207 protein-coding genes, 1 tRNA gene, 1 pseudogene and 1 riboswitch (2 of these 210 cut by a window edge) are annotated in these 230,686 nt (G+C 43.2%); of the genes and pseudogenes, 116 read left to right on the top strand and 93 right to left on the bottom strand.

Annotated features, from left to right (window positions below):
* The 4 genes from FSB76_RS21035 to FSB76_RS21020 form a co-directional block, all read left to right on the top strand.
* Positions 1-502, top strand: partial view of an SDR family oxidoreductase gene (locus FSB76_RS21035; protein WP_147056819.1) — the 3' portion only. 239 nt of this gene lie to the left of the window's left edge; 502 of the gene's 741 nt are visible here — the last part of the coding sequence; the start codon falls outside the window, past its left edge; the stop codon is at positions 500-502.
* A 70-nt stretch (positions 503-572) separates the two neighbouring features.
* Entirely contained in the window at positions 573-2,114 is a 1,542-nt protein-coding gene (locus tag FSB76_RS21030; RefSeq protein WP_147056817.1) for a DHA2 family efflux MFS transporter permease subunit, read from the top strand.
* Between the two features lie 627 nt (positions 2,115-2,741).
* Entirely contained in the window at positions 2,742-3,350 is a 609-nt protein-coding gene (locus FSB76_RS21025; RefSeq protein ID WP_147056815.1) for a TetR/AcrR family transcriptional regulator, read from the top strand.
* A 163-nt stretch (positions 3,351-3,513) separates the two neighbouring features.
* Positions 3,514-3,903: a response regulator gene (locus tag FSB76_RS21020; RefSeq protein ID WP_147056814.1), complete on the top strand. Its 390-nt coding sequence runs from the start codon at positions 3,514-3,516 to the stop codon at positions 3,901-3,903.
* A 636-nt stretch (positions 3,904-4,539) separates the two neighbouring features.
* Here FSB76_RS21020 and FSB76_RS21015 read toward each other — a convergent pair.
* Both FSB76_RS21015 and FSB76_RS21010 read right to left on the bottom strand, forming a co-directional pair.
* Positions 4,540-4,836, bottom strand: a complete 297-nt coding sequence (locus FSB76_RS21015; RefSeq protein ID WP_147056812.1) for a hypothetical protein — start codon at positions 4,834-4,836, stop codon at positions 4,540-4,542.
* Between the two features lie 86 nt (positions 4,837-4,922).
* Positions 4,923-5,600 carry a pseudouridine synthase gene (locus FSB76_RS21010; protein WP_147056810.1) on the bottom strand — a complete coding sequence of 226 codons (678 nt, stop codon included), beginning with the start codon at positions 5,598-5,600 and terminating at the stop codon, positions 4,923-4,925.
* Between the two features lie 363 nt (positions 5,601-5,963).
* On the opposite strand from FSB76_RS21010, the gene FSB76_RS21000 reads away from it, so the two are divergent.
* The gene (locus FSB76_RS21000) at positions 5,964-7,115 is read left to right on the top strand and encodes an acyltransferase family protein (RefSeq protein WP_147056808.1); all 1,152 of its coding nucleotides are present in this window, start codon (positions 5,964-5,966) and stop codon (positions 7,113-7,115) included.
* Positions 7,116-7,200: 85 nt separating this feature from the next.
* On the opposite strand, the gene FSB76_RS20995 is transcribed toward FSB76_RS21000, so the two are convergent.
* From FSB76_RS20995 to FSB76_RS20985, 3 genes are all read right to left on the bottom strand, one after another.
* Positions 7,201-8,073 (bottom strand): 3-keto-disaccharide hydrolase, encoded by an 873-nt coding sequence (locus FSB76_RS20995; protein ID WP_147056806.1) that lies wholly within the window; start codon positions 8,071-8,073, stop codon positions 7,201-7,203.
* Between the two features lie 412 nt (positions 8,074-8,485).
* Positions 8,486-9,442: a 23S rRNA (adenine(1618)-N(6))-methyltransferase RlmF gene (rlmF, locus tag FSB76_RS20990; protein ID WP_147056804.1), complete on the bottom strand. Its 957-nt coding sequence runs from the start codon at positions 9,440-9,442 to the stop codon at positions 8,486-8,488.
* 41 nt (positions 9,443-9,483) lie between these two features.
* Complete coding sequence (locus FSB76_RS20985) at positions 9,484-9,957, bottom strand: nucleoside triphosphate pyrophosphohydrolase family protein (protein WP_225976262.1); 474 nt, start codon at positions 9,955-9,957, stop codon at positions 9,484-9,486.
* 320 nt (positions 9,958-10,277) lie between these two features.
* Here FSB76_RS20985 and FSB76_RS20980 point away from each other — a divergent pair, with 320 nt between their 5' ends.
* From FSB76_RS20980 to FSB76_RS20965, 4 genes are all read left to right on the top strand, one after another.
* Positions 10,278-10,658 (top strand): hypothetical protein, encoded by a 381-nt coding sequence (locus FSB76_RS20980; protein WP_147056802.1) that lies wholly within the window; start codon positions 10,278-10,280, stop codon positions 10,656-10,658.
* 159 nt (positions 10,659-10,817) lie between these two features.
* Positions 10,818-12,428, top strand: coding sequence for a sensor histidine kinase (locus FSB76_RS20975; RefSeq protein WP_147056800.1), 1,611 nt, complete (start codon positions 10,818-10,820; stop codon positions 12,426-12,428).
* Complete coding sequence (locus FSB76_RS20970) at positions 12,415-12,816, top strand: response regulator (RefSeq protein ID WP_147056798.1); 402 nt, start codon at positions 12,415-12,417, stop codon at positions 12,814-12,816. Before FSB76_RS20975 ends, FSB76_RS20970 begins: the two co-directional genes overlap by 14 nt.
* A 105-nt stretch (positions 12,817-12,921) precedes the next feature.
* Positions 12,922-14,349 carry a DUF2142 domain-containing protein gene (locus tag FSB76_RS20965; RefSeq protein WP_147056796.1) on the top strand — a complete coding sequence of 476 codons (1,428 nt, stop codon included), beginning with the start codon at positions 12,922-12,924 and terminating at the stop codon, positions 14,347-14,349.
* Positions 14,350-14,353: 4 nt separating this feature from the next.
* On the opposite strand, the gene FSB76_RS20960 is transcribed toward FSB76_RS20965, so the two are convergent.
* From FSB76_RS20960 to FSB76_RS20940, 5 genes are all read right to left on the bottom strand, one after another.
* On the bottom strand, positions 14,354-14,767 hold the full coding sequence (locus tag FSB76_RS20960) for a VOC family protein (RefSeq protein ID WP_147056794.1): 414 nt from the start codon (positions 14,765-14,767) through the stop codon (positions 14,354-14,356).
* A 69-nt stretch (positions 14,768-14,836) separates the two neighbouring features.
* Entirely contained in the window at positions 14,837-15,262 is a 426-nt protein-coding gene (locus FSB76_RS20955; RefSeq protein WP_147056792.1) for a helix-turn-helix domain-containing protein, read from the bottom strand.
* Positions 15,263-15,432: 170 nt separating this feature from the next.
* Complete coding sequence (locus tag FSB76_RS20950) at positions 15,433-15,789, bottom strand: VOC family protein (RefSeq protein WP_147056790.1); 357 nt, start codon at positions 15,787-15,789, stop codon at positions 15,433-15,435.
* A gap of 1 nt (position 15,790) precedes the next feature.
* On the bottom strand, positions 15,791-16,108 hold the full coding sequence (locus FSB76_RS20945; RefSeq protein ID WP_147056788.1) for an ArsR/SmtB family transcription factor: 318 nt from the start codon (positions 16,106-16,108) through the stop codon (positions 15,791-15,793).
* Positions 16,105-16,542, bottom strand: a complete 438-nt coding sequence (locus tag FSB76_RS20940) for an SRPBCC family protein (RefSeq protein WP_147056786.1) — start codon at positions 16,540-16,542, stop codon at positions 16,105-16,107. The genes FSB76_RS20945 and FSB76_RS20940 overlap by 4 nt, the downstream gene beginning before the upstream one ends.
* Before the next feature lie 183 nt (positions 16,543-16,725).
* Here FSB76_RS20940 and FSB76_RS20935 point away from each other — a divergent pair, with 183 nt between their 5' ends.
* Positions 16,726-17,874 carry a DUF3095 family protein gene (locus FSB76_RS20935; protein ID WP_147056784.1) on the top strand — a complete coding sequence of 383 codons (1,149 nt, stop codon included), beginning with the start codon at positions 16,726-16,728 and terminating at the stop codon, positions 17,872-17,874.
* Between the two features lie 92 nt (positions 17,875-17,966).
* Positions 17,967-18,227, top strand: coding sequence for a (2Fe-2S) ferredoxin domain-containing protein (locus FSB76_RS20930; RefSeq protein WP_090644975.1), 261 nt, complete (start codon positions 17,967-17,969; stop codon positions 18,225-18,227).
* Between the two features lie 252 nt (positions 18,228-18,479).
* On the opposite strand, the gene FSB76_RS20925 is transcribed toward FSB76_RS20930, so the two are convergent.
* From FSB76_RS20925 to FSB76_RS20905, 5 genes are all read right to left on the bottom strand, one after another.
* Positions 18,480-19,313 (bottom strand): HNH endonuclease family protein, encoded by an 834-nt coding sequence (locus tag FSB76_RS20925; protein WP_147056782.1) that lies wholly within the window; start codon positions 19,311-19,313, stop codon positions 18,480-18,482.
* Between the two features lie 6 nt (positions 19,314-19,319).
* Complete coding sequence (locus tag FSB76_RS20920; RefSeq protein ID WP_147056779.1) at positions 19,320-20,567, bottom strand: AAA family ATPase; 1,248 nt, start codon at positions 20,565-20,567, stop codon at positions 19,320-19,322.
* Between the two features lie 423 nt (positions 20,568-20,990).
* Positions 20,991-21,275 (bottom strand): hypothetical protein, encoded by a 285-nt coding sequence (locus tag FSB76_RS20915; protein ID WP_147056777.1) that lies wholly within the window; start codon positions 21,273-21,275, stop codon positions 20,991-20,993.
* A gap of 23 nt (positions 21,276-21,298) precedes the next feature.
* Complete coding sequence (locus tag FSB76_RS20910) at positions 21,299-24,415, bottom strand: AsmA family protein (RefSeq protein WP_147056775.1); 3,117 nt, start codon at positions 24,413-24,415, stop codon at positions 21,299-21,301.
* 476 nt (positions 24,416-24,891) lie between these two features.
* Complete coding sequence (locus tag FSB76_RS20905) at positions 24,892-25,749, bottom strand: ankyrin repeat domain-containing protein (protein ID WP_147056772.1); 858 nt, start codon at positions 25,747-25,749, stop codon at positions 24,892-24,894.
* Positions 25,750-25,844: 95 nt separating this feature from the next.
* Here FSB76_RS20905 and FSB76_RS20900 point away from each other — a divergent pair, with 95 nt between their 5' ends.
* On the top strand, positions 25,845-26,603 hold the full coding sequence (locus FSB76_RS20900; protein WP_147056770.1) for a hypothetical protein: 759 nt from the start codon (positions 25,845-25,847) through the stop codon (positions 26,601-26,603).
* Between the two features lie 13 nt (positions 26,604-26,616).
* On the opposite strand, the gene FSB76_RS20895 is transcribed toward FSB76_RS20900, so the two are convergent.
* Positions 26,617-29,082, bottom strand: a complete 2,466-nt coding sequence (locus FSB76_RS20895) for a TonB-dependent receptor (protein WP_147056768.1) — start codon at positions 29,080-29,082, stop codon at positions 26,617-26,619.
* A 502-nt stretch (positions 29,083-29,584) separates the two neighbouring features.
* Here FSB76_RS20895 and FSB76_RS20890 point away from each other — a divergent pair.
* Positions 29,585-29,995, top strand: a complete 411-nt coding sequence (locus FSB76_RS20890; RefSeq protein WP_147056766.1) for a response regulator — start codon at positions 29,585-29,587, stop codon at positions 29,993-29,995.
* Between the two features lie 45 nt (positions 29,996-30,040).
* Positions 30,041-30,400 (top strand): response regulator, encoded by a 360-nt coding sequence (locus FSB76_RS20885; protein WP_147056764.1) that lies wholly within the window; start codon positions 30,041-30,043, stop codon positions 30,398-30,400.
* 123 nt (positions 30,401-30,523) lie between these two features.
* On the opposite strand, the gene FSB76_RS20880 is transcribed toward FSB76_RS20885, so the two are convergent.
* A complete protein-coding gene (locus FSB76_RS20880) occupies positions 30,524-32,347 on the bottom strand; it encodes a PAS domain S-box protein (RefSeq protein WP_147056762.1) in 1,824 nt (607 codons plus the stop codon).
* A 20-nt stretch (positions 32,348-32,367) separates the two neighbouring features.
* A complete protein-coding gene (locus tag FSB76_RS20875; RefSeq protein WP_147056760.1) occupies positions 32,368-33,930 on the bottom strand; it encodes a hybrid sensor histidine kinase/response regulator in 1,563 nt (520 codons plus the stop codon).
* A gap of 164 nt (positions 33,931-34,094) precedes the next feature.
* Between FSB76_RS20875 and FSB76_RS20870 the strand changes: the two genes are divergently transcribed.
* Positions 34,095-34,415, top strand: coding sequence for a hypothetical protein (locus FSB76_RS20870; protein WP_147056758.1), 321 nt, complete (start codon positions 34,095-34,097; stop codon positions 34,413-34,415).
* A 134-nt stretch (positions 34,416-34,549) separates the two neighbouring features.
* Here FSB76_RS20870 and FSB76_RS20865 read toward each other — a convergent pair whose 3' ends face one another.
* From FSB76_RS20865 to FSB76_RS20850, 4 genes are all read right to left on the bottom strand, one after another.
* Positions 34,550-34,894: a hypothetical protein gene (locus FSB76_RS20865; protein WP_147056756.1), complete on the bottom strand. Its 345-nt coding sequence runs from the start codon at positions 34,892-34,894 to the stop codon at positions 34,550-34,552.
* Between the two features lie 311 nt (positions 34,895-35,205).
* A tRNA-Arg gene (locus tag FSB76_RS20860) sits at positions 35,206-35,279 on the bottom strand.
* Positions 35,280-35,832: 553 nt separating this feature from the next.
* Positions 35,833-36,570, bottom strand: a complete 738-nt coding sequence (locus tag FSB76_RS20855) for a DUF4184 family protein (RefSeq protein ID WP_147056754.1) — start codon at positions 36,568-36,570, stop codon at positions 35,833-35,835.
* A 5-nt stretch (positions 36,571-36,575) separates the two neighbouring features.
* Entirely contained in the window at positions 36,576-37,148 is a 573-nt protein-coding gene (locus FSB76_RS20850; protein ID WP_147056752.1) for a hypothetical protein, read from the bottom strand.
* Between the two features lie 61 nt (positions 37,149-37,209).
* On the opposite strand from FSB76_RS20850, the gene FSB76_RS20845 reads away from it, so the two are divergent.
* Complete coding sequence (locus tag FSB76_RS20845) at positions 37,210-38,145, top strand: Nif3-like dinuclear metal center hexameric protein (protein WP_147056750.1); 936 nt, start codon at positions 37,210-37,212, stop codon at positions 38,143-38,145.
* A 322-nt stretch (positions 38,146-38,467) separates the two neighbouring features.
* Positions 38,468-39,328: an N-acetylglucosamine kinase gene (locus FSB76_RS20840; RefSeq protein WP_147056748.1), complete on the top strand. Its 861-nt coding sequence runs from the start codon at positions 38,468-38,470 to the stop codon at positions 39,326-39,328.
* A gap of 244 nt (positions 39,329-39,572) precedes the next feature.
* Here FSB76_RS20840 and FSB76_RS20835 read toward each other — a convergent pair whose 3' ends face one another.
* A complete protein-coding gene (locus tag FSB76_RS20835; protein WP_369829634.1) occupies positions 39,573-40,265 on the bottom strand; it encodes an NUDIX hydrolase in 693 nt (230 codons plus the stop codon).
* A gap of 128 nt (positions 40,266-40,393) precedes the next feature.
* Here FSB76_RS20835 and pfkA point away from each other — a divergent pair, with 128 nt between their 5' ends.
* Genes pfkA through gap form a run of 3 tightly spaced genes read left to right on the top strand, consistent with a single transcriptional unit; the run spans position 40,394 to position 43,234 of the window.
* Positions 40,394-41,380: a 6-phosphofructokinase gene (gene pfkA, locus FSB76_RS20830; RefSeq protein ID WP_147056746.1), complete on the top strand. Its 987-nt coding sequence runs from the start codon at positions 40,394-40,396 to the stop codon at positions 41,378-41,380.
* Between the two features lie 3 nt (positions 41,381-41,383).
* Positions 41,384-42,232: a hypothetical protein gene (locus FSB76_RS20825; protein ID WP_147056744.1), complete on the top strand. Its 849-nt coding sequence runs from the start codon at positions 41,384-41,386 to the stop codon at positions 42,230-42,232.
* 6 nt (positions 42,233-42,238) lie between these two features.
* The gene (gap, locus tag FSB76_RS20820; RefSeq protein WP_147056742.1) at positions 42,239-43,234 is read left to right on the top strand and encodes a type I glyceraldehyde-3-phosphate dehydrogenase; all 996 of its coding nucleotides are present in this window, start codon (positions 42,239-42,241) and stop codon (positions 43,232-43,234) included.
* A 98-nt stretch (positions 43,235-43,332) separates the two neighbouring features.
* On the opposite strand, the gene FSB76_RS20815 is transcribed toward gap, so the two are convergent.
* The 4 genes from FSB76_RS20815 to FSB76_RS20800 all read right to left on the bottom strand — a co-directional run bounded on the left by FSB76_RS20815 (position 43,333) and on the right by FSB76_RS20800 (position 48,991).
* Positions 43,333-45,738, bottom strand: a complete 2,406-nt coding sequence (locus tag FSB76_RS20815) for an ABC transporter permease (RefSeq protein WP_147056740.1) — start codon at positions 45,736-45,738, stop codon at positions 43,333-43,335.
* A 392-nt stretch (positions 45,739-46,130) separates the two neighbouring features.
* On the bottom strand, positions 46,131-46,418 hold the full coding sequence (locus tag FSB76_RS20810; protein WP_147056738.1) for a hypothetical protein: 288 nt from the start codon (positions 46,416-46,418) through the stop codon (positions 46,131-46,133).
* 138 nt (positions 46,419-46,556) lie between these two features.
* Positions 46,557-48,164 (bottom strand): hypothetical protein, encoded by a 1,608-nt coding sequence (locus FSB76_RS20805; protein WP_147056736.1) that lies wholly within the window; start codon positions 48,162-48,164, stop codon positions 46,557-46,559.
* 425 nt (positions 48,165-48,589) lie between these two features.
* Positions 48,590-48,991, bottom strand: coding sequence for a LiaF transmembrane domain-containing protein (locus FSB76_RS20800; protein WP_147056734.1), 402 nt, complete (start codon positions 48,989-48,991; stop codon positions 48,590-48,592).
* Positions 48,992-49,191: 200 nt separating this feature from the next.
* On the opposite strand from FSB76_RS20800, the gene FSB76_RS20795 reads away from it, so the two are divergent.
* Both FSB76_RS20795 and FSB76_RS20790 read left to right on the top strand, forming a co-directional pair.
* Complete coding sequence (locus FSB76_RS20795; RefSeq protein ID WP_158642946.1) at positions 49,192-50,499, top strand: flavin monoamine oxidase family protein; 1,308 nt, start codon at positions 49,192-49,194, stop codon at positions 50,497-50,499.
* 448 nt (positions 50,500-50,947) lie between these two features.
* On the top strand, positions 50,948-51,649 hold the full coding sequence (locus FSB76_RS20790; RefSeq protein WP_147056730.1) for a L,D-transpeptidase family protein: 702 nt from the start codon (positions 50,948-50,950) through the stop codon (positions 51,647-51,649).
* Positions 51,650-51,741: 92 nt separating this feature from the next.
* Here the strand turns inward: FSB76_RS20790 and FSB76_RS20785 are convergent, their stop codons facing one another.
* A complete protein-coding gene (locus tag FSB76_RS20785) occupies positions 51,742-52,272 on the bottom strand; it encodes a ferritin (protein WP_147056728.1) in 531 nt (176 codons plus the stop codon).
* A gap of 194 nt (positions 52,273-52,466) precedes the next feature.
* On the bottom strand, positions 52,467-52,826 hold the full coding sequence (locus FSB76_RS20780) for a hypothetical protein (protein WP_147056725.1): 360 nt from the start codon (positions 52,824-52,826) through the stop codon (positions 52,467-52,469).
* Between the two features lie 190 nt (positions 52,827-53,016).
* On the opposite strand from FSB76_RS20780, the gene FSB76_RS20775 reads away from it, so the two are divergent.
* The 9 genes from FSB76_RS20775 (at position 53,017) to FSB76_RS20735 (ending at position 67,262) form a co-directional block, all read left to right on the top strand.
* A complete protein-coding gene (locus tag FSB76_RS20775) occupies positions 53,017-54,879 on the top strand; it encodes a glycoside hydrolase family 13 protein (RefSeq protein ID WP_147056723.1) in 1,863 nt (620 codons plus the stop codon).
* A gap of 45 nt (positions 54,880-54,924) precedes the next feature.
* Entirely contained in the window at positions 54,925-55,572 is a 648-nt protein-coding gene (gene pgmB / locus FSB76_RS20770; protein ID WP_147056720.1) for a beta-phosphoglucomutase, read from the top strand.
* A gap of 86 nt (positions 55,573-55,658) precedes the next feature.
* Positions 55,659-57,968, top strand: a complete 2,310-nt coding sequence (locus FSB76_RS20765) for a glycoside hydrolase family 65 protein (RefSeq protein WP_147056718.1) — start codon at positions 55,659-55,661, stop codon at positions 57,966-57,968.
* Between the two features lie 238 nt (positions 57,969-58,206).
* Positions 58,207-60,015, top strand: coding sequence for an alpha-amylase family glycosyl hydrolase (locus tag FSB76_RS20760; RefSeq protein ID WP_225976261.1), 1,809 nt, complete (start codon positions 58,207-58,209; stop codon positions 60,013-60,015).
* Between the two features lie 265 nt (positions 60,016-60,280).
* The gene (locus FSB76_RS20755) at positions 60,281-61,642 is read left to right on the top strand and encodes an MFS transporter (protein WP_147056716.1); all 1,362 of its coding nucleotides are present in this window, start codon (positions 60,281-60,283) and stop codon (positions 61,640-61,642) included.
* A 112-nt stretch (positions 61,643-61,754) separates the two neighbouring features.
* On the top strand, positions 61,755-64,235 hold the full coding sequence (locus FSB76_RS20750; protein ID WP_147056715.1) for a glycoside hydrolase family 31 protein: 2,481 nt from the start codon (positions 61,755-61,757) through the stop codon (positions 64,233-64,235).
* A gap of 222 nt (positions 64,236-64,457) precedes the next feature.
* Complete coding sequence (gene glgB, locus FSB76_RS20745) at positions 64,458-66,659, top strand: 1,4-alpha-glucan branching protein GlgB (protein WP_147056713.1); 2,202 nt, start codon at positions 64,458-64,460, stop codon at positions 66,657-66,659.
* 94 nt (positions 66,660-66,753) lie between these two features.
* Positions 66,754-66,945: a hypothetical protein gene (locus FSB76_RS20740; RefSeq protein ID WP_090644396.1), complete on the top strand. Its 192-nt coding sequence runs from the start codon at positions 66,754-66,756 to the stop codon at positions 66,943-66,945.
* Between the two features lie 11 nt (positions 66,946-66,956).
* A complete protein-coding gene (locus tag FSB76_RS20735; protein WP_147056711.1) occupies positions 66,957-67,262 on the top strand; it encodes a DUF3784 domain-containing protein in 306 nt (101 codons plus the stop codon).
* 141 nt (positions 67,263-67,403) lie between these two features.
* Here FSB76_RS20735 and FSB76_RS20730 read toward each other — a convergent pair whose 3' ends face one another.
* Entirely contained in the window at positions 67,404-68,564 is a 1,161-nt protein-coding gene (locus FSB76_RS20730; RefSeq protein ID WP_147056709.1) for a hypothetical protein, read from the bottom strand.
* A gap of 211 nt (positions 68,565-68,775) precedes the next feature.
* Between FSB76_RS20730 and FSB76_RS20725 the strand changes: the two genes are divergently transcribed.
* The 5 genes from FSB76_RS20725 to FSB76_RS32725 all read left to right on the top strand — a co-directional run bounded on the left by FSB76_RS20725 (position 68,776) and on the right by FSB76_RS32725 (position 72,662).
* Positions 68,776-69,675 carry a LiaF transmembrane domain-containing protein gene (locus FSB76_RS20725; RefSeq protein ID WP_147056707.1) on the top strand — a complete coding sequence of 300 codons (900 nt, stop codon included), beginning with the start codon at positions 68,776-68,778 and terminating at the stop codon, positions 69,673-69,675.
* 277 nt (positions 69,676-69,952) lie between these two features.
* On the top strand, positions 69,953-70,288 hold the full coding sequence (locus tag FSB76_RS20720) for a DUF4288 domain-containing protein (RefSeq protein WP_147056705.1): 336 nt from the start codon (positions 69,953-69,955) through the stop codon (positions 70,286-70,288).
* Between the two features lie 219 nt (positions 70,289-70,507).
* Positions 70,508-71,542: a sensor histidine kinase gene (locus FSB76_RS20715; protein WP_225976260.1), complete on the top strand. Its 1,035-nt coding sequence runs from the start codon at positions 70,508-70,510 to the stop codon at positions 71,540-71,542.
* Positions 71,539-72,285 (top strand): LytR/AlgR family response regulator transcription factor, encoded by a 747-nt coding sequence (locus FSB76_RS20710; protein WP_147056703.1) that lies wholly within the window; start codon positions 71,539-71,541, stop codon positions 72,283-72,285. Before FSB76_RS20715 ends, FSB76_RS20710 begins: the two co-directional genes overlap by 4 nt.
* Positions 72,286-72,533: 248 nt before the next feature.
* The gene (locus FSB76_RS32725; RefSeq protein ID WP_262713484.1) at positions 72,534-72,662 is read left to right on the top strand and encodes a hypothetical protein; all 129 of its coding nucleotides are present in this window, start codon (positions 72,534-72,536) and stop codon (positions 72,660-72,662) included.
* A 423-nt stretch (positions 72,663-73,085) separates the two neighbouring features.
* On the opposite strand, the gene FSB76_RS20705 is transcribed toward FSB76_RS32725, so the two are convergent.
* Positions 73,086-74,552 (bottom strand): NHL domain-containing protein, encoded by a 1,467-nt coding sequence (locus FSB76_RS20705; protein WP_147056701.1) that lies wholly within the window; start codon positions 74,550-74,552, stop codon positions 73,086-73,088.
* Between the two features lie 446 nt (positions 74,553-74,998).
* Here FSB76_RS20705 and FSB76_RS20700 point away from each other — a divergent pair, with 446 nt between their 5' ends.
* On the top strand, positions 74,999-77,698 hold the full coding sequence (locus tag FSB76_RS20700; protein WP_147056699.1) for a hypothetical protein: 2,700 nt from the start codon (positions 74,999-75,001) through the stop codon (positions 77,696-77,698).
* Between the two features lie 345 nt (positions 77,699-78,043).
* On the opposite strand, the gene FSB76_RS20695 is transcribed toward FSB76_RS20700, so the two are convergent.
* Positions 78,044-78,406: a winged helix-turn-helix transcriptional regulator gene (locus FSB76_RS20695; protein ID WP_147056697.1), complete on the bottom strand. Its 363-nt coding sequence runs from the start codon at positions 78,404-78,406 to the stop codon at positions 78,044-78,046.
* Between the two features lie 108 nt (positions 78,407-78,514).
* On the opposite strand from FSB76_RS20695, the gene FSB76_RS20690 reads away from it, so the two are divergent.
* The gene (locus tag FSB76_RS20690) at positions 78,515-79,267 is read left to right on the top strand and encodes a glucose 1-dehydrogenase (protein ID WP_147056695.1); all 753 of its coding nucleotides are present in this window, start codon (positions 78,515-78,517) and stop codon (positions 79,265-79,267) included.
* A 61-nt stretch (positions 79,268-79,328) separates the two neighbouring features.
* Positions 79,329-80,087, top strand: a complete 759-nt coding sequence (locus FSB76_RS20685; RefSeq protein ID WP_147056693.1) for an SDR family NAD(P)-dependent oxidoreductase — start codon at positions 79,329-79,331, stop codon at positions 80,085-80,087.
* A 189-nt stretch (positions 80,088-80,276) separates the two neighbouring features.
* Here FSB76_RS20685 and FSB76_RS20680 read toward each other — a convergent pair whose 3' ends face one another.
* From FSB76_RS20680 to FSB76_RS20670, 3 genes are read right to left on the bottom strand one after another with little or no spacing between them, the layout of a single operon-like run.
* A complete protein-coding gene (locus tag FSB76_RS20680) occupies positions 80,277-80,711 on the bottom strand; it encodes a VOC family protein (RefSeq protein WP_147056690.1) in 435 nt (144 codons plus the stop codon).
* A gap of 42 nt (positions 80,712-80,753) precedes the next feature.
* Complete coding sequence (locus FSB76_RS20675) at positions 80,754-81,245, bottom strand: SRPBCC family protein (protein WP_147056688.1); 492 nt, start codon at positions 81,243-81,245, stop codon at positions 80,754-80,756.
* Complete coding sequence (locus FSB76_RS20670) at positions 81,242-81,562, bottom strand: ArsR/SmtB family transcription factor (RefSeq protein ID WP_090644261.1); 321 nt, start codon at positions 81,560-81,562, stop codon at positions 81,242-81,244. The genes FSB76_RS20675 and FSB76_RS20670 overlap by 4 nt, the downstream gene beginning before the upstream one ends.
* A 224-nt stretch (positions 81,563-81,786) precedes the next feature.
* On the opposite strand from FSB76_RS20670, the gene FSB76_RS20665 reads away from it, so the two are divergent.
* The 3 genes from FSB76_RS20665 (at position 81,787) to FSB76_RS20655 (ending at position 84,321) form a co-directional block, all read left to right on the top strand.
* Positions 81,787-82,236, top strand: a complete 450-nt coding sequence (locus FSB76_RS20665) for a VOC family protein (protein ID WP_147056686.1) — start codon at positions 81,787-81,789, stop codon at positions 82,234-82,236.
* Positions 82,237-82,536: 300 nt separating this feature from the next.
* Positions 82,537-83,355, top strand: coding sequence for an SDR family NAD(P)-dependent oxidoreductase (locus FSB76_RS20660; protein WP_147056684.1), 819 nt, complete (start codon positions 82,537-82,539; stop codon positions 83,353-83,355).
* Positions 83,356-83,427: 72 nt separating this feature from the next.
* A complete protein-coding gene (locus FSB76_RS20655) occupies positions 83,428-84,321 on the top strand; it encodes a helix-turn-helix domain-containing protein (RefSeq protein ID WP_147056682.1) in 894 nt (297 codons plus the stop codon).
* Positions 84,322-84,448: 127 nt separating this feature from the next.
* Here FSB76_RS20655 and FSB76_RS20650 read toward each other — a convergent pair whose 3' ends face one another.
* Positions 84,449-85,012, bottom strand: a complete 564-nt coding sequence (locus FSB76_RS20650) for a DUF6438 domain-containing protein (protein WP_147056680.1) — start codon at positions 85,010-85,012, stop codon at positions 84,449-84,451.
* A gap of 222 nt (positions 85,013-85,234) precedes the next feature.
* Here FSB76_RS20650 and FSB76_RS20645 point away from each other — a divergent pair, with 222 nt between their 5' ends.
* Together FSB76_RS20645 and FSB76_RS20640 are read left to right on the top strand one after the other, a co-directional pair.
* Positions 85,235-86,092 (top strand): carboxypeptidase-like regulatory domain-containing protein, encoded by an 858-nt coding sequence (locus FSB76_RS20645; protein ID WP_158642945.1) that lies wholly within the window; start codon positions 85,235-85,237, stop codon positions 86,090-86,092.
* Between the two features lie 145 nt (positions 86,093-86,237).
* Positions 86,238-87,497 carry a dipeptidase gene (locus tag FSB76_RS20640; RefSeq protein ID WP_147056676.1) on the top strand — a complete coding sequence of 420 codons (1,260 nt, stop codon included), beginning with the start codon at positions 86,238-86,240 and terminating at the stop codon, positions 87,495-87,497.
* 2 nt (positions 87,498-87,499) lie between these two features.
* Here FSB76_RS20640 and FSB76_RS20635 read toward each other — a convergent pair whose 3' ends face one another.
* Complete coding sequence (locus FSB76_RS20635; RefSeq protein WP_147056674.1) at positions 87,500-87,844, bottom strand: cupin domain-containing protein; 345 nt, start codon at positions 87,842-87,844, stop codon at positions 87,500-87,502.
* Positions 87,845-88,124: 280 nt separating this feature from the next.
* Here FSB76_RS20635 and FSB76_RS20630 point away from each other — a divergent pair, with 280 nt between their 5' ends.
* The gene (locus FSB76_RS20630) at positions 88,125-89,708 is read left to right on the top strand and encodes a hypothetical protein (RefSeq protein ID WP_147056672.1); all 1,584 of its coding nucleotides are present in this window, start codon (positions 88,125-88,127) and stop codon (positions 89,706-89,708) included.
* Positions 89,709-89,822: 114 nt separating this feature from the next.
* On the opposite strand, the gene FSB76_RS20625 is transcribed toward FSB76_RS20630, so the two are convergent.
* Entirely contained in the window at positions 89,823-90,263 is a 441-nt protein-coding gene (locus FSB76_RS20625; RefSeq protein WP_147056670.1) for an Hsp20/alpha crystallin family protein, read from the bottom strand.
* Between the two features lie 197 nt (positions 90,264-90,460).
* Positions 90,461-91,432, bottom strand: a complete 972-nt coding sequence (locus FSB76_RS20620) for a GlxA family transcriptional regulator (protein WP_147056668.1) — start codon at positions 91,430-91,432, stop codon at positions 90,461-90,463.
* Between the two features lie 138 nt (positions 91,433-91,570).
* On the opposite strand from FSB76_RS20620, the gene FSB76_RS20615 reads away from it, so the two are divergent.
* The 5 genes from FSB76_RS20615 (at position 91,571) to FSB76_RS20595 (ending at position 96,525) form a co-directional block, all read left to right on the top strand.
* The gene (locus FSB76_RS20615; RefSeq protein ID WP_147056666.1) at positions 91,571-92,062 is read left to right on the top strand and encodes an SRPBCC family protein; all 492 of its coding nucleotides are present in this window, start codon (positions 91,571-91,573) and stop codon (positions 92,060-92,062) included.
* A 30-nt stretch (positions 92,063-92,092) separates the two neighbouring features.
* A complete protein-coding gene (locus FSB76_RS20610; protein ID WP_147056664.1) occupies positions 92,093-92,551 on the top strand; it encodes an SRPBCC family protein in 459 nt (152 codons plus the stop codon).
* Between the two features lie 247 nt (positions 92,552-92,798).
* Positions 92,799-93,779, top strand: coding sequence for a DUF2911 domain-containing protein (locus tag FSB76_RS20605; protein ID WP_147056662.1), 981 nt, complete (start codon positions 92,799-92,801; stop codon positions 93,777-93,779).
* Between the two features lie 188 nt (positions 93,780-93,967).
* Positions 93,968-95,314, top strand: a complete 1,347-nt coding sequence (locus FSB76_RS20600) for a sensor histidine kinase (RefSeq protein WP_147056660.1) — start codon at positions 93,968-93,970, stop codon at positions 95,312-95,314.
* 167 nt (positions 95,315-95,481) lie between these two features.
* A complete protein-coding gene (locus FSB76_RS20595; RefSeq protein ID WP_147056658.1) occupies positions 95,482-96,525 on the top strand; it encodes an NAD(P)-dependent alcohol dehydrogenase in 1,044 nt (347 codons plus the stop codon).
* Positions 96,526-96,715: 190 nt separating this feature from the next.
* Here the strand turns inward: FSB76_RS20595 and FSB76_RS20590 are convergent, their stop codons facing one another.
* From FSB76_RS20590 to FSB76_RS20580, 3 genes are all read right to left on the bottom strand, one after another.
* Entirely contained in the window at positions 96,716-97,258 is a 543-nt protein-coding gene (locus FSB76_RS20590) for a heme NO-binding domain-containing protein (RefSeq protein WP_147056656.1), read from the bottom strand.
* 179 nt (positions 97,259-97,437) lie between these two features.
* Entirely contained in the window at positions 97,438-98,454 is a 1,017-nt protein-coding gene (locus FSB76_RS20585; RefSeq protein WP_147056654.1) for a hypothetical protein, read from the bottom strand.
* Positions 98,455-98,690: 236 nt separating this feature from the next.
* Positions 98,691-99,860 carry a YXWGXW repeat-containing protein gene (locus FSB76_RS20580; RefSeq protein ID WP_147056652.1) on the bottom strand — a complete coding sequence of 390 codons (1,170 nt, stop codon included), beginning with the start codon at positions 99,858-99,860 and terminating at the stop codon, positions 98,691-98,693.
* Positions 99,861-100,036: 176 nt separating this feature from the next.
* Positions 100,037-100,141: riboswitch (TPP riboswitch) on the top strand.
* 95 nt (positions 100,142-100,236) lie between these two features.
* Here FSB76_RS20580 and FSB76_RS20575 point away from each other — a divergent pair.
* From FSB76_RS20575 to FSB76_RS20530, 10 genes are all read left to right on the top strand, one after another.
* Positions 100,237-100,953, top strand: a complete 717-nt coding sequence (locus FSB76_RS20575) for a class I SAM-dependent methyltransferase (protein ID WP_147056650.1) — start codon at positions 100,237-100,239, stop codon at positions 100,951-100,953.
* Between the two features lie 7 nt (positions 100,954-100,960).
* Positions 100,961-102,001: an AIR synthase-related protein gene (locus tag FSB76_RS20570; protein WP_147056647.1), complete on the top strand. Its 1,041-nt coding sequence runs from the start codon at positions 100,961-100,963 to the stop codon at positions 101,999-102,001.
* Positions 101,998-102,645: a thiamine phosphate synthase gene (locus FSB76_RS20565; protein WP_147056645.1), complete on the top strand. Its 648-nt coding sequence runs from the start codon at positions 101,998-102,000 to the stop codon at positions 102,643-102,645. Before FSB76_RS20570 ends, FSB76_RS20565 begins: the two co-directional genes overlap by 4 nt.
* Before the next feature lies 1 nt (position 102,646).
* Positions 102,647-102,919 carry a Trm112 family protein gene (locus tag FSB76_RS20560; protein WP_147056644.1) on the top strand — a complete coding sequence of 91 codons (273 nt, stop codon included), beginning with the start codon at positions 102,647-102,649 and terminating at the stop codon, positions 102,917-102,919.
* 101 nt (positions 102,920-103,020) lie between these two features.
* Entirely contained in the window at positions 103,021-103,404 is a 384-nt protein-coding gene (locus FSB76_RS20555) for a DoxX-like family protein (RefSeq protein WP_147056642.1), read from the top strand.
* Positions 103,405-103,408: 4 nt separating this feature from the next.
* Positions 103,409-104,149, top strand: a complete 741-nt coding sequence (locus FSB76_RS20550; protein ID WP_147056641.1) for a DUF2071 domain-containing protein — start codon at positions 103,409-103,411, stop codon at positions 104,147-104,149.
* Positions 104,137-104,907 (top strand): class I SAM-dependent methyltransferase, encoded by a 771-nt coding sequence (locus tag FSB76_RS20545; protein WP_147056638.1) that lies wholly within the window; start codon positions 104,137-104,139, stop codon positions 104,905-104,907. The genes FSB76_RS20550 and FSB76_RS20545 overlap by 13 nt, the downstream gene beginning before the upstream one ends.
* Complete coding sequence (locus tag FSB76_RS20540; protein WP_147056636.1) at positions 104,891-105,289, top strand: hypothetical protein; 399 nt, start codon at positions 104,891-104,893, stop codon at positions 105,287-105,289. Before FSB76_RS20545 ends, FSB76_RS20540 begins: the two co-directional genes overlap by 17 nt.
* Before the next feature lie 182 nt (positions 105,290-105,471).
* Positions 105,472-106,416, top strand: a complete 945-nt coding sequence (locus FSB76_RS20535) for a hypothetical protein (protein ID WP_147056634.1) — start codon at positions 105,472-105,474, stop codon at positions 106,414-106,416.
* Positions 106,417-106,515: 99 nt separating this feature from the next.
* The gene (locus tag FSB76_RS20530; protein ID WP_147056632.1) at positions 106,516-107,454 is read left to right on the top strand and encodes a DUF5996 family protein; all 939 of its coding nucleotides are present in this window, start codon (positions 106,516-106,518) and stop codon (positions 107,452-107,454) included.
* 209 nt (positions 107,455-107,663) lie between these two features.
* Here the strand turns inward: FSB76_RS20530 and FSB76_RS20525 are convergent, their stop codons facing one another.
* From FSB76_RS20525 to FSB76_RS20515, 3 genes are read right to left on the bottom strand one after another with little or no spacing between them, the layout of a single operon-like run.
* A complete protein-coding gene (locus tag FSB76_RS20525) occupies positions 107,664-108,794 on the bottom strand; it encodes an efflux RND transporter periplasmic adaptor subunit (RefSeq protein ID WP_147056630.1) in 1,131 nt (376 codons plus the stop codon).
* The gene (locus FSB76_RS20520) at positions 108,787-112,032 is read right to left on the bottom strand and encodes an efflux RND transporter permease subunit (RefSeq protein WP_147056628.1); all 3,246 of its coding nucleotides are present in this window, start codon (positions 112,030-112,032) and stop codon (positions 108,787-108,789) included. The genes FSB76_RS20525 and FSB76_RS20520 overlap by 8 nt, the downstream gene beginning before the upstream one ends.
* Positions 112,033-112,050: 18 nt before the next feature.
* A complete protein-coding gene (locus tag FSB76_RS20515) occupies positions 112,051-113,451 on the bottom strand; it encodes a TolC family protein (RefSeq protein ID WP_147056626.1) in 1,401 nt (466 codons plus the stop codon).
* A gap of 91 nt (positions 113,452-113,542) precedes the next feature.
* Here FSB76_RS20515 and FSB76_RS20510 point away from each other — a divergent pair, with 91 nt between their 5' ends.
* Complete coding sequence (locus FSB76_RS20510) at positions 113,543-114,490, top strand: LysR family transcriptional regulator (RefSeq protein WP_147056624.1); 948 nt, start codon at positions 113,543-113,545, stop codon at positions 114,488-114,490.
* A 109-nt stretch (positions 114,491-114,599) separates the two neighbouring features.
* On the opposite strand, the gene FSB76_RS20505 is transcribed toward FSB76_RS20510, so the two are convergent.
* Entirely contained in the window at positions 114,600-115,037 is a 438-nt protein-coding gene (locus tag FSB76_RS20505) for a DUF1003 domain-containing protein (protein ID WP_147056622.1), read from the bottom strand.
* Between the two features lie 574 nt (positions 115,038-115,611).
* Between FSB76_RS20505 and FSB76_RS20500 the strand changes: the two genes are divergently transcribed.
* The 6 genes from FSB76_RS20500 to FSB76_RS20475 all read left to right on the top strand — a co-directional run bounded on the left by FSB76_RS20500 (position 115,612) and on the right by FSB76_RS20475 (position 122,348).
* Entirely contained in the window at positions 115,612-118,545 is a 2,934-nt protein-coding gene (locus FSB76_RS20500; protein ID WP_147056620.1) for a T9SS type B sorting domain-containing protein, read from the top strand.
* A gap of 248 nt (positions 118,546-118,793) precedes the next feature.
* Positions 118,794-119,264, top strand: coding sequence for a YybH family protein (locus FSB76_RS20495; RefSeq protein WP_147056618.1), 471 nt, complete (start codon positions 118,794-118,796; stop codon positions 119,262-119,264).
* Between the two features lie 166 nt (positions 119,265-119,430).
* Positions 119,431-120,243 carry a helix-turn-helix domain-containing protein gene (locus FSB76_RS20490; protein ID WP_147056616.1) on the top strand — a complete coding sequence of 271 codons (813 nt, stop codon included), beginning with the start codon at positions 119,431-119,433 and terminating at the stop codon, positions 120,241-120,243.
* 80 nt (positions 120,244-120,323) lie between these two features.
* Positions 120,324-121,091, top strand: coding sequence for an isocitrate lyase/PEP mutase family protein (locus FSB76_RS20485; protein ID WP_147056614.1), 768 nt, complete (start codon positions 120,324-120,326; stop codon positions 121,089-121,091).
* 32 nt (positions 121,092-121,123) lie between these two features.
* Positions 121,124-121,504, top strand: coding sequence for a YybH family protein (locus FSB76_RS20480; RefSeq protein ID WP_147056612.1), 381 nt, complete (start codon positions 121,124-121,126; stop codon positions 121,502-121,504).
* 145 nt (positions 121,505-121,649) lie between these two features.
* A complete protein-coding gene (locus FSB76_RS20475) occupies positions 121,650-122,348 on the top strand; it encodes a head GIN domain-containing protein (protein WP_158642944.1) in 699 nt (232 codons plus the stop codon).
* 177 nt (positions 122,349-122,525) lie between these two features.
* Here the strand turns inward: FSB76_RS20475 and can are convergent, their stop codons facing one another.
* The 5 genes from can to FSB76_RS20450 all read right to left on the bottom strand — a co-directional run bounded on the left by can (position 122,526) and on the right by FSB76_RS20450 (position 127,004).
* Positions 122,526-123,188: a carbonate dehydratase gene (gene can / locus FSB76_RS20470; protein WP_147056608.1), complete on the bottom strand. Its 663-nt coding sequence runs from the start codon at positions 123,186-123,188 to the stop codon at positions 122,526-122,528.
* A 30-nt stretch (positions 123,189-123,218) separates the two neighbouring features.
* On the bottom strand, positions 123,219-123,965 hold the full coding sequence (locus FSB76_RS20465) for a YoaK family protein (protein ID WP_147056606.1): 747 nt from the start codon (positions 123,963-123,965) through the stop codon (positions 123,219-123,221).
* Positions 123,966-124,150: 185 nt separating this feature from the next.
* Positions 124,151-124,873 carry a carbonic anhydrase gene (locus tag FSB76_RS20460; RefSeq protein WP_147056604.1) on the bottom strand — a complete coding sequence of 241 codons (723 nt, stop codon included), beginning with the start codon at positions 124,871-124,873 and terminating at the stop codon, positions 124,151-124,153.
* A gap of 116 nt (positions 124,874-124,989) precedes the next feature.
* Positions 124,990-126,594: a SulP family inorganic anion transporter gene (locus FSB76_RS20455; protein WP_147056602.1), complete on the bottom strand. Its 1,605-nt coding sequence runs from the start codon at positions 126,592-126,594 to the stop codon at positions 124,990-124,992.
* Between the two features lie 77 nt (positions 126,595-126,671).
* Complete coding sequence (locus FSB76_RS20450) at positions 126,672-127,004, bottom strand: hypothetical protein (protein WP_147056600.1); 333 nt, start codon at positions 127,002-127,004, stop codon at positions 126,672-126,674.
* 108 nt (positions 127,005-127,112) lie between these two features.
* On the opposite strand from FSB76_RS20450, the gene FSB76_RS20445 reads away from it, so the two are divergent.
* Together FSB76_RS20445 and FSB76_RS20440 are read left to right on the top strand one after the other, a co-directional pair.
* A complete protein-coding gene (locus tag FSB76_RS20445) occupies positions 127,113-128,654 on the top strand; it encodes an acyl-CoA carboxylase subunit beta (RefSeq protein ID WP_147056598.1) in 1,542 nt (513 codons plus the stop codon).
* A gap of 80 nt (positions 128,655-128,734) precedes the next feature.
* Positions 128,735-129,232, top strand: coding sequence for a 4-fold beta flower protein (locus FSB76_RS20440; protein WP_147056596.1), 498 nt, complete (start codon positions 128,735-128,737; stop codon positions 129,230-129,232).
* Between the two features lie 22 nt (positions 129,233-129,254).
* On the opposite strand, the gene FSB76_RS20435 is transcribed toward FSB76_RS20440, so the two are convergent.
* Complete coding sequence (locus tag FSB76_RS20435; RefSeq protein ID WP_147056594.1) at positions 129,255-129,659, bottom strand: GNAT family N-acetyltransferase; 405 nt, start codon at positions 129,657-129,659, stop codon at positions 129,255-129,257.
* A gap of 52 nt (positions 129,660-129,711) precedes the next feature.
* Positions 129,712-130,626 (bottom strand): DUF6340 family protein, encoded by a 915-nt coding sequence (locus FSB76_RS20430; RefSeq protein WP_147056592.1) that lies wholly within the window; start codon positions 130,624-130,626, stop codon positions 129,712-129,714.
* 266 nt (positions 130,627-130,892) lie between these two features.
* Here FSB76_RS20430 and FSB76_RS20425 point away from each other — a divergent pair, with 266 nt between their 5' ends.
* Positions 130,893-132,008 carry a M42 family metallopeptidase gene (locus tag FSB76_RS20425; RefSeq protein WP_147056590.1) on the top strand — a complete coding sequence of 372 codons (1,116 nt, stop codon included), beginning with the start codon at positions 130,893-130,895 and terminating at the stop codon, positions 132,006-132,008.
* A 95-nt stretch (positions 132,009-132,103) separates the two neighbouring features.
* Complete coding sequence (locus FSB76_RS20420; RefSeq protein WP_147056588.1) at positions 132,104-133,006, top strand: nucleotidyltransferase family protein; 903 nt, start codon at positions 132,104-132,106, stop codon at positions 133,004-133,006.
* Positions 133,007-133,075: 69 nt separating this feature from the next.
* On the opposite strand, the gene FSB76_RS20415 is transcribed toward FSB76_RS20420, so the two are convergent.
* The gene (locus tag FSB76_RS20415; protein WP_147056587.1) at positions 133,076-133,459 is read right to left on the bottom strand and encodes a hypothetical protein; all 384 of its coding nucleotides are present in this window, start codon (positions 133,457-133,459) and stop codon (positions 133,076-133,078) included.
* A gap of 445 nt (positions 133,460-133,904) precedes the next feature.
* Here FSB76_RS20415 and FSB76_RS20410 point away from each other — a divergent pair, with 445 nt between their 5' ends.
* Positions 133,905-136,169, top strand: coding sequence for a glycoside hydrolase family 31 protein (locus FSB76_RS20410; protein WP_225976259.1), 2,265 nt, complete (start codon positions 133,905-133,907; stop codon positions 136,167-136,169).
* Positions 136,170-136,446: 277 nt separating this feature from the next.
* On the opposite strand, the gene FSB76_RS20405 is transcribed toward FSB76_RS20410, so the two are convergent.
* Both FSB76_RS20405 and FSB76_RS20400 read right to left on the bottom strand, forming a co-directional pair.
* On the bottom strand, positions 136,447-138,870 hold the full coding sequence (locus FSB76_RS20405) for a zinc-dependent metalloprotease (protein ID WP_147056583.1): 2,424 nt from the start codon (positions 138,868-138,870) through the stop codon (positions 136,447-136,449).
* 96 nt (positions 138,871-138,966) lie between these two features.
* Positions 138,967-139,572, bottom strand: a complete 606-nt coding sequence (locus tag FSB76_RS20400) for a DUF4142 domain-containing protein (protein WP_147056581.1) — start codon at positions 139,570-139,572, stop codon at positions 138,967-138,969.
* 253 nt (positions 139,573-139,825) lie between these two features.
* Between FSB76_RS20400 and FSB76_RS20395 the strand changes: the two genes are divergently transcribed.
* On the top strand, positions 139,826-140,779 hold the full coding sequence (locus FSB76_RS20395) for a lipid A deacylase LpxR family protein (RefSeq protein ID WP_147056579.1): 954 nt from the start codon (positions 139,826-139,828) through the stop codon (positions 140,777-140,779).
* Between the two features lie 99 nt (positions 140,780-140,878).
* Here FSB76_RS20395 and arfB read toward each other — a convergent pair whose 3' ends face one another.
* Positions 140,879-141,289, bottom strand: a complete 411-nt coding sequence (arfB, locus tag FSB76_RS20390) for an alternative ribosome rescue aminoacyl-tRNA hydrolase ArfB (RefSeq protein ID WP_147056577.1) — start codon at positions 141,287-141,289, stop codon at positions 140,879-140,881.
* 390 nt (positions 141,290-141,679) lie between these two features.
* Between arfB and cmk the strand changes: the two genes are divergently transcribed.
* Positions 141,680-142,357, top strand: a complete 678-nt coding sequence (gene cmk, locus FSB76_RS20385) for a (d)CMP kinase (RefSeq protein WP_147056575.1) — start codon at positions 141,680-141,682, stop codon at positions 142,355-142,357.
* A 63-nt stretch (positions 142,358-142,420) separates the two neighbouring features.
* On the opposite strand, the gene FSB76_RS20380 is transcribed toward cmk, so the two are convergent.
* Complete coding sequence (locus tag FSB76_RS20380) at positions 142,421-142,876, bottom strand: deoxycytidylate deaminase (protein WP_147056573.1); 456 nt, start codon at positions 142,874-142,876, stop codon at positions 142,421-142,423.
* A gap of 88 nt (positions 142,877-142,964) precedes the next feature.
* Entirely contained in the window at positions 142,965-144,599 is a 1,635-nt protein-coding gene (locus FSB76_RS20375) for an MFS transporter (RefSeq protein ID WP_147056571.1), read from the bottom strand.
* 168 nt (positions 144,600-144,767) lie between these two features.
* Here FSB76_RS20375 and FSB76_RS20370 point away from each other — a divergent pair, with 168 nt between their 5' ends.
* Complete coding sequence (locus FSB76_RS20370) at positions 144,768-145,424, top strand: LysE family translocator (protein ID WP_147056569.1); 657 nt, start codon at positions 144,768-144,770, stop codon at positions 145,422-145,424.
* A 457-nt stretch (positions 145,425-145,881) separates the two neighbouring features.
* On the opposite strand, the gene FSB76_RS20365 is transcribed toward FSB76_RS20370, so the two are convergent.
* From FSB76_RS20365 to yihA, 18 genes are all read right to left on the bottom strand, one after another.
* Complete coding sequence (locus FSB76_RS20365) at positions 145,882-147,789, bottom strand: amidophosphoribosyltransferase (RefSeq protein ID WP_147056567.1); 1,908 nt, start codon at positions 147,787-147,789, stop codon at positions 145,882-145,884.
* A gap of 146 nt (positions 147,790-147,935) precedes the next feature.
* Entirely contained in the window at positions 147,936-148,301 is a 366-nt protein-coding gene (locus FSB76_RS20360; RefSeq protein ID WP_147056565.1) for a hypothetical protein, read from the bottom strand.
* 208 nt (positions 148,302-148,509) lie between these two features.
* Positions 148,510-150,492: an amidohydrolase family protein gene (locus FSB76_RS20355; protein ID WP_147056564.1), complete on the bottom strand. Its 1,983-nt coding sequence runs from the start codon at positions 150,490-150,492 to the stop codon at positions 148,510-148,512.
* Between the two features lie 219 nt (positions 150,493-150,711).
* Complete coding sequence (locus FSB76_RS20350; protein WP_225976258.1) at positions 150,712-151,332, bottom strand: alpha-ketoglutarate-dependent dioxygenase AlkB family protein; 621 nt, start codon at positions 151,330-151,332, stop codon at positions 150,712-150,714.
* A 245-nt stretch (positions 151,333-151,577) separates the two neighbouring features.
* Positions 151,578-152,885: an ammonium transporter gene (locus FSB76_RS20345; RefSeq protein WP_147056562.1), complete on the bottom strand. Its 1,308-nt coding sequence runs from the start codon at positions 152,883-152,885 to the stop codon at positions 151,578-151,580.
* Positions 152,886-152,991: 106 nt separating this feature from the next.
* Positions 152,992-154,491 carry an NADH-quinone oxidoreductase subunit N gene (locus FSB76_RS20340; protein ID WP_147056560.1) on the bottom strand — a complete coding sequence of 500 codons (1,500 nt, stop codon included), beginning with the start codon at positions 154,489-154,491 and terminating at the stop codon, positions 152,992-152,994.
* 5 nt (positions 154,492-154,496) lie between these two features.
* Positions 154,497-156,512, bottom strand: a complete 2,016-nt coding sequence (locus FSB76_RS20335) for a DUF4139 domain-containing protein (protein ID WP_147056558.1) — start codon at positions 156,510-156,512, stop codon at positions 154,497-154,499.
* A gap of 6 nt (positions 156,513-156,518) precedes the next feature.
* The gene (locus FSB76_RS20330; RefSeq protein WP_147056556.1) at positions 156,519-158,123 is read right to left on the bottom strand and encodes a complex I subunit 4 family protein; all 1,605 of its coding nucleotides are present in this window, start codon (positions 158,121-158,123) and stop codon (positions 156,519-156,521) included.
* 5 nt (positions 158,124-158,128) lie between these two features.
* Entirely contained in the window at positions 158,129-160,240 is a 2,112-nt protein-coding gene (nuoL, locus tag FSB76_RS20325) for an NADH-quinone oxidoreductase subunit L (protein ID WP_147056554.1), read from the bottom strand.
* A gap of 159 nt (positions 160,241-160,399) precedes the next feature.
* On the bottom strand, positions 160,400-160,705 hold the full coding sequence (gene nuoK / locus FSB76_RS20320; protein ID WP_147056552.1) for an NADH-quinone oxidoreductase subunit NuoK: 306 nt from the start codon (positions 160,703-160,705) through the stop codon (positions 160,400-160,402).
* The gene (locus FSB76_RS20315; RefSeq protein ID WP_147056550.1) at positions 160,702-161,250 is read right to left on the bottom strand and encodes an NADH-quinone oxidoreductase subunit J family protein; all 549 of its coding nucleotides are present in this window, start codon (positions 161,248-161,250) and stop codon (positions 160,702-160,704) included. Before FSB76_RS20315 ends, nuoK begins: the two co-directional genes overlap by 4 nt.
* Entirely contained in the window at positions 161,247-161,831 is a 585-nt protein-coding gene (locus tag FSB76_RS20310; RefSeq protein WP_147056548.1) for a 4Fe-4S binding protein, read from the bottom strand. The genes FSB76_RS20315 and FSB76_RS20310 overlap by 4 nt, the downstream gene beginning before the upstream one ends.
* Positions 161,832-162,025: 194 nt before the next feature.
* Positions 162,026-163,096 carry a complex I subunit 1/NuoH family protein gene (locus FSB76_RS20305; RefSeq protein ID WP_147056546.1) on the bottom strand — a complete coding sequence of 357 codons (1,071 nt, stop codon included), beginning with the start codon at positions 163,094-163,096 and terminating at the stop codon, positions 162,026-162,028.
* 215 nt (positions 163,097-163,311) lie between these two features.
* Positions 163,312-164,247 carry an NAD-dependent epimerase/dehydratase family protein gene (locus tag FSB76_RS20300; RefSeq protein WP_147056544.1) on the bottom strand — a complete coding sequence of 312 codons (936 nt, stop codon included), beginning with the start codon at positions 164,245-164,247 and terminating at the stop codon, positions 163,312-163,314.
* Positions 164,248-164,432: 185 nt separating this feature from the next.
* A complete protein-coding gene (locus FSB76_RS20295; protein ID WP_147056541.1) occupies positions 164,433-165,038 on the bottom strand; it encodes a Crp/Fnr family transcriptional regulator in 606 nt (201 codons plus the stop codon).
* Positions 165,026-165,880: a UbiA-like polyprenyltransferase gene (locus FSB76_RS20290; RefSeq protein WP_147056539.1), complete on the bottom strand. Its 855-nt coding sequence runs from the start codon at positions 165,878-165,880 to the stop codon at positions 165,026-165,028. The genes FSB76_RS20295 and FSB76_RS20290 overlap by 13 nt, the downstream gene beginning before the upstream one ends.
* A gap of 76 nt (positions 165,881-165,956) precedes the next feature.
* On the bottom strand, positions 165,957-166,370 hold the full coding sequence (locus tag FSB76_RS20285; RefSeq protein WP_147056536.1) for an endonuclease domain-containing protein: 414 nt from the start codon (positions 166,368-166,370) through the stop codon (positions 165,957-165,959).
* 106 nt (positions 166,371-166,476) lie between these two features.
* Positions 166,477-167,100: a ribosome biogenesis GTP-binding protein YihA/YsxC gene (yihA, locus tag FSB76_RS20280; protein WP_147056534.1), complete on the bottom strand. Its 624-nt coding sequence runs from the start codon at positions 167,098-167,100 to the stop codon at positions 166,477-166,479.
* Positions 167,101-167,245: 145 nt separating this feature from the next.
* On the opposite strand from yihA, the gene FSB76_RS20275 reads away from it, so the two are divergent.
* Entirely contained in the window at positions 167,246-167,734 is a 489-nt protein-coding gene (locus FSB76_RS20275) for a VOC family protein (RefSeq protein ID WP_147056532.1), read from the top strand.
* 94 nt (positions 167,735-167,828) lie between these two features.
* Here the strand turns inward: FSB76_RS20275 and FSB76_RS20270 are convergent, their stop codons facing one another.
* Positions 167,829-168,317: a hypothetical protein gene (locus FSB76_RS20270; RefSeq protein ID WP_147056531.1), complete on the bottom strand. Its 489-nt coding sequence runs from the start codon at positions 168,315-168,317 to the stop codon at positions 167,829-167,831.
* A gap of 35 nt (positions 168,318-168,352) precedes the next feature.
* Positions 168,353-168,904: pseudogene (locus FSB76_RS20265) on the bottom strand (3-keto-disaccharide hydrolase); the annotation flags it as partial.
* On the opposite strand from FSB76_RS20265, the gene FSB76_RS32515 reads away from it, so the two are divergent.
* Entirely contained in the window at positions 168,885-169,100 is a 216-nt protein-coding gene (locus tag FSB76_RS32515) for a hypothetical protein (RefSeq protein WP_225976257.1), read from the top strand. The pseudogene FSB76_RS20265 and the gene FSB76_RS32515 overlap by 20 nt on opposite strands.
* Before the next feature lie 38 nt (positions 169,101-169,138).
* Here FSB76_RS32515 and FSB76_RS20260 read toward each other — a convergent pair whose 3' ends face one another.
* Complete coding sequence (locus tag FSB76_RS20260) at positions 169,139-170,512, bottom strand: Gfo/Idh/MocA family protein (protein WP_147056529.1); 1,374 nt, start codon at positions 170,510-170,512, stop codon at positions 169,139-169,141.
* 211 nt (positions 170,513-170,723) lie between these two features.
* On the opposite strand from FSB76_RS20260, the gene ubiE reads away from it, so the two are divergent.
* The 18 genes from ubiE to FSB76_RS20170 all read left to right on the top strand — a co-directional run bounded on the left by ubiE (position 170,724) and on the right by FSB76_RS20170 (position 189,474).
* Positions 170,724-171,455 (top strand): bifunctional demethylmenaquinone methyltransferase/2-methoxy-6-polyprenyl-1,4-benzoquinol methylase UbiE, encoded by a 732-nt coding sequence (ubiE, locus tag FSB76_RS20255; protein ID WP_192910091.1) that lies wholly within the window; start codon positions 170,724-170,726, stop codon positions 171,453-171,455.
* On the top strand, positions 171,452-172,186 hold the full coding sequence (porT, locus tag FSB76_RS20250; RefSeq protein WP_147056525.1) for a type IX secretion/gliding motility protein PorT/SprT: 735 nt from the start codon (positions 171,452-171,454) through the stop codon (positions 172,184-172,186). The genes ubiE and porT overlap by 4 nt, the downstream gene beginning before the upstream one ends.
* A gap of 154 nt (positions 172,187-172,340) precedes the next feature.
* Entirely contained in the window at positions 172,341-173,099 is a 759-nt protein-coding gene (locus FSB76_RS20245; protein ID WP_147056522.1) for an SDR family oxidoreductase, read from the top strand.
* Positions 173,100-173,308: 209 nt separating this feature from the next.
* Positions 173,309-173,758, top strand: coding sequence for a GatB/YqeY domain-containing protein (locus FSB76_RS20240; RefSeq protein WP_147056520.1), 450 nt, complete (start codon positions 173,309-173,311; stop codon positions 173,756-173,758).
* Positions 173,759-173,918: 160 nt separating this feature from the next.
* Complete coding sequence (locus FSB76_RS20235) at positions 173,919-174,680, top strand: alpha/beta fold hydrolase (protein ID WP_147056518.1); 762 nt, start codon at positions 173,919-173,921, stop codon at positions 174,678-174,680.
* A gap of 2 nt (positions 174,681-174,682) precedes the next feature.
* On the top strand, positions 174,683-175,345 hold the full coding sequence (locus FSB76_RS20230) for a CBS domain-containing protein (protein WP_147056516.1): 663 nt from the start codon (positions 174,683-174,685) through the stop codon (positions 175,343-175,345).
* Positions 175,346-175,422: 77 nt separating this feature from the next.
* Positions 175,423-175,803: a four helix bundle protein gene (locus tag FSB76_RS20225; RefSeq protein WP_147056514.1), complete on the top strand. Its 381-nt coding sequence runs from the start codon at positions 175,423-175,425 to the stop codon at positions 175,801-175,803.
* A gap of 141 nt (positions 175,804-175,944) precedes the next feature.
* Positions 175,945-176,832, top strand: a complete 888-nt coding sequence (locus FSB76_RS20220) for an NAD kinase (RefSeq protein WP_147056512.1) — start codon at positions 175,945-175,947, stop codon at positions 176,830-176,832.
* Positions 176,833-176,841: 9 nt separating this feature from the next.
* Positions 176,842-177,630 carry a type IX secretion system protein PorG gene (porG, locus tag FSB76_RS20215; RefSeq protein ID WP_147056510.1) on the top strand — a complete coding sequence of 263 codons (789 nt, stop codon included), beginning with the start codon at positions 176,842-176,844 and terminating at the stop codon, positions 177,628-177,630.
* A gap of 129 nt (positions 177,631-177,759) precedes the next feature.
* On the top strand, positions 177,760-178,281 hold the full coding sequence (locus FSB76_RS20210; RefSeq protein WP_147056508.1) for an ExbD/TolR family protein: 522 nt from the start codon (positions 177,760-177,762) through the stop codon (positions 178,279-178,281).
* Positions 178,282-178,680: 399 nt separating this feature from the next.
* Entirely contained in the window at positions 178,681-179,421 is a 741-nt protein-coding gene (locus FSB76_RS20205) for an isoprenyl transferase (RefSeq protein ID WP_147061044.1), read from the top strand.
* 63 nt (positions 179,422-179,484) lie between these two features.
* Positions 179,485-182,037, top strand: coding sequence for an outer membrane protein assembly factor BamA (gene bamA, locus FSB76_RS20200; RefSeq protein WP_147056506.1), 2,553 nt, complete (start codon positions 179,485-179,487; stop codon positions 182,035-182,037).
* Between the two features lie 15 nt (positions 182,038-182,052).
* Positions 182,053-182,583, top strand: a complete 531-nt coding sequence (locus FSB76_RS20195) for an OmpH family outer membrane protein (RefSeq protein WP_090651269.1) — start codon at positions 182,053-182,055, stop codon at positions 182,581-182,583.
* A 57-nt stretch (positions 182,584-182,640) separates the two neighbouring features.
* A complete protein-coding gene (locus tag FSB76_RS20190; RefSeq protein ID WP_147056504.1) occupies positions 182,641-183,153 on the top strand; it encodes an OmpH family outer membrane protein in 513 nt (170 codons plus the stop codon).
* Between the two features lie 65 nt (positions 183,154-183,218).
* Complete coding sequence (murI, locus tag FSB76_RS20185; protein ID WP_147056502.1) at positions 183,219-184,064, top strand: glutamate racemase; 846 nt, start codon at positions 183,219-183,221, stop codon at positions 184,062-184,064.
* Between the two features lie 175 nt (positions 184,065-184,239).
* Positions 184,240-185,943, top strand: coding sequence for a M3 family oligoendopeptidase (locus tag FSB76_RS20180; RefSeq protein ID WP_147056500.1), 1,704 nt, complete (start codon positions 184,240-184,242; stop codon positions 185,941-185,943).
* A 417-nt stretch (positions 185,944-186,360) separates the two neighbouring features.
* Positions 186,361-188,580, top strand: coding sequence for an alpha-galactosidase (locus FSB76_RS20175; RefSeq protein WP_225976256.1), 2,220 nt, complete (start codon positions 186,361-186,363; stop codon positions 188,578-188,580).
* Positions 188,581-188,808: 228 nt separating this feature from the next.
* Positions 188,809-189,474, top strand: a complete 666-nt coding sequence (locus tag FSB76_RS20170; RefSeq protein WP_147056498.1) for a hypothetical protein — start codon at positions 188,809-188,811, stop codon at positions 189,472-189,474.
* Here the strand turns inward: FSB76_RS20170 and FSB76_RS20165 are convergent, their stop codons facing one another.
* Positions 189,475-190,140, bottom strand: a complete 666-nt coding sequence (locus FSB76_RS20165) for a phosphatase PAP2 family protein (RefSeq protein ID WP_147056496.1) — start codon at positions 190,138-190,140, stop codon at positions 189,475-189,477.
* An 80-nt stretch (positions 190,141-190,220) separates the two neighbouring features.
* Between FSB76_RS20165 and FSB76_RS20160 the strand changes: the two genes are divergently transcribed.
* The 3 genes from FSB76_RS20160 (at position 190,221) to FSB76_RS20150 (ending at position 193,106) form a co-directional block, all read left to right on the top strand.
* Positions 190,221-192,155 carry an amino acid permease gene (locus tag FSB76_RS20160; RefSeq protein ID WP_147056494.1) on the top strand — a complete coding sequence of 645 codons (1,935 nt, stop codon included), beginning with the start codon at positions 190,221-190,223 and terminating at the stop codon, positions 192,153-192,155.
* Positions 192,156-192,166: 11 nt separating this feature from the next.
* A complete protein-coding gene (locus tag FSB76_RS20155) occupies positions 192,167-192,598 on the top strand; it encodes a DUF5655 domain-containing protein (protein ID WP_225976255.1) in 432 nt (143 codons plus the stop codon).
* A gap of 103 nt (positions 192,599-192,701) precedes the next feature.
* Positions 192,702-193,106: an endonuclease domain-containing protein gene (locus FSB76_RS20150; protein WP_147056491.1), complete on the top strand. Its 405-nt coding sequence runs from the start codon at positions 192,702-192,704 to the stop codon at positions 193,104-193,106.
* Between the two features lie 86 nt (positions 193,107-193,192).
* Here FSB76_RS20150 and FSB76_RS20145 read toward each other — a convergent pair whose 3' ends face one another.
* Positions 193,193-193,819: a phosphatase PAP2 family protein gene (locus FSB76_RS20145; protein ID WP_147056489.1), complete on the bottom strand. Its 627-nt coding sequence runs from the start codon at positions 193,817-193,819 to the stop codon at positions 193,193-193,195.
* A gap of 252 nt (positions 193,820-194,071) precedes the next feature.
* On the bottom strand, positions 194,072-196,021 hold the full coding sequence (locus tag FSB76_RS20140) for a KUP/HAK/KT family potassium transporter (protein WP_147056488.1): 1,950 nt from the start codon (positions 196,019-196,021) through the stop codon (positions 194,072-194,074).
* 473 nt (positions 196,022-196,494) lie between these two features.
* Between FSB76_RS20140 and FSB76_RS20135 the strand changes: the two genes are divergently transcribed.
* The 9 genes from FSB76_RS20135 (at position 196,495) to FSB76_RS20095 (ending at position 204,251) form a co-directional block, all read left to right on the top strand.
* The gene (locus tag FSB76_RS20135) at positions 196,495-196,959 is read left to right on the top strand and encodes a T9SS type A sorting domain-containing protein (RefSeq protein WP_158642943.1); all 465 of its coding nucleotides are present in this window, start codon (positions 196,495-196,497) and stop codon (positions 196,957-196,959) included.
* 156 nt (positions 196,960-197,115) lie between these two features.
* Complete coding sequence (locus FSB76_RS20130; RefSeq protein ID WP_147056484.1) at positions 197,116-197,727, top strand: fumarylacetoacetate hydrolase family protein; 612 nt, start codon at positions 197,116-197,118, stop codon at positions 197,725-197,727.
* A 199-nt stretch (positions 197,728-197,926) separates the two neighbouring features.
* Positions 197,927-199,648, top strand: coding sequence for a M23 family metallopeptidase (locus FSB76_RS20125; protein ID WP_147056482.1), 1,722 nt, complete (start codon positions 197,927-197,929; stop codon positions 199,646-199,648).
* A 13-nt stretch (positions 199,649-199,661) separates the two neighbouring features.
* The gene (gene bcp, locus FSB76_RS20120) at positions 199,662-200,123 is read left to right on the top strand and encodes a thioredoxin-dependent thiol peroxidase (protein ID WP_147056480.1); all 462 of its coding nucleotides are present in this window, start codon (positions 199,662-199,664) and stop codon (positions 200,121-200,123) included.
* Between the two features lie 56 nt (positions 200,124-200,179).
* A complete protein-coding gene (locus FSB76_RS20115; protein WP_147056478.1) occupies positions 200,180-201,025 on the top strand; it encodes a transketolase in 846 nt (281 codons plus the stop codon).
* Positions 201,026-201,196: 171 nt separating this feature from the next.
* The gene (locus tag FSB76_RS20110; RefSeq protein WP_147056476.1) at positions 201,197-202,162 is read left to right on the top strand and encodes a transketolase family protein; all 966 of its coding nucleotides are present in this window, start codon (positions 201,197-201,199) and stop codon (positions 202,160-202,162) included.
* A gap of 27 nt (positions 202,163-202,189) precedes the next feature.
* The gene (locus tag FSB76_RS20105) at positions 202,190-202,744 is read left to right on the top strand and encodes an RNA polymerase sigma factor (protein WP_147056474.1); all 555 of its coding nucleotides are present in this window, start codon (positions 202,190-202,192) and stop codon (positions 202,742-202,744) included.
* A 61-nt stretch (positions 202,745-202,805) separates the two neighbouring features.
* Positions 202,806-203,759, top strand: coding sequence for a hypothetical protein (locus FSB76_RS20100; protein WP_147056471.1), 954 nt, complete (start codon positions 202,806-202,808; stop codon positions 203,757-203,759).
* 12 nt (positions 203,760-203,771) lie between these two features.
* The gene (locus FSB76_RS20095; RefSeq protein WP_147056469.1) at positions 203,772-204,251 is read left to right on the top strand and encodes a hypothetical protein; all 480 of its coding nucleotides are present in this window, start codon (positions 203,772-203,774) and stop codon (positions 204,249-204,251) included.
* Positions 204,252-204,436: 185 nt separating this feature from the next.
* Here the strand turns inward: FSB76_RS20095 and FSB76_RS20090 are convergent, their stop codons facing one another.
* The 3 genes from FSB76_RS20090 to FSB76_RS20080 all read right to left on the bottom strand — a co-directional run bounded on the left by FSB76_RS20090 (position 204,437) and on the right by FSB76_RS20080 (position 207,019).
* Entirely contained in the window at positions 204,437-205,003 is a 567-nt protein-coding gene (locus FSB76_RS20090) for an L-threonylcarbamoyladenylate synthase (RefSeq protein WP_147056466.1), read from the bottom strand.
* Positions 204,996-206,123: a glycosyltransferase family 4 protein gene (locus FSB76_RS20085; protein ID WP_147056464.1), complete on the bottom strand. Its 1,128-nt coding sequence runs from the start codon at positions 206,121-206,123 to the stop codon at positions 204,996-204,998. The genes FSB76_RS20090 and FSB76_RS20085 overlap by 8 nt, the downstream gene beginning before the upstream one ends.
* Before the next feature lie 80 nt (positions 206,124-206,203).
* Positions 206,204-207,019 (bottom strand): 2,3,4,5-tetrahydropyridine-2,6-dicarboxylate N-succinyltransferase, encoded by an 816-nt coding sequence (locus tag FSB76_RS20080; protein ID WP_090651304.1) that lies wholly within the window; start codon positions 207,017-207,019, stop codon positions 206,204-206,206.
* A gap of 265 nt (positions 207,020-207,284) precedes the next feature.
* On the opposite strand from FSB76_RS20080, the gene FSB76_RS20075 reads away from it, so the two are divergent.
* The 3 genes from FSB76_RS20075 (at position 207,285) to FSB76_RS20065 (ending at position 209,011) form a co-directional block, all read left to right on the top strand.
* Positions 207,285-207,494, top strand: coding sequence for a hypothetical protein (locus tag FSB76_RS20075; protein WP_147056462.1), 210 nt, complete (start codon positions 207,285-207,287; stop codon positions 207,492-207,494).
* A 73-nt stretch (positions 207,495-207,567) separates the two neighbouring features.
* A complete protein-coding gene (locus FSB76_RS20070) occupies positions 207,568-208,509 on the top strand; it encodes an ADP-ribosylglycohydrolase family protein (protein WP_147056460.1) in 942 nt (313 codons plus the stop codon).
* Between the two features lie 94 nt (positions 208,510-208,603).
* Complete coding sequence (locus FSB76_RS20065; RefSeq protein ID WP_147056458.1) at positions 208,604-209,011, top strand: RNA-binding S4 domain-containing protein; 408 nt, start codon at positions 208,604-208,606, stop codon at positions 209,009-209,011.
* Positions 209,012-209,137: 126 nt separating this feature from the next.
* On the opposite strand, the gene FSB76_RS20060 is transcribed toward FSB76_RS20065, so the two are convergent.
* Both FSB76_RS20060 and FSB76_RS20055 read right to left on the bottom strand, forming a co-directional pair.
* Positions 209,138-209,617, bottom strand: a complete 480-nt coding sequence (locus FSB76_RS20060) for a nucleoside deaminase (protein ID WP_147056456.1) — start codon at positions 209,615-209,617, stop codon at positions 209,138-209,140.
* 128 nt (positions 209,618-209,745) lie between these two features.
* Positions 209,746-210,342 carry an OmpH family outer membrane protein gene (locus FSB76_RS20055; RefSeq protein ID WP_147056454.1) on the bottom strand — a complete coding sequence of 199 codons (597 nt, stop codon included), beginning with the start codon at positions 210,340-210,342 and terminating at the stop codon, positions 209,746-209,748.
* Between the two features lie 269 nt (positions 210,343-210,611).
* Between FSB76_RS20055 and gyrB the strand changes: the two genes are divergently transcribed.
* Entirely contained in the window at positions 210,612-212,570 is a 1,959-nt protein-coding gene (gene gyrB / locus FSB76_RS20050; protein ID WP_147056453.1) for a DNA topoisomerase (ATP-hydrolyzing) subunit B, read from the top strand.
* A gap of 55 nt (positions 212,571-212,625) precedes the next feature.
* On the opposite strand, the gene FSB76_RS20045 is transcribed toward gyrB, so the two are convergent.
* The 3 genes from FSB76_RS20045 to FSB76_RS20035 all read right to left on the bottom strand — a co-directional run bounded on the left by FSB76_RS20045 (position 212,626) and on the right by FSB76_RS20035 (position 220,679).
* Positions 212,626-213,066, bottom strand: coding sequence for an aspartyl protease family protein (locus tag FSB76_RS20045; RefSeq protein ID WP_147056447.1), 441 nt, complete (start codon positions 213,064-213,066; stop codon positions 212,626-212,628).
* A 142-nt stretch (positions 213,067-213,208) separates the two neighbouring features.
* Positions 213,209-215,494 (bottom strand): translocation and assembly module lipoprotein TamL, encoded by a 2,286-nt coding sequence (gene tamL, locus FSB76_RS20040; protein WP_147056445.1) that lies wholly within the window; start codon positions 215,492-215,494, stop codon positions 213,209-213,211.
* Between the two features lie 4 nt (positions 215,495-215,498).
* Complete coding sequence (locus FSB76_RS20035; RefSeq protein WP_147056443.1) at positions 215,499-220,679, bottom strand: translocation/assembly module TamB domain-containing protein; 5,181 nt, start codon at positions 220,677-220,679, stop codon at positions 215,499-215,501.
* Between the two features lie 233 nt (positions 220,680-220,912).
* On the opposite strand from FSB76_RS20035, the gene dnaE reads away from it, so the two are divergent.
* The 3 genes from dnaE (at position 220,913) to FSB76_RS20020 (ending at position 226,036) form a co-directional block, all read left to right on the top strand.
* A complete protein-coding gene (dnaE, locus tag FSB76_RS20030) occupies positions 220,913-224,497 on the top strand; it encodes a DNA polymerase III subunit alpha (protein ID WP_147056441.1) in 3,585 nt (1,194 codons plus the stop codon).
* Positions 224,498-224,687: 190 nt separating this feature from the next.
* On the top strand, positions 224,688-225,008 hold the full coding sequence (gene trxA / locus FSB76_RS20025) for a thioredoxin (protein WP_147056439.1): 321 nt from the start codon (positions 224,688-224,690) through the stop codon (positions 225,006-225,008).
* A 107-nt stretch (positions 225,009-225,115) separates the two neighbouring features.
* A complete protein-coding gene (locus FSB76_RS20020) occupies positions 225,116-226,036 on the top strand; it encodes a DUF58 domain-containing protein (protein WP_147056437.1) in 921 nt (306 codons plus the stop codon).
* Here the strand turns inward: FSB76_RS20020 and FSB76_RS20015 are convergent, their stop codons facing one another.
* Positions 226,037-227,377: a sensor histidine kinase gene (locus FSB76_RS20015; protein ID WP_147056435.1), complete on the bottom strand. Its 1,341-nt coding sequence runs from the start codon at positions 227,375-227,377 to the stop codon at positions 226,037-226,039.
* Between the two features lie 3 nt (positions 227,378-227,380).
* Positions 227,381-228,058: a response regulator transcription factor gene (locus tag FSB76_RS20010; RefSeq protein ID WP_147056433.1), complete on the bottom strand. Its 678-nt coding sequence runs from the start codon at positions 228,056-228,058 to the stop codon at positions 227,381-227,383.
* Between the two features lie 310 nt (positions 228,059-228,368).
* Between FSB76_RS20010 and FSB76_RS20005 the strand changes: the two genes are divergently transcribed.
* Positions 228,369-229,838, top strand: coding sequence for a glycoside hydrolase family 130 protein (locus FSB76_RS20005; protein ID WP_147056431.1), 1,470 nt, complete (start codon positions 228,369-228,371; stop codon positions 229,836-229,838).
* A gap of 61 nt (positions 229,839-229,899) precedes the next feature.
* Positions 229,900-230,686, top strand: partial view of an alpha-1,2-fucosyltransferase gene (locus FSB76_RS20000; protein ID WP_147056429.1) — the 5' portion only. Its footprint extends 74 nt past the window's final position; the window shows 787 of its 861 coding nt (coding positions 1-787); its start codon is at positions 229,900-229,902; its stop codon lies beyond the right edge, outside the window.

Genomic DNA, 230,686 nt, shown 5'->3' with positions numbered 1-230,686 from the left:
CGTGATTAATAACGCAGGCGCGGCAAACCTTAACAACCTGCTTAGCGATACCAACACCTTTGAAAAAGCCGGCGAGGAAATGCTGACCAACTACCTGTCGGTTATCCGCCTGAATGAAAAGCTGCTGCCATCACTCAAAAAGCAACCTGATGCGGCTATAGTAAACGTATCATCGGTAGTTGCCTTTGCGCCCAGCACCAGGCTTGCCACTTATGGCGCTACCAAAGCAGCATTACACGCTTACACCCGTGCCTTGCGCTTAGCATTGGCAGATACCGGTGTTAAAGTTTTTGAACTGATGCCACCGCTGGTTGATACTGAATTCTCGGCCGAAATTGGTGGTAAAAATGGTATTCCGCCAGCCCAGGTTGCCGATGAGTTTTTAGCCGGGTTAAAAAACGATACCTATGAAATACGTGTTGCCGGTACCGAACAATTTTACAGGCTTTACCTATCTAACCCTGATGAAGCCTTAAGAGTGATGAACTTACCAAGGGAGTAATCTTAGTCGAAAAAAATTTACTATAGAATATACCATTCGGTATATTCTATAGTATTTATTCAGCCCCGCCATGAAAAAAAGCATTCTCATCATCACTGTTATTACCGCCGCTATGATGGAGCTTATTGATACCTCAATAGTCAATGTAGCGCTGTCGCACATGAGTGGTAACCTGGGATCAACCCTGGAAGATACTTCCTGGGTTATCACTGCTTACGCCATCGCCAATATCATCGTCATCCCCATGACCAGCTTTTTAGCCACCAAGCTGGGCAGGCGCAATTATTATATAGGCTCCATCATCGCTTTTACCTTTTTTTCGGCCATGTGCGGGCTGGCGTCAAATATCTGGACATTGGTACTGTTCCGTTTTTTGCAGGGCATAGGCGGCGGTGCGCTGTTATCAGTATCGCAGGCAATCGTTTTTGAAGTTTATGGCAAAGCCCGTGCGGGTATTGCCAGCGCCTTATTTGGCGTGGGTGTATTTTTAGGCCCAACCATTGGCCCCACCCTTGGCGGTTTCATCACCGAAAACTACTCCTGGCCCTGGATATTTTTTATCAATATCCCCATAGGTATTGCCGTTGCGGTATCCAGCATTTTGCTGGTTACCGAACCCGAGATAAAAGTAACACCCAAAGCCGTCGACTGGTGGGGTATCCTGTTGTTGATTATAGGCGTCGGCTCGCTCCAAACGGTGCTGGAGCGCGGCGAAACTGACGATTGGTTTTCTGCAGGTTATATCGTAGTGTTAACCGTTATTGCCGTTTTCAGTATTCTCATCTTCATCTGGTGGGAGCTTACCATCCCCAACCCCGTTATTGATTTGCGGGTGCTTAAAAGCAAATCGCTGGCGGTTGCTGCGGTACTTACCGCGGTAACAGGTGTAGGCCTGTTTACATCGGTGTTTTTAACGCCGGTGCTGGCACAGCGGGTATTACTATTCCCGCCTACTATAACGGGGCTTACCTTGCTGCCGGGTGCTATATTGGCCATTTTTGGCCTGCTGTTTTCGGCCACCCTGCTCAAACGGGGCGTATCGCCACTAATAATTATCACCATCGGCTTTGTTTTGTTTATAATTTTCAGCTTCCTGATGTCGGGCCTAAACCTCGAAGCCACGCCCGGCAACCTGGCCAGGATACTTATATTCAGGGCTTTGGGGCTGGCTTTTTTAACCGTTCCGCTTACGGCATTGGCAGTATCGGGGTTAGATGCCAAAGATGTTCCGCAGGGATCGGCATTAAACAACATGATGCGGCAGCTTGGCGGCTCGTTCGGTATCGCTATGATCAATACTTATGTGGCCCATCGTTTTGGATCTCACCGCAACGATCTTATCTCTAACATCAGCATATATAATCCGCAGGCTACACAACGTATCAATGGGCTAACCCAATATTTTGCGGCCAAAAGCGGCACGCTGATAGAGGCACAGCACAAAGCGATGGCTGTAGTAAATAACGGGATAGACCGGCAATCATTCCTGATGAGTTACCTGGATGCCTATATTTTTGTGGGCCTGTTATTTGTATTGGCGATGCCTTTATTGCTGGTGGTGCTCGATCGTAAAAAACAGGCGGGGCCGGTGGTTTTAGTGAGCGACCATTAATAACAGGACAATTAAAAGCGCAGCAAGGGCAAAGATTTAGCGCAAATGTTGTGGAACCCATCACATTTGCGCTTCTTTAAAAAAAGCGGTGGAAAAGTGCGATTCCCCTCTTGAGAGGGCCGGAGGGGTGTGTTATGCGCGCAATGAAACGTGGAAAACACACCCCTGCCAACGCACCTTCCACCGCGCCCCCTCTCGAGAGGGGAATAAAAAATATATTTGATAATCAACATATTATAATGACATGTTTGTAAGTCACTGACTGTCAATATCAAATATTCGTCATTGCGAGGTACGAAGCAATCCCCTACATGCTAAGTCCCACATAGTTCGGGATTGCTTCGTACCTCGCAATGACGGTAGTTTAGGGCATTTTTAACCAAATCCGTTGCACGTCATCACTGTTTTTTCCAGCCTGGTTGGTGGTATCTCGGCAATGACGGTTCTATTGTATTTTTGTTCATGACGTCATCACTGTTTTTTTAGGGGGCAACCCTGATGCTCACACGCAATGACTGGAGTTTGGGACATTGGTTTAACTATATTTAGTTGCACGTCATAAGCATTTTTTAAGGTTTTACATAACGGGCACTCGCAATATCAAATACCAGCCGGTATATTTGTATTATGGAAAAGGAATTATCAAAAGCAGAACGCACCCGCAAGTTCATTGTAGAAACAACAGCACCCATCTTCAATAAAAAAGGATATGCCGGTACTTCGCTGTCTGATTTGACGGATGCTACAGGCCTTACCAAAGGGAGCATTTACGGAAACTTTGCCAATAAAGAGGAAGTTGCGGCAGCGGCTTTCGACCATAATTCGGCCATGATCAGGAGGCAGATCCAGGACAGGATTCAAAAGGCAGGCACTTATTATGAAAAACTGCTGGTGTATGCCCAGGTGTATCATAGTTTTACCCGTACCGGCACTTTTCCTGAAGGCGGCTGCCCCATTTTAAATACCGCGGTAGATGCCGATGATACCAACCCATTGTTAAAAGAGAAAGCCGCCCAGGCGGTGCTGCGCTGGCGAAAATCGATAGAAAACCTGATTACTGCCGGCATACAAGCCGGAGAATTTAAGCCGGATGCTGATGCCGACGGTACGGCCCTATCGATGATTGCGCTGATAGAAGGCGGCATTATGATAGCCAAGGTTACCAACACCCCGGCAAGCCTGGATAGGGTATTGCAAACTGTAAATGTTTTAATAACCGCCCTTAAAGCAACTTAACGCTATTGCGGGCGCGCAATTGCAAAATTGTCGGCTTAATGTAAGAAGACTGTTACCCAAAAAAATATTTAGCTGTAATTCAAAACATTACAACAACAGGTTGTAGCCGCAAAAAACAAAACCTAAATCTGCCACGTTATTGAGAGTACCAATTATATAAAAAATGTCTAAAAAAATCTTGATACTTGATGATAGCGAAGATATCCTTGAGGTGATGAAAGACGTACTCGAGATGGAGGGTTACGAGATTGAAATTTTGAATTACACCGATGACATATGCAAATCGGCCATGGCTTTTAACGCCGACCTGGTGATATTAGATTATATCCTTTTTGGTATAAACGGCGGCGAACTTTGCCATATCCTAAAAACCAACCCGCTCACGGCCCATATACCGGTAGTTATGGTTTCGGCTTATCCCCGGGTGCTGGAGTCATTGGGTAACTATGGCTCTGATGCGTTTGTGGCCAAGCCATTTAGCCTTGCCGATATTGTTAGCACCGTAAAAGAGTGCTTATTGAAGGCCGGGGACATTGAGCATAGTCTGAACTAAAATTTAGCGGAACGCTAAAGCTGAGAATGACGCTTAAAATAAGAAGCTTCCTAATTGAGTTATAAAATGTCGGGGAATTCTGAAAGGGGGAATGATGTATATCGCATGGCGGCGAGTCGACTCACCCCGACGAGGCTACGCCCGTCTGCCCCTCTCTCCGCTTCGCGCATAGAGGGGCGAAAAAATAATTTTTCTTTCCTCAACCCTCTTTGCGGCGCAGCCGGAGAGAGGTCGGCCAGCGCAGCGTAGCCGGGGTGAGTCGTAGCCAGCGTTCAAAAACGTCATGAGCAGTGGTAAAATTTCGGGAAACTCTGGCAGAGGAATGACAACGATTTGATCCCTAATGTCATGCCGAACTTGTTTCGGCACCCCACATGCTAAGTGTACTTCATGCGGGCTACCTGTCCTGTGGGATCCTGAAACAAGTTCAGGATGACTTCCGTTTTTAAACATGTCATGGGTAAACAGAGTGAAGAATCTACTCACGAACTTTTCTATCGGCGATGCATGTCGGTTAACAGATTCTTCACTCCGTTCAGAATGATAAAAGGGTTATTTCCAAACACACGATGTGGCGGCATAATCAAACAAATTCGGCACTGCGCTTTTTGAGTATACCAAACAACAAGGATTTGATTACCCTATACTATGCTCGTCAAACTCCCTGTCTTCGGCGTTAGGCTGGTGGTAGTTTTTGATAAAACTTGCAATTTCTTCGGCTTGCAGGTGGGTAAGGTCGCCCATACCGCTGTACTCCCACTGGTTCATGTTATCGTCAAAAACAATATCGCCTAAATCAACCATACCCTCGTTCAACCCAAAAACACCGGTAGCTTGTATGTGTCCACCCGTTGCGGGCTGGGTTACCGGGTTAATGGTAATGTAACGGTCGCCATTTGATGTATATAACGTATAATCTACAGGCTTTGTCATGTTTAATCTATTTGCATTACCTACAAATACAACGCCGTTTTGTTTATTTTATTTAGCTAAAACGTTACCAGCAGTCAGCTAAAACGTTACCAGCCCATTATTTCCATTACCCTTGCAAATTCGGGCTGGAAACCGGCATTTATAGTGATTTGCCGGCCCGTAACCGGGTGGCTGAATTGCAGGTGCGATGCGTGGAGCAACATGGTGTTCATATCCCAGGTTTCGGTAAAAAACTTATTTTGCTTGTTACAGCCATGCGTACGATCGCCGATAATGGGGTGAAATATGTGGGCAAAATGTTTACGCAGCTGGTGCATGCGCCCCGTGGTTGGTACAGCCTCAACCAGCGAGTACCTTGATGTGGGGTGCGCGCCAAAAGGCACATCAAGTTCGGCACGTTTAAGTGTGGTGTATGTGGTAAAAGCATCCTGTAACGTTCCGTTCTCTTTGCGTAACGGGTAATCAATATCCTCTGTATCAACGGTATGCCCGCGCACAATGGCCAGGTATTTTTTTTGCACCTTGTTATCCATAAAAGCCTGCTGCATGGCTATCTCCACCTGCTTATCCAGCGCAAAAAGTAAAATGCCGCCCGTTTTCCTGTCTATCCGGTGTACCGGGTTAACCTTCTGCCCTATCTGATCGCGCAATATCTGCAACGCAAACTCCGTAGCCTCTGCCGCTATGGGCGACCGGTGTACCAACAGGCCATGCGGCTTATTAACAGCAATAAGGTACTCATCCCGGTATATGATCTCTAACATCGGGTAAAGGTAGGGATATAGTTGATTAAGTTGGATTGAGTTGATTAGGTTGGATTTTGTTGATTAGGTTGAATAAGTTGGATTGGGTTTCATATTTTACATAATGTTCACTCACAACTCACAACTCACAACTCACAACTCACAACTCACAACTCACAACTCACAACTCACAACTCACAACTCACAACTCACAACTCACAACTCACAACTCACAACTCACAACTCACAACTCACAACTCACCTACTCACAACTCACAACTCACAACTCACAACTAAATTTTAAAAAGTCCATCATCTAAAAAAAATATTTTAATTAGTTTATTCTTTTTATATCTTTAGTTCATCACAATAAACCGTAAAATAATGACAGCCAAAGCAAAAACCGTTACAGGCGATACCGCGCCTGATAGTATCAATTCGGCGCCTACCAGGCTTTTCTCGTTGGATGCCCTGCGCGGATTTGATATGTTTTGGATTATGGGTGGCGAAGAGATATTTCATACCATGGCCAAAGCTACGGGCTCGCCTTTCTGGGGCTCCATCGCCAACCAGTTTACTCATCCCGATTGGAACGGTTTTCATTTATATGATCTGATTTTTCCGCTGTTCCTGTTCATGGCAGGCGTATCAACCCCATTTTCGGTCGGCCGCGAGCTGGAAAAAGGAAAAAGCAGGCAGCAACTGGTATTGCGTGTTATAAAAAGGGCGTTCATATTGGTTTTGCTGGGCCTGGTGGTAAACAACGGCTTAAAAATTATGCCTGTGAGTGAGATCCGCTTTGCAAGCGTACTGGGCCGCATAGGTATAGCCTATATGTTTGCCAATATTATTTACCTGTACAGCAGCGAGCGCATGCAAATGGTTTGGTTTTGGGCATTTATTATAGGCTACTGGCTGCTGTTAAAATTCACTTCGGCACCGGGATATCCGCATGGCGATTTAACCATGCAGGGCAATTTTGCATCCTACATGGATAGGGTTATACTGCCCGGAAAACTATATTTAGGCATCCATGATCCCGAAGGATTGTTCTCGACCATCCCGGCCATAAGTACCGGGCTACTGGGTATTATTACCGGCACCATCCTTAAAAAAACAGGCCTGGCGCAAATGAAAAAAGTAGCCATCCTTGCCATCACCGGCGTGGCTTTCCTGATCATCGCCCAGGTTTGGAACCTAGATTTCCCTATCAACAAAAACCTGTGGACCAGCTCGTTTGTAATGCAGGTGGGCGGTTTAAGCTTATTGCTGATGGCTTTCTTTTACTATATTATTGATGTGCTGGGCTACCAAAAATGGTCGTTTTATTTTAGGGTGATAGGGATGAATTCCATCCTCATTTATGTATCGGGGCACTTCATTAAATGGAGTTACACCAACAACGGTTTCTTCGGCTGGATAGGCCAGCTCATAGGCGATCCGTTTAACGCCGTGGCCATGGCCATTACCTTTGTAATGGTGAAATGGCTGTTTTTATATTATTTGTATCAGAAGAAAACGTTTTTAAGGGTGTGAGCCCCACCCAAACCCTCCCCGGTAGGGAGGGCTTTAAAAACTTGCATATCAAAAGTCTCCCCTACCGGGGGAGATTTAGAGGGGGCTAAAACAACCCCGCGTACTCCTCCGGCATTTTATCAATACTTTTAATCTGGATATCTTTAAAATAAACTTCGGCGGCTTCGCTTTGCAGCTGGAGCTTGCCTTTGGTTAGGGGCTTGCTTTCCTTACCGTCCTGGTAGCCCAGGTTCGATAGCGCATTTACTACATGGCCGTTTACAATGTAAACACTTTTATCGTCATAGCAAATTAACTCCATGGTGTTCCATTCGCCTTTGGGGTTTTCAAAGTTTTGCCGGCGCTGACAAAAACCCTGGTTAGGTGCCCCTACGCCCATGAAAACCTTATCCGCGTTTTTATTAAACACGTAATTGGGCACGCCGTCGGGTTTGCTGGCCCTCACGGTGGCGTGTGCGGTACCCACGTTCCAGTAGTCGCCAATGCCGCCTTCCATCACCTGGAATTCCTGCGATAACATCCAGGCATGAAAATAATCGGCACCACACTCGCCCTGCGAATGGTATAACAAACCCGAATCCATAGGTTCGTTTAAACGCGGCTCCCATTTTTTGGTACCGAATTTGGTTTTCAACCTGAGGCGGTAATTTTGAAATTCCTGTTTAGTATAAATGCAACCATATATCTCGCCGGTGATATGCAATACAGGTTCGCCATGCTGCATCTCGACAGAAAATAAATTGCCTTCATTTTTATCGTAACCAATTGGCGGCAGCGTTTTACCATCAGCGTCTTTTGGTGCTTCGCCTTTGTAGGGATAGGTTAACCGGTAACTTTGATAAATAGTCCATTTGCTCATCTTTTTATCCATAAGCTTAACCCAGCCATTATCGGGATTAAAAGAAGTAAGGCCAGCCAAAACCAGGCAGCCAAGCGTAAGCACTAAAGTTTTTTTCATAGTGGTGAGAAACTATAATTTTAAGAAATCTAAATCAATCCGCAATCGATTGTAGTTGCATACCAATGTAAGCAATCGACATTGCAGAAATACAGCAGATGCTAAAAAACGACAAGGAAATGTTTAAATGTTATTGAAAAAGAACCCGATTGCGGGAACATAAAACCGGGGACGCTGTACCATCGCATGTCGGCGAAGACTCACCCTGTCGAGGCTACGCCCGACATCCCTCTCTTCTGCTTCGCAGTAAAGAGGGGCTTGAATATCAATTAAAAGTTCATTGGTTCATTGGTTCATTGGTTCATTGGAACGCGGGCATAGCGGGCAACAAGCTTTCGACAGCATCGGCAACCGGGTTAACAACTAACCACCAGAAAAGACCAATGAACTAATGAACAAGTGAACTAATGAACTACTTAACCCACTCCTTTTGCTCTTCCGGGGTAAAGTAAGTCCAGGCCATAATGCGGCTGGCCTTTTGGCCTTGCGACATGTTGATGGTTTGCACCTCGACAGCACCGGCTTTTTGCAGGGCATTATATAAAATACGCAGGTTCTCTTTTTTTGATACCAGGGTGGTAAACCAAAGGCATTGTTTGGCAACGCGTGTGCTTTGCGTGGCCATTTGCTTTAAAAAAGCAGCCTCGCCGCCGGGATACCATAATTCCATATTCTGGCCGCCAAAATTTAATACAGGTTCTTCCCTCCCTGTTTTCAGGCCCAGGTTATTCCATTTGCGTTTGGATCCTTCGGCAGCTTCCCTGATAGACGCATGGAATGGTGGGTTACATAGTGTAAGATCAAACAGTTCGCCCGGTTTAACAGCGAATGTAAAAATATCTGCTTTGTGTTTTTGCAGGCGCAGTTCAATAGCGGCTTTTAATTCCTTACTCTGGTCTATTATTTTTTGTGCCGATGCCAGGGCTTCCTCATCAATATCAACCCCCATAAAGCTCCAGCCATATTCCTGGTGCCCGATGATAGGATAAACACAATTGGCGCCCACACCAATATCAAGTACGCGCACTTTTTTTCCTTTACGCACTACCCCATCATTGGTGGTAGCCAGCAAATCGGCAGCGTAATGAATATAATCGGCCCGGCCCGGTATGGGCGGGCAAAGGTAACCTTCGGGTATATCCCAGTACTCAACCCGGTAATGGTGTTTAAGCAAGGCCCTGTTGAGCAACTTTACAGCTTCGGGATCCGAGAAATTGATAGTTTCGTTCTCGTACTTATTTACTGTAACAAAGGCACGTAACTTGGGCATCGCCTTTATAAGCGCATTAAAATCATATCCCATACGGTGCGCATTGCGCGGGTGCATGGTTTCTTTTACTTCGGGCTTATCTGGTGTGGGTTGTGGCAAAATATTTATTTTAATGTTCGGTTAGTTAATAGTTTTGGCTTTTAGCCTATTATCGCTCCCAAACTTGCGGGCGAGTAATTGATAGATTTAAGCGTTTTATTATCGGCAGTGCGGTAAACCAAAAACAGCCCGTCAACCTCTTTGTAGTGCGACTCGACACCTGTTGTACTGCGGTAATGTTCAATGGTTTGGTTAGCTTCCTCTACAGTTTTGCAGGCTTTGCTCATGTTTGAGCGGTGCACCTCATCAAACAACTCCTTAAACTTTGCGGCAAGGCCAAACTCCAGTACCGCGCCGGCCAGTACATATTGCAAATCGCAAAGGGCGTCGGCAACTTCAACCAGGTTGTTATCATCAACGGCCTGCTGCAATTCTTTCAACTCTTCGGCCAGCAATTCAATACGCAGCTGGCTGCGTTGCTTTGACGGAATGGCCGGTGCTGCAACAATTGGATGCTTGAAGGTGCTGTGGAACTCGGCAACCTGGTTTAGTGAATTTAAATCGTTAATGGTCATTTTAATGCTAAAGTATCTGAGCCTGCTAAGTTATGAATAAGCTAAGGGCTTTCAAAAAGCCGAGTTTTAAAAAGGTCGTACATAATTAAAACATAGTGATTTGAATAATGTTGACGCTTTGGGATTACTGTATAGTAATGCAATTTTGCAATGCATAAGAAATCATTAACCAGCTAAATGGCAGCGAGTTATAATAACACTGACTTAACATACATCATAGTTGTTAACATAAACATAATATTAAAATAGCATTTAGTTAACGTACCTTTGTGCCGAAATTAAAATTCTTGATCAACCTGAATTTTTTCCATCCCCGACATATGAAAGATAAAAAAGTAAAATCAGTAGCGAAAGAGGCCCGCAAGGCCCTTAAAAAACAATTAAACGATAAATTTACAGCTCAGTTAAAAACCATCGTCAGCGAATTTGAGCCCGAATTGAAAGGCCTGACCAAAGCAATTGAGAAGGCTTCAAAAAATCTGGCCAAAGCAATTTCGGCAAAAATAGGCGACAAAAAAGACGAACCGGCAGCCCCGGTAAAAAAAACAAAGGAAATTGTTGTTGAAGTTAAATCACCGGATTTACCAATAGTTAAAGAAACAACACCTCAGCCGCCGGCTGCAAAAGTTACCAAAACAACAGCCAAAATAGCTGCTCCTAAGTCAACCGCCAGCAAAAAGGAAAGCATCCCCGCAAAATAAACCTGTAAATACGACGGTTATTTTTGCCGGAGCCTGATATTTTTTGTTCATAAATAGCAATTTTATTAACTTGATTAACAAATAGTTAAATTCAATTTAACTATTGTAAGTTAAAATAAAAAATGTAAATTGTCAGTTGCGAAAAACTGATAATTTACATTGATTAGACCAGATTCATTAGCATCAAAAGCGAATAGCGTTTGTGGTGCCCAATGCGGCAAAGTGCAACAAGCGGCAATTGCCAAAGCAGGACTTTACCAACAGGTAAAGGATTTTTTTTCTGGTATATTTGACACCAGCAACTGGCCCGCCCGCTGGCATTGCGGCACATGGAGCGAGTTTCATGGCTGGCTGTACATTTTTTCGGACCTGCTCATAGCGGTATCTTATTTTGCAATCCCCTTGTTGCTTATCGTCCTGCTCACCAAACGCAAGGATGTGCCTTTTCCAAAAATACTTTGGTTGTTTGTTGTGTTTATTATTTTATGCGGCATTACCCATTTGATAGATGCCGGCATTTTTTGGTGGCCTGCGTACCGCCTGAGCGCGTTGTTAAGGTTACTTACCGGTATGGTATCGGTAACAACAGTATATGCGTTATACCGTATTATGCCCACGGTGCTTTCGTTACGATCTGTAGATGAGCTGCAAAAGGAAATAAATGAGCGTAAAATTGCCGAAAAAAAGTTAGCTGCCAGCGAGTTCCTGTTGCTGGAAGCCGGCCGGATGGGCAAATTTGGTGGCTGGGAAATGGATTTAGCTACAAACAAAAACACCTGGTCGGAAACTATTTTTGATATCCACGAGTTGCCTTATGATTATGATCCTACTCTTTACGATTACAGCCGCTTTTATCCCGAACCATACCTTACAGTAATAACCCAGGCAATAAATGAGTGCCAGGATACCGGCAAAGGTTACGACCTGGAATTGCAGCTGATAACGGCCAAAAATAACCGGGTGTGGGTGCGCGCCCGTGGCGAGATGTTATACGATGAGCATAGCAAGCCCGCCAAATTAAGAGGTGTGTTTATGGATATAGATAAATACAAGCTGAATGAGCTCTCGTTAAACAAAACCGTAGAAATGGTTACCAAAAACAACCAGCAGCTCAAAAACTTTACGCACATCCTATCCCATAACATCCGTAACCATGCCAGCAATATCTCGCTGGTGTCGTCATTAATTGATGAAAGCACTTTGGATGAAGAAAATGCCGAGCTGTTTCAAAAAATTAAAAAGATTTCTCAGGGATTGAATACCACCCTGGAAGATTTATCATACGCCATTAAAATTAAAGACGAGATTATAGAGGCCGAACAGATAAGCTTTGAGGAGATAACGGACAAAATTTTGGGGATCATCGAATCGGACATTGCTGTAAACCGCGCGGTAATTACCCGGCAGTTTGAGGTTAAAGAGGTTACGTTCCCTAAAATTTACCTGGAAAGCATCCTGATGAACCTGTTAAATAACGCCATAAAATACCGCAAGCCAACAGTGGAGCCAAGGGTTTTATTAAAAACATACCGGGACGAAAACGGAAACACTGTTTTAGAATGTACCGATAATGGCATCGGCATTGACCTTACGCTACACGAAAAAAAGATTTTTGGCCTTTATAAAACTTTTCATGACCGCAAAGACTCGCATGGGGTTGGTTTATTTTTAACCAAAACCCAGGTCGACTCGCAAGGCGGGCAAATAACCGTAACAAGCAAGCCCAACAGCGGCAGCACATTTAAAATAACTTTTAATGAAAAAAATTAACACCCTTTGTGTGATAGATGATGATGATATCTACACGTTTACCATCAAACGCATTATTGCCAAAGCGGAAGTTGCCGAAAAAACTATTTTTTTTCATAACGGCCAGGTCGCAATCGATTTCTTTTATAATTGCCTTGAAGTAATCGGCAATCTGCCGGATATGATCCTGCTTGATTTAAACATGCCTGTGCTTGACGGCTGGCAGTTTTTAGATGAATTTATTAAGCTGGTACCCCGCCTTGGCAAAAAAATACTGATTTATATTGTAAGCTCGTCTATTGACGAGGACGACTTTAAACGCGCCAAACAGATGGAACAGGTATCTGACTTTATTGTAAAGCCCCTTAATGCCAACGATCTGAGGAATATTGTAGATCAGTGGGCATAAGGCTGAAAAAGCTTGAAGCCTGGTGTCTGAAGGGCAGGATTTTAAGCATCCCGGCTTTTCTTCGCGCATAATCCTTAGCTTCGCTATTGTTTTGTGCTGATACCTATGTTTACTTTTAATACTTTTTACAACAGCCTTCGGCGGCGCCTGCATTACATATACCTTTTGTATGCCGTGCCGCTGGTGGTTATTATTGCCATAATAACCCCGGCTTTTCAAAGCCCGGATGAGCCTAACCATTTTGCCCGCGCCGAACAGGTTTCGAGGCTTGAATTTGTACCCACTTTTGTTTACGACAAGGCGCACCCCATTACCGCCGCCGATTCAATATCCAAAGATCCGGCTATAGTTTACCCCGACAGGGGTGGCTTCAGGGTTGATAAAGGGATTTACCAGCTCGATCATATTTACAGCCCCCTTGCACGCAACAGCAGTATAAAAGTGGCGGCGCTTAAAACAGATAGTGCCAAAAACTTAAAGTGGCACACGGGCATCATATATTTTAATTTTGGTAATACGGCCATTTACCCGCCGGTTGTTTATTTAATGCAGGCCCTGGGTATTGGGGTGGGTAAGTTGCTTCATTTAAGCATTATTAATACGTTATACCTTTCGAGGATATTGAATGGTTTGCTGTGCGTAACCTTATGTTTTTTTGCCCTGGCGCTGGCCAGGCAAAGTAATATTTTACTATTAATCGTATTACTTTTCCCGATGACGGTATCGTTATTCGCTTCGGTAAGCCAGGATGCTGTTTTAATCAGCTGTTGTTTTTTACTTGTTGGTTTTATAGACGATTTTTCCTTCGGCGATAACCATCGGCCCAAATGGAAGCTGTACACCATGGTTATCCTGGCTACTGTCATCGGCATTGCCAAACCGCCTTATATCATCTTTGCATTTTTGTTCCTGTTTTTAAAGCTTAACCCAAAGCAAAAAGCCCTTAGCATTATTACCCCTTTTACGGTACTGGCGTTTTGGCTCATCATCAATCATGGCAGCTTCATGATCAGGTTTGCACCTGCCGAGATGAGGCTGAACTCAAAATTACAGGTATTGTACATTTTGCACCACCCCCTCAGGTTCATGGGCATGTTTTTTGATTTTGATAAAACGGCATTACAAAACGTAGCCCGTATGTTTGTAGGCGTACTGGCCTGGCTCGATATGCAGTTACCAGATATTTATTACCGCAACGCGTACATTTGCCTTGTTTTAGGCATCATGGTCAGCCTGGGCTTCAAAGGCAACACCAGGCTCAGGGTAGCTTTGCTGGTTTGCGCCATCCTCACCACCATAGCGGTTATATCGGCCCAATATGTTACCTGGACAGCCCTCGAATCGCCAACCCTCGGCGGTATGCAGGGGCGGTACCTTATTCCTATTTTTCCTTTTATCGCGCTCTCAGTAAGTGCTTATGCCATAACCGACAGGTTCGCCCGCTTAAAAGCTACCCTATTATCGGCTGTTTTGCTATTTCCGTTTTATTCGGCTATTATTATGATACAGGTTATCTGCAGCAGGTATTATTAGCCGTTTATTTTTGCTTTTCGCCTAAAGAAAACCAGTTGCCCGAGTCGTCTTTAAACAGTGCCTCAAAGCCGTAAAACTCTTTGGTAGGTTCTTTTTTAAACTCAACGCCCTTGGCTTTCAGTTCCTCGTAAGTTGCAACCAGGTCGTTACATTCAAATACGCCAAAGCCAAAGGTGCCCTGGCTTACCAGGTTGCGCATTTGTTGGGCGGCATCCTTTTTAAACATCATCCCTTCGGCAATAGCCATGAGCGAAATCTCCAGTTCGGGTTGTTCCGGCGGGCATACGGTAAGCCAGCGCATTCCCGGCCCCATGGATGCATCAGTATGCACTTTAAAGCCCAGTTTATTAACGTAAAAATCATAAGCACTGTCCTGGTCCAGAACAAATATGCTTACATGGTTCATTTTTGTGATCATGGTGCCAATTGTTTATTTGCATCAAATATGGATATTAGCAACGGGCTTCACCTATCCAAAATTGCTGTTTTAAACCCAGCCGTTTTCTTGCGCAAAACAATTGGGGATAAACTTCAGCGGCGCTTTCACCATATCGGCGGCTCTTTGAAGTTCCCGCTGCTGGTATACCGATGGCGATAAAAGGATCACCTTTTTAAACAAAGCCGAAAAAGAAGTAACACTATCAAAACCCACTGCATAACAAGCTTCGGTTACAGATGCACCTTTCTGTAAAAGCAGGCGGGCCTGCTCAACCCTCACCGCTATCAGGTACTGGTGCGGGGTTTTGCCATAAGTAGTTTTAAACAGCCGGATAAAGTGAAACTTCGAGAAAAAAGCTTCATCGGCAATATCATCAAGGTTAATGGCCTGGTGATAATGGCCATCAATAAAAAGCTTGGCATGCACAATACGCCTGTACAAATAAATCTTCGGGAATGATGCCATGCCACTCATTAGCTTGCGGTTACAACGCCGGTAAATATCGGGGAATTATCTGAAATCAGAATTTTCAGAATTTAAGAATTAGCAGAATTTTGTCTGAATTCGGATTAAACACATTGGAGGATTATCACAACTCTGACAATTTTCAAATCTTCAAATAATTCTTTTATCTGCAAATCAATTCAGTCCGCGTGCAAGCTCATCACATTGCCGTCGGGATCTTTGATACCCAGGAATTTACCCCAGGGGGTTTCATCAACCTCACCTAATTGGATGCCTTTGGCAGTAAGGTCGGCAATGTCGGCGTCAAGATCGTCGGTTTTGATCACAAAGCCGCGCACGCTGCCGGCCGGCATATCCGGGAACCAGTTTACCAGGGTGATAGAAACAGCCGAGTTTGGGTACCCCATCTGGATCCATTGCGAACCGTTGGGCCCAAAAGGAGCTTCAACAATAACTTCGAAACCCAGTTTCATGTAAAATGCCTTGGCCGCCTGCTGGTTGGTTACCGGGATAGAGATAATTTCAATTGCTTTCATATTATTTGGTGTTTTGGTTTAAAAGATTTTCCAGGTTGTTTAATTTCTGTTTCCAGAAAAGATCAAAGTATTCAATCCACTGTTTTACTTCTTCAAAGCCATCTGCCTTCAATTCACAATAGCGCTCGCGGCCGCTATCTGTAATTACTATCAGCCCGGCATCGTACAGCACCTTTATATGTTTTGAAACCGCGGGCCGGCTGATATCAAAATTGCCCGCAATAGTATTTATGGATTGCTTTTCATGTGATAGCAGCATTAAAATGGCCCGCCGGTTGCTATCGGCAATGGCCTCAAAGGGATCTGTTATTACTCTCATTTTGACTCGTTTAGTAGTTTAGCCAGTCGCCTCGGAATTCCTTTTTTCCAGCCACGTTCCATAAACAGGCTCGATATCATATTCCTGAAGCCTTTGAAGCCGCTATGTTCCAAAACCAGCCTGGTACCATCGCCATCGGCGCTTAACGTCCAGGTAAGTACGGTATCTAATTCAATTACCCCGGGCCTGGGTCCGCCCTTCCAACTGTAAACCAGTTTTTGGCAGGGTATTATCTCCAGTACTTCGCAGTAAACAATACCATCCCATCCCATTTTAGGTAATGGCTTGCTATGGAACTGAAATTTGTGCCCAACCACCGGCTTGAAATCGTTTTTCATCAGCCATTGACTAACCAGGTTGGCATCGGTTAAATAGTGCCAAACTTTTTCTGCCGGATGGGCGAAATACCATTTAATAACTAAATCTCGTTGCATAACATGTAACCTATGGGTTACACAAACATATACGTAACCTATGAGTTACGCAAATAATATTTTTATTTTTTAATCGCTGCGGGTAACTTTTTCGTAATTCAGTTTAAACCGGCCAAAAACAATAAAAGCACATTGGAAAAGCCAGTCGGTTTAAATGAATATGGTTGGTATATTTATACATTCATGTCAGCAAATCAACATCAATTTTACGGTAGCCTGCCGGTTAACAACATCCCGCTTGGCGATCTTTTTATTAGAGAAGATTTATTTAGGGATGTCCCTGATGATTGGCATGTTATCATAACCGATATAAAGGGCTCAACACTGGCTGTACTTGCAGGTGGTTCGCAAAATGTTAACCTGATTGCAACGGGCAGCATTGTTGCGGTGCTCAACATTGCCTTAAAAGCCAATGTTAGTGTGCCTTTCTTTTTTGGTGGCGATGGCGCAACATTTTTGGTACCGCCCATTATTTTGGATGAAGCGATGCAGGCGCTTATACTGTACCGGAAAAACACACTAACTAACTTTCAGATCGACCTGCGCACCGGCACCCTGCCTGTAAAACAGGTTTATGACCAGGGGTATAAACTGCGGATAGCCAAACACCGCATTTCGGAAGTTTTTTCAATCCCCGTTGTTTTGGGCAATGGGCTAAGCTATGCCGAAAAGATTATTAAGGGGCACGATATGCTGCCAAATTATGAAGCCCTGTTAAAGGAAGTTGATCTGACCGGAATGCAATGCCGCTGGGATAAAATTGCCCCGCCCGAAAACACTAACGAGGTACTATCGCTATTGGTTATAGCATCGCATGAAGACGGGCAACCGGAAGTTTTCAGGAAAGTAATGTGCCATATAGATGAGGTTTATGGCGATGAAAAAAAGCGGACCCCTATATCTGTAGCCCAGCTGAAGCTTAAAACCACCTTTAACCGTATTGGCACCGAGATGCGGGCAAGCATGGGCAGGGCACCTTTTTTTGAACAAGTAATAGCCTGGTTTATCAATTTATATGGCCTTATCTTTTTCAGCACCAGTAAGGGTAAACACTACCTGGAAAAACTTGTGGAAATGTCGGACACGCTGGTAATCGATGGGAAGATAAATACCGTAATCAGCGGCACGTTATCGCAGCGAAAGCGTTTGCAAAACGTGCTGGATAAAATGGAAACCGATGGCGAATTATGTTACGGCCTTTATGTAAGCGGCGAATCGGTAATGTCATGCTATGTACGTGATCTTGATGATGGCCACATTCACTTTGTTGATGGCGCCGAAGGCGGATACACACGGGCCGCCAAAATAATAAAGGCCAAGTTGAAGCGATAATGTTATTGGGCAACGCCGCCCCATCTTACAAATCGTATACAACATAATTGTACTAACTTTGTTATTATCAACATATCTTAATAAAACCCGCCATGAGTAAATTTACCATCCCCGACAAAGTATTGTACGTGTGCACCGGCAGCAAATGTGGCAAAAGGGGCGGTAAAGATATGTACAAACTGGCCCGCTCATACGCTAAACATTACCACGGCGATAGCGAAATTGAAGTAATAGAAACAGAATGTACAGACCGATGTAAATTTGCCCCGGTATGCAGTATACAACCTGGTAATACCTGGTTAAGCGAATACAAAGCGAAGGATGTATTGAAGCTGATGGATTTGATACCGTAGGGACTCAGCCATAAATCACTATCTGCTGACTTTGAAATATTCTTTAACTTTATCACAACCTAACTATCTCATTATAAATACCATACAACCTTCGTTTTACCTAAATCAAGGTATTGACTAACAATGATCAGGTTATAATCATCTGGCATTATAATGCAGTGATCCCCAAAGCGGAGAAGCCACTAAGCCGCCGATCATCCGCACAGTTTGGTCGGGCAAAGGAATGGTATGCGTCAGAATCGAAAAAGATTATCAGACCTTATCGTTGAAATACCGGTTCATGCCGGCGAACATATAGTCCGGGGCCAGCATCTCATCAATCTGTTCCTGAATCTCTTTGATTTCCGCCGGATCGGTCGTCTTCGCTAAATTTTTCTTAAACAGCCGGAACGCCTTAAAAATTTTATAGCGGAGATTGCGCAGCTCCAGGCGATTGATACCGTAATGGTCTTCCATCGCTTTGATATAAGGTTTGGCCTTCCGGTTCTTAGCAACGATCGAAACTTCGCGTATAATATCATCCGCTTCGTAAGCGATAAACGCCTTCGGATCGTCCAGGTAAGGATTGAGCAATAAAGCTTGCTCAGCCTGGTGATGCTTGACATAAGTAGCCAATTTATAATCGATCAGGAGGGCCAGGAGGGGATCCGGTGATATCAAGCCCTGCAATGCATCAATCTCTGGATCAGTGGTCACAGCTGTAATCGCCGGTGCGGGAAAACGCTTGCCCTTTATCGGAAAATTATCGCCTTTATAAGTCTGGTTGCAAATCTGACACGCGAACAAGTAGTTATCATAAGTATAAGCGAGCCACCAGTATATGCTTTTAGGGCGATAATGCTCAACATCGCCATGCGCGACTGTAGCCGTATCTGCTTCACAGTAGGCGCATTTTCGATGCGTTTCGGCCTTAAGCTGAACTTTCGCACCCTTCCAATAGGCTTCGCTGAAGGTCACTGGCTTCTTTGGATCCTGCAGGAACAGTCGGCGGGCAGTCAATAATGCCTTGTCCTTTTTCTTTTTTTTCTCACCGCGGTAGCGCTCATGGATTACGGTGGTGTTACGCAGATAGAACAGCTGTATCATGACTCATTAACGGCTGCTTAACTGTGACTCGATCTTTTCCAATAAATCGAATTCCTTCTGCGAATAAGGTGGCATATCCCGGATAGGCAGGTTTTTCTGAAGCGTGAGTTTTACTTCTTCGAAATGCTCCTTTTCCTGAGCGTTGAGGCTTTTTATCCGTTTTTTTAGCGATTCGTATTCTTTTTTGGTATTCTCAATCTCCAGCGATTCGTCTGTTTCCAGTCCAAAAACCGGCGTCATGAGCAGTTGGTTAATAAGCAGATTGCGCGGTGAGCCTTTGAAGGGGATCAGTTTAACCCTATTCTTTTCGTTCCGTTTCAACGCGTACAGTTCATGAACGTCCGCCTGCTGCGCCGTAAGCGGGGAATGCGTTGTCCCGATCACCTGAAAGTTCGGCAATTTCTTACTGATGAATTCGAGCAAATTACGCTGCCATCTCGGATGCAGGTGCAGATCGACTTCATCAATGAGCAATACACCACGGGCTTGAAGCGGATCTATATTATTATGAAAGTTTTGTGTCACGCGATATAACAAATCACCTATCCAGGCAGCCATGTTCTGGTAACCATCGCTCAATTGGTCAAGCGGAACGATCCCGTCTGATGTTTCAAACAGGACCTGCTTTTTCATTTTATCGATTTCGTGAAATGTAGTTCCCGGCAAAAAATCGTTGAGCGTGTTTTTGACAATATCCAACCCGGACTCGCCGGATTGATAATCCAGGTCGATTATCCAACTGGTAAGGTTATTAAGTGGGTAGTTGTTGTAAAATAGATTCCGGACATTGTTATAGCGACCGTATTTAGCCTTTTCCAAACTGAGCGAATCTGCCGAAAGGCGGCGACTCGCGCCATAGGCGACTACGAAATAATTTCTATCGGCATGAAAGATCGCGTTGTCAATTAATTCCAGCGACTTGCGATTATTGAGGATCACATCCGAAAGTGTATCATCCCTCTTGATGGTCAGCGAAATACTCCGCTCTTCATTCTTCTTGGTCTCAATGATCGCATCGACCGTGCATTTTCGTGCGCCATTCCTGATCCAGCTATTTGCATTGCCTAATAGTTCACCGAGCGCATTGCTGCCGCAGGTAATCAGCGCAATCGCTTTCAGCAAATTACTTTTACCGGTGCCATTCTCGCCGAGAATGAGCGTCCACTTCCTGTTCGAATCGCCGTCATGCCTGAAAGACAAAGTGATGTCTTCAAGACATTTGAAGTTATGAAGGGTAATTTGCTTTAAAAACATAGTTCGCTATTAAAAAACTAAGTTACGATTAAATTGAAAACATGTGCAAATATGCTTCCTGCACTATTCCAGGGCTGAATTTCACTCAACGCCCAGTTTCCTTACGCAGCCTTTGTAGCTTTTTGCTTTCTCAGGTAAAAAAGCAGATGGAAATTACTTTTCATAATTACAGGCTTAAAAGGGAAACAAAAGCAAGTTCGCAGCCTGTTGTTATCAAAACGCTATCTATTTTAATATATTGATAATCAAACAATCACAATCAATTTACTGCATAATGCATTCCCATTTAAGTACCACCGAATTTGCTTTTTTGTTGCGATTTGGTGCATAAAATGGTATTTTGACATAAACAAAAAATATCAATCACTTGATTTACAGGAATTTATTATTTTTCAATATTGTTTTAAGTATCCCGTAGCCCCTCTATCCTCCTAAGATAAAATTCATATAAATGAACATGGCAATAACCGATACCGTAGTTACGATATAAAGCGCCGTTGACTTTACAATAATCCGTCGCCAAAGCAAAGCCATCAAAATAGCCATGTGAATAATTAAAAAAGCCAATGAAACCCAAATGGTATATTTATCGGCCGACGCGCTTTCGCCATAAATAAAAAAGTGGGCAAATTGACCTATGATCTGGAGCACAAAAAACAGTACCAGATTTAACATGGTAACCACCACAAAAACAAATATTTTCTTCATCGGCATACTGTATTGCACTTGCCCTATTCCCCCTCCGGCGTCTCTTTTAATTCGTCCTCTTTTTTACCCTTGCCTAAATGAACTATCGGCTTTTCCTGGGTACCGGTAATAGTCATTGGGATACCAAAGATACCCAACGGTGGCAGGCCAAGGCGAAATTGCAGGTTTAGCTTGCCATCAAAACTTACCTGCCCCTCAAACCTCGGGCGGAAGCCGGCCATCCTCATTTTGGTACGCTGAATGGTGATGATGTTGTTGGCTATGGTGGTTTTAATATCAACCTTGCTTACATCGTTTTTGCCGCCCAGGCTATCGCGCCCGGTTGTTTTACCCACAGCGCTAAATAGTTTAAAACCTTTTACCTTTACCTTTTTAACAGAGAGTACTCCCCCACCCTTCAGCGATGGGTAAATAGGTTTCATATCGCTGTTAAGCTTGCCGCTTAGTTTATAATCCAACGATACAATACCCTCGGCACTTGCGGCAGATGTGGCCATGTCATGAAATAGTTTTACCTCCTTGTAAGCCCTTTTAATGTCAAAATCTTTGGCATCAATATGGTAATCAAAATAAGCTTTTTGCGGGCTTATGCTGCCGTAGGTGGCATCCATTACCACAGGCGCGCCTATCATGGTAAAGCCGGTTTGTTTTAAAACTATCTGGCCTTTGCTTACGCTCATTTGGCCTTTGGCATCGTTGATATCCAGGCCATTATATTTTACCTTTTTAACATCGGCTGTAAAATTCAGATCGAGGTTGGCAGGTACCAGGATAACGCCCGATTTGGCCGCTTTCGGGGTAGAGGGGCCACTGGCAAAAGCTGTAAAATCATCGGCAATGATAAGGCCGCTGCTTAAATTAAACTCGCCCTTTAACGGCGAATTGGGTTTTACAGCATAATCTATCACGTTGGATAACGCGCCGTTAAGCACAATAACCGATTTACCATAATTAGCGGTAAACTGATCGAACTTCATTTTATCCTGGTTAAAGCTAAACAAACCTGTTTTGATAAGGAATGGCTTGGGGAACAGCTCGGATGTTAAAATTAAATCTTTAACCTTCATGGTGCCCGAGTTGGCCAACTGATCATACCTGCCGGCTGTAGCATCGCTTTGTTTACCTTTAAGGGACAGGTTGGTGGTGATAAGCCCTTTTACATTGTATCCTGCCATGGCAAACACCTTGTAAATTTTACCAATATCCAACGATCCGCGCGATTTGATGCTATAATCCAGGTTATCAAAGTTTTTAAGGTTGGCTTTCAGCATAAAGGGCTGCCCTTCAAAGGTGAACGATACCGGTTTAATATTCACCTTAAGGCCTTTTAATGACCCGGTATTGTTGCTGATTGCTGTGCTGATCTCCAGGTTTTCAACCGGGTGGGGGTAATATTTGGTTTGGATGTAACCGCCATGCAAATCAATCTGCGCGTTGGTAACCGGGAATATTCTTTTGGCCGGGATATACCTGCCTTTGGTTTGTACATCGGCATCCAGGTTGCCACGCAAACCGATGCTATCAACCGGGTAAAACTTTTTGATATCGGCCAGGTCGAATTTTGCTTTCAGGTCGGCGTCAATTAAGGCACCTGCGGTATTGCTTAGTTTTAAATAACCTTTAACGTAGTTGTTCAGCGCGTTAATGTTCAGGTTGGTCATGGCCATGGTGGCATGGGCCGGGTTTTGGTCGGGGCAGTTGGCATCAAGGTCAAAGCTCACGTTTTTCATGGCCTCGGGCAGTTTGGCATATTTAAAATAGCCGTTCCGGAAGGCAGAACGCAATCTAAACTTAGGGATACTTGTAACCACAGTATCGATATGATGCCTGATGCCTGTTTTCCTGATTCCGGTGGCGTATTTACCTTCGGCTACCATGTGCAGCGAGTAGCGGCCCTTTACATCAAAAGCCTTTACTCCAAAAGCTTTGTTCCATTTTTCCAGGTCAATCTCGGTATTAATTTTGGCGAAGATCTGCGGCGATTTAATGCCCTTCACCTTAATAACCGATCCGAAGTAATCCCTGCCGATATTAAAATACACCGAATCGATATTCAGATCCAGGCTATCGGGATTACAGCCCGGTACTTTAGCCTCCATATTCAGGTACAGATTTTTTACCGGCTCGGGTGTTTTTTTATTGGCGATATAACCATCGCGGATTTTCATACTGAAATCAAGATCGGGCATTTGCTTGGTGGCGGCTATGTACTTGCCAACAAGCGACATGGTGATCTTCCCGTTACCATTCAGCTCGGTATCATCAGTCCATTTGGCATATTGGGCAGGCAGCGCGGTAAAAATATCGCTCAGGTCCTGCTGATCAGATTTGATCCTGAAATCCATATCGTAACCATCTTTCAAAAACTCAAACTTGCCCTTAAAATCAACCGGCAACGCATTGATCATGAGGTCGTTTTTTTGAAATACAAAAGCAAGCGATTTGGTGTTAATGCTGGTAACCAAATCGGCGTTTACTTTTTTATGGTAAATGTAGTTTTGGCCGCCGTAACTAAAATCAATCGAGCCTATCTCGGTATGGGTATAAAGGTCAAATACATCTTTGCTCAGGTCGCCCCTGCCCTGGTAGTTAAAATCGCGGGCATCAACCAGCAACGGCATCGATTTATCGTTATAAACCAGGTGGCTTTTTTCAATCAGTATCTGCTCAATGCCTAATGATGCGCTTGCGGTATCTGCAGCCTGCGCCGGTTGGGCGGGTTTGGCCTTGTACACGTTATAGTTGCCGTGCCCCGCGCTATCTACCTGGATATTGATGGTGGCTTTGCTCAGGTAAACGCGGTTAATGTTGATTTTACTTTTAAACACCGAGGAAAGATCAATAGCCAGCGAAATTTCTTTTGCTGCTACCAGCGTATCGTTCTGAAAAGGGGCGCTGCCATTGAGCGAAAAATCATCCAGGGTAAGTGTAAGCGCCGGAAACTTTTTAAAGAAGGATAGGCTTGTGCCAGAGAAATTGAGCTTGCCGTTAATGCTGCTGCCTGCCCACTGCTTTATTTTATTGGTAATAGTTTGAGGGAACAGGTATGGCAGTAAAAACATTAATACCAAAAGGCTCACCAGGGTAATACCCGTAATTTTGAGCGTTTTAACGAGTATCTTTTTAATTGGGATGGGCATAAAAATATAGATAATCAGGTGCCATAAAGATAGAGCAAAAAGTTGTGCTGTTAGTAGAATTTAGCTACAAAATAGACAAGCATCCTATACCCCCCGGGTTGCAGGGAATCCCTTTCAAAAATTCCGATGTAGAAAGAAAGGTAGCCCCTACGGGGCATAAAAGAAATTTGACATTGTGTTCTACAAATAGGTTGCCTCTACGAGGCAAGCGCCTTTTATTTCGTATTGTATCGTCCTAAAAAAAGTTTACAGTTTTTTAGATAATCCTTTTATGTATTTACAGGGTGTATTATGCCTCGTAGAGGCAACCCATTTGTAGCAATATCATCTAAATTCCTATTATGCCCCGTAGGGGTTACCTGTATCCGCATTAAAATGCTATTATATGAAGTAAAAAAGTTTAAAGCCGGTTTCCCTGCCCCTCGACTGGGGAGAATTAATGCTAAATCCTTCTTCCGGGGCGGGTTTGTTTGAGGCTATCTCCTCAAATACTCCGCTATTTCCGCAAAATTCTTCCTGGCTTCTTCGTTCGGGCTTTCGTCATTTTGCATGTGCAGCGCCCAGCCGAGCGGTGTGCCATTATAAACCTTGTCGGGCATATCCAGCCTCGCGCCTGCCTCAACCAACAGCTTTACACACTCCAATGAGCCGGAATATACAGCCTGGTGTAGCGGTGTAGCATGGCTGTGAAAACCCTTGTTATTTTCCGGGTAACCGTTCGGGTCGGCACCGAGGTTTAACAGGTAGGTTACCATGTGCGGTTTACCGTAGAAACCGGCAACCGTTAAGGCTACCAATAATTCGGCTTTATCTGCCCCGGCAGTAAAACGGATTACATCGTCCATCCTATCCAGCCCTATGGCTGCTGCCAGTGTAAGCTTGCCGCCACGTTTGATTAAGTGTGAGGCGGCATCAAAATTACCGTGCGCCAATGCGCCCAAACCGCCACCCGGTTTTGCGCCGGCATCAATCAATACATCCATTAAAGCTATTTGCACACCGCATTCACGGGGAATCCTGCCGGTTGCTACCAGGCCAAGGGCATAATCCAACTGATGCTGCATGGTACCGGCAGCAAATTCTTTTACAAAACCTACGAGCAATTGAGTAACATCAGCAATATTTGGAGGTAGCGTGCTATTGCGGATAGGATTATCGGCCACAAACCAAAGCAGGTAAGGATCTTGAAAATAGCCGGGTTCGGGAAGATCAAGTTTATCCTGTACCAACTGTCGGTTTTCAGCTATCAAAATAGTTAATAATCCAATATCGCCATTTTCGATAGCTTCCACCGCCTGCCGGAAAAGCGGATTGGTAATGTCAGCGTTTTTCATCCCTCCTGATTGAAATAGTAAATAAGCTTTATCAATTAAAGATACATATGTATCTTTAAAAACCGTTCTTAGCGGTGTTAATTTGCACTAAACCAATGAAAAATATCATCTGCGCAGCCCTGTTTTTATTTATTATCCCGGGAGCCCAGGCCCAGGCGCCGGCTTTCATCATAAAAAGATACAAAGAAATATTTAGGTTGATAAAGGCCGATAAAGCGCAGGAATTATCAAAATTGGTGGCCTATCCCTTAAAACGACAAAACCCGCTAAAAAGCATCGCCAATGCCAATGAATTTGTAGCTTATTTCCCTGTTTTGTTTGATGATGCTTTTAAGAAAAAAATAGTACTGTTTGCCGATAGTGATGTATTTGATCATCATGGCGAATATGGTCTGGTTGGCGGCTCATTTGACGGCGACATATGGTTAAATAGTGATGGCCGAATACAAGCCGTTAATTACAGCTCCAGGCGGGAAACCGACCTGAAAAATCAGCTGACAAAAGAAATTCAAAGCAAAATATATCCAACAGTAAGCCATTGGGACGAGAATGTATTGCTATTACAATCGCCCAAGTTACTGATCCGTATCGACAGGGTTGGCCAAAAACTGAGGTATGTATCCTGGAGCCAGGGCCGCCCAACCTCGACAAAACCCGACCTGGTGCTAAACAATGGCGTAGAAGAAGCACAAGGTACCCAGGGCGGCTGGACATATACCTTTAAAAATGGCGACTGGACCTATGTGATAGATGATGTTGAAATGTGCGAAACAGCAAGCCAATGCGGCTATTTTCTTCGCCTCAGCCTTAAAGACGTTGAAAAATCATCAACCAGGCTAAAGTTGGTTAAATAATAATCCCTATTTATCAAAACGGAAATATCGCTTTGAAACTCACATTGCGGCCAATATTGTAAATACCCAGCCGGCCATTGGGTGAAGCTGTGTAGTATTCAAAATATTTTAGCCTGTTCAGGTTGGATTGATAGGCAACGTCGAACAAATTATCTAGTTGTAAAAAAAGCTCGCAAAAGGATTTTTCCGACTTTCGTTTTATTGTTGTACCCATACCTATGTTGATAAGCGTATAGCCGGGCGTAGCTGTTTCGGTATTATCAAGGGCGTAAAAACGGTTTTGGGCGGCATAAGCGTCGGCCCCTGTTTTAAACCATATTTTTGAAAACACCCCATAAGCCTGTTGCAGGGTAATCTTTACCTCGCTGCGCAGGTGCAGCGGGGGGATAAAAGGCAGGTACTTTGCCGCACCATTTGATTTTTGAATAAGCTGCTGATTTTGATTAATACCCGTAACATAGGCCACACTATTATTAAATGCCAGCCATTTTAGCTTCTGCGGATGCAGGTTAACCGTAAACTCGGCACCATAAAGCCGGGCCTTTGATTGCTGGTACTGATAGGTGCTGTTACCCGGAACAATTATTACCGGGTTACCGGCGGCATCGGTTAGCTTAGCCTGATAAATGTAATTATCAACTTGGTTGTTAAAAAATTCGGCAATAAGATCGGCATCCTTCAGGTAAGCAATTATACCCAGGTCTTCCTGTAAACTAAACTCGGGATTAAAGTTCCTGTCGCCCAGGTAAACAATGTGCGCGCCGGGGTCAAGGCCGTTGGAGCCAATTTCGGTAATATTGGGTGCCCGGTAACCCCTGCCAATGTTGGCTTTAAGCAGCAGCCTTTCGTTAACATTGTAAGTGAGCCCCAGGCTGCCCGAAAGGCCTTTGTAAATATGCTTAAACGCCGGGAACTGGAGATGGGCGCCCGTTGTATCGGGCAGTTTAACCTGGTGCTCAAAGCCATTGACGGCATCAGGCCCAACATAAAAATCATTCCACTTGATGTGGCGGTTATCATACCTTAGGCCGCCCGAAACATCAAGCTTACCAAAACTTTTTTTGCCGAAGATAAACGCGCCGGCATCAAACAGGTTATAATCGGGTATCGGGAAATCGGTAGCCGCCCTGCTGCGGTTGGCCTGGTACATACCGTTAATACCCACAGTACTTTCAACGCCGGCAAATGCGGGTAAATTGTATTTCAAATCGTAATTAAGGGTATTAAGTACTACATACAAACCGGCCTGCTGAGCCTGGGTAGGGTGATTATATTCCCTGCGGATGCTTTGCTGCAGCCCAAGCGTTGCATCAAGGCTGCTATTGCCCAGTTTAACCTGGTTGTGGGTATAAATACGATAATGCTGAATACGCTGGTGAAGCGGCGCTATGCTGTATGAATTTAATTCATTACTGCTAACCACAGGCCTGTTTTTGATATTATCAGCGGCAAGCTCATTTACCTGTTTGGTAAACTGCCGGGTAAGTGAATCGCGGCTACCATCGGGAATTTCCTGTCGGTTATCATATATAGTTGCCGCTATTTGCGAGTAGCCCCATTTTTTTTCAACCCTAACCATACCCGATAAATTGTATTCCCTGAAGCCGGTGTTGTAAACCAACCCGTCAATTTTATCGCGGTAATCATGTGCTGCCTTGGCTGTGGCCCTAAAAGTATATTGCCAGTTTTTATTTTTGTAAGCCAGGCCAAGTGATGTGCCAATCATCCCGTTGTTGGTATGGTAATCGGCAACGTAGTCGCCTTTTAATACGCTGTCCGCCCCGTTGGGTATAGCGGGGATCAGGTTAATAACACCGGCAATTGCATCCGAGCCGTAGGTTAAGCTGGCCGGGCCTTTTATCACTTCGGCCCTGCCAATACCATACTGATCTATCTCGATGCCATGTTCATCCCCCCATTGCTGCCCCTCCTGCCTGATGCCATCATATAACGTTAATACCCGGTTATAACCCAATCCCCTTATAAAGGGTTTTGAGATGTTGGGCCCTGTAGTAACGGCGCTTACGCCGGGCACCCCCTTTACTATGGCATCAATAATATTATTGTTCACATTCATGTTCATCTCCTTTTTGGTCATCACAGCAATCGGCACGGGGTTGCGCCGCAACTCGGTAGCCCGCGATACGCCGGTAATAACCACTTCGTTCAGTTTAGAGTAACTCTCTTTCAGGTTGCTGTTTAAAATTACGGTTTGTTGTTTGGCAATAGTTACCCTTAATTTTTCGGGGAGATACCCAATAGCCGAAAAAGACACCTCGTAGCTGCCGGGGGCAATATTTTGTAACTGGTAATAACCTTTTTGGTTGGCCGTGGTACCTATTGTAGTGCCTACTATAGTAACCGAGCCATAGGCCAGCGGTTCGCTGCCTGTTGTGAGGCGGCCTTTTAACACACTAACCTGGGCTAAAGCACTTACTGATGGTAGTAAGAGTATCAAAAACAAGTACCATATTTTCATTTGATTGCAGATTGATTTTTATTCAAAGCACAAAACAAATAAAAATAATTAGTCTTACCTAATTTTATTAAATAAATAAAACTAATTAATAATCTTAAATACATCAGATTTTATAGCTTAGCAATACCGCAAGAGACACTAAAATGAAAAGAGAGAAAAGTTTAAACGATAAAAAACATCGTTATGCAGGTTAACGAAGCAGTATTTAAGTCGATTGAAGGAGGCACTGCATACCAACGCGTTTATATTTATTAACCGGGTAACAGATTGTGTGCGAAGACCATACTTAACATAGGGATGTTATACACCCCGTTAAAACACCTATTGCATACCCCGTTAAAAAACGGGGTATTTAACCAATAAGTGTTTTTTTATTTTAATCTTAAATAACTAAATTAGCTTTTGCATAGTCCTGTTTTTATTCCCCTATAATTAAAACAGATTAAACCAAAAGGAAACTTTTTCCTTAACAAACATTTTCGCAAATATTAGTTTAATTTCAATGGATCAAAAAAACATGGCCTCCAATATCCTGGTGATAGATGACGGCGAGATTGATAATATTATTTTTGAAAAGGTGGTAAAAAGGGTAATGTCAAATTCAAGGATAGATGCCTGCAGCGACGCCCGAAGCGCTATTGCCAAACTAATGCATATCAGCAAAACCGAACCTCATCTTTTTCCAGATTATATATTTTTAGACTTAACGATGCCCGTTATGGATGGGTGGGACTTTTTAGAGGAGTTCAGGCGATTAAATATCGATCCACTTAAGCAAAGTAAAATATATCTTCTATCTTCGTCGATATCAATTAAGGACATTAACCGGTCGCGCACGAACCCCTTGGTGTTTGATTTTATATCAAAACCAATGAACAGGCAAAAGGCCGAGGCCATTTTTGAAGTTGCCTAAAGCTTCAGCACCGTAATATTAATATTTAACTAAACTTCTTTATCCATGTTGAAAAGCATTTTGGTAATTGAGGATGATACCGACATTTTAAGTACAATTGAAAACGTTTTGGTTTACCATAATTTTGCGGTCACGGGTTTAACCCATACTAATGATATTATTGAATCTATAAAAACCTACAAACCCGACCTTGTGCTAACCGACTATATGTTACCAGGTATGAATGGTGGTAAAATTTGCCAAACCATTAAAAGCACCAAAGAAACCAACCATATCCCCGTTATACTTATTTCGGCTTATCATCGCCAGGCCATCTCATTAGCCAATTTCAACTACGATATTTATATCCCCAAGCCTTTTGACATTGATAAGCTGGTGCAGGCTATAAATAAGTTGTTGAATTAGTCTTGAGTCAAAAGTCTTGAGTCAAAAGTCAGCTTTACTTTCTACTTGGAACTTAAGACTCCCGGCTGAAGACTATCCGTCAATACACAATTAATATAACATTAGTTTATGATTGTTACGGCTTTATAAAGCTGCCTTATCCTGTATAGCTACACTATTACAAGGTAGTTTTATTGTTGTAACTGCACCAAGGTTTGGGCCATCGCTTTGTATTTGAAATGAGCCATCATGACTATCAATAATCGATTTACAATTATATAAGCCCAGCCCGGTACCGCTCTCTTTGGTTGTAAACCCTCTTTTGAAGAATTTATTCCCTGTTTCGGCATCAAAGCCTTTACCATTGTCGGCCATCCTGAGTTCGAAAAAGTCATTAGCGGTGCTTAAATTAATCTCGATTGTTTTTTCGTCCTTTTCAAGGTCAATAGCTTCAATACTATTTTTCAGCACGTTTAAAATAACCTGCATTAATTTGGTATGATCGCCTTTTAAAACATATTCGCCCGGCGCCACAGCCACCTTTAACTGGATGCCTTTTTTATCGGCAGATGCCAGAAGCATAGCCTTACAATCGTCAATGATATTAACCAGGTTTACCATTTTGCGGTCCTGCGACCCGCCGTGCCCTTTAACAAACTGGCGCTGAATACTTAAAATGTCCTGTATGTGCGATAAAATATTCAACAATTCGGTAACAGCAGTTGAAATTTCGCCTTTGTTTTCGGCCTGCGATTTATGGATACTATCTGTAAGGGATACCAGCGCTTTAGCTTTATCGGCACCAATTGCCAGTTCAAGTGCGCTTTGCTGCCCTTTTATAAATAAGGCAAGATTTTTAATGGTATCAATATTGTACCGCTCCATCACCCGGTTAATCCGGTTAAGGTACGATCCAAAGCCTACCAGCGCATTGCCAATATCGTGCAATACTTCTGATGCAATTTCAAATTTACCCTGTGCTATCGCTTTTTCTAACTCCTGCTCTTTTTGCGATATCAACTGCGCGTTTGCAAGTTTTAAATCCTCCGCCTGGCTGCGCAGTTCTTCCGATTGAAGATTTAGTTCCTCATTAAGCTTATTTAACGCTTCTTCATTTTTCTTGCGCTCGGTAATGTTGTGCCCAATGCCCAATATACGCTCAACCTGCCCCATTTCATTACGCACAGGTACTTTTGAAGTTAACAGCCAGTGTTTATTGCCTTCCTTGTCAAAAAACAGTTCTTCTTTGTTTACTATCGCTTTACCTTCCTGAATTACATTTAAATCATCATGATATCCGCGTAAGCCAATGTCATTATTAAATAATTCGAGGTCGGTTTTGCCAATTACATCAGCTTCTGATTTTGCACCAATGGTTGCTACATCGGCAACATTGGCTATTATCTTTCGGCCGTTAGCATCTTTTATATAAATAGTGTCGGGCAAATTATCAATAAGGGTTCGCAGCAGTATTTTTTCAAGCTGCAATTGTTCTTCTACTTTTTTTGATGCCGTTACATCGGTATGGGTACCTATTAACCGTTTTGCATTACTCCCCTGCTTATTATTTACATAGCGGCCACGCGACCAGATCCACACCCAGCTGCCATCGGCATGTGCCATCCTGAAAAAATTCTCGTATATTTTATCGGTTGGGTTATTTAAATATTCTTCAAACCGGGCAGTTGCTTTTTCCCTGTCTTCCGGATGAATAAGATTAATCCATGTTTCATTTAAATTACCTTTGCCCGTAGTATCAAATTCATTAATTGACCTGCCCAGCAATAAAAAATACTCCTCATTACAATTCAGAAAGCCTGTTTCGGTAAAATATTCCCAGGCACCAATATCAGATGCCAGCATCAGCTCCCGGTAGGTTTCAATTGTTTTTGTAAGCTCTTCAATAACTTCCGGCGAATGGGGATCACTAACAACCGGTTGATTACCGTTTAATGCAATATCAATCATCTTAATATCAGGTTAGGGTACTATAATGGCAGGGTAATTAAAAACACGGCGCCCTGATCGTTTTTCACTGTAATATTGCCGCCGTGTGCAGTTATAAACTGCTTTACAATGGCAAGGCCCAGGCCGGTTCCGTTTTTCTTTTGCCGGGTAACAAATGGCTCAAAAAGAGTACCCGCTATTTCATCAGGAATGCCAGGGCCATTATCGGCTACGCGTATAATCACCGCATCACCCTGTACTTCTGCGCTGATATTGAGCGTGGCATCAGGCGTTTTACGATCATGAAGTGCATCTACGGCATTGTTTACCAGGTTACTTAACGTTCTGCGCAATTTGCTTTCGTCACCATCTACAAATAAGGGGTCTGGCACATTAACATTTATAATAATGTCAGCTGCGCCATCCCTTATCTCTACCTGCTTTACCGCGTCCCATGAAATTTTATTTATGTTAACAGGTATTTTTTTAACAGGGGTGTTTTTTATAAAATCTAAAAAATCATCAAATATTAATGATGCCTGCTCGGCCGATTTATCAATCAAATCAATCAGGTCGCTTTCAAGGCCATCCTCACGCATCATCTCGGTCATCAATTTTATATTTTTAATAGGCGTGCGCAGGTCATGCATTACCATGCCAATTACCTGCCCTACGGCCGATAATTTTTCTTTTTGTATCAGCTTTTCATTTAACTCGGCATTTCTGATGGCCTGGGCCGCATTTTGAACAAAAAGCTTCAGCATATACATTTTTTCGGTTTTAAGCCTTTCCTGTTTTTTAAGAACTGCAAATACCGAATAAGTATCCAGGCGCGCTAAAACAAGCTCATCCACCTGTATTACCTCGTCCTTTTCTATATCTATGCTTTTTACCCGCGCAATTAATTCCTGCAGGTTTATTTTCTCTTCTATCGCACCTATCGAAATTATTTTTTCGTACGCAAAATCATCATCCAGTTTACCTATCAGGGCCAAGTCGGTATCTAACGAGCCGGCCAGCTGGTCAAGAATGTTTTTCAGCAATGATGTCAGCTGCATCTTGTTTAAACCGATGGAAGAAATAGATTCAATCAGCTTTTCAAGATTCCTGAGCTTGTTATAATCGGTAACAGCTTTGGTAGCCAGTTGAATAATCTCTTCCGGCGCGTAAGGTTTGCAATGATATCCTACGTTTTGGCCTGCCTGCTCAACAATTTCATCAATAGAGCGGTCGCTGAAAGCAGTAATGAAAATAATTTCGGCCTTTACATCGTATTTCCTAATTTCCATGGCAGTTTCAAGGCCGCTCCATCCGGGCATACGCATATCTAAAAATATAACGGCGTATGGCGTACCGTTTTCAACAGCTTTTTTTACCAGCTTAACGCCTTCCATCCCGTTGGGTGCTTTGGCAACAGTAAACTCCGGAATGCCCCGGGTACGGGTTCCTAATAGTGGTTTAGGAACGTCAAAAAGAATATTAAACGCCTGATCGATATTTTCCTGCTCTTCATCATTATAATTGGGCATCAATATATCTTCGATATTATCCCGAACTAATTCCTCATCATCAATGACCAGGACAGCAGTATTAGGCTTATTCATAATTCTTTAAAATAGATTTAACTTAGGAGTTTTTAATTAGAGGTTTCTACGATAAATTTTGATTTAGGTTGTTGAATTATCAAAACTGCCGGAATAATATTAACAGTGAACTTAATAATACTTAAAAACAGTAAAACACATGCTATCCCTTCATTAGTTTTGGATTGGCAGAAACGTTATTATTGATTTTTGGTGGAGGGGCATTATTCGATAACCAAATCTGGTTATCCTTGATTAGAACACCATTACACGTACAAAGGCAAACAACCGACACTTTAACGTTTAAACAGCAAAAAAGCCCCCAATTACATGCTGACCTTCAGCACTGGGGAATTGAAAGTCAATTTAAACAGGGCAACCATATAATCAACTATGGTCAGGACTTTGAAAGATACTATAATCAGGAAGCTTTAGTGTGGTTTATGCCGCAAAGTTTTATCAGCTTTGCGAACGCAAATCATCGCAGTTTATGGAACGAAATGTAAAATACCTTGTGGAGTGAATTTTTGATCCCAATCGTAAAACACGAAACGCCGTACTATTCACACCTACCCGGTCGTTGGACTTCAATTTTTCAATCTTATATCACTGGATAATAACGAAACAAATTTCAATTCTCTTATTCAATTTTCAAATCAACATCGTTGTCCATCCATCCCAAATTAAAAACGGGAATGTTGCCAGTTGCTTCCCATCCTTTTGCTATAGCGTGTAAAATTACCTGGCGTACAATATATCCGGTTATAACAATCTTTTGCTTCGCTCCTTGCCCCTTACCCCCATCTGGTAAAATCCATTCATGCGTAACTTTAGAGTGGTATTCAAAATACGCTGTTATTACCCGATTTTGTTGCTTCATAGGTATTATTGAAAGGCTTATAGCATCATCAGTGCCCGTTGTACTCCAGGCATACTTTATATTATCAACGGTAATATTCCTCAGTCCTTTTTTAGGCAATGTCATTATCGAAACTCTTATATGCTGACGTTTTCTTCCTTAACTATTTTGTTCGCTTTCCGAACGTAAATAAAAATTACAGTTGCTACAAATAAACAAAAACAAGCGTTAATTAATGTCCCAACGCCTTCGGCCTTAAAGGTTTTGTCGGTTGACCTTATATTTTTAATTCCGTCATACACCTCGTAAAGGAAATACAAAAACATATAGATACTTGCAGCGAGTGAAATTTTTCGGTACTTAACAAAAACTGAAGACATAGGAGTAGGCTTTGGTTTATATAAAAAAAGCAAGCCAACCTGGCCTGCTTTATACTGTGATCCCATTTGGATTCGAACCAAAGACCTACAGATTAGAAATCTGTTGCTCTATCCAGCTGAGCTATAGGACCATCGGTAAAATCAACGACTTTGTGGCAAGGTATCATGCCATCGTGTTTTTCGCGGTGCAAATATGCAAAATTATGCTGAATTATCAACCACAAATTTGTGATTTGATTAACGAACGGCTCTTTTTACGATTCTTTTGTATAGGTATTCGGTAAATCGCGCGTTTACATCATCAGGAAATTTCCAGTTGGGATAGTATTGTTTTTTAATATATTTTAAACTGCCAAAGAATAAAATACTTACTGTTAACAATAAACAAAGCGAGAGCAATATTGCTCCAAAGGTAATAACAAAGTCCATCTTAATTAGTATTTTATTGTTATTACGCAAATAAATTGTAAAGGTTATATTTTTTTTGCCCGTGGGTATTAATTATTTAACGGCCAAAATAAAAGCCCCTCGCACTCGCTGCTTGGGGCTTTAAACCTAAACCTTATCACAATTAATAAGTGTAGAAACACTTACCTTATGAGGTGGCAAATATAGGGCACTAAAGTTTATTTTGCAACACCGGATTGAAATTAGGACACTCCGGTTATAAAATTAACAGAAATGTTACCTTACGTTAATCCTGGTATTTTTAATTAATATAAGCGAAACCACGATTAATCCGATTAACCCTCCCGCAATAACCGTTACCAATAAATTCCCAATCTGATGTAATTTAAGGCCTATTGATAACCTTATGATGGTTATTAATACTATAGAAAGCACTACTATTACCCAATATTTGCCGATTGTGTGTGTCCTGACAGCCTCATTTTTGGGCATCGGTATAATAACCGCCGCGATGGCGGCAAACCCAATGAACGTGCTACCATGTTGTAGTATCTTATAAATAAACACACGATGCCCCCCGAGGCTCATTGTTTTTGTAAGTGCTGGAAAATGTTGAACAAAATACCCCTTGGGATGAGTAAAGCCATCCCAAAAAAGATGCGAGGCCGACCCAATAAAAACCGAACACGCCATGACGGCGACGGACAATAACGAAATATTTAAAGGCAGGTATTGATACTTGGAAAAGCGGCTGTTGAGGAACCGGGGCAAATTATCAATAAACCCATCCCTTACCAGCACCAGGTAAACATAGCTAAGCAAGATACCCAGGGGCACATCAAACCAAAACAACCCGGACAACGTATGGCTATAATTACTTTTTACCTGCATCCTGATAAAATATTCAAAATCGGGCGTCATGCTGCCGGCTATCAAACCAGTTAAGGAATACCAGCGTTTGGGAAGATGTTTTAAGGGTAAAATGATAGCCGGATGAGCGAAGGTGAGGGGCATGGGGTTTAACTTAATTCTACATCAGTAATTGTCTTTAAACTCCCCGTTACCCCTATGTCAATTAAAACGGCTATCAGATAAGCCATCAGGCCATTGGTCGTAAACTTCATAGATACTTTAATCATCCCGAAAACAGCTGTGCATGTAACTGCAACAATTAACGCCATCATAAGATATGAGAGCGAAGTTGCAACAAAAAAAAATCCGGCAATACCCGCGACAGCAATTATTGCACTTGTCAACGTAAATCCATAAAGATCGTCTCGCTCCAAAAACCTGGCTGTAATTATTGTTCCGGCACCAGTATCATCAAAACTCATTTCTATTGAACCTGCAACATTCCAGCTTGTACTACTCAAAGTAGCATCGGTAATTTTCACCATATCGCCTTGAATTGTAACCAACTTGTAATCGGGATATTTAAACAGTGAAGAAAATCCTGTATTTTCTTTTGCAACCTCAATTTTAAGAGCTAAGAAACTAAGCAGGTCATCTTTCATCTTGCTTGTTTCTATTTGGTAAAAACGTTTAGGAGGGTGCCAAAAAGCCATTGTATAAAGATAGGTACTTTCATTCATTGTTCGATATTCGCTTTTCAACCCCTATTATCTATATTTGATCAATCCCAACAATACCATCATGAATACAACAAAAGAATTTTTCCCTTTAAATGAGGACCACAGCCGCCGTAAATTTATTGCCAACGTTGGCAAAGTTGCTGTAGCTTCGGCATTACTAAGCGCCCCATTTGCGGGCAGCGCTGCCAGTTTTTTTGATGTTAAAGAGGATGTTACCGTTGGGCAGATCATCGATAAGTTTATCAGCCAAATTGCAGGGGCTCCCTTCCCTAAAACGGTTGATACTTTAAAATCGGGCAGTTTAGATATTAAAGTTACGGGCATTGTTACTACCATGTTTGCCACTGTTGATGTGATAAAGCAAGCCATTACGTTAAACGCCAATTTTATTATAGCCCACGAGCCTACTTTTTATAACCATGCCGATGAAACCGACTGGCTGGCCAACGATGATGTTTACCAATACAAAGCCAAACTGCTTAAAGATAACAACATTGCCGTTTGGCGTAACCACGATTACATCCACAGCCTTAAACCAGATGGCGTAGGCCTGGGCGTGCTAACCCTGTTAAACTGGGGCGCCTATTACCGGCCCGATTTAGGGAATGTACTGGTGTTGCCCCCTACCAGCTTAGCTGCGCTAATTGATTATCTTAAAAACAAACTATCCATTAACAAAGTACGCTACATTGGCAACCCCGCGCAAAGCTGCCAGAAGGTTTTATTTTTACCCGGTGCCGCAGGTGGCCGAAGGCACATAACCGAGGCCGGCAAAGTGAAACCAGATGTATTAATTGTTGGCGAAATACAGGAATGGGAAACTGCCGAATATGTGAGGGATGCGCAGGCTAAAGGTGATAACCTGGCCCTGATAGTACTGGGCCATATTGCCAGCGAAGAACCGGGATCGGAGTTTATGGCCGGTTGGTTAAAACAGCATTATCCGGCTATAAAATCTGTCCATATCCCTTCAAAAAACTCACTGTCATTCATGTAGCTCAAACTGCCTTAGTGTAATTATATGTAAGTATTTTTATTAGGGGTTGCTAAATAATTTAACATTACGTACAATTGCAAAAAAAACTAATCGTAATGGCCTAAACCTCAATTACATGTTAATTTTACATTTATTATAATACCCGGTATAGTAAAAATGTGTTATTAATAATGATACTTTAGACCATTAACGTTAGATTTTGTGTAAAAAGAAAGTGTAATTGGCGTGAAAATGGCAATTTTTATGATTTAGGTTACAAAGTGTTTTTTTTACAATAAGTTAATCATACTTTTAACCCAATTTTTCTAATAAAACTTTATTTATGATCATAATTGCTGACGGTGGCTCAACTAAAACAAACTGGTGTCTGGTTACCGAAGAAGGTAAAAAAGTGTATTTCAACACTGAGGGATATAACCCCTATTTTTCAAGCACCGAGTACATCATCCAATCGTTAAACGAGAGTTTGCCTACCGACCTTGATAAAAACGAGATAACCGAAGTTAATTACTACGGTGCAGGTTGCTCAACAGATGATATGCGTAACCTTGTAAAGGTTGCCATGGAAGCTGTTTTCACTAAAGCTAAGGTAAACATTGGTCATGACTTGCTTGCCGCTGCACGCGCCTTGTTAGGTAACACCGAAGGTTTCGCAGCTATTTTAGGTACAGGTACCAACACTTGTATTTATGATGGTAAAGATGTTGTACAAAACATCGATTCAGGCGCTTATATCCTTGGCGATGAGGGCAGCGGCTGCTACATCGGTAAAAAGTTATTAACTGACTACTTACGTGGTTATATGCCCGAGCCGGTGCGCAACCTGTTCTGGGAAACCTTTAAACTTACGCCCGATGATATTAACGAGCAGGTTTATACCCAGCCACGTGCCAACCGTTTTTGTGCAAGCTTCAGCAAGTTTGTTTACGATAATAATGTGCATATTGAATATTCACGCAACTTAGTACGCACCTCGTTCGAAGACTTTTTCCGTAACCTGGTTACCCACTACCCCGATTATCAAAAATACACCTTCAACTGCATTGGTTCTGTAGGCTACAACTTCCGTAACGTATTGGAAGAGGTTGTTACCGAAAACGGAATGGTTGTAGGCAACATCATCCGCTCGCCTATAGATAACCTGGTTAAATACCATTTGGAGTTATCGCCGAGCTCTTTGTAGAAGAGAGAGTCAAGAGTCAAGAATCAAGAGTCAAGACAGAAGAAAAAAGGGTTGGAGGTGAAATATCTCCAACCCTTTTATAATTAGATAGCTTCTGTCATCTGACCAAATTAAAACGGGTCGGAAAATAAATTCCGACCCGTTTTATATATAACCTGCAAGGTGCAGCTGTCTTGATTCTTGACTCTTAATTCCTGATTCTTTTCCCTGCAGCTCTCTTGACTCTTAATTCTTGATTCTAATCCTACCCGAGACTCATTTCTCCCTGGAATATCTTCCCGTACTTGCGTTTGTCAAACTTGTAAAGTTTGGCGGCACGGTACGATACGCCTTTTTGCTTCTCGTCCAGTTCTTTCAGGAAACCGTAGCTGAGCATTTTTTTGCGGAAGTTGCGTTTATCGAGTTTTTTGTTGAGCACTGCCTCGTAAAGTGATTGCAGCTGGGTAAGCGTAAATTTTTCAGGTAATAGTTCAAATGCTATGGGCTGATAGTGCAACCGGCGGCGTATTTTATTAAAGCCGGTGTTAAATATCTCGCTGTGGTCAAAGGCCAGCTTGGGTAAATCGTTTACCGGGTGCCAGATGGCTTTTTTGGCAAACTGGGTTACCGGGCGCAGCTCTTTTTGGCCATTAATGCGTATAAGGGCATAGTAGGCTACGGTAATTACGCGGCCCTGCGGGTGCCTGTTTACCTCGCCAAAGGTATGAAACTGCTGCATATGCAAATCGCGCAGGCCGGTAAGCTCATACAATATCCGCTCGGCGGCATCGTCAATGCTTTCGTCCTGCTCAACAATGTAGCCGGGAAGTGCAAACCAATCTTTATATGGTTCTTCGTTACGCTCAATCAGTAAAATCTTAAGTTCGCCGGCTTCAAAACCAAAAATCACGCAATCAATAGAGAATACGGAATCAAACTTAGGCAGCATTAGTTCCAAAATAGTTATCGGGATTTAGTTTACAGTTTAAATATATGACGTTAATTTCTAATCTAAAAAAAAACAAATAAATTTAATGGTGTAATTTACACACTGTATCTTCGTAGCACAAATTTAGTAGTGTAAAAATGCAGAAAATTTCAAAAATTGCTGTTTTAACTTCGGGCGGCGATGCACCGGGCATGAACCCTTGTATCCGCGCCGTTGTTCGTACAGCACTATATAATGGCCTTGAGGTGGTGGGTGTACGCCAGGGTTATAAAGGACTTATCGAGAACGACATGTACGATATGAACAAGCGGTCGGTAAGTAATATACTGAATTTAGGGGGTACCATATTAAAAACCGCCCGCTGCCTGCCATTTAAAGAAGATGAAGGCATGGCCACTGCTTACAAACATTTAAAAGAGCACGGCATTGATGCGCTTGTAGTAATTGGCGGCGATGGCACCTTTACCGGCGCCCTGCGTTTTTCAAAAAAATACCCTGATATTGCCGTAATTGGCGTTCCGGGCACTATCGATAACGACCTTTGCGGCTCAACTTATACGCTGGGCTTTGACACCGCTACCAATACCGTTATTGAAGCTATCGATAAAATTCGCGATACGGCCGATGCGCATGACCGCCTTTTCTTCATCGAAGTAATGGGTCGCGATTCGGGCGCTATTGCCCTGCGTGCAGGCATTTCATGCGGCGCCGAGGCCATTTTACTACCCGAAAAACAAACAGCCATTGCCGATCTGATCAAAAACCTCAAAGAAGGCGAGATGAATAAAAAATCATCAAGCATAGTTATTGTGGCCGAAGGCGATAAGAATGGCGGTGTGTATGACGTGGCAAAAGCGGTACAAAAAGAAGTTAAAAACTACGACATTAAAGTAACTATATTAGGCCACTTGCAAAGAGGGGGCAGCCCATCCAGTTTCGACAGGATTTTGGGCAGCCGTTTGGGCTTTGCAGCAGTTAACGCTTTGATAGCAGGCGAAACGCAAAAAATGGTAGGTTTGCAGGCCAATCATATTTTGCTAACCAGTTTAGAAGAAGCGCTTAACCACCATGAGTTTAAGCTGGAAGCAGACCTTTTGCAAATGGTTGATATATTATCAATATAATTAATGATTGCAGTAGTTTATAGCGGTTCGTATTTTGCACATTGGCGCCTGGCCGATAAAGGAAGAACTATTGCTTCCTTTAAAACCAATGGCATCAATCCCTACTTTAACGACGAAAAGCATATCCTGCAACTCCTCAATAAAAACATCAACCTTATTCACCACGCCGAAGAGATAAAGCGCATTTACTTTTTTGGCGCAGGTGCATCGTCAGATGAACGCAAGGCGGTTGTATACAACGCGCTTTCGGCATTTTTCAAGTTCGGTAAGGTAACGGTTGATCATGATATAACCGCCGCGGCTATTGCCTGCTGCAAAAACTCGCCCGGTATTGTAAGTATTTGCGGCAGCGGCTCAAACGCGGCTTATTACGATGGTAAAAAAGTTGCCCCCAACAACTACGGCCTGGGCTATATACTGGCCGATGAGGGCAGCAGCAACTGGCTGGGCAGGCAGCTTATTAAAGGTTTCATGAACGAAACCCTGCCGGCAGGCATCCGCAAAAAGTTTATCCATAAATACGATGCCGACCGCAAAACGCTTTTAGAGAAAGTTTACCGCCAAAAGCAACCGGCCTTATTCCTGAGTTCGTTTGCCGATTTTTACCTGGAAAACCGTACCGATCATCATCTCCAAAGCGTCATAAAAAAAGGATTTAGCAGCCTAATTTCTACATATTTAGTACCTTTACATCAGCAACATCCCGAGTCCTCAATCCATTTTGTGGGTACGGTTGCTGCCAATTTTCAGGAACTTTTATATGAAAGCGCTGCCGAAGCCAATTTGCAGATAACCAACATTATAAAAGAACCCATAAATAATTTATTAACCTACTATTCAAATAAAAATTAAAAAATCATGAAAATAGGAATTAACGGTTTCGGCCGTATTGGCCGCCTGGCATTCAGGGCCGCAATTGAAAGATCCGACATTGAAGTTGTTGGTATTAATGACCTGGTTGAGCCAGATTACATGGCTTACATGTTAAAATACGATTCAACTCACGGACCATTCAAAGGCACTATTGCTGTTGAAGGCGGTCATTTGGTTGTAAACGGTAAAACCATCCGTGTTACTGCCGAAAAAGACCCTGCTAACCTTAAATGGGGCGAAGTAGGTGCTGAAGTTGTTATCGAATCAACAGGCTTGTTCCTTACCCAGGAAACTGCTCAAAAACATATTGATGCAGGTGCTAAAAAAGTTGTAATGAGCGCACCCGCAAAAGATGATACCCCTACATTTGTAATGGGTGTTAACCATAAAGAACTGAAAGCCGATCAAAATATCGTTTCAAATGCTTCATGTACCACCAACTGTTTAGCACCTATTGCTAAAGTATTGGATGATAACTTTGGTATCGAAGAAGGCTTAATGACCACTGTACATGCTGTTACAGCTACTCAAAAAACAGTTGATGGCCCAAGTGCTAAAGACTGGAGAGGTGGCCGTGGTGCTTACCAAAACATCATCCCTTCATCAACAGGCGCTGCTAAAGCAGTTGGTTTAGTTTTACCTCAGTTAAAAGGCAAATTAACCGGTATGTCGTTACGCGTACCAGTTGCCGACGTATCTGTTGTTGACTTAACCGTACGTTTGAAAAAAGGTGCATCATACGAAGCCATCAAAGCAGCTATGAAAGCAGCATCAGAGGGCGAATTAAAAGGCATTTTAGGTTACACCGAAGACGAAGTAGTATCTGAAGACTTTAAAGGCGACGCACGCACATCAATTTTTGATGCAAAAGCAGGTATCGGCCTTAATGATAACTTTGTTAAAGTGGTATCATGGTACGATAACGAGTGGGGTTACTCAAACAAACTGATTGACCTTGTTCAGGAATTAGGTAAATTCTAATTTCCCTTTTCCCAACATTAATTTAAACTAACAAAGCCCTGGCAATAGCCGGGGCTTTGTGGTATTAAAAATATGCCTGGTTCGCAACCTTACACAAACTACTCCGTTTTTAAACTCTTAACCGGGTTCATCAATGCGGCTTTTACAGTTAGTAACGATACCGTAACAAAGGCGATGATGAATACCACTATAAATGGTATTACAAACAAAATCCAATTGATGCTGAGCCGGAACGAGTAGGTTTGCAGCCATTTGTTAATGGCATACCATGCCAGCGGTGCCGATACAACAAAAGCAACTACTACCAACAGGGCAAAATCCTTATAAAGCAGCTGCAAAATATTAGTTACAGTAGCCCCAAGTACCTTCCTGATGCCTATCTCTTTGGTGCGTTGTACAATGGTGTATGATACCAAACCAAATAACCCCAGGCAGGCAACAAATATGGCTATGAATGTAAATACGCCAAACACCTGGCCAAAACGCTTATCGGCCTGGTATTGCTTGTTAAAGTGCTCATCCAGGAAAAAATAATCAAACTGATCATTTGGAAAATATGTTTTCCAGTCTGTTTTCAACCCAGCCAATGTTTGCTGAATATTGGCTGTGCTTATTTTAATAGATACCTGGTTGCGTAAATCCGGGATACATCTAAAAATCAAAGCGTCGTAATCATCCCGTAATGATTGCTGATGAAAATTTTCAACAACACCAACTATAGTATAAGTTTTGCCCCAAAAATCAATTTGTTTGCCTATGGCCTGTTCGGGCTTATCAAAACCCATTTGGTGAATGGCCTTTTCGTTAAACACTACCGAAGCCGTATCGGTAGTAAACTGGGCCGAAAACCTGCGACCGGCAAGCAGCTTCATATCGTAAAAAGTGAGGTATTCCTGGTCGCCGGCAATAACGCGGTATTGTTTGCCTTGCGACTGATCGGCGCCGTGGGGCTTAATGCCACCCGCGTTCCAGGCCACCGGCTCACCAGGCACCGTGGTCGATACGGTCATCCCTTTAATAGCCGGGTTAGTAAGGATGTTGTTTTTAAAAGCCTTCATGTTGCGGTAAAACGAATCTATTTTGGCTATCGGCGGTTTAACCACAATGGTTTGATCAATATTAATACCCAGACTTTGGTTTTGCATATACTGAATTTGCCTGAACACTGTGAGCGAACCAATCAGCAGGAAAATTGATGCCGCAAACTGGAAAACCACCATCCCCTTGCGCAAAATTATACCTCGCGGCGATGCCGATAGTTTACCCTTCATCACCTCAACAGGTTTAAAAGATGACAGCACCATAGCCGGGTAAAAGCCCGAAAAAAACGAGCCCGCCAGCAATATACCCGCTACAGTTATCCAGAATACCGGGTTTAAAAACAAACTAAAGCTAACATGCAGGCCCGATATATTGGCAAAAACGGGCAAAAAAACAATAATGAGTATAACCGCCAGCAGCAGCGCCAGCAGGTTAAGCAACCCCGCCTCCAGCATAAACTGTACAATAAGCTGTTTCTTTGCCGAGCCTAATGTTTTACGTACACCAACCTCTTTGGCCCGGCCTATCCCCTTGGCGGTGGCCAGGTTAATATAATTTATCCAGGCTATAATAATTACAAATATGGCTATACCCAACAGCAGGTAAACAGAATTACCATCGCCGTTGGGCTGCAGTTCAAACATCAGGTTGGAGTACAGGTGAATGCTGCTTACCGGCTGCAACGTATAGATGCCGCTTTCGCCCGAGCCTTTGTATTTATCATACGCCTTTTTTACAATGGGGATAAACTTAGCTTCTAAAGCCCTTGGATTTACACCCGGCTTAAGCAGCAAGTAGGTAGTGCAGCCATCGTTCATCCACTGGTTATCAATACCCGGCGCGTAAATTTTTGATAAGGTAGCCCACGACTGTAAAAAATCCAGTTTCATATGTGTATTTTCGGGCATATCCTCCATTACGCCGGTAACCTTCATTCCCTTATCGTTATAAATAGTAATGTTTTGGCCAACGGGGTTTTGGTTGTTAAACAGCTTTTTGGCCACACTGCGCGATATAACAACCGTATTGGGCTCGGCCAGGGCAGTTTTAGGGTCGCCACTTAGTAATTTGTACGAGAAAATATTGAAGAACGAATTGCCCACAAAATAATTATTGGCAACCGTCATTTTCTGATCCTTATAACTCAGCAAAATATCGCCCGCAGGTGATAATTTCACCATATCTTCCACCTCGGGCAAATCGTTTTTAAACTCCGTTCCCGGTGCAAAAGCCCCGCCTGCCCAGCGCGTACTTAATTTGCCATTATTAAAACGGTCCTGGTTAATGCGGTAAATACGATCCTTCTTAGCCTGAAAATTATCAAAGCTCAGTTCAAACGTAACATACTGCAAAATTAAAAGGCATGCGGCCATACCAATGGCCAGCCCCACAATATTAATAAACGAAAAGGCTTTGTTTTTAGTGAGGTTGCGGAAAGCAACCAGCAAGTAATTTTTAAGCATAATAACTGGATTTTAAGCTATTAGTGTAACCAACATTGTGCCCGTATTTTAAACATTTAAAAATCAAATACTTAACAAAACAACAAGACTACGAAAGCGTTCGGATATGATACAGTACAGTACGTGTGCGAACGGGACAATGCCTGCTGACACGGGCTCATATTCATACTGCGCAAAACCTTAAGCACCAGGCCGGTATCCATTTCCATCATTATTGCTGGGGATCCCCTAAACAAAAACCCCGATACTCTGGTTAGTTTTGGATTGCATCCAAAAGCTATATTGCTGTCTTTTCCTCTGGAGCAGCCTGTCAGTCTTTTAATTTATTGATATTGATCCTTTAGCCTGGGAAGCAACTGCCTACTCCGCCATTTTTATCGCGCAGTTTGCGGTTAAAGAAAGTGCTGCACCAGTTGCTCCCATTCCTCGCTAAGCGATACGTTAGGCCGGGTTTGCCCTGCCCTGTTGTACCAGTAATCGGCATTCCAGGTGTCGCCTTCTTTACGGTGCAAATAGGCATGCACCCATGCTGATGCCTTATCATTCAACTGGTCGACCTGCGCATGCGCAAGGTGCCAGTCGCCTTTGCCATCATACCAAAGGCTTTTTAACTGCACGGATAAATCGGGGCCGGGCTGGTTTAAGTTTAACGATGATTTAAATTCAGATAGGGTATTCATGGCACGTTAATTTTGGGGTTGATGGGGTTATACTTAGCAAAGGTATGAAGTGCAGGCTAAATTTATAACACCGTAAGCAATTGCTTTGCCAAACGCGCACCCGTTTAATAGCCCCACTACCAGAAACCGGCAGCTGCCCTATTTCACCTCAACATTGGCCCATTGTACAATTTCGGTATAATATCTTGCCATGTTTAGCCTTTGCCGCCCTATCGGGATCAGGTATGATGTATTTGTGAGCTGCTTGTTATAGTCCATGTAATAATAGTTTGAGCCAAAGGGGGTATCGGCTATTTGTTCGCGGCTTATTACGGTACCGTCGGCCGCTACAACGGCTTTTACCAGCACCATATCCGATGGTTGCTCCTTCCCTTTTACCTTCTCATCCTGCCCCAGTTCCAGGTTCTTTTTACTGTCGCAATAAATACAAACCAGCTTGTTTTTATAAGCAACAGGTATATAGCCCGATGTTTCTGTATCGGGCTGTTTGCGGTATAACAAGCCAAATTTACTTTGCCCTCCTTTTAAAAACACATTAATGATAGGGCCGGCGATAGAAATATCGACAGTTTGATACTGAGCTGTGTGGCTTGTACCGCTTGCCGGCAGGGTATTTGTATTCATGATGGTTGGCTTCATGCGCATACTTGATGATGTAACAGAGGGGTATCCTGTTAATGCAAGCGTTCCGTCGTCCAATTCTGTACAGGCATAATCAACACGTTTAACCGTATACGTATCCTTGCCTTTAACGCCGAAACCCATTTTATATAGCTTTTCCTTAATATCATTGGCGTATGCAAAAAACTGGACGGGGCCGTAAGTAAGCTGCTGCAGGTTTAAGGTGCTCAGCAATACGCCGTCGTCCATATAATCGCCATAATAGTTGGCATATATGTACAGTGTAGCATTATCATTTGACATATGAAACGACAATTTATTGGATTCCCACTCCTTTGATCCGGTGTTGAAATCCATAAATGCCTCCGTGCCCTTATTGTTTAACACCAGCACACCCCGCTTGTATAATTTATTGATAGTGTAGGTATAGCTAAGGCATTTATTCTCCTGGTTGTCCAGAAACCCGTTTTGTATGGCCATATCCTGGATATTGTTTTTAATAACGGTAACAGCGGGCTTAACCACCGTGTTATTATCATTAATGATACAGGTAAAAATCTCGTTGGTATTACCCGATTGCGTTACCAACAATTCCTTTTGATTGGGCGACAATACCAGGCTTAGCTGGTTATGCGCAATAACTCCGTCTGTTTCAAAAGTACTTACATTTTTTACATGCATGGTGTACAATTCTTTAACGCCGGTTTCGGTAAGGGTTTCGGGCTCTATGGTGGTTAATAACAATTTTACCGACCCATCATCCTGTGCATGGTAATAAAACAACAGTAATTTATTGTTCAATATAATGGCTTGCGGCGCAAACGGGCCAAATTCCTTTTTTCCTTTGTTCAGCGCGGCTTTAGCAACCTCTTTCATATCGGCCGTATAGCGGTAAAGGCTAATGTTATATTTTTTATCGTTTAGCCGTGGGTATATGGCAAACTGCATACTTTTATAATCGTACTGCATGCAGTAAAAAAAATTGCCCAGGCGGCAGGTACTTCCGGTAGCATCGCCAAGGCCGCGGTCCTTTAACTCAAATTTATTGGAAAGTGTTACTGTAGCAGTTTGGGCATCAACAAAAAGGGCCGCCATCAGCAGGCAGGCAAAAAATACGCGTTTCATAAAAGGTTAACTGGTTGTACTGCAATCTAATAAATATTTTTTAACTCAACAATCGAAAATCATTAAAATTTATGGCAATTACCTGAATGGTGAGTTGGTGTTGTATTGCCCGGACTTTTCCGTTTAACGAAGGAAAAACTTCGGTGTTGGAAATCCGAAATGGAGCGCGCTATATTGTTTTTCGTTTCTGTTTTTCTTACCTCAATTACACTGGCTCATAAAACCTTGCCGATATTCGGGCTTAGGCAGGCAAAATCCAGGGCTTGTAATCAAGTGTTTTAATCAGCTGATAACAAAATATCACCTTTTGTATCCAGCTTCATCCTCCCCCAGGCTACCTGCACACAATAAATACCGCGTAACTGCAAAAAAGGGAGAACCTATACAGGCCCTCCCTCAAATCAAAACTATTAAATCAAAATGTGTTATACTTCGGGCCCGGCAGGCTTATCAAAATTGAAAGGCTGTTTAGGCTGGGTAAAAATGTGTTCTTCGGTATGTTTGCGTGGTTTAACTACCATCCAGGCGCCAAAGGCCATGATAGCCAGTGGCCATACTATGCGGTCGGCATCGGGGATGTTTTCGTCGAGCAAAAAGGCAACGCCAATCAAGGTAACAATTATCCATGCGGGTTTCCTGAAATTATATTTGGCACCCATGTAAGTACCCCAGGCAATCATCCACATTGGCCAGCTAAACAGCCAGTCGGGTATAAAAAACAAATCGAATTGGTTTATCAGTAAAAGGCTGCCTGCTACTAATAAAATTGCCCCTGCGGCTACTTTGCTGTTGTTTGGGGTGTTCAGGGTGTTTATATCGTTGTTCATCGTCGTAAGTTTTAAATTATACCCTAAAAGTACTGCGCTATATAAGGCACAACAAGGCAATATTGGCGAACAGGGTATAACAACCCGGTAAGCAAGGATATTTTGTCGGTGAATGGGGCTACCGTTTTCGCCGGAAATTTGACAAACAAATGCCGCATTCTATAATTACAATAATTACATTGCCCAACCATAATAATACCATGGAAGATACCGATATATTGATCATTGGCGCCGGTGCAGCCGGTTTAATGGCTGCGCGTACGCTGGCAAAAGCCGGTAAAAAAGTTACCGTACTGGAGGCGCGCGACCGCATTGGTGGCCGCATTCACACACTCGAAAACACATCGGGGCAACAACCCCTTGAACTGGGTGCCGAGTTTATACACGGCGATTTGCCGCTCACAAAATCGTTATTGGATGAGGCGGGCATTGCCTATGAGCACGCCGGCGCATCTATGTGGCGGTATGAGGATGGCGAGTTTAAACAGAACGAAACCTTTGTTGAACATTGGGATGCCTTCCTTAATAAACTGGGTGAATTAGAACAGGATATGAGCATCAACTGCTTCCTGCTCCGCGAATTTAAAGGCGAAAAATACCGGCGTTTAAGGGAATCCGTACGTCAATTTGTATCTGGATATGATAACGCCGACCCCAAAAAAGCAAGCTCGTTTTCGTTGCGCCGCGAATGGCAATCTGAAGACGATGGCGCACAATACCGGGTAGCAGGTGGCTATATTAAATTAACGATTTTTTTGGCCGGCGAGATAGTTGCTGCCGGCGGGCAGATACACCTGAACGCTGTAGTAAAAAAAATTTATTGGCAACAACATTGCATTAAAGTGGTTAGCAGCGTTGGCTGTACGCATTCGGCAAAGCAATTAATTGTGGCTTTACCGCTTGGCGTTCTGCAGGTTAACGCAGGCGATTCCGGGGCCATCAGTTTTATTCCCCCAATTCCGGATCATATCAAAGCCATCAACACTTTAGGCTTTGGGGCGGTAATAAAAATACTGCTGGAGTTTGACGAGGCTTTTTGGGAAGACAAACAAACCGAAATGCTGGCCGGCAAAAGCCTCAGTAACATGGGCTATTTATTCAGCACCGAGGAAATTCCCACCTGGTGGACACAGGCACCCCGGCATACCAATATGCTAACCGGCTGGATAGGTGGCCCCGAAGCTGCCGAAAAAGCGGATACGCATAACACCGAAATACTAAGGCAAAGCTTGCAATCATTAGCCAATATTTTTAACCGCGGTGAGGAACAACTCAAACAAAGGCTTGTTAGCTACCACATAGCGAACTGGACGGCCGACGAATTTGCCCGCGGCTCCTACGCTTATGATACGGTAGAAGCCAACGAGGCTCGCTTTGTTTTGAGTGAACCGATCCAGGATACTATCTTTTTCGCGGGCGAATATTTGTATAACGGCACCGCCATGGGCACCGTTGAAGCTGCACTTGATAGCGGGTTACGTGCAGCGGAGCGGATTAAGCAGCTATGAAAAGGACTGATTTTTCTACCTCTAAGACGCTGTCTAAATTTGATTTGCTAATGTTTTTATGCTTCTAATGAATAGACAACAACGTATTCGCATGGCAGCGAAGACTCACCCGGCTACGCTGCGCTGGCCACCCTCTCTTCGGCTTCGCCGGAAAGAGGGGATTGAAAATTCTTTATTTTTTTTCGATACAATGCATTGATAGTCAACGTTCAAGCCCCTCTTTCCACCGCAGGTGAAGAGAGGGTGGCGGGCGCAGCCTCGCCGGGTGAGTCTTAACTGTCATGCGATATTCCGCATTCCCGCTCCTACGTTTCGCCAGGTTTTGATTTCAATCATGGCCTTCCTTTTCAAATTTAGACAGCTTCTAAGCAGTAGGTATTTAATATTTTCAATTAGGGATACGATAATAACTAAATCTTTCGTTATTGGCGGATAAGTACCTTATCCAATGTCCAGATTATTCCTGACCCTGCTGTTTTCTTATTTAATTATTGTAAACCCGCGGCCCAACTTGCCGGATAGCAAACGGGCCGGCGATGTACGCGCTACCGTATGGCCCCGCTTGCAACGTGAATTGAACGATAAAGGGTTTAAAGAGGGGGCTCCCATTTACATCCGTATTTTTAAAGACCAGGATGCGCTGGAAGTTTGGAAAAAGGCAGGCAATAAATATAAGTTGTTTAAAACTTATGAAATTTGTTATTACTCGGGCAGCCTGGGTACCAAGACCAAAAAAGGCGATAATAAAAGCCCCGAAGGATTTTACACCATCTCACCCAAACAGCTTAACCCGGTAAGTAATTATTACCTGGCCATTAATGTGGGTTACCCCAACAAGGTTGAGCAATTAAAGGGATATACAGGCGATGCAATTATGGTACATGGGCATTGTGCCTCTATTGGTTGCTACGCCATGACCGATGCGCGGATTGAAGAAATTTACACCCTGGTTTACAAAGCCTTTGAAGCCGGCCAACAAAAAATCAACCTCGATATATTTCCATTCAGAATGGATAAAGCGCACATGGATTTTTACAGCCATCAACCCTATATGGCTTTCTGGAAAACGCTTAAGCCCGGATATGAAAAATTTGAAAAAACGCATATGCCCGTTACCTACTATATCAAAGGAAACGACTACGCATTTTAAGCTTTAATGGAGATTAAGAAAAAAGCCCTCTTGCATACGCAAAAGGGCTTCATTTTCATGCCCGCTCCATTTAGAGAGGGTATGGTGAGGCTTTACGCTTCGCTATTATATTTTATTTCGCCAACCTGTTTGTCAATTTGCCAGCGGCCTGTACCTTCTTCGCCAATCACTTCAAACAGTTCAAGGGCACGGCGGGCCTTGTATTCTTCTTCCCGTTGTTCTTTCAGGAACCAGTTTAAAAACTCCATCGTTACAAAATCCTGCTCTTTCATGCAGCGGGCATAAATGTTTTTAATAGAATTGGTAACGCTAATCTCCTGGTCCAAAGCTTCCTCAAATACTTCACGGAACGAGTTGTATTCCTGTTTAATGCCGCTAACCTCGGGCGATAAGGAATTGCCTCCCATATCAAGGATGTATTTAAAAAATTTTAACTGGTGCGTTCTTTCCTCTTCGGCTTGTTTAAAAAAGTAATCGGCCGAAAAATCGTAGCCATTACGGTTACACCAGGATGCCATTGATAGGTACACAGATGATGAGTATGCTTCTTTTTTAACTTGCTGATTTAATAGTCCTTCAATCTCGGCAGAAATGAGGCTCTTTATGCGAAGTAAATCTTTCATGATGAGTTAAATTGAATAGGTTATTATTTGTTTAAAGCAGGATGTTATACAATAATAACGCTATAACTTTATATTGTTCAATATAAAGTTAATATGAATTTAATCTAAATAGATAACCGTATGTAGCTGTACTTAGTTTGGGTAAAAGCTACATATGAAATATACAATACCAGCAAAGGGAAATAGCCGGTTAACTACTGACTGATAACTAATTTATCGTTTAGAATACGGTTTAGTTCCAGCATTACAAAAGTACCTTCCAGCAGTTCTTTCAGGGCGATGATTTGTATTAGCGTTAAAACGTAACAATGATCACATGCGCAAATAAAAATAATCTCTACATCCGGATCTTTGGCGGTATTAAGAAGGGCATGTTCAATATCTATATGATAAACAGACTTACGTAGTTTTAGCAAACAACGGTAATCAAATCTGGCAACTTTACCTGCAAAGTCAACATACCAGCAACGCTCTGCATCGCATTGATAAATGGCTCCTTTTGTTGTTTTAAAAACATCGGTCCAGTGAGTTGTTTGAGTAAGTTGTGTAATCATATAACATTGCAAAGATGATCTTTATTTATAATTAATCCAAATAACGTTTTCATTTTTTTAACTGATTATCTCTACTTCAATAATTATTAAAATTTCCATACAACAAATCATTTTTATTATAAATTTGAAACGCGGATAGTGCTTGACAGCGAGCCGTAGCCAATTACATTTTTTTGACCTGTTATATAATATGAAGAAAACTTTACTTTTTGCCTTATGCAGCCTTGCGCTTGCATTAGGCGCATCGGCGCAAATGCCTGCTTTAGAGCGCATTGAGCCCATGTCATGGTGGGTAGGCATGAGCAACCCTAACCTGCAATTAATAGTACATGGCAATAACATTGCAGGCCGTAATGTAGTACTTAATTACCCTGGCGTAAAGCTAAAAGCAGTACATAAAGTTGAAAACTCAAATTATTTATTCCTCGATCTGCAGCTTTTTTCTTCAGTAGTTCCGGGAACGTTCCCGATAAAATTTACAAAGGCCGGTCAAAAGGACCTGGTTTATCAATATACGCTTAATAAACGCGACAAATCTGCTGGTCGCATACAGGGTGTAACCAACAAAGATTTGATATATCTTATCATGCCCGATCGTTTCAGCAACGGTGATGAAAGCAACGACTCATTTGATAATATGCGCGAGAAAGGCGTTCACCGCGATTCGATGTACAGCCGCCACGGCGGTGATATCCAGGGAGTGATGAACCACCTTGATTATTTAAAAGCCTTAGGCGTTACTGCTATCTGGATGACCCCCGAAATTGAAAACGACGAACCGCATGCATCATACCATGGCTACGCCGTTACCGATTATTATAAAATAGACCCCCGCTATGGCACCAACGAGTTGTACAAAAAATTTGTTGAAAAATGCCACAGCATGGGCTTAAAGGTAATTAAAGACCTGGTGCACAATCATGCCGGTACCGAAGGCTATACCATTTTGGATATGCCGATGAAAAGCTGGGTACATCAGTGGCCCAAATACACCAAATCAAACTTTAGGGATGCCGCGGTGATGGACCCGCATGCGTCGCCTATGGATAGGAAACTGATGGCCGATGGATGGTTTGATCATCGGATGGCCGATATGAACCAGAATAACATTTATGTACAAAACTATCTTACCCAAAATCACATTTGGTGGGTGGAGTATGCCGGTATTGATGGTTTTCGCTTAGATACTTACCCTTACAATGATCCGGCATATATGGCCAAATGGGCGCAGGATGTTAAGGCCGAGTTTCCGAAGCTTTCCATTTTTGGCGAAACCCTGGTATGGTCGGCGGCAAACCAGGCCTTTTTTACACAGGGTAACACCGTTAACCGCGGCATGGATACCCACTTGCCAGGCGTAACCGATGGCGTATTAAAGGATGCTATTTATGAAGCCATTAACGGCAACGATGGCTGGACGGACGGCGTTGGCCGCCTCTACTCGGTTATAGCGCAGGATTTTTTATACCAGGATGCAACCCGCAATACTATATTTATGGATAACCATGATATGAGTCGCCTGCTATCTATGGTAAAAGAGGATTTTACCAAGTACAAATCGGCCATGGCCATGTTGTTGACCATGCGCGGCGTTCCGCAGTTATATTATGGCGACGAGATACTGATGAAAAACTACAGCGATCCGGATGGATTGGTACGCGAGGATTTTGCAGGTGGCTGGAAAGGCGATAAAGAGAACAAGTTTACCGCCGACGGCCGCAGCAAAAAAGAAAACGAGGCCTTTAACTATGTAAGCAAGCTGGCCAAATACCGCAAAGGCACAACCGCACTGCAAACCGGTAAAATGATGCAGTTTGTACCCGAAAAAGGGATTTATGTATACTTCAGGTATGATGCTGCCAAAACGGTAATGATTATTTTCAACAGCAGCGATAAGGATCAATCTACCACAACTGACCGGTATTTTGAACGAATTGGTGATGCCAAAAAGGCCCGTAACGTGATAACTGACGAGCCTGTTGACCTGGCGCAGGTGAACATACCTGGCAAAACCGCTTTGGTACTCGAAATATTACCCGGCGGTACTCATTAAAAATTATATCTTAGTGGCTTTGAGCCGCGTATCTAAAAAGTTACAATGAACAATATTAAAGCATGTATTTTCGATCTGGATGGTGTAATCGTTGATACAGCCGTTTATCACTACAAAGCCTGGAAAAGATTGGCCAACTCATTAGGGTTCGATTTTACAGAGCACCAGAACGAACAGCTCAAAGGCGTAAGCAGAGTACGCTCGCTTGAGCTTATTTTAGGCTGGGGAGGCGTAACCAAAACTGCCGAAGAGCAAGAGGTTTTAGCCACCCAAAAAAATACCTGGTACATGGAAATGGTTAACCAGATGAAACCGGATGAAATACTGCCCGGAGCAAAGGAGTTTGTAGAGGTATGCCGCAAAGCAGGTATCAAAATAGCCTTAGGTTCGGCCAGTAAAAACTCGATGACCATCCTTAACAAAATTGGTATTACCAATCTTTTCGATGCAGTTATTGACGGTAACAAAGTAAGCAAAGCCAAACCCGATCCTGAAGTTTTTTTAGAAGGCGCGAAAGCCTTAAGTGTTGCGCCCGAAGAATGCGTGGTGTTTGAAGATGCCATTGCCGGGGTAGAGGCTGCTAAAGCCGGCGGTATGAAAGTGGTTGGCATAGGCCAGCCCGGGGTACTGGATGCCGATTTGGTAATCAGTGGGTTAGATAAAATGACGTTAGATAAATTATTTAAATTATAAGAAGCCCCACCCAAACCCTCCCCTAAAGGGTAGGGCTTTAAAAGTCTCCCCTTTAGGGGAGATTTAGAGGGGCTTAATGAATTGTTATGAAAAATTATATTAAAGTTGATGAGTGGAAGATAATCGAAGAGGGCTTTGATGCACATCATCACCAGGTATCTGAAAGCATATTTAGTTTGGGTAATGGCCGCATGGGCCAGCGGGCCAACTTTGAGGAAGCCTACAGCGGCGAAACCCTGCCGGGCAACTATGTTGCCGGGGTTTACTATCCCGATAAAACCCGTGTAGGCTGGTGGAAAAATGGCTACCCCGAGTACTTTGCCAAAGTGCTGAACGCCGCTAACTGGACAATTATTGATATTGTTTTAGATGGCGAACAACTGGATTTGGCCAAATGCAATGTTACCAGCTTCCGCCGTGAATTGAACATGAAGGAAGGCTATCTGAAACGTACCTTTACAGCCAAAACCGCATCTGGCAAAGAAGTATCGGTTGAAGCCTGCCGCTTTTGCAGCATGGTTGATGATGAAACTGCGGCTATACATTATGCTATTACGCCTTTAAACTTTAGCGGCACTATTACCATTACCCCGGCCATTGATGGTGATGTAGTGAACAAAGACTCCAACTATGATGAAAAGTTTTGGGACGAACTGGGTAAAGCCAACCAACCCGGTGGTGGCTACATAGTAATGCGCACCAAAAAAACCGGTTTTGAAGTAGCAACCGGCATGAAATTCAGTATTTCGCAAAATGGCGAAACCATTCAACCAAAAACAGAAACGATATCGAAAGAAAAATACATAGCATCAAAAATCGAATTACAGGCACAACAAGGCCAAAGCATCAGCATTATTAAATATATTGCAAACCTGTCGTCGCAAAATCATAAACCAGAAGCCCTGGTTGCCTCGTTGACAGCTACTTTAGATCGCATCAGCCTTAAAGGCTTTGACACCATGCTGGCCGAACAAGCCGCTGCCTGGGCCGAAAAATGGAAGCATAACGATATCATTATCGAAGGTGATGAATCCGCTCAGCAGGCTATCCGCTTTAATATCTTTCAGCTTAACCAGACCTACACCGGCGAAGACGATCGCCTGAATATTGGCCCAAAAGGTTTTACCGGCGAAAAATACGGAGGCTCAACCTATTGGGACACCGAGGCTTATTGTGTACCTTTTTACCTTGCCACAGCGCCGCAAAAGGTTACCCGCAACCTGTTGCTTTACCGTTATAAACAATTAGGCAAGGCTATCGAAAATGCAGCTTTATTAGGTTTTAAAAACGGCGCCGCATTATATCCCATGGTTACCATGGATGGTACCGAATGCCATAACGAGTGGGAGATCACTTTCGAGGAAATTCATCGTAATGGTGCCATTGCCTATGCTATTTTTAACTACGTGCGCTATACCGCAGATGAAGCCTACCTGGCCGATTATGGTTTTGAAGTACTGATAGCAATAGCCAGGTTCTGGTCGCAACGGGTAAGCTGGTCGCAGGATAAGCAACAGTATGTAATGCTTGGTGTAACCGGGCCAAACGAGTACGAGAATAACGTAAACAACAACTGGTATACCAGCATGCTGGCAGTTTGGTGTATGAAATATACCATGGAAGTTGCCGGGAAAGTTAAAATTGCCAATAAGGCTAAATACGATGCCCTTGCGGCCAGGATCGGTCTGGATGAAGCCACAGAGTTTAGTCGTTTTGGCCATATTGTCGAAAATATGTACCTGGGGCATGACGAGAAACAAGGCATATTTTTACAGCAGGACGGTTACCTGGATAAAGAGCAGATATTAGTAAAAGATTTGCCGGCTACAGATCGCCCGTTGAACCAGAAATGGAGCTGGGACAGAATACTGCGCTCCTGCTACATTAAACAGGCCGACGTATTGCAGGGTATTTACTTTTTTGAAGATGATTACGATATAGATACCATCCGCAGAAACTTTGATTACTATGAACCACGCACGGTGCATGAGTCATCATTATCGCCATGTGTGCACGCTATTTTAGCCGCCAAATTGGGTGATGAGGCGCGTGCTTACGAATTTTACCTGCGCACAGCCCGTTTGGATCTGGACGATTACAACAACGATACCGAAGATGGCTGCCATATCACCTCGATGGCCGGCACATGGATGGCTGTTGTGGAAGGCTTTGGCGGTATGCGCGTGAGGGATGGCAAACTGCTGTTTCAACCGTTTATTCCCGAAAAATGGGCATCTTTTTCGTTCCATATCGGTTTCCGTGGCGCTTTGTTAAATATCAAGGTAAGCAAGGAAGGCGTGCAGATCAAAAATCTATCTGATGTGGCGACAACAGTATTTGTTTATGGTAAAGATCAGTTGGTAAAGGCCAACGATGAGTTATTGGTTGAGGCGTAATGAAAAACTTGGTTATCTCTTTTTTATTAAATGTCCCCCTCTCGAGAGCGCGCGCGAAGGATTGTGCGGCTGCAGGGGTGTGTTTGCAAGCGTTCACAAGCGGACTATTAACACACCCCTCCACCCCTCTCAAGAGGGGAATCGCACTGGCCAATGCTTTTTTAGCTGCCCTTTTCTTTTTTTCAAATCCACGTGCGGGCGAAATTTTATCCAAAGTACATTTAAGCAAAATATCTTTATGAAAAATAAGCAGATACTTGTTTTAATGATATTATTGCTTGCTAATGCCAGTTATGCACAAAAACATCACCCCAAAAAAACAAAAATGGAACAAACCACAGCCAACCATAAGCTGATCATATACCAACTGTTACCTCGCCTGTTTGGCAATACCAAAACGCTGAACAAAACCAATGGCTCAATTGAAGAGAATGGCGTTGGCAAGCTGAACGATATTAACGATAAAGCCCTGCAAGAGATAAAAAAAATGGGCTTTACCTATGTTTGGTATACCGGCGTGATTGAGCATGCCACCATGACTGATTATTCGGCTTATGGCATTAAGGCCGACGATCCGGATATTGTGAAGGGCAGGGCTGGTTCGCCATATGCTATAAAAGATTACTATGATATCGACCCGGATTTGGCTGTAGATGTGAAAAATCGCGTTGGTGAGTACCAAGACTTAATTAAACGTACCCACAGCAATGGGCTAAAAGTATTGATGGACCTGGTGCCTAACCACGTGGCCCGTACTTATGCATCGGATGTAAAACCGGCCGGCGTACGCGATTTTGGGCAGGATGATGATAAAAGCAAAGGCTTTAGCCCGCAAAACGATTTTTACTACATGCCGGGGCAGCCATTTACGGTTCCCGTCGGGTATAATCCGGGCGGAGATGAATTTAAAAGCCCGCTTAAGGACGGCAAATTCGACGAAAACCCGGCTAAGGCAACAGGTAACGACGTTTTCAGCGCATCACCATCTATCAATGATTGGTTCGAGACGATGAAGCTAAATTATGGTGTTGATTACATGGATCATCGCCGCGGCCATTTCGACCTGATACCGCCGCTTTGGAACAAGGTTTATGATATTTTAAAATACTGGACCGCCAAAGGTGTCGACGGTTTTCGCTGCGATATGGTAGAAATGGTACCCATCGAATTCTGGGCCTGGGTAATCCCGAAAATGAAGGCCGAACATCCAGGCATTGTTTTCATCGGCGAAGCTTATGATAAAGGCAAATACAGCGATTATATATTTAAAGGCCATTTTGATTACCTGTACGATAAGGTTGGTTTGTACGATACCATCAGGAATTTAACCCGCAACGATTACCATACCAATACATGGGGAATAAACGCCGTGTGGAACCATGATAGCAAAGGCATAGACCAGCACATGCTGCGCTTTATGGAAAACCATGACGAGCAACGCATTGCGTCGCCAGATTTTGCAGGCAACCCGTGGCTGGCTGTGCCGGGTATGATTATCACAGCAACACTAAATACCGGGCCGGTAATGATTTACTTTGGCCAGGAAGTTGGCGAACCCGGAGCAGGTAGTGAAGGCTTTAGCGGGAACGATGGCCGCAGTTCGATATTTGACTATTGGGGCGTTCCCGAACACCAGAAATGGCTTAACGGCGGCGCTTATGATGGCGGTAAACTGTCTGATGATCAGAAAAAGCTGCGCGGCTTTTATAGTACCCTGTTTAATGCCGTGCACAATAGCGAAGCCATTAAAACCGGCGCTTTTTATGAATTGATGATGGCTAACGAACATCAGCCGGGTTTTGATACTAAAATGTACATATACCTGCGTTATACCAATAATCAGCGTATATTAGTGATAACCAATTTTAACCGGGATGCCCGCAAATTAAGCGTAAAATTTCCGGATGACCTGTTACACAAACTAAACATAAACGGCAAACAACAATTTACCGACCTGCTCAGCGGCAGTAAGTTCGGCACCAGTGATATAAAAAATGGTGTTGAAGTAACTGTAGGGGCCAGTAGCGGGTTGATGCTGGAGTTTTAAAGTCGTCTGAATCAGAATTTGCAGAATTAAAGAATTAGCAGAATAGAAATAACTAAAAAGAATCATTAGGGAGCACAGCAAGATAGCACTTATCCCACTGTCATGCTGAGGTACGAAGCATCTATTCGCAAACTTTTCTATCGGCGAACAGATCCTTCGTACCTCAGGATGACAGGTAGAGAGTGTAATCAAACCAAAAGTCATTCTGAGAATCCTTTAATTCTGCAAATTCTGATTCTGAATATTGAACCAATAAACCAACGTGATGAATAAAGTATTACAAAAGCCAAGATTAAGTTTCTGGCAAATCTGGAACATGAGCTTTGGCTTTTTGGGTATCCAGTTTGGCTTCGCGCTGCAAACCGGGTATGCAAGCCGCATATTGCAAACCTTTGGCGCCGATGTAGGTAATTTGTCGTTTTTTTGGCTGGCAGCCCCGCTTACGGGGATGATCATTCAGCCAATTATCGGGCATTACAGCGATCGTACATGGAACCGTTTGGGTCGTCGTCGCCCCTATTTTTTAACCGGGGCTTTGCTGTCGGGCCTGGCGCTTTGCTTTTTGCCCAACTCATCCGGGCTGGCATTTTTAATACCGCCCATAATTGTTGGCGCCGGTATGCTGATGCTGATGGATGCATCCTTTAACGTTGCTATGGAGCCATTCAGGGCATTGGTTGCCGATAACCTGCCCGATAGTCAGCATACGGCCGGCTTTTCGATGCAGACTTGTTTAATAGGTGTAGGTGCCATTGTGGGTTCGGTATTGCCATCCATTTTAACCAATTGGTTTAAAGTAAAATCAGATGCTGCCCCTGGTATTGTACCTAATAACCTGCTTTACTCTTTTTACGCAGGTGGCTTAATCCTAATCGGCTGTATATTATGGACGGTTATAAAAACCAAAGAATACCCACCCGAAGAATACGCCAAATTTCATGAGCCGGATATAGAAACCACCAAACGAAGCGGCTTTATGGAGTTTATAAACGATTTGGTGCACATGCCAAAAACCATGAAGCAATTAGGTGTGGTGCAATTTTTCTCGTGGTTTGCGCTGTTTTCTATGTGGGTATGGACAACTCCTGCCATCGCTACACACGTTTATCACCTGGCCGATAACGATACTACCTCAAAATCGTTTAATGATGCCAGCAGCTGGGTAGGCATTATGTTTGGTGTTTATAACGGGGTATCGGCATTATACGCCTTATCGTTGCCTTTTATTGTAAAAAAACTGAGCCGTAAAGCAACGCATGCTTTTTCGCTGGCAATGGGCGGACTGGGCCTGATATCAATATTTTTTATTCAAAACCACTACCTTTTGTTGCTGCCTATGGTAGGTATAGGTTTGGCCTGGGGCAGTATACTGGCCATGCCTTATGCCATATTATCAAGCTCGATACCAGCTAAAAAAATCGGGATTTACATGGGCTTGTTCAATTTTTTTATCACTTTCCCACAAATTGTAAGCAGCCTTACCAGCAGCCTTATTATCAAACATTTGTTTAATAGCGAGTCGATTTACGGTTTAATTATGGGCGGGGTATTTATGTTTATCGCAGCCATATCGGTGTTTTTTGTACAGGATGGTAAGAAAATTCAAATAATAGGAGCCTCAAATTGAAGAAAACGTTAAAAACTATTATAGTTAATGATTTTTCCTCAAATCAAATGTTGTATATTGCGTAGTAAGTACACATTATACATATTTGCAGAAACCCCGTTAAATAATTTGAATGGAAAGTAACACACCCAATCCGGAAGAGCTAACCAGTAAGATAGTTGAAATTAAAAACTTGCTGGAAGAAGAAGAGGAAGAGGAGTTTCATCACCTTAATAATCCCGCCGATGGCATAAAACCCATCATCAAAAAATACCTTGGCGTACCAAATCATGCCGACCAGATAGGCAATAAATTTTACTTTACCGATGGCGATGCCAAAGTAGAAGTTGTTGTTGTTACCGACGATATTATTCGTGTAAGATTGGCGCCCCACAGCGTTTTCCTTGAAGAATTCTCATACGCCGTGCCTAAGCTGGAGCATAAAGCTGCAGCCTTTACGCTGTACGAGGATGATAACGAGTTTCGTGTAGCAACTAAATCGATAAATTGCCATATCCGCAAAAAGGATTTTTTCATTTCGTTTTCTGATAGCAACAACCACGTAACCAGTTCAGATGCCGTGCCTATGCACTGGGAAGAGAATGTACAGTTTGGCGGTTATTACGTATTTTGTACCAAAACCTGCGCTAAAGACGAAAGCTTTTTTGGCCTGGGCGATAAGCCTACCGAGCTTAACCTGCGCGGCAAAAGGCTGAAGAACTGGAACACCGACGCCTACTCTTTTGCCTGGAACCAGGATCCGCTTTATCGCAGCATCCCTTTTTATATCAGCGTAAATGAAGGTATAGCACACGGTATATTTTTTGACAATACCTTTAAAGCACAGTTTGATTTTGGTGCCGAAGATAAAACCAAAACCAGTTTTTGGGCTGATGGCGGCGAACTGCAGTACTATTATATCCACGGCCCGCATATGATGGATGTGGTAAAAAGCTACCACATTTTAACCGGAACGCACCCTATGCCGCCACTTTGGGCACTGGGTTATCACCAGTGCCGCTGGAGTTATTACCCCGAAGCCAAAGTGCGTAAAATTGCCAAAGGCTTCCGCGAAAACAAGATTCCTTGCGATGGTATCTATTTAGATATCGACTATATGGATGGCTACCGCTGCTTCACCTGGAACCGGAAATACTTTCCCGATCCGAAGAAGATGATTAGCGAACTGGCCGCAGATGGCTTTAAAACTGTAGTAATAATTGATCCGGGCATTCGCGTTGATGATAATTACTGGGTATTTAAAGAAGGTAAAGAGAAAAGATATTTTTGCCGCCGCAGCGACGATTACTTTATGGAGGGCCACGTATGGCCGGGCCGTTGCCAGTTTCCTGATTTTACCAATCCCGAAGTACGCGAATGGTGGGGAGGCTTGTTTGACGAGCTGGTAGAGATGGGTGTAGCCGGTGTTTGGAATGATATGAACGAGCCTGCCGTGTTTGGAGCAGGTACTTTCCCCGATGATGTTCGTCATCAATACGATGGGCACCGTGGATCGCACCGTAAGGCGCACAATGTTTATGGTATGCAAATGGTACGCTCAACCTATGAAGGTTTGCGTAAAATCATGAAAAATAAACGCCCTTTTACTATAACCAGGGCGGGTTATTCGGGCGTACAGCGTTACTCATCCGTATGGACGGGCGATAACGTGGCCTCATGGGAGCACCTTAAATTAGGTAATATTCAATGCCAGCGCCTATCAGTATCGGGCATTCCTTTTTGCGGTACAGATATAGGTGGTTTTAGCGGCGAGCCTGATGGCGAACTGTTTACCCGCTGGATACAGCTGGGTACTTTTTCGCCGTTTATGCGGGCACACTCGGCAGGCGATACTAAAGAGCGTGAACCATGGAGCTTTGGTGAGCCGTTTACCGAAATCAACCGTAAGTTTATCGAGCTGCGTTACAGGCTTATCCCCTACTTATACTCTACTTTTTGGGAGCACCATCGTTACGGGTTCCCTATTTTAAGGCCAGTGGTAATGCATGAGCAGGATGTGTTGTTAAATCACTTCCGCCAGGATGAGTTTACCTATGGCGATAAAATTTTGGTTTGCCCGGTAATGGAGCCAGGCCAAATACGCCGTAACGTGTACCTGCCAAAAGGCAAATGGTTTAACTATTGGACCTTTGAAGTACTTGAAGGCGGCAAAGAAATTACCGTTGATACGCCTTTGCAAACCATGCCGCTGTTTGTAAAAGCCGGATCGGTAATACCCGAATACCCGGTAATGCAATACATAGGCGAAAAAGAAATTGAAGAAGTTAAACTGAATGTTTACTATACCGATTACGAAGTAAACTCTTTCCTGTTTGAAGATTACGGCGAAACTTTTGCCTACGAACAGGATATTTACCTCGAGAAAAAATTTGTGGTGAATGGTAATTCAAAAAAACTGATTATAGATCAAAGCATGGAAGGGCTATATACCCCACGCTATGAAGGTTACCATTTTAACGTTATAGGCTTGCCGTTTAAACCGCACAAAATAGTGGTCGACGGTAAAACTGTAACCGATTTCATCCTCAACGATGATGGCACCATGGAGTTTAAATACAGTAAAAAGTTTAAGCAGATAGAAATATCAAAATAACAAAGTTAAAGCCGCCCCAAAAAAGGCGGCTTTTTTATGCTTTATGCAATACTGCACTTTTTAATAACCTGTTACTTCTTATTTCCTGATTCTTGCCTGCATTCAAAAATAAATCCCGTAAATCCCGCATAATGTCATAATCCTGTTATATTTGATTTATATAAACCAAACTCAATCCTGTAATTTGGGTTATCCTTACAAATCCTGACAGGTATCTATATCATGGCCAAAAAAACAAAGACAACCGACACCCCGATACCGGAAGAAAAGCCTGTAAAAGAAAAAAAAGCAGCCAAAGCAAAACCAGCAACAGAAAAAACTTCTAAAGCTAAAACTGCCAAAGCCGAATCTGAGCCAGTTGCGGCCACCGCAAAAAAAGCAGGTAAGGCAAAAGCCGCACCGGTCGAAAAAGCCGTTGCTTCTAAACCCAAAACGGTTAAAGCAAAAGTTGCCGAAGCTGTTCAGGCTACACCTCCTGTAATATTAAAAGCAGTTGAACCCTATAGCCGCTTTACCGATTTTGATATCAGTTTATTTAAATCGGGTAAGCACTTTAAGTTGTATGAAAAGTTTGGCTCGCATGTGGTGGAGTTTCAGGGCGTGGTGGGTACCTACTTTGCGGTTTGGGCGCCAAACGCGCAGTATGTATCGGTTATAGCAAACTTTAACGGCTGGAACCGCGGTTCGCATAGTTTAAATGCCCGTTGGGATTCATCCGGCATATGGGAGGGGTTTATCCCGAATATTGGCGTAGGCGAAACCTATAAATATTATATCAAATCATCAACCGGCGAAGACCTGGAAAAGGCCGATCCGTTTGCCTTGCGCTGGGAAGTGCCGCCAAGCACGGCATCTATAGTTGTTGACACCTTTTACGAATGGACCGATGGCGACTGGATGGCCAACCGCCACGAGCATAACGCGCTTGACAAACCTTACAGCGTTTACGAAGTGCATCTGGGTTCATGGGCCCGCAGCCCCGAAAGCCCCGATCAGTTTTTAACTTATACCGAACTGGCACATAAGCTGGTGCCTTATGTTAAAGATATGGGCTTTACCCATGTAGAGTTTATGCCTATTATGGAGCACCCGTATTACCCGAGCTGGGGTTACCAAATATCGGGATACTTTGCTGCGGCTTCCCGTTATGGTTCGCCGCAGGAACTGATGTTCCTGATCGAGGAGTTTCACAAAGCAGGCATCGGGGTGATATTGGATTGGGTACCATCGCATTTCCCGGGCGATATTCACGCCTTGTATAAATTTGATGGTACGCACCTGTACGAGCATGAAGATATCCGCAAAGGCTTCCACCCGGATTGGAAATCGTACATATTTAACTATGGCCGTAACGAGGTTAGGGCATTCCTGATTAGTAACGCGCTGTTTTGGCTGGATAGGTACCATGCCGATGGTTTACGGGTAGATGCCGTAGCATCAATGCTTTATCTTGATTACTCGCGCAAGCATGGCGAGTGGGAGGCAAACATTTATGGCGGTAACGAAAACCTGGAAGCTATCTCGTTCCTGAAAGAGTTTAACGAGGCCGTTTACAGCCATTTCCCATCAACCCAAACCATTGCCGAAGAGTCTACCTCGTTTACGGGTGTTAGCCGCCCGGTTTATTTGGGTGGCTTAGGTTTTGGGATGAAATGGATGATGGGCTGGATGCACGATACCATCGATTATTTCCATGAAGACCCTATCCACCGTAAGTATCATCATAACGAGATCACCTTTAGTACCATATACGCCTTTACAGAAAACTTTATGCTGCCTTTCTCGCACGATGAGGTAGTATACGGCAAAGGCAGCATGCTGCGTAAAATGCCAGGCGACGAGTGGCAGCAATTTGCCAACCTGCGCTTAATGTACAGCTACATGTTTACGCACCCCGGCACCAAACTATTATTTATGGGGGCCGAGTTTGGCCAGGGCGACGAGTGGAACTACAGCCAATCGTTACCATGGCATGTAATGCAATACCCTAACCACCAGGGCATGGCGGCAACCGTAAAGGCGCTTAACCAACTGTATAAAGATGAGCCTGCACTGTACGAAAAAGCCTTTGATTTTACAGGCTTTGAGTGGATAGACGGAGGCAACGCCAACGACTCGATACTGGTTTACGGTCGTATGGGCCACAGCCGTGCCGACGACCTGGTAATTATCCTGAACATGACCCCGGTACCGCGTTATAACTACCGCATTGGCGTACCCGCAGGCGGTAAATGGCAGGAGATATTTAACTCAGATGCCCAAAACCTTTGGGGTAGCGGCATCATTAATTATCACCCGGTTACTGCCGATGCCGAAAAATGGCACGGCAAGGATAACTCCATTAACATTACCATACCGCCTTTGGCAGCCACCGTATTTAAAAAAATACCCGATGCCCCTGCCAAATACGAACTAAAGCGATAAATAACATCAAATCGCTATAAATATATTCAACCATTTATTAAGCTTTTGCGTTTAATAAATGGTTGAATATTCATTTTAATACATTTACCCGCCCATGAATCCCAAATTCCGTAACCTTTTTATTATAGGTGGCTCCGTAGCCCTGGTGTTGCTAATTATACAGGTATTCATGACCTATCCCGATATAAACGCCGTAAACATATTATTAAACGCCTTGCCCGCCCTTGTGCTTTATTACCTGGCCTATAAAACCTATCATGAGCATAAAGATGGCGAACTGATGTAATATATACCCATATGCTTAACCTCTGTGTTTTTGGCACAATAGCCCTGGTGATGCTATTATTTGGCTACCAGATAAAATATAAAAAGAAAGCCAGCCTGATATCCGGGTTCGACGAAAACCTGGTGAGCGACGTTAACGGCCTGTGCAACTGGGTAGGCAACCTTATGCTCATCAACGCCGCCATAGCCTTGCTCACCGGTATCGGCATGACTTACCTGCCCGCCCAAATGAACATCATCCTAATATTTTTTGTCGTCGGCATCCTGGCAACCTCTGTTTTTGCCATTGCCGGCAAGCGCAGGTTCGGGCGGCAGTAATCAAATAGTAACACCGGGGGGATCTGGCGGGCCTTGCGACCCGGGCATTATGTACCTGGCAAAGCCCCAAGGCATCTGGTTATCATATCCCGTTAAGATACTTTGAGCACTCGATTGATACCCTTACGCTACTTAGGCAAATTATTGCGATACGTAAAACCAGGGAATGTGTAGCAGTCCCGGCTTAGCATGTAACCTAATAGTTTCATTAAGATGCACTGCCTCATAAAATGATTTGCCTATAGTAATCTCGGTAGGCTGTTGCAGCGGGCCGCACTTATCAATGGTGATGTATTGGGCGGCGTTTTTGCCCGTGGTGTATCGCTTGTCGATTACAGTCGTCTTATAAACCAAGGCATCGGAGTTGTCAAATTCGCAGTTGATGTTGATTGTTGCAATGGTACTATACAAGAAAATAAAAAAAACTATGTGGGCCAGGCTAACCTGGTTACTGCGGGTTTTAATATTTGCATCATTTAGTATAAAAATAAACAGCATTAATAAAACTATGGCTATGGCAACAGCAGGCCAAATGATGACAGTATAACTCAATATGTGCCAGCCTTTTATTGCTTTTAACAACATGCCCAATACCGGCGCTATGAGCGCGTTGGTTAAGTTTGGGTAAGCAGAACCTTCGCCTGTATAACTATTAAATGTGAGAAGGTTGCGCTTTGCATAAAACAAGCATATTACCAGCAAAGGGAATACCAGTCCGGCTATTAAAGCATATCGGAACACATCAACAGAAACAAATTCGTATATGGCAACGCCAATACCAGCATAATTAATAACGGTGCAGAGTTTTTTGGCTGCTTGTATCTTTTGTTTCCGCTCTTTCGGTGTACTACCGATGGCCTCGTCGTGCAGCATGGTATCAAACTCGTTCTGGTAATGTTTGGCGTCGATATTTTTAAAATTCGCGGCAAACTCCAACAACTCAGCATAATTAACAAGGGCATTACATCTGCTGATATACAACATTTTACCCGGAGGCCTTGCCACAAAAATGAGGTTATCTTTATCTATTTTATAACCCCCGATGTCTGATTTCAGGAGCTCGGTCCGGGTTAAGGCACCCTGGAAAATGATGTGCGTTTGGGTGATTGTCACCTTTTTGCGTATGTAATAACACAACAAGTAAACAGCCAGCAGGCAAAGCAACATAGCAACTACTGCATGTAGTGTTTTATCGGCAGGCGCTGCCGAAGCATACAAATAAACACCGGTAGCCAAAATAGCAACCGAAACGATAAACATCAAAAGCTTCCGGCGCAGGCCAATTGTATATTCTTTGTTCAACGTGATAATTTCAGATGGCTAAAATTAGTATAATTTGTTTTACCAGCCGTTACAAACCGGGCCTTCGTAATAGCAATACCCCTACCCCCAACTTTTTCACCGACAAAACTTCCCCCCTTACCGATTACTTTAAATATATCGCCAGTATTTGTTTGGCACATGTATAATGTTACCTTAGTTTTGGGATATGATTTAAAATGCAACTGAACAAATGAACAACGATATAAATTCTCCGCAAAACCCAAACCGAGGCAAAGCCATGGCCGGGATAATATTGCTTGTTGTAGGAGCAATATTATTACTAAAACAATTTAGCCTATTCTTTCTCCCGGACTCATTGGAACTTTGGCCGCTGTGGTTGGTGGCCTGGGGCCTGTATGTAGGCGCCAAACATAATTTTCAAAAATCATCCGGCCCCATGCTCATCGCCATCGGCGTGGTGTTGTTTATCATCAACAATATAAACGATTCTGACCGCATTGTATGGCCCATCGCCATTATAGCCTTTGGTATGTGGCTTATTGTAAGGCGCGGCAAAAGCCATGATCCTGTTACTGGTAAATACAAAACCAAATGGGAAAAAGATTTTGCCGACCCTGCCAACTGGGGCAAAAGAACCGAGAAACCTAAGTTCGATTTTGGTAAAATGGAAGACCCGATTGTTGACTACACCGTAAAAGATGGCGGCGAAATACCACCATCAGGCGAACCCGCCGCGGCCGATGCCAACATACCGCCGCAAGATACGCCGCCTTTTGGCCACCATAACGGCGACGATTACCTGGATACCGTATCCATCTTCGGCGGGGTTAATAAAACCATCCTGAGCAAAAATTTTAAGGGCGGCGATATCGTTAACATCTTTGGTGGGGCCGAGCTCGACTTTACCCAGGCCGATATTGATGGCCGTGTATACCTGGATATTACCCAGATTTTTGGCGGCACCAAAATCATCGTGCCATCCAACTGGCAGGTAGTATCAGATCTGGCCGCGGTTTTTGCCAGTGTAGACGATAAACGCATCCGCAGCACAGCATCAAACGTTAACGGCAAAATACTGGTACTAAAAGGAGTATCGATTTTTGCCGGGGTGGATATCAGGAGTTATTGAGAAGAGAATCAAGAGGCAAGAATCAAGAGTTAAGACTTTGAAAATAAAGAAAATGTCATTTCGATAGAGCAGCGGGGGCATGAGCGGAGAGGGCGAAAGAGAAACTATCTCTTGAGCGTAGCGAAAAATCTTGTATGCCCTACATCAACAAGCATCGTCGAATTGCACGGCGTATAAGATTTCTCCTCGTACCTCGTTCGAAATGACAGTTAAATAATTATCTATAAACAAAACAAAAATCTCCCCCTTCAGGAGAGATTTAGAGGGGCTTCTAATCATGAACTGGTACGTAGCAAAATTAGTTTTCAGGGTGATAAGCGGTGATGGCGACCATCAGGCGCAATTTGATGAGCAGTTGCGGCTAATCAGCGCCGAAACCGAGCTGAACGCCTTTGAAAAGGCTAACAAGATTGGCCATGCCAATCAGGATAGCTTTAAAAATATTGAACGCCAAACCGTTAAATGGCAATTTATTGATGTGGCCGAACTTAACCGCATCAGCGAACCTGCCGACGGTACCGAGCTATATTACAACATACACGAAACACCCGACGCCGATCTGTACATCGCCTGGGCGCATCATAAGGCAGCGTTGCTGGGGGTGAGGAATTGAGTTAGTGAATGGTGAGTGGTGAGTGAAAGAAGATTTAAAATAAAAGAAAATTGTCATTTCGATAGAGCAGTGGGGACTTGAGCGGGAGGGCGAAAGAGAAATCTTATGCGCCATGCATCAACAATCATCTTCGGATTGCATAATGTTTAAGATTTCTCCTCGTACCTCGTTCGAAATGACAAAAGATTATAAAGTAAATTAACAAAACGACAAAAAACATTGGCCATACCAAATTTAAAAGCTTCAAAATTATACGGTGCGTTTGTGGCCTGTGGCTTCGGCTGGGCGGCGCTGCAAACGTATATTATCCATAGTTTTGGTTTTTTGTGGTTCACCTCAACTATTGATGGCCTGCTTAGCGCTGTGCTGCTGGCGGGCGCCTGCTGGCTTATCAACAATAACCTGCGTTACTACCAGCCGGGCAAGGGCAGCTATATTAACCTGTTTATATGGGTGGTGGCGCTTGCGGGCATTTGCGCCGCGGGCTGCCGGTATTTGCTGCCGCTGCTTAATACCGATGCCATCTTTGTTAACTTTGTTATTCAGTCCTTAACCATCCGCTTTTTTATCAACTTTTTGGCCGTGGGCTGGATGGCCATGATCAGCTTGTTGTGGTACTCGCAGCTGGATCAGCGCGAAACCATGAAACGCAAAACCGAGGCCGAGCAGCTGGCCCGTGATGCCGAACTATACAACCTGCGCCAGCAATTGCAGCCGCACTTTTTGTTTAACAGCCTCAACTCCATTAACGCGCTCATTGGCTTTAAACCCGATTTGGCCCGTACGATGATACACCAGCTGTCCGACTTTTTGCGCGGCACGCTAAAAAAGGACGATCAGCAACAGGTTCCCCTCAGCGACGAGCTGGCCCACCTGAATTTATACCTGGATATTGAAAAAGTACGCTTTGGCCACCGCCTGCAAACCGAGATTAGTTGCGATCCGCGCTGTGGCGCCGCCCTGCTGCCCTCCATGCTGCTGCAGCCACTGGTTGAAAATGCCATTAAATTTGGCCTGTACGATACCACTGGCGAGGTTACCGTAAGCATCCGCGGCGAAATGGAGGATCATTATTTGGTAGTGATGGTGCAAAACCCCTACGATCCGCAAACCAGCAGGCCCAAAAAAGGTACCGGTTTTGGCTTGCGCGGGGTGCAGCGCCGTTTATATTTGTTATTTGCCCGTAACGACCTTATGGAAACTTACGCAAATGATAATATATTTACAACCATTATAAAAGTACCACAAGTATGAAGCGCGCCCTGATTATTGACGACGAGCCATTAGCCCGCATGGTTGTAATGGAATACCTGCAAAATTTTAAAGATATTGAGCTGATACAGGAATGTAACGATGGTTTTGAAGGCCTTAAAGCCATACAGCAACACCAGCCCGACCTGATATTTTTAGATGTGCAGATGCCCAAGATCAACGGTTTTGAAATGCTTGAACTGGTAGAAAACCCGCCCGCCGTTATTTTCACTACCGCTTTTGACGAGTACGCCATTAAAGCCTTTGAAGCCCACGCGGTTGATTACCTCATGAAACCCTTCAGCAAAGAGCGCTTTAATAAAGCGGTAGAAAAATACCTGGCCAGCACCCCCGAAAAACACGCCCCCAAACATACCGAAGAACTGCTGGATGCCGTGGCCGCTCACTCGCCCGCCCAAAACGAGCGCATTGTGGTAAAAACCGGCACCAAAGTAAAAATTATCCCCGTTGCCGACGTTGAATACCTCATGGCCGACGACGACTACGTATCCGTTATCACCAAAGAAGGCTCATACCTCAAAAACAAAACCATGAGCTTCTTCGAACAAACCCTCGACCCAAGGCAGTTCGTCCGCGTGCACCGCTCGTACATCATCGCCATCACCCAAATCACCCGCATTGACCCTTATGAAAAGGACGCGCATTTGGCTATTTTAAAATCCGGAGCTAAAATCCCGGTAAGTAAAACGGGGTATGTGAAGTTGAAGCAGGTACTGGGCATTTAACACGATTTTTCGCCGGTTATTAGTTTTTTAAAGGTGCTCAAGAGGGCTGCGCCGTTTTCAAGATTTTGCAGGATTGACAGGATTTAAAAAGAAAAATTTGTCATTTCGATAGAGCGAGGAAAGGCCAGAAGCGTGGGCGCGAAAGAGAAATCTTGTACGCCCTGCATCTAAACCATGCTAAGCAATCATCCCTCACCATCCAAAGCAAAGCCCCGTGCGATTCCTTCCTTGGGGAAGGTAGGGGTTCAATGAGCTATGCAGGTAACAATTATTATGGCGTAACCCCGCTGGTAGACGCGGGGTCGGGCTATTCACTTATACTGCTTCAGGCATTAGGCGCGGGCCGGTATTCGCTGCTATCCCTTACGCGGGGATAAAGTAAAAAAACAACTTTCTCAACGAATTTAATACATGGAAGAAAATACATGTAAAACCCGCTTACGTTGATGAAGTTGTCTCCAACAACTTCGTCACCGGCGGTTATTTCATTAAACCGTGTTACTGCTTTTTTATTACTTCGGCGATACCAATATCATAGGGTATTACAAATCCACTAATCCGATTTTAAAATGACGGCGAAAGAAGTGTACCATCTTGTGCGATTTAATAAGGGATAACAAGTTTGTTGGAGACAATTCCAACAAAGTGCGGGCAAGGAATACCAACAAAGGCGGAGTGGCTGAATTTGATTTACACGTAACTACAATTAATATATAAAAAAACAGAGGCTTTTTGATATATTGGAGTTGTCTTCAACAAACTCGTTAGCTGTTATAATAGATTTTCAAACGGGCTTTAAGTTAATTATATGTTATTTTAAAGATTTTATTATTGAAATAATCGCTGATTATTAAGTTCTCGTTAGGATCAAATGCAATTACAGTAGGTGAAAATGATTTGAGGGTGAGATAATTGCCGCCACCGGAGTATGTGGGATACTTGTTGCCCGCAATTGTTTTAATTATATTAGTTAAGGCGGTTATCTTTCTTATTCTATTACTGGAATTAGATGTTTCTGAGATAAATATATCTCCTTTTTTATTAACGATTATCGAGGAAATAACAGTAAAACTTGCTTGCCTTGCGTCTACGCCATCTCCTGCATAAGCGTTTTTCCCCGTTCCAGCAATAGTTGTGATGATACCCGTTTTAAAGTTTATTTTACGGATATACCCGCTATGCAGGTCATTATCATTGGCTAATAGAAGGTTGCCTTCATTATCCAAGGCCATTGCTCCCACAGCAATAGATGCGTTTTTAGCGTCTCCGCCATCACCATCGTAACCGGCTGTACCATTACCCGCAAAGGCAGATATGGTTCCATCTGATGCTGATATTTTCCTTATCCTGGTTGCCAACTGATCGGAAATATAAATATTTCCTTCAGAGTCACTAATCATAGACCCCATCCAGGTTGTTGCTGCTTTGGAAGCAGCTCCCCCATCGCCTGAATATCCTTTTAATTTACCACAAATAATATGACATTTATGATCGGCAGAAGAGAGTTTATACAGAACATTGTTGAAATCAGTAACATCATACTGCAAGAAATAGATGTTATTGTATTTATCGATGGTTACAGAATAACTGTAACTGTTTAAGCGTGTTGATAAAGCTGGTAAATTATCATCTCCAAAATTGATTCCCCCAGCAGTAAATGCTTGACCAGCTATTGTGTATATTGTTTTATCAATTGCTGTAATTTCTCTCATACATGCATTACCTCCATCGAAGAAATAAATATTGCCAGATTTATCGATAGCTAATCCTGCCGGGCCGTTTATCTGGGCTTTTTCTGCAGACCCGCCATCACCACCGTAACCGGGATAATCGGCACCGGAGATAGCAGATAAATTACCCGATGAGTCGATAAAAGGTAAATGTTTATTATAGTACCGATATATCGATTTACTATGAGTATCAAATGCATACACCAATGAATCTGAAGTCAACTTCATTACCTTGACCTTGACAGGCCCTATAATTAAGGTATCGTTGGTACCCCAATAATAGCTGCTCAAATGGAAACTGGGACCGTAAGGGTTACCTATATCTTCATAATAGAAGTTGTTGGGCCCAAAATATTTCTCGGGATAATCCGGAACTTTACTAACTGAATGCCAAGTACCTAAAATTAGGTTATGGCTTATCGTGTTATCTATCGGGGCTTTATCAATTGCTGACGAAGTTTTTTTACAACTACTCCCAATAATAGTCAATAAAATGATAATCAATAAAGCGCTAACGGGCAAGTTCAGGAATTTCATGTGATAAAATTTCTTAAATATATGGAGCCTGTTTAAATTTCTTCAAGAATAATGTTTAATTATTTACATAACGAAATTTAAAAGCCCTTTACGAGCAATACATAGCAAATGCCGAGCGTTGAAACTCTGGCGGCCCCCCAAAGCCCCTTTGCGCAAGTGTTGTGCGGTTGCCCGCGAGGGGATCACTTGTGACTTATTTTACGACACTCGTGAAGCACAGGTCACCCATCGCTCAAAGCCCCATACACAAGACCTGCGCTAAAATGAGCTTTCCACGACTTAATAACGGGTGACGAATTTGTTTGAGGACAACGCGACTAAAGCGCGGGCAAGGAATACCAACAAAGGCGGGTTAAAAAAAAACGATATTTTTTTTAAACACTTAGCTTCTTATTAAATAAGCTTTATCTTTATTATTATAATAACCAATATAAACATTTTGACATATGATAGTTTCGTCTGTTGCTGCAATGCAAGCCATTGCCACTCCCAGTTCAACAATTGAGTATTGCTTAACCGAAGCGGGTAAACAAGGGATATTCTACTACAATCCTTCGGATACGAGTGTTGAGAACATTGGTACTATTATCTCGTCTACAGCCGGAGGATGCTTCAGGCGTGTTTATGCTTATAATACGGTATATGCTTCATGGTTTGGAGCCATAGGTGATGGTACAACCGACTGTTATGACGCAATACAGAATGCCATTAATGCTGTGAATGGTAATGGCGTGGTAATGCTTGGTACAGGAATATTTTTTCTTAATAAATATAATGCAGGCGCTCTTACTCTTCCTGTAAATGCGACCGGAATAACTATCATGGGCGATGGAAAAAAAACAACAACTCTTAAACTTAGCAGGAATGTATCCCGTGCTTTTGATTTTATTTCTCCTGTTAGCGTAGCATCTGTCAACCTGTACCAAAATATCACAATTAAACAATTTGATATCGATGTTAATAACATTGACGGCGCTGCTATTTTACCGAACACGACGGTAGTAACCGGAGGTTCGGGAACATCGGCATGGGTAACTATAGACGTTGGTAATAATAGTAATTTCTTTCCAACGGGAGCACTATTCTTACCATATATTAATACAGGAACAGCGGCCGGAAACCTTCGTAGTTATAGATTAAAAGCCGGAAGCACTACAGCTATTGAGGTATTTCTCGTATCCGGCGAATCGATAGCGACGGGAGATACTTTACAAGGAGCGTGTCGCCAACATACTATTATTGGTATGGGGGCATTGGGCGTTGTTGGTTACAATATAAATGTTGATACACTAAATGTTTCCGACATCGATGTGATTAATGTCCCATTAGAAACAATTCCATCTACCCTTCATTTTGATAAGGCAACAACAAGAAGAGGGGCGATCAGCATCATTTCAAATACGTCCTCGTCACAGGGATTAGGTGGATATTCAGGAGCCGTATATGCTCAAAATATAACTATTGAAAGGGTAAATATGTTCGGGGGAGCAGCTGGGTTTGCCGTGATTGCCGCCAGTAACGGCCCGGAATACTTTATCGACAATATTATATTCAGGGATCTATATCATACAACAAATCAGCTGGCTCCAAATGCATATTCATGCCAAAATTTTCTAATCGGTAATTGTGGCTACGGAAACCGTGTTTTACTTGAACGGTGCGTAGGCGAGTTTTCAGGAGATGTAGGAATTGAGATTGATGCATTATTCAACGCGCAGGTAAAAGATTGTTTGATAAAAAATGCCTATACTACCGGATATTATCAAACAAACCAAAACGCGCCTGCATATACATCTGCGGGGGCTCCTAAAACTACAATTTCGAGTGGTTCAGGAATTGACAATAGTTCAACAGCATTGGTCATAGCGGCATTTCCAACAAATGTTGCCAATAATGGGTTTCTCATTATGGACAGTGAAGTTTGTTATTATAATTATTCCGGATCAAATACCTTATTCATTACACGAGGATTAAACGCTACCGCAGGCGTTTCTCATGCAGACGGAACAGTTGTTAAATTCATAGAAATCGACAAACAGAAAATTTGTTTTGAAAATTGTCGCTACGAGAATACACAACTTACCGCTCAAGATGAGCATAAAGGTTGGAAAGCGGTAAGAAATGGAGTGTATCCTGGTGCATCGATGTATATTAAAAATTGTACTTATTTGGAAATAGGCCGAACTTTTTTATCTAATGGAGGTGCGGTAACTTCTCAAGGTTTTCCCAATATATATATCGACGGGCTCGTAATAAATACTGTTGGTATCAATGTGACATCGGGATCTGGCCTAGGGTCAGCTATGTATTTTACAAATTCAGATTATGATACCACGAACGGGGCAAACTCGCTAATACCAAGAACAATATTGAACCTGAAAAACATAAGGATAAATGGAGACGGAGTTTTAGATACTGCGGGCCATAATATCTACTACGGGATAAGTATTCAACACGGTAATTGGGATATAAATTGGCAGGATATAAACATTCGACATGGATTACTAAGCGGATCTAATATAATTGGTCAGAATACAGGAATTACTATACAGGCGGTCGGTACATTCATTTCTGGTCTAATAAACAATTATAAATTCTCGTCCGTTGGGACTAAGATGCCTGCGGGAATATTAATGCAAAACGCTGCTGTTGGAAGTTTACTGCTCGACGATCTTGATTTTACCGATGTTAAGTTTGACTCACCAACAACAAATGCAGAATACAGGCCATGGTTTATAGATAGTTCCGTTACCGGCGCAAATAAAATTTGTTTTGGCAAAATCAAGCATTCAATATACGCATCAACTCAAATAGCAGCATCAAAAGTCTTAAAACGTGTTGCTGTCACAGCAAATTATGCTGTGGCTCTTACCGAAGATGTATTGGGCGTAACAACTTCCTCAATTGCAATCACGATCACGCTTCCGTTAGTTGAGGCAGGGCCAACCAACAGTAAAACGAATTATGGTTATCAATTGATTGTTACGGACGAAACATTCACTGCAGCCGCCCATAATATAACAATCACACCTGCATCAGGAGAAAAAATTAACAACTCCGTTTCGTCATACACTATTAGCACAAATGGGGGAGTAGTTAAGTTGCTTTCTATTCCTGGCGGATGGATTGCAACTGCAAATTTGTAGGTCAAATAAAATGTAATAGCCACTATTTGATCTGACAGTTGGTTGGTTTTATAAGTTGTCAGACGTGATTTGTGAATATACTATTTTCTCATCTAAATGCATCGACTCAGATTCTTAAGAGCCCTCACAAAAAGCGCTCTTAAGAATCTGGTTTTCCGCGAGCCTCGCCCATTTGCCCCCCTTTAGCACAAGCCTTGCGTGGCTGCCTGTGGGCTGATGATTTATGACTTATTTTACAAGACACTCGCGAAGCACAGGTCACCCATTGCTCAAAGCCCCATACACAAGACCTGTGCTAAAACGAGATCTTCCATTTCCCGTTCATTGTCCGGTCTCTATTTTACACTACCTGGCATAAGTTATTCTATCGGTCTCTTTAGGTATTAAAGCTATTTCATATTTTAAATTCCATTCTTTGATGTGTTCTAAAATCGGCAAAAAAGCTAAGCCTTTTTCAGACAGCTTATACTCTACCCTTGGCGGTAATTCTTTATAGGCCAATCTTTCCAATAGTCCGTCTTCTTCCAGCTCTTTTAGTTGTTCGGTTAGTACTTTCCTTGAAATGAGTGGTATTATAGAATCCAACTGACCAAAACGGATGGTACGGGTGCCAATTACATTTATAATTATTGGCTTCCATTTATTGCCAATAGTGCCAATAGCTCTCGTAAACGGGCAGTTCGAACTGCAAAATCTGTCGTCTCTCATATTTTTAAAAATTGTAGTTACCCGATGGTAACCAGAATATACTATCAATAGTTACAAAGATAAACTATTGACAGTACCTTTGTGAAATAAATTTAAATATCAATTAAAATGAATAGATTAAAAAACAAAGTTGTGGTGATTACAGGTGGCAACAGTGGTATAGGATTTGGCATTGCGCAAGAATTTAAAAATGAAGGTGCTGTAGGAGCTATCGTAGGCAGAAACCAGAAAACTTTAGATAGCGCTGTAGCCCAGCTTGGCGATAATTTTATAGCCATAAATGCCGACGTGACCAATCTTGCCGATCTGGAAAGGGTGTTTGCAGCAACAGCTGAAAAATTTGGCAAAATAGACGTGATTGTAGCCAATGCAGGTGCCGGAACTGTAGGAACTGTGGCAACTTTTAGCGAGGCCGACTTTGATAAGGCCATTGACCTGAACCTGAAAAGTGTTTACTTCACTGTTCAAAAAGCATTACCCCATATGAATAATGGCGGTTCTATTATTTTGATCGGGTCAAATGCTGCCCACCGGGCATATGCAAATTTTACGTTATACGGCGCTGCTAAAGCAGCTGTTATCTATTTAGCCAAAGGATTTTCAAGCGACCTTTTAGATAGAAAGATCAGGGCAAATGTGATAACACCCGGTACAACAGATACACCCGCGTTCGACAAGTTTGTTCCTGCAGAACAAATGGAAGCGGTAAAAAAACACTTTGCAGATCAAATGCCCATAGGCCGGATTGGGCAACCAGCCGACATTGGCAAAACAGCGGTTTTCCTGGCTTCTGACGATTCCTCGTTTATGCTTGGTGCCGAACTCCTTGTTGACGGCGGTATGACTTATTTGGCTAAATAATTAACCTCACACCGGCGCGGGGATGTAACCCGTGTCTTTAAATAATTAAAATAATTTTCAAATGAGTAAATTAAAAAACAAAGTAGCGGTAGTTACCGGTGCTTCAAAAGGAATAGGCGCATCTATTGCCAAACACTTCGCGGCAGCAGGGGCAAAAGTAGTAGTAAATTATGCCTCAAGTAAAGAAGGCGCAGATAAGGTGGTTAAGGAGATAACCGATAATGGAGGCATAGCCATTGCAATACAGGCAGATGTATCTAAAGGAGCCGATGTAACCAGGCTGTTTGAAGAAACTGCGAGTGCTTTCGGCGCGCTGGACGTTTTAGTAAATAACGCGGTATCTCAGGGATATGCGCCTATTGAACAAATTTCGGTTGAAGATTTCCACCAAAGTTTCAACGTGAATGTGTTAGGCCCAATATTGACCATCCAGGCAGCTTTGAAACTTTTCGGCGATAAGGGTGGAAACATTATCAACATCAGTTCGGGTGCAAGTAAATACCCTCTTCAAAATGCCTCATTGTACTCATCAACTAAAGCGGCATTGGATGCCTTCACAATAGCTTTATCTAAGGAGTTGGGTATTAAAAACGTTCGTATCAACTCTATTTTGCCAGGCGCTACGGCAACAGAAGGTGCAGCCAGCGCGGGCGTTACCGCCGGGAGTGAGTATGAAAAGATGTTTGTTGAAAAAACACCACTTGGCCGCAGAGGCCAACCCGAAGATATTGCGAAAGCTGCCGTTTTCCTTGCTTCGGATGACGCAGCCTGGATTACGGGCGAGCAAATTTCTGTTTCTGGTGGTATGTATGGGTTTTAAATCCATCAACCCCAAAAATGAACGACAATGGGACGGGATTACTGGTTGACGGTGGCTTCACCAAAACGCAAAATAATTGTTTCAAAATATAAGTTTCTTTCAAATCCCTGCTTTCTTCCGGAAGCAGGGATTTTTTCATTGCTTAAAAGAGCTTCAGTCGCGGCGGGGAGAGACCCGAATGGAAATAACTTACCCGTTATAACTCGCATCAAATTCCACAATCCATTCAATCCCATATTTGTCCCTGAACATTCCGGCGTATGTACCCCAGGGACTGTCGCCAATGGGGCCTTCAACATCTCCGCCTGCCGACAGGCCGTTAAATATTTTATCGGCCTCTTCACGGCTTTCGGCATTAACTAATATTTTCGACCTGTTTTCATTTTCGCTTACGCGTCCCATAAATTCGGGAACATCGTTGGCTATTAGTACGTTGTGTTTGCCAAGCGGCAAGGCAATGTGCATGAGTTTATTGGCCTCATTTTCGGGCACCTCAAAACCCATGCCTGCCATGTCCTTAAAACGAATGATCTTTGTAAACTCGCCGCCAAAAACTGATTTGTAAAAAGTGAATGCTTCTTCGGCATTTCCATTGAAGTTGATCCAGGGATTAATTGCTCTCATGATTTTTATGTTTTAATTGTTAATGTTTCGGTTTATAAATTCTTAAGATAAAGTTGATAACAGCTCTTCCAGGTTTTTTAATGTCATGGTAAAGCCTATTTTGAAGCCCTCCAATAATTTCTCCATGCGCTCAAACGATTCATTAAAAATGGTAATGTCCACTTTGGTTACGCCGTTTTGTTCGCTGAAATTGTAATCCCAATCAGATCCAGGCAGCTCACGATTTTCGTCTTTATCAGCAAACGCGTTGTACATCTTAAAATTGGTTTTCGGGGTAATGGATGTAAATTCCTGCACAGCCCAACGCTCCTGCCCGTCGGGGCTTATCATCGCGTAAAATCGCCGCCCGCCTACTTCAAAATTCATATACTTGGTTTTGGCGCGCATAGGTGCAGGTGCCCCCCATTGGTCAAGCAGTTCGGCTTTGGTAAAGGCATCCCATACTAAAGATTGGCCGGCATTAAATTCCCTGGTTATAAATACCGTTTTCGCTGCTTTGTCAACGTTAAAATCAAATAGCAAGTCGTTGTTCATTTTTCTGTTTTTTTAATTGTTGATAATAGTTGGTCCAGTTGATTGAATTGTGTTTCCCAGCTTTGCCTGAACTGGGCTAACCAATTGTCGAATTCCTGCATTTTTTTTGCGTTAAAGTGATAATAAATCTCCCGGCCACTCTGCTCGGGTTTAATCAAATCGCATTCGTGTAATACCTTAATATGTTTTGATACGGCTTGTCGGGTCATATCAAATTTTTGGGCCATGGCATTGGGTGTTAATGCCTGTATGGCAATTAACGTTAAAATAGCCCTTCGTGTTGGGTCGGCTATCGCCTGGAATATATCCTGTTTCATATTATAAAATCCAAATAAGCAACCTTCAGGTTGCAAATATATATGCAACTTTTGAGTTGCGCAAATTTATTTCAGTTTTTTTTGTTGAAGATGAGCGGAGGGATTGGAGAATTGCCATCGACTCCGGTTCCGATTTATACAATTTAATGCGTTTAACTTCATTGAAGTTTGCAAACAATACTTCAATGAACATCGTTACTTTTTATTTATAAGGAGATAAAACTATGGCAGAAAACAAATTAATAAGAATGGACAATATGGGCATCGTTGTGGAATCACTCGATACCGTGATATCCTTTTTTTCAGAAATAGGACTAAAGCTTGAAGGCCGGGCTACCGTGGAAGGTGAATGGGCAGGTCGCATTACCGGGCTGGGTTCCCAGCGCGTAGAAATTGCCATGATGGTTACCCCGGATGGACATAACCGCCTTGAGCTTTCGCGATTTGTTAACCCGCCCGTAATTTCAGACCACCGCACGGCCCCCGTGAACGCCCTGGGCTACCTGCGTGCAATGTTCACCGTTGAAAACCTCGACGAAATGGTAGCCAGGCTCAGCAAGCAAGGTGCCCAGCTTGTAGGCGAAGTGGTACAGTACGAGAACTCATACCGGCTCTGCTACATTCGCGGAGCCGAGGGGCTTCTTATCGGCCTGGCTGAAGAACTGGGTAAATGAGCTTTGGACATTTATAGTATCCATGTACCACTTAGTGCAAGCCTTATTCGGTTTCTGCGGGCGGATGACTTGTGATTTATCAATCCATCGCAAAGCATAGGTCGTTTTACCGGTCAATCACAAATAATACCAAGCCATTACCGCAGTTTGCCAATCAATTTTATTGTTTTAACCTCATCATGACACTCCAATTACCATCCTGCCTTGCTTACGTTAAAATGTATCATTCTTCCCCACTTCCGTATAAATCGGGCTGCAAAAGGCGCTCTACATTTGTGTCATAATTAAAACAACAAAACAATGGCAAAAACAATTTTCATTACCGGCGCCTCACGTGGTTTCGGTAAATTATGGGCCGAAGCATTACTGCAACGCGGCGATAAAGTAGTAGCAACCGCCCGCGACCTGGGCACTCTTGACGACCTGGTAGCCAAATATGGCGACAACATTTTACCCCTGCAACTGGATGTAAACGACCGCGCAGCCGGCGTTGCGGCTATCAACAAAGCTAAAGAGCACTTTGGCAGCATAGATGTATTGATTAACAACGCAGGCTACGGTTTATTTGGCACCATTGAAGAAACCACCGAGCAGGAAGCCCGCGGACAAATAGAAACCAACTTTTTTGGCCTGCTATGGCTAAGCCAGGCTGTACTGCCGGTAATGCGCCAACAGGGCTATGGCCACATTATCCAGGTTTCGAGCGTATTGGGCCATGCTACTTTACCAGTACTGGGTTTATATAACGCGTCAAAATTTGCTGTGGAAGGCTTAAGCGAAACGCTGGCTGCCGAGGTTAAAGGCTTTGGCATAAAAGTGTCCCTTATTGAACCTAACGGTTTTGCAACCGACTGGGCCGGCGCATCATCTGCACAAACTGTGGCCATGCCCGAGTATGAAGGTGTACGCGCGGCATTCCAGGCCGGTTTAACTGATGATATTTTTGGTATCCCCGAAGCAACCAGCGATGCTGTGTTAAAGCTGATTGACAGCGAAAACCCGCCGCTGCGTTTGTTCCTTGGCAGCCAGGCATACCCTTGGGTTAAGCAGGTTTATGAAAGCCGGTATGCCGAGTGGGATAGCTGGAAAGAAGTATCGGCTGCCGCACAGGGCAAATAATATTTTAATGGTATTGTACTGACATAATTTACGCCGGTTTTCGGCGTAAATTTGTTTCATTATTTAAAGGTTATGCAGCATTTTAAAAATTTAGCCGATATGCACCGCGCCAACGGCTTTGCCCCACCCGAAAACCCGCTGATAAGCATCCAACGCTGCAATAAAACCTGCAGCCTTTTTGGCGAGCGGGAATTTACATCCGATTTTTATATGATTGGATTTAAAAAACTTGTATCGGGTATTATCAGGTATGGCCGTACCAAATACGATCATGATAACGGCAGCATGATGTTTGTAAAACCCAGGCAAATCATTGAATTTAGCAATGTGGAGTATGAGGAAGACGCCTTTATCATCTTCATCCACGAAGATTTTTTAAACGGCCATATATTGCATACCGACATCAACAAATATGCCTTTTTTGATTACGAAACCAATGAGGCGCTGCACCTGTCGCCACAGGAAGAACAAATTATCTGGGACCTTTATCACAAGATAGATACCGAGTACCGCAGCAACACCGATGAGTATAGCCGCGATATTATGCTTACCCACATAGATTCGATGCTGAAATACTCGCAGCGGTTTTATAAGCGCCAGTTTATCAACCGCCGCGAACTTTCGGGCAAAACGGTGTCTAAATTTAACGATGCGCTGGCTGCTTATTTCAAAAAAGGTTTGTTAATAGCCCAGGGCTTGCCATCTGTAAGTACGCTGGCTTCGCTCCTCAACCTATCGCCCCGCTACCTGAGCGATCTCCTGAAACAGGAAACCGGCAAAACCGCTATCGACCTGATTCATATTTACCTGGTGAACGAGGCAAAAAACCGGCTCAAGGGCGAGGATCAAAGCGTATCTGAAATAGCTTACCAACTCGGCTTTGAAAACCTGCCCTATTTTTCGAGGCTTTTTAAAAAGGAAACAGGTATTAGCCCCAACCAGTTTAAAAAACAGTTGGTTAACTGATAGCGATATTTGCATCCCGGCGGAAGCTTCATAAAAGTATTTAAGAAACGTACACGTGTTCAGCTTCCGATCTCTATTTCAACGCTCCAGTCAATGAGGCCGTAAGCCAGCCATGTCAAACAATTATTTATTCCCCTGTCTCCATTTTTGTTGGCGGAGGAAACCTGATGCCGCGAACATCCGGTGCCGGAAAGGGCCGTTGTACCGATTCGAACCTGAAGGTATCCCGGGTTGGTTTTGGTTTTACAATTTTATAACTCCTGATGATATAGTAAAGCACTTCTCCTACGCCATCAGGTAAACTGGCAGACTGTGCCTTTATGCGTTTTACTTTATTGCCGTAATGTATAAATACCTCCAGGCTTTGATCGTCAACGGAGTGCTGGTATATAGTATCCAAATGCTTATAGCTGATATGTTCGAGCTTCATGTTTAAGGTATCCCAAAATGCCCGGCTTATCTTTGCCGAATAATACCCTAACAGCTTCTCTTTTTTGCCAGTGTCTGAAGGTAAAATGAACGAAAGGCCTCCTCCCCAATATTTATAAGAAAGCGAACTATCGATACTTACAACAGTAGATTGGCAAGGGCCAAAACATCCACCGGTGGCAATCTCAATTTTGGTAATTTCGTTGTTCCGTCCCGATTGTTTATTACAAGCAGCAAGAAAAAACAGGATAGTAAAAAACATCAGGCAGCACTTCGTATGATTGTAGGTTGAAACTAATGTATGGATTTTTATACGTTTTGCCCCAAGCAGATTGTTCAAAGAAGGCCTGATACCCCGTGGAGAAGCTAATACCAAAACATATTTATCAATAAAGCTTATAATAAATATGTTAAAACAACGTAACTGTTAATGTAGCATTCACCTATAACAATCCGCCTCATCATGACCATAAAACCGCTACTATTGCTTTTCCTAGTATTTATAACTACCTCACATGTTCTTGCCCAGGGTAACACAGCCGAAAATATTATACTTAAGGGCATTGTAATTGACAGGGAAAACAGCAGGGCATTGGCTTACGTAAGTGTCGGAATTTTAAACAAGCCTATAGGCACGGTAACTGACACTGCCGGGCATTTCAGTTTCGGCATTAGCCAGGATAATTTTGCAGATACCATCCAGGTAAGCATAGTTGGCTATGCCGCGTTGAAAATTCCGGTAAGGGATTTTACGCCGGCCGCCGATAAAACAATCCGGTTATCAGTAAAGCCGCAACAACTTGCCGAAGTAACAATTACAAATGCAATACGGGCAACAAACACCGAAATTATTGGCCGGCAGGCCGTAAGCAAATTTGTACAGGTGTCGGTCCACAACAAAAAAACGGCCGACGAAACCATTGGCTCCGAAATGGGGATGCTGTATAAAACCAGCCAAAAACAAGCCATTATTAAAAATTTCAACTTTTACATATCGGTAAACAACTTCAATTTTATAAAATTCAGGGTTAATATTTACGCCGTAAAAAATGCCATGCCCGACACATTGCTATGTCACCAACAAATTTTCGCCACGGTAGATAATTTTAAAACCGGCTGGACCAATATCAACCTGGATCAATATAACATTAGGGTTAACAGAGAGTTTATTATAACCGTTCAGTGGATAGAAGGCCGGATGGATAAAAAGGAAACTCCGCTTACCGTACTCCCGGTAGCAATTACACCATTTTCAAAAAACTGCTACGCCCGCATAGCAAGCCAGGACAAATGGAAGAAAATGGGCGTTAATTTGAGCAACTTTGTTACTATAGCGTATTAGGTTTAGTACCTTCTTTCCCCCCCTCATCGGCTCTATCCGCCAATTCGTCTATTCATCCCGGCCAAACGACGATTACAGGAGGCGATACTCCGGGTAGTTGCTACCTTTAAACGATATAAAACAGCTATCCTGTAATTTTAAAATCATGAAGAAGTTTCAACCAACATGGTCGCGGCGCGAATTCCTGGCTGCGGTTACTCTTGCCGGGGCCGGTACAGCTATAATGCTAAACCCGCTGGCTGCCTGGGCAATTGATGAGGTAGACCCTCGCGTAGCCAAAATAGTAGCCGATACCCTGGGCATAGATACGCACAACCATATCGACGTGCCACTAACTGCCGCTGAAGTACCCGGTCCGGATATCAACCTGGCGGGCGAAATGAAAAAGTCGGGTTTAGCGGCCATCTGCATGACATTCGCTGTAGATTATCAAAAACTGCAAAACCCAGGCGATGCCTACGAACGGTTTAAAAACGGACTGGCTTCCATGAACCGGCAGTTGGCCCGTAACGGCATGAAGCGCTCACTGAACATGGCCGACCTTAACACGGCCCATAAAAAACACCAGCCCACAGTCATCCAATCGGTTGAGGGCGGTCATTTTCTGGAAGGACGTATCGAACGGCTTGAAGAAGCCTATAACCGTGGCCTGCGACACCTGACGCTATTGCATGACAGCGATGCATCTGTACCCCTGGGCGACGTTTTCACCAATCCCGCACGCTGGGGCGGCCTTACCACTTTCGGTGCCGATGTTATCCGCGAATGCAACCGATTGGGCATCCTTGTCGACCTTGGGCATGCCAGCGCCGAAACAGTGGCCGCGGCTCTTAAAGTGGCTAAACACCCGGTAATTATTTCGCACACCGGCCTTGATACCCAATTGGGGCAAAACGAGAACATGGCCCGCATGATGCGCCCCCGGCTCATCAGCAAAGATCAGGCTAAAATTGTAGCAGATACAGGAGGTGTTATCGGCGTATGGACGCACCTGGCCGGCTCGGCATTGGAGTATGCCCAAAATATCAGGGCGTTGGTTGATGTTGTAGGGATAGATCATGTTTGCATAGGTACAGATACCAAACTAACCCCGGCATACAGGCCAGCGGGAGCCGCTTTCGGTCCCAAACCGGGCGAGCCAGGCCCGCCACCCGGTGGCATGCCTGGCAACCGGCCTGATGGCCCTCCTCCGGGCGATAAACCCCGTGATGGCGCTAATGGCGGCCCAAATGGTGGCAAAATTGACGGAGGTACCAACCAAACCTGGCCGGACCAAAACACAGGGTTCTATTACACCGTAGTAGAGGCAATGCTAAATACCGGTTTTAACGCAGATGAAATTGGCAAGATAGGTGGCGGCAACTTTTGCCGCGTATTTGATGCGGCCACGGCAGGTAACCGTTAATGTTACCGGTCAGTCAATCGCACGGTAGTCATTCCGGCACTTTCAAAGGTGAGGTTAACAGACCGGTTTCCGTTTGGCCGGGTGCGGTGTTTCACATTTTTGGGAATGGTAAATAACTGATTGGGCAGCAACTCTATAGTTCGATCTTCCAGGTCGATAAATACCGAGCCTTCAATGATCAGAAAACTTTCGTCAGAATCCGGGTGGAAGTGCCAGAAATAAGGTTCCGTCATAATGCTCATCCTCACCACATGGTCATTCACCAGCGCAACCGGAATATTGGTGTATGTGCTGTTGGTTGCAGCCGTTTGTGCAATATCAATTACTGTTAACTCTGGAGTATCCATGTGCTGTAGTTATTATAGCGTAAAGTTCGAAAATATATAGCAGAGAAAAGCCTTTAGACCCAACTCTAAAGGTTTTTTTATTGCCGTTTTAAAGTGTAATTTGCTCTCCGCAGCCATCTTTATCCCCTGTTTATTCCCCCCAATAAAAGGTAAATATCACCTCATAAATACCCGCTAAATCGCCATATCGGCATCTGGCCTGCTTTATACTTTTACATCGTCGGCGATCACCAATATCCTGAATCAAAAAAATATTTTAAACACTTAACACATCAAAAAAATGACAAACGAAGAGAACAGCAATCTGAACGATATTCATCAGTATGCTATTGCAACAGGAAAGAATTTTTCTGTCGAAAAAGGCGCCGGGGCTTTCAGGGGGGTACAAACTGTAGTAAACCTTGGCCTTTTAGCTTCGCCTATTGAGTGGAGCACCATTAAACCATCAGATCCTGCCAGCCCCGAAACACGGTACAAAGTAGCCGCATGTACCAATGTATACAAACGAGACGAATTACAGCGCGCATCTGCCGAAATTACCGGCTCATATGGTGCGGCATCTGGTTCGGTAGCGGCCAGCTATGTTAAAAATATCAGCATATCAGAAACTTCTTCAAGCTATGTGGCGTTTTTCCGCAAATCATACGGGCGGGTGCACCTTAACAGCGATGCCAAATTAACTGCCGATGCCATTGCCCTGTTAAAAACTAACGCCAAACAATTTATAGCCAAGTACGGCACGGTTTATATATCTGCCTACCAGCTAACCACCGAGCTTTACGGCGAGGTAAAAATTGATGCCAGCAGCATGGCCGATAAAGTTAAGATGGACCTTGCGGTTAGTGCATCATACAACTCGCTTTTGGATGCAAAAGGCAGTTTTGAAAGCGATTTGCAACGGTCACAAGCCAAATACAACATGTCTGTTATGGTGAATACCATGGGCACCGATATATCCGGCGGCTCATCGATAAAAGAAATGGCCGAGGCTGTTGCCAAAATCAGGGCGCAGGATACGCCTAAACTGGCAATCCTAACCGAAGTAACCCTTACCAGTTGGATGCACCTTGCCGACTTTGCTAAAAACGTGAATAACGAGGATGTAAAACTGTTTGATAGCACCATTACACCCGCCCAGCTTGATTTGCATAGCGCAAATTACGAACGTGTAGAATGGATGGCCAATTTCACCAAAGAAAGCATCGAGAACCTGGATAACAAACTGGTTAGGCAATGGCACCTGGACGACAAACAGCAAAGGACCGATAAACTTAAAGAAGCAAGGACATTTGCCAACGATTGGGTAAACAAGCTGTCGAAAATAAGCGAGGAAGAAGTTGCAAAGCCGGACTTTATCAGGGACCTCAGTAACGCCATTATCCAGGTTCAGGAAGATAAAATTGTTCCGGCTTTAAAATTGCACCCTTTTAAATTTAATATAAAAGCTTCGGTTGCTTCAAGCTACGATGGCTATAGCCCCGCAATGTTTTACACATTAACCGTAAAGGTTGACCCGAATGAAAAAATTGCCATAGTTGAAACTGTTATTGATGTAGATAACGATCACAGTAACTGCCGGCATTTTCATGGCCACCTGCACGCCAAATATACTGATGGTGGCCAGGGCAAAGATGGTACCGTAGTAAAGCCAACCCTTGCCTTCTCCAACTGGTGGGATCGTACCTGCGGCAGTACAGGATGGTCAAACACGGTTACGTTTGACAGTGGTACAAAAGAGAAATGCGAACTCAATTATAATGATACCGTAAGGACTAACATTGAATTTGAGCTGGCATCCGGCAAGTTAAAACAATTACCTTCTGGTAACGAAGATAATGTAACCGAACTGGCTTACACGTACTAAGACTTGCGGTGTGGTGTTACTACAAAGCCTGCAGATTAGCTTTTGCGGGCTTTGTTTTTAAATAAAAAAGCCCCCTTATCCAGGAGGCTCTTAAACTATTATTTATCACGCCGATTATTTAATTTCAATTTGCCTGCTTACAGTTTTGGCTTCTTCTTTTTTGGCAATGTTTACCTTCAGTACGCCATCGGTATAAGCAGCTTCAATACGGTTGTCGTCTGCGCTATCGGGCAGCGTGAATGAACGCACAAACGAATTATAACTGTACTCGCGTTTGCTGTAATTCTTTTTATCACTGTTGTTTTCTGTTACTTGTTCAACAGAGATGCTTAGCACGTTGCGGTCAAGGTTTAGTTTAAAGTCTTCCTTTTTTAAGCCGGGCGCAGCCAGTTCAATGTGAAAGTTTTCGGCGGTTTCGCTGATGTTGGCAGCCGGTACGCGGGCTATCATGTGGTCGTTAAAAAAGGTGTCGTTAAAAATAGAGTCAAAAACGTCATTAAAACCTGGCAGTAATGAGTTGCTCCTTTTTTCGGGATTAAATTTAACCAATGTCATGGGTTGTCCTCCTAAATAAATTTAATGATTGAACTTATAATTAATTAAACTCCAGAACTTCGTGTTCTGATAATAACTCAGCAACTAAAATGCCAGAGGCTAACAGGGGGTAAAAAACTGAAAAAAATTCATATCCGGTGAAAAATTTTCAGTTTACGGCTGCCAAAAATTCTAATATATTATCCACCAATTTACCCCTACCCTTCCCTGTTATACTTAGCCCTGTAATCCAACGGCGATAGTCCCGTTATCTTTTTAAAAACTTCCCTGAATGCTTTATCATCGGCATAGCCAACCTGATCCATTACCTCAAAAATGCTTTTGCGGCCTTTTTCAAGGGTACTTTTGGCCACTTCTACTTTTACACGCTGCAAGTACTCAACCGGGGTATTCCCGGTGGCTTTAATAAAACGCCTGTCGAAATTCCGGCGGCTGATGGCCAGGTTAGAGGCCAACCCTTCAAAGGATATTTTTTCCCGTAAGTTTTCTTCTATAAAACTCTGGGCCTTGCCAATCAGCTCATCGCCATGATTTTTTTGTGCCTGAAAAATACTGAAAGGCGATTGCGATGTCCGGTCCATATCAATCTGGAATACTTTGGAGCAGTAAATAGCCGTTTGCCTGTCAAAATATTTCTCAACCAGGAAAAGTACCAGGTTCAAAAAAGAGTAGGCACCGCCATTGGTATAAATACCCTGCTCAACCGTAAGCAATTTATCGGTATGCAATTCGATGCTCGGGAAAAGCCGCTTAAAAGCAGTTGCTGCGTTCCAATGGGTAGAGCATGTTTTACCATCGAGCAGCCCGGTAGCCGCCAATAAAAACGCGCCGGTACAAATGCTCGCTATCTCGGCCCCCAACTTATATTGCTCGCCAATCCAACTTATGAGCGCGGCATTTTCTTTAAGTACCCTGTCGTACTCATGCGAGACAGATGGGATGATGAGCAGGTCGGCCTTTGATATTTCATTAATATCTACCGGAAAAATAGAAAAGAAACCTCCATCCAGTTTTAATTCGGTTTCAAATCCGGCTATGCGCACCTCCATCATAGGCCTATGCCCCATTTGCTGCCAATAGCCATTGGCACGGTTAAGTATTTGAAAAGTACCTACCACGCTGGCCAGGTTGGCGTAGCCTTTGGGAACTAAAATGAGCACTTGCTTCATGGCGATTTTTTTTAATAAAGATAGCCAACCATCGTGTCCAAATCAACCCGTCAACATGTCCATATTACACCCTGTGTTTATGCTATCAAGACATTAAATTTGTCATACAATTCCCAATCAAACCCAAAACTGATAAAAATGACAACACCAGATTTTACAACCACGCTGTTGGTTAACCAAACCCCCAGGGAAGCATTTGATGCCATCAACAACGTACGCGGATGGTGGTCGGAAGAAATTGAAGGCGGCACCAGCAAACTGGATGATGAATTTAATTACCATTTTGAAGACATCCATACCTGTAAAATAAAGCTAATAGAAGTTATCCCCAACCAAAAAGTAGTTTGGCTGGTGCTGGATAACTATTTTAAGTTTACCCAGGATAAAACCGAATGGAAAGGCACAAAAATCAGCTTCGATATTTCGGAACAAAATGGCAAAACGCAAATTGTTTTCACCCATCATGGCCTGGTGCCCGAATATGAATGTTTCGAAATTTGCCGGGGGGCATGGACCAATTACATTCAAAACAGCCTGGCCAGCCTAATCAGCACGGGTAAAGGTTTGCCCAATGCCGCCGGTACTGCAAGAACAGCAGATGAAGAGCAATTCCTGGCCGAAAAAAAATAAACTGATAAAGCATATCATGTTAAAAACACCATGAACAATTATCAAAAAACCATCACCGTAATCAACCCCGCCAATGAAGTTTACGCCGCCATTACCCGGCACATTGCCGATTGGTGGAGTGATGACCTCACAGGTACAACCGCCCACGTCGGCGACCAATATGACATTGCCTTCGGAAAAACAAAAAAAACCTTCAGTATCATTGAAGCAGTACCCAATAGCCGTGTTGTATGGCAATGTGATAAAGCACATATAGATATGGCTTCCTTAAAAAACAAAGCAGAATGGGTGGGCACTAAACTGATATGGACCATAAGCGCCGATAACCAGGGTACAACCCTGAATTTTTTACACGAGGGCTTAAACCAAAGTTTTGAATGCTATACCGTATGTGAAGCCGGTTGGGATTATTTTATAGGCAGCCTGCGTGCTTTTTTAAGTATGGGTAGCGGAACGCCGTATCGTAAACAACAAGCGGTATCAAATTGAAATTGTCCCACCAGGCCCTCGCGCAAGCCTGTGTCGTTGGGAAGCTATAAGCATCAAACGCTACCTTGTTTTCATTGCCTGATCCAGGTTATGTGAGCGAGGTACCGAAGGGACTTGTATTGGTCAATAACAGGCACAAATATTGGGATGCGCCTAAATTGCGCTATCAGTTTAGCGTTAACCATGATAAAATATAAAATATTCACTATAAAGTACTTATAATATTTTATTTGAAATATGTTAAGTTATGTTAACCCAATTAGATGCGTTTGCCCTGCAACTGTATTGCTGTTATTTGGCGTTATTGAAAATAAAGAATAATTTTATAGTAAAGAACGCCGACCACCACTTTCCCAAAACCGCCAATAACCCAACCATGAAAACAACCTTACTTTGCCTGCTCACTTTTATAACCTTCCATTTTTACGATGCCCTGGCGCAGGAATTACCCTTTAAAATCCCCGCAGCAAGTTTGGGACAACGTATTGAACAGGATTTTGGCCTTGGCACCGTATCGGTAAAATACTACCGGCCTAATACCAAAGGCCGCAAAATTTTTAACGGGATGGAACCTTACGGCATTGTCTGGCGAACCGGAGCCAATAATGCAACTGTAGTAACCCTTACCGATAGTGTCCAGGTAGAAGGGAATACCCTTGCACCCGGCTCCTACTCGCTTTTTAGTATACCCGGCGCCGACGAATGGACAATTATTTTCAATAAAACGATTAACCAATGGGGCGCTTATGCTTATGACCAAAAACAGGATGTGCTGCGTTTTAAGGTAAAACCAACAAAACTTACCAGTAAAGTAGAGACCCTTACCATCCAATTTGCAGATGTTAAGCAAGACGACTGCTTGCTGCAAATATTATGGGAAAACACCGGCATCAACATCCATTTAAAAACCGATGTTGATAACCGCATTATGGCCAATATCCAGGAAGCCATGAAAGGCGAAAAGAAACCTTACTACATGTCGGCAGTGTGGTGCTATAACCACAACCGAAACCTGGCCCAGGCGCTTACCTGGATGCAGGAAGCAGATAAAACCAACCCAACAGCCTACAATATAAAATACTGGCTGGCCAGGCTACAACTAAAAACAGGCGATAAAAAATCGGCCATTGTATCGGCCAATGAGGGGCTCAAACTGGCTTCTGCCGAAAACAATGCCGAGTACATCAGGATGAATAAAGAGGTATTACATGATGCCGGAGCAAACTGATAACGCACGCCTCATCTTATAGTCCCAAAAACTTAGCACTAAACATTTTTTTAAAGCATTAAATCAACTTTTCCTTATTAATTCAAACCGGCATCCAACTAAAAAAAGTAAATTGGGGTGCCGGTAAGGTAACAGCCTTGTATGCGCTCAACCTTTGGCGTGTTAATTACGTTTAACAGTAAGGTTTGATGAACTATAAGGTGAATGCTCTGTGGAATAAGTTAATTGGCGATAAGCCCGACTTTGCATTAGAAGGGCGCATCTTCCATTCGGTTTGTATTATTGTAATGTTCGGGTTAGCACTCAACATCCCCTTTAATTATATTATCGGCTTGCCCAAGCTGGCAGGCCTTATGTTTGTGGTATTGCTGGTTGTGGCTGCGGCTTATTATGTATCCCGTTTTTATAAAATGCTCAGCCTGGCAATTGTGGCGTTCCAGGTTATCAACACCTTTATGCTGATAGCCAATTACTATGATAACTCGGGCCTTAATGGGCCTACTTTTGCCATTTTTCTGTTGTCATTTATCATAGCAGTATCAATCATCCCGCAAAGGCAATACGCCATATGGCTGCCGTTAAACATATTGGTAATACTGCTGCTAATATATTGGGAAGCCACCCACCCCGACTGGATAAAAGATACCTACCCTTACAAAAACAGCCGCTTTGCCGATTTTGGGTACAGTTACATTATTATAGCCGGGCTCATTTTTTTTATAATTGCTTTTATCAGGAGCGCTTATCACCAGGAACGCCGCCGGGCCGAGTACGAAGCCTCGGAACTCGCAGCCAGTAACGAAACCAAAAACAAACTGCTATCCATACTGGCGCATGACCTCAAAGAACCCTTAGCATCAGTTCAGGGCTTCCTTGAACTGCTTACTTATTATAAACTGGATGAAACAGAAAGGCGGAACATTGAAAATGAACTCCTAAACCGTACCCGTGATACTACGCAAATGCTGGGCAATGTACTTTCCTGGACAAAAAGCCAGATGGGAGGTGTACAAGTACAGTTGATGCCACTACAACTGCGGCATACACTGGCCGGCACATTACAGCTATTAAAAAGCATTTCTGTAGAGAAACAGATTGAACTACAGGATGACATTGACGAGGCCATTTGGGTTGCCGCCGACCCCGACATGCTGCAACTGGTAGTCAGGAACGTGGTGATGAATGCAATTAAATTTACCTTCCCGGGCGGTAAGGTTACTATAAACGCTACTACGGGCAATGGTAAATGCACTATTGCGATAACCGACAATGGTACGGGAATTCCGGCTGAAAAACAGGCTAAATTATTTTCAGTAAGCGAACAGGTTACCTATGGTACCGGCAAAGAAAAAGGAGCCGGCCTTGGCCTGGTGCTTTGCAAAAACTTTGTAGAATTACAGGGCGGCAACATTTGGTTTAAGAGCGAACCTGGGGTGGGCAGTACCTTTTTTATCAGCCTTAATTATTGTCAACCGGCACCAACCGCTGGCAATTCTCCCGAACTCTTGATGCAATCGCCCGCAAAACCAGTTTGAGTAAGCGCTCGGGGATAAGATGTGTCAAACAACCGGCCTGAAATGCCTTTAATCATAGTGGCAATCTTCTATATTGACAATCTGTGTAGATGTCAAAAAAATTGCAGTCCAAAAACATATTTATTGCTACTTACGTTGCATTTTTGTAATACACAAAACATCAATCCATGACATCAGTAAAAGCCTATGCAGCGCAGGGAGCAACAACGCCCCTGGCTCCATTTTCAATTGACAGGCGCGAACCGGCGGCCGACGACGTTGAAATTAAAATTTTATATTGTGGTGTTTGCCACTCAGATATCCATACTGCCCGTAACGAATGGGGCGGTACCATTTACCCGGCCGTACCCGGCCATGAAATTGTGGGCAAGGTTACCCGTGTGGGTGATAACGTAAGCAGGTTTAAGGTAGGCGATACCGTGGGCGTAGGCTGCTTTGTAGATTCGTGCATGCATTGCGCCAATTGCAAAAACGACCTGGAGCAATATTGTCAGAACGGCCATACCCAAACCTACAATTCGCAAAGCCAGGATAAAAAAACCATCACCATGGGTGGCTACTCAAGCCATATTGTAGTTACACAACATTTTGTTTTATCCGTATCAGACAAGCTGCCGCTTGAAAAGGTAGCACCTTTGTTGTGTGCCGGTATTACCACCTACTCGCCGCTGCGCCACTGGGGTGTAAAAGCCGGTGATAGGGTTGCAGTAGTTGGTTTAGGAGGCCTGGGCCACATGGCTGTTAAACTGGCGGCATCGATGGGTGCCGAGGTGACAATGCTAAGCCGATCAAAAAGTAAAGAAAAAGACGCCGCCGAATTGGGTGCGCACCACTTTAAACTGACAACAGATAAAGATACCATGGCCGAACTGGCCAACAGCTTCAATTTTATTATCGATACGGTTTCGGCAGCCCATGATTATAACGAGTACCTTAACCTGCTAACCACCGATGGCGTAATGGTTTTATTAGGTGCACCACCACAACCTACACCGGTAGCTGCTTTCCCGTTCATTATGGGGCGCAGGAGTTTGGTGGGTTCGTTAGTTGGCGGCATAAAAGAAACCCAGGAAATGCTGGATTACTGCGCCGAGCATAACATTACATCAGATGTGGAAGTGATCAGCATTGATAAGATCAACGAAGCCTATGAGCGTACCCTTGCTGGAGACGTGCATTACAGGTTTGTAATTGATATGGCCACTTTGTAAGGCTTAAAGCAGAAGGCTAAAAGCAGAAAGCATTTTTATAATAAAACAGGCTTCCTTTTTATAAGGAGGCCTGTTTTGCCTGTACGGGTATAATATTAGGTTTTATGCAACACGTAACAATTTTATCCATTTTGTACAAACCAGTTATCTGTGCTCTCTCTTTCTACTTAGGTTTTCAGCCTTCAGCTACTCACCAGCTTACCTTGAAAATTTCGTGATCGTCGCCGGCATCCCTGTCGGCTAACAGTGAAACTTGTGCCGGAGTGCCATACATTTTCCCCAGGCCAAGTAATAAACCTCTTACAAATGCTTTTAAACCAATCCGCTTAGAAAAATAATGCACCAGGATACTGTTTTCCTCAATATCTGTAACCCGGAATTCCGGCGGCGTCAACTTGGGGTATATCAGCATAATACGGTTATGAAACATAGGCAAATTAATCAGGAAAGCTTTTAAATGCTCGCCGCCGGCTTCCATCAAATCCCCGTATTTTTCTTTCCCGGTTTTTAATATCCACCATTCGCCAAATGCCTCTAAAACATCGGCGACAGACATATTCATCTCTTCGCTTACAGCATTGGCCAGGCTATAGGTAAGGTCATCGTCATACGGTTCGCTGCTTATAAAAAAATCTATATCCAGCTTTGTGCGCAGCTTAACGGCCTCCCACTTCTCTTCGCCAAAGTTTGCTATTACTAAGTCTTCTATCGCTTTGTTAACTATTCCGTACATTTTTTAAAGTTTAAGTTCGGCTAAAAAAACATCCCGGGGCATTATCCGGCCTGGTAAAATATCGGTGGCGCCATTTTCCTTTGCTATCAAAAAAATATGGTTCGCGAAATAAGGTTTCTAACGCAAAGCACGTGCGATAGGTTGTTATAAATAAGCACTACAAACAAGCTTAATGATGTTTATATCAAATTTACTATTTCGTTTATTACAATATCGAGTTTTTTGGCGCTTTGCAACAGCAGCGGCAAAATTAATGGATCTATTTCACCTTCGGCCTTGTTCATTTCCAACAGGTTAACCAGGCCTAAAATATTGGCCAGTGGCGCCCTTACCAGGTGTGTTTGATCAAACGCAACCTTAGCCAAAGCCATACTTTTTTTCTCATTATCGTGTTTAACTTCTTCTTTCTCGGTAACATCCCTGCCATAAACATTAATATAGTCGTGGTCGGCAATGTAGCGGCACACAAAGGAGTATATCTTGTTGTCATAACCGGCCTCAAACGGCATATCAAAAGAAGTTTGTAGTTTTAAAATATGCTTCCAAAACTCTTCACGGCAGTAGGTTTTGCCCTCAAAACTAAAACATGCAATCTGGTCGGCTGCAGGGTTGCTCATCAAAATATGGCCATCGGTCGCAATCCTAAACAACGGATCGGGGTTTTGCAGTGCAAAAAGCGCAATCTCTTCAATTTCATCGGTAGCCTTTCTTAACTCGTTTTTTTTGCGATGAAGGGTGGTAAGTAACTGCCTTAAGTCATCATTTACGATATCCTTGGTTTTAAGCACATGCAAAAGATCAATTAACGGATCGTGAAAAGCAAAATCATGCAGAGTAAGGTGGTGTTGCTTAACGTCTGTCATGTTATCAAACCAGGGCGAACCTATAAAAAGCAACTGTCTTGAATCTTTCAGAAGTTCAAACTGCCCTCTTAATATATCATTAAATGGATTGTTAACTTCAATTATCACCAATTGATTGCACATTGCCAAGATGGAAGAAAAATCAGGTAGGATTCCTGCAGGTCGCTTTAGACGGAAACAAAGATCAAAACTCCCCTGAGGCTCACGCTCCAACAGCTTTTTTAAGCTGTTACCGCACGATTGAATAGAAAAATCTTCGTTGATAAGAATATAAAACGGGAATAATTGATTGAATTGATCTTCATTAAAAGAAAATATCGTATCGACACTCATTTTATGTTCGGTAAAATCAATCAATAGTTTAGTATTTACAGGGTGTTTTTGCGCTAATTATCAGCGCTCTATCTTACTACGTAAAACGCTGGCAGGCAGTTGCGTGCTACCAGGTTATTTTTTACGCATATTATCCTGATAAAATAAAAATTGAGGTAACACGGAGGGCCCTCAACCAAAAAAGGCTGTTATCATTACTGATACAGCCTTTTTTCTATATTATAATAGCGTCCAAATTACCCGTGGCGCTGGCGGTTTATTTGCCTGCCTGCACGGTTTTGCTGCCGGGTGGCCTGCCTGAATTGTTCTCTGTTTAAGCCGCCACCATTAGCCTGGCGGTTGGCGCGGATAGTACGGTTAATCCCCTGCTCACGGTTTTCGGTCCTGGCAACCTCACCCGCATTCATCTGCCCGTTACGAATACCCTGCGCTACCCTTTGCTGTTGATTGGCTCGTCTTTCGCCTATCGGGTTATCGCCATAATGAGCGTTGTTGCTATTATGTTTGTCGGCATTTATGGAATTACTTATCCTATTTTGCTGCTGGTTTACCTGGCTTTTCTCCTGGTTAGTTAAATGGCCATCATTATTTGCCCTGTCGGTGCGCACTTCTTTATTCAAATTTGCCTCGCGGTTCTCCAGGTTTTTAGTTTCGCCTGCGGTTAATTTGCCTGATGAAACACCGTTCGCAATACGGCCTTGCTGGTCAAACCGGCGCCCGTCTACCCTGTTCATAGCTGTAGTGCCCGGTGCGCCATGATTGGCAGACGCAAACTGACTACGGTCATGACTGGCAGTTCGTTCATGGTCAAGCTGGTTTGATGTTGGCTGTGTATGATGCTCGTTCATAGCGGTACGCTCCTGCTCGTTAGGCCTGGCATTAACCCCACCCTGCCCGTTAAAGCTGGTACGGTTTACGGTGGTATTATTAATTACCGTATTGTTTACATAGGTATTATGCACAATAGTGGTATTTACGTTTGCCACCGCAGTATTGTACCTGAATACGTTACCCGCCCAAATACCGCCGCCAAACCCTACACCGCCATAACCATAGCCGTAATTAATACCGCCATAAAAACCAACATGCGGCCCCCAATATCCTGCGTGAAAGCCGTACACCCCATCCTCAAAGCCCCAGTAGGCCGGTGTCCAAAGCAATCCAAAATGCGGCGGCCTTACCCAAACACCCGGCACCCAGTAATAGCCATCTGGATCGGCGTACGCCCAATAACCCGGTGTCCATATATAACCATCGCCGGGGCAAACGGGCTGTGTGTAAACCGGCAATGCCGGTGGCGCAATATGTGCAGATATACTGATGCCTACACTCACCTGTGCATTAACCTGCGGGGCTGCAGCTGCAAGGCCCGCAATTAAAACTATGTTTCTGAATATCCTTTTCATAAGTAATTTTTAGTGTTTTAATAGTGACAAAAAACAAAACATGTGGTTTAAAAGGTTTTCCTGAGTTCATTATTTCTTCATAATTATGGGGCGTTTGCCCTGGTGCGGTTTAGCATCGATAACAATCATCTAAAATAAAACACCACCCAATTCCTAAAATTACCTACCTTAGCTGCCATACTTGCACGGGGTGCTTTTAACCATTAGGGTTACAGGCTGAGATAATACCCGGAGAACCTGACACGGATAATACCGGCGTAGGGATGCATGGGCCATTATTGTTCGCGGTGTAGCCGTTTGTCCATATAAAGCCTTGTTCCTGTACCCGTATTTACGGTTTTAGGAACAAGGCTTTTTTAATTTAATAATGGAATAAATGGAGCTTCAAAAAAACAATTTTGGCCTGGTGACCCAAAGCCTTAGCAACTGGCAGGGCCGCAAAGAGTGGTTTTTTAACCGCGAACACACCGATACTTATGAGCAATGGTACGAAGGCCGCTACAAACGCGCCGAAGTATGGCAAAAAAAGGTAATGGGACAGCTACTGGGTAAAGACCCGCGGGTAAAAGAACTACTGGAATTTGGCTGCGGTACTACCCGGTTTACCCGCTGGTGGCACGAGATAGGTATTGATGCCACCGGCGGCGATCTTTCGCCTTTTATGCTTGGCCAGGCGGTACACCTGTTTAAAGGCGACCTGGTAAATGCCGATTCGCATTTTATGCCGTTTAAGGACCATACTTTTGATGCCCTGGCCTTTATTACCACCTTTGAGTACTACCGCGACCCGGTACAGGTGATACGCGAAGCCGCGAGGGTGGCACGCTGCGGCATTGCTTTTGGTATGATGAACCGCAATTCGCCCAAGGTACTGCGCCGCCGGGTACAACAGGCTTTTGGTAAAAATCCGTTTTATGTTACGGCAACATTTTACACCCCGGCCATGCTTACTGCAAAAATTGATGAAGCGTTAAAAGGCAGATCCTATAGCCTCGAGTGGACCTGCACCGGCCTGCCCGAATGGTTCCCGGTACAGCAATGGAGTATACCCGTGGGCGATTTTTTTGGTTTGTATGTAAAATTTTTAGACTGATAGCCTTATGCCTTTAACCGGAAAAATAAGCAGCGGCGGTTTTGATGAAATCATTCTGCCGCGCTGCGGCCGCCCCCGTAGCGAAGTATTAACCGGGCCCGCCTTTGGTGTAGATGTCTCGCTGGTTGAGCTGCCCAATGGCTTAGGGCTGGCCATGACCAGCGATCCGCTTTCCCTTATCCCATCGCTGGGTTTACAGGAATCGGCATGGCTATCGGTGCACTTAATGGCTAATGATATGGCCACAACCGGTTTTGCCCCGCAATACGCCCAAATGGTGCTGAACCTGCCCGAGGATCTGCCGGAAGCAGATTTGATTACCTATTGGGATTTCGTCCACCAATATTGTAACGATGTTGGCGTAGCCATTACCGGCGGACATACCGGGCGTATCCCACAGCAAAACTCCACCATTGCAGGCGGCGGCACCATGCTGCTTACCGCACCGCTGCCCAATATTTTGATAAGCCACAAAGCCCGGGCAGGCGATGTAGTGTTGGTAACCAAAGATTGCGCTATGTCATCAGCCGCCATACTGGCCATGAGTTTCCCCGAGACGGTGAAAAACAAATTAGGTAAGGAAGTTTACGATCAGGCCTGCGGGTTGTTTTATCAAACATCGTCATTAAAAGATGCCTTAACTGCAGCCGCAGCAGGCGGTATAACCGCCATGCACGATGTAACCGAAGGCGGCGTATTGGGTGCCGTTTACGAAATGGCCATAGCCTCGGGCAACGGTGTAAGCATCGACAGCGATTTATTACCGTTGGGCACTGCCCAGCAGGCAATATGCGGTTTGTTTGGTATTGACTCCCGGTTTTGCGTTGGCGCTGGCTCGATGGTGATGTCGGTGAATCCGGAACAGGTTCAGTATGTTATTCAGTACCTGCAGCAAAACAACATCAAGGCAACCGCAATCGGCACATTTACCGACAAAACAAAGGGTTACACTTTAACAGAAAACGGCGTTGAAAAACCAATGCCCTATCATGCTACCGACCCTTACTGGGGCGCATTTTTTAATGCCTATAAAAACGGATGGAAATGAAAACACGTCTTAAAATAACCGGCGGTATTTACCTGGTACTTAACCCCGCCATGGAGCTTAATTTACTATTGCAAAAACTGGCCGATGCGTTAAAGGGTGGTATCCAGGTAGTACAGATCTGGAACAACTGGCCTGCCGGTGCCGATAAATTAAGCCTGATTGAACATATAGCCGGCCTTTGCCGCTTTTACCGGGTGCCTTTATTGATAAACCAGGAATGGCAATTATTACAGGCTTCGCCTTTTTTAGATGGTGTCCATTTTGATGGCATACCACATTACTTTGATACCATATTGGTAAACATTGGCAAACCGTTCCTGGCCGGCATCACCTGCTCGGGTAATCTTGATGATATAGCCTGGGCTGACGAGCACGGGTTAGATTATGTGTCGTTCTGCTCCATGTTCCCCTCTTCTTCGGCCGGCAGCTGTACCATTGTAATGCCCGCTACCGTGAAGGAGGCAAAAAAAATGACCAGGATGCCGGTTTTTGTTTCCGGCGGTATGACACCCGAAAATATCATCGCCCTAAAAAAACAAGCACCCTTTGATGGCGTGGCGGTAATATCCGGATTGCTGAGCGCCGCAAACCCCGAACAAAAAGTTAAACAATACCACCAAGCATTAAATTATAAAGCTGATTAACATGAAACTAAAAACCATTAATAAACTATGCTGCCCTTTTGATAAGCAGGACCTTACTTTACAGGTATTTGTAAAAGATACCGAACAAAATATTATAGAAGGCATATTAAGCTGCACCGCCTGCCTGCGCAAATACCCTATTGTTTATGGCGTGCCTATTATGTCGCCCGATGAATACAGGCAGATAAAACTGGAGCAGCCTATTGTGGAACGTTGGAAGATAGATCATGGCATTGAAGACATCAGGTTGCTGCCAACGGTAACGGAAGGATAGAAAATTCGTTTGGTAAAAGAGCTTTTTATCACATGGTTTGTTAACGGCATTTATCCAACCACCGTTTTTATCATTTATATTTAAGCCATCAAACAATATAAATGACCAAAGCCACCATTCATAAAATATTAACCATAATGATTGCCCTGGTGTGGCTTGCCAATGGCTTGCTTTGCAAGGTGCTTAACCTGGTGCCGCGTCACCAGCAAATTGTAGGCAGAATTTTGGGCGAAACGCATGCCGGGCTGTTAACCAAATTGATAGGCGTTTCAGAAATTTTGATGGCCGTATGGATCATCAGCGGCATCAAATCCCGCTTAAATGCAGTAGCACAAATGCTTATTATCGCAATCATGAACTGTATTGAGTTTGTTTTAGCACCCGATTTGTTGTTATGGGGCAAGGCAAATTCGGCCTTCGCGTTTATGTTCATCGCGTTGATTTACTACAACGAATTCAAACTCCGTAAAAACCTGGTGATTTAATCATATGCCTGCATTTTTAAAAGACCATCCTTTTGCTGTCGAGGCTTTTTTTGAGCATTCTGTTGTATTAACATTCGCTTTTCCGAAGGAACAATTAGCGCATTTAATTCCAGAATGTTTAACGCTGGATGCTTACCAGGATAAGTGGGCGTTTATAGCCATTGCGCTGGTTAACACCACGGGATTGCGACCAAAAGGGTTCCCTAAGTTTATGGGGAATGATTTTACGCTGATAGGTTACCGCGTATTTGTCCGTTATACCAACAATGCTGGCAAGCGCTTACGGGGCCTGTATATATTAAAATCCGAAACGGATAAAAAGATGATGGAGTACCTGGGCAACCTGTTTACCCATTATGCTTACACCACTACAGATATTGTACAACAACAGCATGACGATCAGCTTTACATCCAATCTGCAAAATCCGGTCTCGACCTGCATATAAATCTAAAAGGCGGGGAGATCGCTCTGCCTGCCGGCTCTCCTTTTACAGATTGGAAGGAGGCGCGCAAGTTTGCCGGCCCACTGCCGTTTACCTTTACATATAATAAGCAAGCAAAAAAGGTGTTGATTATTGAAGGTGTAAGGGAAGATTGGATTCCGAAACCTGTTGAGGTTATAAGCCGGCACATTTCGTTTTTTGACGATATGGAATTAGCCGGCGGGGTTTTGGCCAATGCTTTTATCATTAATAACATTCCGTATCACTGGAAAAAAGGAAGGACTGAGCAATGGAACCATTAAGAAAACCATTGCAGGGCGTATGGAACATTATCCGCTTTAACCGGCACTTTTATATCCTTGCTGCCGTATTGGTAACAGGCTTGCTTTTAGCGTCTCCTTATCTCAAGTCCCCATTCAGCGTTTTAATAGTTATATTTAGCTGCCTGGTTACCCTATCAACGTTGGTATCGTTGGCTATCTCTTTGTACATCTATGACCTTTCGGGCCTGTACAAACTAAACTGGATAAATGTAACTGTCCTGCCGGCTACCACACATCCTATACTGGTAAATATCAATGCGGGTTTTGATGAAACCAGTGCGCTTTTACAGCTTAAATACCCCGGCGCATTGTTAACAGTTTATGATTTTTATGATCCCCAAAGACATACCGAGGTTTCTATAAAACGGGCGCGAAGGGCCTACCCCGCCTTTAATGGAACGGTACGGATAAGCACCGCTGCAATACCCCTACCGGATAACTACGCCGACGTTGTATTTTTAATATTTGCCGCCCATGAAATAAGGGATAAGGCCGGTCGCGACCAATTTTTCGGGGAGCTTAACCGGGTTTTAAAACCCGGCTGCAAAATAGTGTTACTCGAGCATCTTCGGGACGTGCCTAACTTTATGGCCTACAACCTGGGTTTCTTTCATTTTATGTCCAGGCAATCCTGGTTGAGCACATTTGCTAACGCCGGACTTAACATAGCCCGCGAAACAAAATTCACTCCCTTTACTACCAACTTTGTGCTCAGTAAAAATGGAAACACAAATTAAAATAGTCGGTATAATTTTAATGGTGCTGGCTTTGCTCCACAGCGTATTCCCAAGGTATTTTAACTGGGTAACCGAACTTCGGGATGTAAGCCTTGTTAACCGGCAAATGATGTATGTGCATACTTTTTTTATCGCCCTTACCCTTGGCTTAATGAGCTGCCTGTGCCTTACCTCGGCCCATGACCTGGTTGCAACCAAACTGGGTAACCGCATTGCTTTCGGTTTGGGAATATTCTGGACGGCAAGATTAGTAATCCAATTTTTTGGTTACTCGTCAGATTTGTGGAAGGGTAAACGCCTGGAAAGCACTGTACACATTATTTTTTCTGTTTTGTGGCTATACATGAGTGTGGTGTTTTTTATGATTTATTTTTATTATTAAAAACATCCTTGCGTTTACAGATAGTATTTAACTGATAAACTGTACCTCCTTTTTCAGTTGGCACCAAAGAAGTTTTTTTGAACAATAACGACGAAGAGAATACTGATCGGCCAGGTTGATATTTTCAATATCTTGTAATATTTGGCCGATGTTGCAATCAAATAACAAAGTTTAATTTATTAATGTCCGATTCAAGTTTCAGGTTCAAAAACCTCTTTTTGCCCTATTTGATTTTAAATACAAGTTTTATCGGTCTTTTTACTTTTTTCCATTGGTTGCTGTGCATTTACCTGCGCTGGTTTACACCTACGGAATCGATGATCATCTATGGCTTACCACTTATAACTTGTCAGTGGCCGGTGCTGATATTTATTATGCCACGTCTGCGTTTTCTAAAGCTTGAGCCCGATAGTGGCCGTGGAAATCCTACCGGCTTTTATTTTTTGCTTGCCATCTTTGGCTTATGTGTGCCAACGATATTTGCTCAAAAGTATTTGATTGTCCGTACCGATAGACTAACCGAACTACAATCGGTTAGCCAGGTAGCCCAAAAGCCCTTAACCCGGTATTATAAAATTAAAGATTTTTATGCATGTAAAAAACAGGCGACTGTTTACAGTACCCATTTTATAAGCGGCGATCATAAGGAAAATTTCGGCGTCGAGATATATTTTGCTTGCCCCGCGTATGCCAGCCCAAAAGATACCATAACTAATAACCTCGACCTTGTAAAGACCAACATTGTAGTTCTTAAACCAATAGCTTGGTTGGGTATAAAATATCAGGAGCTTGTAAAAAACCAGGGGCATGAAAGCAACGATGCCGAGATAGATCGTTTTACAGATGACGTTTATCTCCGGTTCAGTACCAAAAACTTACAAGAGTTTAATTACCTGGAACGGATGGACAACAGTGGCCCTTACCAGGCTTACCTTGCCGCAATCAACACTTCCAGGAATATCCAACTCAATAAAGCTCTAATTTTCGAGGCCTATGGCGAGGGTTTTGAGCCTGGATCAAGAGCAGATTTTTATTTGCTTTTTTGCCTTATATCGTTCCTTATTATCCAGGGTGTCTGGCTGGCAATGGTTTATAAGGCAGGTTTAGCGGAAGAATATAGAACATAGCGAAATGACGGCTGTTTGGCAAAATCAGGCGTAGGTTTACAGTAATTATATCTCAAAACATAAACTGTCCTCCATTGTTCCCTAAAAAATCCACAGCAAATGAATAATCACCCCAACCCTAACTGGCCTGTTTTAGATTATCATAATCTCAAAGAAACTATAGCGACTGTACACATGTACACCCAGGTAGTTGGCAAAATAAGGCTGCAGCAAATGCCCTGGATCAATCATTCATGGCAGGTTACTTTGTATGTTAGCCCAACAGGGCTAACAACCGGCAGTATGCCATATGAGGGTGGTATTTTCCAGATCGACCTTGATTTCATTAGCCACCAGGTACAGATAAGTACCAGCCAGGGAGCAAAGCTTGATTTTGCCATGGGTGGTAAAACGGTATCCGAATTTTATACCGGTTTAATAAGTACCCTGCAACAAGCCGGCGTGGACGTAACCATTTACGCGGTACCCAACGAGGTTGACCCAGCCATACCTTTTGCCCAAAACCATGCCCCCTGCGGCTATGATGCCGCTGTAATGCACAACTTTTGGCAGGCCCTGGTACGCATACACAATGTATTTACCGATTTTCGGGCCGGTTTCCGGGGCAAAAACAGCCCGGTACATTTTTTCTGGGGTGGTTTTGATTTGGCTGTTACCCGTTTTTCGGGCAAGCCGGCCCCCCTGCACCAGGGCGCAATGCCCAATATGCCCAAAGCCGTAATGCAGGAGGCCTACTCGCACGAGGTAAGCTCATGCGGCTTTTGGGCGGGTTCGGATGCATTTCCACACCCTACATTCTATTCATATTGTTACCCTACCCCGGATGATTTTGGCACACAGCAGGTGGCACCACCCGAGGCATTTTACAGCACCGAAATGGGCGAGTTCCTGCTCACTTATGAATCGGTGCAACGAGCTGCAAATCCCGAAGCTACTTTGCTTGAGTTTATGCAAACTACCTATGATGCCGCTGCAACAACCGGCAACTGGGACAAAAACCTGCAATGTGACTTATCAGCCCTGAAGAACCGGCGTTAACAGATTGCAAGGCATCTTATAAAATAACCCGGCCCTGCATCCGTAAGCTACCATGTACTTCATCTTTTAATAAAAGAAAATTGCCGATAGAGCAACGGGAGGCAAAGAGCGGGGCATAAAAGTGAAACCATATCCCGGGCGTAGAAAAATTGTTGAACGCCTTGCATGCAGACCAGCCAATCGGAATGCAGGGCGTTCAAATTTTTTTCTTACTGTTTTTCCTTCACGTTGCTTCCGTTCCTTATTTCATCGCTGGCAACTTTTACCAGTTTATCGCCAGGTTTAAGATCGCCGAATATTTCCATCATATCGCCCGATGTAAGACCTTTTTTTACATCAACCCATTGGGCTTTGTTGTTTACTACTTTAATTACAAAAACCTTCTCTGTTGATGTTGCTACCGCCGTTTTGGCCACCACAAAGGTGCTGTCGCCGTCGGGCAGCGGAACGTTAACTTCGGCAAACATATGCGGCAGTAGTTTTTTACTTTTATTGTAAACATCCATTTCCAAACGCTCGGCCCTTAGCTTTTCGTCAAGCGCACCGGCCATACGTTTTACCTGGGCTGTAAATTTTTCATTAGGCAAGGCTTTTATGGTAAAATTCACTTCGCTTTTATTACTTAATGATCCGGTATAGTTTTCGGGTACCGATACCACCAAACGCAGCCTGTTTTGATCCTGCAAAGTAAACAATGGATCGGATCCTTTACCACCGGGGCCTACATAAGCGCCCAGGTTTACATTACGGCTGGTGATAACACCATCAAAAGGAGCCCTTATCTCCAGGTAAGCCAGATTAGCCGATACTTCTTTTAATGCAGATTTTGCAGCTTCCACATTAGCCATATCCGCATTCTTTTTAGCTTCGGCCTGTTCCAGGTCGTTCAGCGAAATAGTTCCGGGGGTTTTGCTGGTGCTTACCAACCTGTCGTAGGTTGCTTTGCTGGCATAATAAACAGCCTCATACTGTTTAATGCGCGATTGCGCACCTGCCAGCTGCGAGTTTATTTCGGGTGCCTCTAACACCACCAGCAACTGGCCGGCATGTACTTCAGACCCTATATCAACTAAAAGCTTTTTTACGTAGCTGTTAACTTTTGCATAAAGGTCAACCTGCTGGTAAGGGATCAGCTCGCCTGGGATAGAAATGCTGCTGCTTAATTTACCTTTGGTTACCGGCACCAGTTCAACAGTTGGCGTTTCTGCAGCTGCCTGCGTTTGCTCTTCTGCCTGTTGGTCTTGTTTTTCCTTATCATCAGAGTGGCAAGCACTTAATGAGCTTAAAGCAATAGCAAAAGCGGCAAGGATAAGTATCGGTTTATTTTTAAATTTATTCATGATGATGTAAAGGGACATAAAATTTACTTTCTTTATCTTCTGGGTCTAATGAAACGGATTGGGTTGTGGCGTTGCCTTGTACCCATGCAAAAACCAGTGGTAACACCAGCAAAGCTGCAAAGGTTGAGGCTATAAGCCCGCCAATAACGGCACGGCCTAATGGCGATGTTTGATCGCCTCCTTCGCCCAGGCCCGATGCCATGGGCACCATGCCTACAATCATGGCCAAACTGGTCATCAAAATAGGGCGTAACCGAAGAGCAACTGCCTCGCGGGCCGATTTTAACGCGTCGCCATTGTGCTTACGTAATTCTTCAGCGTTGGTTATCAGCAATACCGCATTGGAGATGGATACACCTACCGACATGATCATACCCATGTACGATTGCAGGTTGAGTGTCGACCCCATTATTTTTACCAAAAACAACGACCCAAACAATACAGCCGGTACTGTTGATAATACGACCAATGACATTTTAAACGATTGGAAATTTGCAGCCAGCATCAGGAATATTACCAGGATGGCTACTATCAACCCCGATTGCAGGCTATCCAGTGTATCTGTTAACGTTTGGCTCATACCGCGCATTTCAATAGTTAAACCGCGAGGTGGTTTGCCTAACGAGTTAATGGCTTTTTGCACATCGGTTGTGGCTGTTCCCAAATCCTTGTTGTATAAGTTGGCCGTTACCGATAGGGTTGGTATTGCGCCAATATTATCGTTTTCGCCGTTGGTAACCCCTGTTTTAATATCGGCAACATCGCCCAGTACCGGGCGGGCCTGGTTGGCCAACACGGGTATCTCGCGCACATCATTCAGACTGCTCATCTGGTACTCGGGCACCTGTACCTGTACAAGGTAGCTTAAGCCTGCCTTTTCATCAATCCAGTTATTTTTTTCGGTAAACCTTGATGACGATGTGGAGGCTACCAGTGACCGCGAAATGTCGTTTAATCCAACACCCAATTGAGCCGCCCGTTGCCTGTCGATATTGATATCGATGGTTGGATAATTAAATGACTGCCCTATTTGCGCGTCGCGCAGGTATTTGATATCCTTTAGTTTATCTAAAATTTTGAAGGCATATTCCTGGTTTTGTTTTTTGTTTTTGCCCGACAATGCAATTTCGATAGGTGTAGGCGAGCCCTGGCTTAGAATTTTATCAGTAAGCTCTATCGGCTCAAAAGATAACTTTACGCCCGGTATTTGTTTAGCAACCTGGTAGCGTATTTTTTCTTTCAAATCATCAAGGTTTACTTTGTAATCCTCGGTTAAGCTTATCTGCATAACGGCCTCCTGCGGGCCGGCCATAAACAGGTATATCGGGTTGGTTGAAAACGACGACGGGTGCGAGCCAACAAATGTTGAGGTGATAGCAATGTGGTTTTTGCCCACAATGTCGCCCAATATATGCTGTGCCTTAACCGCTATAATCTCGGTACGTTCAAGCCGGGTACCATCCGGCGCTCGTAAACGTACCTGGAATGTGCCGGAATTTACTTTAGGCAATACATCGCGCCCAATGATGTTGAACAGTAAAAAAGCCAAAGCAAATGCGCCTATTACGTATGCGGTTACAATAAGCTTACGGGCAGGCAGCATACGGTCCATCAGGCGCATAAAGCTTTCCCTGAACTTGTCAAAACGGGTAGCCTTTTCGCCATGGTGCTCCAGCGCAAGCTTCATCGCTTTTTCTTTTTGCTCCCATGGCTCACCTTCATCCTCCAACGCAAAACCATCCGGGTGGCTGTGGTCTTCGTGCTTGTTCACCATAATCCAGTTGGCCATGATGGGTACAAATGTTTGGGCCAAAAAGTAAGAAATGATCATTGAGAAACCGATGGCTAATGCCAGTGGCAAAAACAAAGCTCCGGGTATACCTGTCATGGTAAAAGCCGGTGCAAACACCGCCAGGATACAAAACAGGATCAATAATTTGGGGAAGGCTATCTCTTTACAGGCATCCCATATAGCTAATGCCTTGGGCTTACCCATATCAAAATGCTGGTGAATATTTTCGATAGTCACCGTTGATTCATCCACCAGGATCCCGATAGCCAGCGATAGTCCGCTCAGCGTCATGATATTGATGGTTTGATGAAACAGCGAAAGGAAGAATATTGCCGAGATGATACAGGTTGGGATGGTTAATATTACAATTAACGCACCGCGCCTGTCGCCCAGGAACAGTAATACCATTAAGCCGGTAAGTACCGCGCCGATAGCACCTTCTTCGGCCAAACTTTTAACGGCATTTATAACATATATCGATTGATCGAATACAAAAGACAGCTTTACATCCGGCGGTACCAAAGCCTGGAACCTTGGTAATGCCTTCTTCAAATTCTGCACTACCTCCCAGGTTGATGCCGTGGCCGATTTGGTAATAGGCAGGTAAACCGAACGCTTGCCGTTAATAAGCGCATAACCGTTAGTAATATCTGCCCCGTCCTCGATGGTTGCAACATCGCGCATAAATACGGTTTGGATACCGTTTTTATACAACGGGATATCCCCAAAATCCTTCACATTTTTTATGGTGGTGTTTGACGGCGCCAGGTAATTATAATCGCCTATACGTACGTTACCCGCGGGGGTGTTCTGGTTGTTTTCGCGCAGGGCAGCAACAATCTGGTCGGGCGTTAAATTGTGAGTTCTTAGCGCAGTGGGATCTATTTTAATCAAAATGGTGCGCTGGTTACCTCCAAACGGCGCAGGCGCAACCAAACCCGGTATTGATGTAAATGACGAGCGGATGTAAACAGAAGCATAATCAAGCAATTCATTATTGGTACGGGTGGCGCTGCTTAATACCAGCTGGCCAACCGGCAGGGTGGAGGCATCGAACCTGAGAATGAACGGTGGCTGCGAGCCCTGCGGAAATGCCGACTGCGCCCGGTTGGTGTAACTCGTGACCTCGGCCGCGGCCTGTGCCATATTGGTACCCTCGTAAAAAGTAACTTTTATTAATGTTAAGCCCTGTATGTTTTTTGTTTCGATACTTTTAACGCCCGATACAAATAACAGCAGGTTAACATATTGCTTACCAAAGTAAGCCTCCATTTGGTTTGGGGTAAAACCACCATATGGGTGAGATACATAGATAACCGGCAGGTTCAAATCCGGAAAAATGTCGATCTTGATGGTACGTACCGCATTTATCCCGAAAAAAAACAACCCGGCTACTATAACCAATATGGTAATTGGTTTTTGAAGCGCCCCTTTTATCATTCCCATTATTTATATAATATATCTTTAAAAATTATTAATGAACAATCCAAAATCGCCGGTAGCGGCTGCTTTGTAAAGCAATGCCTGCCATACGTTGTTGGATGCTATGTACTTGTCAACTTCGGCACGGTTTAGCGTGTAAAGCGCCTGCGTAAAATCAACAATGTTTGATAGCCCGTTTTTATACAGCGCGTATTTTTGGGTATAGGCATCGCTGGCTGCTTTTACTTCAACGGGTACTTCGTTGTAGTTTTTAAGTGCGTTGCTGATGCGGGTTTCGGCCAATGACTGCTGGGCCTGTAGCTGCTGGGCTACCAGGTCATAATCATTTTTATACTGCGCCGATGTGAATTTTTGCGATTGTACCTGGTAGTGTGTCCTGAAAATAGTTGTAAAATTCCAAACCATAGCCACGCCAAATAAATAATTATAACGGGTAGGGTCGGCACCGGCACCATAGCTGCTGTTGTAACTGCTTTGGTTGGTGCCATAATCGGAGTTAAAGCCCGAACCTCGGCCCTGGTAAACACCAAACAGGCTAAAAGTGGGTAAGGCAAACGTTTTAAGGTATTTGGCTTGCTCATCGCTCACGCCTATCCGGTTTTGGAAATAACGCAAAGTAGGATGATCTGTAACAGCGACGGCGCTTTGCGCGGCCAGGGTTGTTGGCGCTTTGGTAATAAAGGCGCTATCCAGTTCAAATTCCTGCGCCGGGATGCCTAAGTAAACAGAAAGCTGGTTGCTTTGGTCCTGTACCGTTTGCCGGGTATTGGTTAAAGCTATGCGGGCATTTGATACTTCGGCATTAGCTAATGATGAATCAACACCGGCATTAAGTCCGTTTTTTACACGGGCCGTAACTACTTTTTGCAATTCGATAGCCCGGTTAAGGTTATCTTCCTGTGCTTTTTGCAATTGCTGGGCAGCCAGCAGGTTAAGATAGGTACTCGCCACTCGTATCTGGTGCTGAAAAGTTTCCTGGGTCAGGTCGGCCTGTTCGCGGTTTACAACCTGGCTTTGCACTTTAACTTTTTCCTTCGCTTTACCAAAGCTGAAAAAATCCCAGCTTACGTTGCTCAGATAAAGGGAGCCAAATGCCGAATTCCAGTTCTGCTTAGGTAGTGCAGGGCCCGATGATGCTGCCGAAAGACCATGATAGCCATAGAGCGGGCCGTTTTGGCCATTGGCGGTTCCGTAGTCTTGCTGTGCCGAGATGCTTACATCTGGTAAATATTCTGTGCGTGTTTCTTTTAAATATGCCCTGGCAGCGTTTAACTGATTAGCTTTCGACTTGATGGTACCGTAATTAGCGAGCGCCATTTGTTCAGCATCTTTAATATTGAGAACCTTTTGCTGAGCCTGAGCCTGGATGACATAAAAAACACCTAAAAACAGAAGTAATTGTTTTGAAGGTATCTGTAACATTGTAGTGTAATTTGTACACGGCAAATGTAGATTTATCATATATATTAGAAAAATGAATTAATTTTGTCATAATCATTAGAAAAACTAATATATGAATATTGCACTGCATCACTTCCGTTTGGTTGATACAATTTCTAAAGAAGGATCGCTTACAAAAGCTGCTACAACTTTGCACCTGACACAGTCGGCGCTGAGCCATCAATTGAAAGAATTGGAGCGCGAAATGGATATTGAAGTTTTTCACCGGCAGGGTAAGAAACTCCATCTTAGCGAGCAGGGATACCGCTTCCTGCGGAGCGCTGAAAAGATCCTGGCCGAGCTGAATTCGCTGGAGGAAGACATCCAGAATTACAAGAACGGCAAAACCGGAAAACTCACCATCAGCATGCAATGTTACACGGCTTATCATTGGTTGCCAGGCATCATTAAATATTATAAAAACCGCTGGCCTGATATCAATATCCACATTTTATCGGATGCAACACGCCGTCCACTGGAGTATTTAATGCGCGGCGAACTGGACATTGGCATAGTGCGTACGCAGATGATAAACACCAAAATTGTGTACGAACCCATCTTTGAAGATCACCTGGTAGCCGTGATTTGCGGCGATCATCCGCTGGCAAAAAAGGACGTAATCAGCGTATCGGATTTCCAGGACGAAGAGCTCATTTTACCGTTGTATGATCCATCATACCAGGACACGCCGGTGATTGAAGCCCTCATCCAGGCGCAGCAGGTAAAACCCAAAACGCTGCACCGCATTCACTACACCGATGCCACTATCGAGATGGTAAACGCAGGCCTTGGCATCAGCGTTATGGCAGACTGGATTGTTAAACCATACCTCAATGGTCGCAACATTGTGACAAAACCACTACATCATACCATTGCCCAACGCACCTGGTACGCCGCCACCATTAAGCAAACACCGGCCATTCAAAACTTTTTGGAGTGCCTGAAAATGCATTTTTCTATCAACGGACTGATTGGAACACCAGTTGAAGAGGTATTGGCAGAGATGGCCGAAGTAGTTTAACATGCTTTTACTATCTACACCTGTCCTGCTTTTTAAAATAGAAACTGAATGTTTAAAACAGAAAGCTCAAAGGCTTGTTGCACCGGGCTTTCTGCTTTAGACTGTTTTACTATAATGACGGAGACGATGGTGACTTATCCGGACAAATCTGTTTCAGCATTTCGATGATCTTATCCAACTTCTCAATTTCAATTGAATTTAGTTTTGCCAGCAATTGTTCTATTTCCTGTTTGGCTTCTACGTTTGTTTTAAAATCGGCATCGGCCTGGGCGCGATCGCGCTCACCTTGCCTGTTTTGGGCCATCATGATAATTGGCGCGGCATACGCGGCCTGTGTAGAAAAAAGCAGGTTTAGCAGGATAAAAGGGTAAACATCCCAATGGGTTACAAATGCAACCACGTTAAGGCCCATCCATAAGATTACTATCACCGACTGAATGATAATAAATCGCCATGAACCCATCCCCCTTGCTACGCTGTCGGCCAGCCTTTGGCCAAATGCTAATGATGCTGTGTGCTTCTCATGCCACGTTTTGTTTTGTTCCATTTCTTTTAATTTTATTGATGATTAAAAGCGGGCAGGGAAATTCGCGCTTAAGCAGTAATGTTAAGCAAAGCTTTTGTAAAAAACTTGTTTAAACGGTCAAATTTTTAGCGCGTCGCTGTTTTTTTCAGATCATGTTATCAAAAGGACGAGGAACAAATAAAATTTAGCTTTCGGTCATGGCAAACAGATCTAAATAGCCAATGGAGATAAGCTGTTATTAATATTAGCTAACAGAATAAGCTTATACCGTCGGGAAGATATAAGCATCAAACCACACCTTTTTTTATTGGCTTATTGTGGTTAAATTATCCAGGTATCAAATAGGCCTGCACTGGTCTCCAACAGGCACAAATATTGGGACACGCCTAAATTGCGGTGTTAATTAGTGTTAACCATGATAAAATATTGATTATAAAGATATTGTAAAAAATACAAGTAAAATGTGTTAAGTTATGTTAACCCAGTTAGATGCATTTACCCTGAGCTTTCGTTAAACTTGTTACCATTATTAGGCAAAAACCCATATTTTGGTGCCATCCAATTTTTATAACAATAAGCAGGCCTTCAGCAAAGTATGAATAAAAGATATACCTGTTTTTTATGGCTTTTAATTCATATCATTTTTTCTGTCGGCGCTTTTGCGCAGTCACCTGCAAAAGTCAACGCCGTATTTCAAATTTATAAGGATAGTGTGCAGGCCGTACCTTCATTTGCATTAGGCAAGGTGGCGGCAATTGGCAACAGGCAGCTTAAAGTGAATGCAACACCAACAGTATTGGCGCCAAATATTAAATATCAAAGTCCGCAGGTTTACATTACCAATACTATTATACCATCATTAACGCCTGTCAACACAGGCGGCGTGGTGCCTGCAGCAATCTACGGGCAGGTAAGTACATTTGCCGGCGGGCGGGCCCCGGTTACTTACGATTCGCAGGGAACCGATGCTGGCTTTAACCTGCCCTCGGGTATTAGTACCGATGCTACAGGCAACATTTACGTTTCGGATTTTGGCAGTGGCGGCATTCGTAAAATATCGTCTGCGGCTAATGTGCACACTATTGCCAACACCAACTCGCCATCGGGATTGGCGCTTGATAGCAAGGGCAATATTTACGTTACCGATTTTAATACCAATAAGATTCTTAAAATTACCCCGGCGGGCGTATCGTCGGTTTTTGCAGGCAGCGGCAACGCCGGCAAAAGTGATGGCACCGGTAACGCTGCTTCATTTAACGCGCCAGGAGGTATAACGATTGATGCATCGGACAATATTTACGTGGCCGACCAGCAAAATAACAGCATTCGGATGATTAGCCCTGCGGGGGTAGTTAAAACACTTGCCGGTAGTGGAGTTGCAGGTGCCAATAACGCTAACGGCCTGGCGGCTACATTTAATAATCCGGATGGTCTTGCAATTGACAAACAGGGCAATATTTACGTGGCCGATACCAAAAATAACATGATCAGGAAGATTGCAACCGATGGCTCGGTTACAACCGTTGCCGGTAGCGGGGCAATGGGCAATGCCGATGGGTTAAAAACTGCTGCCTCCTTTAACTATCCTACCGGGCTGGCAATTGATGCACCGGGTAATTTGTATGTGGCCGATTATAAAAATCATTCTATCCGGAAAATTACCCCGGCTGGCCAGGTAACAACCATTGCCGGTAACGGTTCTCCTGGTAGTGTAAATAGTATTGGTAGCGCCGCAACTTTTAATTATCCCATTGGCCTGGCTTTTGATTTCAATGGCAACCTATTTATAACCGATTTTGGCAATTACCTGGTAAGAGAGATAAACTTAACCGGTTATGCTATTGATAAACAGCTGCCCCCGGGATTGGTATTTGACCCTAAAACCGGTATTATCAGCGGTACGCCAACCGCAGCATCGCCCGCTACCGATTATACCGTTACGGGTTATAACGCGGGAGGCAGCAGCAGTACAACTATAAATATCCAGGTTAGCGATGTGCCGCTTAAGCCATCAGTTATCACTTTTACAGGTCTGCCGCAGGCAGCTAAAAATATTATAAAACCCAGTGCTTCCAGTACTAACCCCGAAACACCAATTATTTTTACCAGCAGCAATCCTGCAGTGGCAACCATTACCGCCGATGGCAATGTACTGCTTACCGGCGTGGGCTATACAACAATTACCGCCACCCAGGCGGGCAATGCCAATTACAGCACAGCCGCCCCGGTATCGCGACAGCTTGTTGTATACCAGCAGGGGTATATTGCCTTTGCGGCCCTGCCGGTTAAGCACCTTAACGATGCCGATTTTGCTCCCGTAGCAAAAAGCAATGTTACCGCTTTCCCTATAACTTATACCAGTAGCAACCCGCAGGTAGCAACCATTGTTAATGGGTTAATTCATATTACAGGTATAGGCACCACAACCATTACCGCATCGCAGGCAGGTGATGTTTTGAATATTGCCGCAACGCCAGTTACCCGGGAACTAACCGTTAGCCCGATGCTGGCATTTGGAGCTATATCTTCAAAAATAACGTGCGACAATGATTTTGACCCTGGAGCCACCAGCCTGAAGCCAATTACGTATACCAGCAGTAACCCCACCGTAGCAACCATTGTAAATGGCCAGGTTCACATGGTTGCCGCAGGCACATCAACCATAACGGCCACCAGTAATGGCGAGGTGCTTACCCAGGTTTTAACGGTTAATGCCGTGTCACAGCCAGCCATATCTATTAGCTCAGATCTGCATAATCCCAATTGCAACGGTACGGTTATTTTATTTACTGCAAATCCTACTAACGCAGGTACAAGTCCAACTTATGCCTGGCAGGTAAATGGCAGCGCTGTGGGCACCAATAGCACTACATTTTCAAGCAGTACACTGGCCAATGGCGATGTTGTTACTTGTACACTCACCAATAGCAGCACCTGTGCCGGGCCATTGTCCGCCCAGTCAAATACCATCACTCTCAACGTAATAAAGCCACTTAACCCGTCACCATCGGTAACTATAACCGCATCTGCCAATGGAGTATATGCAGGCACCGCAGTTAGGTTTACCGCAACAGCACAACCCGCCGCCGTTACCACCTACCAATGGCAGGTAAACGGCACTAACATGGGCTTAAATCAAAGTACATTTACCGGCAACGCTTTTAATAATGGCGATGTGGTTACCTGTACCATTACAACAAGCAATGCCTGTACAGCACCCGTTACCAGTAATTTGCTGGTTGTAAATATTTTGCCACCTGTTGTTATAACTGTTGTCAACGCATTTAGCCCCAATGGCGATGGCGTTAACGATACCTGGAATATACCCAACCTTTCTTTTTTTCCTGATTGCCTGGTAAGTGTGTTTAACCGGTACGGGCTTAAGGTGATGCAATCAACCGGTTATACCAAAGCCTGGGATGGCACGTACGGCGGCAAAACATTACCTGCCGGGGTATATTATTACATCATCGATACCAAAGATAGCAGCAGGCCCAGGCTATCCGGTAATGTTACTATTTTAAGATGAATTACGTTTTTGGGCGTTTCCACCACTGGTAGAAGTGGTGGCCGTGCTATCTGCTCATACTGCACGCCCGGTGCTATACCCACCGCAGGCCTTAGGCACGGGCCAGTATCCGCGGCTATCACTTACGCGCTCTCAGGTTCCCACTCAGGCTATCAAATACAACAGTAAATACAGCAAACAGTTCCGGTTTGTACAATTTTGTCACCGGCGGCAACAATAGCTTTGTATCATCATTAAATATTGTTGTTATGTTTAAAATCACCCTTATTATTACCCTGGCCTTGTCGTCATTTTTTTATGCCGTTAATGCCCAACAAAAAAGTAAAAATCCAGACCTGTCCGAAGCTAAAAAAGCGATAGCCGAAAGTAACCGTGTTTATTTCCAGGCTTTTGTTAAAAATGATCCGGCCATATTTATCAACCGGTATGCCAAAGACTGCTGGATAATGCCGCCAAATGCGCCGGCCATGCAAGGGGCCGATGCACCGCTTAAGTTTTTTAAAATGGCCTATGACAAAATAGGACTACGAAACGGAAAATTTATTACCCTTGATGTATTTGGCGATGGCGAGCGTTACGTGACCGAAGTAGGGCTTTGGAAATCATACCATGCCAACAATAAGCTGTTTGACGAAGGCAAATTCCTGGTATTGTGGAAGAAGACTCCCGCGGGCTGGAAGATGTTCCGCGATTCGTTCAGCAGCGACCGCCACAAATAATACAATAAATCGTGGATGATGTAACAGAAGAATCGTAAATTCACATTTAGTAAAACTTTCAAAATAATTTTTACACTTTAATTGGAGTGAGCTAATGTTCGATTCTGAATTTATCTATCTTGAAGTAAAGTCTCCCCTACCGGGGGAGATTTAGAGGGGGCTCATTATGGAATTTAAACATTTTTTTCCATCGGACATTTTAAAGCCTTATGTAAGGCATTACTATATTTTTGAATCAGATTCGGACGCGGAATTTGAGGATACTGTATTTCCGAGCGGCGATATGGAAGTTATTTTCAACCTGGGTAGTGGTACCTGGGAATCGTCGGTTGATGATAAATTTCTGAAGACACCGCCCATTGAGCTATGGGGACAAATTACAAAACCCCTGGCCATCCGATCGAAAGGACGGCATACCATGCTGGGCATTAAGTTTTTTACGCATTCGGCAGCTTATTTTTTTAACGATGAAATCGGAATTTTTAATGACCAGATAACCGACTTTGCGGATGTTGTTGGCAATCCTGCAAAAACACTCCATGCCCGTCTGCTGGAAACAACAGACCAGCTAAAAAGAATAACCCTGATAGAAAACTTCCTGGTACAACGACTGATGGACAGCGAAAAAAGAGCATCGGGAATTGACAGGGTGGCTCATATTTTATCAAGCATAAAAAAAGAACCCGCGGAAAATAACCTGGGCAATATTGCCTCAAAATATGGCATTACACCGCGTTACCTGCACAAATTAATTTACCGGCATACCGGTTTGTCGCCATCGTCATTCAATAAAATCATCCGTTTTCAGTACAGCCTGAAGCTCATCACCAAAAACGAGCAGCCTTTCACCACTATTGCTTATGATAGCGGGTATTTTGACCAGTCGCATTTTATACGCGATTTTAAATCTTTTACAGGCTTTACACCCTCGGCCTACCTGCAAAATATAACCCCGGTTAACCAGCTTTTACAGCAATAATTTAAACCGTTCCGGTTTGTACAATTTCGGCATTTGCAGCCGCTATACCTTTGTTTCAACAATTAAAACAAAGGTACAACATGAATAATTTCGAAACATTTTCGCAACTGCACCAAAACCCAACCCCGTTTATTTTAGGGAATATTTGGGATGTAAAGAGTGCACAAATTTTTGAGGCTAGTGGTTACCAGGCCATTGGTGTTTCCAGCCAGGCACTATCAAATGCAATGGGTTACCAGGATGGCGAGAACCTTCCATTTGAAGTGCTGCTGCAACTGGCCAAGCGGGTTGTTGAGATAGTCCATATCCCCTTTTCGGTAGATATGGAAGGTGGTTACAGCCGCACTATCGAGGGTATTATTACCAATATTGACAAACTGCACGATGCAGGTGTGGTTGGCATAAACCTGGAAGATACTATTGCCGGCACCAGCCGGTATTTGCAGCCTGTTGATGAATTTCAAAAAGCGCTGTCGGCAGTGGCAAACCACATCAGCAGGAACAACTTAAAGCTGTTTTTAAACATCCGTACCGATGGTTTCCTGCTGGGCCTGCCATCGGCATTGTCCGAAACACTTATCCGCGTAAAAAATTATGAAAACGCGGGTGCCAGCGGCTTTTTTGTGCCCTGCATTACCGATAGTAACGATATTAAGGCGGTTGTGAATGCTACAGGTTTGCCCGTTAACGTCATGTGCATGCCTGCACTGCCCGATTTTGAAGCACTGGCTTCGCTGGGTGTAAAACGCGTTAGCATGGGACCGTTTCTTTTTAACAAAGCCTATGATAATGTTAGCCGGATTGCAGCAGCAGTCATCAGCGATAAAAACTTTCTATCAATTATTTAACCATTTTAATTCACCTATAAATTTAATAAACCATGAACTTACCAAAAAGGGCCGAAGATGCCCATGCAACCCTGGCCGCTGCTTTTAACACAGGCGATGTAGCCACCGTAATGAGTATGTACGATGTAACCGGCATTATTGTACCCGAACCCAACAAGCCGGTATCGGGCAGGCAACAGTTTGAAGATTCGATAAAAGCCATTTTATCCATCAAAGGAAAAATGGAAATTAAAACCGTGTATTGCCTGCAAACAGGAAGTATCGCCCTTGGCCGCTCGGAGTGGAGCATTACCGATGGCGACGAAGTAAAAGTGGCCGCCAAAGGCATCGAAGTAATGCAGCAGCAGGCCGATGGTACCTGGAAAATAATCATCGACCAGGCCTTTGGCGCCGAAGCTGACCTGGTAGCTTAAAAACAGCCCAACAACGTGTTTCAACCGGCCCTAACTCTTTATGGGATTACCATTTACCCACATTTTGGGATCCCATCAAGCATTAAAACCAGTTGTATGCAACGTTTTAGCCGGCCGGTGCGTCTTATAAACAAAAAAGATGATCATGAAAAAACTTATCTTCTCTGGGATGGCATTGCTGCTTACCGCTTTCATAGCTGTTAATGCATCAGCGCAAGTGGTTACACGAAATGTATCGGGCTATACCGGTATTGCCTGCGGCGGCCCGTTCAATGTATTTATAAAAATTGACGGCACAGAAAGTATTAAGCTTGATGTAGACGCCGATGTGGTGAATGATATTAAAACCGAAGTAGAAAACGGAGTGCTAAAGGTTGAATTTAAAGACCATTGGAACAAGCACAACAATATTCAACGCGCCAATATTTATATTACGGCCAAAACGTTAAAATATTTGGCCAACAGCGGGTCGGGCAATATGACCGTAGATGGTATGGTAACCGGCGAAAATGCCAGGGTTGCGCTGAGCGGATCGGGCAATGTTAAAACGGCGGTTAAGTCATCAACCCTTGATTTGCGTTTAAGCGGTTCAGGTTCTATCGATATTAAAGGAAGCACCGGCATGGCTGATGTAAACATTGCCGGATCTGGCGAGGTAAACGGCAAGGAACTAAAAACCGAAACTGTAGAAGCCAGGATTGCCGGCTCGGGCAGTGTTAATATCATCGCCAATAAAACCGTGTCGGCCCGTATAGCCGGTTCGGGCAGTGTTTTATACTCGGGCAATGCCACAACCGGCGAAACAAAATATATGGGATCGGGCAGAGTGAGTAAAGTAGACTAATGTTAAGTCCTTAGTCTTGAGTCAAAAGTCAAATTTATTCTTTTTGACTTAGAACTATCGGTCATTATGTGATTAACATAGCACAAAAAAAGTATATCATTTATTTTCAAACGAAAAGGGCTGTCGCAAAATGTGACAGCCCTTTTCGTTTAAAGTTATTTTATAGAGGCTATAATATTACTCAAACTTAAACACATCACCCAGGTTGGCGTTATCGCTGGTACTTACCTTCATATCTTTAATTTTGCCGGTGCTTATGCTATATACCCAGCCGTGTACGGCCAGTGGCTGCCCGTTTTTCCAGGCATTTTGTACTATAGATGTTTTGCAAAGGTTATAAACGTTCTCAATTACATTTAACTCTACCAGCCTGTTGGTGCGTTCCTGCTCATTTTCAATTGCGTCAAGTTCCGCTGCATGCAGGCGGTAAACATCTTTAATGTGGCGAAGCCAGTTATCTATCAAACCAAATTCATGGTTACTCATAGCTGCAATAACCCCCCCGCAACCGTAATGGCCGGTTACAATAACGTGTTTTACTTTCAATACATTCACCGCATAATCCAGTACCGATAACATATTCATATCTGAGTGTACCACCATATTGGCAATGTTACGGTGCACAAATATTTCGCCAGGCGATGTGTTGGTTATCTGGTTGGCCGGTACACGGCTGTCGGCGCAGCCTATCCAAAGTACCGGTGGTGTTTGGCCATTGGCAAGTTTTTTAAAATATTCAGGGTCTTCGGCTAAAGCATCGGCAATAAATTGCTCGTTACCCTCTAAAAGGCTTTCGTAGGTAATATGGCTTGTATCGTGTAATAATTTTTTGGCACACATAGTTTTTCGTAGATTATTGTTTGGTAGTTTTTATATCGATCCCCTTTTACCGGCCCAAAATAAACGGGTTATTTTGTGCAGCGCTACAGGCGACAGATCATAATATAATATCGTAAGCAAAATTAATGGAATGAAGTAAAAAATTGCAAAATCGTAAAGATTAAATAAAAATCCCCCGGCTATGGCCCCTATAAAATAAAAAGAAAGCACAGTTAAGCGTACGATAATCTTATTGCGGATAACTTTTGTTTTCTCAACGTTGGGGTGTACCCATTCAGATACATCGCCGCCTAAATCGGTAAATAAGCCCGTTAAATGAGTTGATTTAATCAATCCTCCGGATATTGTAGAGACCAGGCTATTTTGTAAACCCATGCAAAAAATGATAACACCGATTACTATTTCGCGCTCCAGGTCAGTCTCTTTATAAAAATTATGTCCGTATACAGCTACGAATAATAGCAGCAGGATCTCGATAATTATTGGTGTAGAATGCGCTTTGTACCTGCTTTTATACTCCAGCGAACGCACAATGAAGTTTGATAAAAAAGCACCGGCAAAAAACAGCAGCAGCCAAATTACAAATACAATAATTTCCCTGAAGTTTTGCTCCACAATATGCCTGGCCAGGTTGGCCACATGACCAGTAATATTGGATGTAAAGGCCAAAAACGCAACCATACCAGCCACGTTGGTAACGCCCGATACAAAAGCCGTTGATGACGCCAGCAGTAAATTTTGTTTAAGTGTGCGCTCTTCTTTTGATTGCCTTAGCATAGGTAGCCGTTGTTTATAAGCAACGGTTAAAAATAGTATAAAATTTATTGGATTACGAAAACTACAGGTAAAACAAGTATCTGCACTAAAAAACCCCGGCCATTTTCATGAGCCGGGGTTAATCAAACATAATAAACCCCAGTTGCCAATCAAACAAAGGGAGGCTATTTCAATCAAACAAAAAATTAATGTGAAGCCACTGCTTCAACGCTATCCAGTTCATACACATACCCCAAATTATGCGGGCTGCTGCTGCTCACTTTAATATCCTTCACCAAACCGGTACCTAAATCTATCACCCAGCCGTGTACTTCCAGGTCATGGCGCTCCATCCAGGCATTTTGAATAATGGATGTCTTACACAGGTTATACACCTGCTCACTTACATTCAATTCCACTAAGCGGTTTAGCTTTTGGGTTTCGTCTGTAATGCGGTCAAGCTCATGACTGTGCAGGCGGTACACATCTTTAATGTGGCGCAACCAGTTATCAATTAAGCCAAACTGCTTGTTGCTCATGGCCGCAGCAACGCCGCCGCAACCGTAATGGCCGGCAACTATCACATGCTTTACTTTAAGCACGTTAACAGCATAATCCAGAACGCTCAGCATATTCATATCCGAGTGTACGCATACGTTGGCAATATTGCGGTGTACAAACACTTCGCCTGCCTTGGTACCGGTAACCTCGTTAGCGGGTACACGACTATCTGAGCAGCCTATCCACAATACCTGTGGCGACTGGCCTTTGGCCAGGTTAGTAAAAAAGTTACTGTCTTCCTTTAGCTTTTTATCAACCCAGTCTGCATTACCGCGAATAAGCGCTTTGTAACTATCGGCCTGGGCCAGTTTTATATTAGTGGTATCAATTACCGGTTTTTCGTTTTTTTTATTTTCTATAAGTGCCATGATGTTTTTCTTTTTTGAATTGTTAAATTTATCTATGTAGAGCATTATGAGCGTGCGGTTAATTAAACAATCGCACCGGAATACTCAAAACTTAGAACTTATTACTTAAAACTTTTTTAATTAGGATTATACATTAATTCTTTTAAAGGCGGTACATCGTACTTTTCCTTCATTTCAAGTAGCTGCACTACGATGCCCTTGGTATAGGCATTGTGCTTATAATTGTGGATAATCTCCAGTACATCCGGATCTATGTAACGTGAGTTGGATCCGTCGATGATCACATCTGTTCCGCTTGGCAGGCTGGTGAGCGTAATTTGTATGGCAGCTTTATTTAAAAAGGATACCTCCTCGGCCAGTTTAATCCTGATCACCTTTTTATCGCCGTTTTTAGTAATCTGGTAAAAATACGGGTTACGCAAATTGGTGCGCAATATGTAAAAGATCCCCACAAGCATGCCAATACCAACACCTATCAACAAATCGGTTAAAACAACCGCTGCAATGGTTACCACAAACGGGATAAACTGGCTTAGCCCCTGGTGCCACATGTGTTTAAACAGGGCAATACGCGCCAGCTTATAACCTGTCATAAGCAGGATGGCTGCCAGACAGGACAACGGAATTAAATTGATTAATACCGGGATAAACAACAACGATATCAATAAAAGCAGCCCGTGAACAACCGCGCTTGTTTTGGTACGCGCGCCCGAATTAACGTTGGCCGACGACCGGACAATAACAGCCGTCATTGGCAAACCACCTAAAAGGCCGCTGGTAATGTTGCCTATACCCTGTGCCACAAGCTCGCGGTTAGTTGGCGAGATACGTTTAATAGGATCAATTTTATCAACGGCTTCCAAACTAAGCAAAGTTTCAAGGCTGGCAACCACGGCAATTGTAAAGGCGGTTATCCAAACCTGCTTATTGCCAATGCTGCTAAAATCGGCCGTTTTAAAAAGGGCAAAAAACTCCGTGCTGCTGTTTACAACAGGTATGTGTACAAATTGCTTATCAAGCAGCGCCAAACCTGTGTTTTTAAATGCCAGGCTTAAGGCAATGCCCGCCAATACAACCAACAAGGGCGCGGGCACCATAGCCATTTTCTTGAATTTTGGCCAATATATCATCAAGGCCAATGAAACTATGCTGATAATTACTGCTCCATAATTAATTTTACTTAATGCGCCCAGCACGCCCGAAAAACTATTGTGTTCATCGGCCTGGTTAAAGCCCTCATCACCTTCAAAATCAGCATCGTAGCCTACGGCATGCGGAAACTGTTTCATGATCAGGATAATGCCGATAGCGGCCAGCATCCCTTCAATTACTGCCGACGGAAAATAGTTGGCTATAGTTCCAGCCTTTAAAATCCCCAGCAAAATCTGGAAAATGCCCGCCAGCACAAGCGCCAATAAAAATGTTTCGTATGCGCCAAGGCTGGTTATAGCGTTTAATACAATAACGGTTAAACCCGCCGCCGGGCCGGCCACGCTAAGCTGCGAACCGCTTAGCGACCCTACCACCACGCCGCCAATGATACCGGTAAGCACACCGGCAAATAACGGCGCGCCAGATGCTAATGCTATACCAAGACATAAGGGTAAGGCTACCAGGAATACAACAAGACTGGCCGGAAGATCGCGTTTTAAGTTTTTGGGCAAAAAGTATTTTTGTAGGTTAAGATTGCCCACGGCAAATCCACCTTGCTTAATTGACATAAGAAATGTGTTTGAATAAAAATTTAAATGAATTGTAAAGCGTTACAGCCCGGATAGGAAATATCCGGTTAAGTCATTTAAACGTTGGGCGGGGGAGTTGGCACTACCGGGTGGTAGGTTTGTATATACAGGGCATGCTCCATGTTGTGGAGCACTTTAGTTTCGGCAACAAAAGTAATGAAATCAATACTGTGTAAATCGTACTCATCAAAAACCTTTTTCTCTTTAAACACATCCTTATCGGGCGTATCCTTTTCGGCTTTTGATTCCTGCTCCAGTTGCAAAATCACGGCACTTACGGCCTTGCTGTCAAGATATAAAAATACAGGGGCAAGCGATAAGGCCATCTTTAACATAAAGACACCCATAAACATTGCAACTACCAGTATTTTGAATTTCCTGACCTTCATTGTCACAAATATAATCAAAAATCCATCGTGCGAAAGCATGTCACAGCAGTTTTATGTACATCTTACAATTTAATTACTATTTTTAGCATGTTACAAACAACCTGAATTGTGGATAAAAAGCTTGGAGTATTAAGACAAAAACGCCAAAAAGCATTTGAAGGCGGCGGCGCGGTACGTATTGAAAGTCAGCATAAAAAAGGGAAATTAACGGCACGCGAGCGGCTCCATTTTTTAATGGACGACGGTTCGTTCCAGGAGATTGGTATGCTGGTTTCGCACCGTTCTACAGATTTTGGGATGGAGAAAGAAAAATACCCGGGCGATGGCGTTGTAACCGGTTATGGCACTGTTAACGGGCGATTGGTTTATGTTTTCTCGCAGGATTTTACCGTTTTTGGCGGCTCATTATCCGAAACGCATGCCGAAAAGATTGTGAAGATCATGGACCTGGCTATCAAAAACGGTGCTCCTGTTGTAGGCCTTAATGATTCTGGCGGTGCCCGCATCCAGGAAGGGGTTGTATCCTTAGGCGGTTATGCCGATATATTCTATAAAAACACCATGGCATCGGGTGTGGTGCCTCAAATTTCGGCAATTATGGGCCCCTGTGCCGGCGGCGCGGTATACTCTCCCGCCATTACCGATTTTATATTAATGGTTGAGCATACATCATACATGTTTGTAACCGGCCCTAACGTAGTAAAAACCGTTACCCATGAAATTGTAACATCCGAAGAACTGGGTGGCGCAACAACCCATGCCACCAAATCGGGCGTTACCCATTTTGCCTGTACCAACGAAATTGAGGCTATCCAAAACATCAAAAAACTGCTAAGCTATATGCCCCAAAATTGCGAGGACAGGGCCCCTGCCCTGCCTTATGATATTGGAAACGAGCTTCGCCCCGAATTAGATACCCTTTTACCCGAAATAGCATCGACCCCCTATGATATCCGCGAAATTATTGATCATGTAATTGATACCGGCTCATTTCTGGAAATCCATAAAGATTTTGCCGAAAATATTGTTGTTGGTTTTGCCCGCATTGCCGGTCGCAGTATAGGTATTGTTGCCAACCAGCCAGCATTTTTGGCCGGGGTGCTGGACATTAACAGTTCGACCAAGGCTGCCCGGTTTGTGCGCTTTTGCGATAGCTTCAATATACCTTTGCTGGTGTTTGAAGATGTACCCGGCTTTTTACCGGGTACCGACCAGGAATGGAATGCCATTATTACCAATGGTGCCAAACTACTTTATGCTTTTTGCGAGGCCACCGTTCCGCGTGTTACTGTAATTACGCGTAAAGCCTATGGCGGCGCTTACGATGTGATGAACTCCAAACACATAGGTGCCGATATGAACTACGCCTGGCCATCGGCCGAGATTGCTGTGATGGGTGCCAAAGGCGCTGCCGAAATTATTTTTAAACGGGAAATAAGCACAGCCGAAGACAAGGAGGCTAAATGGAAAGAAAAAGAGCAATTATACTCAGACACCTTTGCCAACCCTTATCGCGCTGCCGAACGCGGATTTATTGACGAAGTAATTGAACCGGCCGAAACCCGCCTTAAACTCATTCACGCCTTTAAAATGCTGGAGAATAAAGTGGTCAATAATCCAAGAAAAAAACACGGGAATATCCCATTGTAATAATTCCGTCCGCGATTAAAAGTTAAATAGCCATTAAACTATTTGATGCCGCCATAGTCATTATTACAAAACTTAAACTTATGCGCTACCTCATCATTCTTGCCGTAACCGCTGCCTGCCTTAATTTTAATAAAACTTTTAAACATTTACCAACATGGTATACTCATGCTACCGGGATGGCAAACGCGGGGTTAGCTACCACTAAATTTTCAGGTGACGAAATTGCTGTTTACAACAAGGCCGGAGTTGTGATAGGGTGGATACAAAACAGCATTATATTTAACTACGAGGGCAGTAAAGCATTAGCTTTTATAGACAAACAGGACGTTTTTGCATTTGGTGGCAACAATACATACTTAGGGCGGTTTCACAATGGCTTTTTCCGTGATAAAGCAGGGAATGCAGTTGCCTGGGTGCGCGGGGCCTCGGACGGGCCAATTACGCTGCCTCCCTTAGATAGAGTGGCCCCTATTTTCATGCCCGTAATAAAACCCATAACCCCGATAATAGTTACCATTACTCCGATTGAAACATATTCATGGTCGAACCTGAGCTGGGCCGATTTTATGGGGCAATAAATAAGATAGTGAAGAAACGTTTTTAAATTAAATTCTCCAATATCTCGTAATCGAAGCCATTTTTTGAAAAGAGCTGACCTGTTTGCGTAAAGCCAGCTTTCAGGTAAAAATTTATAGCCGATATGCGGGCGTTGCACCAAATGCGCCGACCGCCGTTGCGTTTAGCAAAATCGGATATGTAGGTAAGCATTGTGCTGCCAATTCCCATATTTTGCTGTCCTTCATCAACTGCAAATTTTCTGAATTGAAAATCATCGCCACGCTGAAACAAGGAAACTACGGCAACAATAGCATTGTCTTTAAAAGCTGCAAAATGGAGGCCGTCGTTATCCTCCTCCATTTCCATTTCATAAAGTTTTTGTTGCGGATATAAAACCTTTTGACGTAGCCGCCAGGTTAATTCAGGGCGTACTTGCTCTATCTGCATTTATTTTAGTTAACATTGTTTAGGCAAAACTAACTGTTTTTAGTATATCCAACTACTCTTTCATCAAATCTACAATGATAGCTTTAGCGTAATCATTCGGGTGTTTTTGATTGGATAGCTTGGCGGTTTTAAGCGCTTCTTCAATGTCGCCCTGGGCTTCGTAAACAACTGCCAGGTTATAAGCTGCTTTACTGGCCAGTTTGACATCGGCACCATCTATCAGCGGGTTTAAAATTTTAAAAGCTACATCAAATTTGCCCGCTTTAATTTGCATTACCGACGATTCGAGCTGCCCGTCATCGGCATACAATGGCCGTTCATTTGATATCGAGAAAGGTAAATAATCTTTTAGGGCATCAAGCGTAGCTTCGCGGGTGGCCGTTATTACAGCGGGCACACTGCTCCTGTATGATGAACGGTAAAATAAAGATGCAAAACCACCCGAATAAACTTCATCCTGGGGCACTTCGGCCATACCTACCATTTTTTTTGAATAAATTCCATTACTCTCAAATAACGATAGGTTGGTTTTTATTTTAGTAGCGTAATAATTAGATGCTACACCATTATAATATACCGTTTCGGGGTAAATGCCCGCAGTAACATCGTTAAGTACTAAAACATAATTGGCTTTATTCGCGGCAGCCAAAAACTTAACCGAGTCGGTATTTACAGCATAATTTATCGAATCGACAAGGTTGATGACGTGTACACCTTTTAAATATTTCAGCTGGTCGGCAGCAGTTTGGAGCGACACAACTGCCATTTTTTTCAAAACATTTATTCGCCTGTAATCCCTGATCTTAACAGAATCGGGCTGATAACGGTTTACCACCACAATGGTAGTACTATCGCGGCTAAAGCCCATTTTAGGACCATAATTAACAGGTACGGTAACGTATTGAGGTATGCTGCAGGATGTAAAAAAAACAACAATCAGGATAAAAAAAGGCGCAAATCGTTTCACGATGGGGTTTATTAAGGTATCAAAATTCAAAAATATTGTAAATATCCCATACTTACAGATTACTGTAAAGCTTACAGTTAATGACAAAAAAATAATGAAAAGGTTTAATTGCCACATGAATTAAAAAAAACATGAATTCCTGATGTAGAGATATTAAATTAACAATAAAAACGTCAATTTATTTCCATTATGGCAAGTTATTTTGAGGCAATATCAATGGCTTTATTATATTTGCTTTATTGCTTATTATAGGTTACTCAAACAAAATGGCTAAAAAGAAATCAGATCCTACTCCGCATATTTCAGTTGTAAACGAAACTTCACTGTCTTTTTTCGAAAAATATATTAACAACCCCTCGCCTACCGGTTTTGAATGGAAAGGCCAGGAATTATGGTTGGAATACCTGAAACCATACATCGATACGCATTATGTAGATAACTATGGTACAGCGGTTGGTATTATTAACCCAAAAGCCGATTATAAGGTTGTTATTGAAGCGCATGCCGATGAAATTTCATGGTTTGTAAACTACATTACCAACGATGGTTTAATATACGTTATCCGCAATGGAGGGTCAGATCACCAGATTGCGCCTTCAAAACGTGTAAACATACATACCGATAATGGCATTGTGAAAGCAGTATTTGGCTGGCCGGCAATACACACCCGTACAGGCGGCGATAAGGAAGAGGCCCCAACACTTAAAAACATCTTTTTAGATTGCGGATGCACATCAAAGGAAGAGGTAGAAAAATTGGGCATTCACGTAGGTTGTGTTATTACTTATGAGGATGAGTTTATGATCCTGAACGACCGTTACTATGTTGGCCGCGCATTGGATAACCGTGCCGGCGGCTTCATGATTGCCGAGGTTGCCCGTTTGTTAAAGGAAAACAACATTAAACTACCATTTGGCCTGTACATTGTAAATGCCGTACAGGAAGAGATTGGTTTGCGTGGCGCCGAAATGATAGCCCATAAAATAAAACCGAATGTGGCCATTGTTACCGATGTAACCCACGATACCCAAACGCCGATGATTAACAAGATTACACAGGGCGACCTAGCTTGCGGTCGGGGTCCGGTAGTATCATATGCTCCTGCTGTACAAAATAACCTGAATAAACTACTGATAGAAACTGCTCAAAAAGCCGAAATTCCTTTCCAGCGCCAGGCATCCTCACGGTCTACAGGTACCGATACCGATGCATTTGCTTACTCAAATGATGGTGTGCCATCGGCGTTAATTTCATTGCCGTTACGTTATATGCATACCACTGTTGAGATGATCCACAAACAGGATGTAGATAACGTTATCCGTTTAATTTACGAAACACTATTAAACATTACAGCCGGCCAGGATTTCAGATACATCAAATAATTAACCAGGTTAAAACAATTTTGATTTTAAACCATTTCCTTATTCTATTAGTAAAATATAATATTAGCAACTAAGTACCCCACATATACATCCTTATGAAACCCACGCTACTTATTTTGGCCGCTGGTATGGCCAGCCGTTACGGCAGTATGAAACAAGTTGACGGCTTTGGCCCCAACGGAGAAACCATAATCGATTATTCAATATATGATGCTATAAAAGCAGGTTTTGGTAAGGTAAGCTTTATCATCCGCGAAGAATTTGCAGATAATTTTAAGGCTATTTTTGAACCCAAACTAAAGGGCCGTATTGAAACCGATTACGTTTTTCAAAGTTTCGACCTGAAGCCATTTGGCATTGATAAAGAAATTGAACGCGCAAAACCCTGGGGCACTGCCCACGCGGTGCTGGCAGCACGCAACCAGGTAAATGAGCCTTTTTGCGTGATTAACGCCGACGATTTTTATGGTTACGACTCATTTGAAAAAATGGCCAAATTTTTAACTACCGAGGTTACTGATGATACTTACTCATTAATAGGCTACCAGATTGACAGGACATTATCTGACTACGGATCGGTATCGCGCGGTGTTTGTAAAGTTGATGATGCCGGCAATATGGTTGAAATTAATGAGCGTACCGAAGTTTACTTTAAAGAAGATGGCAGCGTTGCATACAAAGATGCTACGGGCGAACATGCATTAAGCAATGATACCCGCGTATCGATGAATTTCTGGGGCTTTACGCCGGCAGTTTTCAAACAAAGCGAAGAAATGTTCAGGGAATTTGTTGCCGCCAATGAAAACAATCCAAAATCGGAATTTTTTATTCCTTTGGTGGCCGATAAGCTGATCAAAGAAGATATCGCGTCATTTAAGGTTATCCCTACCGGCTCAAAATGGTTTGGTGTTACTTATAAAGAAGATAAACCTATTGTACAAAAAAGTATTTCGGAACTGGTTGCCAATGGCACCTATCCGGCAACGCTTTGGGATTAAATTCCAGTTATATAAAAAGCAAAAAAGTCTGGCGGGTCGCCAGACTTTTTTGCTTTTTATATAACTGGATTAGTCAACAAAGAAGAATCTCTTTTTGTTGTTCTCATCGTAAACATGCACGGTTTTTATAACCACCTGGTCGTTTGATTTAATCTCGAATTTATAATCGCCGTTGTCAAGGCTGGTTAGCACATAGCCTTTTTCTACCTCAACTTTGCTGGGCAAAAAGTCTTCCATCAAAATATTGTTTGCCTGGTCAAAAATGGTTACATATGATTTGCTGGCTTCAGATTTTGAAATGATTACCGCAACACCACGATCGTGTTTTAATGACGATACGGTAATTACATCTTTACTTTTTTCGGTATGGCCTTTGGCATTGGCAGCTGCTGAAGTAAAAATGCCTGCGCTTAATAACAAGAATAATGCTGATAATTTGATTGAATTTTTCATGATCTTTTTATTTTTTAAATGTTGTTTTTAAATGTGTTTGTTATTTTCAATATTCAAAACAACAACATCTTTTGCAGTTGTTAAAACCAAATAGACAAGCTATAAGTAGTTATAGACCAACCGCTTATAACAATCTACAAACTGTTAAAAACACACAATCCGGCGGCTTACCATGCCTTGATAGTTCAATATGAACTGTTCATCGATGCGTTTTTGGTGTTCATCGGTTATGAGGGCATAATTGGCTTGTGTTAAGTCGATAGTAATAAGTCGTAAGTCTAAAGTTGCTTTTTCTCTTTTTGGGCTTAGAACTTAAGATTTTGGGCTGAAGACTATCCGTCAATTTATCGTTGACACGATACTGATTTACTTTTATAAAAACTATTAAAACTTAATGGCGTTGCTTTTTTGTGCCTTACTATCAATTGCACCGGCATGTTACCATATGGAAATAGAAATATTAGGGAACGTACAAAGCTTTAAACAGCAGGGCGGCTTGCTAACCATTAAAACAATAGAAGCAGAAGCAAAGGTGTATGTTTACAGCCCGACAATCATCCGGGTTAATATCAGTAAAAAGCATAGTAAGCCGGATAGCTCTTATGCTGTGATTCGTAACGCTGATGCGCACCTGGAGTTTACCGAATCAGCCGATGCTATCGAAATCAATACCACCGCTATAAAACTCCGTATTCAAAAATCACCGCTGAGATTTAACTTTTTTACGGCCGACGGCAAGCCGATAAGCCAGGACGATAATCGTTTTGGCACCAACTGGCAAGGCGGGCGTGTAGTTACTTACCGTAAATTATACGCCGATGAAAAGTTCATTGGCTTGGGCGAGAAAGCAGGCAATCTTGACCGGCGCGGAACATCGTACGTTAACTGGAATACCGACGCTGTTGACTACAATAACAAAAGCGACCCTTTATACAAAACGTTTCCGTTTTTTATCGGCCTGCATAGCGGGCTAACCTATGGTTTGTTTCTGGACAATACCCACAAAAGCTATTTCGATTTTGGTGCCACTACGGATGATGAAATGAGCTGGTTTGGTGCCGATGGCGGCGACATGAACTATTATTTTTTCGGCGCGCAGGGTGTGGCGAAAATTATTGAGGATTATACCTGGCTCACCGGCCGTATGGAAATGCCCCCATTATGGAGCCTTGGTTACCAGCAGTGCCGCTGGAGTTATATGAGCGCCAAAGAGGTGTTAAAAATTGCCAAAACCTTTCGCAAAAAAAAGATCCCGGCCGATGTGATGTATTGCGACATTGACTATATGGAGGGCTTCAAAATTTTCACCTGGAACAAAAAAACTTTTTCTGATCCACAGGCCATGATGAACGAGCTAAAAAAGATGGGCTTTCATTTGGTTACCATAGTTGATCCGGGAATAAAGATTGAAGAAGGCTATAAGCAATATGATGAAGGCGTAGCTAACGATTATTTTGCCAAATATCCCGATGGTGAAAATTATACCGGATACGTTTGGCCAGGGCGCTGCCACTTCCCCGATTTTTTCAGGGATGATGTACGTGAGTGGTGGGGAGCAGCTTTTACCGCGTTGACCGATGTTGGTGTAGACGGCTTTTGGAACGATATGAACGAACCGGCAGCCTGGGGACAAAACATCCCATGGATGGTAAAATTTGCTGATAAATATATGCCCGAAGTACGTAATGCCTATGGTATGCAAATGGCCAGGGCCACTTACGGGGGCACAAGAAAACTACTGAATAACAAACGACCATTTGTACTCACCCGGGCTGCATACGCCGGCACACAGCGCTATTCGGCCGTTTGGACGGGAGATAATACCGGCACAGACGAGCACATGCTTTTGGGCCAGCGTTTGGTAAACAGCCTTGGTATTACCGGCATGGCTTTTACCGGCGTAGATATCGGCGGTTTTAGCGCCAACCCAACGCCCGAGCTAATGGTACGATGGAACTCGTTGGGTATATACACGCCGATGTTTCGTAATCATGCCATAAAGGGCAGCAAAATGCGCGAACCATGGGAATGGGGTGATGCTAATGAGCAGATTATCAAAAAAGATATTGAGCAACGGTATAAGCTACTCCCCTACATTTATTCGGCCTTTTATCAATCCACACAAACGGGCCTGCCCATTAGCCGTACATTGGCCATCGGGTTTCCGTTTGACGAGAAAGTATATTTCGAACGTTTTCAAAATCAGTTTATGTTTGGCGATGCCTTGTTGGTTGCGCCGGTTGAAAGCGATAAACTAACAACCGATGTTTACCTACCCAAAGGCAACTGGTACCAATTAAGTACCGGCGAAAAACTCAAAGGTGGTAAAATTGTAAAAGTAGCATCGCCATTAACTGACTTACCGGTATTTGTAAAAGCAGGTGCAATTATACCAATACAAAGCATAACGCAAAGTACCGCCGCTAAAGGCGATGGAATCTTGCAACTCCACATCTGGAATGGCAAAGAAGCCACTGATTTTTTGTATTATGAAGATGACGGATCGTCTTACGATTATGAGCAGGGGGCTTATTATAAACGTACCATTAGATTTGATCCGAAGAAAAAAAGCGTCACATTATCGGCAGTTGAGGGGATGTTTTTTTCGAGGTTTGATAAACTAAGTATTGTTTGGCATGGATTTGAAAGAGGGGCAAATGATAAGGTTGTTGATTTTGTGAAAGAGGAGATGGCGGTAAGATTTGTCTGAACCAGAATTTTTCAAAATTAGAGAATTAACAGAATTTTGCCTGAACCTGAATTACTAAACGAATTTTTAGATTTACTCGAATTTGCTTTTAAAATTCTGTTAATTCTATAATTCGTTTAATTCCGATTCAGACAAAGCATTAGCGATTGCAGCGGATACCGGCCTCGCGCTTAAGGCCTTGTGCGCGTATGAGCGTAAAGCGCGGCCCGCAGGGAATGCCATGAAAAAGAGCAAAGATTTTCAAGGGCTTATCGTAATCGTAGATTTATCATTTTTCTTAATCCATCCCAATCGGCGATCCATCCGGCATATTCAGCACCGGTGCGGGTTGAAATTTATCGGGATTTTTCTCAAACTCATTGATTTGTGATAAGCCGAACAGCAAATTAGCTTTACTGTTACCTGCGGCAGTAAGCGTAGCTGTTTTCATCCACTTTTTAAGGTCATCTATCTGGAGTAAAGCAATACCACGAACGCTTTCAGGGGCGCTGGTTGTGGCCGCCAGGGTTAATATCTGCCTAAGGGCAAGGTTATTTACCAGGCGTTGCAGCTCGCCTTTATAGCCTGCTGGTTGCGGGGCTTTCCAGGTTTGGGCTACCAGTTTGTTCAAAACAGGTAAAAGGCCCGGCTGGGTATTATCGCGCGATTGGTATTCAACCAGCCTGGCGGCCCGTTCGGGTTGCAACATGAACGATAAGGTTGCAGCGGCGGCAGATTCTGCAGCAGCCATCGGATCAAAAGTCAGGCCGGTATGCGATTTGAAGGTTTCCCTTGTACGGGGATAACCAATGGGGCGCGGTGGTATTTTCTCTATCAACTTTTCGGGCAGTGCCAGTGCATCGGGGCTGATGGTACCCATCAGCGCATTAAAAGCCTTCCATTGCTCGGCAGGGGGCACAAATTTAGTAATGGTTTGCCCATCGTTTTTAAGTGCGAAAGTATAATATAAGCCTCCTATCATTTTCGAAGCAGCCTCGGCCTGGAAACGGTGAATCAGGTACATCGGTACCAATACCTCTTCCAGCGTGGCCATCGGCGCATCCTGCCGAATGGCTTTTTCCGAAAAATTATCCAGCACATGTTTGCGTAATGCCATCAGGCGGTTAAGTTCATCGGCGGCATTGGTGCCGCTGTCCCATAAATGGGCTTGCGGGTGAGCGCTGCCGGCAGGCCGGGCATCATCGTCAGATATAAATAAAAAGCCTTGTTTAATGGTTTCGGTAATGATGCCTTTTAAAACTTCATCCTCATTTGTGCCTTTGGCAAAATCCTGGTAACCATAAAGGATGGCGCGTTTGTCATATTCGCCAATTTCGGTGCGATAAGCTTTGCTCAGGTCGATAGTACCATCTGCAACCAGGCTAATAACCGGTGGCGGATAATCCATTACAGATGCCCTGCCATTTACACTCGCGGTAAAATTATGCTGCAAGCCCAGGGTATGACCAACCTCGTGGGCTGCCAATTGCCGTAACCGGGCGAGGGCCATTTTCAGCATTTTATCACTTGTTGGCTTTCCATCTTCATAAGGCTGAACCAATCCTTCGGCAATCAGGAAATCCTGTCTGTCGCGCAGGGAGCCAAGGGAAACCTGTCCTTTAATAATTTCGCCTGTACGCGGGTCATCAATCGATTCGCCGTATGACCATCCCCTGGTTGAGCGGTGGATCCACTGGATAATATTGTAGCGGATGTCCATAGGGTCGGCATCCTCAGGCAGTAATTTAACCTGGAAAGCGTTTTTATACCCGGCAGCCTCGAAAGCCTGGTTCCACCAGCTGGCGCCTTCTACCAGGGCGTTGCGCACAAGTTCGGGCGCGCCACGGTCGACATAATAAATGATGGGGTTTACGGGTTCACTAATTGCCGCAGCAGGGTCCTTTTTTTCCAACCGGTGACGGGTAAGCATCCGTTTCATGATAGGCTCATCAATAGGCGTAGCGTAATCCATATACTCCACATCATAATAGCCTGATCGCGGATCGAAGTTTCGCTTTTTATAGCCATCGTCAGGTAGTTTTATAAACGACTGGTGCATCCTTACGGTAACAGCATTAGGATCGGGCGTTACCGAGCTAATCTCGTAGCCTTTGCCTTTTCCGGCCAGGGTAATAGTGGCCTCAAATTCCGAATTATCAGGAAAGCTTTTTGTATTGGGTAAATACACCGCCGACCGGCCATCATCAAAACTAAAACTACCCTGGTTATTATCATTCAATCTGTCGGCAATTTTATGGCTATCGCGCAGCAAAAAGGGTGTAAAATCAACCAAAACCTTATTGCCATCCTGGGCTACAACCGTAGTACCCCAAATAGCCGATTGTGCAAAGGCTTCTTCTACAGATTTACGCTCATCGGCATTATTACTGATAGCCCGGTAGCTATAATTGGGTTGCATCAGCAATACTTTAGGGCCGCTCTTAATGAATTTTACTATGCGGCTGCCACCAATTTGCCCCCTATCCAAACCCAGGTCGTTTGATCCAACACCCGCAGGCATCGAGTTTACGTACAGAAACTCCTGGTCAAATTTATCAATCTCTAAAAAGATCTTCCCGGTTTTCTCATCCCAATAAAAGTTGAAGTAGCCTTTGTATTTGGTAAAGCCTTTTGTTTTGGCGGTAATTTCATCGGTTTGTTGGGCTTTAACATTCGAAATAAAAACCAATAAGGCTAAAAAGAGCAGGTAAACTTTTTTCATAGGGCGGGCCAATCTGTTGTTAAGCCCTAAAATAGGTATAAAAACAGAAAAGGAGGTAAAATTACCTCCCTTCCATTGTTATAAAATCAGCATTAATTATTTCATACCTTTTTTAATCGCCTCTATTTCGGCAAGGTGACCTTTAATAGTAGGTAAAGTTTTTTCGGCAAAAGCCTTCAAATCTGCATCCTTGCAGTTTTTAGCGGCATCTTCAAACATTGATATTGTTTTCTTGTGTCCGTCAACCATGGCATCTACGTAAGCTTTGTCAAAATCGCTGGCCGATTTCTTTGAAAGATCTGCCAATTCTTTTTGCTTATCTTCGCTTGGAGCGGCAGGTAACGTAATATTTTTGGTTTTGGCAATAGCCATCAACTCGTCGTTTGCCTTGCCATGGTCGGCCACCATCATCGCAGCAAAATCTTTAACTTTTTGATTTAAGGCTTTGGTTTCGGCAACTTTGGCTACCGCAACTTCGGCCATGCCACCGTTGGCAGCGTCAACTGCAAATTTTGCATCATCTTTATCAACAGCAATGCCTTTAGCTCCGGTTACGCCTGCGGTATCTTTAACCGCCATTGTTGATGTGTCTTTAACGGCATTGGTACTGTCGGCAGCATCTTTACTGTCTTTGGCACCGCCGCATGATTGGAACGATAAGGCTGCAATTGCCATCATCGCCATTAAACTTAACTTTTTCATAGTAGTGATTTATTTATGTTTTTATAGGCAACAACTTTTATTCAGATAAGTTTTATTTTCTTATTTGTAAAATAAATTACGTTCATATCAACATGCCGCCTAATTCCAGTCGCGGATTTACCTCTTCCTTCCCCACAAGCATTCTACCAACCAAACATTCTTGACTTTTTAATTTTGACTTTTGACTTATAAGGCGCTTTAACATATAAATCGCTCAAAATTTCTATATTGGTAGCCTATATATTTATACTAAATGCTAAATAAGTTTTTCTTTACGCTGGTATGCCTGTTGGGCTGTACCACATTGTTTGCCCAGCAACATAGCCAGGAGTTTGGCATCCAAACAGATAACGACTCGTACCTGGGGCAGGGGTCTGACAGGTATTATACCAATGGTATTTTCTTTTATTACCGCAAGGCTTTAAAAGTGGCAGATGCGGGAAAACTTCAAAACAAAATTTTGGGCATCGAATTAGGTCAAAAAATGTTTAATGCACAATCAGGTTACGTAAGGGATGCAGGTGATGTCGACCGGCCTTTTGCCGCATATACGTATGTAGGTGGTACCTTAAACCTGTTATATAAAAACGAAAGCACCCTTAAGCTTGGTGCCCAGATAGGCCTGGTTGGCCCTGCAGCCGGCGGCGAGCCTGTTCAAAAACTTATTCATAACACATTTGGCTTTTATACACTAAACGGCTGGCAATACCAGATCAGGAATGATGTTGAGCTCAATCTATCTGCCGAATATAACAAACTGCTTGCCCGTGCATCATGGGCAGATGTAAGCCTGGCCAGTTATGCCAACTTAGGTACCGGGTTTACTGGCGCCGGGTTAGGGCCGCTGTTTCGCCTGGGTAACTTTAACCAGCTATTCAACTCAATAAGCACGCAAAGCACAGCATCGTTAACACCTCAAAGCAATTTATTGCACAAGCAGGAATTGTTTTTTTATTATAAACCGCAAATAAATGCCGTAGTTTACGATGCCACCATACAAGGCGGCCTTTTTAGCAGCCATGATCCTAATAGCCTGGAAATTACCGGCACCAAAAAGACCTTTGTTTTTAGCCAGCAGTTTGGCGTGGGCTTTAGCTTTACCCGTTTCACTTTTGATGTCGCCGCTATTTTCCACACCCGCGAAGTAGAAACAATGGTACATTCGCACCAATGGGCGGCAATAACCGGGGTTTATCGGTTTAAGTAAACTTCTATTTGAAAATTTGAGGATTTGAAAATTTGAGAATGATAACAATTGAAGTTTTATTCTGCATTGATTTTAAAAATTTTCAAATCCTCAAATTAACTAATCGTCATGATTAGTTCCCCTGTTTTCCTTTTTTGCCGATTGTTTCTTTTTGTTATCTAACCGGGCAGCTTTGGCGGCTTTACTTACTTTGGTTGGTTTCCGTACTTTTTGTACCTCCAGCGCGCGACCTAATAAGGCAATCAGCCTTTCAACCGCTTTTTCTTTATTAAGGTATTGGCTGCGTTCTTCATCGCAAATTACTTGTACCAGGCCGTCTTTATTTAACCGGTTTTGCAATTTTCCGGCGAGCAATATTTTCTCATCATCATTAAATAACGCCGAAGCGGCAACATCAAACAAAAGCTCAACCTTGCTTGATACTTTGTTTACGTTTTGGCCCCCCTTGCCCCCACTCCGTGATGTTTTGTAAGTTATTTCTTTTTGTAAATCGGCTTTATTCAGGTTCATTTTCCAAATGTAGCTTTTTTAAGTTGATTAGGTTGATTAGGTTGATTAGGTTGATTAGGTTGATTAGGTTGATTAGGTTGATTAGGTTGATTAGGTTGATTAGGTTGATTAGGTTGATTAGGTTGATTAGGTTGATTAGGTTGATTAGGAATACGCCAAAGCTTGCATTGTTTTAAATTTTTGAACTTTTTTACTTAATCAACCATTCAACTCAATCAATTTAATCAACCACTTACTCAATCAACTTAATCAACCACTCACTCAATCAACTTAATCAACTTAATCAACCATTCACTCAATCAACTTAATCAACCACTCACTCAATCAACTTAATCAACTACTCACTCAACCATCCAACAATCAACAAAAATCACTATTTTAGCGGCTCTTATGAGCAACAATATCGTAGTAGCAATTGATGGTTATTCATCATGTGGTAAAAGCACTTTAGCAAAGGCTTTAGCAAAAAAACTTCATTTTATTTATGTAGATAGCGGCGCAATGTACCGGGCTGTGGCTTTGTATTTTCTGCGTAATAACATCGATCTGACTAATCATGAACAGATTGCCGACGCGCTGAACAATATCCATCTTAACTTTCACTCCAGGGATTACAAAACACACATCACGCTTAACGATGAAGAAGTATCTGACGAGATACGCCAGATGCATGTGGCCGACAAGGTAAGCACCATTGCGGCAATACATGAAGTGCGCGTGGCCATGGTAAAACAGCAGCAGCGCATGGGCAAATCAAAAAACATTATTATGGATGGCCGCGATATTGGCACCGTAGTATTCCCGAATGCGCAGGTAAAGCTATTTATGACTGCCGACCCAAAGATTCGCGCCGAGCGCCGGTATAAAGAGCTATTGCCCACCAACCCCGAAATAACGTTAGAAGAAATTTTTGATAACCTGGCCCACCGCGATTACCAGGACACCACCCGCAAGGAAAGCCCGTTGACACGTGCGGAGGATGCTATTATTTTAGATAATACCGATTTGAGCCCGGACGAACAACTACTATTCGCGCTTAGCCATATTGAACCTTTCCTGGCCGATTAAAGCCAGGTTGCCGTTTACCGCAAATATTGTCATTACTCCCCGGCCAAAAAAAGGCCGGGCATTCTAATCTTCTGTAAACCTTACTGTTGGCACGCCAAAACGGTTCAAAAAATCAACTCCTTCGTCGCTGCCAATGCCTTTGTACTCAGCGTATGATTTATCAAAATAAACTTTGGTAATGCCTGCCGAATAAATGAGACGCGCACAGGCAATACAAGGCGAAAGCGTAGTGTAAAGCGTTGCCCCCTCCAGCTTTGCGCCGCTTTTTACGGCGTATAAAATCGCGTTTTCTTCGGCATGCAACGCTAATGAACAACTTCCTTTTGAATCGCGTGCGCAGCCCTGGCCGGGCCACTCCTCGTCGCAGTTGTGCGTGCCCGCAGGCGGGCCGTTATAACCGATGGATATAATACGGGTATCGCGGGTTAAAACAGCACCTACGTGGGCTTTAACGCAGTGCGAACGTTTAGCCAGGTCGGTTGCCAGGTTCATGAATATCGAATCGAAACTTGGTTTCATAGTTAAATCGTTTGGTCATTAACGCCATTGGGTCATTAAATCAGTGAAAATGACTTAATGACCCAATGACTTATGACAGTATTAAAAATTAGTGGCCTGCTGCAACTTCAACATGGTCAAGGTCGATGCCCTGGCTACGCAACTCGCGGCTTACTTTCCAGGCAAAATAAGCAAGGTATGCAAAGCCTAACACCGGTACAATATAGGAGAAGTGAATGCCACTCATGCCTGGAATAACATTACCGGCACCATCAGCAACTTTTCCCTGCAGCGGAGGGATAATAGAGCCTCCCAAAATCATCATGATCAGGAATGCAGATCCCTGGCTGGTGTATTTGCCTAAACCGGTAATAGCCAAAGAGAATATAGACGGCCACATGATGGAGCAGCATAAGCCACCGCTGATGAATGAGAATGTAGCAACTTTACCGGTAGTAAATAAACCAACCAGCATAAATGCTACACCTAATAAACCCAATACCGATAATGTACGGGTAGGTTTTTGCTGACCAATAAAGAACGCAACAATAAGGATTGCTACGCATGCTGCATAACCATAAAGGTTACTTACGTTTACGCCGGTGGCAGCATTAACCAATAATACTATACCAAACGCTATAAAAGGTATCAGAATGGTTAACACATATTTAACCGTTTTGGATAGGTTAAACGCGCCTATAGCACCGGCAAAACGACCGATCATCAAACTCCCCCAATACAATGAAATATAAGGCGCTATATCCGATTCTTTGAACGAGCCAAACTCAGGCGTTTTTAATAACGATCCCATGTTGCTTTGAATAGTAACCTCGGTACCTACATAAGTAAATATAGCCAGCATACCTAAAATCAATTGCGGGTATTGCATAGCGCCCCAACCCTCTTTGCTTTGCTTGGCGGCAAAAATGGTTCCTACCAGTGTTAATACAATTATAGCTAATGATGCATATACAAAATACTGGCTCGGAATATGGATAGCTTTGCTGATGGGGTCGGCAGCTAAGATTAAACAAAATGCCAAAAACATAATTAAAAGCGGAGTATTGGCCTTAGGACTTGGTTCAATCTTCTCGTCGCTGGTAACTTTTGGCAAATTGGAAAACCAGAAAAATATGGCAACCGCTATAAATAAACCGGCAAGCATGTAGTATAGATTATTCACTGAAGAAATTTGCACGTCTTTCGCCTCGATTTTAGCTGCAGCCGATCCGAACAAAATAATACCTACCACTACGGGGCCTAATAAACCACCAATGTTGTTTATGCTACCCGCAAAGTTTAAACGGTTTGATCCGGTTTCGGGCGGGCCTAAAGCAACCACAAACGGGTTAGCCGCGGTTTGCTGTAACGAAAATCCAACTGCGATAATAAAAAATACGGTTAATATTAAACCGAATGAACCTGATGCTATTGCAGGGACCATTCCCAAAGCGCCAACTGCTGATACAACCAATCCTAAAATAATGCCATTTTTATAACCCATTTTATTCATGATATCAACCTTGCTGATAGATGAAGCAAAATACAGGATTAATGAACCTATAAAATAACCGCCATAAAAGGTAAAATCAATCAACTGTGATTCAAACTGGGTTAGATGAAAGTGTTCTTTACAAAAAGGTATGAATACACCGTTGGAGGCGGCTAAAAAGCCCCAAAAGAAAAATACAGTTATCAGCGTGTAAAGTGCCGAACTGTAACTTTTAGCATTGTTTTGTTCCATTTTTAAATTAGGTTATACAGAATAGATTTTGAATCGTTAAACATAATTGATTTTTTGTAAAACTGGTCATACTATTTTAAATTAAAATAAATCACAATTTTAAGTTTCGTTGTTTATGAGATAAAATTGCATATTCGCATTGTTCAAAAATGAACAAAGCCTAACTTAATGATAAAAGCCATTATTTCGGGAATTGGGTTTGGATTAGTGTTGACGTTTTTAACTGGCCCGGTCTTTTTTGCTCTCATTAAAACCAGCATCGAAAAAGGTTTCCATGCAGGTGTTGCTCTTGCACTCGGCGTTGTAAGCAGTGATGTTTTTTTTGTGGGCGCCTTACTGTTTGGTTCACAATACATCGATGTATCTGACCACACTAAGCTCATAGCCGGCATTATCGGCGCAGCAATATTGTTCGCTTTAGGACTTTATTACTTTTTCAAAAAAGCCGAGATCAATTACGATAACAAAGTACCTACCAGTGCCGATAGGTTTGGCTATTTCCTGAAAGGTTTCCTGATGTGCATTTTTAACCCTACCCTACTGTTCCATTGGACAGTGGTTATCGGTGCCGCCAGTACTACGTTCCTGGTTGGAACGCCTCACAGATCATTCCACATAGCGGTAATGTTTCTTACCATTCTTATCCTACAGTTTGGCATGGATACACTTAAAGCCTTTTATGCCGATAAGCTGCGCGACAAAATTTCCGTTAAACTTATTCACCGCCTCAACGAGGTTGCGGGTATAGCGCTGATCATCGCGTCGTTGGTACTCATCGATAAACTGGTTACGCACTTTGTGTTTTCGGCACCGGGAGCTGCATAGACCGCAATCATTGGTATTTGTCTTTACATTCACGTCATTGCGAGGAACGAAGAATCTATTCACCGCCATGAATAACCGACAGAAATGTTCGCGAATAGATGCTTCGTTCCTACCCATGACAAGTTTCATTTTCTGTCATCCTGAGCGATAGCGAAGGATCTATTGTACGCCATGCGTAACCGCCAACAACGTTCGTGAATAGATCCTTCGTACCTCAGGATGACAGTCGTTTATTTTTGATTGTCATTCTCCCTTCAGAATTTCGCGAAATTTTACCACTCAGCATGACAGGAGGTATTTTACATCATGTAACCCTTTAAAGTCCGCAGATTTAACTGCTCACGATGACATCAATTATAAGCCTGTTAAAAATATCCCTCAACAAAAAAGGCGACAAGTATAAACTCATCGCCTCTATATATTTACACTCCCCCTTCAGGGGGCTGGGGGGCTTCGCTTACATATAAGCCCTTTGGTTTTTACCTTCCATCCAGTTAACAAAGGCGCGGTTAACAACCTTGTTACCACCTGGGGTTGGGTAATCGCCACTGAAGTACCAATCGCCGGTATGATCAGGGCAGGCAATGTGCAGGTTATCTAAAGTTTGATAAAGCACTTTCACCTCGCATTTGATCTCTTTAGGGGTGATGATCTGGGCTATACGGTCAGATACCTGCTGATCGGTAAATAACTCGTATATAGCTTTTACATGGTTTTGTACCTTCTCTTTAGGCAGTTTAATGCTGTCCTTACATTTCTGGTAAACATCCAAAATTACATCTTCCCGATCCATTTCTTTTAACAGGCTGATAGCTGCCTCAAAAGCAACAAACTCGCCCATGCGCGACATATCTATGCCGTAACAATCCGGGTAGCGGATTTGCGGGGCCGACGATACCACTACAACTTTGGTTGGCCCAAGCCTATCCAATATCTTCAGGATACTTTGCTTAAGTGTTGTGCCGCGTACAATGGAATCATCAAGTACAACCAGTGTATCAGTTCCCCTTTTTATCAAACCATAGGTGGTATCATAAACGTGGGCAACCATTTCGCTACGGTCGGCATCCTGGGTAATGAAGGTACGCAGCTTAACATCTTTAATGGCAATTTTTTCAACCCTTGGGGCTAATTGCAATACCTCGGTCAGTTCCTCTTCACTTATCTTATCTTCCCTGTTCAGTAACCTATCGCGCTGGTATTTTTTTACATATTTGTGTACACCCTCAACCATGCCATAAAAAGCAACTTCGGCAGTATTGGGAATGTATGAGAATACGGTATTTTTAATATCGTGATTAACGGCATCCAATATTTGCGGGCAAAGCAGCCTGCCTAATTGTTTACGCTCACGATAGATAGATGCATCGCTGCCACGTGAAAAGTAAATACGCTCGAATGAGCAGGATTTCTTTTCTTTAGGCTCGCTAAACATAGTCTCGGTTATTTTACCGTTCTTTTTAACAATAAGCGCATGACCAGGCTTTATCTCCCTGATCTCTTCCATAGGCACGTTAAATGCTGTCTGGATAGCAGGGCGCTCTGATGCAGCCACAACTATCTCATCGTTATAGTAATAAAACGCCGGGCGGATACCAACAGGGTCGCGCATTACAAAGGCGTCGCCATGACCCAGTATACCGGCAATGGTATAACCACCATCCCAGTTTTTGGCCGATTTTGTTAAAATTTTGGCAACATCCATATCGTTGGCTATCAGCTTGCTGATCTCCACGTTATCGTCTAATCCTTCGCGTTTGTATTGATCAAACAAGCCCTGATTTTCGGTATCAATAAAGTGGCCCATTTTTTCGAGCACTGTAATGGTATCGGCTTGTTCCTTCGGGTGCTGACCCAGGTCATAAAGTTGCTGCAAAAGCTCATCAACATTGGTCATGTTGAAGTTACCTGCAATAACCAGATTCCTGGTTTGCCAGTTGTTTTGGCGCAGGAACGGATGGCAACTTTCAATAGAGTTTTTACCATGGGTACCATAACGCAGGTGCCCTAATAAAACCTCGCCGGTAAAGCTCACATGTTCTTTGAGCCAATCGGCATCCAACATTTTTTCGGGAGTTTCTTTCTGAATCTCCGCGAATTTCTTCTGGATGTATTCAAAAATATCAGCAACGGCGTTTGAGGCCATTGAACGGTGACGACTGATGTACCGCTTGCCCGGTGCAATATCTAATTTAATGGTAGCAACACCGGCGCCATCCTGGCCGCGGTTATGTTGTTTCTCCATTAAAAGGTAAAGCTTGTTCAGGCCGTACAGCGCAGTTCCGTACTTTTTCTGATAAAAAGATAGTGGCTTTAATAAGCGGATAAATGCCACACCGCATTCATGTTTAATCTGATCGCTCATGATTCGGAATGAGGCTGCAAAGGTATCATTTATAATGGACTCTTTATAAAATCATTTGTCATTAAATAGTAGTTTAAACATCCTTTTTGATGTGCAGATTTTAGATTACAGATGTGCAGATGTTTTTGGTTGATTATTCGTCAGAATCACTCTTTTTCAGCAGGGTAAAATGATTGCGTGGCCTCAATCAACCCTACAATGTGATCGTTAAATTCTTCCAGCTCTTCGGCCGGCACCCATAATTCGTTATGGATGGGGCCGCCAACGTTTTCAACATTATATTTTGCCAGGAATGCGGCAGGTAAACTAAACTTAGTTACAAAGCCCGAACCAGATGCAGGCACATTCCAATCCCTTGCTATCTGAATAGCGTAAGCTTCATTCATCACCGGGTAAAAAATAGGCTGCTGGGCCAATCGTTTCGGAAACCTTTTAAATCCCGATTCTTCTATCAGCTTTAATTCCCTCGGCCCAACCGGCCGCCATAATGTTGTAAGTTCTTCTTTTTGCACAAAGTGAATTTAGAAAAAATGTTTGTTTTTTGATGTGCAAAATACCTTTGTCTGTCATTATTTTTCCCAATCAGAATTTGCAGAATTTTAGAATTTTCAAAATAAAACAACATTCTGCTAATTCCTAAATTCTGTCAATTCTGATTCAGACATCCAGGTTCAGACAACATCTGCACATCTGAAATCTAAAATCTGCATATCTGCACCCCTACCTTGAAAACCCCACCATCCTATGTAAAACCACCGGGTCGTAAACCCTTCCTCCTTTTATAACGGTGGTTACTTTCCTTACATCACTAATGTTGGTTAACGGGTCGCCATCTACAATAATGATGTCGGCCTGTTTGCCTGCTTCTACCGATCCGGTTTGTTTGTCGACACCCATGGCCTGCGCTGGTGTAATCGTAGCTGTTTTTAGGGCCTGTGCCGGGGTCAGTCCAGCCAATACATATAATTCCAATTCCCTGTCAAGGCTAAAACCGGGAAAACCCATATCGGTACCAGCCACAATGGTTACACCAGCGTCATACAATTTTTTAACAGATGCAGCCATGCTTTGCGTCAGCGGCTTGTATTTAGCCGCCTGTTCGGGTTCCATCCCCATGTTTTTAAACAGGGTTTGCAATGGCGGCGGCAGTGTGCCAAATGCGGGCTCCAGGTTGATGATACTATCCTTTACATTCCTGAAAGCCAGCTCAAAAACACCCAAAGTGGGGTCTATCACCACATGATGGTCTTTAATGAATTTTATAGCTGCTACGCTTACCGAATCGTCAAAATCGACTGACCTGTCTTTATTTCTCTTCAAAATGGCATAAACATATTGCTCGTGGTTTACCATGTTCATGCCCGAGTCTACCCCTTGCTGCAGGGTCATCCCGTTGGGGATGTGGCCGGTTACCGTTAAGCCTAATTTATGGGCTTCATCGCAAATAGCTTTTACTATCGCCGGTTTTACCGAACTGTAAATTTTTATCTGGGCAAATCCATTTTCTTTATAACGGTCAACCGCTTTTATGGCTTCGTCTTTAGTATCTGCCTGTATAACACCAAGCGACATTGGCCCTTTGCCGTCAATAATACCTGCTTTCAGGATATTCGGTCCAACGCCCCTGCCGCCATCTATAGCACTTTTTATAGCGTTAATATATTCAAACTCGTTACCGCAATCCCTAACCGTGGTAACGCCCGCGGCCAAATAGGCCGGTCCCCACTCTGCCTGCTCAAAATGCGAATGCATATCCCAAAGCCCTGGCAAAATGGTTTTACCTTTCGCGTCGATAATTTTTGCGCCCGCAGGTATTTTTACTGCACCTGCTTTACCTGTAGCTTTAACCAGCCCATCCTCAATCAATATTACGGCATCGGGCATGCTGGTGCCGGTATTTACATCTACCAAATTACCACCGGTAATGGCTATCACTTTATTAACAGCCCCGGCAGGCGATGCCGCTTTGGCAAAGATCTGCATGCCATAAACTGCTGCCTTGCTTATCAATTCGGGCAGCAGGCTTTCGTATTCGCTACGCATCGATTCCAGCTTGTCGCCCTCGGCGTCGTTGGTTATCAGGCAAATGAGCTTACCATCGGTATCCGTCCATATCAACTCATTGCCCCAAACCAGGCCGTTTACAGTATACCTTTCAAGCAGTAATGGCTTGCCGTTAAAAGTTAATTGATCTGTTCCGTCTTTTTTTATTTGTACCGAGCCAAAAGGCAGCGTTCTTATACTGGCCGGCTGCTTATTCTTTTTCCAATATTGCAGCATTGCCTGCTGTACCAATGTTGGCGAGTAACCGGCCACGGGGAAATTGATAAGGCTATGCATTTTATAAGCAGTAACTTTATCATCTACCCGAAATACCACCCCATTGCGATCTACCACCCTTACGGAATCATCAATTGTAGAAAACCTGGATGTTTTCCCTTTTATAACCAGTTCGATCGGGTAGCCGTCCCGGTCAACTTTTAAACTGGCCTTTAACGGCACCGGCGAACCCCGGTCGACAAATTTAAAATCGACGGTATATTTAATGGCGTCCTTGTATTTAGTTACCCAATAAGTTTCTTTACCAATATGCTGCGCAAATTTATGCAGGAAGAAAGTCCCGCTGTCAGTTGGTAAAGTAGTTTGAGCCTTTACATTGAAAGCCAGCGCCAAAAGCGGGGCTAACAGGATATTTTTTTTCATATGTAGGTAGATTCAGATAAACTAAGTTATCATTTTATACCCGGTGTTGCAATGATTGAAAAGCAATGTAGATTTCAGATGTTGTCTGAACTCGAATTAAACGAATTTTTAGAATTTCTGGAATTTGCCTTTAGAATACTGTTAATTCCTTAATTCGATGAATTCCGGTTCAGAAAAATAAACGACAGACAAGCATCTGCACATCTGAAATCTGCACATCTAATACTTAATATCCCGGAAGGTTATATTGATCCTTGGCCCAGGTTGCTTAGTAGTTTTGGGTACCTGGTGCAGCCAGTTATGCTGTGTAGCGCCCTGCATGATAAGCAGGCTGCCATTATTAAGGGCGATAGAAACTTTGGCGTTCTTTTGTTGCTTGTGTTTAAACTGAAAAGTCCGGGTTGCACCAAACGATGCCGAGGCTATAACAGGATTGTCGGCCAATTCCTTTTCATCATCGCTGTGCCAGCCCATGCTGTCGCCGCCATGGCGGTAGTAATTAAGCAGGGCCGAGTTAAATTGCTTACCGCATTGCTGCTCGGCTGCCTCCTTGATCTGTCTTAACAATGGCGTAAAGGGAATAGGTGTATTCACTACGCCCGAGTAAGTGTATTCCTGGTCGCCATCGGCATACCAGGATGTAAGCCGCGCAAAGTTGACCATTTTACCATAGATCTTCATTTTGTCCTGTTTCCAGAGGATGGAATGTTTTAGCTGTTCAAAAATATCAAGGCTACCCTCCTCCTCATAAAAATTAGGGTATAGGTGAACCTCGCCATCAAATGGTAATACATTTTGATGAGCTGGGGCAAACATTCCTAATTGATTATCTGAAAACATATTTTTAAAATAGGGTCAAGAGCTAAGAATCACGAGTTAAGACAAAAACACGTATTGACAACACCCTATAGACAAGTGTATTGTCAATACGTTTAATAACATAATATTTTTATGACTATGAGGCAATCATCGCCTCTGCGTCTTCACTCCTGATTCTTGACTCCTGACTCCTTGCCGCCTCTAAATAAAAAATCCGGCTTCTCAGCCGGACTTTCAGGTTTATTGATTTGGTTTGAAATTCAAGATTAAAGTTTTTCGCCGTGCTGGCTGATATCCAGTCCCACTACTTCATCCTCGGCCGATACCCGGAGGGGAGAGATCATGTCTGTTATTTTAAGCAATAACAACGATCCGAAAAACGCGAACACCGATACACCTACCAGTGCCAAAAGTTGCACCAAAAAGAGGTGCGTTTCACCAAAGAAAAGGCCGTTACCGGTAGTGTTTGCAGCGTTTACATGCTGGTTGGCAAAAACACCGGTTAGCAGCATACCCACCATACCACCTACCCCATGGCAAGGGAATACATCAAGTGTATCATCAATAGTAGTGCGTGTACGCCACTCCACAACCAGGTTACTGATCACGGCCGATATAATGCCGATAGCCAGCGAATGCGGAACAGTTACATAGCCCGCAGCCGGCGTAATAGCCACAAGGCCTACTACCGCGCCTATACAGGTACCCATAGCCGATGGCTTGCGGCCACGCAGCATATCAAAAAATATCCAGGTAATACCACCCGCAGCCGATGCTGTTGTACTGGTGGCCAAAGCCGTTACTGCCAAAGCATTGGCGCCAAAGGCCGAACCTGCATTAAAACCAAACCAGCCAAACCATAAAAGCCCAGTGCCTATCATTACATAAGTAATACGGGCAGGCGAATGATTAGCCTCGTTGCGGCGTTTTAAATACAGGGCAGACGCCAGTGCAGCCCATCCGGCCGACATATGGACTACTGTACCACCGGCAAAGTCAAGCACACCCAGCTTGGCCAGTATGCCATCGGGGTGCCAGGTACAATGCGCCAGTGGCGAGAATATGAATATGGAGAACAGCACCAAAAAAATAATGTAGGAGTTAAAGCGGATCCGCTCGGCAAAAGCACCGGTAATCAGCGCCGGGGTAATTATGGCGAATTTTAACTGGTACATGGCAAACAACAACAACGGGATGGTTGGTGCAGCTTTCCAGGTGGCGTTGCCCAGCATTCCTTTCATCATAAAAAAGGTGGCTGGGTTGCCTATAAAGCCATGAAAACTTTCGCCAAAGGCAAGGCTAAAACCAAAAATGCCCCAAAGTACCGTGATAATAACCATACACACAATGCTTTGCAGCATGGTAGATATCACGTTTTTTTTGTTCACCATACCGCCGTAAAAAAAGGCGAGGCCCGGCGTCATGATTAAAACAAGGGCGGTTGACATCAGCATCCAGGCAATATCCCCGGTATTAAAATTAGGATTCCCGGAATTTTTAAACTCGACAGATGGAAATAAAAAAGTAAGTGTGAGTATTATAAGTATAATTAAGAAAGGAATATACCGCTTCATTAATATATGGAGGCTTATTGTTAAAACGGCCTGAAATTAATACTTTTTTATCGATAAAAAGAAGATAATGTTAATTTTTTATTAAATAGGTAATAAAAAAATGGTTTTACAGATATTTTAAAACAAAATCTGGAAAAAGCCCAAGCAAAATCAGCAGAAAACTTATAATTACAACTAAAATGAGCGAATTGTAAGATTTTTTATATTCAATATCCTGATTTTCTGACCGTTTAAGGAATAAATTAAGCGGAATTTTAATATAGTAAAACAAGCTTACCACGGTTGTCAAAGCCCCGGCAGCCATCATCAGCAATAGCCAAATACTATGACTTTGCTGGTAAAGCCCATACACTGCCGAAAACACAAACACCTTACCCGTAAAGCCTGCACTCACCGGCAAGCCTGTAAGCGATATCAGTATTATGGTAAAACAAACCCCGGCAACAGGGTACTTCAAACCAAGGCCTTTATAGTCGTCGAGGTTCTCGGCACCCATTACATTGGTAAAATAGGTTGCCAGCACCAATGCACCAATATTGGCCAATGCGTAAACCAGCAGATAATAGGTTAAAGCCGAGATCCCTTGCTGGTTAAGCACTACCACGGCCATCAGCGCGAAACCGGTATGGCCAATGCTGGAGTAAGCCAGCATCCGTTTAATATTGCCTTGTAATACCGCGGCAAAGTTGCCTGCTATCATGCTGATAATACCTGCTGCTGATAGCACAATAACCAAATTGAACCCGGTATTGGCCCCCAGCAGTATAAAAGGTGGTAAAAAGTTAACCAATAAAGCAAAGGCAGCGATTTTAGGTAAGGTGGACAAGTAGGCAGTAACCGGCGTTGGCGCTCCCTGGTACACATCGGGCACCCAGAAATGAACGGGAACAAATGATAATTTAAAACCTATGCCTACCAACACCAGCACTATAGCAAAGGCAGAGCTAAGGTGGTTAACCTTTAAAAGTTCCATAACGGTATTGTGCTGCAAAATATCCAGCGAACCGCTAAAAGCATATAGCAACGAAATACCATACAACATAATGGCCGACGATGCTGCCCCAAACAATACATATTTTAAGCCCGCCTCGGTACTGAAAGCATTCTCGCTCCGGTAAGCTACCATTAAGTACGATGCGATGGAAACCATCTCGATAGCCAGGTAAATAGACAGCAGGTTTACAGCCATCACCATTAAATGCAAGCCGAATATGGAGGCTATCGTAATGGTATATAAATCTGATAAGCCTTTTTGGTGGCTTTTCAGCTTCTCGTCCCACGTAAAATACAACAGCAGGATAAAAGCCAGCACATCAATGGTTAGTTTAAACCACAGGCCGCTGCGACTTAGCAGCAGCATTTGGCTGAATAGCAGGTGCGGGCCATCCAATATCAGCCCGAATTGATTTAAATCGGTAAATGCTACCAATAACATGCCTGTAACGGCTACCATGCGGCAGTAACCGGCAGATGTTTTACCAAACAGCAGGTCGGTTATCATCACAAACACAAACAGCAAACCCAGGTATGCTTCGGGCAAAAAATAGTGCAGGCTGGCAATTACCTGGGTTAGCTGTTCGGATATGTTGGTGAGCAGTTGGTGCATTTATATTATTGAACTATTACTGATTGATTTTTGGGGTATTTAACCTGGTACTTTAACTGCACCTTTTTATCATCCTGCGAATTTAACACGAAATTCCATGAAAGTTTGCCGGTGTGCGCATCCAATTTTGCACCCGATGTTTCCTGCACATTCACCTGTATGTCGGAATTTTGCGAAACGGGAACCTGGTCTTCTACCAATAAATTAACCGGCTGACTTTTCCGGTTTTTGGCTTCAATAAGCCAGTTGCGGGTTTCTTTTTTATTGGAGCCGAAAATCTGGCGCTCCGCCAGTTCCTTTTGCAGGGTGCGGGTAACTACAATATTTTTATCGTTCCCTAAGGAAAGATTCAATGTATCTGTTGTGGCCTGGGTATTGATTAGTGATTTACCGATGAAAGTCCCCTCAAAAAATAAACTAGCTTCACCGGATAGGAAATTATATTTGTTCCAGTTGGTAAGCTGGGCGGTTAAAAACACATCGGTGCTTATTTTAGGCGCTACATAGTACTGGTAGCTGGCTTCCAAATCAAACTGGCCAATTTCTACCATATATTGCTTGCCGTCAGTTGGCACGGTGTAGGGGTTGGCAATGGCAAACTCCACGTTGGTTTGGTTTTCGATTTTTTTAACTTCTATCGGTGTGGTGGAGTAGCCTAAACTTGAGATTCCCCTGATCTTTATTTTATCACTTGATCCGGGTGTAACACTTATTCCCGAAACACGACCTTCAAGGGAGTCGGAAGTGCTTCCATATCCCACAACAACAACTTCGTTTAAGGCATTACTTGACGGTTTTAACGCTACACTTATTACCGCCGCGTTAGCCTGCCGCTCCATCGTTTCATAACCAATGTAGCTATAAGTTATCGTTGGGTTACCTCCAGGTACCTGGATATCGTAATTGCCATCTTTATCGCTTACCGTACCTATCGATGTACCTTTTATCCTGATGGATACGCCGGGCAGGGGCTGCCCATCATCCTGTGCAACAACTTTGCCCGTAACTTTGGTGATGCTGCCGGCAGCTCCTGAATAATACATTCCGAAATTTAAATAGTCCGGGGTAAGCTCGGGTTTACTGCCGCTTACGGTTGGGTTGCCTGTTGACAGGGTGATTTTAATATTTTTCCATTCCTCGCCGCTTTGCTGGGATACATTGGCTTTATAGGTGATACTGATGGGGCTGTTTACATTTTTAGCCCTGATATCATAAACCGGGTACCAGCCGGCGGTACGCACCACATAGTTTATGGTAAATGTGGACTGCAGATCGGTTTTAGACGATACCGTAACCAGCACATTACTGGTGGTACTGCGGCGGCCTTTAACAATTTCGGCTATTTGCTTATCATATTTTTGAAGTTCGAGGTTTAACAGCGCAACCTGGTCGGCCACGGCTTGCTGTTTTTGCTTGATCTCGGTTAGGCGGGCTGTTTGAAAATCGAGTGCCTGCTTCAGTTTTACAACATCAAGGCCATTTTTTTCCCCACTGCCTACCTGGTTTTTTGATAGCATATCGGCCTCTTCCTGGTAAATAGGCAACAGGCCATTTTGTAAGGATATTTTGTCCCTGATAAGTTTTTGCTGGGCCTGCAAATCGGTAATTTGCTTTTGCTTCAACTCTTCGTTAAAAAAATCAAGCTCGTGCTTAACCGAAAGAATGGTAAAATTACCACCTGCGCTTACCTGTAAGCTTTGCACGTCCATATCTGCAGATAGGTTGTTGAATACCAGGGTAGATGTACCTGCCCTTATATTTACCTGCGCCATGCGGCTTACCTGTGCCCCGCTTAAAAACACGGTAACTTTTTGAACTTTCGAGGCCACTTTTTGCCCCTCATCTGCTTTAGCGGCAATGGCTATAAATAAAAAAATAGCAGTTGATAGTTTTTTGAACATAACGTCTTCGGTTAAATGGATACTTGCTGTTAGTTTTCCCCCATCGGCCTCAAAGGCCGTTGGGTAAACTAAAGATGCAGGGGTATGCATTTTTCCATAAAAGAATTTATGCTGATACACTATCAATTATTTGGTGTGTAAAAATTGTATAAAAGCCAATACCGAATCGTTGATCTTATCAAAAACCAGTGATGGCATTATACCCAATGCCAGGGCGATGATGGCCAGTGGCGCAAGGGTAAGTTTTTCGCGCAGGTTTAAATCTGTCAGCGCTATTTTCCAAACGGCGCCACCTTTTAATGATTCTTTACCGAAGAACATGCGCTGCAGTGTCCATAAAAAGTAGGCAGCGCCAAACAGTATACCCAGCGTGCCGCAAATAGCCATCCAATAGGGCAGTAAACCATTTTCTGTATGCGATTTAAATACGCCGGCTAATGTAAACGCCTCGGCCACAAATGCCGAAAAGCCCGGCAAGCCCAACGAGGCAAAAAAGGCGATCATGACAAAAGCCGTATATTTTGGCATCAGGGTAGCCAGGCCCCGGAAGTGGTAAATATCCCTGTCGTGCACCCGGTTATAGATAACCCCTACCAGGAAGAAGAGCATGGTTGACAAAAATCCGTGGCTCACCATTTGCATTACCGCTCCGCTTACGCCCTCGGCAGTCTGCGAGGCGATGCCCAATAACACAAACCCCATATGCGATACCGATGAATAAGCAATCATCCGTTTCAGATCGCGCTGTGCAAGGGCGTTGAACGCCCCGTATAAAATGGAGATGACACCCAACAGGCCCAACCAAAAGGCATGCGCGGTAGCTACTTCAGGGAAGATACCTATACAGATGCGGATAATACCATAGCCGCCAATTTTTAACAGGATACCGGCCAGGATGATAGATACCGGCGTAGGTGCCTCTACGTGCGCATCGGGCAGCCAGGTGTGCAAGGGCACTACCGGTACTTTAATGGCGAAGGCGATAAACAATACCACAAAACCCACAGTACGCGCAGGCATGCCCAAAATAGTTTGGTGCCCTGCCAGTGAAAATACCGAACCGGCATTAAAGTTGGCCGGGTTCATCATTTGCACCATGTTAAAAGTATGGTTGCCGGTAGCCGGATCGGTAACCGACAGGTATAAACCCACCATTACCAATAACATAAATACCGAACCAAACAGGGTATACAAAAAGAATTTGATGGAAGCATACTCGCGCCGTGCACCGCCCCACATCCCTATCAGGAAGTACAGCGGCAACAGCATAAGCTCATAAAACATATAAAACAGGAAGAAATCCAGCGCGCAAAACACGCCAATAACGGCCATATCCAGCAATAAAAACAGCAGGAAAAAACCTTTAAGGTTGCTCTTGATTTCCCAGCAGGCCAAAGTAGCTATCACCAATACCAGCGATGTCATCACCAGCAGGGTTATCGATATGCCATCTATCCCCACAAAATAATCTATCTGCATTTTGCCCAGGCTGCCCAGGTTAAGGCTTATCCAGGGAAGTTTTTGTACAAACTGAAATTGCCCTTCATGGTTAATACCGCCAAAACCCGTGCCTGTTTTAAAGTTAAGGTACATCCAGATGCTAATGCCCAACTGGATGAGTGTAGCGCCAAGGGTAATATATTTAAAGCTGTTGCGCATGCTTGATGGCAGCAGCATAATGATAATGCCAAACAGTACAGGTATAAATATGAGTAAGGTTAATATATTCATCAGGTTTATATCAGTATTTTTAAAATAAACAGCAGCAGCACAATGGCCAGCATACTAAACAAATAATATTGCACTTTGCCCCCCTGGAATTTACGTGCAAAATTGCCAATACTTTGTACAATGGCAGCCACCATGTGTAAAAATCCATCCACGATATATTTATCCGCCCAGGCGGCAAAACCGGCAACAAATCTGCTCACAGCAGCAAGCAAATGGATAAAGCCATCAATAATATTTTTATCAAACCAGTACATGAACTTACCCAGCCCTAATATGGGTTTTACAAATACGCGTTTGTAAATTCTATCAAAGTACCATTGGTTGTAGGATAGGCGGTAAAAGAACCCGGTTTGCGGGAATGAAAAGGTGCTTTGTTTTACATAGATGATATAAGCAGCGTAAATGACCAGTAAGCTGAAAATATTTACCAGCGCCGGGATGCTAAGGTGATAAATGCTCCCGAACTTAGCCAGGCCGTGCAGTCTTAAACCGCTGGATAACCAAGCCTGCTCGTACCCAAAGGGATTAAATGAAAACAGCGGAAAAAAGCAGCAAAGCGCCAGCAACACCAATGGCAATTTGTATTGCCAGCCTCCATCGCCCATATGCATCTTCAAACCGGGGTATATTTGGGGCAGCCTGAATTCACCAAAGAAAACTTTGAAGATGAGCCTTGCTACGTAGAATGCCGTGAGCCAACTGGTCAATAACGCCATGACAGGTATAATCTTAAACCAGGCAGCTTTGCCGTCGCTCCACTCAAAAGCCTGGATCAGGATGCCGTCTTTAGATAGATAGCCCGATGTAAGCGGCAACCCTATCAACGCCAACCCACCAATAAGGGCAACGACGAAAGTCAGCGGCAGCTTTTTACGCAGGCCACCCATTAATGAAATATCCTGCGGATCGATATCGAGGTTATTTTCCTCTTTAACATGCTGCATTTCGTGGATCACGATACCGGCCACCAGGAAAAGCAAACATTTAAAAAAAGCATGCGTAACCAAATGGAACAGCGATGATGAGTACGCCCCTACCCCCATACCCAAAACCATAAAACCTAACTGCGATATAGTAGAATAAGCCAGCACCCGTTTTAAATCGTTTTGTGTAAGTGCAATGGTAGCCGCCATAAAAGCAGTAAAACAGCCGATGCAGGCCAGCACGGTAAGTTCTGTTTGGGTAAACAATGGATATACCCTGCCTAACAAGAACACCCCAGCGGCAACCATAGTCGCGGCGTGTATTAACGCGGACACGGATGTTGGCCCCTCCATAGCATCGGGCAACCAGGTATGTAACGGGAACTGTGCCGATTTAGCAGCGACTGCTAAAACGATACCTGTAACGGCAATGCATTGCCAGATGGCGGGCAATGAGCCCGAAGCCCCGCCAGACAACCATATTGATCCGTAAGACCTGGGCAGCAAATCGGGCTGTATAGCCCATTGCCCATCCCTTATGGCAGAAATACTAAGCATACCCTCATGTCCAAACAACGCATTGATATCAAAAGTGCCATACATGGCAAACAGGATAATGATGGCGCTAAGCAAACCAATATCCCCTATCCTATTCATGATAAAGGCTTTTTTATTGGCCTGTACCGCTTTGTCTTTTGTAAACCAAAAACCAATTAACAGATATGACGAAAAGCCTACCAACTCCCAAAAAGCATAAAACAGCACCAGGTTATCCACTACTACCAAAGCAAGCATGCTGAAACAGAAGAAACTTAAATAGGTGAAGTAGCGGCTGTACCTGTCATCATGCTTCATGTAAGCAGTAGAGTAAATGTGTACCGGCAAAGCAATAACCGATACTAATAACAACATCAGCACCGATAAATTATTGAGCAGGAAACCTGCGTAAACCTTAGTATGCCCAATAGTAAACCAAACCTGCTGCACATGTATTTGTGGATTATTCCATACCCCGGCAAATACTTTGGCCGCCAAAACACAGCTCAACAAAATAGCCACAGTAGATGCCCAACCCGCAATTTTGCTTTTTACCGGCAGGCAAAAGTTTACCAAAGCAGCAAGCAGCGGCGATGCTACAGCTGCGAGTGCGCAGGTGACGAGGGTGAGATCGGTATGGGATAGTGTGTTGTTCAAACTGTTGTTGCCTTAGGCTTATATTGTAATAGTTTGTTAAGCGTCATTGCGAGGTACGAAGCAATCCCCAACTTGCAGTTCCGCCTGAAAAGTGGCAACTTGTCCTAAAGAGATTGCTTCGTACCTCGCAATGACGATCTTTTTTATTTTTCTTCATCATCAATCCCTCAAATTATTAATCTTACCCGGATCAATGGTCTTATATTTTCTATACACGTTGAGGATTATGGCCAGCGCAACCGCCGTTGTGGCCGCAGCCAGTACAATGGCAAACAGGGCGAAAACCTGGCCGCTGTTGTTGGTAGCATCGTGTTTACCAAAGGCTACCAGGTTTAGTATGGCGGCATTTAATATCAGTTCGATGCCGATCAATATCTGGATGGCGTTGCGTTTGGATACGATCATGTACAGGCCGATGCAAAACAGCATTACACTCACAATCAAAAAGTCAGTTAAGGTAATCATGCCCCGGCCTCCTTACGTGACAGGTGGGCCGCGCCAACCAGTGCCATCAGCAATAAAACAGAAATAGCCTCAAAGGGCAGAAGGTAACGCGTCATTAAGTTAACGCCTATATTATCAATCATCACCGCGTTTGGGGTAATGGTATTGTTATTGGCGATAGAAGCTTTTACCCAGCTTAGGTTATTTACATCGGCCTTTAATACAACATTGATCATCACGATAAAAAACAAGGCCGCAAGTAATATTGCAGGCAATTTGCCGATGCTGAAGAATTTACCTTTTTGCTGCCGCAAAACATCAAGCGTTTCTTTACCTGATAGCATAAAGGCAAACAGGATGAGTACCAATATTCCCCCAACGTAAATTACTACCTGCGTAACAGCCACAAAATCGGCCATGGCCAAAACGTATAGCCCGGCCAGGGCAAACAGAGTAACGAAAAATACAAATATGCTGCGCACCAAATTGGTGGTTGATGCCGCGTACAGCGCCGAAGCCACCGCTATAAAACCCATAAAATAAAACAGCACGCGGACTAAACTCATGCCCCACCCTCCTTTTTTTGCATGGCCGCCAGTTTAGCAGCTTGCTTTTCGGCCTGTTGCTTGTCAAACAAGGCACGCTTTTCGGCAGCAACTTCGGGTGGCATGTCCGAGAATTCGTAAACCAGGTCGCTTAGTTCAAAAACGGTTTTATCGTATTGGTTAGTCATTACAATGCACTCGGTTGGGCACACAATAGTGCACAGGCCGCAGTACATGCATTTGGCCATATCAATATCAAATTTAGCCGCGTAAAGGCGTTTGGTGGTACCGTCGGATGTTTGGCCTATGGCTTCCGTAGCTTTTATCGCTTCAATATCAATACAATCAACCGGGCATACTTTGGCGCATAAATCGCATACAATACAATCGTCCATCTCCACATCTAACTGGTAACGGCCAATCTCGGGCACAGGTAATTGCTGTTTGGGGTATTGGATGGTGTTGGTCCCTTTTTCCAGTTGTTTAAAGTAGTTACTATCACTTACGGTTGTGATCTCCCGTGCAGAATTATTGGCAAACAAATGCTTCACGGTAAGGCTTAAACCTTTCCATGCCGTTGTAAAACCGTTGATTAACTTCATTAACAAATGTTAATATTGTTGAAACTCTAAATCCTAATTACTAAACTCTAAATCCTAAAAAATTGTCTGAATCGGGGTTTATCAGATTAAAGGATTTACCCGATTTCGACATGCTCTATCTTAAGTCTTATTTATTATATTTCTCCAATTTCTTCCGTCTTGATTCTTGACTCTTGATTCTTGACTCTTCTTCCCTACATGAGCCACACTCTCCAAACGCCCGATATCAGCACACATAAAAATGCCAGCGGGGTGAGTACTTTCCAGCATAGGTTCATCAGTTGGTCTACCCGGAAACGGGGCAGCGTCCACCTGATCCACATTTGGATGGCCACCAGGCCTAATGTTTTTAGGGTTACCCATAAAATGCCCCACCACATGTTGGTTGTCCAGTCGGCTAAATGTACCGGGCCCATATTGGGCAGCGGCGTATTCCATGCACCTAAAAACAGGATAACCCCTATCATGCTCACTAAAAACATCATCGAATACTCGGCCAAAAAAACCAGCGCGAAACGGATGCCCGTAAACTCGGTATGAAAACCTGCCACCAATTCCGATTCAGCTTCCGGAATATCAAAGGGAGCGCGGTTACTTTCGGCCAATGAGGCTATAAAGTAAATTACAAATGCGATGATGAGATGTGGAGCTCGGAATATATTCCAGCTTAACAAACCGCCAATTTTGGTTACATCCCAAAAGCCGGCAAACGTTATTTTTTCTGCAGATAACACGCCCTGCTGCATGGCAACGGCTTGCAGATCCAGTGTTTGGGCTATCATCACTACAGATATAATGGCAAAACCCGCTGGAATTTCGTAAGATATGATTTGCGCGGCAGAGCGCATGGCGCCTAATATTGAATATTTGTTATTTGATCCCCAGCCGGCCATCAGGATACCCAATGTTTCGATAGAGATGATGGCGAAGATATAGTAGATGCCTAAATTTATTTTCGAGGGGATAAGCCCGGGCCCCCAGGGCAGGGCGGCAAAGCCCATGTATACCGCAATAAATATTACCGCAGGCGCCAGCATAAACAGCCATTTATCGGCAGCTGCCGGGATGATGAGCTCTTTTTGGATCATCTTCACAATATCGGCCAGGGTTTGCAGCGAACCGAATTTACCCGTTTCGGTAGGGCCAAGTCTGTCTTGTATAAATGCAGAGATCTTCCGCTCGGCATAAACACCAAACAACGCAAAAAAGGCCGAAAAACTGAACAACCCTATAGCAACAATAAAATATGTGATATAATAATTCAAGCGCTTTTTTGATGAAGCTGCAAACTTACTAAATGTTGAGTTATTTTAGACGACAAGTTTAGTATATTAAATTGGTGAGTGGTTGATTGGGTTAATTAGGTGAGTAGTTACCTGAAAATGGGATTGAAAACAAACAAAGCCTTTTAAACTTGTTAAAAAGCAAAAAAAAATCCAGATAGGATGCCCCTACCGGATTTTTTTTATTGATTTACAACTTAAGCCTGCTGTGGCTTATAAAGTGTTTCTGACAATTCTTTTAACCCATCCTCATAACTTGTAGGTTTAAAATTAAAAGCCTTTTCAAACTTGCTGCTGTCAAAAATATAGTCATGATCGTACTGGTAGTACATCTCCACAGTGCCCATAACCACTTTTTGGAACAAACCTATCAGCCACAGCATGTATTTGCGTAAAACAAAGAATTTAGGTTTTACGCCGTACACCCGGGCGGCAATAGCCATGAACTCCTTGCCGGTTATAGCCGGCGGCGTGGGCAAGTGCCATACCTGGTTATCGCTATCGGGGTTTTGGCCAAGCAGGAACATCGCCTTACCTGCATCGGGGATGTAAATAAAGTTGTGTTTTTTATTTGGGTCGCCAATCCACTGGGCGGTTTGTTTGGCGGCGTACTTGGTTATCACCATCATATCCACAAAGCTGTTTAACGAGTCGGTGCCATAAAAATCGGGTGCACGTGCAATGGAAGCACGGATATTGCCAGCCTTAACTTCGTCCATCAACATATCGGCAATACCCGCACGTACCTGCCCTTTTTTGCTACTGGGGTGGTAGGGTGTATCTTCTGTCATGGGGCCATTAACCAGGCCATACATGTATATATTATCAAAAAATATTAATCGCGCACCGGTAGCTTTGGTAACGTTGATTACATTCTGCATAATAACAGGCCATTGCGCCTGCCAGATGGTGGCATCATAAACAATGCCTGCCGCCATGTAAATAACTGTTGATCCCTGGGCAGCTGCCAAAACCTCATCATAGTTTAACAAATCGGCTTTTTGCCAGGTTACATTTTTACCGGTAATGTTTACCGGTTTACGGCTAACCAAACGAACCGTTTGGTTGTCGTTAATCAATTCGCGGCTAAGGGCATTTGCCACTGTGCCGCCGGCTCCTAATATGGTGTGCATAATTTTTTCTTTTTTGTTTATCCAAAGGTAGGTGAGCTTTGAATGTCAAAACGTTAACAAAAGATAATAAAACACAATTTCAGGATTATAATAAGATTGACAGGATTGGATGTGCAAATTTCAGATTCCAGATGTGCAGATGATTGATGCACTCAGTTGAATTGAGTAACCTGGCTTTTAGCTCATCAGGCGCTTATCTTCATAATCCTTCTCCTGATCCGCGAAAGCGAAACCGGTGTGATGCCTAAAAAATTGGCTATGTAATGTTGCGGGATGCGCTGCATTACTTCGCCGCCGGTTTCGAGCAGGTTGTTGTAGCGTTCTTCGGGTGTTTGAGTAATGAAGGATGCTACCCTATCTTCATAGCAAATGAGGTAATGTTCGGCCACCAACCTGCCAAAACGCTCCATTTTATAACCAATAAGTTCGTGGGTATAAATTTGCTGCATGGCTTTATAGCTAAGGGCAACTATTTGCGTGTCTTCCAACGCCTGGATATAGTTTGAAGCAGGGGCGCCGGTTAAAAAACTCTTATATGAGCTCAGTAATTCATTCTCGAAGCTGAAGTAACCTGTAATTTCTTCCCCATCTTTTACATGGAAATAGCGGACCGCTCCGTGTACTACCAAGCCAATTTTATCGCAAATTTTACCCGGCTCGGCAAAATTCTTCTTTTTTTTGAGGTTGATTATCTCCAAAAGCGGCGCTAATACAAGCCATTCGGCATCGTTCAGCTTCACATATGTTTCCACATGTTCACGAAATTTGCCGATAGCGGTTAGCGCGTCCATATTCTATCTAACAGGAATAACACCGCAAATACCACGCTGGCAATACCGTTGGTAGTCATAAAAGCAAAGTTTACCCGGCTCAAATCGTTTGGTTTTACCAACAGGTGCTGGTAAATTAACATAGCGCAAAAAAAAGCTATGCCAACATAGTATAAAATACCTACGTGAGTAAAAAATATCGGCATCATGATAAATAAAGCCGATAACACATGCAAAAATGTTGATAGCCTTAAAGCGTTTACTTTACCCAGGTATGCAGGAATAGAATGCAGGTTTTGGCTGCGGTCGAAATCTTCATCCTGAAGGGCATAAATAATATCGAAGCCACTAACCCAGCATAAAACCGATAGTGAGAAAAATATGGGTGTTAACGCAAATTCGCCCGTCACTACCAGGTAAGCGCCAATGGGGGCCAGCGATAAGCCCAGGCCTAAAACCAAATGACAAAGTGCCGTAAAGCGTTTGGTAGCACTATAACCCATCACCACAAATAAAGCTACCGGCGACAGGTAAAAGCACAAAGGGTTGATAAAAAACGTAGCTGCTATAAACAGGCCGCAGTTGATCAATGTAAAGGTTAAAGCCGAGGCCGCGCTGATACGGCCCGCCGGGATATCCCGCTGTTTGGTGCGCGGGTTTTGGGCGTCAATATCCCTATCTAAATAGCGGTTAAAAGCCATAGCCGAGTTGCGGGCGAATATCATACACAATACCATAAGCACCAGCTTACGCCAATCGAACGTGTGCTGTGTAGTGGTTACCGCCAAAAAAAAGCCGATAAATGCAAACGGCATGGCAAAAATGGTGTGGGTAAATGTTACTAATGAAAGGTATTTTTTCATGTTAATATGTATCCCTTTTTATAGGGGTATTTTGCGATTTTATTTTAGATATACACTGCGTTACAATGAATGCAAATCAACAAAGCGCCGGCCCCGTGCGATTCCCCTCTTGAGAGGGGGGAGGGGTGTGTTCTGCAACATAGCTCTCAATTGTTCTTAAAACATTAGCAATATCTTTTCGTACTTCCTGTTCTGTAAAGCGAATTACTGTTAAATCATATTTGGCAAGTTCCTGGTCCCGTAAAATATCTACCTCAACTTTTTCTTCGTGATTATGATAATGCCCATCAACCTCGATCACCAAATTTAACTCACTGCAATAAAAATCTACAATGTAATTTAATAGTGGTTTTTGCCTGTGAAAATCATATCCAAAGCCTCTTCCTTTTATTTCATTCCAAAGTAATACTTCGCCCAGGGTGCTATCGTTTCTTAGCTTGCGGGCTAAGTCTTTCAGGTTTGGGTTGTATGGTATTATTTTGCGTGGCATTATACTCAATACTTATCGCTTTGCTTTAATGGCGTACAACACACCCCTGCAGCCGCACTTTCCTTCGCGCCCCCTCTCGAGAGGGGATCAAAAAAAAATCGGCTTTTTAATCCCTCGGCTCAAAATGTGGTACCACAAAACTCTTATTAATATTATCTATAAAGCCTAAAATCTCATCCCGGCCCAATTGTAGCTCGGCCGAGGTGATGAAGTATTGTGGGGCTTCTTCGAAAGTTTCCAGCAGGGCTTTTTTAAATCTGGCTATGTTCTGGTCGGTTTTAACGCTCGATTGTTTATCGGCTTTTGTAAAAACCAGCACGAACGACAAGCCTTTTTCGCCCAGCCAGTTACAAAATTCGATGTCTATTTTTTGCGGCTCCAGGCGGCTATCTATCAATACCATAACGCATTGCAGGCTTTCGCGCTTATCAAGGTAGTTATGGATGAATTTATTCCAGTTGGCTTTGTTTGTTTTGGATGCCCGGGCATATCCGTAGCCAGGTAAATCAACAATATACCAGCTGTCGTTAATAAAAAAGTGATTTATCAGCTGGGTTTTACCCGGTGTTTGCGATGTTTTAGCCAATCCTTTTTTTTGCGTGAGCATATTGATCAGCGAAGATTTGCCTACGTTTGAGCGCCCTATAAAAGCGTACTCGGCCTTAATGGGCGGCGGTAGCTTCGAAATTTGGGTATTGCTGCAAATAAATTCGGCCGTTTTAACAATCATGTGGCAAAGGTAATTATTTTTAACTGCAAGCACATGCCCGCTAACCTATGGAGGCATCTGCAGCCTTTGCTTCGCGTTGTTTTACAATGGGTAAACAAATGTAAGCGCAATAATACTTAAATTTGATGTTTAAACATACAATATCATGAACGATTATAAAATTCCCGCCCAAACCCGCATTGGCCACGTGCATTTAAAGGTAAGCAACCTGCAAAAATCCCTTGATTTTTATTGCGGCCTGCTGGGTTTTGATAAAATGATGCTGTATGGCGATCAGGCGGCTTTTATATCTGCCGGCGGCTATCACCATCACATCGGCTTAAATACATGGCATAGTAAAGGTGCTTCGCCGGCACCTGAATATGCGCCGGGTTTGTACCATACAGCTATACTTTACCCCGAACGCAAAGATCTTGCTGCAATTTTGCAGCGGCTGATTGATGCCAAATACCCCATCACCGGCACATCTGACCATGGCGTATCTGAAGCAATCTACCTGAATGATCCCGACCAAAATGGTGTGGAACTTTACTGGGACAGGCCAAAAGAAAACTGGCCGCTTGATGAAAATGGCAAATTGACCATGTTTACCAGGAGGCTGGATATAGAGGGATTACTGGCTTTGGCTAAGTAAGCTGAAGAAGAATCTGTAGTTGTGCGGGTAGTTGATAAAAGCCGGTTGTGGAAGCACAACCGGCAGAAATTAAATTTTGGCTTTCTATAGATAATCACAAACTGCCAAGCAGTTTTTTAATAGCGATATCATCGGGAGTTTCGGTTAAAACTATAAAAACGCTAGTGCCAATTTGTACAGGTTTAAATTTGATGTAGACCTCTGATAAAGAATAACGCTCATTTGATTTAAGATATTTAAACACCCTATTGGCCAGCATTTTGTTTTTATAAATAAATTCACTTACCCCAACATGTTGATTTTTGCGGATTATGGTAAAATTACAGCATCTAAATGCATCAAACTTATAAAGTAGTTTACTCTTTAAAGTTTGTTTAAAAAAGCCGATCTCGTGGCCGACAGAGAAACTTCCATTTTTAATGTCCTTTGTCCTATACCTCAATTTAGCGCGACAACTATTTAGTATCCGGTCAATGTTACTCCTGGCATGGTTGGCTACCCTTACAGTATCTTTTATAAGCTGTGCGTGGGCATTACCAAGGCCCAAAATCAGGCAGCAAATCAGAACCCATTTCCTAATCATATTAAACGCTCAATATTGCAAATTGCTAAAACGTTTTATAGCTCCTTTATCCTAATGTTACGGAAGTAGGCCTTATGCCCATGATCCTGCAGGGCAATTAAACCGGTTTTTGCGGCGCCATAGTCGGGGTAATCTTTCCATTTACCTTCGGCTTTTTTCTTGTTCCATTCGTCGGTCCAGGCCTCAAAGGCAATTATTTTCGATCCGTTTAGCCAATGCTCTACATGCCCGTTGTTGAATACTATTTTGCTGATGTTCCATTTACCAACAGGTTCCAGTTTTTTAAGGGTGTTGGGCAGGTACATGGCATAATCGCAGCCCGTTTTTTGCCATTCTTCCAATTTGTCGGGCCAGCCTTCATCGTCGATGATCTGGTATTCGGGACCGGTGTTATAGGTGGCATGGTATTTCGGGTCTTCAATTACGTGGTATAGTACGCCGCTGTTGCTGCCCTTGTCAATTTTCCATTCCCATTCCAGTTCAAAGTTGGTGTAGGCTTTATCAGTTACAATATCGCCGCCGGTATCGCCTTCGGCCGCGCCCAGGCAAACCAGCGCGCCGTCAACAATGGCCCAGTTTTTAACTTCGCCTTTTTTGTTAAAGCCATGCCAGCCCTTTAATGTTTTACCATCAAAAAGGTTTACCCATGGGCCTTTTTTAGCAGCTGCTTTTTTTACGTGCGGCGGTACTTTTACGCCAACCGCCGATGTTTACACACAAACCAAAGCCGCCGCCGCCATTACCAACCCCAGTTTTTTCAATTGTTGTTTCATAACCTATTGAATAGATGTTTTTTTGTCTTAACTCTTGATTCTTGACTCTTAACTCTTCTTTGCTACCTGCATTTTCTCCGGGTCCCAAAACATGGGGCTATTATTGTAGTAGCTGTCATTACACAATAAGGCAGGAGCAGCGGCACGATAGCCAAATACCGCATCTTCGGTTACCTTGCCATTATTACGGATGGCAGTAAAAAAGTTGACCATGTGATCATAAGGCCCGCCCATATAACCCTTGTCGGCATCATAAGTAATTTCTTCAGGCGGTAGCATTTTTTTACGTTCGGCGTAGCCAACACCGGCTTTTTTTAGCTTATCTAAATAAAAGGGATCGTCGCTGGCAAAAGTTTTGTTGCGTTTAAGGGTTACCTTGTCCCAGGTAATATCCATCGAGCCTTCGCTGCCCACCAGTTTTAAATAGGTAGTGCCGCTGGTGCCATCCACAAAATTGCACCGCAGCGAAAGGTTGAATGCCGGGTGCGCCTGGGTTTTGGCATAATCAAAAGTGCCTAATAATACATCTGGTACTTCGCGGCCATCGTTCCAGAAACGCAGCCCGCCCGATGCATAAATTTTATTCGGGCCCATCGAGTCGGTTATAAAGTGCAGGCTCGAAAACAGGTGCACAAATAAGTCGCCTGCCATGCCGGTACCGTAATCGGTATAATTTCTCCAGCGGAAGAACCTTTTTTCGTCAAAGGGACGTTTTTTTGTGTTGCTGATGTAGGTTTCCCAATCCAGTGTTTGAGGCGATGCATCTGCCGGGATGGGGTATTGCCAAACTTCCAACGGTTCGCGGCGCGCCCAAAATCCTTCGGCATAATTCAGCTGGCCAATAGCACCGCTTTTTAACAGTTCATGAGCTTTCTCGTTCCCTAATGATGATACGCCCTGGCTGCCTACCTGGAAAATTTTACCGGTATCCTGCTGGGCTTTTATTACAGCCGGGCCTTCGGTAATGGCGTGTACCATGGGTTTTTCGCAGTATACATGTTTGCCGGCGTGCATGGCATCAACAGATATTTGCTGGTGCCAATGATCGGGTGTGGCAATTATTACGGCATCAATATCTTTACGGTTTAGTATCTCTTTATAAACCCGGGTGGTAAAAATATCGGCACCATATTTGGTTTTGGCATCTTTAAGGCGGCCATCGTACAAATCGCAAACAGCTACCAGTTTTACGCCAGGAACTTTTAGCGCGGTGTCGGTATCGCTGTTGCCCATACCACCGGCACCTATCAGGGCGATGTTGATTTGGTCGTTATATTCAAAACCCAATTGTCTTTTTAATATGGCGAAGGGTTTAACGGTACTTTGCGATGCAAACAGGCTGTTGCCAACCGCTACGGCGGCAGTGGTTGTGGTTAATTTTTTAATAAAACTTCGGCGCGAGGATTCTTGTTTTTCTTTCATAGATAAGGGACATTCAATTGATGTATAATTTAATTAAAACAGAGCCGGTAAAAACAGGCCACCCTTCCAGGCAGCTTTGATGCGTTGGTTAAACATTAAATTGGTTTTTAAAATTAGTGAATTGGCTTAACATTTACACAAGCCTGTCAACTTAATCTAACCAGATAAAATCAATCAACATACAATCGTTATCTTTGCGCACATTATAAAAATGAGCAAAACCATAACTCCGTACAATAATGAGCAGACCACCAAGAAAGAACAGGTGGCCGATATGTTCAATAATATATCAAAAACCTACGATTTTTTGAACCATTTCATGTCCCTGGGCATCGATATCATCTGGCGCAAAAAGGCTATCAACGAATTAAAAAAAGATCAGCCCAAACTGATCCTCGACGTGGCTACAGGCACCGGCGATTTTGCCTTTGAGGCCTTAAAAATATTAAAGCCCGAAAAAATTGTTGGCGTAGATATTTCCCGCGGGATGCTCGATATTGCCGATCAAAAAATAGCTAAACGCGGGTTGAGCGATAAGTTTTCGGTAAAACTTGGCGATTCGGAGAAGCTGCCATTTGGTGATAATGAATTTGACGCGGTTACAGTAGCATACGGCGTTCGTAATTTCGAAAACCTGGAGGTTGGCCTGGCCGATATTCAACGGGTTTTAAAACCGGGTGGTAAAGCAGTAGTATTGGAGTTTTCAAAACCCAAGGCATTCCCTATAAAACAGTTGTACAATTTTTACTTTAATTATATAACGCCGGGTATTGGCAAGTTATTCAGTAAAGATTCGCGTGCTTACAGCTACCTGCCCGAGTCGGTTGCGGCGTTCCCCGATGGCAAAAATTTTGTGGCTTTAATGGATAAAGTTGGCTTTAAAAATACCAAACACAGGCCCTTGGCGTTTGGAATTTGTTCGATATACACAGGCGTTAAATGATCAAAAACCGGTACCTCTTACTTTTATGCCTTTTATTTTGCAGCAAAATTTCGCTGGCACAATACGTACCGGCATGGGGCGGAGGGGCCGATCAGCAAGACCTGAGCTTTGGTTTTAGCTTTAGTTATGTTAGCAGCGACCTGCGGATAGTTAAAAAGCCCGACTGGCGCAAACCCTTTTTTGATGCCGCCACCAACAAAAATATCACCGACTCGGTAAATAGTATAGGCTCAAAAAGCCAGCCGGGCTTTGCCATCGGCTTTTTAACCCGCTACACCTTAACCGAACATTTTGAAGTACGTGTAACCCCCTCACTGGTTTTTGCCGACCGGAACCTGAGTTATACTTACGCCAATCCCGACCAGAACCAGGTAAAACAAATTCAGACCACCTCGGTAGAAATACCCCTTTCTTTCAAGCTAAAATCCGACAGGCTGGGCGATTTTCGCGCTTATATTCTGGGGGGAGTAAAATACACCAAGGCCATCGGCACCAAAAAGGATGAAACCAATCTCGATCCTTTAGATAAAATGGTAAAAAACGTTGGCGGTTTTAGTTCCTACGAAGCCGGCCTGGGCTGCGATATTTATTTCGAGTTTTTTAAGCTGTCGCCACAAATCAAAGTATCCAACTCCTTTGGCAATATCCTGGTGCCCGAAAATCACCCGTTTTCGGCACCTATCAGTAAATTGTCGTTACACACGGTGATGTTTAGCTTGTTTTTTGAGTAGGGAAGCCCCCTCTAAATCTCCCCCGGTAGGGGAGACTTTTGTGTTTTTTTTAAGCCCTCCCTTCCGGGGAGGGTTTGGGTGGGGCTTATTACGGTTACACGACAATAATCCAAACTAAAAAACATAATTTCGCAGCAATAGTTATACTTCTATTATGAGTAAAATTGCATTAATTACAGGAGCAACATCGGGTATTGGCGAAGCGTGCGCGCATGTATTTGCCCGCGAAGGATATAGCCTGGTACTTACCGGCCGCAGACTGGAACGGCTGGAGAAACTGGCCAGCCATTTAAACAAAAAATATGATACGGAGATAGCCATATCGTCATTTGATGTGAGCGACCGCGCCCAGGTGCAGGAAAACCTTGATGGCATACCCGAAGCATGGAAAAATGTTGATGTACTGATTAACAATGCCGGGCTGAGCCAGGGGCTGGATCCTATACAAAACGGCAATATTGATGATTGGGAAACCATGATAGATACCAACGTTAAAGGTTTATTATATGTAAGCCGCATTGTATCCAATTGGATGATTGAAAACGGTAAAGGCCATATTATTAACTTAGGCTCGATAGCCGGTAAAGAGGTTTACCTGAACGGCAACGTGTATTGTGCTACCAAACATGCTGTTGATGCCTTAAATAAAGGTATGCGCATTGATTTGCTGCCCCATGGCATCAGGGTTACGGCAGTACATCCTGGCGCTGTAGAGACCGAGTTTTCGGAAGTACGCTTTAAAGGCGATAAGGAAAGGGCAAAAAAAGTGTATGATGGCTTTGAACCCCTGGTAGCACAGGATATTGCCGAAACCATTTGGTTTGTGGCATCGCGCCCTGCCCACGTTAACATCAACGACCTGGTAATTATGCCAACAGCACAAGCTACAGCGGGGAATATATTTAGAAAGTAGATGTGCGGATATGCAGATTTCAGATGTGCAGATGATTGATTGATTTGAAAATTTGAAGATTTGAAAATGTTCAGATTACGTTCAACGACTTAGTCATCCAATCATATAAATATTAATCTGCACATTTGAAATCTGAAATCTGCACATCTAACCAGGCTGCACATCAAAAATCAATAATTCACTAACTCAATAATTCACTAATTACATAAATGTCACTAATCACACAAATAGACCAGGATATAAAACTGGCCATGCTGGCCAAACAGCCAGATCGTTTAAGGGGGCTGCGGGCTATAAAATCGGCCTTATTATTAGCCAAAACCGAAAAAGGTGCTGCCGAGGAACTTACCGAAGAGGCCGAAATTAAAGTGTTGCAAAAATTGATTAAACAACGTAAGGAGTCGGCCGATATTTATCGCACACAAAATCGCGAAGACCTTTATGAGATTGAAATGGAAGAAATGCGCGTAATTGAGCCTTATTTGCCGCAACAAATGACCCGTTTTGAAATTGAAGGTTATTTGGAAGAATTGATAGGCCGTATAGGCGCTACATCAACAAAAGATTTGGGCCGCGTTATGGGCATGGCCAATAAGGAGCTTGCCGGCAAGGCCGATGGTAAAACTATATCAGAAGTTGTGCGCCAATTATTAGGATAGTAACGGTTAATCAATATAACGTTAACATCTACATTAATAAATTATTGCTATAATTGTTGCAACTCGTTCGCGGTAAACTAATTTTACAGCGGATTAACACATTTTATATACTAAAACGGGTTTTGGTATAGTTAATTAAAAATTAATACTAATTATTTATATGGATTTCGTGCTTAAAGAGGAACACGGTTTTAGTTACATCGATGAGGGCGAAGGCGAGGTGCTGTTACTACTGCACGGTTTAATGGGTTCATTGAGCAATTGGGATGGCGTGGTTAATCAATTTAAATCAAAATACCGCGTATTAATACCTATATTGCCTATTTATGATATGCCGCTTATTACCACAGGCGTTAAAAGTCTGTCGAAATTTGTGCATAAATTTATCAAGTTTAAAAAACTAAGCAATATAACGGTGCTTGGTAATTCGCTTGGCGGGCATGTGGCTTTGGTATATGTTTTGGCTCACCCCGAAAATATAAAAGCGATGGTGTTAACAGGCAGTTCGGGTTTATATGAAAACGCATTTGGGGGCTCGTTCCCCCGGCGCGAGAGTATTGATTTTGTAAGAGAAAAAGTACAATATACTTTTTATGACCCTGCTATTGCAACAGATGAGCTGGTTAATGACGTATACAAGTTAGTAAACGACAGGCATAGCGTTATAAGGCTGTTGGCCATGGCAAAATCGGCTATCAGGCATAATATGAAAAAAGATCTTCATAAAATGCAGCTACCGGTTTGTTTAATATGGGGCCGGGATGATAAAATAACCCCGCCCGAGGTAGCAGTGGAGTTTAACGAATTATTACCCAATGCCGAATTGCACTGGCTTGATAAATGCGGCCACGCCCCTATGATGGAGCGGCCCGATGAGTTTAACGTGTTGCTGGGTGCGTTTTTAGAAAAAATAAAAGAGTAAACATGATTGCAATTGAGTTGATAGCTAACGCGATACCACCGGTACACACCTCTGACCCGATACAGAAGGTTTACGACCGTATGGTGGAGTTTCGTGTACGCCATTTGCCAATTGTAAATGAAGAGCAGTTTTTGGGCCTCATAGCAGAGGACGATATGGTAAACGAAAGTGATATGCAGGTGCCCGTTGGCGCATTGGCATTATCGCTGGTAAACCCTTACGTGTTAGAAGATCAGCATATTTATGATGTTATCCGCCTGTTTTATGAGCGCCAGCTTACCATAGTGCCTGTACTTGATGCCAAGCATAATTACCTTGGCATGATATCTATAAATGCTATTACCGAGTATTTTGCCAAAATTACGGCTGTATCCCAACCAGGTGGTATTATCGTGCTCGAGATCAATAATAAGAATAACTCCCTGGCACATATGTCGCAAATTGTCGAATCGGATAATGCCCAGGTGCTAAGTTCGTACGTACAAACCTTCCCCGATTCAACCCGGATGGAGGTAACGTTAAAAATAAACAAGCAGGATATATCAACCATTGTAGCCACATTCCTCCGTTATGAGTATGATATTAAAGCAACCTTTAACCATACCGACAACAACGATAACGCCCGCGACCGATACGATTCGCTCATGAATTACCTGAATCTTTGATCGTTCATTAGTTCACTGGTTCATTAGTTCATTGGTGAAAAGTTCCATAGCTTTGCCGGCTGATCAGATAGATTAATATGAGTTATTATAGTCTTGAGGATTTAGAGGTATATCAATTAGCGGAAAGTTTTAGTGACGAAATTTGGGTTATTGTTGGCGGTTGGGAAAATTTTGCGAAGGATACCGTGGGCAAACAAATTGTACGATCTGCCGATTCTATAGGGGCTAATATTGCTGAGGGGTATGGCAGATATCACTTTAAAGAAAACAGAAATTTTTGCTTCTTTAGCCGTGGCTCGATTTTGGAAACAAAAGGATGGCTGACAAAATCAAAAAACAGGAATCTGATTAACGAAGAACAGTTCAACGCACTATTTGAAAAGCTTCAAACCATTCATCTCAAACTAAATGCATATTTAAAATTCATCGGTAAAAACGCAAAAACCAAAGCAGATTAAAGTTTATATTATTAGTACATTAAAAGCCGGTAGTTATAAAAACAATCAAATGAGCCACTATTCCCGCCGCAAAAGCCCAATGAACTAATGAACTTTGGACTAATGAACTTTTCACCAATGAACTAATGAACCAATGAACTAATGAACCAAAAGATAGCAGTTTACGGCCGGCCATTTAATGAACCTACAGTTATACCTTATATACAGCAGGTATTTGATAACCTGGCCCTGCACAATGTAGATATTTATGTACACTATCAGCTTCATGAGTACCTGCAGGATAAAATAAACGGGGTAAAATACCATGTACTGCAAGCCACCGACTCGTTAAAGGGGTTTATAGATATTTTTATAACGCTTGGCGGCGATGGTACCTTGCTGGATATGGTAACCGTTATCCGCGACTCGGGCATCCCCGTTATCGGTATCAATTTTGGCAGGCTGGGCTTTTTGGCCAGCGTAAATAAAAGCGATATCAACGCGGCTATACACGCCGTTGTAAACAGGGAGTTTACACTGGATTGCCGCGAACTGCTCAGCATCGATTCAAAAACCAATGTGTTTGGCAATGATAACTTCGCGCTTAATGATGTAACCATCCATAAGCGGGATGATGCGGCCATGATTATCACCCATGTGTTTTTAAACGACGAGTTTTTAAACTCCTACTGGGGCGATGGATTGATTATATCAACATCTACCGGCTCAACCGCTTATTCGCTAAGCTGCGGCGGGCCTATCATATTCCCGCAATCAAACAGTATTGTGGTTACACCTGTGTCGCCGCATAACCTTAACGTGCGGCCAATTATACTGCCCGATAACAGTAAATTATGTTTCGAGGTAGAAACCCGCAGCTCCAAATACCTGGTATCATGCGATTCGCGGATGGCTGTTATGGACGAAACCATGAAATTCCTGGTACAAAAAGCAAACTTCCAGCTAAATTTAATCAGGTTAAATAATGAAAGTTACTTAACCACGTTAAGAAACAAACTATTATGGGGATTGGATGCCCGTAATTATTAATTTTGCTTGATGCCCAAATTTGTACTTTTTGCACTCCTCTTCATATTTTCTTATCATGTACAGGCCCAAACCTGGGAGGTAGGCGGCGCTATTGGCGGGGCAGGTTATATTGGCGATTTAAACCCCAATAACCCGGTTAAAATAAGCGGAGGCTCTGCCGGCTTGTATGTTAAACGTAATTTTGATGGCTACTTTTCGGCAAAGTTAAACTTTGGCTATGCAAAATTTGGGGCCGCCGACAGTACATCGTCCAGCCAGCAATTTCGTGACCGTAACCTTAGCTTTACCGATGGGGTGATGGAGCTTGCCGTTATCGGCGAATTTAATTTCCTTAAATATATACCCGATGCTGGCCCTAATAAATTTACGCCTTTTATATACGCAGGTATAGGTGTATCTACATATGACCCGCGTACTACTTATAACGGCAGTACAGGATCGCTCAGGCAATTGAAAACCGAGGGACAGAAAACCCAATATGGCGATAATACGATGGTGATTCCGTACGGGATAGGTGTAAAGTATAATATCGGTGGCAAGTTTAGCCTGGCAGCAGATATGGGCTATCGCTACACCTTTACCGATTACCTTGACGATGTAAGCGGTACCTATGCCGATAAAAGCAAATTAACCGGTGTTGCCCGGGCCTTATCTGACCGGTCTGGCGAAAAAACCGGCGTTTACATCGGTTCCGCCGGCACCCAGCGCGGCGACCTTAAGCCACGCGACAGCTATTTTATAGTTGGGCTTACCATCTCCTATACCTTTGTTACCAAACGGTGTTATTTTCAAAATTAAATTTTAATTTAACAGAAATTAACAAATTAAATTTTGAAATTGACGCAATAAATGATTTTATAGTTCGTTTTTATTTTAAAATCAGTATTTAATACTGGCTTTAAAATTTTAACCTTAATCTATAATGTCATGGCCGAATTAAATGCTTCTCCCCAAAAATCAGGTGCAGTCCGCGGACGCAAAAAACAAAACCTCAGGGTTGATCTCACCGCAATGGTCGACCTGGCTTTCCTGCTCATTACTTTTTTTATCATGACTACAACCTTGGCCAAGCCGAAAGCGATGGATTTAGTTATGCCTGTGGAAGGACCACGCGAAGGAACTCCGGCCAGCCGAAGCTTTACCATTTGCCTCGGTAAAAACAACCTGGTTATGTGGTACCTCGGCGAGTTGAAAAATCCAATAATACCACCTACTGTTACCAATTTTAATAACGACGGGCTTAGACATGCGATAATGGAAACCAGTAAGAAAGTACACGATAAATCTGGTAAAAGTATGATTGTGCTTGTTAAACCAAGCGACCATTCGGTTTACAGTAATATGGTAAACACCCTGGATGAGCTTAATATTACCCAAATTCCTTCATACGCTATTGTTGATATTGCCACACCCGATATTGATGCCTTAAAGCAAAAAGGTATTTATTAAAATGATATTCAAGTAATTCCACCTAACCTTACACATATCCTTTTGACGGGCATCGCAACCATTTTACCGGTTGTTGATGCCCTTTTTTACGTTTTGTTGATTTGTAAATGAAAATAAACAGCGGCATAAAGTGCCATTTATGTGTTTTTTATGACATTTATTAACATTATTTACAATAACATTTTCTTTTATTGCGGCATACTAAAAAAATACAAAGTAAGTTTTACCTTTGTACCCTGAAAAAACCGGCAATGTGGCATTTAACTATGGCTGTTGACGGCTGATTTATAAAGCGGATTAGTCTAAAAAAACAAATATTTGTTAGACATAGCATTGACGACATTTAAAACAAGCATGTCTTTTTTATAGCCATAACACCGGCTTTTGATAATGAGCAATATGGAATATTTGGATCAGATTGATTTGTTGAAACTACCTAAGCACGTGGCTATCATTATGGATGGCAACGGGCGCTGGGCCAAAGAAAAAGGCAAATTACGCGTATTTGGTCATCACAATGGTGTAATATCTGTAAGGGATGTGGTTGAAGGATGCGATAAACTGGGTGTAAAATATATCACACTATATACCTTCTCGTCAGAAAACTGGAGCCGCCCTAAGTTTGAAGTAATGGCCATCATGGAGTTAATGGTAAGCACTATCCATAAGGAGATTGCCGGCTTTATGAAAAACAACATTAAGCTTAATGCTATTGGCGACCTGGATTTGCTACCCGCCAAATGTTTAAAAGAACTTAACAACGCCATGGAAACCACTAAGGGTAATACCGGAGTGATTCTTACACTGGCTTTAAGCTACGGCTCGAGGCGCGAAATTTTACATGCTGCTAAAAATATAGCAGCGCAGGTAAAAAGCGGCGAGCTGGAGATTGAAGATATTAACGAAGCTGTTTTTGAACGCAACTTATTTACCAACGATATGCCCGACCCCGAACTATTGATACGTACCGGCGGCGAGTATAGAATAAGCAACTATTTATTATGGCAAATAGCCTATGCCGAATTGTATTTTACAACCAAGCTATGGCCCGATTTCAGGAAGGAAGATTTGTACGAAGCTATACTCGATTACCAAAAACGCGAACGCCGTTTTGGTAAGACCAGTGAGCAGGTTAACTAAATTTTTTCTTTTAACAAATTTTAACAACTGTATAAATTAATTTTAGCCCACTAAAATATTCGAATGTATAAATTTCTTTTTGCTATTCTTTTCACTGTTTTTGGTACTGCGGTACTGGCCCAGGTTTCAAATGCGCCAAGGCCACAGCTCACCAAACAGATACCGGCCGATAGTTTAAGTTACCTCAATCCGCGCGATTATATTATTGGTGGTATTAGTGTAAGTGGCGTAAAATATCTTGATAAAGACAACCTGATATTACTATCTAAACTAACCAAAGGCGACCGTATTAACCTGCCAGGCGAGCGTAATGCCGAAGTAATTAAGAAACTATACGAGCAGGGTTTATTTGACGATGTACAGTTAAATATTACCAAAATTAACATGGATACCGTATACCTGGAGATTGTTGTGGTAGAGCGTCCACGCTTGTCGCGCCTGCATATTACAGGTATCCGCAAAGGCGAAATAGAAGATATCCAGAAAAAACTAACCGATAAAACGGGTAAAATAGTAAACGAGAATTTACTGAGCACCACATCGGCTATTATCAAAAGACATTTTAACGAAAAAGGTTTTTTAAACTGTACCGTTACCATGACCCAGCGTAAAGATCCGGGAGATGCTAACAGCGTGATATTGGATGTTAAAATTGATAAGAAAACAAAAGTTAAAATAAATGACGTTATTTTTGAAGGAAACAAAGCCTTTTCGCAAGGTGACTTGCGCGGTTATTTAAGCAAAACCCGCAGAAAGCACTGGTATAACGTTTTCGGATCGAAGAAATTTAAACAGGATAAGTACGAAGAAGATAAGTTAAACCTTATCGAAAAAATGCAGGGCAAAGGCTATCGTGATGCCGAGCTGGTAAGTGATTCTGTTTGGAAACACGACGATCAAACGGTTAACGTAAAAATAAAAGTTTACGAAGGCCCTAAATATTACTTTGGTAAAGTAACCTGGAGTGGAAACGCCAAATACTCTGCCGATATATTGGAGCGCATACTGCACGTTAAAAAAGGCGATGTATTTAGCGAGGATGAATTAAATAAACGCCTAAGCGGCCCAACACCAAGCAATGATGACGTTTCATCGCTGTATTTAAATGATGGTTATTTAACCTTCAACGCCGATCCGGTACAAACCAGGGTTTATAATGATACTGTCGACTTGGATATCCGTATCTACGAAGGTCCGCAGTACACCATTAACCGCGTAAGCCTTAAAGGTAATGATGTAACCAACGATAAAGTGGTGTTGCGCGAAATCCAGACCAAACCAGGCCAAAAATTCAACAAAGAGTTATTGATTCGCAGTGCACGTGAAATTGGCCAGTTGGGTAACTTTGACGAGCAAAAAACAGAGCCTAAGCCAACCAATATCAATCCACAGGATGGTACAGTAGATATTGTTTACAACGTAGTTGAAAAACCTTCAGACCAGATCGAGCTTTCGGGCGGTTTTGGCGGCGGGCAGCTGGTGGGTACACTGGGGCTTACATTCAACAACTTCTCGTTACGTAATATTTTCAACCTTAAAGCTTACAAACCACTGCCAAAAGGCGATGGACAAAAACTAAGCTTACGTGGTCAGTCAAGCGGTCGTACCTATCAAAACTTCTCGTTCACATTCAGTGAGCCGTGGTTGGGTGGTAAAAAACCAATTTATTTTGCTTTATCGGCCTATACACAAGGTAGTTCAACAGGGCAGTACTACGCAAAAACAAGCCCATACTACAACAACCTGCGTATTAACGGTGTTGGTATTACTTTGGGTAAACGTTTAAAATGGCCTGATAACTATTTCCAGCTTAACTACTCATTAAATTTTGACCACTATAACCTGGATAACTATACCGGTTACCTGTTTAGCAACGGTACATCGTTCAACATCAAGTTAACACAGGAGTTAACACGTAACTCTATTGATGCGCCTATATTCCCTACACAGGGTTCAAACATTAAGTTTACAGTACAGGCTACACCTCCGTATTCCATGTTTAACAACGTGAATTATAAAGTAGCGACCCCGCAGGAGCGTTACCACTTTGTAGAGTACTATAAATTCAAATACGATGCGCAATGGTTCAACAAAATTGTGGGTAAATTTGTGCTGATGAGCCAGGTAAGGTTTGGCTTCCTGGGTATGTATAACAAAGAAGTAGGCCCATCACCGTTTGAGCGCTTTAAATTAGGTGGCGACGGTATGCAGAGCTACCAGTTTTTACAGGGTAGCGAGATCATCGGCCTAAGGGGTTACCAAAACTTCTCGATTGTACCGGAAGGTTCAAACGAAAATCAGAACACCAATACAGGTAGCACCATCTATAATAAATACACTATGGAGCTGCGTCATCCGGTTATCGCCAGCCAGTCGGCCACCATATTTTTGTTAGCATTTGCCGAGGGTGGAAACGTTTGGAACAATTTTAGCCAGTTCAATCCGTTTAACGTACGTCGTTCTGTAGGTGTGGGCGCAAGAATATTTTTACCTATATTTGGCTTGCTTGGATTAGATTATGGCTATGGATTTGATAAAATACCGGGCGCACCTGATGCAAACAGGGGGCAGTTCCATTTTACAATTTCTCAGAGTTTATCCGGCGGATTTAATTAATTTGCACCGCGATATATGAAAAAGATAATTTTAGTAGCCTTTTTAACGTTAACAGCATTTGCCGGGGCATATGCGCAACGTGTTGCATATGTAGATTCGGATTATATATTAAAACATATGCCCGAATACGCGTCATCGCAAAAACAACTGGCCGCATTATCTGATCAATGGCAAAAAGAGGTTGATGGCCGTTTCCAGGAAATTGACCGCTTGTATAAAGCCTACCAGGCCGATCAGGTGCTGATGACAGCCGATATGAAAAAACGCCGCGAGGCCGAAATTGTAGATAAGGAAAAAGCAGCCAAAGATTTTCAGCGTCAAAAATTCGGACCTGATGGCGAGCTTTCACAAAAAAGTACCTCATTGGTTAAACCAATTCAGGATAGAGTATCTAAAGCTGTACAGGCCGTAGCCGAAAGCAATGATTTAGATATCATTTTTGATAAAAACAGTGAGGTAATTATGCTGTACGCAAACCCAAGGTTTGATAAAAGTGCAGAGGTGATAACCAAATTAGGGCTTAAACCCGGTGTATTAGCCAAATAAATTTTTGAATAAAAATAAAAACAGAACAAAACTATTATTAAACACAGGACAAGAAAAATGAAAAAACTATTTAAAGTTGCTTTAGTTGCAGTAGGAATGATATTTGCCGGCAACTTTGCCAATGCGCAGACCAAAATTGGCCATATTAATTTTAATGCGGTTATTGATGCTATGCCCGAAACCAAAACTGTTTCGGCCCAGATTCAGGCTTACCAAAAAACCTTTATTGATGTACTTACCAACATGAACAATGAGTACACTACAAAAGGTACCGATTTTCAGAAAAATCAGGCTACTATGACCGATGCTGTACGTACCCAAAAAGGTGCTGAGTTACAGGATATGCAAAAACGCATGTCTGATTATCAAACAGACGCTCAGCAAAAAGTTGAAGCTAAAAAGAACGAATTAGGCAAACCACTTTTTGATAAAGCTACTGCCGCAGTACAAGCTGTTGCCAAAGAAAAAGGCTACGCTTATGTATTGGATTCATCACAGGTTAGCCTGTTGGTGTCACCAGACGCAGATGATTTGATGGCTGCTGTAAAATTAAAATTAGGTTTAAAATAATATCAACCTTTAGTCATTTATAAAAAAGCGCTCCGTAGTACGGGGCGCTTTTTTTATGTTTGTATATGCACAATCAACCTATAGGTATCTTTGATTCGGGCTTTGGAGGCCTCACGGTTTTTAAATCAATCATCGGCCAGCTGCCCGGTTACGATTACCTTTACCTGGGCGATAACGCCCGTGCACCTTATGGTAACCGGTCATTTAAAACCATTCATGAGTATACCTGGGAGTGTGTGCAATGGATGTTTACACAGGGTTGCCCGCTGGTAGTGCTGGCCTGCAATACCGCATCGGCAAAAGCATTGCGCACCATTCAGCAACAGGATTTAAAAAACGCCGACCCCACAAAACGCGTATTAGGCGTTATAAGGCCCACTGCCGAAATTATTGGCAACTACACCAAAAGCAAACAAATTGGAGTGCTGGGCACCAAAGGAACGGTTCAGTCGGGCTCATACCTTATCGAGATACAAAACTTTTTCCCGGATGTGAAAGTTTATCAGCAGGCCTGTCCGCTTTGGGTACCATTGATAGAGAACGGCGAGTACGATCAACCCGGCGCCGATTATTTTGTAAAGTTATACCTTGATGAAGTGATGGCACAATCGCCGGCTATCGACACTATTTTATTAGCCTGCACCCACTATCCTATTATCAAGGATAAAATTGAGGCGCAGTTGCCCGCCCATGTTAAAGTGATAGGCCAGGGCGATATTGTAGCTAAAAGCCTGGTTGACTACCTGCATCGCCACCCCGAAATGGAGACCAGGCTAAGCAAAAACGGCACCAACCAGTTTTATACCACCACAGATGATACTGCCGATTTTGACCACCACGCCTCGCTGTTTTTCTCACAGCCGGTAAAATCGACATTTATTTCGGCCAATGACTTGGTTACGTGTAAATGAGCGGTGATTGGGTTGATAAGCAAGTGATTGGTAAGCAAAAAATGTAAAGTTGTCGCCGGTCCCGGGAGTGGCAGTTACCTGCTGCATGTAAAATGACATCTTCACACTTTCAACTTCCCAACTTCCTAAATAATCTGCACATTTGCATAGCTGCAAATTTGCACATCTAAATATTATGATCCACAAAAAAACAAGAAAATATATCCCGGCTACGCTTGATATTAAATGGGAAACGCTTGAACCTTTTTACAAAGAATTGTTGGACCGCCCCATCAACTCGGCCCAGGAACTCGAAAAATGGCTGCATGACAGGAGCGAACTGGAAGCCGCTTTAGAAGAAGATTCGGCTTGGCGCTATATCCGCATGACCTGCGATACCACCAGCGAAGAGCTGTTGCAAAGCTTCCAATATTTCGCTACTGAAATTTCGCCTAAAATAGCACCTTATGATAACGGGTTGAATAAAAAGCTGGTTGCAAGTCCTTATATCGACCAATTGGACGGCGAAAAGTATTTCGTGTTTTTGCGGGCGATTAAAAAAAGCTTAGAGCTTTTCCGCGAAGAGAATATCCCGGTACAAACCGAGATCCAGGTGGAGCAGCAAAAATACCAGTCGATAACCGGCGCAATGTCGGTTCATATTGATGATAAGGAATATACCCTTGAGCAGGCATCGGTGTTTTTAAAAGGCACCGATCGCAGTAAACGCCAGGAAGTTTGGGAAAAGATAACCGGCCGCCGCTTACAGGAAAAGGATACACTGGATACCCTTTTTGACCATCTTCGTAAACTTCGCCATAAAGTAGCGCTGAATGCAGGCTTCGAAAACTTCAGGGATTACATGTTCCAGGCATTAGGCCGTTTTGATTACACGCCGCAGGATTGCTATGCATTCCATGAGGCAATAGAAAAGGAGATTGTTCCCATCCTGCGCGAGCAGGCCGAAAAACGTCAGAAAGCGCTTAATTTACCTGCCTTAAAACCATGGGATATGGATGTTGATGTATCGGGTAAGCCGGCATTAAAACCATTTCAAAACGGTAATGATCTGATAGAAAAATCAATCCAGTGTTTTAGTAACATCAACCGTTACCTGGGCGAGCGTTTAGAGATTATGAAGGATAATAACCTGTTTGATGTGGAAAGCCGCAAAGGCAAAGCACCTGGCGGTTACAACTACCCCCTATCTGAAACCGGCGCACCTTTCATTTTCATGAATTCGGTCAACACCTTTCGCGATTTAACCACCATGGTACACGAGGGCGGCCACGCGGTACATACTTTCCTTACTGCCGACCTGGAACTGAATGATTTTAAACATTGCCCATCCGAAGTTGCCGAATTGGCTTCCATGTCGATGGAGTTGATCTCGATGGATAACTGGAATGTATTTTTTGATAACGAAGAAGACCTGAAACGCGCCAAGCGCGATCAATTGTTCGATGTATTGAAAACCCTGCCGTGGGTAGCCGTGGTCGATCAATTTCAGCACTGGATTTATACCAACCCCGACCATACCGATGCCGACCGGCATGCCGCCTGGATGGAAATTTACGAGCCATTTGGTGCCGGTTTTGTTGACTGGAGCAACCATCCGGATGCCGAAGCAAACCTATGGCAAAAGCAATTGCACATTTTTGAAGTGCCGTTTTACTATATTGAGTATGGCATGGCCCAGTTAGGCGCTATCGCGGTATGGAAAAATTATAAAGAAAACCCCGAAAAAGGCTTACAGCAATACCTGGATGCCCTGAAACTTGGCTACACCAAAACCATCAAAGAAATTTACGAAACCGCGGGAATTAAGTTTGATTTCAGCGCCGAATATGTGAAAGAACTGGCTGAGTTTGTAAAAGGCGAATTGGATAAGATTGGGTAAAAGAGTTTTTATAAAAACCGTCATAGCAAGTATCTATGAGGTAAAACCTGAAAAATTGTTATAACGTGCAACGAATATAGTTAAACTAATGTTCTAAACTACCGTCATTGAGGCACGAAGCAATCCCAAACTATGTGGGACTTAGCATGTAGGGGATTGCTTCGTACCTCAATGACGGACATTTACACTAACAGTCAACAGTTTACAAACGCATCATTGTAAGATATTGATTATCAAATTTATCTCTCCCAAGGTAGAAATCGCATAGTTGCGTCCCCTTCCGTTATACTATTGCAGCAATACAACAGGGCGAGGTTAATGCGCCTGAAGCGCAATAGCATCCAAATATTTACATGCAGGCAGCTTGCTTAATGCATTAAACATATCTTATTTTTATGCCAATCAATTACTAAACACTTGAAGCCAGCTAACTCACTACTGGGTAGGTTAATTACCCTATGCCTGTTTATCGTCGCTTGCCAAAATACCGCCCAGTTGTATGCACAATCATTACCCGTTTGGAATACCGCAACCAGGCAGGATGAACCGGCAGACTGGCTGGTTAAGCCTGTACTTGAAAAAGCCGCCATATACCAAAGTGCCGATGGCAAAAACATCATCCTATACAACGGTTTACTAAAACGAAGCTTCCGCATTACGCCCAATGTTGCCTGTTACGATTTTATTAACCTGCAAAACCATCAGCAGTTATTACGTTCGGTAAAACCCGAAGCACGCATCCAGGTAAATGGCAAAAGCTATAACGTTGGCGGCCTGTATGGTCAAAAGGAAAACGCCTACCTGGTTCCCGGTCAACTGGACGAGCTTAAAGCCAATGATAGCGATTTCAAATTCAGCCATTACCAGGTAAACCCTATAAAAACTATCATCAACTGGAAAAGTGATGGCTGGTGGGCCACCAATAAAAAACAGGCTACCGGCAAAACAATTACTTTTGTTTACCAATCGGCACATTATGATTTAAAAAACATTGTTGTAAACGTACATTACAGCATTTATGATGGCCTGCCGCTTATCAGTAAATGGGTTAGCATTCAAAACCGGTCAACCGGCAGCATTACGATTGGCCAGGTGGCCAACGAAATACTGGGCATGGTAGAAGAAGAAACCGCCGTAGTTGGCAGCACAACCCAAATGCAGCCGCCGCGCGGCATTTACTTTGAAAGCAATTATGCGTTTAACAACGCCATGCGCTACATTCTTAGCGACCAAACCACGCACTGGAAGGCCGACCCGGCCTACACATCGCAGGTTAACTACGATTACCAAACACCTTGCTTGCTGGAGGTATATCCCGAAAGAGTATTGAGCGTACAAGTAAGACAAGGCGATGATTTCACATCGATACAAACCTACGAACTGCTGATGGATAGTTATGACCGCGAGCGGCGTGGCCTGGCCATACGTAAAATGTACCGAACCATTGCCCCCTGGGTTACCGCCAACCCTATTTTTATGCACCTGGTAAGCAAAAACGATGATGAGGTACGGGCGGCCATAGATCAATGCGCAGCTACTGGTTACGAAGCCCTGATTATGAGTTTTGGCAGCCAGGTAAACCAGGAAGATACCACTATACAAAACTTAAAGCGGTGGAAAGCGCTGGCCGATTACGCGCATAGTAAAAACATTAAAATTGGCGGCTATTCGTTGTTCAGTTCCCGGCGTATCAGCGATTCGGATGATGTTATCGACCCCAAAACCGGCAAACCGGGCGGCGCGCTTTTTGGTAACGCGCCTTGTTATGGCAGTAAATGGGGATTGGGCTATCGCGATAAAATTAAAAAATTTTATGCAGCAACCGGTTTTGATATTTGGGAAAACGATGGCCCCTACCCTGGCGATGTTTGCGCATCAACCACTCATCCGGGCCATAAAGGTTTAGAAGACAGCCAGTGGCAACAAATGACTATTCAGAAAGAACTTTACCACTGGCTAAACAACCGTGGTGTTTACATTAACGCGCCCGATTGGTATTTTTTAGATGGCACCAACAAAATTGCTATTGGCTATCGCGAAGTAAATTTTTCGCTTTCGCGCGAGCAGCAGGTGATATTGAACCGGCAAAACATTTTTGACGGGCTTTGGAACGAAATTCCGTCAATGGTGTGGGGTTTTGTGCCGCTTACCAAATACCAGGGCGGCGGCCCGGAGGCTGTACTTGAACCATTAAAAGATCATTTAAAGGATTACAAAGCCTTAATGATGCAATATTATGGCGCGGGGGTACAAGCCTGCTACCGCGGCCCGCGTTTGTATGATAGCCCGGCAACAAAGCAAACTGTAACCGGGGTAATTAATTGGTATAAAAAGTACCGCGATATTCTTAACTCAGATATCATTCATTTAAGGCGTGCCGATGGACGCGATTGGGATGGTATTATGCACGTAAACCCGCAGTTGCCGGTTAAAGGGCTTGTGATGTTGTATAATCCGCTGAAACAAAAAATAACACGGACCATCAAAGTACCGCTTTATTACACGGGGCTCACGCAATCGGCAACATTTTCAGAGCAGGGAAAAACTAAAATCAACGTGAAACTTAACCGCGATTATACCGCCAAATTAACTTTTACAATAGATGCCGAAAGCTATACCTGGTATTTGGTAGAGTAATAATACCATCGGCACAACTGATTAGAAAAATTAGTTCATAAGCTAAATGGAGCCAGGCACAGATTGTATAAACAACCAATTATTGTTATCGCGATTTTTGAATTACTCATTAGTCACCATTTGCCAACCAATTAAAAAACAAGCAATTACCATTTTTCCGTTATCGTAAAAAAAAGTCATTACTGATTATTTTTAAAACTGTTTGCTCTTTTTATAGTTAAACAATCTATGAAAAAGACAATTTTAAGTTTAAGCCTCGTCCTGTTTGCGACTTTAGGTTTTAGTCAGGTACTTAAACCCGTAAAGATTGATAGTTTGGTTACGGTCTCTTTACCAGCAAACTTTACCAAGAAAGATACATTAGGTCAACAAATTTTCCAGGGTACCGCCTCCCTCGGATTTATAAGTGTAATACGCGCTCAAAACGCAGCCAACAACAAGCCGTTGAATAAAGAACGGGACCTGAAAAAGGTATTTAATACTTTTGCCGATGGCATCAGGAAACAATCGCGCAACGGTAGTATTATGAATCCGCGCGACACTACCATCGGCAACCTTGAAGCACGGGTATTTACCTTAAGGATTGATAACAGCGGATCGACCGGTGAAGCGGCCCAATTAAGAAAGTTTATTTTGCTGTACACGCAGGATGTAACTTATACTTTTGAATATTACTACCCCGAAGCCAGGACCGAGCTTGCCAAAGCCGAGCTGAACGAGTTTTCGAACTCGATTAAAGTAGCGCCCGATTTGAAACGTCATGATCAGTATATTTCGAACGCCAAAGGGTTATCAACCCCGGTAAAAATTGGGTTGTATGGCGGGCTGCCGCTCATTATTATTATTGTACTGGTAACCATTCGCCGCAAAAAAAGACTTGCTGCCGAAGGGTAATTATTTAAAAACTGTTTTGATTAACCCGGTACGCCATTTTTCGGAATGGATAAACTGCTTGTTTTCCAGCCAGGTGAGCCACAAAACAGTAACTATAACCCCGATAGCCGAACCACCTATAACATCTTCAAAAAAGTGTTCGGTAAGGTACATTCTTGAATAGCCAATTAATATGGCCATGAGTAAGGCTGGGATACCCCAGCCTTTTTTTGTTGCCAGGTAGGCCAGCACCACTGCTGCCGAAAAGGCACTGGTAGTGTGCCCCGAAGGGAAACTGTTATACGTTAGTATTTCTACTCCTTTAACTGTATGTACAGGTGCCCATTGATCTTTAAAATATAAACTGGGCCGTGGTGCATCGGCAAAATATTTAATTACCTGGGCCACAAACCCGGTTAAAAGGTAGCTTGAAGCCAAAAGCAGGAATTTACGATAGCTAAATAACAGAAAAACCAACGAGAGTGTAACCGCAGTAAGGCCGTCGCCAAGGTCGGTCATGTAGGGTTCAATATAATCGGCCCAGGGGCTGTTCCATCCGTTTACCGCAAAAAAAATCTGCTCGCGGGTATATAGTAGTTTGATAACCAAACAGGCGCACAAAACAATAAGGTAAAGTAAAAAAAATGGCCTTATCCTGTATAAAACATCTTGTACCCCTATCTTCATGATGCAAAGTAAGCATATACTTATCTAATGCAAAAAAATGATTATGTTTGGGAATAGGTTGCACTTATTATTTAAATTAAATGTCGAAAAGCATATTTCGTAAAAAATCGGTCTCGAAAATATTACATGATGTTGAATGCGGTTTCAGCGATAGCGAACATCCCGGCACAGTAAACTCCCAGCTAAAAAAAGAATTAAACGTTAAAGACTTAACCCTGATGGGGATAGCCGCCGTAGTTGGCGCAGGCATTTTCAGCACCATCGGCGAAGCCTCTTTTCACGGAGGGCCGGCTGTTTCACTTTTATTTATTGTTACTGCCGTTACCTGCGGATTTTCGGCACTATGCTATGCCGAATTTGCATCGCGCATACCGGTAGCGGGCAGCGCTTATACCTATGCATATGCTTCTTTTGGCGAACTGATAGCCTGGGTAATTGGCTGGGATTTATTGATGGAATATGCCATTGGCAATATTGCTGTAGCTATATCATGGAGCGAATATTTTGTAAACCTGCTTGAAGGCTTTAATATTCATTTACCCAAATACCTTACCATGGATTATGTTTCGGCCCTCAGAGGTCACGAAGCTGTAACCAAACATGGGGCAGTACTTGCCGATATTGCCGACAGGCTGAAAGCCGGGGCCATTGCCTGGGATAATGCCCCCGGATTAGGTAATTTTAAGCTGATAGCTAATCTGCCGGCCCTGGGTATTGTTTTTATTATTACCTACCTGGTTTATGTTGGTATCCGCGAAACAAAAAAGGCCACCAATGCCATGGTTATCCTAAAGATATTAATTGTTATTGCAGTTATTGTAGTTGGCTTTTTTTATGTTACCCCGGCCAACTGGCACCCATTTATGCCTAATGGCTTTGGCGGTGTTATGAAAGGCGTTTCGGGCGTATTTTTTGCTTACATTGGTTTTGATGCTATTTCCACCACGGCCGAAGAATGTGAAAAGCCACAGCGCGACTTACCACGCGGTATGATATATTCCCTTATTATTTGTACGGTTTTATATATCCTGATAGCGCTGGTGCTTACCGGCATGGTAAGTTATAAAGACTTGCAGGTGGGCGATCCGCTGGCTTTTGTATTTGCTAAAGTTGGCTTGCATAAAGTAAGCTACGTAATATCCATAAGCGCCGTAATTGCAACGGCAAGCGTACTGTTAATATTCCAGTTAGGGCAGCCCCGTATATGGATGAGCATGAGCCGCGATGGTTTATTACCAAAAGCCTTTTCCCGCATTCACCCTAAATATCATACACCTGCCTTTGCTACTGTAATTACAGGTTTTGTGGTGGCAATACCTGCCTTATTCATGAACCTTACCGAGGTTACCGATTTAACAAGTATAGGCACCCTATTTGCCTTTGTGCTGGTTTGCGGCGGTGTTTTATTACTGCCACGTGAAGAGGCGGTTAAAGGCAAATTTCATTTACCATATGCCAATGGCAAATACATAGTACCATTGATAACCATAGTTATCCTGGGCTCGATAGTTTACTTTAAACCCGCTCCCCAGGTTGAAATGATGCAGTTTAAGAAACTGAGAGAAAAACCCGCTATTATCGACGCCCTTAATGCAGCCGAAATAAAGGCCGTATACGCTTCTGCAGTTAAACTCAACACCGGCACCCCTACCCTGGCCGACTCTGCCTCGCAAAAAAAATATTTTAAAGATCTGGAAGAAGATAGATTTAACAGCGCCCTACGGGCAACACCTATCAGCGAGCTAAAAAAATACCATATTGGTTTTGATGGCTTCCTGTACAACTTCCCTAATTACCTGTTCTTTATTCTCATTATAATTATAGCTGTGTATAGCTTCCTCAAAAACTTCTCGCTGATACCCGTTTTAGGGCTCATGAGCTGCTTTTACCTCATGACCGAGCTTGGCTACACCAACTGGCTACGGTTCCTGATATGGTTGGTAATAGGGCTGGTTATTTACTTTACCTACAGCTACAAAAACAGTGTATTAGGCAGGGACGCTAAAGCGGCATAACAGATAACTTTATGTGGATATGCCCCATTTGCAGCCGCGAATTTGCAAATACCAACCAGGTACATTCCTGTCGTGAACGTAACCTGGGCGATTTTCTGGATGGTAAATCCACCCAAACGGTTGAGCTGTTTGATTACCTGGTAGAAGAACTTTTAGCCATGGCACCCATCAAAGTTTATCCTACTAAAAGTATGATAGCGCTTGGCCTGCGCACCAATTTTGCCTACGTGACCCAATTAGGTAAAAACTTTATTGATGTAGTTTTTCCGTTTGATGAAATATATGCCGATAACCTCTGCTTCAGCAAAATAAAAACAGTGCCCGGAACCAACCAGCACAATCATTACTTCCGGATGTATTTGAAGGAGGATATTAATGAGGAAGTGAGAGGGTATATGAAAAAAAGCCTCACCCAAACCCTATCCAAAGGAGAGGGCTTTTGATTTGCAGGGTTGGTTTCGGCGCATCCCGTTCAAATAATAGATTCTGATTTCATGACTAACATATAATCGGTTCAATTAGTTTCATGAGTAAAACGATGTAAATATTACCGGCACTAAACGTAAATGGCAAGGGTTCGAAACTTCCGATCTTATTTTATGGGAGATTCTTAAAGAGAATTCAAAAACAAACAGGCGGCATCCTACCGAAGCAGAAAACGTGATGTGGCAGCTTTTAAGGAATAACAAAAAAGGCTATAAAATAAGAAGACAGCATGCCATTGATGGTTATATTGCTGATTTTGTTTGTTTAGGTAAAGGATTGGTCATTGAAGTAGATGGCGGATATCTTCTGTTTACTAAGGAGCAAGACGATTTAAGAACGGCAGTTTTAAATGAATTAGGTTTCGACGTCATAAGATTTACTAATGACCAAGTATTAAGGTATCCTCAAAATGTGTTTCTGAATATCAAAGAAGTATTAGATAAACAACCCAACAGAAAAATTTAACCAGACCTCTTCCCTTGGTATTGGTTTGGGTTTAAAAGCTTGAATTTTAGAAAAATACGCAGTGTTCTTAGAGGTATATTACTCGTTTAGTAAGCCCCCCCTCCTTTGGAGAGGGCAGGGTGAGGCTTCTTCCCCACAATCCATTTCTGCAACTTCCAGGTAAGATATGCCGAGCCAGCGCCAACTATTGCCCCACCCAAAACATCACTTGGGTAGTGCACCCCCAGGTACATTCTTGAATAGCCCACCGCGCTGGCAAATGCAAACGATGGTGCTATCACGTACCATTTAGGAATAGCCAAACTTAAGGATGTAGCAGTAGAAAATGCAAAAGCGGTATGCCCCGACGGGAATGACGGGTCTGTCGGGTATTCTTTGGCATATATCACATCGGGATGGGTAACAAAAGGCCTATCGCGGTTAAATAACTTTTTACCCACAAAAGTTGCGCCTCCGGCAACTATAAACGACGCGGCCGTTTGCAAACCGCTTATTTTAAGATTGTCATCGTGGTTAATATAGCCGGCAACAACCAAACTTATAGGGGCGGCTACGTTTACAATAACAGCTTTATCACTTATAAACTTCCACTTACTATCGGCACCGGTTGGCGGCCCGTTAATAGCTTTAAGCAGGTTAAGGTCGGCACCCTGGGCAAATAAACCAGTTGCAAAAAGCAGGGCTAATAAGGTTAATTGTATTTTTTTATTCACAGGATATTACTTCAGCTTTGTAAATATGTAAAAACAATCTGTAGTAATACTGAATTTATTTACCCGCCTGCACTTTCCAAAGGGTAAGAGTTGAACAAAACATGTATCAAACATACTCACGATGATAATATTTGAAAAAATCAGCAAAGGTGATAAAAAAAGCCTCCCCAAACAGGAAGGCTTAAATATTCTACTTTAGTAAAAACTGCTACAAAATCCGGGCGTTCTTCTTTGCAGATTGCCGGGCGAGGCCTAATTTACCCTATGAATTTCAATGGCATCAGGTATCGATAACATTAATGGTACCTTTTCAACCGTAACAAAGCTCAAATCCAGACCAAAACCCCGTTCTTCTGAAAGGCTTAAATGCTTCAGGTAAACATAAAAATCCATGATAAAGCGCTCATAAAATGATAAGCTATGCGAGCGGGAGAAAATTTTCTCGATCACCACAAACCTAAAGTCACCTACAATTTTATGCTTATTTAATGATTTGTAGTGGCTGGTGATATCAACTTCGCCTTTCTTAACCAGGTCTTCAACCACTTTACGGAACAACAGATTAATTTGCTGCTCAACCCGGAAGCCCAGTTTAAAATCGATACGGATCAGTTTATTAGGGATCAAAAAGTCAACCTCATATTCGCGTTTGTAAGGCTCATCCACCACATCAACGTGAACCAGCCAGTATACATCGGCCCGTTTAGGCTGCTTTTGTAAAATGGAGTAAACAATTTTCGATTCAATTTCGGAGTTAAAATTGGCGCTGGTTAGGTACACCAGTTGCGATGCGTATTTAGGCACGCTTTCATCGGCGCTCAACTCGTTAATGATGTTGTAATAATCATCAATTCCAACAAATTTAACATAACGGTTCCTGATTTTACGGGCAGTATGCCATGTCCACATTACCGTGAACAATACAAAACCTATCGAAAGTGTAAACCAGCCGCCATGCAAAAACTTAACCAGGTTACCCGTTAGGAAGGTGCCTTCAATAACCAGGTAAATTGCCAAAAATGTATTGATGATGTAATTTGGCACCTTTTTCCTTTTCAGGAATTTTGATACCAATATGGTGGTCATCAACATGGCTACGGTGATACTTAGGCCATAAGCTGCCTCCATTTTATCTGAGTGGCGAAATATCAGCACCACACCTAAACAGCCGGCCCAAAGCAACCAGTTAACACTGGGTACGTATAATTGTCCTTTTTGCTCAGATGGATAGTTGATTTTCACTTTTGGCCAAAGATTAAGCCTTACTGCCTCGGCAATCAGCGTGAACGATCCCGATATCAGCGCCTGGCTTGCAATAATAGCGGCTACGGTAGCTATACCGATACCAAATATCAAAAACCACTCGGGCATTATCTTATAAAAAGGGTTGTTCACGTTAAGGTCCATTACCGATCCGTTACTCTGCAGCAACCAAACAGCCTGGCCAAGGTAATTTAGAATTAAACACGCTTTAACATAAATCCAGCTGATGCGGATGTTCGATTTTCCGCAATGCCCCAGGTCTGAGTATAACGCTTCGGCCCCGGTAGTACACAAAAATACGGCACCCAATATAATAAACGCATTGTGACTGCCGGTTGAGCTTAATAGTTCATAAGCATAGTAAGGATTAAGCGCCCTGATGATACCCGGCGAATGCACTATGTAGGAGATACCAAGTACGCCCATCATCGTAAACCAGATAAACATAATTGGCCCGAATGCTTTACCTACCAGCGATGTACCAAACTGCTGTATAATAAACAGTCCGGTAATAATAGCTATCACAATTTTAACGGTAGGTAAATTGGGATAATAGGTTTGCAAACCCTCAATAGCCGACGATATGGTAATGGGCGGCGTAATAATACCATCGGCAAGCAATGCACAACCACCTACAACGGCAGGTACTATAAGCCATTTGGCTTTACGGCGCACCAACGAGAACAGCGAGAAAATGCCACCTTCGCCTTTGTTATCGGCGCGCAGCGTTATCACCACATACTTAAGGGTAGTTTGCAGGGTTAACGTCCAAAATATAAGCGAAACCCCTCCAAGTATTAATGTTTCGGAAATGTGGTTGGTGCCAACAATGGCCTTGAATACGTATAATGGCGAGGTACCAATATCACCGTAAATTATTCCTAAACTGATGAGCAGGCCGGCTGCCGACAGTTTTTGCAGATCTTTATGATTTGACACTATGTGTTAGTTTGAGACGGCAAAAATATTAATTTTTTACATTTCAAAGTCAAATTATCAAGAATTCATGAAGAATTAAGAAGTTTTTTATAAATAATGTAAATTTTATGGCTATTTAATAAACAATAATGAAGTAATTGAAACCCAATGATGTATATTAATATAAATGTTAAAAATTTAAACAAAAAAAAGCGCCAAAAGCTACATTTTTCATTTCGTTCAATAAATGTATAAAAAACACTATTTCACTCAAACTTAAATAAGAATTAAACGTATAAGGGTTTAGTCAGTCTATACTATAAAACAGTCCTCATTGTTAAATTTTGTTAAAAACATTAACAAAAACGTCAATATCTTAGGCCGTGAGGGCATTATTTATACTTTTGTACGGAAACTTAATAATGAGGCGAAAAATTACTTACCCTTTTACTTACACATATGCATGGTCCGTATTAATTGCGATGGCAATTTTTATGAATTTTGCATTTGCCAAAGGGATTACGTCTCATCAAAAAGCCTATGTTAACAAATTAAAAAGCGACACGGTTTATCACGTAACTAAAACTAAAGGCGGTAAACCTTCCTATTTAAAAAACGGCCTTCACCTGGCATTGCCACCTCTGAAACCCGCGGTAACATCAACGGCAAAAGTAAATGTATCGCGGCCCGACGATAAATTGTTAAATGATGTGCAGTTATACCCCAACCCGGTAACCGATCAGCTTAACCTTAAATACACCATTAGCCGTAATACCAATGTTACCGTTAAAATAATGGATGTTTTGGGCAACGATATTACTACCGTATTTAACCAGCGCGTTGAAGGCGGCGACCATAATATAAACTACCAAATTAATAATAAGCTTACCCGGGGCTTTTATTTTGTACGTGTAGTAGCCGGCACCGAATCGGTTATCAAACGTATCTCTGTTTTATAGTCATTAGTCATTAGTCATTAGTCATTAGTCATTAGTCATTAGTCATTAGTGGCAATTCGCAATGGGGATATTTGTTTTAACATAATTCCCACTCACCACTCACCACTCACCACTCAGCCTTTTTTTTTACCTTTGGCATTTAAGCATATCGTTTATATGAAGATTATTGCCATAGGCCGCAACTATGCCGAACATGCCAAAGAGTTAAATAACCCGGTGCCAACTGTCCCGGTTATTTTCATGAAGCCCGACACCGCACTTTTAAAAGATAACAAGCCTTTTTACCATCCCGATTTTTCGGAAGATATTCATCACGAGATTGAACTGGTGCTCAAGGTGAGTAAAGAAGGCAAGCACATTGGCGAGAAATTTGCCGCCGGTTATTATGACGAAATAGGCCTGGGAGTTGATTTTACCGCCCGCGATATCCAGTCCCGTCATAAAGAAAAAGGCTTGCCATGGGAACTGGCCAAGGCTTTTGATGGTTCGGCGCCAATCAGCAACTTTGTGCCCAAGGCTACTTTTGCCGATATCTACAATATCAATTTCAAGCTGGATATCAATGGCGAAACCCGGCAGCAGGGCAATACTAATATGCTGCTTTTCAGCTTCGAGAGTATTATCGCCTTTGTATCCCGCTATATAACCCTAAAAAAAGGCGACCTGATATTTACCGGCACACCTGCAGGCGTAGGTCGGGTAAAAGTTGGCGACAGGCTGGAAGGATATATCGGGGATGAAAAAATGCTGGATTTTTGGGTAAAGTAAAAAATGCGCCTGTTGTTGTTGTTGTTGTTGTTGTTGTTGTTGTGTAGAGACGCATAATTGCGTCTCCCGCATGCAAATCACTCATGCAAATTAACCACACAAGGCTGCCAAATCCGCCCGTCAGGCGGGAGACGCAATTATGCGTCTCTACATTACGAAAAAACAATAATATTGAATTAAAAATATTCCGCTACCAAGCATGGTTAAAAAAACAATCGTCCTCCTCTCCATAGTATTTTCAGGTATCTATGCAAACTTATTAGCGCAAACGTCCAACATACAAAGCAGGCCATATCCGCAAAATTATTTCCGCTATCCACTTGACTTGTTGCCGCATACTACCGCCGGTTCTTTTGGCGAATTACGGCCGGCGCACTTCCACTCCGGACTCGATTTTAAAACCAACCAGCGTACAGGTTACCCGGTTTACGCGGTAAATGATGGCTACATCTCCAGGGTGCGGGTTCAATTTGGCGGCTTTGGCAGGGCTATTTATATTACGCACCCTAATGGTTATACTACAGTTTATGGTCACCTGCAAGCGTTTACGCCTGCTGTTGCAGCGTTGGTAAAAGCTTACCAGTATGAACACCAAACCTTCGAAGCCGATTTTAAATTGGGGCCTGCGCAGGTTACCGTTTGCAAAAACGATGTGGTGGCCATATCAGGCAACGCGGGTGCCTCTGCCGGGCCGCATGTGCATTTCGAGATCAGGGATACACAAACTGAAGAAACCATTAACCCGCAATTGTTTGGTTTGACTATTCCCGACCAGGTGCCGCCTACCATTACCTCCATCGGCATTTATCACCTTAATGGCAACCCTTTCAGCGAAAAAACACCGCGCGAGTTTATGGGCGTTGCCGGGGCTGCGGGCAATTATCATTTGACCAAACCACAGGTATTGCATTTAAGCGGCAACGTGGGCTTCGGCATCAACACTACCGATATGAACAGCACATCGGCCAACCATAACGGCATCTACTCGCTGGAGTTGAAGCTGGATGGACAAACCGTGTACACCTTCGCGGCAGAGCGTTTCGCGTTTGATCAAACACACGCCATTAATGCTTATATCGATTATCCATCATACACGCTGGAACGACGCTGGATGCAAAAATGCTTTATTATGCCGGGCAGCCATATCTCGTTGTACCCGCAATCGGTAAACCGGGGCATCATCACCTTTAATGATAATGCACTGCACGAAGTTGAATACGTTGTTAAAGATGTAGCCGGCAATACATCAACCTTAACATTAAAAGTACAGGCAAGCCCGTTTAATGCAGCGGCCAATAAAATAGCCGGCACTTTATTCCACTTCGATAAAAAGAGCGAGTTTAGTACCGATAAAGTAAAGGTTACCGTGATGCCCGGAAATTTGTATGACGATCTGGACTTTATTTATTCTATGTCTCCAAAACCAATAGGAGGTTATTCATCCTTACATCATATTCATAACCGCCTTACCCCAATACACGAAAATTATGAACTTTGGATAAAACCCGAAGTTGATTTGGGCAAGTATGCCGATAAGGCCGTTATTGTAAGCACAACCATGGGCTGCGTAGGCGGCTACTACCAGGATGGCTGGGTAAAAAGCCAAACCAGCACTTTTGGCGATTATTTTATTAAACTGGATACCGTGCCACCGGTTATTCACCCGCTTAATATAAAGGATGGCAGTAATATGAAAGCCGCCCGCAGCATCAGTTTCAGGATGAGTGATAACCTTTCGGGTATTAAAACCTACACCGGAACCATTGATAATAAGTGGGTTTTAATGGAATTGGATTATAAAACTAAAATTCTAAGTTATACCTTTAGCGGCGATATTACGCCGGGTAAGCATACCTTTAAACTGGTGCTCGTAGATAACAAAAACAACTTTGCAGATTTTACCGCAAATTTTTACAGATAATACCTCAAAAACTATGTCAACATTAAAAGAAGGCGATAAAGCCCCCGACTTTACAGCAAAAGATCAAAACGGAAAAACCGTTTCTTTATCTGACTATAAGGGTAAAAATGTGATCTTATATTTCTATCCCAAAGACGATACCCCTGGTTGTACTGCAGAATCATGCGATTTCAGGGATAACTACCAATCGTTACTAAGCAAAGGTTACGAAGTAATTGGCGTAAGCACCGACGACGAAAAATCGCATAAAAAATTCGAAACCAAATATAGCCTGCCTTTTACGCTTATAGCCGACGAAGAAAAATCTATTGTAGAGGCCTACGGCGTTTGGGTGGAGAAGAATATGTATGGCAAGCAATACATGGGTACCGCCCGCACTACCTTCATTATTGACGGCGATGGCACTATTAGCCACGTTATCAGCAAGGTAGATACCAAGAACTCATCACAACAAATACTCGACTTAGTAAAATAAGTGTTAAAAGAACAATAATTATTTTTACTTTAGCCGTTCAGTTTCCTAAATTAATAATGAAATCAACAATTCAAGACTTAGAAAAAACCGCGTCGCAAATCAGGCGCGACATTGTACGTATGGTACATGGTTGTCAATCGGGCCACCCTGGTGGATCATTAGGTTGCACAGATTTTTTTACCGCCCTTTATTTCGAGGCGATGAACCACGATCCTAAATTCAACATGGATGGTATTGGCGAAGACCTTTTCTTTTTATCAAACGGCCATATTTCGCCGGTGTTTTACAGCACCCTGGCACACGCCGGCTATTATGATAAAGCAGAACTGGCAACTTTCCGTAAGCTAAATACCCGCTTACAGGGCCACCCCACTACGCATGAGCATTTACCGGGAGTGCGCATTGCATCCGGTTCATTAGGCCAGGGCTTATCTGTTGCTATTGGCGCTGCCTTGGCTAAGAAACTGAATGGCGATAAATCATTAGTATACACTTTACACGGTGATGGCGAGTTACAGGAAGGCCAAATTTGGGAAGCAGCCATGTTTGCACCGCACAACAAGGTTGATAATTTAATTTCGACTATTGATGTTAACGGCCAGCAAATTGATGGGCCAACCAATCTGGTATTGTCCCTTGGCGATTTGCATGCCAAATGGGTAGCTTTTGGATGGGATGTTTTGGAGATGAAAGGTAATGATATGGCCGATGTTGTTAAAACATTGGAGTTGGCTAAAAGCCGCACAGGCCAGGGCAAACCTATTATGATATTGATGCACACCGAAATGGGTTACGGCGTTGATTTTATGGTTGGCAGCCACAAATGGCATGGTGTTGCCCCTAACGACGAGCAGCTTAAATTGGCATTGGCACAGTTAGAAGAAACTTTGGGCGACTATTAGGCTGAGCATGTTATTTAGGTTGTAAGTGGGACGTTTTACGTTCTACGTCTTCCAGGAAAATAACAGATCAACTAATACTAATTATCATAAAACGCAAAACATACCACGTACAACGTAACACGTCCGACGTACAACGTATTACGTACCACGTAAAACCATATCTCAACAGAAATGAAAAAGTATACTTATACAGATAAAAAAGATACCCGCTCGGGCTTTGGCGCCGGGCTGCTGGAAGCCGGCAGAAAAAACGACCAGGTGGTTGCCCTTTGCGCCGACCTTATTGGATCGTTAAAAATGAATGATTTTATTAAAGAATTTCCTGAGCGCTTTGTACAGGTTGGTATTGCCGAAGCAAACATGATGTGTATTGCCGCAGGGATGACCATTGGTGGTAAAATACCTTTTACAGGTACCTTTGCTAACTTTTCAACCGGCAGGGTTTTTGATCAAATTCGCCAGTCAATAGCCTACTCAAACAAGAACGTTAAAGTTTGCGCGTCGCACGCTGGTTTAACTTTGGGCGAAGATGGTGCAACCCACCAGATATTGGAGGATATAGGCATGATGAAAATGCTGCCCGGAATGACCGTAATTAACCCTTGCGATTATAACCAAACCAAAGCAGCTACCATGGCTATTGCCGAATATGAAGGCCCGGTTTACCTGCGTTTTGGCCGCCCGGTTGTTCCTATTTTTACAGATCCCGACCAAAAATTCGAGATCGGTAAAGCGTGGATGGTAAATGAAGGCGCAGATGTTAGTATATTTGCCACTGGTCACCTGGTTTGGGAAGCTATTTTAGCAGGCGAAAAACTTGCAGAAGAAGGTATTGATGCCGAGATTATTAACATCCACACCATCAAACCTTTGGATGCCGAAGCTGTATTAAAATCGGTAGCTAAAACAGGTTGCGTGGTAACTGCCGAAGAACATAACCGCCTTGGAGGTTTGGGTGATAGCATAGCGCAATTGCTGGCTGTTAACAATCCTACCCCGCAGGAATTTGTAGCTGTGAACGATAGCTTTGGCGAAAGCGGCACACCTGAGCAACTGATGACCAAATACGGTTTAGATGCAGAACATATTGTGCTGGCCGTTAAAAAGGTTATCGAAAGAAAAAACAAAAATGCTTAATTAGCATTTAACTATAAAAATTATAAAATGTCGGTGCAGGTAGAAGATTCAGAGATTTTAAGCAAATTCCAGGACGAGCGGACGCGTAACGAAGCGTTTAACCTGTTGCTTAAAAAATACCAGCAAAAAATTTACTGGCACGTAAGGCGTATGGTTATTGACCATGACGATGCAGACGACCTTACCCAGGATGTTTTTGTAAAAGTTTGGAAAAATCTGCTGGGCTTCAGAAATGATGCGCAGCTGTATACCTGGATGTACCGCATAGCATCCAACGAATGCATTACTTTTTTGAATAAGAAAAAACTTAAAAATAATGTTTCGTTGGATGATGTTGCTTATGAACTTGCCGATACACTGGCCGATTCAAGCTATTTTAATGGCGATGCGGCACAGCGTAAATTGCAGGAGGCATTGCTTACCCTGCCAGAAAAACAAAAGCTTGTATTCAATATGAAATATTATGAGGATATGAAGTATGAAGAAATTTCGGCAGTATTGGGTACAAGTGTAGGTGCTTTAAAAGCCTCTTTTCACCTGGCAGTCAAGAAGATAGAGGCGTATTTAATCTCAAAAGATTAAATTCAGAATTAATTCAGAATTACGTTAAACCTTTTAGCACTTTGTTCATCTATAGTTATGTATGAAAAGCGATATGGACAATAGGGAATGGCTGGATGACTATAAGTCACTAAAGCAGGTTGGCGCAAACAACCCGTTTTTAGTGCCTGCTGGCTATTTCGACGAATTAGCGCAGCATATAACATCACGCATCAGGCTGGAAGAGCTTAAAAGCTCATCAGAAGGGTTTACTATTCCTGAAAATTACTTTGAACAATTAAACAGCAACATACAAAGCCGCATTAATATCCAGGCAGCTTTAGGTACTGAAGAGACCGGTTTTACTACGCCCGAAAATTTTTTTGACGAACAAGCCAGCCAAATCCAAAGCAGGATTGCCATTGAGCAATACGTGAATAATGACGCTGAGAGTTTTAGCGTTCCCGAAAATTATTTCGAGGAACTGGATAATAACATCCAAAGCAGGGTGGCTATCGAAGAATACTTAGATGGCCAGGATGAAGGTTTTTCGATACCTGAAAATTATTTTGACGAGTTAAGCAGTAATATCCAAAGCCGCATAGCGGTTGAGGAGTTAATGAATAATGACGCCGAAACTTTTACAGTGCCGGCAAATTATTTTGAGCAGCTAAGCCAAAACATTTTAAATAAAACAGTTAACGAGGTTATAACCGTTGAGGTTGAAGAAACCGACAATGTTATCAGCTTTAAACAGGCTGTTGATAAACGTAGTATTGTGCGCAAGATGCTTGCATCCGGTACATTCAGATATGCTACTGCTGCATGTTTCGCGGTGTTGATAAGCATTACTGTTTTGCTTAAAGGTAATTCTGTACCAGATCATAACCACTCGTTTTTACATGAGCAGGTGTCGTCTGTACCGGTAGATGAAATAAAAAGTTACCTGGAATTGCACAGCGACGCGAGCGATACCCGCACGTTAATAGATGCCAATCAGAAAAGTAATAGTTCTAACGTGGACGAGAATCTGTCGGATTATATAGATGCTAATTAATGAGGAGTTTTAATGGTTAAATTGATCAGGCATATTTTTACGGTACTTTTTTTTGTAGCAATGGGCTACCAATTGCACGCGCAGGAACAATTGGTACCTGCCGGAAGGGTTGCCCCTAATACAAAGCTTAAAAAAGGAACGGGTGCCAAGCTTGAGGCGGCCCGTAATAACTATATTAGCAGGCAGCTTGACCTAAGTGACGCCGAAGGCCGCAAGTTTTGGCCGTTATATCGTTCTTATCAGCAGGAATTAACAGCCGTACGCATCCTGAAGCGCCTAAATAACTCCAAAGCGGCATCAAACGGTACCGAACAAATAGATAAAGAGATTTATTACGAAAGCCAGCTGGTGGCCATCCGCAAGCGTTACAGAGACGCCTTTGCTAAAATTCTTCCTCCCGAAAAAGTGAGTATGCTTTACAAAAGCGAACAGGAATTTAATGATGAGCTGATTAAACGCCTAAGCGAAAGCAGCGAAAGAGCGGGGAATTAAGGTAGATTCCATGCTTCGTCGCCCGTCATTGCGAGGCACGAAGCAATCCCCGATATGCTTAGTAGGCCTGAAAGTTGGCAATAAAAGGTTCGTAAATTGTCCTAAAGAGATTGCTTCGTACCTCGCAATGACGGGATTTTGTCCAATTCTACTGTCTTAATTCTTGACTCTCAATTCTTACCTCTTTACCTGCGTATAAACTCAAAACTCCCGTCAGGTGCCAGCTTCATGATTGTTGATGGATTGCGGATTTCTTTACTGTGCTGTTCCAGGTCAACTACATAGTCAACCCCATCGATGATTTCCTGGTCAATTTGCGAAAAATATTGAGGCGATGGCTTACCGCTGATGTTGGCCGATGTAGAAACCAGGGGCTTGCGCAGCCGCTGTATTAATTGTTTGCAAAATTCATGATTGCTTACGCGGATAGCTACGCTTCCATCAGCGGCTATTACCGCTGGCGACAGGTTTTTTGCGCCAGGCATTACCAGCGTCAACGGATTTTCGGCATACTCAATCAGGTCATACGCTAAAGGGTTTACTTCCTGTACGTAGCTTTCCAGCTTATTTTCGGTATCAACCAATATTACCATACTTTTAGCTTCATCACGCTGTTTAAGGCGAAATATTTTTTTGATAGCTTCAGTATTGGTGGCGTCACAACCTATGCCCCAAATAGTATCTGTTGGATACAGGATAATGCCTCCATCCTGTAATACTTTAAATGCGTTGGCAACTTCGTCTCTAAGCATTGTTCAATATATTAGTGTATAGCTGCTGCAACTGCAGCGCCAGTTTATCATCGTTAAAGTTGGCGGCATGCTCAATGCCCCGGTTAATCATTGTTTGCCTTAAAATATCATCCCCAAGGATCTGGTTCACCTCTTTAGCCAAACCAACCGCGTCATCAGGGTCAACATACCGGCTACCCGGCCCGCCGGCCTCTTCCAGGCATGATCCTGTGGCGGCTATAACCGGAACACCGGAATTTAAAGCCTCCAATATCGGAATACCAAAACCTTCGTACCTTGAAGGATATATGAAAACCGATGCCAATTGATAAATGGCCGGCAAATCATCAAACCTCACATTGTTTAAAAATGTAACCCTGTGGGTTAAATTATTGGCAGCCAGATAAGCGGTAACCTCATCAATGTATTTGGTTGTTTTACCCACTACAACCAAGGGCAAGCTGTTATCAATATCTTGTAGCGCTTTGGCTATTAGTAAAAGGTTTTTACGCTCTTCAATAGTACCTACGCTAAGCAAGTACTTATCAGGCAAATTATATTTTAATTTTACCGCGGCTTTTTGCGCTGCAGTTTGCGCCACATCAAATGCTACATCGCAGCCCTGGTAAATCACCGCTATTTTGTCCGGTTCAATTTGCAGCAATTCAATAAGATCATCTTTTGTTTTTTGGCTTATAGCAATAATTTTATCGGCCACCCGGCAGGCATGTTTCAATTTAGCACGATAGATATAGCAATTGAACCATCCAAATTGCTTTGGAAACCGCATGAATATAAGGTCATGAACAGTAACTACCGATGGGATGCCGCTTTGCCTTATGCCTGCGGGTAGTTCATGACTAAGCCCGTGGTATAGTTCGATGCTATCGCGCTTTAAATCATTTACAATACCCTTGCTGCGCCACCAGGAGATAAATAACTTACTTGCCGGAGTTACAGTATGAATATTGGTAAAATGAGCAAGAAAGCCAAGCCGGGGATTAGTTTTCGCCTTCGGCGTATATAAAATGCAGGAATTTTCGGTGTGAAAATAAGCTACCGTTTTAATAAGCCAGCGGCTGTAATTACCCAGCCCTGTGTTATTAAAAAAAACGCGCTTGGCATCATATCCTATTTTCATGTTGTACGTTTTACGTTGTACGTTTTACGTTTACATGCATTCAAAAACACGTATAACGTAAAACGTATAACTTACAACTTTTAAACCGCTACGTTATTTTCTCTCAGCGCGTCGTTCAGGGAAGTTTTTTTATCAGTCGACTCCTTTCGGGTGCCGATAATGAGTGCGCAGGGAACCTGGTAATCGCCGGCAGGAAATTTTTTGGTATAAGAACCAGGTATAACTACCGAACGGGCCGGCACACGGCCTTTATATTCAACCGGGGTTGATTGGGTTACATCTATAATTTTGGTTGAGGCAGTTAAAACAACATTAGCACCCAAAACGGCTTCATGCTCAACATGCACACCTTCTACTACAATGGCTCTTGACCCCAGGAAACAGTTATCTTCAATAATAACCGGGGCAGCCTGCAGCGGCTCCAACACTCCGCCAATACCTACACCACCACTCAGGTGTACGTGCTTGCCAATTTGAGCACATGAGCCTACCGTAGCCCATGTATCAACCATGGTACCTTCGTCAACATAAGCGCCAATGTTTACATACGATGGCATCATGATAACACCTTTTGCAAGATATGCGCCATAACGGGCAATACCATGCGGAACTACACGAACACCATTTGCTTTATAATCGGTTTTCAAATCCATTTTATCATGAAAAACAAACGGACCAACTTTAATTTCTTTCATGCTTCGGGTAGGAAAATAAAGGATAACAGCCTTCTTTATCCACTCGTTCACATGCCAGCGGGTACCAATCATTTCGGCCACACGAATCTCACCTTTATCCAACCGTTCAACAACTGTTTCAATAGCGGTAATGTATTCGTTATAATTCAACAGATTCCTGTCTTCCCAGGCATCTTCAATCATTTTTTTAAGATCTTGCATCGGTAAAATTAACTTTTGGCAAATAAAAGGATTTTTAAGGAAAAATACAGGATTAGCTCTAATAACTTGTTGCCACATTGCTTTTGAACAGGGCAATGAAGCTATTTTGCCAATTAAAAAATAAACCTTAAGGCAAAATTGAGCCAACAATTTTACCAAAGGATAAATACGCTGATTTTTAATGACATAAGTTATATAATTATGATAAATTACATTATTATTGTTTTACAAAACACTAATTTACCAACCTAATCTCTCCCTGACTATGAGTACTATGGCCATTTTTTGCATCGCTTTGTTGGCAATCTCTTCGATATTGATTGCCGGGATCGTGTTTTTTAGCTTTTTAAAGTGGATTAAAAAAACCTATTATCCAACCTGGAAGTTTCCCGATTACATCAGCGTTGGTTATGCAGAATACCTGTACCACAAATTCATAAAAAAAGACCTGGAGGCCTGGCAAAACAACCAATAGTATTATTGGTTGGATTGTTTAATTTTGCCCAGGTGCCGGCCAAAACTATTATCACCGGAACCTGTGTAAATTAATGTCGCATCACCGCAATTTTTGTAAAGATATACTGTTTGGCGTTGCTGTTGGCGACGCCGTAGGTGTTCCTGCTGAGTTTAAATCACGAGAGGAAATTGCAAAAAAACCGGTTACAGACATGGTTGGCTTTGGTACTCATGACCAATTGCCGGGTACATGGTCTGACGATAGCTCACTTACCTTTTGCCTTGCCGAATCGTTAACCAATGGCTACAATATCCATGATATTGCCAACAATTTTGTAAGATGGCGTTGCGACAATTTTTGGACGGCACGGGGCGAAGTTTTTGATGTAGGTATAACTACACACGAGGCTATTGAAAGAATTGTAAGGGGCGTGCAACCTAACCTGGCGGGTGGATTTGATTCATGGTCGAACGGAAATGGTTCGTTGATGCGGATTTTACCACTATTGGTTTACACTAAGGATTTACCAATAACGGAGCGGTTTGCTGTAACCAAAGATGTATCCTCCATTACCCATGGCCATATCCGGTCGGTAGTTGCCTGTTTTTACTACCTGGAATTTGCGGGCAAACTACTAAGTGGTAGAGATTTGCGGGTTATTTACGATGAAGTAAAACAAGAAGTAACAGCTTTTCTGGATACAACGAGCATTAATAAAGATGAGATAAAACTATTTGACCGCCTTTTGGCCGGCAATATTTATGAATTAGCGGCAAGCGAAATAAGTAGCAGCGGCTATGTATTACATACACTGGAGGCAAGTATCTGGTGCCTTTTAACCACAACAACGTATAAAGAAGCCGTACTTAAAGCCGTAAATTTGGGGCTTGATACCGATACAACCGGTGCTGTAACCGGCGGACTGGCCGCTCTATACTATAGTTTTGAAACTATACCTGAAGATTGGGTGCTTAGGCTTGCTTTGGAAAAAGATATAAACGATTTAGCAGCCAGGCTTGCTAAAATATTGTAATATTAAGTCATAAGTCAAAAGCTAAATTTTTTTTTGACTTAGAACTTAAGACTTTGGGCTAAAGACTATCCATAGTTGCATAATTGAATAAACAATGGCCGAAAAAGAAAAATTAAGAATTGATAAATACTTGTGGGCTATCCGCATTTTTAAAACCCGTACACTGGCATCTGATGCCTGCAAAGCCGGGCGTGTAAAGCTTGACAGCAAAAATATAAAACCGTCATACGAAGTAAAAATTGGCGATACCTACCAGGTATCAAAGGGCCCCGACCGGAAGATTATCCGTGTTACCGGCTTACTGGAGAACAGGGTTGATGCAAAAAAGGCAGTTGATTATTACCTCGACATAACCCCGGTTGAACAAACCCAGGCCTTCAAATCCATGTTCCACGCCCCTATCCTTAAGCGCGACAGAGGCACAGGCCGCCCCACTAAACTCGACCGCAGGGAAATAGACGATTTAAAAGATAATTTTTTTGAGAAAGATGAGGACGAGTAATTTGAAGATTTGAGAATTTGAAGATTTGAAAATGAAAAAGACAATTTGAGGATTTGAAAATAAAATACCTTAAAAACCTACTGGTGGAGATTAATCGCACAAGCATTTTCAAATTCTCAAATTAAATCAATATTTCGTCTTATTCTCTTCTGCTTCCCACAGCTTAAAGGCAGCTATTGCCTCATCGCGCAGCAATTGAACAAAGGGTAACTTTCTATCAGCCATGGGGCTTGCAAGTTCATCGTATATATCATGGTCATCAAACCCAATTGCCGCAGCATCGGCTTTGGTGTTGGCATAGTAAACCTTATCAATACGGGCCCAATATATGGCGCCAAGGCACATGGGGCAAGGTTCGCAACTGGTATAAATTTCGCAACCGGAAAGATCATAAGTGCCTAACTCCTGGCAGGCCAGGCGGATAACCGATACCTCGGCATGCGCCGTCGGATCATTTGTAGGAACAACCCGGTTGGCACTACGGGCCAGGATCATGCCATCTTTTGTTATAACGGCGCCAAAAGGGCCACCCATCCCCTGCTTTACATTATACTCGGATAGCTCAATTGCTATCCGCATGAATTTTTCATGTGCCGTGTTTTCCATAGTCCTCTAAATTAAAAAACCTCAGCCGAAGTTGAGGTCTTATTTAAAATTTGAGAATTCTGCAATTTGAGAATTTGAAGATGTTTTTCATTTTCAAATCTTCAAATTCTCAAATTTTCAAATCTATTTTATTTTTTCTCTTTCGCGTAAGCGTCGTTAAGTCTTTTGATCACATCAGCAGTTACATCTAAAGATGGATCGCCATATAATACGGTTGGGTTTGCTTTTGAGTATAACAACACCAATTTGTAACCTTTTTCTTTAGCGTAAGCTTTAGCAAAATCAGCAATCTTATCGTATTGTTTGCTTGCTTCGGTAGCCTGCGCATTTTGGAACTCGGCAGTAGCATTTTGCTGATAGCCTTGCAACTCCTGTTGCTTGCGTTGTAAACGTTGCTCAGTAGCCTGGCGTTGGTCGGCAGGCAATGTTGCTGCACTTTTTTGGTACTCGGCAACTTCACGCTGAAAAGCCTGTCCTTTGTTTTGCAAATCGCCTTGTGAGGCTTTGCCTTTTTCTTCCAGGCGTTTGTTCATATCCTTCGTGTACTCATATTTACTTAGTAAGGTATCTGAGTTGATATAAACAATTGCATCCTTACCATCGCTTACGGTAGTAGCGCCTGAAGCTGGTTTATCGGCAGTTTTATTTTGGTTACAGGCGGCAATGCTACCTGCAATTAATATCCCGAAGGCAAATTTTGTTAAAGTTGAAACAGTAGTTTTCATTATCTCACGTAAAATTTAAAAAAGTTTGACAAAGATAAACTTTCGTTGCAAGTATCCTAATGTATTGTTATTTGAAAATTTGAAGATTTGAGGATTTGAAAATCAATTACGTTTAGCGCTTCACCGCTTGAAAATTCAGGTTCAAAAATCAATTTTCAAATCTTCAAATCCTCAAATCTTCAAATTCCCCACACCTTGCTTTTTATCCACAATCATTCGTCATTGCCATCAAAAATTCGTACTTTTGAAGGTTGTTGTACTAAATAAATATGAGCGAAGAAAATCAGGACAAATCCAATTATTCAGCAGATAATATACAGGTATTAGAAGGTTTAGAGGCGGTACGTAAGCGTCCGTCCATGTACATTGGTGATACAGGCGTTAAAGGTTTGCACCATTTGGTATATGAGGTTGTTGATAACTCTATCGACGAAGCCCTTGCCGGCCACTGCGACACAATTAAGGTTTTTATATTAAAAGATAACTCGATAAGGGTTGAAGATAATGGTCGCGGTATCCCAACCGCTATGCACACTAAAGAGAAAAAATCGGCTTTAGAGGTGGTAATGACCGTATTACACGCCGGTGGTAAATTTGATAAGGATACTTACAAGGTGTCCGGCGGTTTGCACGGTGTGGGGGTTAGTTGCGTTAATGCGTTATCTATTCACCTTACCGCTTTAGTTTACCGTGAAGGTAAAGTGTGGACACAGGAATACTCTGAAGGTAAACCTTTGTTTGATGTAAAAACCATTGGCGACACGGAAAAAAGGGGTACTACCATTATATTTAAACCGGACGCTACCATTTTTACCCTTACAACCGAGTATAAATATGATACACTTGCCGGCCGCCTGCGCGAACTTTCATTCCTGAATAAAGGCATCCGCCTTAGTTTAACCGACGAGCGTATCCCTAATGAGGATGGATCATTCCCTACCGAAGAGTTTTACTCTGAAGGTGGTTTACGCGAGTTTGTTAAGTTTTTAGATGGCACACGCCAGTCTATCATTCCCGAGCCTATCTATTTGGATGGTGTAAAGAATGGTATCCCTGTTGAGCTTGCCTTTCAGTATAACGATACCTATTCCGAGAATGTATTCTCGTACGTAAATAATATAAACACCATTGAAGGTGGTACACACGTAGCTGGTTTCCGCAGGGGCTTAACCCGTACTCTGAAAGCATATGCCGATAAATCGGGATTGTTGAAAAACATGAAGATGGAAATTACCGGTGATGACTTCCGCGAGGGATTAACCGCTGTAATTTCTGTTAAAGTACAGGAGCCGCAGTTTGAAGGCCAAACCAAAACCAAATTGGGTAACAACGAGGTGATGGGTGCCGTTGATATGGCAGTAGGCGAAATATTGGGCAACTTCCTGGAAGAAAACCCGAAAGAGGCCAAACTGATTGTAAACAAAGTAATACTTGCTGCTACAGCCCGTGCCGCAGCCCGTAAGGCCCGCGAACTGGTACAGCGTAAGAGCGTAATGACCGGGTCCGGCCTGCCAGGCAAATTATCTGATTGTGCCAATAACGATCCATCATTGTGCGAGCTGTATCTTGTAGAGGGTGACTCGGCGGGTGGTACCGCCAAACAAGGCCGCGACCGCGAATACCAGGCTATTTTACCATTACGTGGTAAAATCCTGAACGTGGAGAAAGCCATGGAGCACAAAATTTACGAAAACGAAGAGATCAAGAACATGTTTACCGGCCTTGGTGTAAGCCGCGGTACACCTGATGATGATAAGGCGCTTAATTTAACCAAGTTACGTTACCACAAAATCATCATCATGACGGATGCCGACGTGGATGGATCGCACATTACCACGCTGATCCTTACGTTCTTCTTCCGTTACATGAAAGAATTGGTTGAAGCCGGTTATGTTTACATCGCTTCGCCACCATTGTACCAGGTAAAAAAAGGCAAAGAGTTTGAGTACTGCTGGAATGATGTACAGCGCGACGCCGCGATACAACGCCTTAAAGGTGCGGGTAAAGAAGATAGTGTACACGTACAACGTTACAAAGGTTTGGGCGAGATGAACGATATCCAGCTTTGGGATACCACCATGAACCCGGCCACACGTACCCTAAAACGCGCCACCATTGAAAACGCAGCAGAGTGCGACCACACCTTCAGCATGCTGATGGGTGATGAAGTAGCCCCCCGCCGCGAGTTTATTGAGCGCAACGCTAAATATGCTAAGATAGATACATAGGAAGATGTGCAGATTTGTATATTACAGATATGTAGATACTATTTAAAGATAATGATCAGCCTCGCTTAACGCGGGGCTTTTTCAGTTTAATAAGCTGTTTACCATAATCAATCACCACTCTATATTTCATCAATATATCGCCGCCTAAAACACCCAATACCTGTGGATGCCCCATTTGGCCATAGGCTATGTTGATGGTGGATAAGTCCAGTACAGCAACTTCAAAATCATCAACCAATACACTACCTATTTGCATGCCGCTGATTAAAGCAGTGAACGACTGCATGGTATTGGTGCCTAAGCCTGTTGACAGTTTGTCGCTTTCAGATATAAAAGTTGCCTCACTTGCTTCGGCCAGCATGGTTTGGTCAAAAGCGGTTTTTGACGCCCCGGTATCTAACACCATAATAAATGCTTTGCCAAACAGTATCACCTCAATTAACGGATGGTAGCCATCGTCATGCAGGTCGATGATCTGGAGTGGAATAGATGTCATGGGCAATTATTGAATTACTGAATTATTGATTTATTGAATGTGCAAGTTACAAGTTATAAAATAGCTTTTTTCAGCACCGATAAAAATGGCGCTCTTGCAAACTTGCCTAACTCACTAATTCAGTAAATCAATAATTCAATAATTAAAAAGGATATCCTATTGCCAGGTTAAATACGCTCCTGTGCCAGTCAAGGTTCCACTGGGGCTCGCCAGGGCGAACGTAAGGTGTTCGCAGCGGTACACCCAAATCGGTACGCAGCACCAGCACTGTGATATCAAAACGCAAGCCGAAACCCACATCAACAGCAATGTCATTTATAAACTTTTTGCCGAATGCTGCCCCGGGCTGGCCGCCATTTGAATTAAGCAGCCAGATATTACCGGCATCGGCAAATAACGCACCGCGAACAATACTGAATAGTTTTGGACGGTACTCGATGTTGGCTTCCAGTTTAATATCGCCAGATTCGTCGGGCAGGAAATTACCCTGCGCCACGCTTGCAGTTGGGTTAAAGTGACCCGGACCAATTGACCTGGCCTGGAACCCCCGCAAACTATTGGGGCCACCTATGAAAAACTGCTGGCTGTACGGTAACTGGGTTGAGTTACCATAAGGTAAACCAACCCCCAAAATAACCCGCGATGCAATCGAACTATTGGGCGCCGTTTTATGAAAATACCGAATTTCGTTTTCAAACTTTACGTACTGGTTAAAAGTGGCTCCAAACAACTTACGTACTTTGCCTGCGGTGGTATCGGCACCGGTAACCAGCCCGTATAAATTGTTTGATAAGCTTACCTTTCCGTTATAGTACATGGTATTGGTGCGATAGTCGTCTGTAGTATTGGTATATGTATAACTATAGCTCGGCCCCAATATCAATTGCTTATCTATAACATGTTTTAAGGCCGGATTTGGCAATACGCCGGGATGCTTTATCCCGCTCACGCTATCAAGGTATAACTGCGAAACGCTCAAGGGATTTACAAATGTAAAATTCACTACATTCAGTTCGTGCGTTCGGTGAGCGTTCTCTTTCCAGTTGTATCCAAATGTGGCGTTGTATGAATTTAGGTTGTAAAGCTTTTGCCGGTTAACAATTGTGTAACCCAGCGTTAAGTTGGTATGTGGTATATAAGCATTATCGGCCCTGGGCTCTATAGGGCTTATAAACCGTGGCCACGACAGCGTGCTTTGAATACCAAACTGGTATACATTAAAACCATTATTGCCGCCGCCAACCTGAACATCGGTACTACCAAAAAGCGTAACACCCAAAGCCTCGGCCCCCATAAAAGCATTCCGGTGTTTCCAGCTCAGGTTTACCTGTGTACCTGTATAGTTGGCCGATGTGGTGCGGCCCAAAATTTCAAATTGTAACGATTTGCGTTTATAGGGCGTTAAAAAATAATACACATCCAGCTTAGGCGAATCGGGGGTTACATCTTCAAATCTATTCTTTACAAACTTATAAGGCCCCAGGTTTACAAACCTGTTTAAGGAGTTATTATGAACAGTGCGGCTGTAAACATCATTGGGGTGCAGTAATACCGTATTGGCAAATGCAAAACTGCTAATGGTTTTTCTGCGTTCCACTATATTATACCAGCGGTAATGTTTCGATTTATCCATCATCATGGCTGTATCCGTTAATGAATAGTTAGGATAAACATAAATATTACGGATAGTATAAATTTCCTGGGCGCGTTCGGCTATGTCGTTTTTAACTCTCACAAAAATATCCACCTGGTGCCCGGCTATTGTACTATCAACCTTCATGATCAGATCTTCGGGCGCAAAAAAGTAAAAGCCCTCCTCCTTTAATTTAGCATCTATGCGTATCCGCTCGGTTTTGATTACATCAAGGTTATACTTATCGCCAGCCTTTAACAGGCTTTTGGCAGCCGAACCAGCAACCGCAGTATCAATACTTTCGGTTCCTTTGGGGAACACCACTTTCCTGATCCGGTATCCCGGCCCCGCTTGTACGGTATAAACTGCCTTGGCTGTTTTCCCTTTACTAACCGTATCTCCGGCAACCTGTGCCTGAAAATAACTTACGTTTTGCAGCCTGTTTTGTAGTATACCGGCATTTTTTCCCACATCAACCGAGCTTATCAATACCGGTGGCTCGCCAAACTTAGTGTTTAGCCAATGTGCCAAACCTTTTGTTTTTTTTGTTTTGGTGATATTATAGATATACAATTTAACCCTCAAACCTAAAATAGAGCCGTTTGGATAAGGCCTTAGCAACGATGTGAGATCGGTGGTAAGCATGCTTGCCTCCCCTTTTTTTAACGAATCCTTATCTGCAATCTTTACCTCCCCTCCTGTATACAATTTTTGACCAGGCGCAAGGTATTTGGTATTACTGCAGGCATTCAGCAACACGGCGAGTATCAATAAATATCTTAAATTTTTAATCATGTACTTAGTGTGTAATAGTGCTATCTGCTTTGGCTTTATCTTCGGCGGCTTTATTAGCAGCATCCTTTTCCTTATCTTTTTCTTTTTGCTCTTGCTTGTATTTACGGCGCATCTCTTTTTCTTCTTCGGTACGTTTCCTGAATATCTCCCGGAAGCGGTTATAATCAACCGTAAGGGTAAAGCCTAAACCCGTTTCAATAACCTGCCCCTGTATAACTATAAACTCATCCTTGCGGTAAGCGCGTAAGCTGTAACGCCCATCCTTACTTAATTTGTAACCAACAGATACATCTCCGGCTATATTGGTGGCCTTTTGGCCTTGCTGCGCGCCTTCCAGGTTAAAGTTGTTGCCAACAGTTACTGTTAGCCTATCGTTCAGGAACCGTTTAGATAGCCCCACATTCAGGTCCGTTCGGTTTGTGGCTGTGCCGGATGAATAATCCTCGCCGGATGTTAATCCGAAGTTGAGATCGACACCCTCAATGAGGTTGCCGGCCAGTTTATTCAGCTGATCTGATAGTAAGCTACTTACACTGCTGCGGATGGCACCTTCAACGCCACCGCTGCCGCCCTGGCTTTGTAAAGGATTATCGCCTATAAAATGGCCCAATATCAATACACCCAACACCTGTTTGTTTAGCTCATTAGGATCCTGCCTAACCTGGGTAAGGCGTGTATTCACGTTATTGATCACATCTGACGATACGGTATATGTGCTATCGGGCAATACAATATCAAAGCTGATATCGGGTGTTAACAATTGGTTTTTAAGATTAAGGTTTACATTAAATGGCAGCTTTTGCTTATACATGGTTGCGTTATCCGAACCGGACAGCTGATTTTCGACCAGGTCGATAGGTGGCACATTGGCCACATATACGGCGGTCAAATCTATATTAGCACTGGTCGGGTCGCCTGTCCAAACAATAGTACTGCCTTTTTTAAATAGGAAAGTTCGTTTCACGGTAGCATAAGCCAGGTTGTATGATCCCGAATTAACCACATATGTACCTGTTAAGTTTGTTTTACCACTTGGGTCTATGCCTCCGTTCAGGTTAGCCTCGCCCTTTAAGTGCACCACATCGCCGTTGCGTTCGTCTACTACAATGGTAAAGGCAGCTTCTTTGCTTACCACAATATTCGCCGATAAATCGAGTCCTTTAACATTGGTTTTTTTAAGTGAATCCAATTGCCTGGCCAATAATATCGAATCGAGTTTCGGCGCGTTTTGGTCAATGAACTCTACCACCCCTTTTCTGTCTTCGATGCCTGGATCATTAGTGGGCAATACAAAAGTCATGTCGGTTTTATCGTTCACGGTAAGGCTTGCATCAACCACGGGCTTATCCATGTTACCCCGCACTTTTATCCTGGTATCAATATAAAGCTTGCCATAAAACAGCTTATTATCGGCCTGGGTGGAATTTACCGCCCTGAAATTTTTGGCGTTGATATCCATACCGAACGCAAAATCGGTATAGGTTTTGGTGTACACACTCCCGGTGATTATGGCCTTATTACCTGTAGAATCAACCAGCGTAAAATCGTTAAAGCGGATACCCTGGTCATTAAATGTAATACTCTCCTGCGGCATGGTGAAATACGAGTTGAGCATTGATACATTAAACCCAACTTTATTGAAGCTTACATCGCCCCTGATAGCAGGTGCCGTTGTGGTACCGGATATTTTTAACTGGCCCGTAATGTTACCCGATGCATTGCGGATGCTGCCAAATGCAAAGCCTTCGATACTTTTCATATTCAGGCTCACGATGTTCAGGTTAAGATCAAACTTGCTTGCGGGGTTGGTGTAGTAAATACCATCCAACTTAACCTGGTTGCCTTTGCCGGTAATATCAACTGTTGCTGCATACGCATCGGCCGTTTGGTTATTTACTTTTAAAGCAATGTTCCCTACGGTATCCCCTTTAAAATTAAAATCGTTAATGTTAATTGCCGCCGTAAATACTGGTGACGCCTGGAAGTTACTAACCTCTGCGTCGCCGTTAATAACACCGCCTACCTGCAGACTATCCTGTTTGGCCATTTTGGCAAGGCCTTCTATTTTAAAGTTGCTGAACTTAACATCAAGCGGCGCGTTAAACTCCTGTGTTTTACTGTTAATGCTTAATACCTGGTTGCTGTTGCTAATGGTAAAGTTATGTGCCAGCACTCCTTTAGGTCCATATTGTAAAAAGTTATCGGCATTAACAGCCCATGGCATATAATCTAATAAAAGCCCGTCGGGGTTAAAGCTAAACTGGTATTCATCTGGCAAAATACTAAATGTGCCGGCTACCCGGAAACGCTCTTTTTTTGCAGCATCCCTTACTTGTAAGCTAACGCCCAGTTTATTGTTTTGCGCGCTACCAGATATGCTGGTATACAACAGATCAACCGATGAGCCAACTTTCACCTCATCTACAGACAGATTATAATTAAGCGCATTGTTACCCGTATTTATCTTCAGGCTTCCCTTGTTTACGGTATTGGTACCGTAAACCACTTTGGGTATCCATCCGTTTACAACCAATTCGCCACTTTCGCTATTAAAGCTTCCTTTTAACAATACCGGGTCAAGCGTTTTTAAATCGGGCGCAAACTGGGTGAGTAAGGGAGTTTTAACCAGCTTAGCATCAAACACAAATTGCTGCGGCGAATATTTGGCGGCTACGACGGGTTTAACTTTGCCGGTTTTAACCGTTTTACCCTTTGCGTCCTTTTTGGTAATGGCCACCTGCTGCCCGCCCGCAATGGCGGTGTTAAAGTATTTATTAATTACGTCCTGCACGGCATCGCTAACCTGGGTAAGCTTGTATTTACCGGCCATATGAGCGCTCATAACCGGCGTTTTTAAACGCAGCGTGCTGCTATCCGCATTAGCTGTCGAGATGAGGCTTATGGTATCTAATCTTATCCGTTGGGTTCCATTAACCACCAACAAATCTGTCGCCTTAACATCGGCGTTCAGGTAATCAGGATCTGCGGTCGGCACATCAGCCACTATCTTGCCATGAAACCGCATTTCGCCGGCAGTAAAATTAAGTTTTTTGAGGTTGATGCTATCAACGGTTAAAATGCCCGAAGCCGAAGGATATTTTTTATTCAGATTGGCTTTGGCATCCAGGCTAAAATCAATATTAGGGTCTTTCATCCGGACAACCGCGGTGTAAGCGCCGTTGTGCGAACTACCTTTTAATGCCAGGTTTTTATAGGTATAACCTTTTACGTACGCATTGGCCAGGTTACCATCAAATTTAATATTAGCCGTTTTGGGCTCGAGGCCATAACCATCTACATTGGCGGTTAACGTAATTTTACCTACGGTTTGTGGTTGTTTGGTAAGCGCGCCTACGTTTAGCTCGTTAACTTTAATATTGGCCTTATAACTCGCTTTTTGCTTGTTTTGTAAATTTTTTACCGATGCAATAACATCCGCTGCACCAAGGCTTGATCTGAGGCCAAGCCTTGTGTTAAAAGTATACATGCCACCTTTAAAGTTCCCCTTAAGGTTCATGTTTTCGGGGATGGTTACATTTGCCGGGATGCTGCCTGCGGGCGCCAGCCTGGCAATATCCGCGCGGCTGGTGTTAAAATCGTTTATGGTAACATCAAAATAGGCTTTGTTGATATCGGGCAGGCCCTTTAGCTTTGCCGATGCCTTAATGCGGGTGCTGCTCAGGCCCGCAATATCCAGGCTGGGGATATCCAGGTTATTTACCTGCCCCCTCACTTTGCCGTTTATCTTAAATACGGCGCCCGGCGATGATTTAAATGGTTCCATAGCAGCCATTGTTGGCATCAGCAATAACACGTCTTTTAACCCCAGTCGACTGCCGTTCAAATCGGCATTGATACCTAACGAGCCAACGTTTTTACTGATAGCAGCAATAGAAGGGTACCGCACCTGAACCGACTTTTGCAACGTAGTTTGTGGTGTTTCCAATAACAAGTCGTTCATGTAAGCATTGGTTGGCCCATAAAAGAATGCTGTATGGAATTTATTGATCTTCAATCCGCTTTTTTCGGCGAAAGAAAAATCATTTATTTTACCAGAGATAGTATCCGATGTATAGGCCATATTCTCCGCTTCAACATTCAGGTCGCGAATGTCCATGTGGGCATAATCAAGGCCTTTGGCAATAGCCTTTTGGGCGTTGTTATCAAACTTAACATTATTGTTATTTAAGCTGATTTTACCCAGCGTAACGGCCCAGCGCGATGATTGCGGAGCAGCCACAAGGGTATCCAGCTTTTTGGCGGTTTTAACAATGGCTTTTGCTACCGTTTGAGGTTTGGCAAAGCTTAAGGCCGCTTTGGTATCATTCAGCTCGATATCTTTAATGCCCACCTTTTGGTGTTTCAGGTCTATCTTATCCATATTAACCAACAGCTTGTTGAGGTTAATATTGGCCGTCATTTCGCTGCTTTGATAATCAACCTTTATTTTAGACAGATCTATCTGCCCTAAATTCAAATCCAGGTTCATAGGCGTTACGGCAGTATCTACCTTGGCCGCCTGCGCTATTGATGATCCGGCCGGGGTTTGAATGATACGCGCATTTACGCCCGACAACGTGATTTTGGGTATGGTAAATTTCATTTTATCCATATCAAAATCCTTAATTCTGGTATCAAAATGGCCAAGCAGGAATTTTACATCGTTGCCCGTAGTTACATCCTTGTATTTAACATTGATCCTATCCAGGTTTACCTTGTCGATAGAAAACTTCATGGTAGAGGTTGTGTCGGTAGGCTTCACCTCTTTTTTCTGTTCGCCTGCAAAGGCTTTAATTATATAATCAAAGTTAAAAACACTATCGGCACCTCTGCTTATGTTAGCAGTTATGCCCTGCAGGTTAATTTCATTAACTTCTACCTGGTTGTGCAGCAGCTTCAGCATGCTGATATCTACCTTCAGTTTTTCGCCGGCTATCAGGGTGTCTTTCTTTTGGTCTTCAAAGTATACGTCTTCCAACACCAGGAGCTTGGGCAGGCCAAGGCTAATGTGGCCTATTTTAACTTTAGTGTGTATTTTGTTTTGTAAAAAAGTTACCGCCTTATTTTTAGCAAAATTTTGCACAGCAGGCACCTGTATCAAAATAACTACAAGGATAACCAGTAAAACTACACTCACCAGTATCCAAAGTATTGTTTTGAGGGTTATTCGTAATATTTTTTTCAATTGTATTAATTTTTCAAAGGTGAAGATCGATGTGCTTAATATAGTCAAATAATGTGCTAAAGTACCAGCCCCGCCCCCTCTAAATCTCCCCCAGTAGGGGAGACTTTTAAAATATGTGTTAGCCCTACCTTCCGGGGAGGGTTGGGAGGGGCTCTTTTTTCAACACTCAACTCCGCGAACTTGTTTTTTAATAACTTTGTATTTCTACAGATTTTGTTGAAACGGATTTACTTATGCCAGATTTTTCTCACTTACACGTCCATACCCAGTTCTCGTTACTTGATGGTGCTGCCGACATCTCTAAACTTTACAAAAAGGCTGCAGCTGATGGAATGAAAGCCCTGGCCATTACCGATCATGGTAACATGTTTGGTGTATTTAAGTTTGTGGCCGAAGCTGGTAAACACAATGTAAAACCCATTGTTGGCTGCGAGTTTTATGTGGTAGAAGACAGACATAAAAAAACCTTTACCAAGGACAAGAAAGATATTCGCCGCCATCAGCTGATGCTGGCCAAAAATCCCGAAGGCTATAAAAACCTGGTTAAGCTATGTTCATACGGCTACATGGAAGGTTTGTACAGCAAATGGCCCCGTATTGATAAAGAATTGATTTTAAAACATCACAAAGGCATCATTGCTACTACCTGCTGCATTGGCGCATCGGTACCCCAGGCCATATTAAGAGATACACCCGAAGCGGCCGAAGCCGAGTTTAAATGGTGGCTTGATTTGTTTGGCGAAGATTTTTACATCGAACTGCAACGCCACGATATTCCCGACCAAAATACAGTGAACAAAGTGTTGCTGGAGTACGCCAAAAAGTATAATGTAAAGGTAATTTGCTCCAACGATTCGCATTATGTAGATCAGCAGGACTCCAATGCGCATGATATTTTACTTTGCGTGAATACAGGCGACATGCAAAGCACGCCTATTGCTACAGACGAGGAAGGCGGCCGGGGCTATCGTTTCGGCTTCCCTAACGACCAGTTTTACTTTAAAACACAACAGGAAATGAGCCACCTGTTTAAAGATCTGCCCGAATCATTGGATAACACCAACGAGATTGTAGATAAAGTAGAGGTTTTAAAGCTGAAGCGGGATATTTTATTACCCAACTACGTTATTCCTGATGAATTTAAAATTCACAATACCGGCGATGCGGATACGCTGAACCAGTGGGAATACCTGAAGCACCTTACTTTTATGGGTGCCAAAGAACGTTATATAGATATATCGCCCGAAACTGAGGAGCGCATTAACTTTGAGTTGTTCACCATCAGAACGATGGGTTTTGCCGGCTACTTTTTAATTGTGGCCGACTTTATAAAAGCCGGCCGCGATATGGGTGTATTCATAGGCCCTGGCCGCGGTTCGGCAGCCGGGTCGGTGGTAGCCTATTGTACCGGGATCACCAACATCGACCCAATGAAGTACAATCTCCTGTTTGAGAGGTTCCTGAATCCCGACCGTAAATCGATGCCCGATATCGATACGGATTTTGACGATGCAGGCCGCCAAAAGGTTATTGATTATGTGGTAGATAAGTATGGTAAAAACCAGGTGGCGCAAATTATCACCTATGGATCGATGGCTGCCCGTACCAGTATACAGGATGTGGGCCGGGTGTTGGATATGCCATTATCCGAAATGAACTTAATTAAAAAGCTGGTACCCGATACCCTGGGCATAACCCTTAAAGATGCCATTGAACAGGTACCCGAGCTTAAAGAAATATTAAATGGCAACGACCTGCGCAGCCAGGTACTGCGCGAAGCTGCCAAGCTGGAAGGCTCGGTGCGTAATACCGGCGTACACGCGGCGGGCATCATCATCGCCCCTTATGATTTAACTGACATTGTTCCGGTAGCCGTTGCCAAAGACTCCGATCTGCTGGTTACCCAGTACGATGGCCGGGTAATTGAAGATGCGGGCGTAATTAAGATGGACTTTTTGGGCCTTAAAACCCTTACCATTATTAAAGATGCGCTGCGGATGATCAGGCTAAATCATGGTGTACACATCGATATTGATTATATCCCGCTTGATGATTTGCAAACTTATGAGCTTTACCAGCGCGGTGATACCAATGGTACTTTCCAGTTTGAAAGTGATGGTATGCAAATGTACCTGCGCGAGCTTAAACCCGATAAGTTTGAGGATTTAATTGCCATGAACGCCCTGTACCGTCCGGGCCCTATTGAGTACATACCTAACTTTATTGCCCGTAAACACGGCCGGGAGCCTATTGTGTTCGATTTGCCCGACATGGAGGAATACCTGGGCGAAACCTATGGTATTACCGTATACCAGGAGCAGGTGATGCTTTTATCGCAAAAGCTGGCAGGCTTTAGTAAAGGCGATGCCGACGTTTTACGCAAGGCGATGGGTAAAAAACAAATTGAGGTGCTTAATAAGATGGAAGCCCAGTTTATGGATGGCGCCATAGCCAAAGGCCACCCCAAAGATAAACTCACCAAAATATGGACTGACTGGAAGGCTTTTGCGCAGTACGCTTTCAATAAATCGCACTCTACCTGTTATGCTTTTGTGGCCTACCAAACGGCTTATTTAAAGGCGCACTATCCATCCGAGTATATGGCAGCGGTTTTAAACAACCAGAACAACATGGAAAAGATTACCTTTTTTATGGAGGAGTGCCGCCGGATGGGTGTAGAGGTTTTAGGCCCGGATATCAATGAATCGGACATGGCATTTGCGGTAAACCGTAAGGGGCAGGTGCGTTTCGGGTTAACCGGTGTTAAGGGTGTGGGTGATAAAGCGGTGGAGAGTATTATTGACGAACGTGTTGCCAACGGCCCTTACACATCTGTTTATGATTTTGCACGCCGGTCGAACACCCGCAGTGTAAACCGCAAATCATACGAGAACCTGGTTTACGGAGGAGCCTTTGATGAATTTGGCTATAACCGCGCCCAGTTTTTTGCCAAAACAGATGTTGGTGTGCTAACAGGTATTGAACGCCTTACCAAATATGCCAATGATTATCAGAATGTACAAAGCAGTTCACAATCATCATTATTTGGTGGTTCGGTTGCATCATATGTACCTGAACCGGCCATGCCCGAGGCTGAAGAATGGCCATTGATAGAGAAGCTGAAATACGAGAAAACGGTGATCGGTATTTACCTTACCGGCCACCCGCTGGATAACTATAAGGTAGAACTTGACCGCTTTTGCAACAGCACCATCAGCGATTTGAAACTGATGCAAAAAGCACGCTCGGGCGAAGGTGGCGAAGAGATCATAGGAGCCTTTAACGAGTTACGTAAACGCGGCGAGATCCGCATAGGCGGGCTTGTAAGCAGCGTTCAGCATAAAATAACCAAAACAGGTAAGCCATTTGGCACTTTCGTGTTGGAGGATTACAATGAATCATACGAGTTTGCCTTGTTTGGTGATGATTATGTAAAATTCCGCAACATGATGATGGATGGTTATTTTTTACATATTAAAGGTACCATCGAAGAAAAATTCCGCCAAAAAGATAACTGGGACCTGCGCATCCTGGTGATGGATTTGCTGTCCGAAATGCGCGATAAGCTCACCAAATCATTAACTGTTTGTATAGACGTAAGCATGCTCAGCAGTAAATTACTTGACGATATACAACACATCATAGACGAAAACAACCAGAAGTACCCGGTAAAAAACTGCAAACTGCGCTTCAAGATCAACAACCGCGAAGAGGCCATGCATGTGGAACTATCATCCAAAAACTTTAAAGTAAACCCAAGCGATGATTTAATTGAGGGGATATTTAACATTACAAATACGCAGCCGTTGTTGGGGTGATGAACAACAACGTATATAGCAGTAAAGACTAATTGTTAGCATCTGTTCCATCCCTTGTTAAAAACTTACAGTCACCACAACGTTACGTGGATAACTTATATTAATATAATTGTCACATTGTCAGGTGCGGTTTGTGGCAAGCTATTTGAATAGTATATATTTGTACAACAAAATTTAAAAAATAGAAATCATGGCTTTAGAAATAACTGATGCAAACTTTGACGAACTTGTCCTGAAATCAGACAAACCCGTACTACTTGACTTTTGGGCAGAATGGTGTGGTCCGTGTAGAATGGTTGGCCCGGTAGTTGAAGATATTGCAAAAGAATACGAAGGCAGAGCTATTGTTGGTAAAGTTGATGTCGATAACAACCCAGGTATATCTGTAAAATTCGGCATCCGTAATATCCCTGCTTTATTGTTCTTCAAAAATGGCGAAATTGTAGATAAACAAATTGGTGCAGTTCCAAAATCAGTATTAACTGATAAATTAGCTAAACAATTAGCTTAATCCGTACAGGCATAAATTAAGTTTATCAATAACTTAATCCACCATATTTTACTTTAAAAAGCGTTGCTAATGTTGGCAACGCTTTTTTTATGCCCTATATTAGCCCTATGCCCAAATTAAACGACGATCAGCAAATACGGCAGTTAGCCAACCTTGAACTGTTGGCCCGCCAGGTGGTTGAAGGTTTTATAACCGGCCTGCACCAAAGCCCTTTCCATGGCTTTTCGGTGGAGTTTGCCGAGCATCGCTTATACAACAACGGCGAATCGGTGAAAAATATTGATTGGAAATTGCTGGCCCGTACCGATAAGCTGTTTGTAAAACAATTTGAGGAAGAAACCAACCTGCGCTGCTACCTGCTGTTGGATACATCGTCGTCCATGAATTTCCCGGAAAAAGGGACCAGTAAGCTCCAGTTTTCTGTATATGCTATTGCATCATTAATGCATTTGTTTAAAAAACAAAGGGATGCATTTGGGCTTTGCCTTTTTTCGGACAAGGTAGACTGGTTGAGTTCGGCAAAGTCAACCACAACACACCTGTTTCATTTATACGCCGAACTGGAGAAGGCGTATAATAATCCAAAAAACAATACAGTTACCAACATAACGCAGGTATTACACCATATAGCCAACGAGATCCACCAGCGTTCGATGGTCATTATTTTTAGCGATATGCTGGAGAACAGCCTTAACCCCGATAAAGTGCAAGCCTTGTTCGCGGCCGTTCAGCACCTGAAGTTCAGCAAACATGAGGTAATTATTTTTAACGTTAGCGATAAGCAAAAAGAAATCGACTTTAATTTTGACAATCGCCCTCACCATTTTATCGACATAGAAAGTGGTGCCGAAATAAAGGTGCATCCTGGCAAAGTACGTGATGCGTACAAAGCATCCTTAACCGAATACCGGCATCAGCTTGAACTTAAATGTGCCCAATACCATATTGATTTGGTTGATGTAGATATTAATGAAGGTTACCATGATGTGCTAAAAACCTACCTGGCCAAAAGAAATAAAATGGTGTAGCTAAGCGGCTATTAAATTGGGGTTAGGCACATTGAAGATAAGCGTAACCGTAGTGCCCTCGCCTTTTACCGAATTTATTTGAACCTTAATATCATGAAAAGTGGTAATACTTTTAACTATGGCCAGGCCTAAACCGTAACTTTCCTTTTCGTCGGTATCCAGCTTTTCGAAACGGTTGAAGGCATTTTCAATTTGCTTTTTGTCCATACCCGTTCCGGTATCAGAGATGATTACTTTGTAAATTCCCTCTTTTAGTTCATCGCTAATAATTATTGCCCCACCTGCATTATTATACTTTATGGCGTTATTAATTAAATTAAACAGCAAAGTATGCATCAGGGGCCTGTTACCTTTAATGGTATATATATATTTAAGGTTGTTTGAAAAAGTTAACTGCCGCTCTTCTATCCTATCTTCCAGCTCTTCCTGAATTTCCATTACTACGGCTGCTATCATTACCATATCTGCTTTATCGTATTGATTGTTTTCGACTTTCGATATCAGCAGTAAACTATTGATAATAGATTTAAGCCGGTTAAGCGTTTTTAACGATGCATGCATCTTGTTTTCACTCCCCTCGCTTAGCTCCTCGTGCAGTAAAATATTCTCGAGCCTTGAGCTGATAATGGATATGGGGGTAAGCAATTCGTGCGATACGTTAGCGATAAATTGTTTTTCGAGGATAAACAGGTTCGATATTTTCTTCATGAGCGAACTGATGCTATCGTCCAAAAGCTCAAAATCCTGTGTGGTGGTTTTTATTTTTTGGTAATCAAAGTTCATCGGATCATTCACCTTGATCAGCTTACGGTCAATGATCTTGTAAAACGGGGCCAGCAAAAATTTGGTAAAAACCAAATCGCTTATCAGCGTTAATACCAGGGCTATCACCAAAACCACGATAGTGAATTTTTTAATGATAGATTTTAATTCCTCAACCGATTCTATCGCTACGCCGATATGTAAAATATAGGTATGGCCATTAAAATTTAACCGGTGTGTTAAAATGCGGTAGGTTTGGGTGTACTTATCAAAATCGCGGGTTTCGGTAGTAAATTTAACTTCCCTGGTAATCTCGGGGTTGTATTTGGTTTGGGTAATAGTAATAAACTCCTCCTTCAAAATATTATAGTCGGTGTAGGCTTTTTTATCCCCTAATATACTACTTATTTCACTGGAAGAAAGGTTTTTAAGCGTTTGCTCCTTATCATTTTCAAGCCGTAGCTCAATGTGGTTATAAGAAATTTTTTCTATCGAAAGCAGGATGAGCAAACCCGTAAACAGGATGATAGCTACTTTGGTTAAAGTATTATAAAGGGCCAGCTTTACCTGTAGTTTCATTGTTTAAATGTTAATACGGTAACCTATGCTGCGTACCGTTTCAAACCAGTCAATAGGAATGTATTGCGATAGTTTTTTGCGCAGGTTTTTTACATGAACATCTACAAAGTTCGAGTCGCTGTTTATTTCCAAAACATCACCCCAAACGTGCTCGGTAAGATTGGTGCGCGATATTACGCGGTTTTTATTAAGCACCAGGTAGTTAAAAATTTCAAACTCCTTTTTTGTAAGGTTTATCCGTTCGTCGTTAAACATTACTGTGCGGTTTTGGATATTTACTTTAAGGCCTTTTATGTTTATGTCATTACTTTCCAGCCGATGTTTACGGCGGGTAATAGCGTGCATGCGGGCCAGCAATTCGCTTAACGAAAATGGCTTGGCCAGGTAATCATCCGCGCCCTGCTCCAGTCCCGACACCCTGTCGTCAACAGCCCCGCGGGCGGTCAGGATAATAACGGCATCATCACGCTTATCAAGCCCTTTCAGCATTTTTAACAGGTCGAACCCATCGCCATCAGGCAATCCGAGATCAAGCAGTATAAAATCGTAATTATTAACAAAAATCTTTTCCTCTGCCGATTTTTTAGTCCGCGCATGTTCAACCGTAAACCCTTCGTGACTTAAAAATTCATCAACCTCAAGAGCAAGGCCCTTTTCGTCTTCAACAATCAAAACATTCATAAGTGCGCAATTTAGTAAAATAGAATCAAGAGTAAAAAAGTCAGAACCAAGAGTCAAGAATCAAGAGCCAAGACAAAATTTATATTTAATTGGATTACATAAATCAATGCTGTCTTAACTCTTGATCCTTGATTCACTTTTTAAAAAATGTCAGAATCAAGAGCCAAATTTATATTTAATTGGGTTACATAAATCAATGCTATCTTAACTCTTGATTCTTGACTCTTGATTCTTGACTCTCTTTTCTCAAAATAGCTAAATCAATTTGTGCTTAACGGTGTTACAAAATAAACGCTACTATTGTATACATATGAGACTTTCCATTGAACGAAAACCAATAAGAGTTAACCCCGATCCTAAACGCGTTATTGCCAGATTTTTTTTTAATGGGAACGATCGTGCAAAAGAAGTAATTGAGCGCGTTATGCTAATAAGCGAGGATGTAGCCTTTGGCATCGTATCGCCGCTATTGCAGGAGTACTCCAAACGGCACCGGAATATAACCCGTGTTTTAAACCGGCATTGCAGTAAATTGAAGCCGCTTTTTTTGGAGTTAAATATCGATTATGATACCTTAACCATTAACCGCAAGCTACTTATAGGGTCTTATTTTACACACGAGTACTCCATTGAGTCGGCAGCTTTTTTCAATCCCTCTATTGTGGAAGACCCGGACCAAACCGAACTGGAAGATGGACAACGCAGGGTAATTATCAGTTTCAGGGCTGTGGGCGAAGGGCATATCTCATCCATCACCTTTCGCAGGGGAATGATAGATAAAGATAATAACATTACCATTTTACCAGCCGGCAGCTATATTGATGAAGCTGAAATTGTAAGGAATGCAGTGTACAATAAAAAGCTGTTTTTTGATAAAGCCGCTATTACGCAAATCAATATCGATATTTTACACGAACTGGAGTCCAAGCTCGATCATCATTTTGAATATGCCAACCTGCGCCGCATTATTATCGATTCGCAAAAATTACAGGAAAGCGATATGATGAAACTGGAGTACGACAAGGTATTGTGGCTGGCCGATTCGTACTACGAAATAGTTTTTTCGCTGGACACCGATATTTCCGACAGGGTAATATTCCCTATATCGGAGTATGAGCGCAAGGGTATTGAAGATGCCCGTTTTGTGCAATTCAGAAATGATGACGATACTTCTGTTTATTACGCTACATACACCGCATATGATGGCGCGCTTATAATGCCTAAACTGTTGCAAACCACCGATTTTTATAATTTTAAAATAATGCCGTTATACGGCGCTGGCGCCCAAAATAAAAACCTGGCGCTGTTTCCGCGCAAGGTGAACGGCAAGTTTGTAATGATTTCGCGTATTGATGGCTGCAACAATTACATCATGTATGCCGATAAGATAAATATATGGGAAAAGCCGATTATGCTGCAGCAACCCCGCTTTAGCTGGGAGTTTGTACAAATAGGCAACTGCGGATCGCCGATTGAAACCAAAGATGGCTGGCTGATGATAACCCACGGTGTAGGCCCTATGCGCCGCTATGTGTTAGGTGCAAGTTTATTAAAACTGGACGACCCGGCCATTGAAATAGGCCGCCTGCGCGAGCCCTTGCTTATCCCCAACAGCGATGAGCGCGAAGGCTATGTGCCTAATGTACTATATTCATGCGGAGCAATTGTTCATAACGAAAAGCTTATTATCCCTTACGGGGTATCCGATTCATCAACCGCCTTTGCCGAAGTTGGCTTACAGGAATTATTAGATAAATTGAAGAACGATCAAAGCGAATAATACTGCTTTTGTTATCAGCTTAAATAATATTAATTTAACCGCTTAAATAAAGCGATGTTAAGTGGTTATTATTAAAAGGATTAATGGACAACTGGCCAATAGGCTGCACTTTTTGTCGTACTTTATAGCCAACAGCAAGGCTTACAACTATTCATTGCTTGTAACCTGTTTTCCGGAGTATTACAACTGGTTTACACCTGTAGGCGATGAAGCGCTAAGGGTAACCTTTACAAAAACTGGGGTAGAGCAGAAAGCTTTAAACAAAATTTTAAATAAACTTCATGCCCTCACATTAAAATTTAAGATAAAATTGCCGGGGGTTACATTCCATTCTATAACCGGAAACGACCTTACACTTTCGCAATATGACTTAAACCAGCCCGGGTTCATTAAATTAGCACAGCAGCAGGTTGTAATACCCGAGGGCTGGGTTTACCGGGACTACGTTAATTTTAAAAAATACCTGCCGCAAATTAAAAATTTGTTTTCGCCTAAACAGGAATTCAGGGATGCGATAGAACAGGAAGTTAACCGGGCACGTAACATGGGCGATATCCTGATTGGTGTACACATCAGGCGCGGCGATTATATTGATTTTAACGGCGGCAAATGGTTTTACAGCAACGAGGTATACATCAACAAAATGCGCGAAACCGAGAAGCTTTTTTCAGGGAAGCGGTGTGTGTTTATAATTTGCTCGCAGGAAAGGCTGGACGCCAACGAATTTAGCGATTTCAAAACTGTAATTGCCGAACGGCCGGCTATAGTCGACTTATATTTACTTGCCGAATGCAACTATATTTTCGGCCCGCCAAGCACGTTTACTGGCTGGGCATCATTGTACAACA

This window comes from Mucilaginibacter ginsenosidivorax (assembly GCF_007971525.1).
Taxonomy (GTDB): Bacteria; Bacteroidota; Bacteroidia; order Sphingobacteriales; family Sphingobacteriaceae; genus Mucilaginibacter; species Mucilaginibacter ginsenosidivorax.
This window is presented reverse-complemented; position numbering and strand designations above follow the sequence as displayed.

Excerpts from the sequence above, each read along its gene's own strand:
- dnaE (WP_147056441.1), top strand. The coding sequence starts at position 220,913 with ATGCCAGATTTTTCTCACTTACACGTCCATACCCAGTTCTCGTTACTT.
- FSB76_RS20925 (WP_147056782.1), bottom strand. The coding sequence starts at position 19,313 with ATGATACAGCTGTTCTATCTGCGTAACACCACCGTAATCCATGAGCGC.
- FSB76_RS20085 (WP_147056464.1), bottom strand. The coding sequence starts at position 206,123 with ATGAAAATAGGATATGATGCCAAGCGCGTTTTTTTTAATAACACAGGG.
- FSB76_RS21000 (WP_147056808.1), top strand. The coding sequence starts at position 5,964 with ATGACAGCCAAAGCAAAAACCGTTACAGGCGATACCGCGCCTGATAGT.
- FSB76_RS20545 (WP_147056638.1), top strand. The coding sequence starts at position 104,137 with ATGGAACCATTAAGAAAACCATTGCAGGGCGTATGGAACATTATCCGC.
- FSB76_RS20355 (WP_147056564.1), bottom strand. The coding sequence starts at position 150,492 with ATGAAAAAAAATATCCTGTTAGCCCCGCTTTTGGCGCTGGCTTTCAAT.
- FSB76_RS20110 (WP_147056476.1), top strand. The coding sequence starts at position 201,197 with ATGAAAAAGTATACTTATACAGATAAAAAAGATACCCGCTCGGGCTTT.
- FSB76_RS20655 (WP_147056682.1), top strand. The coding sequence starts at position 83,428 with ATGCAGCATTTTAAAAATTTAGCCGATATGCACCGCGCCAACGGCTTT.
- FSB76_RS20935 (WP_147056784.1), top strand. The coding sequence starts at position 16,726 with ATGTCAGCAAATCAACATCAATTTTACGGTAGCCTGCCGGTTAACAAC.
- ubiE (WP_192910091.1), top strand. The coding sequence starts at position 170,724 with ATGAGCAAAACCATAACTCCGTACAATAATGAGCAGACCACCAAGAAA.
- FSB76_RS20480 (WP_147056612.1), top strand. The coding sequence starts at position 121,124 with ATGAACTTACCAAAAAGGGCCGAAGATGCCCATGCAACCCTGGCCGCT.
- FSB76_RS20020 (WP_147056437.1), top strand. The coding sequence starts at position 225,116 with ATGCCCAAATTAAACGACGATCAGCAAATACGGCAGTTAGCCAACCTT.
- FSB76_RS20845 (WP_147056750.1), top strand. The coding sequence starts at position 37,210 with ATGAATACAACAAAAGAATTTTTCCCTTTAAATGAGGACCACAGCCGC.
- FSB76_RS20595 (WP_147056658.1), top strand. The coding sequence starts at position 95,482 with ATGACATCAGTAAAAGCCTATGCAGCGCAGGGAGCAACAACGCCCCTG.
- FSB76_RS20435 (WP_147056594.1), bottom strand. The coding sequence starts at position 129,659 with ATGCAGATAGAGCAAGTACGCCCTGAATTAACCTGGCGGCTACGTCAA.
- FSB76_RS20940 (WP_147056786.1), bottom strand. The coding sequence starts at position 16,542 with ATGCAACGAGATTTAGTTATTAAATGGTATTTCGCCCATCCGGCAGAA.
- FSB76_RS20920 (WP_147056779.1), bottom strand. The coding sequence starts at position 20,567 with ATGTTTTTAAAGCAAATTACCCTTCATAACTTCAAATGTCTTGAAGAC.
- FSB76_RS20350 (WP_225976258.1), bottom strand. The coding sequence starts at position 151,332 with ATGTTTTCAGATAATCAATTAGGAATGTTTGCCCCAGCTCATCAAAAT.
- FSB76_RS20675 (WP_147056688.1), bottom strand. The coding sequence starts at position 81,245 with ATGAACAACGACTTGCTATTTGATTTTAACGTTGACAAAGCAGCGAAA.
- FSB76_RS20275 (WP_147056532.1), top strand. The coding sequence starts at position 167,246 with ATGAACGATTATAAAATTCCCGCCCAAACCCGCATTGGCCACGTGCAT.
- FSB76_RS20525 (WP_147056630.1), bottom strand. The coding sequence starts at position 108,794 with ATGAATAAATTTAAAAATAAACCGATACTTATCCTTGCCGCTTTTGCT.
- FSB76_RS20310 (WP_147056548.1), bottom strand. The coding sequence starts at position 161,831 with ATGAAGTTAATCAACGGTTTTACAACGGCATGGAAAGGTTTAAGCCTT.
- FSB76_RS20485 (WP_147056614.1), top strand. The coding sequence starts at position 120,324 with ATGAATAATTTCGAAACATTTTCGCAACTGCACCAAAACCCAACCCCG.
- trxA (WP_147056439.1), top strand. The coding sequence starts at position 224,688 with ATGGCTTTAGAAATAACTGATGCAAACTTTGACGAACTTGTCCTGAAA.
- FSB76_RS20460 (WP_147056604.1), bottom strand. The coding sequence starts at position 124,873 with ATGGCACTTATAGAAAATAAAAAAAACGAAAAACCGGTAATTGATACC.
- FSB76_RS20395 (WP_147056579.1), top strand. The coding sequence starts at position 139,826 with ATGCTAAATAAGTTTTTCTTTACGCTGGTATGCCTGTTGGGCTGTACC.
- FSB76_RS32515 (WP_225976257.1), top strand. The coding sequence starts at position 168,885 with ATGGCCCAGTTTTTAACTTCGCCTTTTTTGTTAAAGCCATGCCAGCCC.
- FSB76_RS20375 (WP_147056571.1), bottom strand. The coding sequence starts at position 144,599 with ATGGAACAAAACAATGCTAAAAGTTACAGTTCGGCACTTTACACGCTG.
- FSB76_RS20405 (WP_147056583.1), bottom strand. The coding sequence starts at position 138,870 with ATGAAAAAAGTTTACCTGCTCTTTTTAGCCTTATTGGTTTTTATTTCG.
- FSB76_RS20270 (WP_147056531.1), bottom strand. The coding sequence starts at position 168,317 with ATGATTAGGAAATGGGTTCTGATTTGCTGCCTGATTTTGGGCCTTGGT.
- FSB76_RS20330 (WP_147056556.1), bottom strand. The coding sequence starts at position 158,123 with ATGAATATATTAACCTTACTCATATTTATACCTGTACTGTTTGGCATT.
- FSB76_RS20995 (WP_147056806.1), bottom strand. The coding sequence starts at position 8,073 with ATGAAAAAAACTTTAGTGCTTACGCTTGGCTGCCTGGTTTTGGCTGGC.
- FSB76_RS20735 (WP_147056711.1), top strand. The coding sequence starts at position 66,957 with ATGCTTAACCTCTGTGTTTTTGGCACAATAGCCCTGGTGATGCTATTA.
- FSB76_RS20045 (WP_147056447.1), bottom strand. The coding sequence starts at position 213,066 with ATGACATCTATTCCACTCCAGATCATCGACCTGCATGACGATGGCTAC.
- FSB76_RS20610 (WP_147056664.1), top strand. The coding sequence starts at position 92,093 with ATGAACAATTATCAAAAAACCATCACCGTAATCAACCCCGCCAATGAA.
- FSB76_RS20100 (WP_147056471.1), top strand. The coding sequence starts at position 202,806 with ATGAAAAGCGATATGGACAATAGGGAATGGCTGGATGACTATAAGTCA.
- FSB76_RS20865 (WP_147056756.1), bottom strand. The coding sequence starts at position 34,894 with ATGACATTGCCTAAAAAAGGACTGAGGAATATTACCGTTGATAATATA.
- FSB76_RS20640 (WP_147056676.1), top strand. The coding sequence starts at position 86,238 with ATGAAGAAGTTTCAACCAACATGGTCGCGGCGCGAATTCCTGGCTGCG.
- FSB76_RS20300 (WP_147056544.1), bottom strand. The coding sequence starts at position 164,247 with ATGCACACCATATTAGGAGCCGGCGGCACAGTGGCAAATGCCCTTAGC.
- FSB76_RS20930 (WP_090644975.1), top strand. The coding sequence starts at position 17,967 with ATGAGTAAATTTACCATCCCCGACAAAGTATTGTACGTGTGCACCGGC.
- FSB76_RS20190 (WP_147056504.1), top strand. The coding sequence starts at position 182,641 with ATGAAAAAACTATTTAAAGTTGCTTTAGTTGCAGTAGGAATGATATTT.
- FSB76_RS20550 (WP_147056641.1), top strand. The coding sequence starts at position 103,409 with ATGCCTGCATTTTTAAAAGACCATCCTTTTGCTGTCGAGGCTTTTTTT.
- FSB76_RS20625 (WP_147056670.1), bottom strand. The coding sequence starts at position 90,263 with ATGACATTGGTTAAATTTAATCCCGAAAAAAGGAGCAACTCATTACTG.
- FSB76_RS20970 (WP_147056798.1), top strand. The coding sequence starts at position 12,415 with ATGAAAAAAATTAACACCCTTTGTGTGATAGATGATGATGATATCTAC.
- FSB76_RS20955 (WP_147056792.1), bottom strand. The coding sequence starts at position 15,262 with ATGAGTGGCATGGCATCATTCCCGAAGATTTATTTGTACAGGCGTATT.
- FSB76_RS20720 (WP_147056705.1), top strand. The coding sequence starts at position 69,953 with ATGAACTGGTACGTAGCAAAATTAGTTTTCAGGGTGATAAGCGGTGAT.
- pgmB (WP_147056720.1), top strand. The coding sequence starts at position 54,925 with ATGAACAATATTAAAGCATGTATTTTCGATCTGGATGGTGTAATCGTT.
- FSB76_RS20440 (WP_147056596.1), top strand. The coding sequence starts at position 128,735 with ATGCGCTACCTCATCATTCTTGCCGTAACCGCTGCCTGCCTTAATTTT.
- FSB76_RS20725 (WP_147056707.1), top strand. The coding sequence starts at position 68,776 with ATGAACAACGATATAAATTCTCCGCAAAACCCAAACCGAGGCAAAGCC.
- FSB76_RS20785 (WP_147056728.1), bottom strand. The coding sequence starts at position 52,272 with ATGAAAGATTTACTTCGCATAAAGAGCCTCATTTCTGCCGAGATTGAA.
- tamL (WP_147056445.1), bottom strand. The coding sequence starts at position 215,494 with ATGATTAAAAATTTAAGATATTTATTGATACTCGCCGTGTTGCTGAAT.
- FSB76_RS20850 (WP_147056752.1), bottom strand. The coding sequence starts at position 37,148 with ATGAATGAAAGTACCTATCTTTATACAATGGCTTTTTGGCACCCTCCT.
- FSB76_RS20890 (WP_147056766.1), top strand. The coding sequence starts at position 29,585 with ATGGATCAAAAAAACATGGCCTCCAATATCCTGGTGATAGATGACGGC.
- FSB76_RS20540 (WP_147056636.1), top strand. The coding sequence starts at position 104,891 with ATGGAAACACAAATTAAAATAGTCGGTATAATTTTAATGGTGCTGGCT.
- FSB76_RS20840 (WP_147056748.1), top strand. The coding sequence starts at position 38,468 with ATGATCATAATTGCTGACGGTGGCTCAACTAAAACAAACTGGTGTCTG.
- FSB76_RS20130 (WP_147056484.1), top strand. The coding sequence starts at position 197,116 with ATGAAGATTATTGCCATAGGCCGCAACTATGCCGAACATGCCAAAGAG.
- FSB76_RS20535 (WP_147056634.1), top strand. The coding sequence starts at position 105,472 with ATGTCCGATTCAAGTTTCAGGTTCAAAAACCTCTTTTTGCCCTATTTG.
- FSB76_RS20910 (WP_147056775.1), bottom strand. The coding sequence starts at position 24,415 with ATGCCCATCCCAATTAAAAAGATACTCGTTAAAACGCTCAAAATTACG.
- FSB76_RS20965 (WP_147056796.1), top strand. The coding sequence starts at position 12,922 with ATGTTTACTTTTAATACTTTTTACAACAGCCTTCGGCGGCGCCTGCAT.
- FSB76_RS20950 (WP_147056790.1), bottom strand. The coding sequence starts at position 15,789 with ATGAAAGCAATTGAAATTATCTCTATCCCGGTAACCAACCAGCAGGCG.
- FSB76_RS20825 (WP_147056744.1), top strand. The coding sequence starts at position 41,384 with ATGATTGCAGTAGTTTATAGCGGTTCGTATTTTGCACATTGGCGCCTG.
- FSB76_RS20765 (WP_147056718.1), top strand. The coding sequence starts at position 55,659 with ATGAAAAATTATATTAAAGTTGATGAGTGGAAGATAATCGAAGAGGGC.
- FSB76_RS20510 (WP_147056624.1), top strand. The coding sequence starts at position 113,543 with ATGAATATTGCACTGCATCACTTCCGTTTGGTTGATACAATTTCTAAA.
- FSB76_RS20415 (WP_147056587.1), bottom strand. The coding sequence starts at position 133,459 with ATGAAAAATTCAATCAAATTATCAGCATTATTCTTGTTATTAAGCGCA.
- FSB76_RS20060 (WP_147056456.1), bottom strand. The coding sequence starts at position 209,617 with ATGGAAAACACGGCACATGAAAAATTCATGCGGATAGCAATTGAGCTA.
- FSB76_RS20370 (WP_147056569.1), top strand. The coding sequence starts at position 144,768 with ATGATAAAAGCCATTATTTCGGGAATTGGGTTTGGATTAGTGTTGACG.
- FSB76_RS20240 (WP_147056520.1), top strand. The coding sequence starts at position 173,309 with ATGTCACTAATCACACAAATAGACCAGGATATAAAACTGGCCATGCTG.
- FSB76_RS20710 (WP_147056703.1), top strand. The coding sequence starts at position 71,539 with ATGAAGCGCGCCCTGATTATTGACGACGAGCCATTAGCCCGCATGGTT.
- FSB76_RS20880 (WP_147056762.1), bottom strand. The coding sequence starts at position 32,347 with ATGATTGATATTGCATTAAACGGTAATCAACCGGTTGTTAGTGATCCC.
- FSB76_RS20690 (WP_147056695.1), top strand. The coding sequence starts at position 78,515 with ATGAATAGATTAAAAAACAAAGTTGTGGTGATTACAGGTGGCAACAGT.
- FSB76_RS20235 (WP_147056518.1), top strand. The coding sequence starts at position 173,919 with ATGGATTTCGTGCTTAAAGAGGAACACGGTTTTAGTTACATCGATGAG.
- FSB76_RS20800 (WP_147056734.1), bottom strand. The coding sequence starts at position 48,991 with ATGAACAACGATATAAACACCCTGAACACCCCAAACAACAGCAAAGTA.
- FSB76_RS20705 (WP_147056701.1), bottom strand. The coding sequence starts at position 74,552 with ATGAAATTCCTGAACTTGCCCGTTAGCGCTTTATTGATTATCATTTTA.
- FSB76_RS20225 (WP_147056514.1), top strand. The coding sequence starts at position 175,423 with ATGAGTTATTATAGTCTTGAGGATTTAGAGGTATATCAATTAGCGGAA.
- FSB76_RS20985 (WP_225976262.1), bottom strand. The coding sequence starts at position 9,957 with ATGACCATTAACGATTTAAATTCACTAAACCAGGTTGCCGAGTTCCAC.
- FSB76_RS20650 (WP_147056680.1), bottom strand. The coding sequence starts at position 85,012 with ATGTTTTTTACTATCCTGTTTTTTCTTGCTGCTTGTAATAAACAATCG.
- porG (WP_147056510.1), top strand. The coding sequence starts at position 176,842 with ATGCCCAAATTTGTACTTTTTGCACTCCTCTTCATATTTTCTTATCAT.
- FSB76_RS20855 (WP_147056754.1), bottom strand. The coding sequence starts at position 36,570 with ATGCCCCTCACCTTCGCTCATCCGGCTATCATTTTACCCTTAAAACAT.
- FSB76_RS20180 (WP_147056500.1), top strand. The coding sequence starts at position 184,240 with ATGATCCACAAAAAAACAAGAAAATATATCCCGGCTACGCTTGATATT.
- FSB76_RS20630 (WP_147056672.1), top strand. The coding sequence starts at position 88,125 with ATGACAAACGAAGAGAACAGCAATCTGAACGATATTCATCAGTATGCT.
- FSB76_RS20660 (WP_147056684.1), top strand. The coding sequence starts at position 82,537 with ATGGCAAAAACAATTTTCATTACCGGCGCCTCACGTGGTTTCGGTAAA.
- FSB76_RS20155 (WP_225976255.1), top strand. The coding sequence starts at position 192,167 with ATGTGGATATGCCCCATTTGCAGCCGCGAATTTGCAAATACCAACCAG.
- FSB76_RS20885 (WP_147056764.1), top strand. The coding sequence starts at position 30,041 with ATGTTGAAAAGCATTTTGGTAATTGAGGATGATACCGACATTTTAAGT.
- FSB76_RS20365 (WP_147056567.1), bottom strand. The coding sequence starts at position 147,789 with ATGAGCGATCAGATTAAACATGAATGCGGTGTGGCATTTATCCGCTTA.
- porT (WP_147056525.1), top strand. The coding sequence starts at position 171,452 with ATGATCAAAAACCGGTACCTCTTACTTTTATGCCTTTTATTTTGCAGC.
- FSB76_RS20345 (WP_147056562.1), bottom strand. The coding sequence starts at position 152,885 with ATGAAGCGGTATATTCCTTTCTTAATTATACTTATAATACTCACACTT.
- FSB76_RS20960 (WP_147056794.1), bottom strand. The coding sequence starts at position 14,767 with ATGATCACAAAAATGAACCATGTAAGCATATTTGTTCTGGACCAGGAC.
- FSB76_RS20010 (WP_147056433.1), bottom strand. The coding sequence starts at position 228,058 with ATGAATGTTTTGATTGTTGAAGACGAAAAGGGCCTTGCTCTTGAGGTT.
- FSB76_RS20505 (WP_147056622.1), bottom strand. The coding sequence starts at position 115,037 with ATGGAACAAAACAAAACGTGGCATGAGAAGCACACAGCATCATTAGCA.
- FSB76_RS20425 (WP_147056590.1), top strand. The coding sequence starts at position 130,893 with ATGGCTAAAAAGAAATCAGATCCTACTCCGCATATTTCAGTTGTAAAC.
- FSB76_RS20260 (WP_147056529.1), bottom strand. The coding sequence starts at position 170,512 with ATGAAAGAAAAACAAGAATCCTCGCGCCGAAGTTTTATTAAAAAATTA.
- FSB76_RS20490 (WP_147056616.1), top strand. The coding sequence starts at position 119,431 with ATGGAATTTAAACATTTTTTTCCATCGGACATTTTAAAGCCTTATGTA.
- FSB76_RS20775 (WP_147056723.1), top strand. The coding sequence starts at position 53,017 with ATGAAGAAAACTTTACTTTTTGCCTTATGCAGCCTTGCGCTTGCATTA.
- nuoK (WP_147056552.1), bottom strand. The coding sequence starts at position 160,705 with ATGATTACCTTAACTGACTTTTTGATTGTGAGTGTAATGCTGTTTTGC.
- pfkA (WP_147056746.1), top strand. The coding sequence starts at position 40,394 with ATGCAGAAAATTTCAAAAATTGCTGTTTTAACTTCGGGCGGCGATGCA.
- FSB76_RS20585 (WP_147056654.1), bottom strand. The coding sequence starts at position 98,454 with ATGAGTGTCGATACGATATTTTCTTTTAATGAAGATCAATTCAATCAA.
- FSB76_RS20115 (WP_147056478.1), top strand. The coding sequence starts at position 200,180 with ATGAAATCAACAATTCAAGACTTAGAAAAAACCGCGTCGCAAATCAGG.
- FSB76_RS20170 (WP_147056498.1), top strand. The coding sequence starts at position 188,809 with ATGAAAAAGACAATTTTAAGTTTAAGCCTCGTCCTGTTTGCGACTTTA.
- FSB76_RS20780 (WP_147056725.1), bottom strand. The coding sequence starts at position 52,826 with ATGATTACACAACTTACTCAAACAACTCACTGGACCGATGTTTTTAAA.
- FSB76_RS20635 (WP_147056674.1), bottom strand. The coding sequence starts at position 87,844 with ATGGATACTCCAGAGTTAACAGTAATTGATATTGCACAAACGGCTGCA.
- FSB76_RS20125 (WP_147056482.1), top strand. The coding sequence starts at position 197,927 with ATGGTTAAAAAAACAATCGTCCTCCTCTCCATAGTATTTTCAGGTATC.
- FSB76_RS20875 (WP_147056760.1), bottom strand. The coding sequence starts at position 33,930 with ATGAATAAGCCTAATACTGCTGTCCTGGTCATTGATGATGAGGAATTA.
- FSB76_RS21025 (WP_147056815.1), top strand. The coding sequence starts at position 2,742 with ATGGAAAAGGAATTATCAAAAGCAGAACGCACCCGCAAGTTCATTGTA.
- bcp (WP_147056480.1), top strand. The coding sequence starts at position 199,662 with ATGTCAACATTAAAAGAAGGCGATAAAGCCCCCGACTTTACAGCAAAA.
- FSB76_RS20980 (WP_147056802.1), top strand. The coding sequence starts at position 10,278 with ATGAAAGATAAAAAAGTAAAATCAGTAGCGAAAGAGGCCCGCAAGGCC.
- FSB76_RS20680 (WP_147056690.1), bottom strand. The coding sequence starts at position 80,711 with ATGAGAGCAATTAATCCCTGGATCAACTTCAATGGAAATGCCGAAGAA.
- FSB76_RS20210 (WP_147056508.1), top strand. The coding sequence starts at position 177,760 with ATGGCCGAATTAAATGCTTCTCCCCAAAAATCAGGTGCAGTCCGCGGA.
- FSB76_RS20515 (WP_147056626.1), bottom strand. The coding sequence starts at position 113,451 with ATGTTACAGATACCTTCAAAACAATTACTTCTGTTTTTAGGTGTTTTT.
- gap (WP_147056742.1), top strand. The coding sequence starts at position 42,239 with ATGAAAATAGGAATTAACGGTTTCGGCCGTATTGGCCGCCTGGCATTC.
- FSB76_RS20070 (WP_147056460.1), top strand. The coding sequence starts at position 207,568 with ATGTCGCATCACCGCAATTTTTGTAAAGATATACTGTTTGGCGTTGCT.
- FSB76_RS20555 (WP_147056642.1), top strand. The coding sequence starts at position 103,021 with ATGACCAAAGCCACCATTCATAAAATATTAACCATAATGATTGCCCTG.
- FSB76_RS20095 (WP_147056469.1), top strand. The coding sequence starts at position 203,772 with ATGGTTAAATTGATCAGGCATATTTTTACGGTACTTTTTTTTGTAGCA.
- FSB76_RS32725 (WP_262713484.1), top strand. The coding sequence starts at position 72,534 with ATGAGCTATGCAGGTAACAATTATTATGGCGTAACCCCGCTGGTAGAC.
- FSB76_RS20900 (WP_147056770.1), top strand. The coding sequence starts at position 25,845 with ATGAAAAATATCATCTGCGCAGCCCTGTTTTTATTTATTATCCCGGGA.
- can (WP_147056608.1), bottom strand. The coding sequence starts at position 123,188 with ATGTGTGCCAAAAAATTATTACACGATACAAGCCATATTACCTACGAA.
- glgB (WP_147056713.1), top strand. The coding sequence starts at position 64,458 with ATGGCCAAAAAAACAAAGACAACCGACACCCCGATACCGGAAGAAAAG.
- yihA (WP_147056534.1), bottom strand. The coding sequence starts at position 167,100 with ATGATTGTTAAAACGGCCGAATTTATTTGCAGCAATACCCAAATTTCG.
- arfB (WP_147056577.1), bottom strand. The coding sequence starts at position 141,289 with ATGAACCTGAATAAAGCCGATTTACAAAAAGAAATAACTTACAAAACA.
- FSB76_RS20915 (WP_147056777.1), bottom strand. The coding sequence starts at position 21,275 with ATGAAGAAAATATTTGTTTTTGTGGTGGTTACCATGTTAAATCTGGTA.
- FSB76_RS20065 (WP_147056458.1), top strand. The coding sequence starts at position 208,604 with ATGGCCGAAAAAGAAAAATTAAGAATTGATAAATACTTGTGGGCTATC.
- bamA (WP_147056506.1), top strand. The coding sequence starts at position 179,485 with ATGTATAAATTTCTTTTTGCTATTCTTTTCACTGTTTTTGGTACTGCG.
- FSB76_RS21020 (WP_147056814.1), top strand. The coding sequence starts at position 3,514 with ATGTCTAAAAAAATCTTGATACTTGATGATAGCGAAGATATCCTTGAG.
- FSB76_RS20590 (WP_147056656.1), bottom strand. The coding sequence starts at position 97,258 with ATGTACGGAATAGTTAACAAAGCGATAGAAGACTTAGTAATAGCAAAC.
- FSB76_RS20005 (WP_147056431.1), top strand. The coding sequence starts at position 228,369 with ATGAGACTTTCCATTGAACGAAAACCAATAAGAGTTAACCCCGATCCT.
- FSB76_RS20815 (WP_147056740.1), bottom strand. The coding sequence starts at position 45,738 with ATGCTTAAAAATTACTTGCTGGTTGCTTTCCGCAACCTCACTAAAAAC.
- FSB76_RS20600 (WP_147056660.1), top strand. The coding sequence starts at position 93,968 with ATGAACTATAAGGTGAATGCTCTGTGGAATAAGTTAATTGGCGATAAG.
- FSB76_RS20580 (WP_147056652.1), bottom strand. The coding sequence starts at position 99,860 with ATGAAAAGGATATTCAGAAACATAGTTTTAATTGCGGGCCTTGCAGCT.
- FSB76_RS20410 (WP_225976259.1), top strand. The coding sequence starts at position 133,905 with ATGGAAATAGAAATATTAGGGAACGTACAAAGCTTTAAACAGCAGGGC.
- FSB76_RS20165 (WP_147056496.1), bottom strand. The coding sequence starts at position 190,140 with ATGAAGATAGGGGTACAAGATGTTTTATACAGGATAAGGCCATTTTTT.
- FSB76_RS20895 (WP_147056768.1), bottom strand. The coding sequence starts at position 29,082 with ATGAAAATATGGTACTTGTTTTTGATACTCTTACTACCATCAGTAAGT.
- FSB76_RS20315 (WP_147056550.1), bottom strand. The coding sequence starts at position 161,250 with ATGAGTTTAGTCCGCGTGCTGTTTTATTTTATGGGTTTTATAGCGGTG.
- FSB76_RS20295 (WP_147056541.1), bottom strand. The coding sequence starts at position 165,038 with ATGGACGCGCTAACCGCTATCGGCAAATTTCGTGAACATGTGGAAACA.
- FSB76_RS20290 (WP_147056539.1), bottom strand. The coding sequence starts at position 165,880 with ATGAAAAAATACCTTTCATTAGTAACATTTACCCACACCATTTTTGCC.
- FSB76_RS20495 (WP_147056618.1), top strand. The coding sequence starts at position 118,794 with ATGTTTAAAATCACCCTTATTATTACCCTGGCCTTGTCGTCATTTTTT.
- FSB76_RS20945 (WP_147056788.1), bottom strand. The coding sequence starts at position 16,108 with ATGAGAGTAATAACAGATCCCTTTGAGGCCATTGCCGATAGCAACCGG.
- FSB76_RS20570 (WP_147056647.1), top strand. The coding sequence starts at position 100,961 with ATGCCTTTAACCGGAAAAATAAGCAGCGGCGGTTTTGATGAAATCATT.
- FSB76_RS20620 (WP_147056668.1), bottom strand. The coding sequence starts at position 91,432 with ATGAAGCAAGTGCTCATTTTAGTTCCCAAAGGCTACGCCAACCTGGCC.
- FSB76_RS20795 (WP_158642946.1), top strand. The coding sequence starts at position 49,192 with ATGGAAGATACCGATATATTGATCATTGGCGCCGGTGCAGCCGGTTTA.
- FSB76_RS20750 (WP_147056715.1), top strand. The coding sequence starts at position 61,755 with ATGGAAAGTAACACACCCAATCCGGAAGAGCTAACCAGTAAGATAGTT.
- FSB76_RS20015 (WP_147056435.1), bottom strand. The coding sequence starts at position 227,377 with ATGAAACTACAGGTAAAGCTGGCCCTTTATAATACTTTAACCAAAGTA.
- FSB76_RS20615 (WP_147056666.1), top strand. The coding sequence starts at position 91,571 with ATGACAACACCAGATTTTACAACCACGCTGTTGGTTAACCAAACCCCC.
- FSB76_RS20530 (WP_147056632.1), top strand. The coding sequence starts at position 106,516 with ATGAATAATCACCCCAACCCTAACTGGCCTGTTTTAGATTATCATAAT.
- FSB76_RS20105 (WP_147056474.1), top strand. The coding sequence starts at position 202,190 with ATGTCGGTGCAGGTAGAAGATTCAGAGATTTTAAGCAAATTCCAGGAC.
- gyrB (WP_147056453.1), top strand. The coding sequence starts at position 210,612 with ATGAGCGAAGAAAATCAGGACAAATCCAATTATTCAGCAGATAATATA.
- FSB76_RS20700 (WP_147056699.1), top strand. The coding sequence starts at position 74,999 with ATGATAGTTTCGTCTGTTGCTGCAATGCAAGCCATTGCCACTCCCAGT.
- FSB76_RS20905 (WP_147056772.1), bottom strand. The coding sequence starts at position 25,749 with ATGAAAAACGCTGACATTACCAATCCGCTTTTCCGGCAGGCGGTGGAA.
- FSB76_RS20755 (WP_147056716.1), top strand. The coding sequence starts at position 60,281 with ATGAATAAAGTATTACAAAAGCCAAGATTAAGTTTCTGGCAAATCTGG.
- FSB76_RS20475 (WP_158642944.1), top strand. The coding sequence starts at position 121,650 with ATGAAAAAACTTATCTTCTCTGGGATGGCATTGCTGCTTACCGCTTTC.
- FSB76_RS20605 (WP_147056662.1), top strand. The coding sequence starts at position 92,799 with ATGTTAACCCAATTAGATGCGTTTGCCCTGCAACTGTATTGCTGTTAT.
- FSB76_RS20160 (WP_147056494.1), top strand. The coding sequence starts at position 190,221 with ATGTCGAAAAGCATATTTCGTAAAAAATCGGTCTCGAAAATATTACAT.
- FSB76_RS20810 (WP_147056738.1), bottom strand. The coding sequence starts at position 46,418 with ATGAATACCCTATCTGAATTTAAATCATCGTTAAACTTAAACCAGCCC.
- FSB76_RS20230 (WP_147056516.1), top strand. The coding sequence starts at position 174,683 with ATGATTGCAATTGAGTTGATAGCTAACGCGATACCACCGGTACACACC.
- FSB76_RS20285 (WP_147056536.1), bottom strand. The coding sequence starts at position 166,370 with ATGCCACGCAAAATAATACCATACAACCCAAACCTGAAAGACTTAGCC.
- FSB76_RS20670 (WP_090644261.1), bottom strand. The coding sequence starts at position 81,562 with ATGAAACAGGATATATTCCAGGCGATAGCCGACCCAACACGAAGGGCT.
- FSB76_RS20450 (WP_147056600.1), bottom strand. The coding sequence starts at position 127,004 with ATGAAGGTCAGGAAATTCAAAATACTGGTAGTTGCAATGTTTATGGGT.
- FSB76_RS20665 (WP_147056686.1), top strand. The coding sequence starts at position 81,787 with ATGGCAGAAAACAAATTAATAAGAATGGACAATATGGGCATCGTTGTG.
- FSB76_RS20455 (WP_147056602.1), bottom strand. The coding sequence starts at position 126,594 with ATGTCAATTAAGCAAGGTGGATTTGCCGTGGGCAATCTTAACCTACAA.
- FSB76_RS20205 (WP_147061044.1), top strand. The coding sequence starts at position 178,681 with ATGGAATATTTGGATCAGATTGATTTGTTGAAACTACCTAAGCACGTG.
- FSB76_RS20340 (WP_147056560.1), bottom strand. The coding sequence starts at position 154,491 with ATGCACCAACTGCTCACCAACATATCCGAACAGCTAACCCAGGTAATT.
- FSB76_RS20695 (WP_147056697.1), bottom strand. The coding sequence starts at position 78,406 with ATGAGAGACGACAGATTTTGCAGTTCGAACTGCCCGTTTACGAGAGCT.
- FSB76_RS20195 (WP_090651269.1), top strand. The coding sequence starts at position 182,053 with ATGAAAAAGATAATTTTAGTAGCCTTTTTAACGTTAACAGCATTTGCC.
- cmk (WP_147056575.1), top strand. The coding sequence starts at position 141,680 with ATGAGCAACAATATCGTAGTAGCAATTGATGGTTATTCATCATGTGGT.
- FSB76_RS20055 (WP_147056454.1), bottom strand. The coding sequence starts at position 210,342 with ATGAAAACTACTGTTTCAACTTTAACAAAATTTGCCTTCGGGATATTA.
- FSB76_RS21030 (WP_147056817.1), top strand. The coding sequence starts at position 573 with ATGAAAAAAAGCATTCTCATCATCACTGTTATTACCGCCGCTATGATG.
- murI (WP_147056502.1), top strand. The coding sequence starts at position 183,219 with ATGCACAATCAACCTATAGGTATCTTTGATTCGGGCTTTGGAGGCCTC.
- FSB76_RS20760 (WP_225976261.1), top strand. The coding sequence starts at position 58,207 with ATGAAAAATAAGCAGATACTTGTTTTAATGATATTATTGCTTGCTAAT.
- FSB76_RS20560 (WP_147056644.1), top strand. The coding sequence starts at position 102,647 with ATGAAACTAAAAACCATTAATAAACTATGCTGCCCTTTTGATAAGCAG.
- FSB76_RS20500 (WP_147056620.1), top strand. The coding sequence starts at position 115,612 with ATGAATAAAAGATATACCTGTTTTTTATGGCTTTTAATTCATATCATT.
- FSB76_RS20520 (WP_147056628.1), bottom strand. The coding sequence starts at position 112,032 with ATGGGAATGATAAAAGGGGCGCTTCAAAAACCAATTACCATATTGGTT.
- FSB76_RS20565 (WP_147056645.1), top strand. The coding sequence starts at position 101,998 with ATGAAAACACGTCTTAAAATAACCGGCGGTATTTACCTGGTACTTAAC.
- FSB76_RS20575 (WP_147056650.1), top strand. The coding sequence starts at position 100,237 with ATGGAGCTTCAAAAAAACAATTTTGGCCTGGTGACCCAAAGCCTTAGC.
- FSB76_RS20420 (WP_147056588.1), top strand. The coding sequence starts at position 132,104 with ATGAAACCCACGCTACTTATTTTGGCCGCTGGTATGGCCAGCCGTTAC.
- FSB76_RS21015 (WP_147056812.1), bottom strand. The coding sequence starts at position 4,836 with ATGACAAAGCCTGTAGATTATACGTTATATACATCAAATGGCGACCGT.
- FSB76_RS21010 (WP_147056810.1), bottom strand. The coding sequence starts at position 5,600 with ATGTTAGAGATCATATACCGGGATGAGTACCTTATTGCTGTTAATAAG.
- FSB76_RS20400 (WP_147056581.1), bottom strand. The coding sequence starts at position 139,572 with ATGAAAAAGTTAAGTTTAATGGCGATGATGGCAATTGCAGCCTTATCG.
- FSB76_RS20380 (WP_147056573.1), bottom strand. The coding sequence starts at position 142,876 with ATGAAACCAAGTTTCGATTCGATATTCATGAACCTGGCAACCGACCTG.
- FSB76_RS20790 (WP_147056730.1), top strand. The coding sequence starts at position 50,948 with ATGTCCAGATTATTCCTGACCCTGCTGTTTTCTTATTTAATTATTGTA.
- FSB76_RS20135 (WP_158642943.1), top strand. The coding sequence starts at position 196,495 with ATGAATTTTGCATTTGCCAAAGGGATTACGTCTCATCAAAAAGCCTAT.
- FSB76_RS20080 (WP_090651304.1), bottom strand. The coding sequence starts at position 207,019 with ATGCAAGATCTTAAAAAAATGATTGAAGATGCCTGGGAAGACAGGAAT.
- FSB76_RS20220 (WP_147056512.1), top strand. The coding sequence starts at position 175,945 with ATGAACCAAAAGATAGCAGTTTACGGCCGGCCATTTAATGAACCTACA.
- FSB76_RS20685 (WP_147056693.1), top strand. The coding sequence starts at position 79,329 with ATGAGTAAATTAAAAAACAAAGTAGCGGTAGTTACCGGTGCTTCAAAA.
- FSB76_RS20740 (WP_090644396.1), top strand. The coding sequence starts at position 66,754 with ATGAATCCCAAATTCCGTAACCTTTTTATTATAGGTGGCTCCGTAGCC.
- FSB76_RS20465 (WP_147056606.1), bottom strand. The coding sequence starts at position 123,965 with ATGCTAAGGCAATCAAAAGAAGAGCGCACACTTAAACAAAATTTACTG.
- FSB76_RS20075 (WP_147056462.1), top strand. The coding sequence starts at position 207,285 with ATGAGTACTATGGCCATTTTTTGCATCGCTTTGTTGGCAATCTCTTCG.
- FSB76_RS20805 (WP_147056736.1), bottom strand. The coding sequence starts at position 48,164 with ATGAAACGCGTATTTTTTGCCTGCCTGCTGATGGCGGCCCTTTTTGTT.
- FSB76_RS20245 (WP_147056522.1), top strand. The coding sequence starts at position 172,341 with ATGAGTAAAATTGCATTAATTACAGGAGCAACATCGGGTATTGGCGAA.
- FSB76_RS20090 (WP_147056466.1), bottom strand. The coding sequence starts at position 205,003 with ATGCTTAGAGACGAAGTTGCCAACGCATTTAAAGTATTACAGGATGGA.